The organism is Stenotrophomonas maltophilia group sp. P373 (assembly GCF_053295075.1).
In genome coordinates, this window is the sequence record NZ_CM129994.1 from 1273788 (window position 1) to 1504473 (window position 230686).

At 67.1% G+C, this 230686-nt stretch carries 194 protein-coding genes and 3 tRNA genes (2 of these 197 only partly in view); 85 read left to right on the forward strand and 112 right to left on the reverse strand.

The genetic code is table 11. The features are described 5' to 3' along the window. The 3 genes from ACSYHF_RS05905 to ACSYHF_RS05915 form a co-directional block, all read left to right on the forward strand. Positions 1–726, forward strand: the 3' portion of a protein-coding gene (locus tag ACSYHF_RS05905; protein WP_235649527.1) for an ATP-binding protein. Its footprint begins 1131 nt before the window's first position; 726 of the gene's 1857 nt are visible here — the last part of the coding sequence; the start codon falls outside the window, past its left edge; it ends in the stop codon at positions 724–726. A gap of 49 nt (positions 727–775) precedes the next feature. Continuing rightward, positions 776–3082, forward strand: coding sequence for a tetratricopeptide repeat protein (locus tag ACSYHF_RS05910; RefSeq protein WP_070489281.1), 2307 nt, complete (start codon positions 776–778; stop codon positions 3080–3082). A gap of 92 nt (positions 3083–3174) precedes the next feature. Next, a complete protein-coding gene (locus tag ACSYHF_RS05915; protein ID WP_032954025.1) occupies positions 3175–3633 on the forward strand; it encodes a hypothetical protein in 459 nt (152 codons plus the stop codon). Positions 3634–3674: 41 nt separating this feature from the next. Here the strand turns inward: ACSYHF_RS05915 and ACSYHF_RS05920 are convergent, their stop codons facing one another. After that, a complete protein-coding gene (locus ACSYHF_RS05920) occupies positions 3675–4469 on the reverse strand; it encodes a cytochrome C assembly family protein (protein WP_005415730.1) in 795 nt (264 codons plus the stop codon). Positions 4470–4591: 122 nt separating this feature from the next. Here ACSYHF_RS05920 and ffh point away from each other — a divergent pair, with 122 nt between their 5' ends. From ffh to ACSYHF_RS05970, 10 genes are all read left to right on the forward strand, one after another. Next, on the forward strand, positions 4592–5968 hold the full coding sequence (gene ffh / locus ACSYHF_RS05925) for a signal recognition particle protein (protein WP_014036403.1): 1377 nt from the start codon (positions 4592–4594) through the stop codon (positions 5966–5968). 148 nt (positions 5969–6116) lie between these two features. Next, entirely contained in the window at positions 6117–7193 is a 1077-nt protein-coding gene (locus ACSYHF_RS05930; protein ID WP_072166886.1) for an NAD(P)H-dependent flavin oxidoreductase, read from the forward strand. Then, positions 7190–8002: an aminotransferase class IV family protein gene (locus tag ACSYHF_RS05935; RefSeq protein ID WP_447576167.1), complete on the forward strand. Its 813-nt coding sequence runs from the start codon at positions 7190–7192 to the stop codon at positions 8000–8002. The genes ACSYHF_RS05930 and ACSYHF_RS05935 overlap by 4 nt, the downstream gene beginning before the upstream one ends. Before the next feature lie 99 nt (positions 8003–8101). Beyond that, a complete protein-coding gene (rpsP, locus tag ACSYHF_RS05940; RefSeq protein ID WP_005415733.1) occupies positions 8102–8362 on the forward strand; it encodes a 30S ribosomal protein S16 in 261 nt (86 codons plus the stop codon). A 44-nt stretch (positions 8363–8406) separates the two neighbouring features. Beyond that, positions 8407–8919: a ribosome maturation factor RimM gene (rimM, locus tag ACSYHF_RS05945; protein ID WP_005415734.1), complete on the forward strand. Its 513-nt coding sequence runs from the start codon at positions 8407–8409 to the stop codon at positions 8917–8919. An 8-nt stretch (positions 8920–8927) separates the two neighbouring features. Further along, positions 8928–9686 carry a tRNA (guanosine(37)-N1)-methyltransferase TrmD gene (trmD, locus tag ACSYHF_RS05950; protein ID WP_005415735.1) on the forward strand — a complete coding sequence of 253 codons (759 nt, stop codon included), beginning with the start codon at positions 8928–8930 and terminating at the stop codon, positions 9684–9686. A 154-nt stretch (positions 9687–9840) separates the two neighbouring features. Next, positions 9841–10242, forward strand: coding sequence for a 50S ribosomal protein L19 (rplS, locus tag ACSYHF_RS05955; RefSeq protein ID WP_005415736.1), 402 nt, complete (start codon positions 9841–9843; stop codon positions 10240–10242). Between the two features lie 82 nt (positions 10243–10324). Next, on the forward strand, positions 10325–10705 hold the full coding sequence (locus ACSYHF_RS05960) for a DUF6404 family protein (protein ID WP_072166884.1): 381 nt from the start codon (positions 10325–10327) through the stop codon (positions 10703–10705). A gap of 78 nt (positions 10706–10783) precedes the next feature. Then, a complete protein-coding gene (locus ACSYHF_RS05965) occupies positions 10784–11218 on the forward strand; it encodes a DUF1801 domain-containing protein (RefSeq protein ID WP_065196535.1) in 435 nt (144 codons plus the stop codon). 38 nt (positions 11219–11256) lie between these two features. Then, the gene (locus tag ACSYHF_RS05970; RefSeq protein WP_065178085.1) at positions 11257–11664 is read left to right on the forward strand and encodes a DUF1801 domain-containing protein; all 408 of its coding nucleotides are present in this window, start codon (positions 11257–11259) and stop codon (positions 11662–11664) included. Positions 11665–12153: 489 nt separating this feature from the next. Here ACSYHF_RS05970 and ACSYHF_RS05975 read toward each other — a convergent pair whose 3' ends face one another. Then, positions 12154–13614, reverse strand: coding sequence for an MATE family efflux transporter (locus tag ACSYHF_RS05975; protein ID WP_279945892.1), 1461 nt, complete (start codon positions 13612–13614; stop codon positions 12154–12156). Positions 13615–13676: 62 nt separating this feature from the next. Between ACSYHF_RS05975 and ACSYHF_RS05980 the strand changes: the two genes are divergently transcribed. Both ACSYHF_RS05980 and ACSYHF_RS05985 read left to right on the forward strand, forming a co-directional pair. After that, complete coding sequence (locus ACSYHF_RS05980; protein WP_111127963.1) at positions 13677–13916, forward strand: hypothetical protein; 240 nt, start codon at positions 13677–13679, stop codon at positions 13914–13916. 9 nt (positions 13917–13925) lie between these two features. After that, positions 13926–14333 (forward strand): RNA-binding S4 domain-containing protein, encoded by a 408-nt coding sequence (locus tag ACSYHF_RS05985; RefSeq protein WP_005415742.1) that lies wholly within the window; start codon positions 13926–13928, stop codon positions 14331–14333. Positions 14334–14371: 38 nt separating this feature from the next. On the opposite strand, the gene ACSYHF_RS05990 is transcribed toward ACSYHF_RS05985, so the two are convergent. The 4 genes from ACSYHF_RS05990 to ACSYHF_RS06005 form a co-directional block, all read right to left on the reverse strand. Further along, positions 14372–14974, reverse strand: coding sequence for a DUF937 domain-containing protein (locus ACSYHF_RS05990; protein WP_065178082.1), 603 nt, complete (start codon positions 14972–14974; stop codon positions 14372–14374). 107 nt (positions 14975–15081) lie between these two features. Next, positions 15082–16725, reverse strand: a complete 1644-nt coding sequence (locus tag ACSYHF_RS05995; RefSeq protein WP_005415744.1) for a catalase — start codon at positions 16723–16725, stop codon at positions 15082–15084. Positions 16726–16914: 189 nt separating this feature from the next. Then, positions 16915–19506: a DNA mismatch repair protein MutS gene (gene mutS / locus ACSYHF_RS06000; protein WP_005415745.1), complete on the reverse strand. Its 2592-nt coding sequence runs from the start codon at positions 19504–19506 to the stop codon at positions 16915–16917. Positions 19507–19639: 133 nt separating this feature from the next. Next, positions 19640–20032, reverse strand: coding sequence for a barstar family protein (locus ACSYHF_RS06005; protein ID WP_053498144.1), 393 nt, complete (start codon positions 20030–20032; stop codon positions 19640–19642). 422 nt (positions 20033–20454) lie between these two features. Here ACSYHF_RS06005 and ACSYHF_RS06010 point away from each other — a divergent pair, with 422 nt between their 5' ends. The 7 genes from ACSYHF_RS06010 to ACSYHF_RS06040 all read left to right on the forward strand — a co-directional run bounded on the left by ACSYHF_RS06010 (position 20455) and on the right by ACSYHF_RS06040 (position 40382). After that, the gene (locus ACSYHF_RS06010; protein WP_425604999.1) at positions 20455–22143 is read left to right on the forward strand and encodes a ShlB/FhaC/HecB family hemolysin secretion/activation protein; all 1689 of its coding nucleotides are present in this window, start codon (positions 20455–20457) and stop codon (positions 22141–22143) included. Positions 22144–22164: 21 nt separating this feature from the next. After that, positions 22165–34443: a hemagglutinin repeat-containing protein gene (locus ACSYHF_RS06015; protein WP_447576168.1), complete on the forward strand. Its 12279-nt coding sequence runs from the start codon at positions 22165–22167 to the stop codon at positions 34441–34443. Between the two features lie 634 nt (positions 34444–35077). Next, positions 35078–35371 carry a hypothetical protein gene (locus ACSYHF_RS06020; protein WP_447576169.1) on the forward strand — a complete coding sequence of 98 codons (294 nt, stop codon included), beginning with the start codon at positions 35078–35080 and terminating at the stop codon, positions 35369–35371. Between the two features lie 89 nt (positions 35372–35460). Next, positions 35461–36012 (forward strand): hypothetical protein, encoded by a 552-nt coding sequence (locus ACSYHF_RS06025; protein WP_447576170.1) that lies wholly within the window; start codon positions 35461–35463, stop codon positions 36010–36012. Between the two features lie 130 nt (positions 36013–36142). Beyond that, a complete protein-coding gene (locus tag ACSYHF_RS06030; RefSeq protein WP_447576171.1) occupies positions 36143–37030 on the forward strand; it encodes a DUF2628 domain-containing protein in 888 nt (295 codons plus the stop codon). Between the two features lie 595 nt (positions 37031–37625). After that, positions 37626–39848 (forward strand): methyl-accepting chemotaxis protein, encoded by a 2223-nt coding sequence (locus ACSYHF_RS06035; protein ID WP_095377816.1) that lies wholly within the window; start codon positions 37626–37628, stop codon positions 39846–39848. Between the two features lie 165 nt (positions 39849–40013). Then, positions 40014–40382 (forward strand): glycine zipper 2TM domain-containing protein, encoded by a 369-nt coding sequence (locus tag ACSYHF_RS06040; RefSeq protein ID WP_005415760.1) that lies wholly within the window; start codon positions 40014–40016, stop codon positions 40380–40382. A 128-nt stretch (positions 40383–40510) separates the two neighbouring features. Here the strand turns inward: ACSYHF_RS06040 and ACSYHF_RS06045 are convergent, their stop codons facing one another. From ACSYHF_RS06045 to ACSYHF_RS06065, 5 genes are all read right to left on the reverse strand, one after another. Next, on the reverse strand, positions 40511–41638 hold the full coding sequence (locus tag ACSYHF_RS06045; protein ID WP_111127958.1) for an ABC transporter permease: 1128 nt from the start codon (positions 41636–41638) through the stop codon (positions 40511–40513). Beyond that, the gene (locus ACSYHF_RS06050; RefSeq protein WP_053498154.1) at positions 41635–42822 is read right to left on the reverse strand and encodes an ABC transporter permease; all 1188 of its coding nucleotides are present in this window, start codon (positions 42820–42822) and stop codon (positions 41635–41637) included. The genes ACSYHF_RS06045 and ACSYHF_RS06050 overlap by 4 nt, the downstream gene beginning before the upstream one ends. Beyond that, a complete protein-coding gene (locus ACSYHF_RS06055) occupies positions 42807–43820 on the reverse strand; it encodes an HlyD family secretion protein (RefSeq protein WP_447576172.1) in 1014 nt (337 codons plus the stop codon). Before ACSYHF_RS06055 ends, ACSYHF_RS06050 begins: the two co-directional genes overlap by 16 nt. Next, entirely contained in the window at positions 43813–45219 is a 1407-nt protein-coding gene (locus tag ACSYHF_RS06060; RefSeq protein WP_447576173.1) for a TolC family protein, read from the reverse strand. Before ACSYHF_RS06060 ends, ACSYHF_RS06055 begins: the two co-directional genes overlap by 8 nt. A gap of 78 nt (positions 45220–45297) precedes the next feature. Beyond that, positions 45298–46203, reverse strand: a complete 906-nt coding sequence (locus tag ACSYHF_RS06065) for a LysR family transcriptional regulator ArgP (protein ID WP_447576174.1) — start codon at positions 46201–46203, stop codon at positions 45298–45300. Between ACSYHF_RS06065 and ACSYHF_RS06070 the strand changes: the two genes are divergently transcribed. Then, positions 46103–46672, forward strand: coding sequence for a LysE/ArgO family amino acid transporter (locus tag ACSYHF_RS06070; RefSeq protein ID WP_447576424.1), 570 nt, complete (start codon positions 46103–46105; stop codon positions 46670–46672). The genes ACSYHF_RS06065 and ACSYHF_RS06070 overlap by 101 nt on opposite strands. On the opposite strand, the gene map (ACSYHF_RS06075) is transcribed toward ACSYHF_RS06070, so the two are convergent. The 15 genes from map (ACSYHF_RS06075) to ACSYHF_RS06145 all read right to left on the reverse strand — a co-directional run bounded on the left by map (ACSYHF_RS06075) (position 46669) and on the right by ACSYHF_RS06145 (position 59308). Continuing rightward, on the reverse strand, positions 46669–47451 hold the full coding sequence (map, locus tag ACSYHF_RS06075; protein ID WP_188238892.1) for a type I methionyl aminopeptidase: 783 nt from the start codon (positions 47449–47451) through the stop codon (positions 46669–46671). The genes ACSYHF_RS06070 and map (ACSYHF_RS06075) overlap by 4 nt on opposite strands. 10 nt (positions 47452–47461) lie before the next feature. Continuing rightward, positions 47462–47674: a ParD-like family protein gene (locus tag ACSYHF_RS06080; RefSeq protein WP_005415768.1), complete on the reverse strand. Its 213-nt coding sequence runs from the start codon at positions 47672–47674 to the stop codon at positions 47462–47464. Between the two features lie 68 nt (positions 47675–47742). Continuing rightward, positions 47743–48102 carry a bleomycin resistance protein gene (locus ACSYHF_RS06085; RefSeq protein WP_053498166.1) on the reverse strand — a complete coding sequence of 120 codons (360 nt, stop codon included), beginning with the start codon at positions 48100–48102 and terminating at the stop codon, positions 47743–47745. A gap of 140 nt (positions 48103–48242) precedes the next feature. Further along, a complete protein-coding gene (locus tag ACSYHF_RS06090) occupies positions 48243–49127 on the reverse strand; it encodes a hypothetical protein (RefSeq protein WP_111127953.1) in 885 nt (294 codons plus the stop codon). Between the two features lie 3 nt (positions 49128–49130). Then, positions 49131–50195, reverse strand: a complete 1065-nt coding sequence (locus tag ACSYHF_RS06095) for a GNAT family N-acetyltransferase (protein ID WP_111127952.1) — start codon at positions 50193–50195, stop codon at positions 49131–49133. Positions 50196–50223: 28 nt separating this feature from the next. After that, on the reverse strand, positions 50224–51624 hold the full coding sequence (locus tag ACSYHF_RS06100; protein ID WP_111127950.1) for an aspartate aminotransferase family protein: 1401 nt from the start codon (positions 51622–51624) through the stop codon (positions 50224–50226). Between the two features lie 64 nt (positions 51625–51688). Next, complete coding sequence (locus tag ACSYHF_RS06105) at positions 51689–52405, reverse strand: MtnX-like HAD-IB family phosphatase (RefSeq protein WP_111127949.1); 717 nt, start codon at positions 52403–52405, stop codon at positions 51689–51691. Positions 52406–52579: 174 nt separating this feature from the next. Continuing rightward, positions 52580–53782: a DegT/DnrJ/EryC1/StrS family aminotransferase gene (locus ACSYHF_RS06110; RefSeq protein WP_262221239.1), complete on the reverse strand. Its 1203-nt coding sequence runs from the start codon at positions 53780–53782 to the stop codon at positions 52580–52582. A gap of 10 nt (positions 53783–53792) precedes the next feature. Continuing rightward, positions 53793–54191, reverse strand: a complete 399-nt coding sequence (locus ACSYHF_RS06115) for a DMT family transporter (protein WP_032954032.1) — start codon at positions 54189–54191, stop codon at positions 53793–53795. Beyond that, the gene (locus tag ACSYHF_RS06120) at positions 54188–54547 is read right to left on the reverse strand and encodes an EamA family transporter (protein WP_021202495.1); all 360 of its coding nucleotides are present in this window, start codon (positions 54545–54547) and stop codon (positions 54188–54190) included. The genes ACSYHF_RS06115 and ACSYHF_RS06120 overlap by 4 nt, the downstream gene beginning before the upstream one ends. A 1-nt stretch (position 54548) precedes the next feature. Further along, positions 54549–55385 (reverse strand): alpha/beta hydrolase, encoded by an 837-nt coding sequence (locus tag ACSYHF_RS06125; protein WP_262221238.1) that lies wholly within the window; start codon positions 55383–55385, stop codon positions 54549–54551. A gap of 80 nt (positions 55386–55465) precedes the next feature. Then, positions 55466–56845 (reverse strand): sensor histidine kinase, encoded by a 1380-nt coding sequence (locus ACSYHF_RS06130; RefSeq protein WP_095377801.1) that lies wholly within the window; start codon positions 56843–56845, stop codon positions 55466–55468. Further along, positions 56842–57525, reverse strand: a complete 684-nt coding sequence (locus tag ACSYHF_RS06135; protein WP_008265770.1) for a response regulator — start codon at positions 57523–57525, stop codon at positions 56842–56844. The genes ACSYHF_RS06130 and ACSYHF_RS06135 overlap by 4 nt, the downstream gene beginning before the upstream one ends. A 132-nt stretch (positions 57526–57657) precedes the next feature. Further along, positions 57658–58785 (reverse strand): metallophosphoesterase, encoded by a 1128-nt coding sequence (locus ACSYHF_RS06140; RefSeq protein WP_262221237.1) that lies wholly within the window; start codon positions 58783–58785, stop codon positions 57658–57660. Between the two features lie 73 nt (positions 58786–58858). Then, the gene (locus ACSYHF_RS06145) at positions 58859–59308 is read right to left on the reverse strand and encodes a winged helix-turn-helix transcriptional regulator (RefSeq protein WP_262221235.1); all 450 of its coding nucleotides are present in this window, start codon (positions 59306–59308) and stop codon (positions 58859–58861) included. A gap of 75 nt (positions 59309–59383) precedes the next feature. Here ACSYHF_RS06145 and ACSYHF_RS06150 point away from each other — a divergent pair, with 75 nt between their 5' ends. Beyond that, positions 59384–60604, forward strand: coding sequence for an MFS transporter (locus ACSYHF_RS06150; RefSeq protein WP_429001010.1), 1221 nt, complete (start codon positions 59384–59386; stop codon positions 60602–60604). Positions 60605–60699: 95 nt separating this feature from the next. Here ACSYHF_RS06150 and ACSYHF_RS06155 read toward each other — a convergent pair whose 3' ends face one another. Next, on the reverse strand, positions 60700–62115 hold the full coding sequence (locus ACSYHF_RS06155; RefSeq protein ID WP_065179787.1) for a GGDEF domain-containing protein: 1416 nt from the start codon (positions 62113–62115) through the stop codon (positions 60700–60702). 286 nt (positions 62116–62401) lie between these two features. Here ACSYHF_RS06155 and ACSYHF_RS06160 point away from each other — a divergent pair, with 286 nt between their 5' ends. Both ACSYHF_RS06160 and ACSYHF_RS06165 read left to right on the forward strand, forming a co-directional pair. After that, the gene (locus ACSYHF_RS06160; protein ID WP_338167908.1) at positions 62402–64651 is read left to right on the forward strand and encodes a TonB-dependent siderophore receptor; all 2250 of its coding nucleotides are present in this window, start codon (positions 62402–62404) and stop codon (positions 64649–64651) included. Positions 64652–64794: 143 nt separating this feature from the next. After that, complete coding sequence (locus ACSYHF_RS06165) at positions 64795–65775, forward strand: cation diffusion facilitator family transporter (protein WP_111127942.1); 981 nt, start codon at positions 64795–64797, stop codon at positions 65773–65775. 38 nt (positions 65776–65813) lie between these two features. Here the strand turns inward: ACSYHF_RS06165 and nfi are convergent, their stop codons facing one another. Then, positions 65814–66488, reverse strand: a complete 675-nt coding sequence (gene nfi, locus ACSYHF_RS06170) for a deoxyribonuclease V (RefSeq protein WP_111127941.1) — start codon at positions 66486–66488, stop codon at positions 65814–65816. Positions 66489–66581: 93 nt separating this feature from the next. On the opposite strand from nfi, the gene gpmA reads away from it, so the two are divergent. Further along, the gene (gpmA, locus tag ACSYHF_RS06175; protein ID WP_005415787.1) at positions 66582–67331 is read left to right on the forward strand and encodes a 2,3-diphosphoglycerate-dependent phosphoglycerate mutase; all 750 of its coding nucleotides are present in this window, start codon (positions 66582–66584) and stop codon (positions 67329–67331) included. A gap of 110 nt (positions 67332–67441) precedes the next feature. On the opposite strand, the gene ACSYHF_RS06180 is transcribed toward gpmA, so the two are convergent. Next, on the reverse strand, positions 67442–67903 hold the full coding sequence (locus ACSYHF_RS06180; RefSeq protein ID WP_229766039.1) for a hypothetical protein: 462 nt from the start codon (positions 67901–67903) through the stop codon (positions 67442–67444). A gap of 138 nt (positions 67904–68041) precedes the next feature. On the opposite strand from ACSYHF_RS06180, the gene ACSYHF_RS06185 reads away from it, so the two are divergent. Then, complete coding sequence (locus ACSYHF_RS06185) at positions 68042–70135, forward strand: M13 family metallopeptidase (protein ID WP_338167909.1); 2094 nt, start codon at positions 68042–68044, stop codon at positions 70133–70135. A 96-nt stretch (positions 70136–70231) separates the two neighbouring features. Here the strand turns inward: ACSYHF_RS06185 and ACSYHF_RS06190 are convergent, their stop codons facing one another. From ACSYHF_RS06190 to ACSYHF_RS06210, 5 genes are all read right to left on the reverse strand, one after another. Continuing rightward, on the reverse strand, positions 70232–71176 hold the full coding sequence (locus tag ACSYHF_RS06190; protein ID WP_053497396.1) for an IS481-like element ISStma12 family transposase: 945 nt from the start codon (positions 71174–71176) through the stop codon (positions 70232–70234). Positions 71177–71363: 187 nt separating this feature from the next. After that, a complete protein-coding gene (locus ACSYHF_RS06195) occupies positions 71364–71981 on the reverse strand; it encodes an HD-GYP domain-containing protein (RefSeq protein WP_005415790.1) in 618 nt (205 codons plus the stop codon). Between the two features lie 45 nt (positions 71982–72026). Then, complete coding sequence (mfd, locus tag ACSYHF_RS06200; protein WP_447576175.1) at positions 72027–75491, reverse strand: transcription-repair coupling factor; 3465 nt, start codon at positions 75489–75491, stop codon at positions 72027–72029. 149 nt (positions 75492–75640) lie between these two features. Further along, entirely contained in the window at positions 75641–76186 is a 546-nt protein-coding gene (locus ACSYHF_RS06205) for a GNAT family N-acetyltransferase (RefSeq protein ID WP_004150340.1), read from the reverse strand. A gap of 95 nt (positions 76187–76281) precedes the next feature. Continuing rightward, the gene (locus tag ACSYHF_RS06210) at positions 76282–77139 is read right to left on the reverse strand and encodes a 23S rRNA (adenine(2030)-N(6))-methyltransferase RlmJ (RefSeq protein ID WP_053499314.1); all 858 of its coding nucleotides are present in this window, start codon (positions 77137–77139) and stop codon (positions 76282–76284) included. 35 nt (positions 77140–77174) lie between these two features. Between ACSYHF_RS06210 and creB the strand changes: the two genes are divergently transcribed. The 7 genes from creB to ACSYHF_RS06245 all read left to right on the forward strand — a co-directional run bounded on the left by creB (position 77175) and on the right by ACSYHF_RS06245 (position 85043). Further along, positions 77175–77900: a two-component system response regulator CreB gene (gene creB, locus ACSYHF_RS06215; RefSeq protein ID WP_072166850.1), complete on the forward strand. Its 726-nt coding sequence runs from the start codon at positions 77175–77177 to the stop codon at positions 77898–77900. A gap of 3 nt (positions 77901–77903) precedes the next feature. After that, entirely contained in the window at positions 77904–79364 is a 1461-nt protein-coding gene (creC, locus tag ACSYHF_RS06220) for a two-component system sensor histidine kinase CreC (RefSeq protein ID WP_197598494.1), read from the forward strand. 81 nt (positions 79365–79445) lie between these two features. Next, positions 79446–80765: a cell envelope integrity protein CreD gene (gene creD, locus ACSYHF_RS06225; RefSeq protein WP_072166849.1), complete on the forward strand. Its 1320-nt coding sequence runs from the start codon at positions 79446–79448 to the stop codon at positions 80763–80765. A gap of 10 nt (positions 80766–80775) precedes the next feature. Further along, positions 80776–81186: a hypothetical protein gene (locus ACSYHF_RS06230; RefSeq protein WP_005415796.1), complete on the forward strand. Its 411-nt coding sequence runs from the start codon at positions 80776–80778 to the stop codon at positions 81184–81186. A gap of 180 nt (positions 81187–81366) precedes the next feature. Continuing rightward, positions 81367–82959: a M20/M25/M40 family metallo-hydrolase gene (locus ACSYHF_RS06235; protein ID WP_447576176.1), complete on the forward strand. Its 1593-nt coding sequence runs from the start codon at positions 81367–81369 to the stop codon at positions 82957–82959. Between the two features lie 154 nt (positions 82960–83113). After that, on the forward strand, positions 83114–84517 hold the full coding sequence (gene gltX / locus ACSYHF_RS06240; protein ID WP_005415798.1) for a glutamate--tRNA ligase: 1404 nt from the start codon (positions 83114–83116) through the stop codon (positions 84515–84517). Positions 84518–84551: 34 nt separating this feature from the next. After that, entirely contained in the window at positions 84552–85043 is a 492-nt protein-coding gene (locus ACSYHF_RS06245; RefSeq protein WP_005415799.1) for a Fur family transcriptional regulator, read from the forward strand. 70 nt (positions 85044–85113) lie between these two features. Here the strand turns inward: ACSYHF_RS06245 and ACSYHF_RS06250 are convergent, their stop codons facing one another. The 4 genes from ACSYHF_RS06250 to ACSYHF_RS06265 form a co-directional block, all read right to left on the reverse strand. Continuing rightward, on the reverse strand, positions 85114–86268 hold the full coding sequence (locus ACSYHF_RS06250) for an HlyD family secretion protein (protein ID WP_262221977.1): 1155 nt from the start codon (positions 86266–86268) through the stop codon (positions 85114–85116). A 10-nt stretch (positions 86269–86278) separates the two neighbouring features. After that, entirely contained in the window at positions 86279–87952 is a 1674-nt protein-coding gene (locus ACSYHF_RS06255; protein WP_262221976.1) for an MFS transporter, read from the reverse strand. Further along, positions 87952–88518 carry a TetR/AcrR family transcriptional regulator gene (locus ACSYHF_RS06260; protein ID WP_005415802.1) on the reverse strand — a complete coding sequence of 189 codons (567 nt, stop codon included), beginning with the start codon at positions 88516–88518 and terminating at the stop codon, positions 87952–87954. Before ACSYHF_RS06260 ends, ACSYHF_RS06255 begins: the two co-directional genes overlap by 1 nt. Before the next feature lie 257 nt (positions 88519–88775). After that, on the reverse strand, positions 88776–90983 hold the full coding sequence (locus ACSYHF_RS06265; RefSeq protein ID WP_005415803.1) for a TonB-dependent receptor: 2208 nt from the start codon (positions 90981–90983) through the stop codon (positions 88776–88778). Positions 90984–91118: 135 nt separating this feature from the next. Between ACSYHF_RS06265 and ACSYHF_RS06270 the strand changes: the two genes are divergently transcribed. Further along, positions 91119–91532 (forward strand): MerC domain-containing protein, encoded by a 414-nt coding sequence (locus ACSYHF_RS06270; RefSeq protein WP_005415804.1) that lies wholly within the window; start codon positions 91119–91121, stop codon positions 91530–91532. 110 nt (positions 91533–91642) lie between these two features. Next, positions 91643–91822: a 30S ribosomal protein THX gene (locus ACSYHF_RS06275; RefSeq protein ID WP_004150462.1), complete on the forward strand. Its 180-nt coding sequence runs from the start codon at positions 91643–91645 to the stop codon at positions 91820–91822. 132 nt (positions 91823–91954) lie between these two features. Here the strand turns inward: ACSYHF_RS06275 and ACSYHF_RS06280 are convergent, their stop codons facing one another. The 3 genes from ACSYHF_RS06280 to ACSYHF_RS06290 all read right to left on the reverse strand — a co-directional run bounded on the left by ACSYHF_RS06280 (position 91955) and on the right by ACSYHF_RS06290 (position 95582). Next, the gene (locus ACSYHF_RS06280; protein ID WP_065197076.1) at positions 91955–93205 is read right to left on the reverse strand and encodes an alkaline phosphatase family protein; all 1251 of its coding nucleotides are present in this window, start codon (positions 93203–93205) and stop codon (positions 91955–91957) included. Positions 93206–93615: 410 nt separating this feature from the next. After that, positions 93616–94107 (reverse strand): methylated-DNA--[protein]-cysteine S-methyltransferase, encoded by a 492-nt coding sequence (locus ACSYHF_RS06285; RefSeq protein WP_447576177.1) that lies wholly within the window; start codon positions 94105–94107, stop codon positions 93616–93618. Beyond that, the gene (locus tag ACSYHF_RS06290) at positions 94104–95582 is read right to left on the reverse strand and encodes a DNA-3-methyladenine glycosylase 2 family protein (protein ID WP_447576178.1); all 1479 of its coding nucleotides are present in this window, start codon (positions 95580–95582) and stop codon (positions 94104–94106) included. Before ACSYHF_RS06290 ends, ACSYHF_RS06285 begins: the two co-directional genes overlap by 4 nt. 419 nt (positions 95583–96001) lie before the next feature. On the opposite strand from ACSYHF_RS06290, the gene ACSYHF_RS06295 reads away from it, so the two are divergent. The 4 genes from ACSYHF_RS06295 (at position 96002) to ubiM (ending at position 99428) form a co-directional block, all read left to right on the forward strand. Next, entirely contained in the window at positions 96002–97165 is a 1164-nt protein-coding gene (locus ACSYHF_RS06295; protein ID WP_447576179.1) for a hypothetical protein, read from the forward strand. A gap of 58 nt (positions 97166–97223) precedes the next feature. Continuing rightward, positions 97224–97769, forward strand: coding sequence for a DUF4019 domain-containing protein (locus ACSYHF_RS06300; RefSeq protein WP_111127929.1), 546 nt, complete (start codon positions 97224–97226; stop codon positions 97767–97769). An 11-nt stretch (positions 97770–97780) separates the two neighbouring features. Beyond that, positions 97781–98170, forward strand: coding sequence for an MAPEG family protein (locus tag ACSYHF_RS06305; RefSeq protein WP_095379034.1), 390 nt, complete (start codon positions 97781–97783; stop codon positions 98168–98170). A gap of 79 nt (positions 98171–98249) precedes the next feature. After that, entirely contained in the window at positions 98250–99428 is a 1179-nt protein-coding gene (gene ubiM / locus ACSYHF_RS06310; protein WP_447576180.1) for a 5-demethoxyubiquinol-8 5-hydroxylase UbiM, read from the forward strand. A gap of 11 nt (positions 99429–99439) precedes the next feature. Here ubiM and ACSYHF_RS06315 read toward each other — a convergent pair whose 3' ends face one another. Further along, positions 99440–99661, reverse strand: coding sequence for an RNA-binding S4 domain-containing protein (locus ACSYHF_RS06315; protein ID WP_005415814.1), 222 nt, complete (start codon positions 99659–99661; stop codon positions 99440–99442). A gap of 268 nt (positions 99662–99929) precedes the next feature. On the opposite strand from ACSYHF_RS06315, the gene ACSYHF_RS06320 reads away from it, so the two are divergent. The 6 genes from ACSYHF_RS06320 to ACSYHF_RS06345 all read left to right on the forward strand — a co-directional run bounded on the left by ACSYHF_RS06320 (position 99930) and on the right by ACSYHF_RS06345 (position 109515). After that, complete coding sequence (locus tag ACSYHF_RS06320; RefSeq protein ID WP_005415815.1) at positions 99930–101876, forward strand: DEAD/DEAH box helicase; 1947 nt, start codon at positions 99930–99932, stop codon at positions 101874–101876. A 218-nt stretch (positions 101877–102094) separates the two neighbouring features. Further along, complete coding sequence (locus ACSYHF_RS06325) at positions 102095–104518, forward strand: putative bifunctional diguanylate cyclase/phosphodiesterase (protein WP_134956251.1); 2424 nt, start codon at positions 102095–102097, stop codon at positions 104516–104518. Between the two features lie 108 nt (positions 104519–104626). Beyond that, positions 104627–106291 carry a sensor domain-containing diguanylate cyclase gene (locus ACSYHF_RS06330; protein WP_338167426.1) on the forward strand — a complete coding sequence of 555 codons (1665 nt, stop codon included), beginning with the start codon at positions 104627–104629 and terminating at the stop codon, positions 106289–106291. A 34-nt stretch (positions 106292–106325) separates the two neighbouring features. After that, positions 106326–107048: a pseudouridine synthase gene (locus ACSYHF_RS06335; protein ID WP_005408708.1), complete on the forward strand. Its 723-nt coding sequence runs from the start codon at positions 106326–106328 to the stop codon at positions 107046–107048. Between the two features lie 117 nt (positions 107049–107165). Next, positions 107166–108236, forward strand: a complete 1071-nt coding sequence (locus ACSYHF_RS06340) for a sensor domain-containing diguanylate cyclase (RefSeq protein WP_447576181.1) — start codon at positions 107166–107168, stop codon at positions 108234–108236. A gap of 118 nt (positions 108237–108354) precedes the next feature. Continuing rightward, positions 108355–109515 carry an AAA family ATPase gene (locus ACSYHF_RS06345; RefSeq protein WP_111174795.1) on the forward strand — a complete coding sequence of 387 codons (1161 nt, stop codon included), beginning with the start codon at positions 108355–108357 and terminating at the stop codon, positions 109513–109515. A gap of 30 nt (positions 109516–109545) precedes the next feature. Here the strand turns inward: ACSYHF_RS06345 and ACSYHF_RS06350 are convergent, their stop codons facing one another. After that, positions 109546–110493 carry a DMT family transporter gene (locus ACSYHF_RS06350; RefSeq protein ID WP_005415820.1) on the reverse strand — a complete coding sequence of 316 codons (948 nt, stop codon included), beginning with the start codon at positions 110491–110493 and terminating at the stop codon, positions 109546–109548. A gap of 79 nt (positions 110494–110572) precedes the next feature. Here ACSYHF_RS06350 and ACSYHF_RS06355 point away from each other — a divergent pair, with 79 nt between their 5' ends. Further along, on the forward strand, positions 110573–111160 hold the full coding sequence (locus ACSYHF_RS06355; protein ID WP_447576182.1) for a Pr6Pr family membrane protein: 588 nt from the start codon (positions 110573–110575) through the stop codon (positions 111158–111160). Here ACSYHF_RS06355 and ACSYHF_RS06360 read toward each other — a convergent pair. After that, positions 111108–111962 carry a DUF72 domain-containing protein gene (locus ACSYHF_RS06360; protein WP_447576425.1) on the reverse strand — a complete coding sequence of 285 codons (855 nt, stop codon included), beginning with the start codon at positions 111960–111962 and terminating at the stop codon, positions 111108–111110. The two genes, ACSYHF_RS06355 and ACSYHF_RS06360, sit on opposite strands and share 53 nt — an antisense overlap. Before the next feature lie 20 nt (positions 111963–111982). Beyond that, positions 111983–112426, reverse strand: coding sequence for a VOC family protein (locus tag ACSYHF_RS06365; protein ID WP_447576183.1), 444 nt, complete (start codon positions 112424–112426; stop codon positions 111983–111985). 110 nt (positions 112427–112536) lie between these two features. On the opposite strand from ACSYHF_RS06365, the gene ACSYHF_RS06370 reads away from it, so the two are divergent. From ACSYHF_RS06370 to agp, 3 genes are all read left to right on the forward strand, one after another. Continuing rightward, a complete protein-coding gene (locus tag ACSYHF_RS06370) occupies positions 112537–114099 on the forward strand; it encodes a serine hydrolase (protein ID WP_134955430.1) in 1563 nt (520 codons plus the stop codon). Between the two features lie 155 nt (positions 114100–114254). Then, positions 114255–116087, forward strand: a complete 1833-nt coding sequence (gene smrA, locus ACSYHF_RS06375) for a multidrug efflux ABC transporter SmrA (RefSeq protein ID WP_111176269.1) — start codon at positions 114255–114257, stop codon at positions 116085–116087. A 68-nt stretch (positions 116088–116155) separates the two neighbouring features. Then, the gene (gene agp / locus ACSYHF_RS06380) at positions 116156–117379 is read left to right on the forward strand and encodes a bifunctional glucose-1-phosphatase/inositol phosphatase (RefSeq protein WP_338167428.1); all 1224 of its coding nucleotides are present in this window, start codon (positions 116156–116158) and stop codon (positions 117377–117379) included. 6 nt (positions 117380–117385) lie between these two features. Here agp and ACSYHF_RS06385 read toward each other — a convergent pair whose 3' ends face one another. Continuing rightward, positions 117386–118387, reverse strand: coding sequence for a polysaccharide lyase (locus ACSYHF_RS06385; RefSeq protein WP_447576184.1), 1002 nt, complete (start codon positions 118385–118387; stop codon positions 117386–117388). A 144-nt stretch (positions 118388–118531) separates the two neighbouring features. Then, positions 118532–120340 carry a DUF885 domain-containing protein gene (locus ACSYHF_RS06390; protein WP_329846429.1) on the reverse strand — a complete coding sequence of 603 codons (1809 nt, stop codon included), beginning with the start codon at positions 120338–120340 and terminating at the stop codon, positions 118532–118534. Positions 120341–120452: 112 nt separating this feature from the next. Between ACSYHF_RS06390 and ACSYHF_RS06395 the strand changes: the two genes are divergently transcribed. Next, the gene (locus ACSYHF_RS06395) at positions 120453–120809 is read left to right on the forward strand and encodes a GFA family protein (RefSeq protein WP_053497067.1); all 357 of its coding nucleotides are present in this window, start codon (positions 120453–120455) and stop codon (positions 120807–120809) included. Then, a complete protein-coding gene (locus ACSYHF_RS06400; protein ID WP_005415830.1) occupies positions 120806–121621 on the forward strand; it encodes a DUF4349 domain-containing protein in 816 nt (271 codons plus the stop codon). The genes ACSYHF_RS06395 and ACSYHF_RS06400 overlap by 4 nt, the downstream gene beginning before the upstream one ends. A gap of 31 nt (positions 121622–121652) precedes the next feature. On the opposite strand, the gene ACSYHF_RS06405 is transcribed toward ACSYHF_RS06400, so the two are convergent. Continuing rightward, the gene (locus tag ACSYHF_RS06405) at positions 121653–121946 is read right to left on the reverse strand and encodes a hypothetical protein (protein ID WP_005415831.1); all 294 of its coding nucleotides are present in this window, start codon (positions 121944–121946) and stop codon (positions 121653–121655) included. A 68-nt stretch (positions 121947–122014) separates the two neighbouring features. Next, a complete protein-coding gene (locus ACSYHF_RS06410) occupies positions 122015–122959 on the reverse strand; it encodes a LysR substrate-binding domain-containing protein (protein WP_069138003.1) in 945 nt (314 codons plus the stop codon). A gap of 115 nt (positions 122960–123074) precedes the next feature. Here ACSYHF_RS06410 and ACSYHF_RS06415 point away from each other — a divergent pair, with 115 nt between their 5' ends. Next, the gene (locus ACSYHF_RS06415; RefSeq protein WP_338167430.1) at positions 123075–123947 is read left to right on the forward strand and encodes a DMT family transporter; all 873 of its coding nucleotides are present in this window, start codon (positions 123075–123077) and stop codon (positions 123945–123947) included. A 576-nt stretch (positions 123948–124523) separates the two neighbouring features. Here ACSYHF_RS06415 and ACSYHF_RS06420 read toward each other — a convergent pair. Further along, positions 124524–125426 carry a peptidylprolyl isomerase gene (locus ACSYHF_RS06420; RefSeq protein WP_447576185.1) on the reverse strand — a complete coding sequence of 301 codons (903 nt, stop codon included), beginning with the start codon at positions 125424–125426 and terminating at the stop codon, positions 124524–124526. 136 nt (positions 125427–125562) lie between these two features. Here ACSYHF_RS06420 and ACSYHF_RS06425 point away from each other — a divergent pair, with 136 nt between their 5' ends. Together ACSYHF_RS06425 and ACSYHF_RS06430 are read left to right on the forward strand one after the other, a co-directional pair. Next, positions 125563–125928 carry a PadR family transcriptional regulator gene (locus tag ACSYHF_RS06425; protein ID WP_004150914.1) on the forward strand — a complete coding sequence of 122 codons (366 nt, stop codon included), beginning with the start codon at positions 125563–125565 and terminating at the stop codon, positions 125926–125928. Next, positions 125925–126914: a sensor domain-containing protein gene (locus ACSYHF_RS06430; RefSeq protein WP_069137999.1), complete on the forward strand. Its 990-nt coding sequence runs from the start codon at positions 125925–125927 to the stop codon at positions 126912–126914. The genes ACSYHF_RS06425 and ACSYHF_RS06430 overlap by 4 nt, the downstream gene beginning before the upstream one ends. A gap of 109 nt (positions 126915–127023) precedes the next feature. On the opposite strand, the gene ACSYHF_RS06435 is transcribed toward ACSYHF_RS06430, so the two are convergent. After that, positions 127024–128331: a polyhydroxyalkanoate depolymerase gene (locus ACSYHF_RS06435; RefSeq protein WP_139726927.1), complete on the reverse strand. Its 1308-nt coding sequence runs from the start codon at positions 128329–128331 to the stop codon at positions 127024–127026. Between the two features lie 93 nt (positions 128332–128424). Next, positions 128425–129015 carry a class I SAM-dependent DNA methyltransferase gene (locus tag ACSYHF_RS06440; RefSeq protein ID WP_005415837.1) on the reverse strand — a complete coding sequence of 197 codons (591 nt, stop codon included), beginning with the start codon at positions 129013–129015 and terminating at the stop codon, positions 128425–128427. A gap of 187 nt (positions 129016–129202) precedes the next feature. Between ACSYHF_RS06440 and ACSYHF_RS06445 the strand changes: the two genes are divergently transcribed. Then, the gene (locus ACSYHF_RS06445) at positions 129203–129658 is read left to right on the forward strand and encodes a CopD family protein (protein WP_005415838.1); all 456 of its coding nucleotides are present in this window, start codon (positions 129203–129205) and stop codon (positions 129656–129658) included. Between the two features lie 275 nt (positions 129659–129933). On the opposite strand, the gene ACSYHF_RS06450 is transcribed toward ACSYHF_RS06445, so the two are convergent. The 24 genes from ACSYHF_RS06450 to ACSYHF_RS06565 form a co-directional block, all read right to left on the reverse strand. Next, on the reverse strand, positions 129934–130893 hold the full coding sequence (locus ACSYHF_RS06450; protein WP_005415839.1) for an acetyl-CoA carboxylase carboxyltransferase subunit alpha: 960 nt from the start codon (positions 130891–130893) through the stop codon (positions 129934–129936). Positions 130894–131006: 113 nt separating this feature from the next. Beyond that, a complete protein-coding gene (locus tag ACSYHF_RS06455; RefSeq protein ID WP_447576186.1) occupies positions 131007–131876 on the reverse strand; it encodes a hypothetical protein in 870 nt (289 codons plus the stop codon). 55 nt (positions 131877–131931) lie between these two features. Then, a complete protein-coding gene (gene dnaE / locus ACSYHF_RS06460; RefSeq protein ID WP_111201421.1) occupies positions 131932–135522 on the reverse strand; it encodes a DNA polymerase III subunit alpha in 3591 nt (1196 codons plus the stop codon). A 183-nt stretch (positions 135523–135705) separates the two neighbouring features. Further along, positions 135706–136365, reverse strand: a complete 660-nt coding sequence (locus tag ACSYHF_RS06465) for a ribonuclease HII (RefSeq protein WP_005415842.1) — start codon at positions 136363–136365, stop codon at positions 135706–135708. Beyond that, on the reverse strand, positions 136362–137564 hold the full coding sequence (gene lpxB / locus ACSYHF_RS06470; RefSeq protein ID WP_447576426.1) for a lipid-A-disaccharide synthase: 1203 nt from the start codon (positions 137562–137564) through the stop codon (positions 136362–136364). The genes ACSYHF_RS06465 and lpxB overlap by 4 nt, the downstream gene beginning before the upstream one ends. Before the next feature lie 53 nt (positions 137565–137617). After that, the gene (gene lpxA / locus ACSYHF_RS06475; RefSeq protein WP_005415844.1) at positions 137618–138409 is read right to left on the reverse strand and encodes an acyl-ACP--UDP-N-acetylglucosamine O-acyltransferase; all 792 of its coding nucleotides are present in this window, start codon (positions 138407–138409) and stop codon (positions 137618–137620) included. A gap of 16 nt (positions 138410–138425) precedes the next feature. Beyond that, the gene (gene fabZ / locus ACSYHF_RS06480; RefSeq protein WP_005415845.1) at positions 138426–138884 is read right to left on the reverse strand and encodes a 3-hydroxyacyl-ACP dehydratase FabZ; all 459 of its coding nucleotides are present in this window, start codon (positions 138882–138884) and stop codon (positions 138426–138428) included. Then, on the reverse strand, positions 138881–139903 hold the full coding sequence (gene lpxD, locus ACSYHF_RS06485) for a UDP-3-O-(3-hydroxymyristoyl)glucosamine N-acyltransferase (protein WP_095378988.1): 1023 nt from the start codon (positions 139901–139903) through the stop codon (positions 138881–138883). Before lpxD ends, fabZ begins: the two co-directional genes overlap by 4 nt. A 496-nt stretch (positions 139904–140399) precedes the next feature. Further along, positions 140400–142763 (reverse strand): outer membrane protein assembly factor BamA, encoded by a 2364-nt coding sequence (gene bamA, locus ACSYHF_RS06490; RefSeq protein ID WP_053497093.1) that lies wholly within the window; start codon positions 142761–142763, stop codon positions 140400–140402. Between the two features lie 74 nt (positions 142764–142837). Then, positions 142838–144196, reverse strand: coding sequence for an RIP metalloprotease RseP (rseP, locus tag ACSYHF_RS06495; RefSeq protein WP_061480177.1), 1359 nt, complete (start codon positions 144194–144196; stop codon positions 142838–142840). A 55-nt stretch (positions 144197–144251) separates the two neighbouring features. Beyond that, positions 144252–145442 carry a 1-deoxy-D-xylulose-5-phosphate reductoisomerase gene (locus tag ACSYHF_RS06500; protein ID WP_138952850.1) on the reverse strand — a complete coding sequence of 397 codons (1191 nt, stop codon included), beginning with the start codon at positions 145440–145442 and terminating at the stop codon, positions 144252–144254. Between the two features lie 2 nt (positions 145443–145444). Next, positions 145445–146281 (reverse strand): phosphatidate cytidylyltransferase, encoded by an 837-nt coding sequence (locus tag ACSYHF_RS06505; RefSeq protein WP_061480179.1) that lies wholly within the window; start codon positions 146279–146281, stop codon positions 145445–145447. After that, a complete protein-coding gene (gene uppS / locus ACSYHF_RS06510; RefSeq protein WP_447576187.1) occupies positions 146278–147045 on the reverse strand; it encodes a polyprenyl diphosphate synthase in 768 nt (255 codons plus the stop codon). The genes ACSYHF_RS06505 and uppS overlap by 4 nt, the downstream gene beginning before the upstream one ends. Before the next feature lie 5 nt (positions 147046–147050). Next, positions 147051–147605, reverse strand: coding sequence for a ribosome recycling factor (frr, locus tag ACSYHF_RS06515; protein ID WP_005415853.1), 555 nt, complete (start codon positions 147603–147605; stop codon positions 147051–147053). Positions 147606–147701: 96 nt separating this feature from the next. Next, positions 147702–148430 (reverse strand): UMP kinase, encoded by a 729-nt coding sequence (gene pyrH / locus ACSYHF_RS06520; RefSeq protein ID WP_005415854.1) that lies wholly within the window; start codon positions 148428–148430, stop codon positions 147702–147704. A gap of 120 nt (positions 148431–148550) precedes the next feature. Then, a complete protein-coding gene (locus ACSYHF_RS06525) occupies positions 148551–150086 on the reverse strand; it encodes a sensor domain-containing diguanylate cyclase (RefSeq protein ID WP_447576188.1) in 1536 nt (511 codons plus the stop codon). A gap of 259 nt (positions 150087–150345) precedes the next feature. Continuing rightward, the gene (tsf, locus tag ACSYHF_RS06530) at positions 150346–151221 is read right to left on the reverse strand and encodes a translation elongation factor Ts (RefSeq protein ID WP_005415856.1); all 876 of its coding nucleotides are present in this window, start codon (positions 151219–151221) and stop codon (positions 150346–150348) included. A 125-nt stretch (positions 151222–151346) separates the two neighbouring features. Continuing rightward, entirely contained in the window at positions 151347–152153 is an 807-nt protein-coding gene (rpsB, locus tag ACSYHF_RS06535) for a 30S ribosomal protein S2 (protein WP_111177147.1), read from the reverse strand. A 219-nt stretch (positions 152154–152372) separates the two neighbouring features. Then, positions 152373–153071 carry a fimbrial biogenesis chaperone gene (locus ACSYHF_RS06540; protein ID WP_005415857.1) on the reverse strand — a complete coding sequence of 233 codons (699 nt, stop codon included), beginning with the start codon at positions 153069–153071 and terminating at the stop codon, positions 152373–152375. Further along, entirely contained in the window at positions 153071–153316 is a 246-nt protein-coding gene (locus ACSYHF_RS06545; RefSeq protein ID WP_238562382.1) for a hypothetical protein, read from the reverse strand. The genes ACSYHF_RS06540 and ACSYHF_RS06545 overlap by 1 nt, the downstream gene beginning before the upstream one ends. Positions 153317–153441: 125 nt before the next feature. Continuing rightward, complete coding sequence (locus ACSYHF_RS06550) at positions 153442–154479, reverse strand: Csu type fimbrial protein (RefSeq protein WP_005415859.1); 1038 nt, start codon at positions 154477–154479, stop codon at positions 153442–153444. After that, positions 154476–156848: a fimbria/pilus outer membrane usher protein gene (locus ACSYHF_RS06555; RefSeq protein ID WP_447576189.1), complete on the reverse strand. Its 2373-nt coding sequence runs from the start codon at positions 156846–156848 to the stop codon at positions 154476–154478. The genes ACSYHF_RS06550 and ACSYHF_RS06555 overlap by 4 nt, the downstream gene beginning before the upstream one ends. Positions 156849–156855: 7 nt before the next feature. After that, on the reverse strand, positions 156856–157605 hold the full coding sequence (locus tag ACSYHF_RS06560; RefSeq protein WP_053497108.1) for a fimbrial biogenesis chaperone: 750 nt from the start codon (positions 157603–157605) through the stop codon (positions 156856–156858). Further along, positions 157605–158135, reverse strand: coding sequence for a Csu type fimbrial protein (locus tag ACSYHF_RS06565; RefSeq protein WP_032954051.1), 531 nt, complete (start codon positions 158133–158135; stop codon positions 157605–157607). Before ACSYHF_RS06565 ends, ACSYHF_RS06560 begins: the two co-directional genes overlap by 1 nt. Before the next feature lie 230 nt (positions 158136–158365). Here ACSYHF_RS06565 and map (ACSYHF_RS06570) point away from each other — a divergent pair, with 230 nt between their 5' ends. From map (ACSYHF_RS06570) to ACSYHF_RS06605, 8 genes are all read left to right on the forward strand, one after another. Beyond that, a complete protein-coding gene (map, locus tag ACSYHF_RS06570) occupies positions 158366–159151 on the forward strand; it encodes a type I methionyl aminopeptidase (protein WP_032955117.1) in 786 nt (261 codons plus the stop codon). A gap of 20 nt (positions 159152–159171) precedes the next feature. Further along, positions 159172–161781 (forward strand): [protein-PII] uridylyltransferase, encoded by a 2610-nt coding sequence (locus tag ACSYHF_RS06575; protein WP_447576427.1) that lies wholly within the window; start codon positions 159172–159174, stop codon positions 161779–161781. Positions 161782–161918: 137 nt separating this feature from the next. Continuing rightward, positions 161919–162860 carry a 2,3,4,5-tetrahydropyridine-2,6-dicarboxylate N-succinyltransferase gene (gene dapD, locus ACSYHF_RS06580; RefSeq protein ID WP_375366190.1) on the forward strand — a complete coding sequence of 314 codons (942 nt, stop codon included), beginning with the start codon at positions 161919–161921 and terminating at the stop codon, positions 162858–162860. 2 nt (positions 162861–162862) lie between these two features. Then, positions 162863–163729 (forward strand): hypothetical protein, encoded by an 867-nt coding sequence (locus ACSYHF_RS06585; protein ID WP_134956018.1) that lies wholly within the window; start codon positions 162863–162865, stop codon positions 163727–163729. Between the two features lie 31 nt (positions 163730–163760). Further along, on the forward strand, positions 163761–164132 hold the full coding sequence (locus ACSYHF_RS06590; protein ID WP_170944942.1) for an arsenate reductase: 372 nt from the start codon (positions 163761–163763) through the stop codon (positions 164130–164132). Continuing rightward, complete coding sequence (gene dapE / locus ACSYHF_RS06595) at positions 164129–165256, forward strand: succinyl-diaminopimelate desuccinylase (RefSeq protein ID WP_134956019.1); 1128 nt, start codon at positions 164129–164131, stop codon at positions 165254–165256. Before ACSYHF_RS06590 ends, dapE begins: the two co-directional genes overlap by 4 nt. Before the next feature lie 379 nt (positions 165257–165635). Then, positions 165636–167327 carry an asparagine synthase B gene (asnB, locus tag ACSYHF_RS06600; RefSeq protein ID WP_262221959.1) on the forward strand — a complete coding sequence of 564 codons (1692 nt, stop codon included), beginning with the start codon at positions 165636–165638 and terminating at the stop codon, positions 167325–167327. A 101-nt stretch (positions 167328–167428) separates the two neighbouring features. Further along, positions 167429–168817, forward strand: a complete 1389-nt coding sequence (locus ACSYHF_RS06605) for a cation:proton antiporter domain-containing protein (RefSeq protein WP_069137982.1) — start codon at positions 167429–167431, stop codon at positions 168815–168817. Between the two features lie 82 nt (positions 168818–168899). Here the strand turns inward: ACSYHF_RS06605 and ACSYHF_RS06610 are convergent, their stop codons facing one another. Beyond that, positions 168900–171227, reverse strand: coding sequence for a penicillin acylase family protein (locus ACSYHF_RS06610; RefSeq protein ID WP_447576190.1), 2328 nt, complete (start codon positions 171225–171227; stop codon positions 168900–168902). Positions 171228–171350: 123 nt separating this feature from the next. On the opposite strand from ACSYHF_RS06610, the gene bfr reads away from it, so the two are divergent. Then, positions 171351–171839 carry a bacterioferritin gene (gene bfr, locus ACSYHF_RS06615; RefSeq protein ID WP_072166798.1) on the forward strand — a complete coding sequence of 163 codons (489 nt, stop codon included), beginning with the start codon at positions 171351–171353 and terminating at the stop codon, positions 171837–171839. A 148-nt stretch (positions 171840–171987) separates the two neighbouring features. Next, positions 171988–172932: an IS481-like element ISStma12 family transposase gene (locus ACSYHF_RS06620; RefSeq protein WP_053497396.1), complete on the forward strand. Its 945-nt coding sequence runs from the start codon at positions 171988–171990 to the stop codon at positions 172930–172932. Positions 172933–173164: 232 nt separating this feature from the next. Here ACSYHF_RS06620 and ACSYHF_RS06625 read toward each other — a convergent pair whose 3' ends face one another. The 3 genes from ACSYHF_RS06625 to ACSYHF_RS06635 form a co-directional block, all read right to left on the reverse strand. Further along, on the reverse strand, positions 173165–173614 hold the full coding sequence (locus ACSYHF_RS06625; RefSeq protein ID WP_049412190.1) for a hypothetical protein: 450 nt from the start codon (positions 173612–173614) through the stop codon (positions 173165–173167). Between the two features lie 215 nt (positions 173615–173829). Then, positions 173830–176073 (reverse strand): DNA topoisomerase IV subunit A, encoded by a 2244-nt coding sequence (gene parC, locus ACSYHF_RS06630; protein ID WP_005415873.1) that lies wholly within the window; start codon positions 176071–176073, stop codon positions 173830–173832. Positions 176074–176132: 59 nt separating this feature from the next. Beyond that, positions 176133–177014, reverse strand: a complete 882-nt coding sequence (locus tag ACSYHF_RS06635; RefSeq protein WP_447576191.1) for a helix-turn-helix domain-containing protein — start codon at positions 177012–177014, stop codon at positions 176133–176135. A 172-nt stretch (positions 177015–177186) separates the two neighbouring features. On the opposite strand from ACSYHF_RS06635, the gene emrR reads away from it, so the two are divergent. From emrR to emrB, 4 genes are read left to right on the forward strand one after another with little or no spacing between them, the layout of a single operon-like run. Then, on the forward strand, positions 177187–177630 hold the full coding sequence (emrR, locus tag ACSYHF_RS06640) for a multidrug efflux system transcriptional regulator EmrR (RefSeq protein ID WP_005415875.1): 444 nt from the start codon (positions 177187–177189) through the stop codon (positions 177628–177630). After that, on the forward strand, positions 177627–179120 hold the full coding sequence (gene emrC / locus ACSYHF_RS06645) for a multidrug efflux transporter outer membrane subunit EmrC (RefSeq protein ID WP_329916144.1): 1494 nt from the start codon (positions 177627–177629) through the stop codon (positions 179118–179120). The genes emrR and emrC overlap by 4 nt, the downstream gene beginning before the upstream one ends. Before the next feature lie 11 nt (positions 179121–179131). Next, complete coding sequence (gene emrA, locus ACSYHF_RS06650; RefSeq protein ID WP_005415877.1) at positions 179132–180313, forward strand: multidrug efflux MFS transporter periplasmic adaptor subunit EmrA; 1182 nt, start codon at positions 179132–179134, stop codon at positions 180311–180313. 7 nt (positions 180314–180320) lie between these two features. Beyond that, entirely contained in the window at positions 180321–181910 is a 1590-nt protein-coding gene (gene emrB / locus ACSYHF_RS06655) for a multidrug efflux MFS transporter permease subunit EmrB (protein ID WP_065186080.1), read from the forward strand. Between the two features lie 135 nt (positions 181911–182045). Here emrB and ACSYHF_RS06660 read toward each other — a convergent pair. Together ACSYHF_RS06660 and ACSYHF_RS06665 are read right to left on the reverse strand one after the other, a co-directional pair. Then, positions 182046–182130 (reverse strand) — tRNA-Leu (locus ACSYHF_RS06660). A gap of 50 nt (positions 182131–182180) precedes the next feature. Then, the gene (locus ACSYHF_RS06665) at positions 182181–183080 is read right to left on the reverse strand and encodes a LysR family transcriptional regulator (protein ID WP_447576192.1); all 900 of its coding nucleotides are present in this window, start codon (positions 183078–183080) and stop codon (positions 182181–182183) included. A gap of 100 nt (positions 183081–183180) precedes the next feature. Between ACSYHF_RS06665 and ACSYHF_RS06670 the strand changes: the two genes are divergently transcribed. Continuing rightward, positions 183181–183927 (forward strand): sulfite exporter TauE/SafE family protein, encoded by a 747-nt coding sequence (locus ACSYHF_RS06670; protein ID WP_005415880.1) that lies wholly within the window; start codon positions 183181–183183, stop codon positions 183925–183927. A 56-nt stretch (positions 183928–183983) separates the two neighbouring features. Here ACSYHF_RS06670 and ACSYHF_RS06675 read toward each other — a convergent pair. Together ACSYHF_RS06675 and ACSYHF_RS06680 are read right to left on the reverse strand one after the other, a co-directional pair. Further along, positions 183984–184068, reverse strand: a tRNA-Leu gene (locus ACSYHF_RS06675). 161 nt (positions 184069–184229) lie between these two features. Then, positions 184230–184314: transfer RNA gene (locus tag ACSYHF_RS06680), tRNA-Leu, on the reverse strand. A gap of 128 nt (positions 184315–184442) precedes the next feature. On the opposite strand from ACSYHF_RS06680, the gene rnr reads away from it, so the two are divergent. The 3 genes from rnr to rlmB all read left to right on the forward strand — a co-directional run bounded on the left by rnr (position 184443) and on the right by rlmB (position 188406). After that, the gene (gene rnr / locus ACSYHF_RS06685; protein ID WP_329845664.1) at positions 184443–186908 is read left to right on the forward strand and encodes a ribonuclease R; all 2466 of its coding nucleotides are present in this window, start codon (positions 184443–184445) and stop codon (positions 186906–186908) included. A 123-nt stretch (positions 186909–187031) separates the two neighbouring features. Further along, the gene (locus tag ACSYHF_RS06690; protein WP_005415882.1) at positions 187032–187514 is read left to right on the forward strand and encodes a GFA family protein; all 483 of its coding nucleotides are present in this window, start codon (positions 187032–187034) and stop codon (positions 187512–187514) included. Between the two features lie 148 nt (positions 187515–187662). Further along, a complete protein-coding gene (gene rlmB / locus ACSYHF_RS06695) occupies positions 187663–188406 on the forward strand; it encodes a 23S rRNA (guanosine(2251)-2'-O)-methyltransferase RlmB (protein ID WP_447576193.1) in 744 nt (247 codons plus the stop codon). A gap of 132 nt (positions 188407–188538) precedes the next feature. On the opposite strand, the gene ACSYHF_RS06700 is transcribed toward rlmB, so the two are convergent. Genes ACSYHF_RS06700 through ACSYHF_RS06710 form a run of 3 tightly spaced genes read right to left on the reverse strand, consistent with a single transcriptional unit; the run spans position 188539 to position 193171 of the window. Beyond that, positions 188539–189978 carry an efflux transporter outer membrane subunit gene (locus tag ACSYHF_RS06700; RefSeq protein WP_111127053.1) on the reverse strand — a complete coding sequence of 480 codons (1440 nt, stop codon included), beginning with the start codon at positions 189976–189978 and terminating at the stop codon, positions 188539–188541. Next, positions 189975–191933, reverse strand: coding sequence for a MacB family efflux pump subunit (locus tag ACSYHF_RS06705; RefSeq protein WP_447576194.1), 1959 nt, complete (start codon positions 191931–191933; stop codon positions 189975–189977). The genes ACSYHF_RS06700 and ACSYHF_RS06705 overlap by 4 nt, the downstream gene beginning before the upstream one ends. After that, a complete protein-coding gene (locus tag ACSYHF_RS06710; protein ID WP_032954055.1) occupies positions 191930–193171 on the reverse strand; it encodes an efflux RND transporter periplasmic adaptor subunit in 1242 nt (413 codons plus the stop codon). The genes ACSYHF_RS06705 and ACSYHF_RS06710 overlap by 4 nt, the downstream gene beginning before the upstream one ends. A gap of 204 nt (positions 193172–193375) precedes the next feature. Here ACSYHF_RS06710 and ACSYHF_RS06715 point away from each other — a divergent pair, with 204 nt between their 5' ends. The 3 genes from ACSYHF_RS06715 to ACSYHF_RS06725 all read left to right on the forward strand — a co-directional run bounded on the left by ACSYHF_RS06715 (position 193376) and on the right by ACSYHF_RS06725 (position 198723). Further along, on the forward strand, positions 193376–194104 hold the full coding sequence (locus ACSYHF_RS06715; protein WP_005415886.1) for a response regulator: 729 nt from the start codon (positions 193376–193378) through the stop codon (positions 194102–194104). 6 nt (positions 194105–194110) lie between these two features. Further along, a complete protein-coding gene (locus ACSYHF_RS06720) occupies positions 194111–195520 on the forward strand; it encodes an ATP-binding protein (RefSeq protein ID WP_329916149.1) in 1410 nt (469 codons plus the stop codon). A 176-nt stretch (positions 195521–195696) separates the two neighbouring features. After that, entirely contained in the window at positions 195697–198723 is a 3027-nt protein-coding gene (locus tag ACSYHF_RS06725; protein WP_447576195.1) for a two-component regulator propeller domain-containing protein, read from the forward strand. Between the two features lie 411 nt (positions 198724–199134). On the opposite strand, the gene rnt is transcribed toward ACSYHF_RS06725, so the two are convergent. From rnt to ACSYHF_RS06800, 15 genes are all read right to left on the reverse strand, one after another. After that, complete coding sequence (gene rnt / locus ACSYHF_RS06730) at positions 199135–199719, reverse strand: ribonuclease T (protein WP_005408782.1); 585 nt, start codon at positions 199717–199719, stop codon at positions 199135–199137. A gap of 234 nt (positions 199720–199953) precedes the next feature. Beyond that, positions 199954–200475, reverse strand: coding sequence for an HvfX family Cu-binding RiPP maturation protein (locus tag ACSYHF_RS06735; RefSeq protein WP_197598930.1), 522 nt, complete (start codon positions 200473–200475; stop codon positions 199954–199956). A 25-nt stretch (positions 200476–200500) separates the two neighbouring features. Next, the gene (locus tag ACSYHF_RS06740) at positions 200501–201256 is read right to left on the reverse strand and encodes an HvfC family RiPP maturation protein (RefSeq protein ID WP_197598929.1); all 756 of its coding nucleotides are present in this window, start codon (positions 201254–201256) and stop codon (positions 200501–200503) included. Then, positions 201249–202124 (reverse strand): HvfB family MNIO-type RiPP peptide maturase, encoded by an 876-nt coding sequence (locus ACSYHF_RS06745; protein WP_012479633.1) that lies wholly within the window; start codon positions 202122–202124, stop codon positions 201249–201251. The genes ACSYHF_RS06740 and ACSYHF_RS06745 overlap by 8 nt, the downstream gene beginning before the upstream one ends. Next, a complete protein-coding gene (locus ACSYHF_RS06750) occupies positions 202111–202464 on the reverse strand; it encodes a hypothetical protein (RefSeq protein ID WP_005415892.1) in 354 nt (117 codons plus the stop codon). The genes ACSYHF_RS06745 and ACSYHF_RS06750 overlap by 14 nt, the downstream gene beginning before the upstream one ends. A 238-nt stretch (positions 202465–202702) precedes the next feature. Beyond that, positions 202703–203410 carry a phosphate signaling complex protein PhoU gene (gene phoU, locus ACSYHF_RS06755; RefSeq protein ID WP_005415893.1) on the reverse strand — a complete coding sequence of 236 codons (708 nt, stop codon included), beginning with the start codon at positions 203408–203410 and terminating at the stop codon, positions 202703–202705. A 76-nt stretch (positions 203411–203486) separates the two neighbouring features. Then, positions 203487–204317 (reverse strand): phosphate ABC transporter ATP-binding protein PstB, encoded by an 831-nt coding sequence (pstB, locus tag ACSYHF_RS06760; RefSeq protein ID WP_005408788.1) that lies wholly within the window; start codon positions 204315–204317, stop codon positions 203487–203489. A 19-nt stretch (positions 204318–204336) separates the two neighbouring features. After that, positions 204337–205200 (reverse strand): phosphate ABC transporter permease PstA, encoded by an 864-nt coding sequence (pstA, locus tag ACSYHF_RS06765; RefSeq protein WP_005415894.1) that lies wholly within the window; start codon positions 205198–205200, stop codon positions 204337–204339. Beyond that, complete coding sequence (pstC, locus tag ACSYHF_RS06770) at positions 205200–206168, reverse strand: phosphate ABC transporter permease subunit PstC (protein WP_005415895.1); 969 nt, start codon at positions 206166–206168, stop codon at positions 205200–205202. The genes pstA and pstC overlap by 1 nt, the downstream gene beginning before the upstream one ends. 82 nt (positions 206169–206250) lie before the next feature. Continuing rightward, complete coding sequence (gene pstS, locus ACSYHF_RS06775; RefSeq protein WP_005415896.1) at positions 206251–207339, reverse strand: phosphate ABC transporter substrate-binding protein PstS; 1089 nt, start codon at positions 207337–207339, stop codon at positions 206251–206253. Positions 207340–207747: 408 nt separating this feature from the next. Then, positions 207748–208764, reverse strand: coding sequence for a phosphate ABC transporter substrate-binding protein PstS (gene pstS / locus ACSYHF_RS06780; protein ID WP_005415897.1), 1017 nt, complete (start codon positions 208762–208764; stop codon positions 207748–207750). Between the two features lie 222 nt (positions 208765–208986). Further along, a complete protein-coding gene (locus ACSYHF_RS06785; protein ID WP_049411264.1) occupies positions 208987–210198 on the reverse strand; it encodes an OprO/OprP family phosphate-selective porin in 1212 nt (403 codons plus the stop codon). A gap of 196 nt (positions 210199–210394) precedes the next feature. Further along, positions 210395–211084: an endonuclease III gene (gene nth, locus ACSYHF_RS06790; protein ID WP_053501078.1), complete on the reverse strand. Its 690-nt coding sequence runs from the start codon at positions 211082–211084 to the stop codon at positions 210395–210397. Then, positions 211084–211437 (reverse strand): hypothetical protein, encoded by a 354-nt coding sequence (locus ACSYHF_RS06795; RefSeq protein WP_329888352.1) that lies wholly within the window; start codon positions 211435–211437, stop codon positions 211084–211086. Before ACSYHF_RS06795 ends, nth begins: the two co-directional genes overlap by 1 nt. A gap of 4 nt (positions 211438–211441) precedes the next feature. Then, entirely contained in the window at positions 211442–212224 is a 783-nt protein-coding gene (locus ACSYHF_RS06800) for an enoyl-CoA hydratase/isomerase family protein (RefSeq protein ID WP_447576196.1), read from the reverse strand. 167 nt (positions 212225–212391) lie between these two features. Here ACSYHF_RS06800 and ACSYHF_RS06805 point away from each other — a divergent pair, with 167 nt between their 5' ends. From ACSYHF_RS06805 to ACSYHF_RS06815, 3 genes are all read left to right on the forward strand, one after another. Then, the gene (locus tag ACSYHF_RS06805) at positions 212392–213093 is read left to right on the forward strand and encodes an FKBP-type peptidyl-prolyl cis-trans isomerase N-terminal domain-containing protein (protein ID WP_005408797.1); all 702 of its coding nucleotides are present in this window, start codon (positions 212392–212394) and stop codon (positions 213091–213093) included. Between the two features lie 217 nt (positions 213094–213310). Continuing rightward, complete coding sequence (locus ACSYHF_RS06810) at positions 213311–214114, forward strand: CoA pyrophosphatase (RefSeq protein WP_447576197.1); 804 nt, start codon at positions 213311–213313, stop codon at positions 214112–214114. Then, a complete protein-coding gene (locus tag ACSYHF_RS06815; protein WP_111174650.1) occupies positions 214111–215013 on the forward strand; it encodes a sulfurtransferase in 903 nt (300 codons plus the stop codon). The genes ACSYHF_RS06810 and ACSYHF_RS06815 overlap by 4 nt, the downstream gene beginning before the upstream one ends. Positions 215014–215573: 560 nt before the next feature. On the opposite strand, the gene ACSYHF_RS06820 is transcribed toward ACSYHF_RS06815, so the two are convergent. Further along, positions 215574–216140 (reverse strand): N-acetylmuramoyl-L-alanine amidase, encoded by a 567-nt coding sequence (locus ACSYHF_RS06820; protein ID WP_111007601.1) that lies wholly within the window; start codon positions 216138–216140, stop codon positions 215574–215576. A gap of 72 nt (positions 216141–216212) precedes the next feature. Between ACSYHF_RS06820 and ACSYHF_RS06825 the strand changes: the two genes are divergently transcribed. Together ACSYHF_RS06825 and rlmKL are read left to right on the forward strand one after the other, a co-directional pair. After that, on the forward strand, positions 216213–216740 hold the full coding sequence (locus tag ACSYHF_RS06825) for a hypothetical protein (protein ID WP_447576198.1): 528 nt from the start codon (positions 216213–216215) through the stop codon (positions 216738–216740). Between the two features lie 145 nt (positions 216741–216885). Continuing rightward, entirely contained in the window at positions 216886–219024 is a 2139-nt protein-coding gene (rlmKL, locus tag ACSYHF_RS06830) for a bifunctional 23S rRNA (guanine(2069)-N(7))-methyltransferase RlmK/23S rRNA (guanine(2445)-N(2))-methyltransferase RlmL (protein WP_061478530.1), read from the forward strand. A 121-nt stretch (positions 219025–219145) separates the two neighbouring features. On the opposite strand, the gene ACSYHF_RS06835 is transcribed toward rlmKL, so the two are convergent. The 7 genes from ACSYHF_RS06835 to ACSYHF_RS06865 form a co-directional block, all read right to left on the reverse strand. Continuing rightward, the gene (locus ACSYHF_RS06835) at positions 219146–219619 is read right to left on the reverse strand and encodes a hypothetical protein (protein ID WP_338167739.1); all 474 of its coding nucleotides are present in this window, start codon (positions 219617–219619) and stop codon (positions 219146–219148) included. 29 nt (positions 219620–219648) lie between these two features. Then, a complete protein-coding gene (locus ACSYHF_RS06840) occupies positions 219649–219978 on the reverse strand; it encodes a DUF3325 domain-containing protein (protein WP_338167740.1) in 330 nt (109 codons plus the stop codon). Further along, complete coding sequence (locus tag ACSYHF_RS06845; protein WP_447576199.1) at positions 219975–221612, reverse strand: PepSY-associated TM helix domain-containing protein; 1638 nt, start codon at positions 221610–221612, stop codon at positions 219975–219977. The genes ACSYHF_RS06840 and ACSYHF_RS06845 overlap by 4 nt, the downstream gene beginning before the upstream one ends. Further along, complete coding sequence (locus tag ACSYHF_RS06850) at positions 221609–221923, reverse strand: DUF3649 domain-containing protein (RefSeq protein ID WP_005415910.1); 315 nt, start codon at positions 221921–221923, stop codon at positions 221609–221611. The genes ACSYHF_RS06845 and ACSYHF_RS06850 overlap by 4 nt, the downstream gene beginning before the upstream one ends. 245 nt (positions 221924–222168) lie before the next feature. Then, positions 222169–223455: a DUF445 domain-containing protein gene (locus tag ACSYHF_RS06855; protein ID WP_375367863.1), complete on the reverse strand. Its 1287-nt coding sequence runs from the start codon at positions 223453–223455 to the stop codon at positions 222169–222171. A 65-nt stretch (positions 223456–223520) separates the two neighbouring features. Further along, entirely contained in the window at positions 223521–224429 is a 909-nt protein-coding gene (locus ACSYHF_RS06860) for a plasmid replication/partition related protein (protein WP_375367253.1), read from the reverse strand. Positions 224430–224492: 63 nt separating this feature from the next. Further along, entirely contained in the window at positions 224493–225845 is a 1353-nt protein-coding gene (locus ACSYHF_RS06865; protein ID WP_111177052.1) for an aspartate aminotransferase family protein, read from the reverse strand. A gap of 104 nt (positions 225846–225949) precedes the next feature. Between ACSYHF_RS06865 and ACSYHF_RS06870 the strand changes: the two genes are divergently transcribed. Both ACSYHF_RS06870 and ACSYHF_RS06875 read left to right on the forward strand, forming a co-directional pair. Continuing rightward, positions 225950–227446 (forward strand): aldehyde dehydrogenase, encoded by a 1497-nt coding sequence (locus ACSYHF_RS06870; RefSeq protein ID WP_065177402.1) that lies wholly within the window; start codon positions 225950–225952, stop codon positions 227444–227446. 239 nt (positions 227447–227685) lie between these two features. Continuing rightward, positions 227686–228987 (forward strand): MFS transporter, encoded by a 1302-nt coding sequence (locus ACSYHF_RS06875; protein WP_111177050.1) that lies wholly within the window; start codon positions 227686–227688, stop codon positions 228985–228987. On the opposite strand, the gene ACSYHF_RS06880 is transcribed toward ACSYHF_RS06875, so the two are convergent. Further along, positions 228968–229429 carry a bacteriohemerythrin gene (locus ACSYHF_RS06880; RefSeq protein WP_005415916.1) on the reverse strand — a complete coding sequence of 154 codons (462 nt, stop codon included), beginning with the start codon at positions 229427–229429 and terminating at the stop codon, positions 228968–228970. The genes ACSYHF_RS06875 and ACSYHF_RS06880 overlap by 20 nt on opposite strands. Positions 229430–229519: 90 nt before the next feature. Continuing rightward, positions 229520–230686, reverse strand: the 3' portion of a protein-coding gene (locus ACSYHF_RS06885; RefSeq protein WP_065177473.1) for a diguanylate cyclase. It continues 171 nt past the right edge of the window; the window shows 1167 of its 1338 coding nt (coding positions 172–1338); its start codon lies off the right edge, out of view — the gene reads right to left on this strand; the stop codon is at positions 229520–229522.

Sequence of the window (230686 nt, forward strand, 5' to 3'; positions counted from 1 at the left end):
CGCCTGTTCGAACTGCTGATGGAGCATGTGCGGGTACCGACCTCGCAGGGCGACCTGCCGGCCAGTGCGCTGCCGGCGCGCGGTGCCGTGCATGTCATCCTCGACAACGGCGGCGGCTTTGAAGAGATGCTGTTCCGCGCTATGGGCGTACCGGTCGCGCATGGCCATCGCTACGCGGTGGTGCCGTTCCTGCGGCGCTGGGCCCAGGCCAAGGGCCTGCGCCTGGTCGAGCTCGGCACCGAGCAGGGCAACCGCGCACTGTTCCGCAGTGATGACAGCCTCGACGAGGCGCAGCTGGCGTGGCTGCGCGAACAGCTGGGCGACGGCGAGCAGCTGCTGCCCGCACGTTTCAGCCCGGAGGCGCTGCCGGTGGTGGTGGTGCCCGACCGCGAGGCCGAGCTGAAGCAGCGGCTGGAAGACGACGAGAACGACAAGCGCGTCTCGATGGCCGCGCTGCGCCTGGCGCGCCAGTTCACCGCGCGCATCGAATCACGCGCACCCTCGCGGCTCTACCTCAACCTCGACAACCCGGCGGTGCAGGCACTGCTGCGCGCCCAGCGCGAGGGCCACCCACAGGCCGAGGCTGCGGCGCGCCTGCTGCGCTCGCTGAAAGTCATCGTCGCCGCGCAGGGCCGCCCGCTGGCACGCGCGACCGCTACGCCGGGCCCGGATCTCAATGGTGCCTTCACCGATATCGCCGGTGCCCTGCAGCAGATGCTGCGCTGAGCACCGCACCCTCTCATCCAGCCTTCGCTAGACAGGAGCAATTATCCCCATGGACATCTGGAACTGGGTCGAAAAGCTGCAGGGTGACCTGCGCCAGGCCGGCCAGGCGCAGAACGCGCACCTGCTGAACCGTCTCGCCGATGAGGTCAGTGAACTGCAGATCGACCGCGTCGATGCCCTGCTGCCCGAAGCACGCGCCTTGGGCAAGGCGCTGGACAACCCTTGGGTTGACGTCTATGTCGGCCACTGGGCGCTGCGCAACCGCGTCGGCAACCGCGTGGAAGGCGAGAGCGCACTCGGCGAAGCCGTAGCGCTGTTCGAGCGCGCGCACCGCGAGGACACCCTGGAATGCCCGCAGTCGATCTGCGTGACCCAGGACCTGGCCGCCTGCTACGGCAACATCGATGGCCCGGGCTGGGTGCCCGAGCGCATTGAGGTCTGCGACGAAACCCTTGGCCGCATCGATCCGAGCTGGGCCTGTTTCCAGTGCCTGAGCTGCGAGAAGGCCGATGCGCTGCTCGATGATGGCCGTGGCCAGGAGGCGCTGGATTACCTGCAGGTGCAAGCCGATGCCGTGGAAGCCTGTGGCAAGGAAGTGTTCGACAGCTTCCCCGAGATGCAGATCAAGATCCTGCTCGCTGTAGGCCGCGCCGACGAGGCACTGGCGCTGATCGAGAAGCGCGAGGCCGAAGTGGCAGCCTCCGGGGAGTACGAACCGGCCAACTGCACGGTGCCGCGTCGCTTGTCCAAGGCCTGGGCGCTGGCCCAGCTGGGCCGCGACGAAGAGGCGCTGCAGCAGCTGGTGCCGTGGAGCGAGCTGACCCCGAACTACTGGCGGCTGTGGGCAAACACCGCCGCAGCACTGTGCCAGCGTGATCCCGCGCGCAATACGTGGGATCTGGGCACGCGCTTCAACACCATCATCGAGCACTTCGCACGGGTCGGTTCGCACCGCCTGCTGATCGAAGTCGCGGCGCTGAGCCTGGAGCTGGCGCTGCAGCGTGGCGCGCGCTGGGTCGCACTGCGGCAGCTGGAACTGGCCCGCACCCATCTGGCGCAGCTGCGCCAGGATCGGGGTGCTGCGGCGCTGGTGGCCGGCCTGGCCGCGCGCATCGAGGCATTGCCGGACGTCGCGCCGCTGCCGGTGCCGGCGGGCGAGCTGCTGGCATGGCTGGACGCGCAGGGCGAACAGAACCAGTCGCGCGATCCCGAGCGCGAAGCGCAGTGGTTGCTGCAGGCGCATGCCGAGCTGCCCGATGACGAGGCGCTTGCCGAGATGGCTGCCTCCGCGCTGAATGCCTGCGGCGCGCAGGCCGAGGCGCGGTCGCTGCTGTGGCGGTTCGTACGCGGCCATACCCAGCACGATGGCCCCGCGGCCTACACGCTGATGCGCTGGCTGGCCGAACAGGGCGACGACGACGGACTGCGCCAGCTGGCCGATCTCTATCGCGGCAGCGTGCCGGTGTTCGCGCACTGGTGCGAGGTGCAGCGTGCACGCCGCGTGTCCGACTGGCCGGCGCTGGAGCAGGCGGCCCGATCGCTTCTGGAGCTGTCTCCGGGCTCGCACGGCGCGCGCGGCACGCTGGCGCGCATGTACATGGAAACCGGCCGTTTCAGCGAGGCCCAGGCCTGTTATGCACAGCTGGTGGAGCTGCTGGAGGAGCCCAATGCCGCGCATTGGGACCACATGAGTGCAGCCAGCGCGGCGCGCGACTGGGACGCGGTGCGCCGCTCGGCGGCGGCGATCGGCATGGAATTGTCCAGCCAGGATGGCGTGGTCGAGGAGCCGTGGGGCTGGGTGATCATCCGCAGCGAGGAGAACGGCGAACCGATGGAGTACTACGCCCGTCGCAGCGGTCCGGTGACCGCGCGCATCGTCGAGAACGCGCCGTCCAACCGCGCCCAGCAGGTGGGTGACTGGGTGGTGTTCGATGCCGCGCTGGTGCATCCGGCCCCGGAGGAGGAGGAAGCACGCGAGCATTTCATCCCGACCTATGCGCAGGTGCATGTACTGGAGCGCGGCGGTTTCGCCCGCAGCTGGATGATCGATGGCGCGCACCCGGGCGAAGAGGCCTGGAATGCCTTCGTCGAGGCGGCCGAGGCACAGGGCTGGAAGGTGTGGTCACACAGCCGGCCGGACTACACCGTCACCGACCCCGATGTGGAAGAGGGTACGCTGCCCGGCCTGCTGTTCACCGTGGCCCAGCCGCAGGACCACGCACCGCTGGCACTGCACCGCTTCCTGCAGCAGCACACCGCGACGTGGCCGCATCCGCATTGCTGGCTGCGCCTGGCTGAAGCCTGTGACCAGGATCGCCAGCCGCATCTGGACGTGATCGAGCGTTACGGGTTGTAGGCCGGATATCGGGTAGTGCCGGCCGCTGGCCGGCAGCACCGGGAGATCCTGTAGTGCCGGCCAGCGGCCGGCACTACCTCAGGGAAAAATACATGCGAAAGACATGGATGTTGATGATCGCCGGGCTGCTGCTGGCCCCCACCGTGCAGGCGTCACCCGCCTGCCAGGAACCAGAGGCGGTGGCCCGCGCCTTCTACCAGGCAACGACGGGCAACGGTGATCTGCTGGAGCCACCCCCGGCGCTGGTCAGCCCTGCCTTCGGCAAGGCACTGCGTGGAGAGCGCGCCTGCCAGCAGCGCGAAGAGGGCATCTGCACAATCGATTCGGATCCGTGGCTGGATGCGCAGGACGGTGACATCGAAACCCCGGTGCGCTACAGCTGGAAGGAGGCTTCGGCCTCCGCCGGCCAGGTCGAGATGCGCTATTCGGTGTGGAAGAAGGCCTACCTGACCCGCTTGCCGATGGTGCGCCACGGGCAGGGATGCTGGCAGGTTGATGACATCGTCACCAACAGTGGTCGTTCGGTGCGGAAGATCCTGGCCCAGCCTTGACGGTAGCGCCGGTGGGTGCCGACCGTTGGTCGGCACACCGCCTATCGCGAATGCCCGAACACCAGTTCGATCACGAACTGGCTGCCGAAGAAGGCCAGCAGCAGCAACAGCATCGCCGCCAGCGTCCAGTGCACCGCCTTCATGCCGCGCCAGCCGTAGCGCCGGCGGCCGATCAGCAGCACGCCGAACACGATCCACGACAGCACGCTCAGCACGGTCTTGTGCACCAGCTTCTGCGCCAGCAGGTCGTCGACGAACAGCACCCCGGTGACCAGGGTGAGGGTCAGCAGCGCGAAGCCGACGGTGATCACCCGGAACAGCAGTGATTCCAGGTCGGCCAGCGGCGGCAGCGCGCGCAGCCAAGGCCGGAACTCGCGGCGGCGCAGGGCGCGTTCCTGCAGCCACAGCATGATCGCCAGCAGCGCGGCGATGCTCAGCGTGGCGTAGGCCAGCAGGGCCAGCCAGGCGTGGCTGGCCAGGCGCCAGCCCAGCACCTTGCTCGGTTCGTGGCCGTAACCGTGGTAGGCCAGCAGCAGCACGGCGGCCAGCGGGAACACCACCACGCCCAACGCCGACATCCGCCCGCGCGCGCCGACCAGCGAAGTCAGCCAGGCCATGCCCAGGCCGACCAGCGACAGTGCGGCGAAGAAGTGCATGTCCGGCCCGCCGTTGGTGCGCATCGCCACCATCACGTGGTAGCCGCCGTGCAGCAGCATGGCGGGCAGGGCCGGCCACAGCCAGATGGGGGAGCCGGTCGTCTCATCGCGGCCAAGCGCGCGCACCAGCAGGGCACTGGCAGCCAGGTAGAGCAGGACGGCGATGAGAACGATTGTCATCGTTGCAGTTTCGCATACCCCCGTGATGCTGGCGACGGCCCCGTGGCCGCAGTCCGGGGAGACAGCCAGACCCGTTATACTGTCTGCCTTATTGTCCCCCGCTTTCAGACAGGTTGCGCCGCATGTTCGAGTCCCTGACCCAGCGCCTTTCCGGCACCATCGAGCGCCTGCGTGGCCGCGGCCGCCTGACCGAGGAGAACATCCGCGAGGCGACCCGCGAAGTGCGCATCGCGCTGCTCGAGGCCGACGTTGCGCTGCCGGTGGTGCAGGCCCTGATCGAGCGCATCAAGGTGCGCGCGGTCGGCCAGGAAGTGCTGAAGTCGCTGACCCCGGGCCAGGCGCTGATCAAGGTCGTGCGCGACGAGCTGACAGCGGTGATGGGCGCCGAAGCCAGCGACCTGAACCTCAATGTGCCCGCTCCGGCCATCATCCTGATGGCGGGCCTGCAGGGCGCCGGCAAGACCACCACCGTGGGCAAGCTGGCCAAGCATCTTAAGGAAAAGCGCAAGAAGAAGGTGATGGTGGTCTCGGCCGACGTCTACCGTCCGGCCGCGATCGAACAGCTGAAGACCCTGGCCGAGCAGGTCGGCGTGCTGTTCTTCCCGTCCAGTGCCGACCAGAAGCCGGAAGCCATTGTCCGCGCCGCCATCGACGATGCACGCAAGTCGTTCGTCGACGTGCTGCTGGTCGATACCGCCGGCCGCCTGGCCATCGACGAAGCGATGATGGCCGAGATCAAGGCCCTGCACGCTGCGGTGAATCCGGCCGAAACGCTGTTCGTGGTCGACGCCATGACCGGCCAGGACGCGGCCAATACCGCCAAGGCCTTCGGCGATGCCCTGCCGCTGACCGGCGTGGTGCTGACCAAGACCGACGGTGACGCCCGCGGCGGCGCCGCGCTGAGCGTGCGCTACATCACCGGCAAGCCGATCAAGTTCGTCGGTGTCAGTGAAAAGCCGGAAGGCCTGGACGTGTTCCACCCGGACCGTATCGCCAGCCGCATCCTCGACATGGGCGACGTGCTGTCGCTGGTCGAGCAGGTCGAGCAGCAGGTCGACAAGGACAAGGCCGCCAAGCTGGCCGAGAAGGTCGCCAAGGGCAAGAAATTCGACCTGAACGACATGCGTGACCAGCTGGAGCAGATGCAGAACATGGGCGGCATCGGCGGCCTGATGGACAAGCTGCCGGGCCTGGGCAACATCCCCGACCATCTGAAGCAGCAGGTCAGCCAGGGCAAGGAAGTGCCGCGCATGATCGCCATCATCGGCTCGATGACCAAGAAGGAACGGCGCAATCCGAACCTGCTCAACGGCTCGCGCCGCGCGCGCATCGCCAAGGGCTCGGGCGTGACGCCGGCCGACGTCAACAAGCTGATGAAGCAGTACATGCAGATGGAAAAGATGATGAGCAAGATGGCCGGCGGTGGCATGAAGGGCATGTTGCGCAGCATGAAGGGCATGATGGGCGCCATGGGCGGCCGCGGCATGCCGTTCCGTTGATGACGGCCCCGTCCGCAATCTGATGTAGCGCCCGGGCCCACGCTCGGGCGGCGGCGCACAAGCGCCGCAGCAGGCCGTCGGGCAGCAGGCTCGACTCTTCCCCTGTCCTGCGCGCACCATGGGGGCCTGTCCGAAACGATGGGCCGTCATGCAGAGTTCCGCTGTAGCTTCCCGCGCCGAGGCGTTCTGCCGGCGCTTTGGCGTTTCCGTTCCGATCCTGCTGGCACCGATGGCCGGTGCCTGCCCGGTACCGTTGTCGGCTGCGCTGGCCAACGCCGGCAGCATGGGCGCAATGGGCGCGGTGTTGTCCTCTTCGGCCGATATCGGTCGCTGGATGGATGACTTCCGCGCAGCCTCCAGCGGTCCGGCGCAGGTGAACCTGTGGATGCCGGACCCTGTACCTGCCCGTGACGTTGCCGCCGAGGCCGCCAGCCGCGCCTTCCTCGCGCAATGGGGCCCGGAGGTGCCGGCCAGCGCCGCCGACGCCACGCCGGCCGACTTCGAAGAACAGTTCGCCGCACTGCTGGCGGCGCGTCCTGCGGTGGCCTCGACCATCATGGGCGTGCTGCTGCCGCGCCACGTGCAGCAGTTGAAGGACGCCGGCATCGCCTGGATCGCCTGTGCCACCACCTTGTCCGAAGCGCGCGCGGCACAGGACGCCGGCGCCGACGCGGTGGTGGCGCAGGGCGCGGAGGCCGGCGGCCATCGTGGTTCCTTTGATCCGGCGATGGCCGAGCGCCAGCTGGTGGGACTGTTTGCGCTGCTGCCGCGCCTGGCCGATCAGCTGCAGATTCCGGTGATTGCCGCCGGCGGCATCGCCGATGGGCGTGGCATCGCTGCCGCACTCACCTTGGGTGCCAGTGCGGTGCAGATCGGCACCGCCTTCCTGCGCACGCCGGAAGCGGCGATCGCTTCGGCGTGGGCCGATGGGCTGGCCGCCAGCGAACCGGAAGATACCTGGCCGACCCGCGCCTTCAGTGGTCGCCTGGGCCGTGGCCTGGCGACGCCCTATGTGCGCGCCGCTGCCGCAGAAGGCGCCCCCGCGCCGCGTCCATACCCGGTGCAGCGCGGCCTGACCGCCCCGATGCGCAGGCAGGCGGCGCAGGACAATCGTCTCGCAGCGATGCAGGCCTGGGCCGGGCAGTCGGCGTGGATGGCACCGGCGCAGCCGGCCGCCGACGTGCTGCGCGGCATGTGGGAACAGGCGCAGGCACTGCTGCCATGATGGTGAGCTGCAACGGCCGGGCGGCGCAGGTGAAGGATCTCCTGCCGGCGCTGGTGAATTACGGCCACTTCACCTCGCTGCAGGTGCGTGGTGGTGCAGTGCAGGGGCTGGACCTGCATCTGGCGCGGCTGTCACAGGCTACGCGCGAACTGTTCGGCAGCGAACTGGACACGGTGCAGGTACAGGCATGGATGGCGCAGGCATTGCAGCAGTCAGGGCAGGTCGATGCCTCGCTGCGGGTGACGGTGTACTCGCGCCGCTTCGATTTCCGCAATCCGCTGGCGGCGGTGCCGGTGGACGTGCTGGTGGCGGTGTCAGCGCCGGTGACGCTGACCGTCGCCAAGCGCGTGCGCAGCGTGGCCTGGCAGCGTGAACTGCCGCAGATCAAGCACGTCGGCACGTTTGGTTTGTTCGCCGAACGCCGCGCGGCGCTGGCGGCCGGATTCGACGATGCGCTGTTTGTCACCGCCGATGGCGACGTGAGTGAAGGCAGCACCTGGAACCTGGCCGTGCACGATGGTGAGCGGCTGCTCTGGCCACAGGCGCCGGCCCTGCGCGGGACTGCCGAGGCACTGCTGAAGCAGCATTGGCCGGGGCCTCAGGCCACTCAGCCGCTGCGGCTGGCCGATCTGGCCGGCGTGAAGGCGGCTTTTGCCTGCAACGCCAGCAGCCTGTGGGCGCTGGAGGCCATTGACGGGCATGTCCTGCCCGGCTCCCAGGCGCTGGCTGAACAGGGCAGGGCGGTGCTGGCGGCGGTGGCTTGGGACAAATTGGGGTCAGATCCCTTTTGCGCCGCAAAAGGGATCTGACCCCGTGAGTTCATCCCCGGGGTTGGCCCGGCCGCGATCTGCCGCTATAATCGCCCGCTTACCTCGCCATCCTGGCGACTGGGCAATAGGAAAAACACCATGGTCAAGATTCGACTGACCCGCGGCGGCGCCAAGAAGCGTCCGTTCTACCACATCATCGTCACCGACGTGCGCAGCGCGCGCGACGGCCGCAACATCGAGCGCGTTGGCTTCTACAACCCGGTCGCCCAGGGCGCCGAGAAGCGCATCGAGCTGGACCTGGCCCGCGTTGACCATTGGGTCAAGAACGGCGCCCAGCCGACCGACAAGGTCCGCAACCTGATCAAGGAAGCGACCAAGTCCCAGGCCGCTGCGGCCTGATCCTGACGGGCCACGCTTCGGCGTGGCCCTCTTGGTTGAAGCAGATGAAAGATATCGAGCGCCGCATCCTGCTGGGCAGGGTTGTCGGCGCTTTTGGTGTGCGCGGCGAAATCAAGCTCGAGTCCTGGACCGAGCCTCGTTCCGCCATTTTCCGTTACCAGCCGTGGATCGTGCGCAGCCCGTCCGGCGTGGAAACCACGGTTGAGGGTGTACGCGGCCGCGACAGCGGCAAGCACCTGGTGGCCCGTTTTCCCGGGGTCGAGGATCGCGATGTGGTCGAAGCGATGCGCGGCACCGAGATCTACGTGGCCCGCAGTGCCCTGCCGCCGCCGAAGCCCGATGAGTATTACTGGGTGGACCTGGAAGGCCTGGATGTGAAGACCACCGAGGGCGTCGCCCTGGGCCAGGTCTCGCACCTGTTCAGCACCGGCGCCAATGACGTGGTGGTGGTCCGGGGTGACCGCGAGCGGATGATTCCGTTTGTGCAGCCGGACTTCGTCAAATCGGTCGATTTCGAGGCCAACCTGATCGTGGTCGACTGGGACCCCGAGTTCTGAGTGCGAGCATGCGTTTCGACGTCATCACCCTGTTTCCCGAGTTCCTCGCCCAGTCCGCTGGACTGGGCGTGGTCGGGCGCGCGCAGGAGAAGGGACTATTCAGCCTGCATGGCTGGAACCCCCGTGATTACGCCGAAGGCAACTACCGCCGGGTGGACGACCGTCCGTTCGGTGGTGGCCCGGGCATGGTGATGCTGATCGAGCCGCTGCAGGCCTGCCTGCAGGCGATCCGAGAGGCCGATCCCACCCCGGCGCGGGTGATCTACCTCAGTCCGCAGGGCGCGCCGTTGACCCAGGCCAAGGTGCGGGAACTGGCGGCGCTGCCGCGCATGGTCCTGCTCTGTGGCCGCTACGAGGGCATCGACGAGCGTTTCCTGGAGGCCAATGTCGACGAGGAAATCTCCCTCGGCGACTACGTGCTGTCCGGGGGCGAGCTGGGCGCGGCGGTGATCATCGACGCCGTGGCCCGCCTGCAGGACGGTGCCCTGAACGATGCGGAGTCGGCGGCGCAGGACAGCTTCGAGGGCGACCTCGGCCTGCTCGACTGCCCGCATTACAGCCAGCCGGCCCAGCACCCGCTGGGGGACGTGCCGGAGGTGCTGCGCTCGGGCAACCACGCGGCCATCGCCGCCTGGCGCCGCCAGCAGTCGCTGCTCCGGACCGCCCAGCGGCGCCCGGACCTGCTGGATGAACAGGCACTGGGCAAGGCCGACCGCAAACTGCTGGAGCAGGGCCGCCAAGCCCGGAACCAGAAGGCCAGCCCCTAGCGCAGGGCTGGCTTTATCGGCTATCATGGCCAATTCCCGCCAGCCCCGGTTGGCGCGCGCAGTACCCAAAACAAACGTGCAGCACAGTCCGGTGACTGCATGAGCCCACGTTGTCGATACGACACGCCCACCCGAACAAGAATCGGTGTAACCCATGAGCAAGCTGAACAAGTCCATCGTCGCGGAATTCGAATCCGCCCAGATCACCCGCGAACTGCCGAAGTTCAGCCAGGGCGACACCGTTGTCGTCAACGTGAAGGTGAAGGAAGGCAGCCGCGAGCGCGTGCAGGCCTACGAAGGCGTCGTCATCGCCACCAAGAACGCCGGCCTGAACTCCTCGTTCACCGTGCGCAAGATCTCGCACGGCTACGGCGTCGAGCGCGTTTTCCAGACCCACAGCGCCATCATCGACTCGGTCGAAGTGAAGCGTCGTGGTAAGGTCCGCGCCGGCAAGCTGTACTACCTGCGTGGCCTGGAAGGCAAGGCTGCCCGCATCAAGGAAGACCTGGCTGCCGCTGCTGCCGCCAAGGCTGCCCGTCTGGCCGACAAGGCCTGATAAACAACTTCGGTTGTTGCCGCGACGGCCACCTTCGGGTGGCCGTTTGCGTTTCCGGCATCGCATCGGCCACGATCAGGTGATGAGCGACATCAACCCGCGCTATCCTGCCGTGATCCAGTCGGCGCTGCGCTTCCTGGACGGCCAGGGGCTGGCGCGCGTGCAGTCGGCACCGCTGCTGCATCGCCTGCTGTGGCGCCTGGGCATTGCACTGCCGCCGCCGATCCTGGCCGGATTTGCTACCAACGCGTTGGTGCAGGGCCTGCTGTTCGGGCTGTTCTGGACCGCGCTGATGTGGCTGATGCTGTGGCAGGGCAGCGAGCGCCCGCTGGCGCTGTTGCTGGTGGCCGGCCTGTCGGCTGGCGTGCTGTTCGGCATGGTGATGGCGGCGCTGATGCGCTCGCTGCGCCGCCACCGCAAGCTGCCGGACTGGCGACGGTTCCGCGCACGGCAGGCAGACTGAGCCGATGGCGCACTGCGCCGTGACCACACGGCGGGCCCGCGCTAGGCTGCAGCTTCATCCCGATGCCCGTGCCGTGCGATGCCTGCCAAGCGAACCGCACCTTCCACTGCGCCCACGCTGCTGTCCGGTGGCAACCCGCAGATCGCCAAGGGCGAGGGCGATGCGCCGGTGCAGGCATACATCGCCGCCATGCCGGACTGGAAACGTGCGATCGGCGCGCGACTGGATGCATTGATCGAGCAGGCCGTACCTGGCGTGCACAAGGCGGTGAAGTGGAACTCGCCGATGTATGCGGTTGCGCCGGGCGAAGGGTGGTTTCTCAGCTTCCATTGCTTCACCCGCTACATCAAGGTGGCGTTCTTCCGCGGCGCGGCACTGGCGCCAGTGCCGCCCGAGCCGTCCAGGAGCGCCGATACGCGTTACCTGCACATCCCGCAGGACGGCCTGCTGGATGAGGCACAGTTCCTCGACTGGGTGCGCCAGGCCGCCGCGTTGCCCGGCGAGCGCATGTAACCCCGACCTTCTCATTCCTTTCCCGACGAGAGCTCCTGATGGCCACGCATGCCCCCAACCCGGCCGATGCCGGAACACCGGCCACCGAGTTGATCGATGCACGCATCGCCGAGTTGGCAGACTGGCGCGGTGAAACACTGGCACGCGTGCGTGCGTTGATCCATGAAGCGCTGCCCGACGTGCAGGAAACCTGGAAATGGCGGGGTACACCGGTGTGGGAGCACAACGGCATCCTGTGCACCGGCGAGACCTACAAGCAGGCAGTGAAGCTGACCTTCGCCAACGGTGCGGCGCTGGCCGATCCAAAGGGGCTGTTCAACGCAAGCCTGGACGGCAACACGCGGCGTGCGATCGACATCCATGAAGGCGCGATGCCGGATGCCGCTGCGTTCAAGGCGCTGCTGCGCGCGGCGGCGACGCTCAACGCGGCGAAGAAGAAGCGGTAGAGCCGGCCGCTGGCCGGCTGCTTTGCGATGCTTGCGGAGGGGTTTGAAGTTGCCGGCCAGCGGCCGGCACTACCGTGGTAATCCCCGGCGGCGAAGAAGCGGTAGAACCGGCCGCTGGCTGGCTGTTCTGCGATGCTTGCGGAGGGGTTTGAAGTTGCCGGCCAGCGGCCGGCACTACCGTGGTAATCCCCGGTGGCGGAGAAGCGGTAGAGCCGGCCGCTGGCCGGCTGCTTTGCGATGCTTGCGGAGGGGTTTGAAGTTGCCGGCCAGCGGCCGGCACTACCGTGGTAATCCCCGGCGGCGAAGAAGCGGTAGAACCGGCCGCTGGCTGGCTGTTCTGCGATGCTTGCGGAGGGGTTTGAAGTTGCCGGCCAGCGGCCGGCACTACCGTGGTAATCCCCGGCGGCGAAGAAGCGGTAGAGCCGGCCGCTGGCCGGCTGTTTTGCGATGCTTGCGGAGGGGGGGGAAGTTGCCGGCCAGCGGCCGGCACTACCGCAGCGGTGCGGCATCCGGGTCGGCCACCGGCGAGGGTGGGCAGGCGGGAATCTCAGAGGGCGTGGCCAGTTCTTCGGCATGCGAGGGCTTGCCCATCATCTTCGCCTTGCGCCAGCCGCCCCAGCGGTAATACGCCAGCGACAGCAGCATCGACACCAGCGAGCTGACCGGGAAGCTCAACCAGATCGCATCGGCGCCCCAGTACGGCTGCAGCAGTTCGGCGAACGGCACGCGCACGCCCCACAGCGAGCCAGCCAGGATCAGCAGCGGCGGAATCACCGCGCCGGTGGAGCGCACTACGCCGGAGATCACGAAGCTGACGCCGAAGAACAGGAACGAGCCGATCACTACGTGGTTGAGGTGGCGCGCGACCTCCAGCGCTTGGCTGGCCGGTGGCAGGAACAGCGCCAGCAGCTGGCGATCGAACAGCACCAGCGGCAGGATCAACGCGCCGGTCAGCAGGAAGTTGAACAGCACGCCCTGGCGCGCGGTGCCGCGCACGCGATCCCAGCGCTGCGCCCCCACGTTCTGTGCGGCCATCGAAGAGCACGCTGCACCGATCGCCATCGCTGGCATCTGCAGGTAGTTCCACAGTTGCAGGGCAGCGCCGTAGCCCGCGCCGGTGTCGGTCCCGTACTGGTTGACCATGGTCATCAGCAGGATCACCGACAGCGAGATCAGCACCATCTGCAGGCCCATCGGCACGCCCTTGACCACCAGCGCCTTGAGGATGGTCATGTCGAGCTTGAACAGGCGCATGTCGGCGCGGCCCAGCCACAGGGTGTGGCGCTTGTGCCGCATGTACAGCAGCAGGCCGGCCAGCGACAGCGTCTGCGCGACCAGCGTGGCCCACGCCGAGCCGGCGATACCCAGCGCGGGAAACGGCCCCATGCCGAAGATCAGTACCGGGTTCAGCACGATGTCCAGCGCCACCGACACCATCAGGAAGCGGAACGGCGTGCGCGAATCACCGGCACCGCGCAGCGCCGCGGTGAGGAAGGCGAACGCGTACAGCGTCGGCATCGCCAGGAAGATGATCTGCAGGTAGGCCTCGGCCAATGGCAGCGAAGCGGCCGGCGTGCCCATCGCCGCCAGCAGCGGATGGGCCATGAACCAGCCGGCGAGGGCGATGATCACCGACAGGCCGATGAAGAAGGTGGCGCTGGTGCCGACCACGCGCCGCGCCTGCACGATGTCGCGCGCGCCGATCGCTTGGCCGATCAGGATGGTGGAGGCCATGCCGAAACCGAACACCGAGCCGATCAGGAAGAACATGATGTTGTTGGCGTTCGCGGTGGCGGTCAGCGCCGCCTCGCCGAGGAAGCGCCCGACCCAGACCGCGTTCACCGAGCCGTTCAGCGACTGCGCGATGTTGCCCGCCAGGATCGGCAGGGAGAACAACAGGAGATTGCGCCCGATCGGGCCGGAGGTCAGGTCAAGCGGTGCCTTGGCCATGGAGTGGTGATCGAATCCCGGGAGGCGCACACTAGCACCAAGCCGGTTTGCGGGATGTGGCAATGCATCAACGACTGCAGGTGGAGCGGAGGCTGGCGCTGGCCTTGATCAGCGTCGTATTGGCCGCATGTTCGATGGACGACCGGCTGGGTGATACCCAGATCCGGCCAACCGACCGTCCCGAGTGTCTGGTCGGCAGCCAGCGCCAGGACCTGGCCTCCGGGGGGCGGCCATTGATCGGCGGCACCGGCTGCCGGGCCGACCCGGACAATCCGCGTCCCCTCAACAAGCCACTGGAGTAGCCTGCCCCCATGCCCGAGCTTTCCCCGCTGTCACCCAGTGTCCGCCTGGACATCTGGTTGTGGGCGGCCCGTTTCTTCAAGACCCGCAGCCTGGCCAAGCAGGCGATCGAGACCGGCAAGGTCAGCGTTGCCGGGCAGCGTCCGAAATCCTCACGCGCGGTGCGCGTGGGCGAGCAGCTTCAGGTCGACCGTGGTGAAGAGCATTTCGAGGTCCAGGTGCTCGGCCTGAGCGATCAGCGCGGGCCCGCAGCGACGGCGCAGCAGCTGTATGCCGAGAGCGAGGCCTCCAAGGCGCGTCGTGCCGAACAGCGTGCGCTGCGCATCGCCGCGCGCGATGGGTTCCAGCCGCCGGAGCACAAGCCGGACAAGCGCGCGCGCCGGTTGATCCGCGCGCTGGGCGATATTGACGCGCTGTAAATGATGCGGCGCCGGGCCGGGTCCGGCGCCCGCAGGCGTCAGCGCTTGCCGCCGAGCAGGCTGCCGCCGATCTTCAGCAGATCGCCCACGCCGAGCTGGCCGTCACCGTCCTGGTCCAGCAGGCTGCCGAGCAGGCCACCGGCAAGACCACCCTGTTGCTGCACGTGCTGCTTTTCCTGGCCAAGCGCCTGGCTGAGCGAGCCGGCATCGGCCTGGCCGCCACCGAGACGCTGGGCGAGGAAGGCCATCACGATCGGTGCGAGGATCTGCAGCAACTGGCTGGTGCGGCCGCTGTCCAGCTGGGTAGCCTGCGCCAGCCCGCTTTCGACCTTCTGCTGGCTGCCGCCGAAGATGTGGCCGAGGATGCCGGCGCCATCGCTGGCGGCACCACCGCCACCGCCGCCCAGTACCGAGCCGAGCACGCTGCCCAGGTCCAGGCCGCTGTGGTTGTTCTGCAGTGCGCCGAGCAGCGCCTGTGCGCCCTGTGGCTGCGAGGCGTTGTTGCCCAGCGCGCCCATCAGCACCGGCAGTGCGGCGCTGATCGCACCGGAGGCCTGGGTATCGCTGATACCGAGCTGCTGGGAGACCTGCTGCAGCGGCGCGCCCTGCAGTTTGGCGAGAAGTTCATCGGTCAGGCTCATCTGCGGATTCCTTGATTGGGGTGGGGCGTGCAGAAGGTACGACGCGGACCGTTAAAACGGCGACGCCGCCTCACAGGGGGGCGGCGTGCCGTACACGGGGAGGGCGATCAGAGCTCGATGTCTTCCGCGCCCGGGGTCGCAGTAGGGAAGTCCGCTTCCGGTTGCGCCGGCTTGAACGGATCCGATGGCTGGCTGGCCAGCGCCTTGAGGGCTGCGGCGACGCCGGCACCGTAGGCCGGGTCGGCCTTGCTGCAGTTGTCGATGTGGCGCTGCTTGATGAAGTCCGGTGCATCGCCCAGGGCGCGAGCGGTGTTGGCGAACAGGCGGTCCTTCTGTGCCTGGTTGTAGCTGCGGAACAGCGCACCGGGCTGGCTGAAGTAGTCGGCGTCGTCCTCACGGAAGTTCCAGAAGTCGGCGTCGCCGCGGATCTTCATCGGCGGTTCGCGGTACTGCGGCTGTTCCTGCCACTGGCCGTAGCTGTTCGGTTCGTAATGCGGCAGGCCGCCGTAGTTGCCATCCACGCGCATCGCACCATCGCGGTGATTGCTGTGCACCGGGCAGCGTGCGGCGTTCACCGGAATCTGGTGGTGGTTCACGCCCAGCCGGTAGCGCTGCGCATCGGAATAGGCGAACAGGCGTGCCTGCAGCATCTTGTCCGGCGACGGGCCGATGCCCGGCACCAGGTTGCTCGGTGCGAACGCCGACTGCTCCACGTCCTGGTACCAGTTGACCGGGTTGCGGTTCAGTTCGAACTGGCCCACTTCGATCAGCGGGTAGTCGCTCTTCGGCCATACCTTGGTCAGGTCGAACGGATGGATGCGGTAGGTTTCCGCCTCCAGCTCCGGCATGACCTGGATGAACAGCTTCCACTTCGGGAAGTCGCCCTTCTCGATCGCGTCGAACAGGTCGCGGCCGTGGCTTTCGCGGTCATGGCCGACCAGGATCTGCGCCTGCGCGTCGGTCAGCGATTCGATGCCCTGCTGGCTGACAAAGTGGAACTTGACCCAGAAGCGCTCGCTGTCGGCGTTGGTGAAGCTGTAGGTGTGCGAGCCGAAACCATGCATGTGGCGGAAGCTGCGCGGAATGCCGCGGTCGCTCATCACCACGGTCACTTGCAGCAGGGCTTCGGGCAGCAGCGTCCAGAAGTCCCAGTTGTTGCGCGCGCTTCGCAGGTTGGTGTGCGGGTCGCGCTTGACCGCTTTGTTGAGGTCGGCGAACTTGCGCGGGTCGCGCAGGAAGAACACCGGCGTGTTGTTGCCGACCAGGTCCCAGTTGCCTTCTTCGGTGTAGAACTTCAGTGCGAAGCCGCGGATGTCACGCTCGGCGTCGGCGGCACCACGCTCGCCGGCCACCGTGGTGAAGCGCGCGAACATCTCGGTCTGCTTGCCCACCTTCTCGAACAGTTTGGCGCGGGTGTACTTGCTGATGTCGTGGGTGACGGTGAAGGTACCGAACGCACCCGATCCCTTGGCATGCATGCGGCGCTCGGGAATGATCTCGCGGTTGAGGTTGGCCAGCTTTTCCAGCAGCCACACGTCTTCCATCAGCAGCGGGCCGCGCGGGCCAGCGGTCTTGCTGTTCTGGTTGTCCACCACCGGTGCGCCGAAGGCCGTGGTCATCGGCGTGACCGGATCGTCGCCGTGCTTCTGCTTCGGCGTCGTGCTCAGCTCACGCTGCTGCTGGGCGCCTTCTGCCGGCGACGGAGCGGTGTGATACGGGCACTTGGGACTGTTGTTATCGGACTGGCTCATGGCTGGCTCCTGCGGGTGAAGACGGGGTGGAACATCTTCACTCGACTTTAGCTAGGGCCAGATGAAATGAATAATCGAATGATCCGTTCAGATTGATAGATTCTGTCAATTGAAACGCAAAATCGGATTTGCAGAGACTTTCAAGAGACCTCCTGCATGGCAGCCGGAGGCCGTCTCTATGCGTTGCAGTTACAGCAGCGCTTTCAACCGGTACAGGGCTTCCAGCGCCTGCTTGGGTGTCAGTTCGTCCGGGTCGATCGCCGCCAGCGCTTCCTGCGCCTTGCTGGCCGGGGCGCTGAACAGGCCGAACTGCTGCGGCGCATCCAATGCCTGCGGCGCCAGCTCGGCGGCATGGCTTTCACCGCCGCGCTGCTCCAGCTCGGCCAGGCGCCGCCGTGCCTGCGCCACGGTAGTGCGCGGCAGGCCGGCCAGCGCGGCCACCTGCAGGCCGAAGCTGCGGTTGGCCGGACCGTCCTTCACCGCGTGCATGAACACCAGCGCTTCACCGTGCTCGACGGCATCCAGGTGCACGTTGGCAATGCCGCTGCGGCCGCCCTCGTGTTGTTCGTCGGCCAGCGCGGTCAGCTCGAAGTAGTGGGTCGCGAACAGCGTATAGCAGCGGTTCTGGTAGGCCAGGTGACGTGCGACCGCATCGGCCAGCGCCAGGCCGTCGTAGGTGGAGGTGCCGCGGCCGATCTCGTCCATCAGCACCAGCGAATGGGCGGTGGCGTGATGCAGGATGTAGCTGGTCTCGGCCATCTCGACCATGAAGGTCGACTGCCCGCGGGCGAGGTCGTCACCGGCGCCGATGCGGGTCAGGATGCGGTCGATCGGACCGATAACCGCACGGCTGGCCGGCACGAAGCTGCCGATGTGGGCCAGCAGCACGATCAGCGCGTTCTGCCGCATGTAGGTCGATTTACCGCCCATGTTCGGGCCGGTGATGACCAGCATGCGACGGTCGGGATGCAGGTCCAGGTCGTTCGGTTCGAACGGCTGCTCACGCACCGCTTCGACCACCGGATGGCGGCCACGCTCGATCTTCAGGCACGGTGCCGTTTCCAGTTCCGGCCGCGACCAGTCCAGCGCCTGCGCGCGCTCGGCGAAGGCGGCCAGCACGTCCAGTTCGCTCAGCGCAGCGGCGCACTGCTTCAACGGTTCCAGCTGTTCGCCGAGGGTGTCCAGCAGCTGCTCGTACAGGTATTTCTCGCGCGACAACGAACGGTCGCGCGCGGACAGCACCTTGTCTTCGAACGCCTTCAGTTCTTCGGTGATGTAGCGCTCGGCATTGGTCAGCGTCTGGCGACGGGTGTAGTGCACCGGCGCACGGTCGGACTGGCCCTTGCTGATCTCGATGTAGTAGCCGTGCACGCGGTTGTAGCCCACCTTCAGGGTGGGAATGCCGCTGCTTTCGCGTTCGCGCTGTTCCAGATCGACCAGGAACTGGTCAGCATGGGTGGACAGGCGGCGCAGCTCGTCCAGCTCTTCATCGAAGCCGTCGGCCAGCACGCCGCCGTCGCTCAGCTTCAGTGGCGGCATTTCGGCAATGGCGCTGGCCAGCAGCTGCGCGCACGCGTCATGCTCGCCCAGCGCGGCGTGCAGGGCCTGCAGGCGCGGCGAGTCCAGTGGCGCCAGCACCTCGCGCACGGCGGGCAGCAGCCCCAGGCCATCACGCAGGGTGGAAAAATCGCGCGGGCGCGCCGAGCGCAGTGCGACGCGGGTGAGGATGCGTTCCAGGTCGCCCAGGCGGCGGAACTGTTCGCGGATGTCGGCGTCGCTGCCGCGATCGATCAGGGTTTCCACCGCATGGTGGCGCTGCACCAGCACCTCGCGCAGGCGCAGCGGGCGGTGCAGCCAGCGCCGCAGCAGGCGGCCGCCCATCGGCGTCACCGTGCTGTCGAGCACGCCCAGCAGGGTATTGCGGGTATCGCCGTCGACGCGCGTATCCAGTTCCAGGTGGCGACGGGTGGCGGCATTCATCGCGATCGCCTCGCCAGCGGTTTCCATCGCGATCGAAGTCAGGTGCGGCAGGCGCTGCTTCTGGGTTTCCTCGACATAGCCGAGCAGGGCACCTGCGGCAGCGGTCGCGCGCGGCTTGTCATCGATGCCGAAGCCGCTCAGGTCATGCAGCTTGAAGAAGTTCAGCAGCTGGCGGCGGCCGCTGTCGGCATCGAACAGCCACGGCGCACGGCGGCGCACGCCGGTGCGCTGGCGCAGGAATTCCGGCCAGTTTTCTTCGTCGGGCACCAGTAGCTCGGCCGGCTCCAGTCGGGCCAGTTCGGCTTCCAGCGCATCGTCGGTTTCCACTTCGTTGACCAGGAAGCGGCCACCGGCCAGGTCGGCCCAGGCCAGGCCGTAGCCCTGCTTCGTGCGCGACAGCGCCATCAGCAGGGTGTCACGGCGCTCGTCCAGCAGCGCTTCGTCGGTGACGGTTCCGGGGGTGACGATGCGCACCACCTTGCGTTCGACCAGGCCCTTGGCCAGCGCCGGGTCACCGATCTGCTCGCAGATCGCCACTGACTCGCCCAGCGCCACCAGCCGTGCCAGGTAGCCCTCGTAGGCATGCACCGGCACGCCGGCCATCGGAATCGGTGCGCCGCCGGAGCTGCCACGCTGGGTCAGGGTGATGTCGAGCAGGCGCGCGGCCTTGCGCGCATCGTCGTAGAACAGCTCGTAGAAGTCGCCCATGCGGAAGAACAGCAGCAGGTCCGGGTACTCGGACTTGGCTGCGAAGAACTGCTTCATCAGCGGGGTATGTTCGGCGGACTTGTCTTTGGACATGGGACTCGTGGATCTGGGCATCCGGCCGCGCCGGATGGCGGCCGCAGCGGAGCGGGTACAGGGCCGTCCATGGTAACTGCTGGGGCGCAGGGCTGCCGCCACCGGTGGCAGGCCGGTACGGCACGTAAAGGAGTCAGGCCGGGACCAGCGTGATCTGCCGGTGGCTGGTGAAAATCTCCATGACGATCTCGAAGTAGGTCGGGCCTTCGCCCCGTTGCAGGGCCTGCAGCTGGTGGGCAATGGCCTGCGTATTGAAACTGCCCGGTGTGTCCAGCTTTGCCTGCAGCCATTGGCGGGTGGTCTCCATGCCCAGGGCCGTGCGGCTGTGGGCAATATCGCGCCAGATCAGCGTGGCCTGCGCCTGGCCGGCCAACGCGCCATAACTGCCATGCAGCAGGTCGTCCAGCGCATCCAGGCTTGGCCCGAGCTGCCACGCCTCGCCAGCCATGAACACGCGGTTGATCTCCGCGTACAGGCTGGCGATGTCATCGATGGCGGCGCCTTCAATCTGTAGGACGATGGTCATGCGCCGACTGTAGCGTGGCCCGCGCGCAGGGCGTGTGCGACTGAACGGAATCGCTTTGCGGGCGTGGGCCGTGCACTGCATACTTCGCAGCTGCACTTCGCTGCACGGCTGTCGTGCAGCCGCATGCGCCGCTTTGCAGGCACGAGGCGAACGCTCGTTCCGCAACCTGCCAACGCTTTGCCGCGAGCCCTTGCACCGGGCTGACGCGCGCCCTGCGGAAATTCATCCTTCAGAAACTCCCGCGCCGGCCGATCTGTACTGCGGCATTGCGCCTGTCGCGCGATGCCGTGGCTGTCCATGGTGGCGCAGCCTCGGTTCACGTTCCTGCAGCACTGCGGCTGGCAGGACGATTTCGAATGGAACGTAGCGTGGAAACAGGGAAGAAGCACCCGGGGCCGAGGCTCCATCGTGGTTGGTCGTTGATGCTCGCCGTTGCCGCATGGCCGGCGACCGCCCAGCAGGCCGGTGATCCCGCCGCGCAGGAACTGCTGCGGCAGCAGGAGCGCGAACGCGTGCTGCGCGAGCAGCAGGAACAACGTCCCGACGTCCGCCTGGAGCGGGACGCGCAGAAGGAGAGCGACCGCCTGCCGGCGCAGGAGCACCCGTGCGTACGCATCGATCGCATCGTGCTGGAAGGCGAAGACAGCCAGCGCTTCGGTTGGGCACTGGCGGCGGCCGACCCGACGGACGATCCGGCCACTGGCCGTTGCCTGGGAACCGAAGGCATCAACGTGGTGATGAAGCGTGTGCAGAACGCGATCATCGCCCGTGGCTATGTCACCACGCGCGTGCTGTCGGCACCGCAGGACCTCAACCAGGGCACGCTGGCGTTGTCGGTGGTGCCGGGCCGGTTCCGCGAGGCCGTGTTCTCCGACGCGCAGGGACGGCATCCGGTCCTCGCCAATGCACTGCCGATCCGCAGCGGCGGCCTGCTCAACCTGCGTGACATCGAGCAGGGGCTGGAGAACCTGCAGCGCGTGCCCACCGTCAGCGCCGACATCAAGATCGCGCCGGCCGACGGCGAGGGCGCGGCGCCAGGCCAGAGCGACCTGCAGATCGACTGGACGCAGCGCTCACCGGTGCGCGCCAGCGTCACCCTGGACGATGCCGGCAGCCGCGGCACCGGCAAGCTGCAGGCCAATGCCACGCTGTCATTGGACAATCCGCTGGGCCTGAACGAGCTGTTCTACATCAGCGCCGGCCGTGGCGTGTTCAACGGCCGCGGCAAGGACACCGACAGCTGGACCGCGCACTACGACGTGCCCTACGGCTATTGGCTGTTCGGTGCTACTGCCAGCGCCTACGACTACAGCCAGAACGTGGTCGGTGCCTTTGAACGCTACGAGTACAGTGGCCGCAGCCGCAACGCCGAAGCGCGGGTGGACCGGCTGCTGCTGCGCAATGCCAAGGTCAAGTTCAGCGCCTACGCGCGCGGCTGGCAGCGCGAGTCGAAGAACTACATCGACGATACCGAGATCGAAGTGCAGCGCCGCCGCACCGCTGGCTGGGAACTGGGCCTGACCCACAAGCAGTTCATCGGCACTGCCACGCTCGATGCCAGCGTGGCCTACCGGCGTGGCACGGGCGCCTTCCACGCACTGCGTTCGCCGGAAGAGATGGCGCAGTTGTGGGACCCGACGTTGCCGCTGGAAGGCACCTCGCGGATGAAGCTGATCACCGCCGACGCGCAGTTCAGCGTGCCGTTCCAGCTGGGCAAGCAGCGCCTGCGCTACACCGCCGCATGGCGGGCGCAGTGGAACCGCACACCGCTCTCGCCACAGGATCGCTTCGCCATCGGTGGCCGCTATACCGTGCGCGGTTTCGACGGTGAAAGTTCGCTCAGTGGCGAGCGTGGATGGTCGCTGCGCAACGATCTTTCGCTCGGTATCGGGGGCGGCCAGGAGTTCTACGTGGCTGCCGACTACGGCCGCATCGGCGGCCCATCCGCGCAGTGGCAGTCCGGCCATGACCTGGCCGGCATGGCACTGGGCCTGCGCGGCGGCTGGCAGCAGCTTTCCTGGGATGGCTTCGTGGGTTCGGCGCTGCACAAACCCGCCCATTTCCCCACCGACTACACCACATTCGGCTTCAGCCTGGCCTGGCGCTACTGATCCGCCACAAGGACACGTGACATGAACACTATCTATCGTCTGGTTTTCAACCGCGCGCTGCGCGTCTGGCAGGTGGCTTCGGAGCTGGTGAAGGGCGGCGGTGGCCTGGTCGGCCATGTGCCGGGCCGGCAGAGTGCTGCGCTGTCGCCGCTGGGCTTCGCGCTGATGTGCTCACTGGGCTGGGTCAGCATGGGAACGCCTGCGCTGGCGCAGTCCGATGCGCGCATCATTTCCGATCCGAATGCGCCGGGCCGTGAACGGCCGACGATGGTGACCGCACCCAATGGCGTGCCGATGGTGAACATCACCACGCCGTCGGCGGCGGGTGTGTCGCGCAACCGCTATTCGCAGTTCGATGTCGGACGCGAGGGCGTCATCCTCAACAACGCCCGCGGCCAGGTGCAGACGCAGCTGGGTGGCTGGGTGCAGGGCAATCCGTGGCTTGCCACCGGCAGTGCGCGGGTCATCCTCAATGAGGTGAACGGTCCGGCCAGCCGGCTCAACGGCTACGTGGAAGTGGCCGGGCAGCGCGCCGAAGTGATCATTGCCAACCCGGCCGGGATCCAGGTCAATGGCGGCGGTTTCCTCAATGCCAGCCGGGTGACCCTGACCACCGGCACGCCGATGTTCACGGGTGCAGGCGCACTTGAGGGCTATCGGGTCACCGGTGGCGCGATCCAGATCGATGGCGATGGCCTGGACACCAGCCGTGCCGATTACACCGACCTGATCACCCGTTCGTTGCAGGTCAACGCCGGCATCTGGGCCAACCAGCTGCAGGCGACGCTGGGCAACAACGTAGTCAGTGCCGACCACAGCCAGGCCAGCGCGACCGCGGCCAGCGGCGAGGCACCGGCCTTCGCGCTGGACGTTGGCGCGCTGGGCGGCATGTTCGCCAACAAGATCTGGCTGGTCGGCAACGAGCACGGCGTGGGCGTGCGCAATGCCGGCAGCATTGGCGCACAGGCCGGCGAGCTGGTGGTGACGGTGGATGGCCGGCTGGAAAACACCGGTGCCCTGCAGTCGCGGCAGAACGTGCGCGTGCAGGCCGGTGGCGATCTTGCCAATGGCGGCACCATCGCCGCCACGCGCGAAGTTGCGATCACCACCGGCGGCACGCTGGACAACAGCGGCGGCACGCTCAATGCACAGCGCTTGCAGGTGGAGGCGCAGAGCCTGCGCAACCGTGGCGGCGCCATTGAACAGACCGGTGTGCAAGCGCTGGCACTCAAGGCCGACGCAGCCAGCAACCGTAGCAATGGCCTGTTGGGTGCACTGGATGCCGTCGCATCCGGTGGCAACGGCAGTGGCCCGGGGGGCGGTACGTTGCCGGGCAGTGGCGGCGGAACGCCGGGAACCGGTAGCCCGGGTACGGGGACGCCGGGTACAGGCGGTGGCTCGACCGGCACGCCGACCTCGCCGGTGGTACCGATGGCCGAGGGCCTGATCGCCATCGTCGGCATGCTGGACAACGACGGCGGCAGCATCGCCAACGGTGGTGCGGTATCGCTCGCCACACGTGCCGGCCTCGACAACAGTGGAGGCCGCCTGGGTGTGGCCGCGCTGCGGGCGGGTGGCGATCTGCGCAATGATGGCGGCACGCTGCAGGTGCATGGCGATGCCGCGTTGCAGGTGGGCCTGTTGTCGAACCAGAAGGGTGCGCTGAGCGTGGCCGGCGACCTGTCGCTTGATGCGCAGGCGCTCGACAACCGCGGTGGTGAACTGCGCCACGCCGGCAAGGCGGCATCGTCGTGGACGGTGCAGGGCCTGTTCAACAACGACGGTGGCCTGCTGGCCACCAATGCCACGCAGCTGGCCTTGCGCGCGGGCCAGGTCGGCAATGCCGGTGGCCGCATCGAACACGCCGGTGGCGGTGGTCTCGCGTTGGATACGGGCGACTGGGCCGGCAGCGGTGGGCGACTGAGTACCCTGGGCCGCCTGCAATGGTCGACCGGCAATGCCGATCTGCGCAACGGTTCGCTCAGTGCGGCGGCGTTCGACATCCTCGCCGCGACGCTGGACAACCGCGGCGGCAGCCTGCTGTCGCTCGGTACCGGGGCCAGTTCGGTGAAGGCCACGACGCTGGACAACAGTGCCCGCGGCATGTTGGCCGGCAACGGCGATCTGGCACTGGTCGCGACCACGCTGGACAACAGCAACGGCCTGGTTCAGCAGGCTGGCACCGGCACCCTGAGCGTGCAGGCCGATACGTTGCGTGGCAGCGGAGGGCGCCTGCTCAGCAACGGCGCGCTGGTGTTGTCCGGCGGCGAGCTGGACGTGAGTGGTGGTACGACATCGGCGCAGAGTGTGCAGATCCACGCCGGGGCACTGCGCAACCGCCAGGGCCAGATCGTTTCGCAGGGTATCTCGGAGCTGGCACTGGACGTGCGCGATGCGCTCGACAATCAGGGCGGCCAGATCGTCGGCAACGGCGGCCTGCGCATCGACGCCGGTCGCATCGACAACCAGAAGGGCACGCTGCAGTCGGCTGGTACGCAGGGAGTGTCCCTGGCGGTGCGCGGCACCCTGGACAACAGCGGCGGCGGCATCTCCGGCAATGGCCAGGTGCAGCTGCAGGTTGGCAGCCTGGTCAACCAGGGCGGCAAGGTGCTGGCCGCAGGCAGTGGTGCGCTGCAGGCGCAGGCCCGCGAACTCCTGGACAACAGCAACGGTGGTCGCCTGGCCGGTACTGGCGATCTGCGATTGCAGGCGGTACGGCTGGACAACCGCAGTGGGGCGATCGAACACGCCGGCGGCGGCATCTTGCAGATCCACGCCGATGGCCTGCAGGGCGCGGGCGGCCGCATCCTCAGCCAGTCGTCGCTGATGCTTGAGGGCGGCCAATTGCAGCTGGGGGCCGGCAGCATTACCCAGGCCGAGCGCATCGCCATCGATGCGCAGCACCTGGACAATGCCGGCGGCAACCTCAGCGCGACCGGCAGCGACATGCTACGGCTGCACGTGGCGCAGCGCGTGGACAACAGTGGCGGTACGATCGCCGGCAACGGCGCGCTGGATGTACAGGCCGGTGAACTGATCAACCGCAAGGGCACGCTCAGCGGTGCCGGAACGGCTGACGGCACGCTGCAGATCGCCGGAGCGCTGGACAATCACGAAGGCACGATCGCCAGCAATGCCAAACGCCTGACGGTCACTTCCGCACGGCTGGACAACAGAGGCGGCAGCATCCGCCAGGCCGGCAACCTGGGCCTGGATATCACCACCGGCCGCCTGGACGGCAGCAAGGGCACGCTGGTCTCCTCGGCCACGCTGACCCTGCGTGCTGGCGACGTGGATCATCGTGACGCGACGCTGGGCGCCGATCGCCTCGACCTTGAGGCCACTACGCTCGACAACGCCGGTGGCCGCATCATCGCCAGCGGCGAAGGTGCCAGTCGCATCAAGGCCACGACGCTGGGCAATGCCGGTGGCACGCTGGCCAGCAATGGCGACCTGGCCCTGCTGGCACAGGCGCTGGACAACCGTGCAGGCAGGATCCAGCACGCGGGGAGCGGCCAGCTGCAGGTCTCGGCGAAGACCCTGCTGGGCAACGGCGGCAGCGTGCTCAGCAATGGCAGCTTCGCGCTGGATGGCGCCAACCTCGATCTGACCGCGGCAACCACCTCGGCGCGCCGCGTCGACATCACCGCCGATACCCTGACCACCTCCGGTGGCACGCTCACCGCAACCGGTGAAGACGCGCTGCGCCTGCGCGTACAGGGTGTGCTGGACAATCGCGGTGGATCGCTGGCCAGCAATGGCGCGCTGGATGTCAGCGCGCAGCAGCTGATCAATGCACAGGGCACGCTGCAGGGTGCAGGCAGCGGTCACTCCACGCTGGCGATCGGCCAGGCGCTGGACAACCAGAAGGGCCGCATCCTGCTGGGCGGTGCCGGCACCCTCACCGCAGCCAGCCTGAGCAACCTGGGCGGTACCGTGCATGCGGGCGGCAGCGCGCTGGTGCTGGGCGTTGACGGTCGCCTCGACAATGGCGAGCAGGGCCTGCTGTCCAGCACCGGCATGATGACCCTGGATGCCGACAGTCTCGACAACCGCCACGGCACCCTGGTCGCCGGCAAGGACCTGATGGTGACTACGGCGGCCGGCGTGGGCAACAGCGACGGCGCGATGCAGGCCGGCGAACGGCTGCAGTTGCAGGGCAACGGCCTGCTCAACCAGCGCGGCACGCTGCTGGGCGGCCAGCTGGACATCGATACCCGCGGCCAGCGGCTGGACAACCGCGCCGGCACGCTGGGCACGCAGAAGGGCGACCTGATCGTTCGCAGTGGCGCGATGGACAACCAGGGCGGTCGCGTGCAGTCGGCGGCCGACCTGGCCATCAACACGGCCGGGCAGGACATCGACAACCGCGCCACCGCCGGCAGCGGTGGATTGCTGGCGGCCGGAAAGCTGCAGCTGGATGGTGGCGTGCTGGACAACCGTGGCGGCGCAGTCAATGCACAAGGCGATGCACGCTTGCTGCTGGCCCGCGTCGACAACAGTTCCGGTGGAACACTTGCCAGCGCCGCGAATCTGTCGCTGCAGGCGGCGAGCCTGGCCAATGCCAGTGGGCGCGTGCAGGCCGGGCGCAACCTCGACCTGACCCTGGACGGGCACCTGGACAACGCCGACGGCGCGATCGCGGCCGGCCAGCTGCTGACCCTCACGGCCGCCAGCGTGGACAACCGCAACACCCGTGGCGGCGACGGCACGCGTGGTCTGCAGGCGGGCCAGCTGCAGTTCGGCGCCCAGTGGCTGGACAACAGCCAGGGCCAGGTCGTCACCGATGGCGGTGCGCGGCTGCAGATCAACGGCCAGCTGCAGAACACCGGCGGCGTGATCAGCACCGGCGGCAACCTGGACAGCCAGGCGGACAACGTCGCCAACAGCGGCGGCCTGCTGCGCGCCGATGGCAGCCAGACCCTGGTCGCACGTGCGCTCAGCGAAGACGGCCAGGTGCATGCGCAGCGTGACCTCGGCCTCACCCTGCAGCAGGGCATGCGCCAACGTGGCGAATGGATCGCCAACGGCACGCTGTCGCTGAACCTGCACGGCGACCTCGACAACCAGGGTGTGGTGCGTGGTGGCAATCTCGACCTCAACGCCCAGAACATCACCAATGCGGCCTCGGGTGAGATCTCCAGCCAGGGCACGACCCACCTCAATGCCCGTGGCCAGCTGACCAACCGCGGCCTGATCGATGGCGCGCTGACCCACCTGGAGGCCAGCGAAATCGACAATCTTGGCACCGGGCGAATCTATGGTGATCGCGTGGCGATCTCCACCGGCGTGCTGAAGAATCGCGCCGAAGAGGCCGGTGGTGCCACCCGCGTCGGCACCGTGGCTGCACGCGAGCGCCTGGACCTGGGCGTGCGCGAGCTGCAGAACACCGGCAAGGGCCTGATCTACAGCGGCGGTGATGCTGCCATCGGCGGCACGCTCGGCGCCGATCGCATCGCCAGTGGTATTGCAGGGCGGATCGACAACATCAGCTCGGTCATCGATGTGAGCGGCAACCTGTCCATCGATGCGCAGGTGGTCAACAACATCCGCGAGAACGTGGTCATCACACAGACCACCACCGTGAACGCTCCGGTGCGCATGGATCGACCCGCCTGGTGGCGCAACGGCAAGAATGGCACCGAGGACATTCGCAGCACCAGTCACTATTCGGCGCACGAGGTGTACTACCTCAACCCGACCGATATCCTGGAAGACACGCCGCACATCACGCCGGATGGCTTTACCGTGCACCGTGCGGTGGTACGACTGACCGCGCAGACCAGTGCCTACTTCTTCGGGCGCGGTGGGCTGTATGCCGCGCTGGGTGAGCGTGCGCGGCTGAACGTGCAGGACGGCACGGTGGTGATGTACTACGTCGGCCGCCAGGACAACCAGGTCAATCCGGACCAGGTTGCCGCTGGTGCCGACGATCCGTTTGCCGAGCTGGCCACCCTGCATCCCGATTCGCCGGCATTCCGCTACGTCGATGACAAACTCACCTACTCGTCAGCGTATGGCACCTGTACGACCAACTGCGTGCAGTTGTGGACCTACAAGGACTACGATCCCGACCGCATTCTGACCAGCCCACAGTTTGCGGGCGGCAACTCCACCAGTGCCAACGAGCAGTATCGCCTGGCCACGCGCACCGTGACCGAAGATGTGTTGCAGCCGAGCGCCGGTGCCGATGCGGTCATCCGGTCAGGCGGTGCGATGCGCATCCGCAGCGATGACCTGCGCAACCACTACGGCAGCATTGCCGCCGGCGGCGATCTGGACATCATCGGCCTGACCGGCGCGGCAAAGGTGGAGAACCTGGCGGCCACGCTGTATCGCACGCACCAGTTCTCCAACGTCAGCCACACGTTCGGCGGGGATGTGATGACCTGGAGTGCTCCGGCCATTTCCGAGGTGACCGGTAAGATTGGCGGCAGCATTGTCAGCGGCGGCTCGTTGAGCATCGACGTCGGTGACCTGAGCAACCTCAACCAGGGGCGAAACGCGCCGAACGTGCAGAACGGTTCGGCCATGGCCAACCTCAACGTGCAGGGGCCCAAGGCGCTGCCGGATGGGCCGGGCCATGGCGGTGCGCAGGGGCCGGGCCAGTCCGCCGGCACCGGTGCCGAACGCGCGCTGGCACAGGCGGCCGATGGTGCCAGTACCCAGCAAGGGAGCAGCGTCGGCGGCGTGAGCGGCAACACCGGTACGTCCGGGCCGCGCGTGGTCGCAGCCAGTGGAGGATCGCCGGATCGCATCGCGATGGGTGCACCGGACACGCGCGCGCCGAGCGCCAGCCTGTTCAACGTCAATCCCAACGGCGGCCACTATCTGGTCGAGACCGATCCGCGCTTCACCGACCACAAGACCTGGCTGAGTTCGGACCACCTGCTGGGCCAGATGGGCTACTCGCCCGATACCGTGCAGAAGCGGCTGGGTGATGGCTACTACGAGCAGAAGCTGGTGCGCGAGCAGATCGGCCAGCTGACCGGTCGCCGCTTCCTGGACGGCTACGCCAGTGACGAGGCGCAGTACCGCGCGCTGCTGGAGGCCGGTGCCACGGTGGCCAGCGAATGGGGCCTTCGCCCCGGCGTGGCGCTGACCGAAGCGCAGATGGCACAGCTGACCAGCGACATCGTCTGGCTGGTCGAGCAGACCGTCACCCTGGCCGATGGCAGCACCACCACCGCGCTGGTGCCGCAGGTCTACCTGCGCCTGCGCCCGGGAGACCTCGACGGCAACGGTGCACTGCTGGCCGGTGCCAATGTCGATATCAAACTGGGCAATGGCCTGGTCAACACCGGCAACATGGCCGGCCGCAAGCTGGTGACCATCGATGCCGGCAACATCGAGCATCTGGGCGGCAGCATTTCCGGCCAGTACGTCGGGCTGTCGTCGGACAAGGACATCCGTGTTGTCGGTGCCGCCGTGACGGCCACCGATGCGCTGTCGGTCAAGGCCGCGGGCAATGTCACGGTGGCCTCCACGGTGGAGACACAGCAGGGCGGTGGCACCTACCAGTACGAGACCAACCGCATTGATCGGGTTGCTGGTCTGTATGTGACCAACCCCAGTGGCGACGGCATGCTGTCGGTGGTGGCTGGCGGTGACATCAACCTGCAGGCCGCACAGATCCGCAACGCCGGCGCCGACGGCCTGACCCAGCTGGCCGCAGGCGGCACTCTGGATGTTGGCGCGATTGCGCTGGAGGAGCGCCGCGACGCCACCTTCGATGAACGCAACCACCAGCGCAGCAGCAGGACGACACACGCTGCCTCGTCGGTGCAGGGCGCTGGCGACGTGGTGCTCGCCGCTGGCAAGGACATCAACCTTGCTGCAGCGCAGATCAATGCTGGTGGTGGCCTGGCATTGCAGGCCGGCGGTGACATCAACAGCCAGGCGCTGGTGGACAGTGAGAGCCGGGATTTTGCCAATGCAGGCAAGCGCAGCTCGCTGCAGGTCAGCCAGCGTGATGAAACGGTGCGCGGCAGTACGTTGCAGGCCGGAGACAATCTGCTGCTGAACGCGGGCCGGGACGTGAGCCTTACAGCCGCGTTGGTCGACAGCAATGACGGCGCGGTAAGCGTGGCCGCAGGCCGCGACGTCAACCTGCTCTCGGCCAACGAGACGCACGACTACAGTCTGGACAGCTACGACAAGAAAAAGAAGACGCTCTCCAGCACCACCACCACGCGCAGCGTCGACGCCAGCGACAGCTATGCCATCGGCACGGCGATCCAGGGCGAGCGCATCAACATCACGGCTGGCCGCGATCTGACTGCGGTAGGTGCGGTGGTCGATGCCACCGGCAACGTGATTCTGGGGGCTGGCAACAATGTGCTGATCACTGCCGCCGAGGACCATCACAGCAGTGAGTCCAACGAAAGCAAAAAGAAGTCCGGCGTTACCGGGGGCTTCGGCAACGGCGTGGCATCGGTGGGCTATAGCAGCGCGAAGAACAGCAGCACCCACGCCGAGCAGTCCACCATCCAGGTGGGATCGGCGATCGCCTCGCGCGACGGCAATGTGCTGATCAATGCTGGCAACACGCTGACGATCGAGGCCTCGGACGTCGCCGCAGGCGAGAGCCTGACATTGGTGGGCAAGGACATTGCGTTGCTGGCGCGACAGGACACCACGGACAGCCAATCCAGTCAGGCCAGCAAGTCCAGCGGCTTCTCCGTGGGCGTGACTTACGACCCGACCAAGGCCTACCGTAGCGCCCGCGATTCGACCACCGACGGCATGGCCGACAGTGGTTCGGCGATGGGGCGGATCACCCGCACCGCTGAAGGCGCAGCCTCCGGCCTGCGTGCGGCCACCACGTCGACCGTGGTGACCGCCGGCAGCCAGCGCGCCAGCAGCGAGCAGAGCCATTCGACCAGTGATGCCCGCGTCAGCCAGTTGGCTGCAGGCGGCGATCTCACGTTGATTGCCAACGGCGGCTCGATCCTCAGTCAGGGCACACAGATGTCGGCCGAGGGCAACGCTGTGCTGCTGGCCACCCAGGACATCGTGTTCGACGTGGCCCACAACACCGAGCGCAGCGACAGCAGCAGCCGCGGCAAGGGCTGGGGCTTTGCCAACAACACCAGCGGCCTGCCGTTCGGTACCAACAACTCGCAGAGCCAGGGCAGCGGCAGCAGTGACACCATCACCGGCACGCAGTTGTCGGTCGGCGGCGGCGTGCGCATGGCCACCACCGAGGGCAACATCAGCCTGACCGCAGCCAACATCGCGGCCGAGAAGGACGTCAGCATCCGTGCCGCCGGTGATCTGCTGGTGCGCAGTGGGCAGGATACGGTCAGCAACGCCAATACGTCCGACAGCAAGGCGATCGGCACGGTACAGATATCGGATACCGAGAAGTTCTCCGGCTGGCACCGCGAGCAGCACCAGGACGACAGCGCGCAGGTGTCACAGGTGGCCAGCAGCATCGGCAGTCTGGGCGGCAGCGTGAACCTGACCGCCAGAGGCAAGTACACGCAGACGGCCAGCAACGTGGTGGCCGCCAAGGACGTGAACATCACCGCCGCCGAGATCGAGCTGTTGACCGCCGACGAAATCGGCCACTACTCGCAGAGCGACAAGGACCTGAAGATCGGCGCGTTCGCGCGGGTGAAGTCGCCGTTGATCGATCTGATCAACAACGTGGACGCGGCCCGTCAGTCGGATGATCGCCTGCAGAAGATGCAGGGCATGGCGGCGGGCGCCAACGCGTACCAGGCAGCCAGTGCGATCTCGGCACTGTCCGGCCGTGGCGGCAGTGGCGAACTGTTCCGTGCTGAAGCAGGCATCGGTTTCAAGACCGCCAACAGCAGTGCCGATGGCAGCAGCAGGGTGTCGCGTGGCTCCACCATCCAGGGCGGTGGCAACGTCAACCTGACCAGCACCACGGGCGACATCCACGTGATGCAGGGCAATCTGAGTGCAGGCAACGCCCTCAGCCTGGATTCGGCCGGCGACATCCTGCTGGAAGCAGGCAAGGCGCATGTGGCCGACCGCAGCAAGAGCAGCAATGCCGGCGCCGAAGTCGGCGTGGGGGTCTCTGTAGGCGCGCAGACCGGCGTGTACGTGTACGCCGAAGCCAGTGTTGGCAGCAGCAAGGCCAATGCCGAGAGCAGCACCTGGCAGAACACCACGCTGACCGGCAAGAACATTTCGATGAAGGCCGAGGGCGATACCACGCTGCGTGGCGCCACGGCGACCGCTGATCGCATCGACGTCAAGACCGGCGGCACGCTGACGATCGAGTCGCTGCAGGACATCGCCGAGAGCATGTCCAGGAACAGCCAGGTGGGTGGCCGCGTACAGGTGTCGTTCGGTACCGCGTGGAATGCCGACGGGTATGCCAGTGCAGGCAAGGCCAGCGGCAGCTATCAGGGTGTTGGCCAGCAGAGCGGCCTGTTTGCAGGCAATGGTGGGTACCACGTCGACGCCGGCCACGTGAATCTGGTGGGCGGCGCGATTGCCAGCACCCATGCGGGCAACAGCGAACTGACTGCGGGCTCGCTGACGTTCACTGACCTGCAGAACCACATGGACTACACGGCCAGCTCCGGCAGCATCAGTGGTGGTGCGGGCGGGAAGATGGATGGCTGGGCGCCCAAGCCGGGAACGGCCGCACCGCGAGGTGGTCCGGGCCTGCCGATGATGGAAAAGGGCAGCGACAGCAGCTCCACCCTTGCCACCTTGACCGAGGGCAACATCACCATCGGTGGCAAGCAGACGTCGGCGGCGGAGCTGGGCATCAACACCGACGCCAGTGGAGCGCATCGTGCGCTGGAGGCATTGCCGGATGCGAGCAAGCTGCTGGCAGACCAGCAGGCGATGGCGGCTGCCGCTGGGACGGTGATGGCCACCAGCCAGCAGATTGCATGGGACGTTCAAGCCTATCAGAGCAAGAAGGCAACCCAGGCGTACTACGATGGCCTGTCGTCCGATGATAAGAAGGCGTTCAACGCGCTCAGCGCGGAACAGCGCGATGCGGTGCTGACGGCAAACAGCCAAGCTTATAACGATGCGAAGAAGTGGGGTGATGGCGGTGAGTACAGCCGTGCCCTGAGCGCAGTGACGACGGCTGTGGTAGGGGGCGTAGCCGGCCAGGGCGCCGGTCAGGTCGCGTCCAATGCGCTGGCGCCCTATGCCGCTTACTTCATCGGCAGCAAGCTGGACCCAAACCACGGCAGCGATCCCAATGCGACCCTGCAATTGCTGTCGCATGCGGTGTTGGGTGCGCTGCTGGCAGAAGCCAATGGTGGCAGCGCGGGAACCGGAGCGGTGTCCGCGGCCGGCGGTGAGTTGGCCGCGAAGGTGCTGACCAATACGTTGACCGGAGGAGACCCGTCCAGGCTGAGCCCGGAGCAGAAGGAGATGGTGCTGGCGTTGTCGCAGGCGGTGGGAGCACTGGCGAGTGGGTTGTCAGGGCAGGATCTGGCTGGGATCGCGTTGAATGCGGGGATCGCCAAGAATTCGGTTGAGAATAACTTCCTTGCAGAGGACCAGGCTCGTGTATTGAAGCAGCAGCTCGACGAGTGCGGGGGTGACACTTCATGCCAGAAGACGGTACGCGACGTTGCCAAGCAATTGTCGGAGAGAATGGATTACGAGCTGCTCTCGGTGTGCACTGCGAACTCAGCGAGCCCCGCGTGTCAGGCGTTTGTCAATGCGGCCGTTTCGTACAAGTATGGCTTGTGGCCCGGAGAGCTTGGGCTGTTCGATGATCTTGGCCGCAGTAGCGAGGCGCTTTCTTCGTTTGCCCACTCCATCAATGGACGTGCCTATCGTGAGCTGATATTTGAGAACGGTGGGATCCAGCCGGTCTATATCCTGCCTCAGGAGCACACTGTAGCTGCACTGGCGGAGTGGACCGGAAATCTTGACAGGACGATCGATCAGTACGGCCTCTTCTCGAAGGAATCGTCAGCTGAGCTAGGGCTTGGGCTTGCGAAGGTACTGCTTCGAAAATATGGCGCTGTTACCATAATCGAAGGGAGCGGAGGCTTCGGGAAGGGGGCGAAAGCGGGCAGCTCCGAAGCACTGCAGCGAGCGACGTCTGGGCCAGTCTATGCAACGAATAAGGAGGCGACTGCTGCTGCCACGGCTTTGGGCTTTAGGCGTGTAAAGGAGACTGCTCACGATGGTGAGCTTGTCTTTACTAATGGAAAGATATTTATTTCAAGGGATGTGGATGGCCATAATGGTGGTGCTTGGAAGGCAGCGAAATCGGTGAAGGCGCTAGGTAGCCGAGATACCCGGCTTGGTACGTTTGATTCTAGTTTGAAAAGGATAGGGGGGTGAACTTTGAGTGGGTCTTCTTGGGTGGTTCGTGGTAAGACGATCAAGGATTTAATTGAGGAGCTTATGACTTTTGAGGATCAAGGCATGTATGTAGAGATTTCAGTTGATGGTGGTGATACCGTTCGGCCGATAAGCTTGGTTGGGAAAGATGGAGGGAAGTGCGTGCTGTTCTATTTCGGTGATGACGCTTAGTGCTAGGTATTTCCTTAGTCTTTCTTTCTGGGCTGATTCTTAGGAGTCATTGCCTCTGACTGGTCTGCCGCCTCGGCGCTTCTCAGAAAATGGTCTGTTGATCTGTGCTTCCGCCGCGCGTCGACGCATCGGGCGGACCGGAGGCGTCGTGTTAAAAGCGGTGTCGAATGGTGGCAATGGTCCATGGTGGCAATCTGCCCATGAACAGCACTCGCCTTCTGGTTTCCGAACCGCTGGCGCTCGGCCCGATTGCTTTGCTATCGGGCGGGGGGCGGGGACGATCCGTATGTACAGGTGTCGTCCGGCACCGCGTGGAAAGCCGACGGTCACACCAGTGCAAGCAAGGCCGACGGCAGCTATATGTTTATAGCAGGAAGTGATGATGAGGCGTTGGGGTTATAGTGATTACGTGAGGTCGGTAAGCTCTGATGTGGAAGAGGGCATGGGTAAGTTGGGCTATGACTTCGGCCAAGCTATTCTATTTGCATATTCTTCTCTCGAGTTGAAGTTGGAGAATTTTCCCGAGGAGGAGATTTTTGCGCTAACTGCGCTTCTTGCTTGCATATTGGATAGGGGGGCTTTGTCGCTTTGTGAGGTTGAGGATGAGATTCCATTTAAGTTTGCAGGAAGTTGCGCGGACGACAGCGTCGGTAATGCCTCTCAGGCGTTGAATGGAGCCGAGCTCGTAGATTTCTTGGGCGACTTGGAGCGAGTAAAGGTGGCGCTGAGTGCATGAGTAGTACGGTGTTGTTTCGCACACTTAGAGTTTAGCTTTCATTGAGATTTATTCGTTATCTTTTGAGCGAAATGTGGGTGTGGGAATAAATGGTGTGGTCTGGGGTTTTGTGTGCAATTGATTGGGATGCGCCGATTGTTCCTGGCGTATCCATGGCAGCCATACCTCTGCATGCGTCATACGGTGATCTGGACGCGGCTATTGCTGCATTTCTGATCGACGCGGATGCTCAGTTGTACAGGTTTAAGGACGGGCCTGATCTTCGTCTGGAAAGGTATGGTCCTGACGAGCATGGAAACGGCGGGCTCCCGTTCTCCCTGCTTGGCGGTGATCGCACTGGTGATATGGCTGCGCTCTCTATTACGATCGGCGACTGGGGTGTGCGGGCGATCAAGGTTTACGCATTGGGGATGCCGTGGGATGTCGTTGCACGTAAGTCCTATCGTGGACTTGCAGCAGGTTCAGTTGGCATTGGAAGTCTGGTTTCAGATTTTCTTGGCTTCACCGAGTTGCATTTCGATGAAGCAGAGGAGTGGTTCTGTAGCGGAGGTCAGTACGCTGCCCTCGAAATTTCCGGTTGGGGTGTGCCGCTTGAGGATGAGCCGGAGCAGGTCGTGACTGCAATCTGCGTCGTGGCTTGAGAGTGTTTATGGTCGTTGCATTGAGTTCGAGTAAGGCCGCGCTGAGTACAGGCGGGGTGGGACTCAATAGCCGAGATGCTACGTGGTAAGCGGTCTTGAGTGATTTCGTGTCGAGTTTGGATGAAAAATAATGAGAGCAAGGATTGAACCCACCTTCGGCAGCGCCGTCGGTGAAGCGGTACAGAGCACAGATGCAACCTCTGATGGGCCGAGCGAGAAGGACGCACTGGCGATCGTGGTAGGAGACCGGTTCTCCACCTACCTCCACTACTGGAGGCTGTACGACGCAAGCGGCAGGGCGCCAAGGCGCTGGAACTGGCCGGCATTCCTGTTCTCGTCACTCTGGTTCTTCTTCCGGCGCATGCATGCGTGGGGCGCGATCTGGTTCATCCTTTCGCCGTTGCTGATGACCACCTTCGTGCTGCTGGGGCTGCCATGGTTGTCCTTGCTCTCCTTCGTGGTGTTTCGCGTACTTGCAGGAATCCTGGCGAATCCGCTGTACCTGGCGCATTGCCGAAGGATTGTCCGCAAGGTTGATGCCGAGCATCGCGGGGCACATCGGAGGCACCTTGAGCTGCAGAAGGCTGGTGGTGTCAGCTACACCGCTCTGGTGATCGCCTTGGCGGTAACGGCCTCACAGAACACCCTGATCAAACTGATCGTTGGTTCGATATCAGAGCCAACGCCCACGCAGTCTGCTCTGCACGTGGCGGCGAACCCGCCGGATCTGCCGGACCCGCAGATGGAGGAAGCGGAGCAGGTCGAGTACCAGGAGCAAATGCGTGCGATTGCAATGACGGCGTGGCCAGCAGGTGTTCCCATCGAGGGCAATGCCTGCATTGTCGAGCTGCGACTGGCGCCCCCGGGGCGAGTACTGGAGGCCAATGTTCTGGAGCCCTGCACGTTGAGCGAGGAGCAGCGCGAGATGATGCTGGGCGAGATCAGGCGCACGGACTTCACGATCGAGGGGAAGATGCGGTTCTTCAACAGGCATACCCTCATCGGCTTGCGCAGGTAATGAGCATTTCGCTGTTTCTCGAAGTCGAAGCCGGTGCAGATCTGGCTGCCGTGCTGCACGCTCTGGATTCGATCCAGGCCGAGTACTCCGACGGTACTGACGGTCTGCGCGGATATCTTCCAGCATCCAACACCGGCTTCGGGATCGTCGACCCGCCGGAAGCTGTCGTAGCGGAAGGGATTAGGCCTCGTGGCAGGTGGGCCTGCTGGGTTCGTTCCATTTCCGCGCGTGCAGGTTTGAAAGCGCCTGGGAGGAAATCTGCCACTTCATCAAGCGTTACGCCGCGGCGTGCGGGTTCCGGTTTGTGCTCTCTTTCCAGTTCGAGAGCATCTATGCGGCAAGGCTCGGGAAGGATCTGATCTTCCCGGGGCCAGCTGCCCCGTAATGCCGCGCAACGGGCTGGCAGGTCCCTGTCTGATCCCATTCTCGCTACCCGTGGCGATATACCTTATGGATACAGCGCCTTCGTGGGTTGTCTGATTTCACACCTGTCTGCACAGTTCCAGAGTTTTAGATCGATATAATAATATCGACCCATAAAGTTTCCCCTGCCTGCGCCGCCATCGATCGTACGGCCATGATCAAGGGAATTGAGATGCTCGCCTTACGCAACCTCCGTGTGGGATCCCGGCTGGGGGCCGGGTTCGGTTTGCTGCTGCTGTTCATCGTGGCCATCGTCGGCCTGGCGCTGTACGGAAACCATCTGAAGTCTGCCCAGTTCTCGAAAGTGGTGGACGTAAATATGGTGAAGATGCGGCTGTTGAACGAGATGCTGGATACCAACAACGCGGTGCTGATGCATCGCCGGCTGATGGTGATCAAGCGCGGTGAGGATTTCGACAAGGATTATCAGAAGGCGCAGGAGCTGTCGCAGACCTACGACGGTATCTGGGCCAAGTACATCAAGATTCCACGCGATGCCACCGGTGATGCCCTGGTGGCGAAGATCGACGCGGCACGCAAGGCCACCGACGCCTCCACCCAGCATCTGCACGAGCGCATGAAGGCCGGTGATTTCGACGGTGCGGCCAAGGAACTGCTCGCCGAGCACGGCCTGGCTGCCGCATGGAATGAGACGATCTCGACCCTGCTGCGGCATCAGGAGACACTGACCGCGCGCAGCCGCGAGGAATACCGTTCAACCGAATCCTGGACCGGCACGCTGTCGATCGTGTTCGGCGTGCTGAGCCTGATACTGGGCTCGCTGGCCGCGTGGGCCATCACCCGCAGCCTGACCCGCCCGCTGGAAGGTGCGGTGAAGCTGGCCGACGGCATCGCCAACGGGCGGCTGGACAACAGCATCGACGCGTCCGGCAACGATGAGGTGACGCAGCTGCTCAGGTCGATGCAGCGCATGCAGGCGCAGTTGCAGTCGGTGATGGCGGCGCAGGGCGAGCTGGCCCGCCAGCACGATGCCGGCAGCCTCAGCTATCGCATGGACGAGGCTGCCTTCCCCGGCGACTACGGGCGCATGGTGCACGAGACGAATGCGCTGGTCGGCTCGCATGTGCAGGTGCAGAACCGGCTGATCGAAGTGATGAAGCATTACGCCCGTGGCGACCTGTCGGTGGACATGGATCCGCTGCCGGGCGAGAAGGCGGCGATCACCCAGGCAATGGACGAGACCAAGACCAGCCTGTCGGCGATCAACTGCGAGATCCGCCGGCTGGCGACGGCCGCGGCGGCGGGCGACTTCAGCCTGCGCGGCGATGAAGATCGCTTCGCCTATGATTTCCGCGACATGGTGGCAGGGCTCAATCGCCTGATGCAGACCACCGACGAGAACCTGGTGCAGGTGTCGACGCTGCTGCAGGCGATCTCGCGCGGTGACCTCACCGTACGCATGCAGGGTGACTTCCACGGCGTGTTCGCCCGCATGCGCGATGACTGCAATGCCACCGTCGATCAGCTCAAGCAGATTGTCGGCCGCATCCAGTCCAGTGCGTCCAGCATCAACCTCGCAGCAGGCGAGATTGCCTCGGGCAACACCGATCTGTCGCGGCGTACCGAACAGCAGGCGGCAAACCTGGAAGAGACCGCAGCATCGATGGAGGAACTGACCTCCACCGTGAAGCAGAACGCCGAGCATGCACGCCAGGCCAATCAGCTCGCCATCGGCGCGCACGGTGTCGCCTCGCAGGGCGGCGAGGTGGTCGGCCAGGTGGTCACCACGATGTCGGCCATCGAAGCCTCGTCGAAGAAGATCGCCGAGATCATCAGTGTCATCGACGGCATCGCCTTCCAGACCAACATCCTGGCCTTGAACGCGGCGGTGGAAGCCGCGCGTGCAGGCGAGCAGGGCAGGGGCTTTGCGGTGGTGGCCAGTGAGGTGCGCACGCTGGCACAGCGCTCGGCCGGAGCGGCCAAGGAGATCAAGGGCCTGATCGAGGATTCGGTCGGCAAGGTCGCCGATGGATCGGCGCTGGTCCGCCAGGCAGGCACCACGATGGGAGAGATCGTGGCGTCGGTGCAGCGCGTGACCGACATCATGGCTGATATCTCCGCCGCATCGCAGGAGCAGAGCTCGGGCATCGAGCAGGTGAACCAGGCTGTGGTGCAGATGGATGAGACCACGCAGCAGAATGCGGCGCTGGTGGAAGAGGCCAGTGCAGCGGCACGCTCGATGGAAGAGCAGGCCAACCTGCTGGCTGAGGCGGTTTCGGTGTTCCGCACGGGTGCGGCGACGGCAGCGGCGGTGGTACGCCCCGCATTGGCAGCGGTAGCTGCGACGGTCACCCCGGTACGCCGGCCCGCTGCGCTTTCACCCCGCATCGAACCGACACTGGCGGCCAATGCCGGTGGTTGGGAAGAGTTCTAGAACGTGGCACGCCGGTAGGGAGACGGCGCCCATCACGATGGCTGATCGTGATGGGCGCGGATTTTCTTCCTGAACGCGCGATGGCCGATGAGGTGGCGGACACGCGCATTTCACCTTGGGTTGCCAACCGCGGGAGGACACTTGTGCCATACCGGAACTCAGGAGATGGCCATGAAGACCTCGACCCGATTGCTTGTGCTGGGCACCCTGCTGGCGGCTTCGTCGGTGGCCGGCGCGCAGACGTATGGGCCGCGCGATGAGGGACGCAAGTTCAACGACGGCAGCCGCGTGGTCTGCAAGAACGTGGAAGTGCAGCGCAACTCGCGCGATCCGAACCGCATCGCCGGTACGGCCACCGGCGCGGTGATCGGCGGCCTGCTGGGCAACCAGGTGGGCGGCGGCAATGGCAAGAAGCTCGCTACCGTGGCCGGTGCTGTTGCCGGTGGCGCGGCCGGTCGCCAGATCCAGGGCAACAGCCAGCAGAAGAATGGCGACCGCGTGGTCGAGCGCCGCTGCGAACGCGTCTATCGCTGATCGATCGCCGACAGCCCCAGTTTTCCCCTTCCACATCGCAGTACTTGAACGCCGGCCCCGCGCCGGCGTTCTTCGTTGCAGGAAAAGGGGACGGAGGGGATTAAGTCGCAATCTCCCAAACCGGCCGGTTACGACTTAATTCCCTCCGTCCCCTTTTTTGCGAGGAGGCGCCAGGTGGCGAGGCTGCCGTAGAGCAGCAGCAGGACGGTGAGGGTGATCAGTTCGTGGCTGATGTCGGCCAGGCGGGCGTCCATCTGGTTCAGGCGCACCATCAGGTTGATGCCCGAGGTGGTCGGCAGCAGCTGTGCCAGCCAGACCAGCGGTTGCGGCGTCATCACCGCCGGCCACGACAGGTTGGCGAGGAAAAACAGCGGGATCGAGGTGGCGATGATGTACTGGAAGGCGCGTTCGCGGGTACGGAAGAAGCTGCCGATGAACAGGCCGAACGCCACCGTCGCGGCGATGAACAAGGTGCCGCCCAGCAGCTGGCCCAGCGGGTTGCCTCCTCGTGGATAGTCCTGCACCCAGGCGGTGAACCCGGCATACCAGAACAAACCGAACAGGCCGATCAGGCCGAAGCCCATCGCCATGCCGGCCAGGGTCGGGAGGTCGAAGCGCAGGCGCCGGCCGAGCGCGAGGCGGCGGCCGCCGAGGAGAACGCCGATGCCCATCAACAGCGTCTGGTGCACGATCAGCTCGGCCACGCCGGGCACGATGGCGCTGCCATAGCCTTCCTGGGTGTTGTACAGCGGGCGCTGTACCAGGGTGACCGGCGGTGCCTGTGGCGCGCCCATGAAGGCGGCCTGGCCGACCACGGCGTCGCGCCCGAATGCGCCCAGTGCATCGGCCACGCTGCCCAGCACCCAGCTGGCACGGCCCAGGTAGGCACCGTTGCCAAGCAATACCAGCTTGGCCGGATGGCCGCTCAGGATGTCGCGTTCCAGGTTGGCCGGGATCACGACGATGCCTTCGGCGTGGCCGGCTTCGAGCTGCTGGCGTGCGCTGTCGACGTCCGCCGGTTGCCCGACCACGCGCGCAACGCGCAGCGCGTCGAGCTTGCGCAGCAGCTCGCGGCTGGTCGCGCTGTGGTCTTCGTCCACCACCAGCACCGGCAGGTTGCCGGCCACCTGGTGCCGGTAGGCGGCTGGATAGAAGAACGAATACAGGATCACCGCACCGACCATCACCACGATCGCGTAGCGGTCGCACAGCACCGCCATCAGGGTCTGCCGCAGGCTGCGCCAGAGCATGCTCATGCGTCGGCCCCTGCGGATTGTGCGGCGGCAGGCGTGCGTGCAAAGGCGATCAGGCGCAGGCCGCCGATGCCACCGGCCACCACCGTCATCAACAGCAGCGTAGCCAGCGGCCATGCCGAAACCTGCAGCGGCGAGCCGATGAACTGCTGCTGGGTCTGCAGCTTGATGTAGGCGCTCAATGGCAGCAGCTGGTGCCAGACGCGGGTAAACAACGGCCCGTCCAGCACCGGGAAGGTGGCACTGGAAAACGCCAGTGCGGTGCCGATGCTCAGACCCACCGCGGACAGCGCGGTACCCATGTCGCGGGTGACGCCGACGAAAAACAACGCGTAGGCGGCCGTGGCCAGGTAGAACAGGGGCTGTGCGAGCAGCAGCAGGAGCACGCTGCCGGCCACACCATCGCCGCGCAGCCAGGCCAGGTAGCCGATGCCGAGCGCGCCATACAGCGAGAACAGCAGGAGGTACGGCGCGACCTTGCCGGCGATCGCCGACCACGGCGTGCGAGCCAGCCAGGCGGGCAGGGTGCCATCGCGGATCTCGCGGCCGAGGCTGCCGGCCACCGCAAGTGCCAGTACCAGTGACAGCACTGCCGGGAAGATCAGTGGCAGCAGGAACAATTCGTAGCTGCGCGCCGGGTTGTAGAGGATGTCCGACTGCACCGCGATCGGCGCCGCGCGCAGCTTGCCCGGGCCGACCTGCAGGCCGATGCGCTCGCGCAGCAGGCGTGCGTTCCATGCGGAAACCGCGTCGCCGATGTCGCGCGACGCGGACTGGCCGGTGGTCATGTAGGTGGCGTTGTAATAGGCGAACACCGTGCCCTGGCGCCCACGCAGCGCCTGCCGGGTGACATCGCGCGGCACCAGCACGATGGCGAACACGTCCAGGCTGCGCAGCTGCGAACGTGCCTCCTCCAGGTCCGCTGGCTGGCTGGCGACGCGTACGCCGGGACTTGCGTCGAGCATGCGCAGCAGAAGGCGGCTGTCACTGCTATGGTCAAGGTCGACCACAGCAATCGGGATATCGCGCATCACCGACGGCGTGAACATCCATGCCATCACTACCAGCATCAGTAGTGGCAGCAAGGTGACCAGCAGCAGGTCGGCACGGTTGCTGCGCAGCGACTGCAGCTCGCGCCGCCACGAAGCGGCGAAGCCGTTGCGGTCCGGGCTCAGTGCTGGGGCCATGCGAACAGCACGCTCATGCCGGGGCGGAAGCCCTCGATGCGGCGTACCGGGCGCACCCGCACCTCGAAGCTGCGGACGTCATAGCCGGACGACTGGCGGGTGGTACGCCAGGTTGCGTAGTCGCCGGCCGGATTGATGAAGTAGACCTCGAACTCACCATCCAGGTCCAGCGCCGGCACGCTGCCCTGCAGTTTGCTGCCGACCTTCAGGCCCTGCATCTGCGATTCGCGCAGGTTCATCGCCACCCACATGCGGTCGATGTCGACCAGGGTGAACACCGGATAGCCGGCTGGCACCAGCTCGCCCGGATCGGCCATGCGCTTGTTGATCTCGCCCGCCACCGGCGCACGTCCTTCCACTTCTGCTCGCGCGGCGTTGACCTCGGCCACCGCGCCCTGCGCCTGCTGTACCTGGCCCTGCGCGGCGCGCTTGTCCTGCTCGCGGGCGCCGGCCAATGCCATGTCGTACTGCGCGCGGGCGGCGCGGGCCAGTTCGCGCGAACTGGTGGCCTGGGCATGCGCTTCATCGCGCTTCTGCCGGGTCATCACCCCTTCGTTGAACAGGTTCTGCACGCGCTGGTAGGTCGCTTCGGCCAGCGTCGCGCCGGCTTCGGCCCGCTTCCAGTTCGCTTCGGCGGCTCGGATGTCTTCGCTGCGCGCGCCTTCATCGGCCTTGTCGGCCACCGCCTGCGCAGCGGCCAATGCGCCGTGCGCCTGCTGTTCCTTGGCGGCCACTTCGGGACTGTCGAGCAGGAACAGCACCTGCCCGGGCTGCACGCGATCGCCCTCGCGCACCTTCAGCTCGGCCACGCGCGCGGTGATCTTGGCGGCCACGTTGATCGTGTCCGCATCGGCCATGCCTTGGATCTGGTCGGCCGGGCTGCGCCAGGCCAGCCACAGGCCGAGCACCACCGCGACCAGCAGGACCACCAGCAGGATCGGTCCCAGCCGTCGCTTGCCGGGGGGCGTCGTCGCATCGTCGTGCAGCACATCACTCATGGTCGATCACCTCGTCCGCACGCCGCCGGAATTCTTCGAAACGGTCCATCTGTCCACTGATCTCCAGCAACTGTGCCAGCGCAATGTCGTATTGGTAGGCGGCCTGTGCGCGCTCGACACGGGCGCCGCCCAGGCCGAGCCGCGCATCGATCACATCCAGCGAGGTGGCCTGGCCTTCGCGGAACGCCAGCTCCTGCAGGCGCAGGTTTTCCTGTGCCTGGGCGATGCTGCTGTCGAGCAGCACGAACTGCTGGCGCGCGGTCTCAAGTTCGTTCCAGGCCTTGCGCACGCCCAGTGCGACCTGGTTCTCGGCCTCGCGCAGGCCCGCTTCGGCCTGGTCCTGCTGCGCACGCGCGGCGCTGATCTGCGCCGGCCGCGAGTTCGGCGACAGGAAGGTGTACTTCAGGCCGATGCCGAACGCCCAGTCCGGGTCGGTCAGCATCTCGTCGCGGCGACGGAAGTCGTACTGGCCGAAGGCGAAGATCTGCGGCTTCAGCTTGGCCTGCTGCACGCGCACGCCCTGTTCGGCCTGCGCCACCATCGCGCGCAAGCGCGCGATCTGCGGCTGGCGCGCCTGCGCCGTGCGCTCGAAGCTGGCCACCGGTTCCATCGGCACGCGCTGCACGAACAGCGGCGACACCGGCTGCACCTCGCCACCACTGCGCAGCAGCGTGGCCAGCGCGGCCTTCAGCGTAGCCAGATCGTTCACCGTCTTCTGGTATTCGCGCTCGGCCTTGTCGCGGGCCACGGTGGCCTGCAGGCGCTGGGCGCGGGTGGCGAAGCCCTCGCGCTCCAGCTTTTCTGCATCGGACAGGTGGCGGTTGAGGCCGTCGCGTACGTCGCGGCGCACGTCCACCGCCTGCTCGGCCAGGCGCTGGCCGAAGTAGGCCTGGGCCAGCTGCACGGTCAATGATTGGCGCTGTGCCTCGCGCTCGGCGTTGGCCTGCTCTTGGGCGGCGCTGGCCGCACGTTGCGCGGCCGGGATCACGCCGCCGGTGTACAGCGGCAGCACCGCGGTCACTACCGGGCGTGTACGCCAGTCGCGCTCGGTGAACGACAGCGGCGAATCGATACCGAAGGCTTCAGCCACGGGCGCCAGCGAGCCCAGTGGCAGGGTCAGGGTCTTCTGGAACTGCAGGCGGCGCACTTCGCCGGTGATCTCCGGCAGGCGCAGCAGGCGCGTGGCGTCCTGCAGGTCCTGCTTGTTGCGTACCGCTGCATCAGCCGCCGCCAGCGCATCGGAGACCTGCTCCAGGCGTTGGCGTGCCTGTTCCCAGTCCAATGCGGGGGCGTCGGTGTTGTTCTGCGCGGACGCAGCGGTTGGCAGGCAGGTCGCCAGCACCAGCGTCAGCGCGGCCTTCGCGCGGTGCATCCTTGTACGTCGGCCGATCACGCCCATGCCGTCCCAGTGGTAAAGAAGTGCGCAAACGGTAGTGCGCGCGGCGTGAAGCCCGAGTCTGCGGTCATCGGATTGTCCTCAACGAAGGGTGCCGCTGGCCGCAGTGCGCAGCGCCTGGGTGATGTGCTGCAGCGTGCTTGAGCGCACGGCGGCATGTTGCCAGTACAGCGGCACATCCAGCCAGCGGCGGGGTTCCAGTACCACCACGCGGCCGGCGCGCACGGCGGGCGCGACCAGGGTTTCCGGGGCCATGCCCCAACCGAGTCCGCACGCGGCAGCTTCGACGAAACCGGTGGAAGAGGGCAGGTAGTGTAGCGGCGGCTGCAGTCGCGCGCGGGTCAGGCGCCGCACGAAGCGCCATTGCAGCTCATCCTTGCGGTTGAACACCAGCATCGGTGCGCGCGCCAGGGCCGCGGCCTGCATGCCATCGTTGAAGTACTGGCGGGCGAAGCCGGGCGAAGCGATCGCGTGGTAACGCATGGCGCCGAGCGGGTGCACGTTGCAGCCCTTCACCGGCTGGCTTTCGGCGGTCACTGCGCCGAGCACGCTGCCATCGCGCAGCAACTGCAGGGTGTGGTCCTGGTCGTCCATGCGCAGGTCGAACAGGTAGCCGTGGCGCTGGTGCAGGTCTGCGATGGCGGGCACGAACCAGGTATCAAGCGAGTCGTCGTTGACTGCCAGGGGGATCGGCGTGCGCGCGGTGTCACTGCCACGCTCGGGCAGCAGCTCGGCCAGCGCCTCGGCTTCCAGCGCCTGCATCGGCCGTACCCGGCGCAGCAGCGCTTCACCCGCGGCGGTGGGGCGGCACGGTGCCTGGCGAACCAGCAACACCTGCCCGAGCCTGTCCTCCAGGGCCTTGATCCGTTGCGACAGTGCCGACGGCCTGATCATCGCCATCGGTGCGCAGAACGCCTTCGTGCTGCGCCAGGGCCTGCAGCAGCGCCATGTGGGGAAGGTGGTGCTGGCCTGCGCCGGCGCGGACATCGTGCTGATCCTGGCGGGCGTGGGCGGCATGGGCGCGCTGGTGCTGCAGTGGCCGCTGCTGCTGCAGGGGCTGCGCTTCGGTGGCGCGGCCTTCCTGCTCTGGTATGGCCTGCAGGCGGGGCTGCGCGCATGGCGCGGTGGCAGTGCGCTGGCCGCCGCCGAGGCGCAGGGCGGCAGCGGACGGCAGGTGCTGCTGACCTGCCTGGCCTTCACCCTGCTCAACCCGCACGTCTATCTGGATACGGTGGTGCTGCTGGGCAGCCTGACCACGCGCTACCCCGGTGACCTGCGCTGGGCGTTCGCCGCCGGTGCGTGCGCCGCCAGCGTGGCCTGGTTCTGCACGCTGGGCTATGGCGCGCGCCTGTTGCAGCCGGTGTTCCGCAGGCCGGACGCCTGGCGGGTGCTGGATGGGGGCGTCGCGATCTTCATGTTCTGCCTGGCAACGCTGCTTCTGTTGCGTCCGCTCTAGCCCGCATCCACCGCGCACAATGGCGTTTCGCCGGGGCGCAGGGTCAATACGCGCACGCCGCTGCGGGTAACCGCCACGGTGTGCTCGAACTGGGCAGACAGCTTGCCGTCGCGGGTGTAGACCGGCCATTGGTCCGGCTGCTGGCGGATGGCCGGCCTGCCCTGGTTGAGCATCGGCTCGATGGTGAACACCATGCCTTCTTCCAGCACCAGGCCGGTGTTGGGATGGCCGTAGTGCAGGATCTGCGGTTCCTCGTGCATTTCCTGGCCGATGCCATGGCCGCAGTATTCCTTCACCACGGTGTAGCCGTGGCTGCGCGCGTAGCGGGCGATGGCGTGGCCGATGTCGCCCAGGCGCGCGCCGGGGCGCACCGCGGCGATGCCTTCCCACATCGCTTGGCAGGTGGTCTGCACCAGCCTGCGCGCGGCGTAGTCGACCTCGCCCACCAGGTAGGTGGTGCTGGAGTCGGCGATGTAGCCGTTCTTCTCCAGGGTGATGTCGAGGTTGACGATCTGGCCGTTACGCAGCACGTCGGTGGTGCTGGGCACGCCGTGGCAGATCACGTTGTCGATCGAGGCGTTGAGCACGTACGGGAAGCCGTACTGGCCCTTGCTGGCCGGCCGCGCCTGCAGCTCGTCAACGATCATGCGTTCGACGAAATCGTTGATCTCCATCGTGCTGCGGCCCTGCAGCGGCAGCCGGTCGAGCGCGGCGAACACCTGCGCAAGCAGGCGCCCGGATTCGGCCATCAGCGCGATCTCGTCGGGGCGCTTGATGATCGCCATCTGCTCAGACCTGTCCCGGTGCCAGCAGCGGCGGCTGCACGCCGGCAGCCCGCAGTTCGCTGGCGACGATGTCCTGGAAGCTCAGCGTGGGATTCATTTCGCACAGCATGCCGACCCGGATCCAGAAGTTGGCCTGGGCGTTGATCGAACGGCTGGAGACAGTGCAGGCACGGCGCAGCTGGTCGTGCAGGGTGTCATCGATGTTGACGATGCCCATGGGCGGTCCTGGCGGAGTGGATATACGAAGCATATATGTTTCGTATATATGCCTCAAGTCCGCATTGTTCAGTCCAGGTGGGTGGCAAAACGCAGGCGGTTGCCGTCGGGGTCGCGCAGCAGCATCTCGCGGCTGCCCCAGTCGGTGTCATGCGGTGGCTGCTCGATCGGCACGTTGGCGGCGCTGAAGGCGCGGTACAGGCTGTCGACGTCGTCGACGATGAAGTACACCGCGCCGCCGACCTCGCAGTCACCGCTGTGCTCGGTGAGGAAGATCGTCTGGCCATCGCGGGTGAGCTGGGCGAACAACGGCAAACCGGCTTCGAAGCGGTGTTCCCAGTCGACCACGAAACCCAGCCCCTGCACGTAGAACGGCAGGGTGGTATCGGCATGGCGCATGCGCAGTTGCGGGATGACGGTCTGGGGCATGGCGAGGGCTCCGGGGCGGGAACCCAGTGTAGTGCCGGCCGCTGGCCGGCATTCCCGTGAGCCCGGGAACAATGAGGTTGCCGGCCAGCGGCCGGCACTACCGAAGCCACGCCGGCCAACGCCCGGCATTGCCGACGCGGTCAGCAGGCCGTCGGAGCGGCGGCGATTGCCGCCAGCAGTTCGCGGTTCACCTGCTGGTGCCGGGCCTGCCAGGCAGGAAGATCATCGGCGCTGACGTCCGGCTGGCCATCCAGCGACGACAGCCAGCGCTTGAAGCGGCTCTGGTAGTTGGCCAGCGAAACTTCGCCGGTGATGTCACTGCCGACCAGGCCACCGGCGCGCAGTGCTTCGATCACCACCAGTGCGTGTTCCAGCTGGAAGCGGCCCTGGTCCCAGTTGCTGCGCGCAACGTCCTCGGCGAATACATCCTTGTCGATCGACAGGTAGGTCGGCTGTGGGGATGCGGCCTGCTCGGCGGCGAACGCGGCGACCAGTGCTTCCGGGTGCTCGAAGCGTCGGAACGCACGGCCCATGCCGAGGCGGTGGCCCCAGCCCACATCCACGTCCATGCACCAGTACGTCAGGCGTCCACCCATCAGCGGTCGCCAGTGGTTCTCCCAGGCATGACCGAGGCCGATATCGCTGGAAGTGATGCCGAGCACATGGACGTGCGAGATCTGCGGCAGCTTGCTGGCGGCGTTCACCCACGAGCCGCAGTGCATGCCGAGCGGGAACCGCATGTTGTCCGGATGGTTGTCCAGCACCACCAGTTGGAACGGGGCCTGCCCGCGCATGCGGCGCAACAGTGGCAGGCTGAGGTGGTGGAAGTCGCCACTGCCGAGCATGACGGTTCCGAGCTGGGCCGGCAGTGGTGCCAGCACGTCAGCGGCGAAACGGTCCAGGGTGGCATTGCTGCAGGCAAAGCGCAGCGGGTCATGCCACTGCGGCAGGGCCAGGGTCTGTGCCTGGGGCAGCGGCAGCACGCCACCGTCCAGGTCCAGGATCAGCGGGGAACGCAACGGCATCGTTCAACCGCCTCCATCAGGTTCGCTCTGCAGGTGCGGGGTCAGCTTGCGCAGGGCGGCGCGCAGCAGCGGGGAGCGTGCGTGGATCGCGTGCCGGGTGGAGGTGAAGCGCGCACCCAGTTCGGCCTTGATGCGCGAGTCGGTCCAGCCGGCCACGTAGTGGCTCAGGCCGTGCTGCAGCGCGTACTCGAGGTTGTGCATCCAGCTGACGGCGTACAGGTTGTGCTCGCGCGACTGCGGATAGGCCAGGCCGATGTACTTGTCCACCAGCTTGCCGGCATGCACGTAGCACAGGTTCCAGCCGATCAACCGGCCCTGGTGGCGGTACAGGAACATCCGTCCCTGGCCCTGGCTGTCGGCCAGCAGGTACTGGAAATAGGGCAGGTCGAGCTGGTCGAAATGCACCGCGCTCTGCGCGTATACGCCCAGGTACAGCGCGTACAGTTCGGCCTGCAGTTGCGGGTCGGCCAAGGCCGGGTTGCCGGTGGCGATGCAGTCGATCTGCAGGTCATCGCGCGAACGCAACTTGCGACGGATGTTCTTGCGGCGCGAGGATGACAGGCGGCCGAGATAGTCGTCGAGCGAATCGAAATCGATCGCCACCCAGGCCAGCGGCATGCCTTCCAGTTCGACGAAGCCGCGTGCCAGCAGCGCCTGCAGGAAGGCGCCGCTGTGTGCGTTGGCCGCGTCGTCCAGCAGCGGTGAATCGACTGCCAGGTCCTTCACCACCAGCAGCCGGGTATCGCCGATCGCGTGACGCGTCACGTCCTCGGCCAGCGCCTCCGGGGCAACGTGTGCCGGCAGCGGGGTGTACTCGGTGCTGGTGGCACCGACGAAGCGCGTCTTCCAGGTGATCCACGGCCGCCACAGGCGCGACAGCGGCAGGCCGAGCAGCCTGCCGCGCAGTTCGTCATCCATCGTGGTGGTCAGGTCCAGCGGCGCACGGAAGGTCGGCAGGCCGCTGGGAAGGCGGCCTGCCTCAAATCCGAGCGGCGGGTGGGCCAGGAAGCCCTCCAGCAGCGCGGTCGGTTCCAGCGCGGTACTGGATGCGCGTGACGTCATCTCCATCGGCACGGGAACCGGCAGCGCATCGACCTCAGCCCTTGGCCTTGGTCAGCGCCTGGTCGAGCAGGGTGACCGCCAGGTCGATTTCTTCGTAGCTGATGTCCAGCGACGGCGCGAAGGTGATCACGTTCTTGTACCAGCCACCCACGTCGAGCACGAGGCCCATGCGCTTGCCGTCGTGCAGCAGGTCACCGGCCAGGCCGATGTCGACCATGCGGTCCAGCAGCTCCTTGTTCGGGGTGTAGCTGTCGGCCTGGCAGATTTCCGCACGCAGCGCCAGGCCCAGGCCGTCGACGTCGCCGATTTCCGGGTGGCGCTTCTGCAGGCCGCGCAGGCCGTCGAGGAAGTAGGCGCCCTTTTCCGGCACGGTGCGCTCGTAATCCATTTCCTTGCCCAGCTTCAGCACTTCCAGGCCCAGGCGGGTGCCCAGTGGGTTGGAATTGAAGGTGGAGTGGGTGGAGCCCGGCGGGAACACGGTCGGGTTGATCAGCTCTTCGCGCGCCCACAGGCCCGACAGCGGGTTCAGGCCGTTGGTCAGCGCCTTGCCGAACACCAGCACGTCCGGGGTCACGCCGAAGTGCTCGATCGACCACAGCTTGCCGGTGCGCCAGAAGCCCATCTGGATTTCATCGACGACCATCAGGATGCCGTACTTGTCCAGCACGCGCTTGAGGCCGGTGAAGAAGTTGCGCGGCGGGATGACGTAGCCACCGGTGCCCTGGATCGGCTCGACGTAGAACGCGGCGTACTCGGCCTGGCCGACCTTGGGATCCCACACGCCGTTGTACTCGCTTTCGAACAGGCGCTCGAACTGCCACACGCAGTGGTCGGAGTACTCGTCCGGGGTCATGCCCTTCGGGCGACGGAAGGGGTACGGAAACGGGATGAACATCGCGCGCTCGCCGAAGTGGCCGTAGCGGCGGCGGTAGCGGTAGCTGGAGGTGATCGACGACGCACCCAGGGTGCGGCCGTGGTAGCCGCCCTCGAAGGCGAACATCAGGCTCTTGCCGCCGCGCGCGTTGCGCACGATCTTCAGCGAGTCTTCAATGGCCTGAGCACCGCCAACGTTGAAGTGCACGCGACCGTCGAGGCCGAACTTCTCGTGCATGTCCACGGCAATGGTCTTGGCCAGCTGCACGCGGGTCGGGTGCAGGTACTGGCTGGCGACCTGCGGCAGGGTGTCGATCTGGTCCTTCAGTGCATCGTTCAGGCGCTTGTTGCTGTAGCCGAAGTTGCACGCCGAGTACCACATCTGCAGGTCGAGGTAGGGCACGCCCGCGCCGTCGAACATGTAGCTGCCTTCGCCGCGCTGGAAGATCTTAGGCGGATCGACGTAGTGGACGGTATCGCCGAAGGAGCTGTAGCGGGCTTCGTCGGCCAGCAGCTGCGCATCGGAGGCAGCGGCGGCGGCGTTCTTGTCAAAAATGTTCATGCAGTTCGGTTCCGTGAAGGACGTTCGAAAGGGGTAACAGGGGAGCGCGCCTGCAAGGGAGTGCTCAGGCGGTGGCAAGCAGCAGGGGCAGTGCGGCGGGCTGCGGGCTGGCGTCGAGGCGACGTGGCTGCAGCAGGCTGCCATCGAGCAAGCGCGGCAGCAGTGCGATTGCATCGTGGAAGGTGTCGATGGCGGCATGCTCGATGCCGGCATTCGTGCAATGGGTAATCAGGCGGCGCTTGGCGAACACGAAGTCGGCGTCTTCGGACACGCAGAAATCCGAGCTGCCGTCGCCGATCATCAGCACGCGCGGTGCTTCGTTGGCGCGCGCCTGCGCGGCGCAGGCGCATTTGCAGGTGCCACTGCGGCAGCCTTCGGCCTGGTAGGGCGATTCCAGTTCCCAGTGGTCATCGCACCAGCGCAGGTGGTTGGCCACCACCGGCAGCTGCGCCAGGCCGTGGTTGGCGAGGATGCGATGGATCGCATAGTCCAGGCCGTCGCTGACGATGCGCAGTGGCAGGCCCAGCTGCTCGGTGCGAGCGACGAAGGCGACGAAACCTGGATCGATCTGCACCTGGTCCAGATGGGCATCAAGCGTGGCCGGATCCAGTTCCAGCCGCCGCACCTGGCCCTGCATGCATTCACGCGAGCCGATCTTTCCCGCCTTCCACTGGTCTTCCAGTTCCTGCCAGCCCGGCTGGCCGTACTTTTCCAGCAGCGAGTCGATGACATCTTCGAGGCTGATGGTGCCGTCGAAGTCACACAGGATGCTCCAGTGCATGGGCAGGTCCGTCGATGAGAAAGGCGTCCGGCACATTGCCGGGGCAGGCTCAATGTAGGCAGGCCGCCTTTCTCGTTCCTTTCCTGTTGAAAGGCGCTTTTGACGGGCTGGGAAAGCGTTCAGGAAAGTACATGGATGAATGCGCGGAGCGCAGGCCACGCGCGCACGTGCGGGTCAGGCGCGGGCCAGGACCTGCAGTATTTCGCCCGTCTCCTCACGGGTCTGCCAGGCGCTGTTGCCAAGGGTGAGCATGCGTGCGGCGAAGTCACGTGCATTGGGCACGTCCTCCTGCGGCACGATGCCACGCAGGTAGGCGTAGTCGGGCAGGGCATGGATGAACATGCGGCTGGCACCGAGGCCGCGCGGCCACAGGTCGTCCAGCGCGGCATCGCGCGCGCGCTGGCTGGGCAGCAGCAGCATCAGCATCGGCCAGGTGCCGCCGCTACCGGCCAGGCCATCGACCACCTCCACCGCCGGCAGTTGTGCCAGCTGCACGCGCAGCTGCAGTGCGCGCAGGCGCCCGGCCTGCAGGAACGTCGGCAATCGCCGCGCGGCATGGGCACCGATGTTCTGTCGCCATCGACTGACCCGGTGCTGCGGTATGTCCAGCGGGAAAATGTCACCGACCGCGTCTTCCAGATCGCCACGCTGCAGTGCGCTGCGCAGCGGATTGCCGTACACCAGCGACAGCAGCGAGGGGCGATAGCAGGCGGCAAGGCCAAGCAGCTGCACACTGCGAAGCAGCTCCCAGCGCAGGTTGAAGCGCACCTGTTCGGCGGCATGCTCGGCCAGTTCGGCGCGCAGTTCGTCATCGCGGCTGACCAGCAGGCCGCCTTCGTGCAGGCTCAGCCCTTTGCCGGCGGCCAGGCTGAAGAATCCGATGTCGCCACGCAGGCCGACACTGCTGTTGCCCACCCGTGCGCCCAGCGCCTGTGCGGCATCTTCGATGACCCAGGCGCCGGCGCTGCGGGCGATGTCGCAGGCCCGTTCGACATCGGCGATGCGACCGCCGAGGTGGGTTGGCAGGATGGCCAACGTACGCGCATCGGCCAACCGTTCGAGCTGGCCGGGATCGAAGTCGAAGTGGCCGCGCCGGGTATCGCACAGCTGCACGCGCAGGCCGAGGCTGTGCACCGCGATCGGCACCAGCGGGCAGGTGTAGGCCGGCATGATCACTGTGTCGCGCCTGGGTGCGCGCTTGCGCAAGGTGCGCAGGGCGATCAGCAGCGCGTGCGTGCCGGAACAGGTCAGCTGCAGCGGCGGCGTGCCCAGCTGGTTGGCCAGGATCCCGCGCAGGTCACCACCACCGGGAAGGAAGTCGCTGGCCTGCATCGGCAGGCCGGCGGTCGGTGGCAGTTCGCGCGCGAACAGGCTCATCGCAGCCCGCTCACGAGGTGCTTTCGGCGGGGCTGTGCGGGTCGTCCGCTTCCGCGCGGCCGAGGCAGACGATGCCGGCCACGATCAGTACCGCACCGACCAGGTGGTGCAGGGTGAGCGGCTCTTTCAGCAGCCAGGCCGACAGCAGCAGCACACTGATCACTTCCAGGTGCGAGGCCGCGAATGCCGGGCCGATCGGCGCATGCCGCAGCAGGCTCATCCAGGTGAAGAACGCACCGACGTAGCCGAGGATGGCGCCGTACACCCATGGTTGCGACAGCACGCGCAGCAGCCAGGTGGTGTTGGCCTCGACCGGCAGCGCAGCATCGCCGGCGTACTTGAAGCACAGCTGGGCCAGGGTGTCGAAGGCCATCAGCAGGGGGAAGCCGATCACATACAGGCGCCTCATGAGCCGGCCCCCACCACCGCCACGCCTGCTGTGACCAGCAGCATCCCGGTCACCCGCAATGGCGTGAGCTTCTCGCGGAACAGGATGCGGCCGGCGATCATCAGCGCCACGATGTTGATCGAGCCCAGCAGCACGCCCTTGGACAGCGGAACCAGTGACAGGAAGGCGATCCAGGCGACGAACTCAAGCACGTAACAGGCGATGCCGATCCACAGCCAGGGGCGGCTGAGCATGTGCTTCCAGCGCTGCAGTCCCTCGCCCTCCTGCGGGTCGCTGGCGGCGGCCTTGAAGGCGAGCTGGCCACCGGTATCGAGCACGACATTGGCCAGCCACAGCAGCGTGGCAAGTGCCCCCATCTCAGGCCACCGCCTTGAGGACGCCGCTGCGTTCACCGATCCCGGTGAAGAAGCGCGCGCTGCAGCGGATCACCTCGCGGCGTTCGCGGTCGATCGTGATCATGTGGTAGCTGTCCTCCAGCACCACCAGTTCCTTCGGGCCACTGACCCGCGACATCACCAGTTCGGCATTGCCCATGCTGGCCACGTCGTCTTCGCGGGCGTGCATCACCAGGCACGGGGCGGTGACCTGGTGCAGGTGGCGGCGGGTCCAGTTGCTCAGCGCACGCATCTCGGCCAGCGCGTGCCAGGGATTGCCCGGAAGGCCTGCCGCCGCGCTGTCGCCGGACAGCATGGCGGCGCTGACCTGCGCACGCAGGCGCTCGTCGCGCAGGCCGTACGGCGGTTCTTCCATGAACATGCGGTCGCGGCCGATGTTGAAGCGCTTGAACCACGGCAGCAGGAACGAGAGGCGGGCGACAGCGGGTATGTTCCAGCCGTCGTAGCGGAACGTGGCGCCATACACGCCGACGCCGGACACCCAGTCCGGTCGTCGAGCAGCAAGTGCCAGCGACAGCACCGCGCCCATCGACAGGCCACCGACGAACAGCTGGTCGACCTTGCCGCGCAGGCTTGCCGCCGCATCTTCCACGCCCTGGTACCACTGTTCCCAGGTGGTCGCCAGCAGGTCATCCACGGTGCCACAATGGCCGGGCAGCTGCACGCCGTGTACGGTGAAGCCGGCGTTGTTCAGCCCTTTGCCCAGCATGCGCATTTCCGCCGGGGTACCGGTCAGGCCGTGGACCAGCAGCACGCCCTGCGGGCCACCGGGGAAGAAGAAGTCGTGCGAGTCGGTCACCTGGCGGCTCCGGGACGGCAGTGGGGAGGGTCAGGATCGCAACCGCGATTTTCGCCAGCCTTTCAGCGCCCCGGTCCGGGTCAGGGGGCCTTCAGCAGCGGCAGTGTGATGGCGACCTTGAGTCCGCCGCCGGGGCGGTTGAGGAAGGTCAGGCGCCCGCCGAAGTGCTCCACCGCCTCGTGGGCGATGGCCAGGCCCAGGCCGGTGCCGCTGGCGGTGGTGCCGGGGGCGCGGAAGAAGCGCTCACCCAGCCGCGGCATCACGTCCTCGGGTACGCCGGGCCCGTTGTCCTCCACGTACAGTTCGACGTCATTGTCATCCAGCGCGTGCACGCCGACGGTGACGGTCGCATCGCGGCCGGCATAGCGCAGCGCATTGTCGATCAGGTTGTCCAGTGCTTCCTGCAGCTGGGCACCGTTGCCGAGCACGCGCAGCGGCTGGGGGCTGCCGCGGTAACCCAGATCGATGCCATCGCGGATCGCTTCAGGCACGCGTGTACCGACCCACTGCGGCACCCGTTCGCACAGGTCCAGTACCTCCACCGTCTCCGGCACGGTCTGGGCCCGGCTCAGCGCCAGCAGCTGGGTGCTGACCCGCGCGGTGCGCTGGTTGAGCCGGCGGATGTGCTGCAGTGCCTCGCGCACCGTGTCCGGGTCGCCATGCGCCAGTGCCTGGTCCACGTGCAGGGCCATGCCGGCCAACGGCGAGCGAAGCTGGTGCGCAGCGTCGGCGATGAACCGGTTCTGCAGGGTGATCATTTCCGCCTGGCGGGCAAACAGATCGTCGATGGTGCTGATCAGTGGCTGGATTTCCTCCGGCACGTCGGCGTCGGAGATCGGCGCCAGTTCGCCGCGGCGCTGCGCCAGGCGGGTCCTCAGCGGGGTCAGGATGCGCAGGCCATGGGTCACCCCGAACCAGACCAGCGCGGCAGTGCCCAGCGCCAGCATGGTCATCAGCGGGATGATGATCATCAGGATCTCTCGCGCGCGCTGGCGTCGTTCGGCCATGCTTTCGGCCACGGTCACCGCCAGTTGGTCCTGCGGATCGTTCATCGCACGCGTGCAGACGGTGGCCATGCGCACCGGCTGGCCGTTGAGAATGCCATCGTACAGGGTGGGGTCCACGCCGGTGCATTCCTGCGAAGGCGCGTAGGCACTGAAATCCGCATTGCCGCTGAGTGTCCCCTGGCGGCTGCTGTCCACGTTGAAATAGCGATGGCCGTCGGGCTCGTACTCGATCAGGAAGCGCGCCTGCGGAGACAGGTCGCTGGTCACCGGCATGGTGCTCAGCATCTGTGCGAACGAGTGCGTGTCGTCGATCAGGTTGCGGTCGTGGATGCGGTTGGAATAGTCCAGCGCAACGTAATAGGCCAGGATCGTATTGAAGGTGAGCAGGCCAAGCATCGGCAACGCCAGGAAGGCGAGCAGGCGCCGTCGCAGGCTGGGGGGGCCGCTGATCACGGGGCGCTGTCGTCCTGTGCGTCTTCCAGCATGTAGCCCAGCCCACGCACGGTGCGGATGCCCATGCCGCCCGGCTGCAGCTTGCGGCGCAGGCGGTGCAGGGCGATGTCCAGGCCGTTGTCGGTCAGGTCCTGGCCCCAGTCGCACAGCGCTTCCACCAGCTGCGCGCGTGACACGATGCGCTCTGCACGCACCGCCAGCGCCGACAGCAGGCCGAACTCGCGTGCGGTCAGTTCAAGTGATTGGTCGTCGATCCATACGCGGTGCCCGGCCAGGTCCAGGCGCAAGCGGCCGATGCGCAGGTCCGGATTGCCATTGCTGGTGACCCGCCGCAGCTGTGCACGCACGCGGGCTTCGAATTCGTCCAGTGCGAACGGCTTGACCAGATAGTCGTCGGCACCGAGGTCGAGCACGCGCACCCGCTCGGCCAGGCCGTCACGCGCGGTCACCACCAGCACCGCCAGGCCATCGCCACGCTGGCGCAGTCGTTGCAGCACGTCGCGGCCATCCAGTTGCGGCAGCCCCAGGTCCAGCACCAGCAGTGCGTACTGGGTCGAGCCCAGTGCTGCATCGGCGTGCGCACCGTTGTCGACGTGGTCGACCACGTGCCCCTGCCGGCGCAGCGAGGCGCACAGGCCGGAGGCGATGTCCGGGTCGTCTTCAGCAATCAGAACGCGCATGCGCGGGGCTCCTGTAACGGTCAGGCCCACCGGCTGGACGGGGCGGGCCTCTCGGCTGCCGAAGGGTAGCCGCAAACCGGGTGAAGGTGGAGCGCGCCGGCACCTCCCGGCGCCGTCACGCTGTCCCTCCATTCAGTCCTGCAGCCCCGGCTCACCCCGCGCCAGCGGCAACCGGGAGCCATCCAGCAGGCCACGGCTGAGCTTGCCCTCCTCGATGAACAGCAGTTCGCCGTTCTCGCCGTTCTTGATGCTGCTGTCGATGGCGATCACGCGGTCGCCGTGGAAGCTGCTGACGTGTGGCATCGAGGTATGGCCGACCACGATGCGCTTGAGCTGCAGGCGGTCGAGCACGGCCTGCACACCCGCGGTGTCGAGGCGGCCATCGAAATAGCCGCGGTACCAGATCGGGCTGGTCTTGCCGTCATACAGCGGTGCGGTGGCCGGGTCGGCCTTCACTTCGGCCCTGGGCAGGCCCAGCGAGGCCTGATAGGCCGCGTTGGTGCGTGCCGGGTCCAGCGCCAGCCGCACCGCCTCGGGCGAGATGCCGCCGTGCAGGAACAGGGTATCGCCGATCTTCAGCAGCACCGGTCGGGTGCGCAGCCACTGCCCGATCACCGAGTCGGCGCCATACAGCTGCGGGTAGCTGCGGCCCAGCAGCTGGGCGCTGCGCAGGTACTTCGGGTTGACGTAGCGCAGGTCGTCATACAGCACCATGGTTTCGTGGTTGCCGAGCACGAAGTGCACGGCGCCACCGGCGGCGGCCGCCTGCTGCTGCAGGCCGTAGAGCAGCCAGAACGCCTCGGTCACCTGCGGGCCGCGGTCGAACACGTCGCCGGCGATGACCAGCGTGTCCTTGCCCAGCGCCCAGCGATCCTGCGCGTCGATCACGTGATGGGCACGCAGCAGGCGCACCAGCAGCCCATACTGGCCGTGGATGTCGGACAGCGCGACGATGCGCGGTGTGGCCGGCAGCACCGAGACCGAGGCTGCATTCGGCGCAGCCACATGCACGGTGTGTTCGTAGCCGCAGCGCGGTGCGATATCGGTCCCTGTTGCCCCGGAGGCAAGCGTGCGCGATTCGACCTTGTCGGCGCAGATCCACTTGGCCTGCACCCGGTCGCCCTGGCGGAACACATAGGGGCCATCGGCCTGCACGTGGTCGGCGGGCGCGGCAACCTCGCGGGCCTGCGTGGTTCCGGCGCTGCAGGCCAGCAACGGCAGCAGCAGGGCGGTCATCAGGGAAGGGCGATAGCGCGACATCGTCGTTGTCCGGCGGCGGAAACATCCGATGCTAACCGGCGCGACCGGGTCGCGGTGTGCGCGAATGGGCGGGTCAGGCGCTGTGCCCGTCGTCCCTGAACTTGCGCACACGGGTGGCGGCGGCCTGCAGGGGCCGACCGTCGCGCCCGCGCGGCTGCATGTACGGCAGCGGTCGCCGCGTGCTGGATTCGATCAGCTGCGAATGAGCTTCGTCTGCACCGAAGCGATGGCGTTCACCCCATTGGCGCAGCGCGACCAGCACCGGGAACAGCGCCTGGCCCGCGGCGGTGAGCACGTATTCCTGGTAGGCCGAGCCGTCGGAGGCCGGTTGCAGTTGCAGGATGCCGGCCTCGACCAGCCTGCGCAGGCGATCGCTGAGGATGTTGCGGGCGGCGCCCAGGCTGCGCTGGAAGTCGCCGAAGCGGCGGACGCCGTCGAAGGCATCGCGGATCACCAGCAGTGCCCAGCGATCACCGAGCAGGTCGGCGCTGCGGGCAACGGGGCAGGGGCTGTCTGCGTGCATGGCGGTCTCCGTCCTATGTGGTTGCAGTTTAAAACCAAAGTAGCTAGCCTGCATCTGGTTTCAATATGAAACCAGATGACGAATGCCATGCCGATTCCACGCCCCCTGCTGGTGCTGCTTGCGGTTGCCGCCGGCGCCAGCGTTGCCAACGTCTATTACGCGCAGCCGCTGCTGGATCAGCTTGCACACGCCTTCGCGCTGGAGCGGGCGGTTGCCGGCGCGGTGTTGGCCGCGACCCAGGCCGGCAGCGTGCTGGCATTGCTCGGGTTGCTGCCGCTGGCTGATCGCGGTGACCGACGGCACCTGCTGCGGCTGCAGATGGCGGCACTGGTGGCAGCCCTGCTGTGGCTGGCAGCGGCACGCACGGCCGGTTGGCTGTTGTCGGGCCTGCTGCTGGCCGGGCTGTTGGGCACCGCGCTGACCCAAGGCTTGATCGCCTACACGGCAGCGATGGCTCCGGCCGCGCAGCGCGGGCGCGTGGTGGGGGTGGTGCAGGGCGGGGTGTTCATCGGGTTGCTGCTGGCGCGCGTGCTGTCCGGCACGGTGGCGGCCATTGCCGGCTGGCAAGCAGTCTATCTGCTGTCGGCAGCGCTGATGGCGACCCTGGCCGCACTGCTGTGGCGGCGCCTGCCGGCTGTGCCGATACCCGTGGTGCCGCCGCGTTGGCGCGACCTGCTGGGCTCGATGCTGGGCATGCTGCGCCGGGATCGAACGCTGCGCGAGCGCGGTCCACTGGCGTTGCTGCTGTTTGCCGGACTCAACGTGTTCTGGGCGGCGGCCCCCTTGCCGCTGTCGGCCCCACCGCTGCAGTGGTCCACTGCGGCCATCGGTGCGCTCGGCTTGGCTGGGGTGGCAGGTGCATTGATGGCGTCGCGGGTCGGGCACTGGATGGACCGCGGTTTTGCCGATCGGGTCAGTCTTGGCGCGCTGCTGTTGATGCTGGTCGCGTGGTGGCCGCTGCTGGGCCTGCCGCAGTCGCTGTCGTTGCTGCTGCTGGGCGTGATCGTGCTCGATCTGGGTGGGCAGGCGCTGCATGTCTCGAACCAGGCGCTGCTGCTGCGCGCGCCGGGCGAGCAGCATGGACGCCTGGTGGCGCTTTACATGCTCTTCTATGCGGTGGGTAGTGGTGCCGGTGCGGCTGCCGGGCCCTGGGTGCAGGCCCGGCACGGCTGGCCTGCCGTGTGCCTGCTGGGCGCCGGCATCGCGCTGCTGGCGCTGCTGTGGTGGGCGGCGTGGGGAGTGGTGGCGTTCAATGCATCGGCTGGCGCGCGGACCGGTAAAGTCGACTGTCGGTAGAGTCGACTGTCAGTCGACTGCTCTTCGCCCCGCGTGCGAAAAATTCCGCGCTGCGCGCGATAGTCGACCAGCGGTCGACTCTACCTGTCCTGTCGTCATCGCTGCAACGCACGCCGGCCCGGGGCTTCCTGCAGGTCCCCGCTGGCCACCACCACGCGGTTGCGGCCGCTGCGCTTGGCCTCGTACATCGCCGCGTCGGCACGTGCCATCAACCGTTCGTAGTCCGGGTGGCCATCATGGCCGGCCACGCCGATGCTGGCAGTCAGCGACAGAACTTGGCCGTTGGCCAGTGCCACTGGCGACTGCGCGATCTGCCGGCGCAGGCTCTCGGCGATCACCGAGGCCTGTGACTCACTGGCGGCAACCAGCACCACCACGAACTCCTCGCCGCCGTAGCGGAACAGGTAGTCGCTGCCGCGGGTCAGCTGGCCGAGCAGGCCGGCGACGTGCTGCAACGCGCGGTCGCCGGCATCGTGGCCGTGGCCGTCGTTGATCGCCTTGAAGTGATCCAGGTCGAGCAGCAGCAGCGAGAACGGCGTGCGATTGCGCGTGGCCAGCTCGATCTCCCTGCGCAGCACGGTAGGCAGGAAGCGGCGGTTGAGCAGGTTGGTCAGGGCATCGCTGCCGGCATCCAGTTCACCGATGCGTTCGAACAACAGCGTCATCAGGGTACGGATGGCGGCCAGGTCCTCGCGAATGGCCGGCAGCACCGCCAGTCGTTGCGCCGGGGTGTCATTGCTTGCCCGCTGCAGGTTGCCGTCGATGCGGGCCATCAGCTGGCCGACCTGCTGGGTTTCGCTGCTCTCGCCGAAGCTGGGGATGCCCTTGTGGGTGAACCACAGGCCGAATTCCGAGGTCGCCAGGCTGGCGCTTTCGCCGGCCTGCACGTGGCCGGCGAGTGCGTAGAGCAGGGCGTTCTCCCAGTCCAGCAGCAGTGCACGCTGGCGCTCGCGTTCGGTACCGACATTCTGCACCAGCGAGAACAGCCGGTAGGCAGCATCGGCACGGGTGGAGCGCTCACGTGCATGGGTGTAGGCCAAGGTCATGCCTTCCATGGCGATGTCCATGATCGCGCTGAGGCAGTCGATGGCGGCGAACGCGGTGGCGCTGTCGGGCGCGTCGTCGCGCAGGCGCACGAACAGCTCGTGCTTGAGTACGCGCGCGCCGCGGGTGACCAGGTCGACCGGAATGCCGACCCGGGCATGCACATCGCCGATCACGCGTTGCGAGGCAACGGTGGCGGCAATGCCGTCGGCATCAGTGGTCAGCAGCTGCACCAGCCAGCGCTGCATGGCCGGTTGCAGGCGTTGCTTGACCTGATCGTGGGACAGGAAGCGGCGTGCACGCCCGTCCTGCAACAGCACTTCGTAGAAGCGTTGGGCCAGCGCCGGCGGGGCATCGGTTGCGGCGGCGTGCAGCAGCGCGGTGGCGGCCGGGCCGGCCTGTTGCAGGCAGTGCTGCCAGGCCTCGGCCAGCGGCTGGCTGGCATCGTCCAGTTGAGGTGGTTCCACGTCGATCTCTGACTGCGTACGGCAAACCACCGGTATCGGCCGCGGCGGCGTGCGGTTGATGGTGGGCAAGCCAGCCAGTTTAAGCCCGATGCAGGGTCGTTCGGCACGCAGGGCACATCACGCCTGCGGTAGCAATGAGTGAACGCATTTGAGAATCACTCGCATTGATGGGAGAATGCACGCACGGATCGGGCCGCAGGCGACTGCAGCGACGCTCCGCCTCCCCCTCGTCGTTGCCTCAAGCCCTTTGCCAGAGGCCCCGTTGCCCTGCCAGAAGGTCCAGATCATGTCTCCTGCCGTTGTCCTCTCGCCGCGCCCGCTGGCGCTCGCCGTTGCCGCCCTGCTGGCGGGCAGCGCGCTGACCGCCCAGGCTGAAACCGACGCCACCGATATCGACACGGTGCACGTCACCGCCTCGCAGATTGCCCGCCAGGCGTTGGGTACCTCGACCATCACCGCCGAGGACATCGCCAGGCGCCCACCGGCCAACGACATCGCCGAACTGTTGCGCACCATGCCGGGCGTCAACCTCACCGGCAACAGCGCCTCGGGCCAGTACGGCAACAACCGCCAGATCGACCTGCGCGGCATGGGCCCGGAAAACACCCTGATCCTGGTCGACGGCAAGCGCATCGGTGCGCGCGATGCCGTGCGCATGGGCCGCAGTGGCGAGCGCAACACGCGCGGCGACACCAACTGGGTGCCGGCGGAGATGATCGAGCGCATCGAAGTGCTGCGCGGACCGGCGGCGGCACGCTATGGCTCCGGTGCTTCCGGTGGCGTGGTCAACATCATCACCAAGCGCCCGACCGGCGACCTGACCGGTGCGGTCGACCTGTACGGGCTGGTGCCCGAACACAGCGCCGAAGGTGGCAGCGAGCGCGTCGGCCTGCAGCTGAGTGGGCCGATGACCGACACGCTGTCGTTCCGCCTGTACGGCAACCTCAACAAGACCGACGCCGATTCACTCGATCTCAACCGCCAGTACGCCACCCAGCCGAACGCAGTGCCACCGGCTGGCCGCGAGGGCGTCAAGAACCGCGACATCAACGCGCTGCTGCGCTGGGACGTGACCGCCGACCAGGTGGTCGAGTTCGAGGCCGGCACCAGCCGCCAGGGCAACATCTATGCTGGTGACCGCGCGGTCAGCACCACCGGCACTTCGACCGGCATCGATCTGGCCGCCCTGGCCGACGGCAAGGCGGAAACCAACCGCATGTACCGCAACACCGGCGCGATCAGCCATCGTGGTCGCTGGGGCGATGTCACCTCGCGGGTGACCGCTGCAGTTGAAGCGGTGAACAACTCGCGCATCAACGAAGGCCTGGCCGGTGGCCCGGAAGGCAGCTTCAACGGCACCGACTGGTCGACCTCGCGCCTGCGCAACTACCAGCTGGATGGCGAAGTGAGCTTCCCGACCACGCTGGGCGGCGCCGAGAACATCTGGACGTTGGGCTTTGAATACCTGGACAGCCGGCTGACCGACCCTTATTCGATGAGCCAGTCCAGCAGCAGCGGCGGTGGCATCCCGGGGCTGTCGGCCGATCGTGCGCGCGGCAAGGCCGATGCGCAGACCACGGCGGTGTTCGTGGAAGACAACATCTACCTGGGTGAGCGCTGGATCGTTACCCCGGGCCTGCGCTTTGACCACCACAGCCAGTTCGGCAACAACACCAGCCCCAGCCTCAATGCGCAGTTCCGCATCAACAGCGACTGGGTGGTGAAGGGCGGCATCGCCCGCGCGTTCAAGGCGCCGAACCTGTACCAGTCGAATCCGAACTATCTCTACTACACCCGTGGCAACGGCTGCCCCAATGCGCTGCCGAGCCTGGGCGCTGGTTGCTACATGCGTGGCAACGCAGACCTGAAGGCGGAAACCAGCCTGAACAAGGAACTGGGCATCGAGTGGGCACCGCAGAGCGGCTGGCAGGCCTCGTTGACCTACTTCCACAACGACTACAAGGACAAGATCCAGGCGGGCTACACCCAGATTGGCCTGACCGCCGACACCAAGGGCCGCATCTTCCGCTGGGAGAACGCGCCGAAGGCGATCGTGCAGGGGCTTGAAGGCAACCTGGTGATTCCGCTGCTGGGCGAGCAGGGCAACCGCCTGAAGTGGAGCAACAACTTCACCTACATGGTGGAAAACGAGAACAAGAGCACCGGCCAGCCGTTGTCGGTGATTCCGAAGTACACGATCAACACCATGCTGGACTGGCAGGTCACCGACAGGCTGTCGCTGCTGCTGACCGGCACCTTCTACGGCAAGCAGGAACCGGCCACGACCAACATCAACAACGACCCCCGCTGCACCGGCAGCTGCGATGCATCGATCGCGCTGCAGGATCGTGGCGCGTACAACATCTGGGGCGCGAGCGCGCGCTACAAGGTGACCGAGACGGTCAGCTTCGGCTTCGGCGTGAACAACCTGGCCGACAAGCGCCTGTTCCGCGAGGCCAACAGCAGTGATGCCGGGGCGGCGACCTACAACGAGCCGGGCCGCGCCTACTGGGCCAGCCTGCGCTTCGGGTTCTGAGCATACGCAAGTGCAGATCCGCCGTGGCCGCCGGGTCCTGCCCGGCGGCACCGGTGCTGCACGCCTGCAATGTTATAAACATCGTAATAGTCTCCTCCGCCGGCACCGCGTAGCCTGCACCGCATCGCAAAGGAGCTGTTGCCATGGGCCACGACCACGATCACCTGCCGTCCCAGATCCGCCACGAGAAGCCCTTGTGGTGGGCACTCGGCCTGACCACCACCTTCCTCGTCGTCGAAGTGGTGGGCGCGTTCTGGACCAACAGCCTGGCGCTGTTGTCCGACGCCGCGCACATGGCCACCGACGCGCTGGCGCTGATGATCGCGCTGGTTGCGGTACGGCTGAGCCGGCGCCCGCCGGATGCGCGCCGCACCTACGGCTATGCACGGCTGGAAGCGTTGGGCGCGATGATCAACGGTGCCATGCTGTTCGTGGTCGCCGCCTACATCCTGTGGGAGGCGATCGGCCGCTTCCGCCAGCCGCAGGAGATCGCCTCCTCCGGCATGCTGGTGATCGCGGCTGCGGGCCTGGTCATCAACCTGATCTCGATGCGCCTGCTGCAGGCGGGCAGTGGCGAGAGTCTCAACGTGAAGGGCGCCTACCTGGAAGTATGGGCCGACATGCTCGGCTCGGTGGCAGTGATTGCGGGCGCATTGTTGATCAAGTGGACCGGATGGAAACCGATCGACCCGATCCTGGCCGTGCTGATCGGCCTGTGGGTGCTGCCGCGTACCTACGTGCTGATGCGTGAGGCGATCAACGTACTGCTGGAAGGCGTGCCCAAGGGCATGGACGTGGCCAGGGTGCGCGACAGCCTGTCCGGCCACGTCGCAGTCCTGGACGTGCATGACCTGCACGTGTGGGCGCTGGCTTCCAGCACGCCGGCGCTGACCGCGCACATTGTGATGCGCGACGGCACCGACGCCGATGCGTTGCGCCGCGAGCTGGGCGGTCGCCTGCATGATGACTTCGGTATCGAGCACGTGACGCTGCAGATCGAAGCGGACCACTGTGGTGAAGCCTGCGCTGGACCGGCGTCGGCCAACGGCGGCGCGCAGCAGGGCCATGAAGGCCACGACCACGGTGAGGATGCGCAGGGCCATCGCGGCCACGTGCATCGTTGAATGAAAATGAAGGCCGCACCGGAGAATGCCCGGTGCGGTCATTCGTCGCGTCGCGAGGCCAGCCGATCCGCCAGCCGGGTTGGCTCCGGCAACCGGTAGCCGCGCAGGGTGCGCTGCACCCAGCCCAGCGCGGTATCGGCACTGACCCGATGGCCACCGGCCACGAACAGCGGCTTGCAGCGCACCTTGCTGCGCAGCACCCAGCCCAGTTGCTCGTCGCCATCCAGCAGCGGTGTATGCGCACCAGCTTCGGCGCCCGGTTCGACGAACCTTCCCACCAGTTTCGATTTCGCCACGCCGATGCTCGGCAGGTCGGTGACCACGCCCAGATGCGCGGCGACGCCCAGCCGGCGCGGATGGCTGATGCCGTGGCCATCGACGAACACCAGGTCCGGCGTGCGCGGCAGCAGCGCCAGCGCGGCCAGCAGCGCCGGCAGCTCGCGGAAGCTGAGCAGGCCGGGGATGTAGGGCATCACCGTGGGGATGCGCGCGATCTCCTGTGCCACGGGCTTCAGCGTCTCCGCGTCCAGCAGTACCGCCGCGGCGCGGGTGATGGCGCCGTTGTCCTCGAAGCCGACATCCATCCCGGCCAGCCAGCGCACGTTGCGTGGCAGGCGGTCCTGGCGCTCCACGCGGCCTGCCAGTTGCAGCTGCTGCGCACGGGCGGCAGCGACGCTGCCTTCCCAGCGTCCGGGGTCGATCACCGTATTCATGGGTCACAGCATCGCACGGGCGGCGCCACGGCCCGGTGAGCGGCGGCCGGGCTACAATGGCGGCCTGCCTTTCCTCGCGTTGGAGACCCTGCAGTGACCCGTAGACTCGTACTGTTGCGCCATGGCCAGAGCCAGTGGAACCTGGACAACCGCTTCACCGGCTGGGTCGATGTCGACCTGACCGAGCAGGGGCGTCGCGAAGCGGCCGCCGCCGGCCGCCTGATGCGCGAGGAAGGCCTGCAGTTCGACGTTGCGCACACCTCCGTGCTCAAGCGCGCCATCCACACCCTGCAGGGTGCGCTGGCCGAGCTGGAGCAGGACTGGCTGCCGGTGAACAAGTCCTGGCGCCTCAACGAGCGGCACTACGGCGGCCTGCAGGGGCTGGACAAGGCCGAGACCGCGGCCAAGCACGGCGAAGAGCAGGTCAAGGTGTGGCGTCGTTCGTACGACATCCCGCCGCCGCCGATGGACCTGGAAGATCCGGGCCACCCGATCCATGACCGCCGCTACGCCGGCCTGGACCGCAACGCGCTGCCGGGCACCGAGTCGCTGGCCACCACCCTGGATCGCGTGCTGCCGTACTGGCACGACGCCATCGCACCGCAGCTGAAGGACGGCAAGACCGTACTGGTCACCGCCCACGGCAACTCGCTGCGTGCGTTGTACAAGTACCTCAACAACGTCTCGCGCGAGGAAATCCTCGAGCTGAACATCCCGACCGGCATCCCGCTGCTGTTCGAACTGAACGATGACCTGACCGTGCAGTCGTTCCGCTACCTGGGCGACCCGGAAGCGGCGCGCAAGGCCGCCGAAGCCGTAGCCAACCAGGGCAAGGCGAAGTAAGAAGCAGAAGGCCGGCGCAAGCCGGCCTTTCTTTTTGTAGAGCCGAGCCCACGCTCGGCTGACGCTGTCGCAACCCGGTAGAGCCACTTCATTGGGGCTGCATGTGCCAGCTACGAAGGACCCGGCAGGCGCACCTTCGGCGACTGCAACGCAGCAATGTCGATGACGTGGTCCTGGCATATCACCTGGTAATGCGTGAATGGGCCCGGGTAACGGGTATCAGCGAAGGTGGCACGGCCCAGATATTCAAGGAATTTCGAACGGCTGTAGCGGCGGAACAGGTTGCCGCTCCAGGCTTCGGCGTCGTCCCAGCTCTGGTAGGACTCGTTGTGCACGGCGTAGCTGATGTAGTGGTCCCAGATCAGTTCAAACCGCTGCGAGTGGGGCACCACCTCTATCGCACGCACATCATCGATTGAACGTCCATGACCGAGCTCCACGCGGGAGGGCTTTCCGACCACCCGGCCCTCCTCGACGACCAGGCGCAGACGATTCGCTTCCGGCTCGCCAATCTCAGTAAGAAACAGAAACTCACAGGTGTCGAGGGCCAGCAGCAGCGCAGTTTCGTCCATGGTCATGAGGTCCAGTGATCGCAGACGCCAGAGCATACCGGCGCGCGGCGGGAGCTGCGCCGTGGACTCTGTGACCTTTGGCCGGTCCCCAACCTCGCGCCCCCGGCTACCCTGTGAAATTACCCGCAGGAGAGCCTCATGAACGTCCGCAACCTGGTCCCGCTGGGCCTGACCATCGCCATCGCTGCCTCGCTGGCCGCCTGTGGCAAGAACGAAACCGCGCCGGCGGCCAGTGCCGACGCCAAGCCGGCCTTCGACCTGTCGCAGATCAAGACGCCGCTGATCTCGCTCAACAGCGCCGACCTGGATCCGGCCATTTCGGCCTGTACCGACCTCAATGGCTTCGTCAACAGCAAGTGGCTGAAGGCCAACCCGGTGCCGGGAGACCAGACCACCTGGGGCAGCTTCGAGATCCTGCGCGAGCGCTCGCTGGAAGTGCAGCACGCGCTGGTGCAGCAGGCCGCCGCCAGCCAGGCCAAGGCCGGTTCGGTGGAAGCCAAGATCGGTGACATCTGGAAGACCGGCAACGACGAGGCCAAGATCGAAGCCGCCGGCCTGGCGCCGCTGCAGCCACAGCTGGACAAGATCACCGCGCTGAACGACACCGCCGCCATCACCCAGTACCTGCGCGACAGCCAGGCCGAGGGCAAGGGCGTGCTGTTCTCGCTGTTCGCCAATGCCGACTACAAGGATTCGGCCAACGTCATCGCCTACGTTGGCCAGGGCGGCCTCGGCCTGCCGGAGAAGGGCTACTACTTCGATGATGCGCAGGCCAAGATCCGTGACGCCTACGTGGCCTACATCGCGCAGGTGCTGACCCTGTCCGGCGTGGACGCGGCGCAGGCCGCCGAGCAGGCCAAGGCCGTGATGGCCTTCGAAACCCGCCTGGCCAAGGCCTCGATGTCACGCATCGAAATGCGTGACCCGGCCAAGCGCTACAACCCGCTCAGTGCCGCCGACGCGGACAAACTGACCCCGAACTTCAGCTGGACCGCGCTGTTCGACACCCTGAAGGTACCGGCCGCGCAGAAGTTCTCGCTGGCGCAGCCGGGCTTCTTCGGTGAAATGGACAAGATGCTGGCCGATGTGCCCGCCAGCACCTGGCAGGCCTACCTGCGCTTCCACACCATCGACGATGCCGCGCCATACCTGAGCAGCCAGTTCGAGAAGGCCAACTTCGATTTCTACGGCACGACCCTGCGTGGCCAGAAGGAAATGCAGCCGCGCTGGAAGCGCGTGCTGGAGTCGGTCAACGGCGGCATGGGTGAAGCCCTGGGCCAGCTGTACGTCGACGCCGTGTTCCCGGCCGAGTCGAAGGTCGCCATGCAGCACCTGGTGGCAAACCTGTCGCAGGCGCTGAAGGCGCGCCTGGAGCAGCTGCCGTGGATGGGCGAGGAAACCAGGAAGAAGGCGCTGGAAAAGTGGGCCAGCTTCACCCCGAAGATCGGTTACCCGGACAAGTGGCGTGACTGGACGGGCCTGCAGACCAACGGCGACAGCTACCTGGGCAACATGCAGGCGGCGCGCGCGTTCAACTACCGCTACATGCTGGACAAGATCGGCAAGCCGGTGGACAAGACCGAGTGGGGCATGACCCCGCAGACCGTCAATGCGTACTACAACGCCACCAAGAACGAGATCGTATTCCCGGCGGCGATCCTGCAGGCGCCGTTCTTCGACGCCAAGGCCGATCCGGCGCTGAACTACGGCGGCATCGGTGCAGTCATCGGCCATGAGATGATGCACGGCTACGACGACTCGGGCAGCCAGTTCGCCGCCAACGGCAACTTCGACAACTGGTGGACGGACGCCGACCGCAAGGCCTTCACCGAGCGTACCGACCAGCTGGTCGCCCAGTTCGACGGCTACGAGTCGGTGCCGGGCGTGTTCGTGAAGGGCAAGCTGACCCTGGGCGAGAACATCGGCGACCTGGGCGGCCTGACCGTGGCCTATGACGCGCTGCAGATGGCGCTGAAGGAAGACCCGAAGGCGAACGTCGAGGTTGACGGCCACAGCCAGGACCAGCGCTTCTTCATGAACTGGGCCACCGTGTGGCGCCGCAACTTCACCGATGGCGAGCTGCGCGTGCGCCTGAACACCGATCCGCACGCGCCGGCCAATTTCCGTGCCAACGGTGCGCCGTCGAACATGCCCTCGTTCGCTGCTGCATTCCAGTGCAAGGCGGGTGATGCGATGGTGCGCGCCGACGACAAGCGCGTGGTGATCTGGTAATCGATCACCCGTGATGCGTGGAGCGAAAGGCCCGGCGAACGCCGGGCCTTTTGTCTTCCAGGCCGGCAGCGCGGCGCCGACTGGTAGAGTCGACTGTTAGTTGTGTAAACCCACCACGTTGTTCAGCGGGATTCTGGAAATAGGCGGCTGGCTGCCGATCCCCATGTGGGGTCGGTGCCAGTTGTAGTGATGCAGCCATTCAGGTAGCACGGCATCGCGTTGCTCTGACGAAGCGTACTCGCAGGCGTAGGCCCATTCGCGCAAGCTGGTCTGGATGAAGCGCTCGGCCTTACCGTTGGTTCGCGGGGTGTAGGGCTTGGTCCGATAGTGCTTCATGCCCAACGAGGCGACGAGTCGAGCGAAGACGCCGGAGCGATAGCAGGCGCCGTTGTCAGTCAGGACACGCTGGAAGGTGACCCCCAGCGTCTTGTAGTACGCCAAAGCGGCCAGCAGCGCTTGGCAGGCCGTTGGGCCCTTTTCATCGGTGTGAACGCTGCTGAAGGCGACTCGGGAGTGGTCATCAATGGCCACATGGACATAGCCCCAGCCACCGCCGCCAGCATTGCCACGCCGATTCGGATCGACCCGGTGTCCGGGTCGGTGGAAGTTGCCGAGTTTCTTGATATCCAAGTGCAGCAAGCCGCCCGGGCTGTCGTACTCATACCGGACCGCCTTCTTCGGTGGGTCCAGAAGGCACAGGCGATTGAGTCCTCGTCGGCGCATCAGTCGTGAAATGGTGCTGTGAGCCACACCCAGTGCCTTGGAAATGGTCAGGTAGGTTTGCCGTTGACGTCGACGCTGGACGATCTGCTCTACCAGTGCCTCGGGGGTGCCATGGGGGCTGCGGCTGGGCCGAGAGCTGCGGTTCTGCAGCCCAATCAGGCCCTCGGCTCGATATCGGGCCAGCCACTTGTAAGCCGTGCGTACACTCACCCCGCAAGCCTGGGCGGCCTCTTCTGGCCGAAGGCCTTGCTCAGTGATGCGGCGGACAAGAAGTTCTCGACTAAACGGCGTCAAACGGGCATTTTTATGATGGTTCATCCGGGCTCTTTGGGGACTGGATAGGTGTGGTAACCACCATTTTCCAAAGATGCCCCGGATGAACAACCTACCGAGAGATCACAGTTAGTCGACTATCGCGCGCAGCGCGGGATTTTCGCGATCTGGACGAAGAGCAGTCGACTAACAGTCGACTCTACCGGCGGGTCGTTTCACCGTCGGGAAGATCTCAGGCCAGCGCCGGTTCCCGCTCCAGCATGCGATGGAAGCGTTGCAGCACGTACGGATCCACCAGCCCGCCGGCCTGCTCGTCGATGATCCGCAATGCGGCCTCATGCTCCATCGCATTGCGATACGGGCGCACGCTGGTCATCGCATCGTAGGCATCGGCGATGGTGACGATGCGCGCACCCAGCGGGATGGATTCGCCGCGCAGCCCATCGGGGTAGCCGCTGCCATCGAAGGCCTCGTGATGGGCGCGGATCAGCCGCGCCACCGGCAAGGCGTCGCTGCGGCCGGTGGCCAGGAAGATGTGTTCGCCGCGTACCGGATGCTCGCGCATGATCGCGCGCTCCTCATCGGTATGCCGGCGGGGTGCCAGCAGCACATCATCGGGTATGCCGATCTTGCCGATGTCATGGAAGCGCGCGGCCAGGCCGATCTGCGCACGGGCCTCGTCATCAAGATCGCAGTGCGTGGCCAGACACTGCGCGAGCAGGCCAACGCGGTCGCAGTGGTGGCGGGTGTAGGCGTCGCGCATCTGCAGCGACATCGCGAGGGCATCGATCAGGCAGGCCTGCGCGTGCAGCAGGTCGGGGGCGGGTACGGCGTCAGGGAACATGGTCATCCGCCCGCACCGGGTGGGGGCCGGTGCGGGGTGTTCGGGGGGTGATCAACCCGGGGCGAGGGTGGTCAGAAGGGCGCGGGCCGCATTGAAGCGGTCTTCCGGCAACGGCAGCGGGTGCTTGATGCGCAGCTTGTCGGGCCCTTCCATGGCATAGAGGTTCGGTTGTTTCTGGATCAGCTGGATCACCGCCATCGGATCGATGTTCGGCTTGGACTCGAACACGATGCGGCCGCCGTTCTCGCCCAGGTCGAGCTTGCGGATGCCCAGCGTATTGGCTTTCAGCTTCAGCTCGGCGATGGCGAACAGGTGCTTGGCTGCATCCGGCAGCAGGCCGAAGCGGTCGATCATCTCCACCTGCAGTTCGCGGAGTGCATCGCTGTCGCGCGCGCTTGAAATGCGCTTGTACAGGGTCAGGCGGGTGTGCACGTCCGGCAGATAGTCTTCCGGGATCAGTGCCGGCACATGCAGCTCGACCTCGGCGCCGCGCACTTCTTCACCGGCATCCAGGTCGGGCAGCTTGCCCTGCTTGATGCTGCGTACCGCGCGTTCCAGCAGCTCGGTATACAGGCTGAAGCCGACCTCGGCCATCTGCCCGCTCTGGTCCTCGCCCAGCAGTTCACCGGCGCCGCGGATTTCCAGATCGTGGGTGGCCAGGGTGAAGCCGGCGCCCAGCTCGTCCATCGAGGCGATCGCTTCCAGGCGCTTCTCGGCGTCGGGGGTGATCGCGCGACGGTCGGGGGTGATCAGGTAGGCGTAGGCACGGTGGTGCGAACGGCCCACGCGGCCACGCAGCTGGTGCAGCTGGGCCAGGCCGAAACGGTCGGCACGGTTGATGATGATGGTGTTGGCGTTGGGGATGTCGATGCCCGATTCGATGATCGTGGTCGACAGCAGCACGTTGAAACGCTGCTTCTGGAAATCCAGCATCACCTTTTCCAGTTCGCGCTCGGGCATCTGCCCGTGGGCGATGCCGATGCGTGCCTCCGGCACCAGCTCGGACAGCTCGCGCTGCATGCGGCCGATGCTCTCCACATCGTTGTGCAGGAAGTACAGCTGGCCACCGCGCGCGAGCTCGCGCTGGAAGGCTTCGCGCAGCAGCGCGTTGTCCCACTGGGTGATGAAGGTCTGCACCGCCAGCCGGTTCGGCGGCGGCGTGGCGATGATCGACAGGTCGCGCAGGCCGGCCATGGCCATGTTGAGCGTGCGCGGGATCGGCGTGGCGGTCAGCGTCAGCAGGTGTACGTTGGCGCGCAGCGCCTTCAGCGCCTCCTTCTGGCGCACGCCGAATCGCTGCTCCTCGTCGACGATGACCATGCCCAGGTCCTTGAACTTCACGTCAGGCTGCAGCAGGCGATGGGTGCCGACGATGACGTCGATGGTGCCAGCGGCCACCTTCTCCAGTTCGGCCTTGATTTCCTTGCTGGTCTTGAAGCGCGACAGCACTTCGACCTTCAGCGGGTAATCGGCGAAACGGTCGCGGAAGTTGCGGTAATGCTGCTCGGCCAGCAGCGTGGTCGGCACCAGCACCGCCACCTGCTTGCCGGCACTGGCCGCAGCAAATGCAGCGCGCACCGCCACCTCGGTCTTGCCGAAGCCGACGTCGCCGCAGACCACGCGGTCCATCGGCTGGCTGCTGGCCAGGTCGCGCAGGGTGGCATCGATCGCAGCCAGCTGGTCGGGGGTTTCCTCGAACGGGAAACCGGCGGCGAACGGCTCGTACATCGCGCGGTCGACCTGCAGTGCCAGGCCGGCACGCGCCTGGCGGCGGGCCTGGATTTCCAGCAGTTCGGCGGCGACATCGCGCACCTTCTCGGCGGCCTTGCGCTTGGCCTTGCTCCACTGCTCGCCACCGAGCGAATGCAGCGGTGCGGTTTCCGCCGAAGCACCGGAGTAGCGGCTGATCAGGTGCAGCTGGGCGACCGGTACATACAGGCGGTCGCCCTTGGCATATTCGATCTCGAGGAACTCGCCCGGCATGCCGCCGACGTCCATCGCGATCAGGCCACGGTAGCGGCCGACGCCATGGTCCTCGTGCACGATCGGCGCACCCTCGGTCAGCTCGCCGAGGTCGCGGATGATCGCCTCCGGCTCGCGGCCGGCACGGCGCGTGCGGCGGGTGCTGCCGGCGCGCTCGGGGAACAGCTGGCGCTCGGTCAGCACCGCGATGCGCGGATCGTCCAGCGCGAAGCCATCTTCCAGCGGCGCTACCGCGATCGCGAAGCGCGCATCGCTAGCGAGGAAACCGGGCAGGTCGGCCACCACCGGCGGCTTCAGCTCGGCGGCCTGCAGCACTTCCAGCAGTGCCTCGCGGCGGCCGGGCGAATCGGCGGCGATCAGTACACGGCCCGGATAATGGCCGAGGAAGGATTTCAGCGCATCGCCGGCGGGGGCTTCGCGTGCGGCCACCGGCAGCGGGGGCAGCGGCTGGTCGCCCAGCGCGTGCGCGTCGGCGATGCGTGCGTGGTCGGCGGCCCATACCTCGATGCGCGGGGCATCGTTCAGGCGCTCGCGCAGCAGCTCCGGCGACAGGTACAGCGCCGACGGCGGCAGCAGCGGCCGTTCCACATCGTGGCGGCGCTGCTCATAACGCTCGCCGGTCTGCGCCCAGAACGCCTCGGCGGCTTCGCCGGCACCGGCACAGACCACCGGCAGGCTGCCGCTGGGCAGGTAGTCGAACAGGGTTGCGGTGCGCTCGAAGAACAGCGGCAGGTAGTACTCGACGCCGGCCGGGGCCAGCCCGGATTTCAGGTCCTGGTACAGCGCGCTGCGCCGGGTATCGACATCGAAGCGCTCGCGCAACGTGGACAGCACGCGGGCGATGCTGGCCTCGTCCATGGGCACTTCGCGGCCCGGCAGCATGTGCACGGCCTCGACCTTGTCCAGCGAACGCTGGCTTTCCGGATCGAAGGCACGGATCGAATCGATGTCCTCGTCCAGCAGTTCCACCCGCAGCGGCTCGTCGGCGCCCATCGGGAACACGTCGAGCAGGCCGCCGCGCACGGCGAAGTCACCCGGGTCCATCACCTGCGGCACGTTGCGGTAGCCGGCGCTTTCCAGGCGGCGCTTCTCGGCTTCCAGATCCAGGCGCTGGCCGACCTTCAGGTCGAAGCTGCCACCAATGACGTAGCTGCGCGGGGCCAGCTGCTGCAGCAGGGTCTGCACCGGCACGATCACCAGGCCACGCTTCAGCGTGGGCAGGCGGTGCAGGGCAGCCAGACGCTGCGAGATGATGTCCGGATGCGGGCTGAAGCGGTCGTAGGGCAGGGTTTCCCAGTCCGGGAAGGCGACCACCGGCAGGGCCGGGTCACCACCGAGCAGGGTCTGCAGATCGGCTTCAAGCTGGTTTGCGCCGTGGTTGTCACGGGCGATCACCAGCAGCGGAGCGTCGTGCACGCGCGATGCCTGGGCCAGGTACCAGGCCAGTGCGGTGGGCGAGGCGGGGGCGCGCCACCAGGCGCGGAGCTGGCCGGCGCGCGGCAGCGGCGGGGCGGGGTATGAGGTACGCGACATGGACCCCGGATTTTAGCAGAAGCCCGATCCGGTCCCGGTGCATCGTGCCGGCCCGTTGCCGGCAGCCTCATCTGCCGTTGGGGCAGCGGAATGCCGGCCAGCGGCCGGCACTACCGGGAGACGTGGCCGGGCAGGGCCCGGCGCATCCGTCAGTTGTCCAGCTCCAGCACCATCCGGACCAGGCCTTCGGCTCCGGTCGGGTGCGGCACCGGCTTGAAGCCCAGCGACGCGGCCAGCTGCTTCATCGGTTCGTTCTCGGCGGCAACGTCGCCGTACAGGCGGTCCAGGTACTTGCCACGGCCCCACTTCACCAGCTTGCGCATCAGCTGCCGTCCCAGGCCTTGGCCGATCAGGAAGCGGCTGATCAGGATCGCGTACTCGGCTTCACGGGTGCCGGGGATGATCGAGGCCCGGGCGACCGCGCCGACCACCGCTTCGCCCGCGGGCAGGGACTCGGCTGCGACCAGGGTGATCTCGGTCTTGGGGTTGGGGTGGGTCAGACGCTGGGTGGTTTCCGGCGACAGCTCGGTCACCGCCTGCAGGAAACGATCACGGATTTCTTCCGGCCCGAACAGGCTGAATGCCGCTTGCAGCGGTGCGCCATCTTCCGGGCGGATGGGGCGGATCAGCAGCTCGTGGCCGCTGGGAGCCTTGAAGATCTCATGCCAGGGCGGCATGCGGTTGCGAGTGGCCATACCGGGTGATTCCTTGGTGGTCCATCGATTGTGGCATCACCGGGGCTGCGTTCCGTGAACGAAAGGCTCACGGCGGTACAGCCTCGTGAAGGCCGTTATTCGGGGGCTTTGAGCCAGTCCAGGCGGGTGCTGGCCCCGGGTTCGCCCAGGTGCTGGCGCAGCGCCGGCAGGGCCGGACCGACCACGCGGTCGAACTGCCACGGCGGGTTGAGCAGCAGCATGCCGCTGCCGTTGAGGCGCAGCGGCGAGTCGTCCGGGCGCACCAGGAACTCGATCGTCATCGCCGATTTCACCGGCAGGGCGGTGGCCTTGCGCAGGAAGTGCAGGATGGTGCGGCGCTGCTTGATCGGGAACCAGACCGCACAGGTGGCCTGCGGCCAGCGTGCCAGGGTTTCGGCCAGGGCGGCCAGCACCGCCTGGTACTCGGCATCCTGGGCTTCGTAGGGCGGGTCGATCAGCACCAGGCCGCGGCCGATCTTGCTGCCGTTGAACTTCGGCGGCAGCAGCGAACGCAGCAGGGCATAGCCATCGCCCGCCCGAACGTCGACGCGGCTGTCATGGGCGAACAGGGCCTTCAGCGTGGCCGTTTCGGCTTCCTGCAGCTCACAGACCGCCATGCGGTCCTGGGGGCGCATGGCCTGCGCGCTCAGCAGCGGCGAGCCCGGATAATTGGTCAGTGCGCCCACCGGATTGTCGGCCTGCACCGCCTTCAGGTAGCGCTCGACTACCTCCGGCAGCCTGGGCTGGGCCATCAGCCGCATGATTCCGGATTCGGCCTCCAGGGTCTTGCGGCTCTCTTCGCTGGCCAGCAGGTAGCGGCCAGCACCGCCGTGGGTGTCGAGCACGAAGAACGGGCTGTCCTTGCGCTTGAAGCTGTCGATCAGGGCCAGCTGCACGATGTGTTTGAGCACGTCGGCGTGGTTGCCGGCATGGAAGGCGTGGCGATAGTTCATGGGCCGCAGTGTACGGGGCGGCGGCCGCAGCGGCTATGCTGCGCGCCATGACAGCTCCTGTTGCCCATGTCCTGGTGGTCGAGGACGAAGCCGCCATCGCCGAAACCGTGCTTTATGCGCTTCGCAGCGAGGGCTATGCCGCCAGCCACTGCCTGCTCGGTGGCGAGGCCCTGAAGCGCCTGCAGGCCGGGGATATCGACGTGGTGGTGCTGGACGTGGGCCTGCCCGACCTGGGCGGTTTCGAGGTGTGCCGGCGGCTGCGCGCGCAGCCCGGGCCGGCGGCCCAGCTGCCGGTGATCTTCCTGACCGCCCGCAACGATGAAGTGGACCGCGTGCTGGGCCTGGAACTGGGCGCCGACGATTATATGACCAAGCCGTTCTCGCCGCGTGAGCTGGTGGCGCGGGTGCGTGCGCGCCTGCGTCGCGCCGCACCGGTCGCGGCAGCCCCCGGCGCCGATGCGGGCTGGCAGGAACATGGTGCCTTCGCCATCGACCGCGAAGGCCGGCGCATCCGCTTCCGCGGCCACGCGCTGGACCTGACCCGCTACGAGTACGCGTTGCTGGAAGCGCTGCTGCAGCGGCCGGGCGCCATTCTTAGTCGCGCCCAGTTGATGGATCGCGGCTGGGACAGCAGCGCCGACAGTGCCGACCGCACCGTCGACACCCATGTAAAGACGTTGCGCGCCAAGCTGCGCGCAGCCGGTGCCAGCGACGACCCGATCCGCACCCACCGTGGCCTCGGCTACGCGCTGGAGGTCTAGCCGATGCGCTTGGTCCTGAAGCTGTTCCTCGGCTTCTTCCTGATCACCGGCATCGCCGCGTTCTTCGTGATGCGCGTGTTCGTCAACGAAGTGAAGCCGGGTGTGCGCCAGGCGATGGAATCGACCCTGGTCGATGCCGCCAACGTGCTGGCCGAGATGGCGGCGGCCGATGTCAAGGACGGCACCATCCGCAGCGGCAGCTTCACCCGCAACCTGGCCAAGGCGCGGCAGCGTGACCTGAAGGCGATGGTCTGGCGCTTTCCCAAGCGCTCACTGGACTACCGGGTGACCATCACCGATGCCAAGGGCATCGTCATTTACGACTCGCTGGGCCGCGACCTGGGGCGTGACAATTCGCGCTGGAACGATGTCTACCGCACCCTGCGTGGCGAGTACGGTGCCCGCTCCAGCCCGGAAGTGCCAGGCGAAGAAGGCGATACGGTGATGCATGTGGCGGCGCCGGTATACGACCCGGCCGATGGCCGCACCCTGATCGGCGTGCTCAGCCTGGCCCAGCCCAACCGCAGCATCGATCCGTTCATTGCGGCCAGCCAGCGCGCCATCATCGAGCGCGGCGCCTGGCTGATCGGATTGTCGGCGCTGGTCGGCGTGCTGGTGACGATGTGGCTCACCACGGGCCTTGGCCAGCTCAGCCGCTATGCACGGGCGGTCAGCGCCGGCGAACCGGTGCCACCGCCGCGGCGTCGCCGCGACGAGATCGGCGACCTGGGCCAGGCACTGGAAACGATGCGCCGCAAGCTCGAGGGCAAGGCCTACGTCGAGCAGTACGTCCAGTCGCTGACGCATGAAATGAAGAGTCCGTTGGCGGCGATCCGCGGTGCCGCCGAGCTGCTGCAGGAGCCGCTGCCGGAAGCCGACCGCGTGCATTTCGCACGCAGCATCGTCGATCAGCAGGAGCGGCTGACCGAGACGATCGACAAGCTGCTGGCGCTGGCCGAAGTGGAACAGCACGGCTGGCTGCAGACCCGCGATCCGATCGCGCTGCCAACCTTGCTGGCCGACGCAGCGGCGGCCGCGCAGGTGCGCGCGCAGGCGGCCGGCGTGCAGGTGCGCATCGGCAGCGTGCCCGACATGCGCGTGCAGGGTGATGCCTATCTGCTGCGGCAGGCGTTGCACAACCTGATCGACAACGCCATTGCCTTCTCACCGCCCGGCGCGGACATCGCGCTGCAGGCCGAGGTGGACGGGCCGAGCGTGCGCCTGCAGGTAGCGGATCGCGGTGCCGGCATTCCCGACTACGCGCGCGAACGGGTGTTCGAACGCTTCTATTCGCTGGCCCGCCCCGGCAGCGGCCGGCGCAGTTCCGGCCTGGGCCTGCCGTTCGTGCAGGAAGTGGCTCGCCTGCATGACGGACGCGCCAGCCTCGACGCCCGCGATGGCGGTGGCACGGTGGCCAGCCTGTGGCTGCCGTTGGGTGCAGCGGGCCAGCGCCCGCGCCGCTGACTTCACACTCGCTTCAAATTCGCCACAAACCCTGCTCACCGCAGCGGTCCATCCTGCAGCCCTCTCCAACGAGGATGGACCATGAAATCCCTGAAGATGCTGCTGCGGTTCGCCATTGTCGGCGGGCTGATCCTGTTGTTGCTGGTGCCGCTGATGATGATCCGCGGGGTGATCACCGAGCGCAGCCAGTACCGCGACGAGGCCTTTGCGCGGGTGGCCGACAGCCGTGCCGGCACGCAGCAGCTGGTGGGCCCGGTGCGGGTGGTGCCGTGGGTGGAACGCAAGCAGGTTGAACTGGTTGACCCGCTGGGCGTCAAGAAGACCGAGGTGCAGGTCACCGAGGGGCACTGGCTGCAGATGCCGGCGTCGCTGGACGTGGGCGGTGAGATGCTGCCGAGCCAGCGCGAAGTCGGCCTGTTCAAGGTGCCGGTGTACAGCTGGAACGGCCAGATGAAGGCGAGCTTCGCCGCTGACGATTATCCGGTGAAGGCAGGGCGCACGTATGGCCAGCCGTATGTGGCGGTGGGAATTTCCGATGTGCGCGGCCTGGTCGGTACACCGAACCTGCGCGTGGATGGCAAGCAGCTGCGCCTGCTGCCGGGCGTCGGCGTGGCCAGCGAAGTCGGCCGTGGCCTGCATGCGCCGGTGGCCGGTTTCGCTGCGGATCAGGGCGGCACGCTGGCGGCCAGCACCGTTGAACTGGAGCTGCGCCTGGATGGCAGCCGCATGCTGTCGGTGGTGCCGGTAGGCGATGACACCCACATCGCGCTGCGTTCGAGCTGGCCGCATCCGTCGTTCAGCGGTGCGTTCCTGCCCAACGAGCGGCGCGTTGATGCACAGGGATTCGACGCGCGCTGGGCGGTGTCCTCGCTGGCCTCCGACGCACAGCGGCAGCTGCGCAATGAAGGTTCGGTCGACTCGCAGGCGGTGACGGTGTCGCTGGTCGATCCGGTCGATACCTACACCCAGGCCGACCGTGCGTCCAAGTACGGGGTGCTGTTCGTGCTGCTGACCTTCGTCGGCTTCATCCTGTTCGAGCTGATCAAGTCGCTACGCATCCACCCGCTGCAGTACCTCATGGTCGGCCTGGCGCTGGCGATCTTCTTCCTGCTGCTGATCAGCCTGTCCGAACACATCGCGTTCTGGAAGGCCTACCTGGTCTCGGCGGTGGCCTGCATCGGCCTGCAGGCGGTGTACCTGGCCAACGTGCTGGGCCATTGGAAGCGCGGCCTCGGCTTCGCGGCCCTGCTGACCGTGCTGTACGGCGCGCTGTATGGCCTGCTGGTGTCGGAGAACAACGCACTGCTGATGGGGTCGCTGCTGCTGTTCGTGATCCTGGCGCTTGCGATGTGGGTGACCCGCCGGGTCGACTGGTACGCGCTCGGCGCGGACCTGAAGTAAGGAGCACGCCATGGGCTGGCGCCAGGGATTGCGGCAACGGGCACGGCAGGGCATTCCGGCCCTGCTGGAAGTGGATGCGCTGCTGCAGGCACATGGCGTGCTGGCGGCCCTGCCGGGGGCGCGGATCGCCCCCGGTCTGGTCCGCTTCCAGCTGGCGGCGGTGACCTGCGAAGGATTGCAGGGGCAGGGATTGCGTTGGCTGCAGGGGGCGCGGCAGGGACGCGGCGCGGTGGCCGGGCGGGTGCCGCGCTATCGGCCATGGAAGGCCGGCGCGGAGGCATTGGCCGAGATCGGCATCGGCGGCCTTCCGGATGACTGGCCGGCACACGCGGCGGTGTACGGCTGCAGCAGCGTCGACCGGCGGCACTGGTTGCTGTTGCTGCCGGAGCGGGCGCAGTTGTGGTTGGGATGGAGCGGGTGATTCGGCTTTTGCGGGTACGAACCAAGACTCTGCTGTGGGTGCGAACCAACCACTCTCCTGTGGGTGCGAACCTCGGTTCGCACGCTTCCGCGCCGCCCATGACCGATGGGACGGTATCGCCGCGCCCCGGCTGGCTAGACTCGATGGGTTGATGATCGAGCCGAAGGGCAGGGGTGCGATGTGTTGAAGTGGGGCGTGCTGGCCGTAGCGCTGGCGATGGGTGGCAATGCAGCGGCACAGCAGCGCGAGACGGTGGACCTGGACATGGTCAGCCGCATCCGTCAGGAGGCGTTCCACCGTTCGCAGGTGATGGACACCTTCAGCTATCTCACCGAGCGCATCGGCCCGCGCCTGAGCAATTCGCCGGCGATGGGCCGCGCCAATGCGTGGACCCGCGGCAAGTTCAACGAATGGAAGCTGGACAACGTCCACGACGAGGCCTTCGATGATTTCGGCCGTGGCTGGGAATTCACCTCGGCGAGCGTGGAAATGCTGGGTGACCGCGTGCAGCCGCTGCATGCGCTCCCCAAGGCCTGGACCCCCGGTACGAAGGGCCCGGTCGAAGGCGAGCTGGTGCAGGTCGACATCAAGAAGCCCGAAGACATCGAGAAGTACCGCGGCAAGCTGCGTGGCAAGATCCTCCTGCTGGGCGAGGCACGCGAATACAAGCGGGGCACCGAGCCCGATTCGCACCGCCACGACGCGACCTCGCTCGAGGGCCTGCAGGAGTTCACCCTGCCCAAGGACAAGGATGCTACCGCCGAGCGCACCAAGCGGGTCAAGGAGTACCAGGAGCGCCAGCAGCTGGCGGCCAAGGTCAATGCGTTCTTCGTCGAAGAGGGCGCGCTGGCCTCGATCAGCATCAGCAGCTGGGACAACGGCATCATCCGCGTTGCCGGCGGCGGTTCGCGCAAGGTCGGTGAGCCGGTGGGCATCCCGGAACTGGCGATGATCAGCGAACACTTCAATCCGCTGGTGCGGGCGCTTCAGGCCAAGCAGACGGTGCGCCTGCGCGTGGCTGTAGCGGCGCGCTTCACCGACGAGGCCGACCAGCCCGGCTACAACACGCTGGCCGAGATCCGCGGCAGCAGCAAGCCCGATGAAGTGGTGATGATCGGTGCGCACCTGGATTCGTGGCACAGCGGCACCGGTGCGGCCGACAACGCGGCCGGCGTGGCGGTGATGATGGAGGCGATGCGCATCCTCAAGGCCACCGGCGCCAAGCCCAAGCGCACCATCCGCGTGGCGCTGTGGAGCGGCGAGGAGCAGGGCCTGATCGGCTCGCAGGCCTACGTCGCCAAGCATTTCGGTCGCTTCCCCGAACCCACTGACGCGGCGCAGAAGGCGCTGCCGGCGTCGCTGCGCGAGCCGACCGGTGCACTGCAGAAGACCCGCGATTACAGCAAGTTCCAGGTTTACTTCAACATGGACAACGGCTCGGGCCGCTTCCGTGGCATCTACGCGCAGGAAAACCTGGCGGCGATGCCGATCTTCGAAGCCTGGCTGGCGCCGTTCCATGACGTGGGCGCCACCACCGTGGCCACCCGCAACACCGGCAGTACCGACCACATCAGCTTCGATCGCATCGGCCTGCCGGGCTTCCAGTTCATCCAGGACCGGCTGGACTACTTCACCAACGTCCACCACAGCCACCTGGACACCTGGGACCACGCCGAACCGGAAGACCTGAAGCAGGCCGCGGCCATCGTCGCTTCGTTCGCCTACAACGCCGCAATGCGCGAGCCGTCCTTCCCGCGAAAGGCAGAACCGTAAAAGGGGACGGAGGGGATTAAGTCGCATCTCCCCTCCGCTTCCCGGTTGCAGCACCCCAGGGCTGGGCAATCGCGACTTAATCCCCTCCGTCCCCTTTTTCCGTCGGGGGCGGTGGGCTGGTAAAATCGGGGGATTCCCGTTCCTCGAGCCGTCCATGACCTGCCGCACCCGCTTCGCCCCCAGTCCCACTGGCTACCTGCACATCGGTGGTGCCCGCACCGCGCTGTACTGCTGGCTGGAGGCCCGTCACCGCGGCGGTGAGTTCGTGCTGCGCATCGAGGACACCGACCGCGAACGCAGCACCCAGGGCGCAATCGACGCCATCCTGGAGGCGATGGAGTGGCTGGGCCTGGACTACGACGAAGGCCCGATCTACCAGACCGACCGCGTCGCCCGTTACCAGGAAGTGGCCGAGCAGCTGATCGCCGAGGGCAAGGCTTACTACGCCTACGAGACCCGCGAGGAGCTGGATGCCATGCGCGAGGCGGCCATGGCCAGGCAGGAAAAGCCGCGCTACAACGGCGCTGCGCGCGATCTGGGCCTGCCCTACCGGGACGACCCGAACCGCGTCATCCGCTTCAAGAACCCGCTGGAAGGCACGGTGGTGTTCGATGACCTGATCAAGGGCCGCATCGAGATCGCCAACAGCGAGCTGGATGACATGGTCATCTTCCGCCCGGACGGCTACCCCACCTACAACTTCGCGGTGGTGGTGGACGACTGGGACATGGGCATCACCGAGGTCATCCGCGGCGACGACCACATCAACAACACCCCGCGCCAGATCAACCTGTATGAAGGCATCGGCGCGCCGGTGCCCAGGTTCGGCCACATGCCGATGATCCTGGACGAGCAGGGCGCCAAGCTGTCCAAGCGCACCGGTGCGGCTGACGTGATGCAGTACAAGGACGCCGGCTACCTGCCCGATGCGCTGCTGAGCTACCTGGCCCGCCTGGGCTGGTCGCATGGTGACCAGGAGCTGTTCAGCCGCCAGGAACTGATCGACCTGTTCGACGTGAAGGATTGCAATTCCAAGGCCTCGCGCCTGGACATGGCCAAGCTGGGCTGGGTCAACCAGCACTTCCTGAAGACCGAGGACGTGGCCGCGATCGTGCCGCACCTGGTCTACCAGCTGCAGAAGCTGGGGCTGGACGTGGCCGCCGGCCCGGCTCCGGAGGATGTGGTGATCGCCCTGCGTGAACGCGTGCAGACCCTGAAGGAAATGGCCGAGAAGGCCGTGGTCTGGTACCAGCCGCTGACCGAGTACGATGAAGCGGCGGTGGCCAAACACTTCAAGGCCGGTGCCGAGGTGGCGCTGGGCAAGGCCCGCGAGCTGCTGGCCGCGCTGCCGGAATGGACCGCCGAGTCGGTGGGGGTGGCCCTGCATGACGCGGCCGCAGCGCTGGAGATCGGCATGGGCAAGGTCGCCCAGCCGCTGCGCGTGGCCATCACCGGCACCCAGGTCAGCCCTGACATTTCCCATACCGTGTACCTGGCCGGCCGCGAACAGGCCTTGAAACGCATTGATGTGGCCATCACCAAGGTAGCAACGGCCTGAGGCATCCTTGCCAGGCCCGAACCGGAGAACACGCATGCCCGCCAAGACCGCCACTGCCTGTACCGCCCCGCACCACCACGTCCACGACGCATCGGATTTCGTGGCGGTGGTCGAGCGTGTCTCGCGCGAACGCGGGCTGCGCCTGACCCCGATCCGCGCCAACGTGCTGAAGCTGATCGCCGAGGCCGGCAAGCCGGTCAAGGCCTACGAGCTGCTGGAATGGGTGCGCAACGGTAAGGGCGTGGGCGCTGATGCCCCGCCCACCGTGTACCGCGCGCTGGACTTCCTGATGGCCAATGGCTTTGTGCACAAGCTGGAGTCGGTGAATGCCTTCGTGGCCTGCCACCATCCCAGCAGCGCCGCCCATTCGGTGCCGTTCCTGATCTGCAACAGCTGCCACAGCGCAGTGGAGCTGGAAGACCGCGAGATCGTCAGCCAGCTGGAGAAGCGGGCCAAGGAACTGGGCTTCCAGCCGCAGGCACAGACGCTGGAAGTGCACGGTCTCTGCGCGCGCTGCGCGGGCTGAGCAATGGGTCTTGGGGTCAGATCCCTTTTGCCTTGGCAAAAGGGATCTGACCCCCGTTTCATGACAAACGCTAGTCCATCGGCTTGCCTGCGGTATCCACCCGCACGATCACCGACATGCCAGGCCGCAGCTGCGCGGCCAGCTTCTGGCCTTCATCGATCGATATCCTCACCGGCAGCCGCTGCACTACCTTGGTGAAGTTGCCGCTGGCATTGTCCGGGCGCAACACGCTGAACTCCGATCCGGTGGCGGGCGCGATCTCCTGCACGCGGCCGCGCAGCACCTGGCCCTGGAACGCGTCGACCGAGAACGTGGCCGGCTGGCCGATCGCCATTCCCCAGGTCTGGCCTTCCTTGTAGTTGGCCACCACCCACAGTGTGTCAGGTACCAGGAACAGCAGCTGCGAACCGGCGGCGACATACTGGCCCACGCGCACGCTGGCTTCACTGATCTGGCCGTCGCGCGGTGCGTGGATCACCGTGTTGGCCAGGTCGATGCGGGCCAGTTCCAGCTGCGCCTGTGCGCTTTCCACCTGGGCCTCCAGGCTCTTGCGCGCGACCTGGGTCGACACCAGTGTTTCCTCGGCGATTCGGATCTGCGCCTGCGACTGCTGCACGCTGGCCTGCGCCGAGGCTTGGCTGGTGCGGAACTTGTCGCGGTCATTGATCGACACCAGCTGCTGCGCGGCCAGTTCCTCGTAGCGCTTCAGCTCGTTGCGCGAGCGCTGCAGTTCGGCCTGGCCGGCCGAGAGCGTGGCGCGCGCCGAGGCGATCTGCGCACGGTTCTGCGCCTGCGACTGGTCGGAGTTGGCCAGCGCCGCACGCGCACTGTCCAGCGTCGCCTGCGCCTGGGCGACGCGTTGGGCATAGATGCGGTCATCGATGCGCAGCAGCGGCTCGCCCTGCCTCACATGCTGGAAATCCTTCACCAGCACTTCGGTCACATAGCCGTTGACCTGTGGCGCCATCACGGTGATCTGGCCGCGCACATAGGCGTTGTCGGTCACCATCACGCTGCTGGTGAACGGCCACAGATGCCAGGCGCGCAGGATCAGCGCAATGCCCAGCAGGGCCACCACCACCATCACCACCACGCTGCGCGCGCTGGGCTTGAGATACTTCGGCGCGACTGCCGGTTCAACGGGCGTGGGCGCAGGTGCCGCGTCGGTCGGCGGCGGTGGCGTCACATTGTCGGCGTCGTCGGATCGGGGCGGAACGGGGGGCATGGCGGAGGACTCAGCGGTGCGCGGCCGGGGTGGCCGCAACGGGTGAAGTGGGGTGGCGCTTGCGCCATTGCTTGAGCACGGCGGTGCGCAGCGACAGCAGCAGCAACCAGCACAGGAAACCGATCGCCAGCCAACCGCTCAGGGTGAACACATCATTGAAGCCGCGCACATTGGCTTCGCGGCGCGTGGTCTGCGCCAGCTGCGCGCTGCCCTGCGCGCTGCGCAGCACCGGGTCGGTGATCTGGGCGGCATACAGCTGCTGTTGGATGCGCAGGCGCTGCGCCACCACCGGATCGGCGGGATCGAGCTGGCTGGTCAACGCGCTGGAGTACAACTGCTCGCGATGCAGCTGGAAGGTCCCCAGCACCGCCGAACCTGCCAGGCCGCCCAGCGTCTGCGTGATCGACAGCGTCACCAGGAAGGTGATCATGTGGTCCACACCCTGTTTCAACGCAGCGGAAATGCCGAGCATGATCAGCGGGCCCATGAACATGCCGGCACCGACCGAGGCCAGGAACTGGCTGGCGTAGAAGTCGTGCGGCCGATCCAGGCTGGTGCGGTGCTGGTCGAAGAAGGCGGCAGCGCCAAGCAGCAGGATCGCCATCAGCAGCTGCGGGATCAGCCGTTTGGGCCCGAAAGTCAGTGCAGTGCCGGCGATACCGGTGATCACGCCGGCAAGAATCACCACGAACAGCGGCCGCAACTGATCAGGGCCCATGCCGAGCGTGCGCATCAGGTTGACCACGCCGTAGGACTGCTCGGTGGTCAGGAAGCGGATCAGGAACGCGCCGACGATGAAATGCAGTACGGGCAGGCTGGCCAGCCAGCGTGTCTGCAGCAGCGGATTGCGCCGGTAGTGTTCGATGATGAAGGCGGTGGTGGACAGCACGATCGAGGCGATCAGCGCCCAGCCCAGCCACGGTGTGTTGAGCCACCAACGGGTGTAGCCCTGCGCCAGTACGATCACCAGCAGCGCAACCGCCGGCGCCAGCAACGCGAAGGTAAGAAAATCCAGCGGCTCGAAGGCCTTCACCTGGATGCCAGGCGGCAGCTTCAACACCACCACGGCGGCGAATGCGCACAACGCAAGGCCGGCCTCGAACGAATACAGCTGGTGCCACTGGCCGGTATCCACCAAGCCTGGTGAAACGATCCAGGCGATCGGCACCGCCAGCTGCGAAAGGCCGACGCCGACCACCAGCAGGTTGCCGGTAAAGCGGCGGGGCAGGGCCTGCAGCATGTACAGCGTGCCCAAGGTCGAACAGGCCGCGCCGGCGAAGCCGCTGGCGGCACGGGTCAGCATCGTGGTCTCGAAGCTGCCGACGAACAGGTGCAGCACCGCCAGCGCCGCGTACAGGCCCAGCCCGATTTCGGCGAACAGGCGGATGCCGTACTGCTGGCGGAATTTGAAGGCCAGCAGGTTGGCGGTGACATTGACCATTGCATAGGCCGCCACCAGCCAGCTGCCCTGGGTCGGGGTCAACGCCAGCTGGCCCTGCAGGAAGGGCAGGTTCGCGGTGACCAGCGCGTTGCCGAGGCCGCCAGTGATCGCCACCAGCAGTGACACCAGGGCATACGCCAATCGACGGTGCGGTGGGTGCCACGGCATCGATGCCGATCCGGGCATGGTCGGCTTCTCGTGCTCCTCCCAATCCGGAACCGGCTTCAGATACGGCTGGACCATCAGCGCGCCTCGCTGGTTGCTCCCTGAAGACCCCCGCGCAGCAGCTGCAGGGCGCGCCCGGCGAGGTGGGCGCGCTCGTCGCGGGTCTTGCCGCGCAGGGCTGCGCCCAGCATGCCCGAGATCAGTGAAATATCCGTCTTCTCCAGATCGGCACGGCACAGCCCGGCGGCCTTGGCGCGGGCGATCGGCTCCTCCAGCAGGTCGCGCACGGTCTCGCGCGCCGCGCGCATGGCCGGCACGTCCGAATCGACCGCACGCCAGTAATCGGCCAGCGCCGGCGAATCGATGATGCGCTGGGCCATGCCCTCGAACACCTCGAACAGGGCGTCGTCGCGGTCGCCGAGCTGTTCGACCTGGCGCCGGATGCGGTCGACCGTACGCTGCAGCAGCGCCTGGATCAGCGCGGTGCGGTCGGGGAAGTTGCGGTACAGGGTGGCGCGGCCCACCTGGGCGCGTTCGACCACCAGATCCAGCGGGGCGGTGACGCCATGTTGGCCGAAGACATGATCGGCGGCGTCGAGGATGAGGGCACGGCGGGCAGCAGCATCGGCACGTTGGGCGGTCATGGAGTTATTTTCGGACAAAAGTGTCCGTTTGGCGAGACATTGAGTGGCGGGATTGTCCGCTTGTTGTCGTACGCACATCTTTGTGACGGGTGTGTGAGCGAGGGCGCCGCGATCTCGCTCACGCACAAAGGAACGGGGAGCCAGACGGCCCCCCGGGAGAGAGAATGGTACTCGTGGTGCGGTCCCGCCATGCGTTGAAGGGCGAGTGGGGGCAGAGCCCTTTCCTGCGGAAAGGGATCCGCCCCTCCTACATCCGATCAGAAGAACGCGCGGATGCCGAACGCGACACCACGGCCCGGCAGCGGCGAGTAGTCGCGCAGCAGCGAAGTATGCGGGCGCACTTCGCGGTTGGTCAGGTTGCTGCCATCCAGGAACACCTCATAGCTGTTACTGGCGTTGCGATCCCAGCGGTAGGCCAGGTGCGCGTCGACCAGGGTGTAGCCGTTGCTCGGCTCCTCGTTCTGCGCGACGTCCTTCTGGCGGCTGTAACGCACCGCACCGACCGAGGCGCGCCAGCCGTCCTTCGACCAGCGCAGGTCGGCACCGACGCGGGCCGGGGCGATGCGCGGCAGGTAGCCGGTGTTGGCAAGTTCCACGCTGTAGTTGTGGTTGTGGTCGCCATGCGGAACGGCAATGTCGAGGTTGCGGCTGCCGCTGCCATCCAGCTTGGCTTTCACGTAGTCACCGAACAGGCGCAGGTCCCAGTCACCGGCGCCACCCTCGAACAGGTGCACCAGCGCTTCGGCCTCGGCGCCGCGGAACACCGCGTCCTGCTGGGTCCACGCACGAACTGGCAGGCCCTCGGTAACGCCGGTGTCGGCCAGGTAGATGAAGTCCTTGAACTTGGTCTGGTAGACCGAGGCGGAGAAGTCCAGGCGCTCGCTGTGGGTGTGGATGCCCAGCTCCACGCGCTGGCCGCGCTCGGTCTTCAGGTTGCCGTCGCCGATCTCCAGCGAACGGGTAGCAATGTGCGCGCCGGCGGCGTACAGCTCTTCGTTGGTCGGTGCACGCTCGGAGCTGTCCACGCCGATGCGCAGGTCGACCGCGTCGTTGAGCTTCCAGATGCCGGCAGCCGAGAGGTTGGTGGCGCCGAAGGTGCGGCGCCGGTAGTCACCGGTCGGGTCCAGCTTGACCTGGTCGTGGCGGCCGCCCAGTTCCAGCTTGAACGGGCCGAACTGCTTTTCCTGCAGTACAAACAGGCCGATGTTCTTCGTACCGGTATCCGGTACGAACGCTTCTTCACCCTTGGCGCCGAAATCACTGTTGCCGAACTGCAGGCCGAAGGCGCCGTCCCAACCACCGATCTGCTGCTGCACCGCTTCCAGGCGCGCTTCGATGCCACGGTTGGTGAAGCGGGTGGAGGGCGTGCCGGCCTCCAGCTCCACGTGCTCGTAGTCGGTGTAGGCCACGCGTGCGTTGATGTTCTTCAGGAACGAGACCGGGTTGTAGATGCCGGCCTTGGTCTCGAAGCGGTTCTGCACCATGTCGATGCGCACGTCGTGCTCGTCGCCGCCTTCTTCTTCATCGCCATGGTCGTGACCGTGGTCATGGCCATGATCATCACCATCGGCGTGCACGTGCGCGCCATTGGGAATGCCGTAGTTGGTGCGGTAGGTGCTGGCCGACACGCCGAAGTAGCCGCCTTCGCCCAGCCAGGTGGCGCCGACGCCGCCGGCGCGGGTACGGATGGAGCTGTTGTCGAGGCGGCCGCGACGCGGCTCTTCGCCTTCCTCGCCCGCGTGATCATGGTCGTGGTCGTCGTGGTGGTCTTCCAGGCTGTCGATCACCGCATAGCCGGGAATGCGGTAGTCGTCGCCATTGCGCACCAGGCCGTCCACATGAAGCACGACATTGCCGCTGACGCCATCGAGGCGGAACATGCCGCTGCGCTCGTTGTTCACCGAATTGCCACGCAGCTCGGCGCGGCCGCTGAGCGGGCGCTCGGGCAGCTCGCGCGCGATGCGGCCATCGACCACGTTGACCGCGCCACCGATGGCACCGCTGCCGAACAACAGCGTGGCCGGCCCCTTCAGCACTTCGATCTGGTCAGCCAGGAACGGCTCGATGCTGGTGGCATGGTCCGCACTGACGGTGGAGGCATCCATGTTGCCCATGCCGTTGGACAGCACGGCCACGCGCGGGCCTTCCTGGCCGCGGATGATCGGGCGGCCGACGCCGGGCCCGAAGAAGGTGCTCTGCACGCCGGGCAGCTTGGCCACGGTATCGCCGAGGGTGCCGGCCTTCTGTTCGTCCAGGCGCTCACCGGCCAGCACCTCCACCGGGCGCGCAAGGGATTCGGCATCGCCCTGCAGCGGCGACGCGGTGACCTGCACCGAGGACAGCTCGGTCAGGTGGCGGTCACGATGGGCGGTGTCCTGACCGGCTGCAAAGGCGACGGACGGCAGCAGGGCGGCGAGGGCCAGGGCCAGGGAATGCGGCTTGAGCCGTGCGGTGTGGGCGGGCATGGATGGGTCCTTTGTTACACTGTATCAATCGCGGGGCGCACGAATCCCGTCGATGGGACAGGGGGAGGGAAAGCGTGCGGGTCGGGAAGGGATGTTATATTATTCCATAACGATTCGCCGACCCTGCTGGAAGTCATGTCCTTGTCCTCACGCCTGCGCCACCTGCTCGACCGTTTCGGTGCCACCGGTTCGATGCTGTGCGCGGTGCATTGCGCAGTCATCCCGGTGCTGCTGGCGGCAGCGCCCTCGCTGGGCCTGTCGTTCTGGCTGAGCGACGGCGTTGAACAGGCCCTGGTGCTGTTCGTGACCCTGCTTGGGCTGTTCAGTCTGGTCTGGGGTTACCGCCGCCATGGCGCGCTGCGTGCGCTGGGCTTCCTGATCCCCGGCCTGGTCGCGCTGTGGGCCGGCGTGCTGTACGAGCCGCTGCATCACAACGCCGTGCCGCATGCGGTGGTGATGACCATCGGTGGCCTGCTGGTGGGCGTTGCCCATCTGGTCAATCTGCGCCTGAACCACGGCCACGTACACGACGCCAGCTGCGCGCACTAGGCGCTCCATGATAGGATTTTCGATCGTGCGCGGGGGCGCCCAGCAAGGCGGCCCCGCCGAACCCGTGTCAGTACGGGGTAACCAGATTTCACACTTGAGGAGTTGAAGACATGGGTAAGGGTGACCGCAAGACCGCCAAGGGCAAGCGCTACAACGCCAGCTACGGCAACGCCCGTTCGCATACCGCGAGCAAGGTCGCCGTAGGCGCCGCCGCCCCGGTTGCCAAGAAGACCGTGGCCAAGGCTCCGGCGAAGAAGGCCGTGGCGAAGAAGGCCGTCGCCAAGGCCTGATCCGGCCGCGCGACTGGTCCAAGGAAAAACGCGGCGCCTGGCGCCGCGTTTTTTTATGCATGATTTTGCAGAGCCGAGCCCATGCCCGGCTGGCGCAATGCAGCCGAGCGTGGGCTCGGCTCTACAACCGGATCAGCGCAGGGTCTTCTTCAGCGTTTCCGGGTTGCCGTCGTTCGGCGCGGCTGGTACCTGCAGAAGGTGTGCCAGCAGTGGATAGACATCGACATTGTCGAAGCCATCGATCACCAGGCCCTGGCGGAACGACGGGCCACTGGCCACGAACACCGCGCGCATGGACGGCAGCGCGTTGTCGTAGCCGTGCGAGCCGCGGTCCTGCTGTTCGCGCTTGGCGATCTTTTCCTGATGCAGGGCATCCCAGCCTTCATCCATCATGCAGACAATGGCGGGAATGCGCGGATGGGTGCCGTAGTGCAGGCGCGCCGGCAGTTTTTCTTTCTTCCAGCATTCGTAGTGCGCGTGGCGGCCGAGCAGAGCGCGTTCGGCGGCGGCTTCATGGCCGACCACCGGTGCGAAGCCGACCGACTGGCCCTGGCTGACATTGCGCGCAATCGCCGGGTCGACCATCGATTCGGTGGCGATCACCTGGCCAGCGGGGACACTGGCCATGCCATGGTCGGAGACCACGATCACATTGGTTGTTGCGGCCAGCCCACGTTGCTGGAGTCCGTCGAGCACCTGGCCGACGATCTGGTCGGCGCGCACGATGGCGTCGGCGTACTGCTTCGACTCGGGGCCGTAGTTGTGACCTGCCTTGTCCACGTGTTCCATGTACAGCGTGGTCAGGCGGGGGGCATCGGCGTCGGTCTGTGACAGCCAATCGAGCACGATGCCGGCGCGCTGTTCCAGCGGCTCCTTGCCGTCGTAGATGCGCCACTGGCTGGGGCGTACGCCACGGATCTCCGATTCACTGCCCGGCCATGACGTGGTGGCCGAACGCACGCCAGCATTCTCGGCGCCGACCCAGATCGGTTCGCCGCCCCACCAGCCACTGGTGGTAACCGCTTCGCGATTGCTCAGCTCGAACCGGCCCAGTGCTTCATCGTCCATGCTGTTGTTGACGATGCCGTGGTGGTCCGGGCGCAGGCCGGTAACGAGGGTGTAGTGATTCGGGAAGGTCAGCGACGGATAGGACGGGGTCATCCAGCGTGCGCGCACGCCGCCATCGATCAGGCGTTGCAGGTTCGGGGTCAGGCTGCGGTCCAGCGCATCGGCGCGCAGGCCGTCGATGGAGATCAGCAGCAGCTTCGGCGGTGCCGCCGCAGCGATGGAAGTGGGAACGGAGGCGGAGGGGGGGGGCGCGGTGGTGCAGGCAGCCAGGGGCAGCAGCAGCGCCAGCGCACAGGTCAGGCGTACGGAAGTCATCCGCGCATGATAGTGCGAGGTAATGACGCGCCCAAGACACGGCGCACTATCGCGCGCCGTCTCCGCGCATTTTTTCCTTATCCCCGCGCCTGTCGACGCGCCCCCTTCAACAAGAAGGGGGCTTTTCTCCAGACAGTTTACAGACGCTTCCATACACGCATGGCGTGGATCTACCGCGTCGACCAAGGTCGACACCTATCCACCGCCGCGGGAATCTGTCGAAGGTGGGGCGGTGTGGGTGGGCAGGACCGTTGGCGCCATGGATGGCGCCATCGAGCCCCCATGGATGGGTTTACGGCGTGTCCTGCCCACCCATACTGCCCCACCCAACGCGTAGAAAATCGGAGCTGTATTGGCTCTTGACCTTGCCGTTGCCTCTGCGGGTGCCGGGCGCAGCCCGGCCGGCCCTCTCAGGCGAACAGCGGGGCCTGGCGCTGTTCCAGCCGCAGCAGCGCGGCCTTCGTTTCCAGGCCGCCACCGAAGCCGGTCAGTGCACCGTTGCTGCCGATCACGCGGTGGCAGGGCAGGATGATCGGCAATGGATTGCGGCCATTGGCCGCGCCCACCGCGCGGGTCGCGCTGGGTTGTCCCAGGTGCTGCGCCAACTGCAGATAGCTCCAGGTCTGGCCGAACGGAATCAACGCCAGCGCCTGCCACACGCGCAGCTGGAACGGCGTGCCGCGTGGTGCCAGCTGCAGGTCGAACCGGCTGCGTTCACCGTGCAGGAACTGCAGCAGCTGTTCGCGTGCCTCCGGCAGTGCATCCGGTGCGTAATGCCAGCCGTCGCGCCCGCGTGCGGGGTGACGGTTCTCCGGAAACAGCACGTGCGCAAGACCACGCTCGTCACCGGCGATGCTCAATACGCCGATCGGGCTGTCGAAACGATCGAACAACAGGGTCATGTCGGTTCTCCAACGAACGTGCCGGACAGGTGCCACAGGTGCATCACCGCGTAGGCGCGCCACGGGCGCCAGGGTTGCGAGCGCGCTTCGGTCGCGCGTTCGCTCAGGCGCTGGCCCTGCGCGTGGCCGAGCACCTGCTGCAGTACAAGATCGCCGGCCGGGAAGGCATCGGGCTGGCCGAGGCCACGCAGGGCGATGTACTGCGCGGTCCAGGGGCCGATGCCGGGCAGTGCAACGCAGCGCGCAACGAATTCCTCCAAGGCCTGGCCGGGCCCGAAGTCGAGCCGGCCGCTGGCGCAGGCGGCGGCCAGGGCGCGCACGGTGGCGGCGCGGCTGCGCGGCAGGCCGATCGATTCCAGCGGTGCCTCGGCCAGCACGTCCGGTGCCGGGAACTGGCGATCGAAGTCCGAGGGCATGCCCGGCAGGTGCGCGCCATAGGCATCGACCAGGCGCCGCGCGAAGGTGGTCGCTGCGGCCACGCTGACCTGCTGCCCGAGCACGGCGCGCACACCTACCTCGAAGCCATCCCAGCCACCGGGCACGCGCAACCCGGGACGCTCGGCGATGCCACGCGCCAGCAGGGGTTCCTCGCCGAGCGCGGCGTGGACCTGCTGCAGGTCGGCGTCCAGATCGAACACGCGACGCACGCGGCGCACGATGTCCGGTATCAGGCGCGGATCGACCGCGCCCAACTGCAGGCGCAGCTCCGGGCGTTTTGGATCGGCGGTGACGCGCAGCAGGGTGGGGCGCTCCGGCGCGCCCAATACGCGCTGGTAGCTGTCTTCACCGATCAGTTCGATGCCGGGCAGGCTGCGTTTGCGCAGGAAGGCCAGCATGCGTGGGAAGTCCAGTGGTGGACGGTAGCCCAGGCGCAGCACCAGGCCGCCATCATCTGCAGCCAACGGTTGATGCTGGCGACGCAGGGCGGTCGGCGCCATCCCACAGCCCTGCAGGAACGCGGTATTGAAGCGGCGCAGGCTGTTGTAGCCGGCAGCCAGCGCGACGTCGGTCACCGCCAGCGTGGTTTCGGTCAGCAACTGTTTGGCCAGCAACAGGCGATGGGTTGCGTGGATCTGCCCGGGCGTTGCGCCGAGATGTTCGACGAACAGGCGCTGCAGTTGGCGCGCGCTGAGGCCGAGCTTCGTTGCAAGATCGGCCACCGGCTGCTCCTGCAGGAAGCCGCCGTGGATCAGCGCCAGTGCCCGCTGCACGGTCTGTCCGGCCAGGGCCTGCTGGGCCTGCGGTGCCAATTCCGGGCGGCAGCGCAGGCAGGGGCGGTACCCGGCGGCCGCAGCGGCCGCGGCGGTCGGAAAGTAGGTGATGTTGCGCGGCTTCGGCGGCGGTGCCGGGCACACCGGGCGGCAATAGATGCCGGTGCTGCGCACGGCGGTGAAGAACACGCCGTCGAAGCGTGCGTCGCGGGCCAGGCGGGCGCGGTCGCAGGCGGCGGTGTCGAGGGCGAGGGCGGTGTCCATGGCGCCAGTCTAGGCCCGTGCGGGCGGCGATACTCGCCACATTCGGACATGGATGCTGAAGGGGGTCAGGCCGGGCTGCGCCCGGCACCCGCGGTAGTGCCGGCCGCTGGCCGGCAACGGCAACGGCAGAAGCTGGTTTTCTGTGGGGAGGCGGGGTGGGCCCGGTTGCGGGAGACGCCGTAAACCCGTCCTTGGGGGCTTGGCCGCGGCATCCATGCCGCGGACACTCCCGCAACCGGACCCACCCCGCCTTCGACAGGTTCCTGCGATCTGTCGGAAGGGCATCCCGCTCTGGTAGGTGTCGACCTTGGTCGACACGCTTTTTCCCCAAGGGTCAGAAGGGGTTCATCACCACGCACTGAATGCGCGGCCTGGACGGGTAGACTGTGGCTCTTGCTCACGTGAAGACCGGTTGCCCGATGTCCGCCAAACTCCGCTGGTTGCCCCTGTTGTGCCTGGCCCTGGCGGGCTGCAGCCAGCTGGAGAATCCGGGCAATGTGACTGCCGCCGACAAGGCCGCGCGGGCGCCGTCCAGCGATGGCGAGAACATGGTGTCGATCAATGCGGCTGACGCACCGCCGCCGTCGGCACCGCCGCGCAGCCGGGAGGACCTGCCGTGGCCGCAGGCGCAGCTGGAGAATGGACGCGCCTGGATCAGTTGCAGCACCGAGTACGCCGGCGAGGCTGGCGACGGTGTCGAGCTGGAAGGCCTGCAGCGCGAGCAGATCACCCAGGCGCTGGCGCCGTGCGCCGAGCGCGGCCTGATGCGCGTGCGTTACGCCGGCAAGATCAATCCGGGCTTCGCCGAGATGATGTGGCGTCTGGCGGTGGTGGCCGACCAGCAGAAGATCCACAAGCGCATCCTTGACCTGGATTCCAGTGGCGGGCAGGTGGAGTCGGCGATCGTCGCCGGTGACAGCATCGGTGAATCGGGCTGGACCATCTGGGTGCGCGAAGGCTCGATCTGCCACAGCGCCTGCGTGTTCGTGCTGGCCGCCGGCGACAACCGCCTGCTGTCGGGCAAGGTCGGCATCCACCGCATGATGCGCATCAGCTCCAAGGCCACCTCGCGCGCCGAGCTCAACCGCGAGCTGCACGAGGTCTACGACAACGTGAAGGACTACCTGCAGCGCAACGGCGTGGCGGTCGGTGTGGCCGATCTGATGATGACCGTGCCCAACCGCAGCCTGCGCCTGCTGACCCCGGACGAACTGCGCCAGTACGGCCTGGATGGCACCAATGCGGTGCAGGACGATCTGGAACGGATCAAGCAGATGCGTGCCTGCGGCGACGATTTCGTGCAGCGCAAGGACGCCTTCCTGGTCGCCTTCGACCAGCAGTGCAAGCGCGAAGGCGCCGACATGGAGTCGATCAACAGTTGTGGCCAGGCGTTGAAGCAGCGCTTCGGCTTCCCGGACGCGGTCTGTCCCGACGAAAGCCCGCTGTCGGAGATCGATGTGGCGACGCTGCCACCAGCGCCGCCGGAGCCCCCGCCGGTGGCCGAACAGGCGCCAGGGAACGCCGCCGCGCCCGCCGCGCAGGCTGATGCGGCAGCGGTGGAGGGCGACGCCCCGGCACGCTGACAGCATAGTCACCGCGCTGGCGTAGACTGCGGTTCTCTCCAGAAAACCGGCGGTGTCCATGAAGCGCGTGCTCCTGCTGCTGTCCCTGCTGCCCCTGACTGCGTTGGCGCAGGCACCTGCGCCGGCCACGCCTGCACCAGCTCCGGCACGCCCGGCCCCCGCATCGCCGGCGGCTGCGAAGCCCGCCACTGCCGGTGCCCCGGCGTTGACCGCTGCGCAGCAGGCCCAGGTGCAGAAGCAGGACGCGGAGATGGGCGCGGCTGCGTTGAAGGCGGCGCAGCTGGTCGATGCCAACCGCGCCGGCGAACTGTGGGATGGCGCTTCGGCCGTCGCCCGTCGTGCGGTGCCGAAGGCCGCCTTCGTCAGCCAGCTGACCACCGAGCGTGCGCGCCTGGGTGCGTTGGCCGGGCGTGGCCAGCCCACCATCACCCGGGTCAAGTACAGCGCCGGTGCTGCGGTGCCGGAAGGGCTGTACATCAACGTCAGCTTCCCGACCCGTTTCGCCAACAGCGCGCAGCCGGTGCGCGAGCTGGTCTCGTTCCGCTTCGACGAAGACCAGGTCTGGCGCCTGGCCGGTTACAGCCTGCGCGCGTCGGCACCCTGAGGAGATGAACGATGGCAACTGAGCTGACAATGCTGGCCTGGTCGGTGCTGCTGGGCTTTGTCTACATCTTCGCCACCTCCACCGTGGTCACCCGCGAGCGCGGGATGAAGTGGAATGCCTCGGCACGCGATGGCGATGCAAAGCCGCTCAGCGCGCTGGCCGGTCGCCTGCAGCGTGCGCAGGCCAACTTCCTGGAAACGTTCCCGTTCTTCGCCGCTGCCGCCATCGCGGTGGTCGTGGCCGGGCGCAGCAACGACACCACGGCGCTGGCTGCGCAGGCCTACGTCTGGGCGCGTGTGGTCTACCTGCCGCTGTATGCCGCAGGCGTGCCCTACGTGCGCAGCCTGGTCTGGCTCGTATCGCTGCTGTCGATCCTGGCGCTGGTGTTCGCACTGCTGTAGCCGGGCCTGATCCAGATCAAGGCCAGTCATGCGCGCGGCGCTATGCTGGCCCGGACTGAATCAACGGCAGGAGGCGCGCATGCGCAGGATGGACGTGGTGGTGGTCGGCGCTGGACCGGCGGGCCTGTGCTTCGCGCGTGCGCTGGCCGGCAGTGGCCTGCAGGTCGGGCTGGTCGAAGTGCAGCCGCGCCAGGCCCTGGCCGAAGCCGCCTTTGATGGCCGCGAGATCGCGTTGACCCATGCCTCGCGGCAGAGCATGGAGCAACTGGGGCTGTGGCAGCGCCTGCCGCAGGCCGAAGTCGCCGAGCTGCGCGATGCCAGGGTGATGAACGGCGGCTCGCCGTTCGCGTTGACCTTCGCCAGCAGTCAGGCTGATGGCCAGCCGCTGGGCTGGCTGGTGCCCAACCACCTGATCCGCCGTGCTGCATGGGATGCCGTGCAGGGCCAGGATGGGCTGGAGCTGTTCGACGGGCGCAAGGTGCTGGGCGTGCAGGCCGATGCGCAGGGCCACGTGGTCAGACTCGATGACGGCAGTCAACTGCACGCGCGCCTGCTGGTCGCGGCTGACAGCCGCTTCTCCGCCACCCGCCGCATGCTTGGCATCGGTGCGCAGATGCGCGACTTCGGCAAGTCGATGCTGGTATGCCGCATGCAGGTCGAGCGCGACCATCACCATACGGCCTGGGAGTGGTTCGGCTACTGCCGCACCATGGCGCTGCTGCCGCTCAACGAGGGCCAGGCATCGGCGGTGATCACGCTGCCGCCGCGGCAGATCGAAGAACTGCTGGCGATGGACGAGGTGGCTTTCGGCGACGCCATCAGTGCCTGCTTCGAGCATCGCCTGGGCCGCATGCAGCCGGTGGCCACAGCGCAGGCGTATCCGCTGGTGGGGGTGTACGCGCACCGTTTCGTCGGCGAGCGTTCCGCGCTGATCGGCGATGCCGCGGTGGGCATGCACCCGGTCACCGCGCACGGCTTCAATCTGGGACTGGCCAGCGCACAGCGGCTGGCACAGGGCATCGCCGCGCAGCAGCGGCGCGGTGCCGACATTGCCGCCGCCGGCATGCTGGCCAGCTACCAGCGCGGTCATCGACTGGCGTCGCGGCCGCTGTACGAGGCCACCAATGCGATCGCCAGCCTGTACACCGACGATCGCCGCCCGGCACGCCTGCTGCGGGCCGCGGGCCTGCGCGTGGCGCAGGGCGTGGCACCGTTCAGGCAGCTGATTGCCTCGCACCTGACCCAGCGCGTGGCCTGAACATTCTCGGATCAGCCACCGGCCAGCACGCGGATCTGGCTGTCGGCGAACTCGACCACCTGGCCTGCGCGGATCTTGCAGGCCTTGCGCAGTTCGACCTCACCATCGACCCGCACCTGGCCCTCGCTGATGACCATCTTGGCCTCGCCGCCGCTGGTGACCAGGTCGGCCAGCTTCAACAGCTGCTTGAGTTCGACGTAGTCGCCGTCGAGGTCGAATTCGAGAATCTGCATGGAGCGAGGGGTCCTGGAAAGAGGGCGCAGGCCAGCGGCCGGGCCGGGGAGAGGGCGCGTATTGTGCGCCAGCACGGGGCACGACGGCACGCGCATGGAAAGCTGTACGCCTCGTTCAGGATCAATGCGGTATCATTCCGCTCTGAGCGAGTGAAATCTCCTCCGACCGAGCAGCGCCAGGGCACGCGATAAGAAGGGCGCCCAAAGCGCGGACCATCACCCTTTTTATCGCACTGCCAGGAAGACGGCAGTGCCTTCGGAGTTCCCCATGTCCCAAGATTCCCAAGCGCCGCTGCAGTTCGCGCAGCTCGGCCTGTCCGAGCCCGTGATGCAGGCGGTCACCGCCATCGGCTACGAAACCCCGTCGCCGATCCAGGCCGCCACCATCCCGGCGATGCTGGAAGGCCGCGACGTGCTGGGCCAGGCCCAAACTGGTACCGGCAAGACCGCTGCGTTCGCACTGCCGGTACTGTCCAACATCGACCTGCAGCAGATCAAGCCCCAGGCCCTGATCCTGGCGCCGACCCGCGAGCTGGCCATCCAGGTTGCCGAGGCATTCCAGTCCTATTCGTCGAAGATCCCGGGCTTCCGCGTGCTGCCGGTGTACGGCGGCCAGCCGTACGGCCAGCAGCTGTCGGCCCTGCGCCGTGGCGTGCACATCGTGGTCGGTACTCCCGGCCGCGTGATCGATCACCTGGACCGCAGCACCCTGGACCTGTCCGAGCTGAAGACCCTGGTGCTCGACGAAGCCGATGAAATGCTGCGCATGGGCTTCATCGACGATGTGGAAGCCGTGCTGAAGAAGCTGCCGGAGCAGCGCCAGGTGGCCCTGTTCTCGGCCACCATGCCGCCGCAGATCCGCCGCATCGCGCAGACCTACCTGCAGGACCCGGTGGAAGTGACCATCGCGGCCAAGACCACCACCTCGGCCAACATCCGCCAGCGCTACTGGTGGGTGAGCGGCATGCACAAGCTGGACGCGCTGACCCGCATCCTGGAAGTCGAGCCGTTCGACGCGATGATCATCTTCGCGCGCACCAAGGCCGGCACCGAAGAACTGGCCAGCAAGCTGCAGGCGCGTGGCCTGGCCGCTGCCGCCATCAACGGTGACATGCAGCAGGCCCAGCGCGAGCGCACCATTGCCATGCTGAAGGAAGGCAAGCTGGACATCCTGGTCGCCACCGACGTGGCCGCCCGCGGCCTGGACGTGGAGCGCATCAGCCACGTGCTGAACTACGACATCCCGTACGACACCGAGAGCTACGTGCACCGCATCGGCCGTACCGGCCGTGCCGGCCGCAGCGGCGAGGCGATCCTGTTCGCCACCCCGCGCGAGAAGGGCATGCTGCGCCAGATCGAGCGCGCCACCCGCCAGCCGATCGAAGAGATGCAGCTGCCGAGCGTGGAAGCGGTCAACGACACCCGCATCAACAAGTTCACCTCGCGCATCACCGAAACGCTCGGCGCCGGCGGCCTGGACTTCTACCGCCAGCTGCTGGAGCGCTTCGAGAACGAGCAGAACGTGCCGGCCATCGAGATCGCCGCCGCGCTGGCCCGGATGCTGCAGGGCGATACCCCGTTCCTGCTGCAGCCGCCGGTGCGTGCCCCGCGTGAAGAGCGCGCGCCGCGCGAGCGCTTCGACCGTGGCGACCGCCCGGAGCGTGGCGATCGCTTCGACCGCAACGAACGGGGGCCGCGCTTCGAGCGTGGCCCGCGTCGCGACGACGCCGAAGGTGGTTTCGAGCCGCGTCCGCGCCGCGAGGTTCCGCCGCGTGGTGCGCCGGAGCAGGGCATGGAGACCTACCGCATTTCGGTGGGCCACCAGCACGGCGTGAAGCCGGCCAACATCGTCGGCGCCATCGCCAACGAAGCCGGCCTGGAAAGCCGCTTCATCGGCCGCATCGACATCCACGACGACTTCTCGCTGCTGGACCTGCCGGCACAGATGCCGCCGGACGTGCTGTCGCACCTGCAGAAGGTGTGGGTGTCCGGCCAGCAGTTGCAGATGCGTCCGCTGGCGGCCGGTGAAGAGATCAATCCGGCCCCGCGCCCGTTCAAGCCGCGCTTCGACAAGCGTGGTCCGGGCGGCCCGGGTGGCCCGCGTCGTGGCGGCCCGGGTGGTCCGGGTGGCCATGGGGGCGACCGCGGCGGTGACCGCGACAGCCGCCCGCCACGTCGTGATGGCTTCAAGCCGCGCGGCCCGCGCAGCTTCTAAGCCGCACCCGCAGCCGTCAAGAACAACGCCAGCCCCCGGGCTGGCGCACAGGAAAAGGGGACGGAGGGGATTAAGTCGTATTTGGCAGGCCATGCGCTTATGCCGAAAACGACTTAATCCCCTCCGTCCCCTTTTTCGCATGGTCAACACATTGCCGGTCATAGGCTGGCCCGGTTCCAAAGGAGGTTGTCACCGCAGCACATTCGGGGGGATCCGGGATGGGTAGGAGTGGCACGGACCAACAGAGCCGGCGGGTGCCGATGACCCGGGGGCTGGGACTGCGTTTTGCGTTGTTGACCGGCATGGCGATCGGACTGGTCGCACTGTCGGCGTTGATCCAGGAACTGCAGGCGGCCTCCACCGCCTGGATCGCCGGCCAGGGATACTGGTCGCGCGGTCAGCAGGATGCGACCGCCGCGCTCAGTCGCTACCTGGCGCGCGGTGATGTCCAGGACCTGGACGATGCACGCCAGGCCCTGCAGGTGCCGTTGGGCGATCTGCAGGCGCGGTTGGCGCTGGAACAGGCGGAGCCTGACGAAGAGAAGGCCCGGCAGGGCTTCCTGCAGGGGGGCAACGCGCACGCCGACATTCCGCGCCTGGTGTTTTCGTTCCGCTACGCGCGGGATATCGGTGCCTTCCGCGAAGCGACCGCGTTATGGCGGCAGACCGACGGGGACCTGATGGCGCTGCAGCGCCTGGTCGATGAGTTGCAGCGGCGGCACGAGGGTGGCCCCGTACTGGCAGCCACGCGTGACCACTACCTGCAGCAGCTGCGCGACCTGGACCAGCGGATGAAGGTGCAGAGCCAGGCGTTCTCGCAGGCGCTGCTGCGGATGGCGACGCTGGTGAGGTTGGCCACGTTGATGGTCGCGGGCCTGTCGGTGCTGGCGATCAGCCTGATGGCGGTGGCCCTGGCGCGCCGCGTCGGCAAGGACCTGACCGAACACGAGAGCCGCTTCCGCGCAGCGTTCTACCAGGCCAACGTCGGCATGCTCAAGCTCGATACCGAAGGCAAGGTGATCGAGGCCAACCAGGCGATGGCCGACATCCTCGACCATCGTCGTGACATGCTGCTGCAGCTGTCGCTGGCTGACCTGCTGATGGACGGCGAGCTGGTCATTGATGGGGTGGGGCGCATCGATTGGGACCGCCAGCTGCGGCCGAGCGAACTGCGCTTCCGCCGTCGTGATGGCAGCCTGGTCTGGGGCCGCTGGAGCGGCACCGGTGTGCGCAGCGCCGGCGGTGGCCTGTCGGTGTTCGCGATCATCGAAGACGTCAGCCAGAACCATGCACTGGCGCGCGAGATCGAGCACCACGCCAGCCATGACCCGCTGACCGGCCTGATCAACCGGCGCGAGATCGAGCGCCTGCTGGAACGCGCGCTGCTGCAGGTGCGCAGCGAAGGTGGTACGCACGCGCTGTGCTACATCAACCTGGACCATTTCAAGCTGGTCAATGACAGCTTCGGCCATGCCGCCGGCGACCAGATGCTGCGCAGCTTCGCCGATTACCTGGTGGCGGCGGTGCGCGATGGTGACTGGGTGGGCCGGCTGGGTGCGGACGAGTTCGCGGTGTTCCTCGCCCATGCCGGGCAGGACGAGGCCAAGCGCGTGCTGCAGCGGGTGATCCGCAATCTGGGGCAGGCGACGTTCCCGGTGAGCGAGGGCAGCCCGCAGTTGAGCTGCAGCATCGGCGTGGTCGAGGTCAGCGCCGATGCACCGGATGTGAACTGGTTGATGAGCGCCGCCGACAGTGCCTGCTATGCGGCCAAGCAGGCCGGGCGCAACCGCGTGCACTGCTTCAACGAGAACCGCATGGCGTTGGAGGAACGGCGCCGGGAAGCCGAGCGGCTGCAGGGCGTCAGCCTGGCCATGGCCGAGAACCGCATGGTGCTGTATGCGCAGCGCATCGCCCGCGTCGGCGATCCCACCTACCTGCACTACGAGGTGCTGGTACGCATGCGCGGCAGCGATGGCAGCCTGCACCTGCCGGGCCAGTTCATGCCGGCGGTGGAGCGCTATGGCATGGCCGTGGCGCTGGACCGGCACGTGCTCGGCTTGCTGTTCCGGCACCTGCAGGTGTGCCCGGCGCATGTGCGGCAGCTGGGACTGTGCAACGTCAACGTGTCGGCGCAGTCGATCGCCGAACCCGGCTTCCTCGCCTTCGTCTGCGACCTGCTGGAGCGCAATCGCGCGCTGGCCTCCAAGCTGTGCTTCGAGATCACCGAGACCGCAGCGATCAGCAACCTCAGCCAGGCGCGCGCGTTCATCGATGCGGTGAAGGCGCGCGGCTGCCGGATGGCGCTGGACGATTTTGGCTCCGGGCTGTCCTCGTTCGGCTACCTGCGCCAGCTGCCGGCCGACATCCTGAAGATCGACGGGGCCTTCGTGCGCGACATGGATACCGATCCGGTCAGCCACGCCACCGTGCGCGCGATCAGTGAACTGGGGCGCGAGCTGCAGATGGAGGTGGTGGCCGAATGGGTAGAGACCGCCGAAGTCGCCGCCGCGCTGACCCGGCTAGGGGTGCAGGGCCTGCAGGGCTATGCGGTCGAGCGACCGCAGCCACTGGAACGGATGACCCTGGCCGACCTGCGGCCGGTGCGCCTGGTGGCGGTGCAGGGCCCGCCTGCCGCAGGTTGAACGCCGTCGGCGACTTTGGTCTACGCATGCGTTGCAGCCGCGGCTGCGATAATGCCTGCCAGGGGCGACGCGCAGTGGGCGCGGGCGTAAGCAGGAACAGGACGTGGCGTGGGCGGCAGGCAGTGGCAGTACGGAACAGGGGCGGTGCTGGTCGTACTGCTGGTGTGGTTGGCGACGCCGTGGCCACTGTGGGCCGCTGCCGTCGAAGCCGGCCGCGATTACCTGCTGGTCGGCGCAGCCACCGATGAACCCACTCCACATCGCGCATGCACGCCGGACATGCTGGCCGGTCACCGGCAGCAGGTGCAGGTGCCTGCGCCGCCAGGCGGCTGGTCGGGGCAACCGCAGGCCCTGGACGTGTTCAATGTGTTCGCTGGCGAAGTCCGCGTGCAGTATGGCGATCGCGAGATCTGCGGCAACATGCACGATGCCCGTACCCGAGACTCACGCTTCCGCGCAGGCATCGGGCTGGTGGCGGTGCCGCCAGCGGGCAGTCACGATCCATTCCTGGTGTCGTGGCAGACGCCGTTGAAGGCGCGTTGGGTACCCACCCTTCGGCTGGGCGCGCCCAGTCCCGTGCAGCAGAACGATACCGCCCGCCTGCTGGTGCGCGCGGCCTGCATCGCCGTGGCGATCGCACTGGCGTTGTCGGCACTGATGGCCTTCCTCACCACCCGCGACCGCAGTTTCCTGGTCTACATCGCCGGTACCACCGTGCTGGTGCTTTGGCAGGCCATCCTCGGTGGCCTCAGCGGCTATCCGGAACCCTGGTTGCCGGTGGGCGAGCGCGGTGCCTGGTGGCTGCTGGTGTTGACTGCGGCCACGCAGGCCTTGGTGCTGCCGGCGCTGTGGCGGCTGAATGGCGGTGATCGCCTGTTGCCGCGTTCGCGTCCGTTCCAGCTGGTGGCGCTTTGGGGATTGCTGGTGTTGGCTGCACTGGTGCCCTGGCTGCCATGGGACAGCCTGGCCTGGGTGGCGCAGGGCCTGCAGGTGTCCTATCTGCTGGGCTGTGGCCTGGCGTTGATGGCTGGGGTGTGGGCACGGCTGCGCGGTGACCGCTGGGCGCAGGCGGGGCTGGCGGCGCTGGCGCCGATGCTGGTGTTGATCCTGGCCGACGCCTGCCGCGCGGCGTGGTTGCTGGAATACCGCGTGGAGGCCCTGCAGCTGGCGGTGACCTGGCTGCTGATGATGGCCGCCTACGCACTGAACCAGCGGCTGGGTCGCCTGCGCCAGCAGCGCGATGAACTGCGCCAGCTGGCCGAGACTGATGGCCTGACTGGCCTGCCCAACCGCCGTGCCGGCCTGCAGCAGTTGGCCCGCCACCTGGAGCGGGTTGACCGCGAGCGTGGCCCGCTGGTGATCGGCTTCCTCGATATCGACCTGTTCAAGGACATCAATGACCGCCATGGCCACGCCGTGGGTGACCTGGTGCTGGTGGCGGTGGCGCGTGCATTGCGTGCCGCGGTACGCAGCCAGGACCAGGTAGTGCGGATGGGCGGCGAAGAGTTCCTGCTGCTGATGCCGGGCATGCCCCGCGAGGCGGCGTCGGCGCGCCTGGATCGCCTGCGCCGGCACATCACGGAGGCGGCCCGGGCGCTGCAGGTGCCCGGCCTGGAGGTCACCGCCAGCATCGGCCTGGCGCAGTGGCGGCCGGGCGAGGACGATCTCGCCGCGCTGCTGCGCCGGGCCGACCATGCCATGTACGTGGCCAAGCGTGCCGGCCGCAACCGGGTGTTCGACGGCGAAGAACTCGATCCACCCGGCCTGGCATGAAGCGCGGCGGGCGGCGATGCCGGATAATAGGGCGATGACCACCCGACTCAACAAACACATCGCCGACACCGGCTTCTGCTCCCGCCGCGAGGCCGATCGCCTGATCGCCGCCCGCCGGGTCACCGTCAACGGCCATCCGGCCGGCACCGGCGCGGTGGTGGGCGAGGAAGACCAGGTGCTGGTGGACGGCCAGCCGCTGCGCGCGCGCGTGGCCCGCAAGCCCGGCGCCCGCCGCCACGTCTACATCGCGCTGAACAAGCCGGTCGGCGTCACCTGCACGACCGAGACGTCGGTCAAGGGCAACATCGTCGACTTCGTCGGGCATGAACAGCGCATCTTCCCGATCGGCCGCCTCGACAAGGAGTCCGAAGGCCTGATCCTGATGACCAGCAACGGCGACATCGTCAATCAGATCCTGCGGGCCGAGAACGGCCACCAGAAGGAATACCTGGTGGCGGTGAACAAGCCGGTCACCGATGAGTTCCTGCGCGGCATGGCGCGTGGTGTTCGCATCCACGACCAGATGACGCTGCCATGCAAGACTTCGCGCATCGCCAAGTTCGGTTTCCGCATCACCCTGCAGCAGGGCTTGAACCGGCAGATCCGCCTGATGGCCGCCGAGTTCGGCTATCGCGTGACCCAGCTGCGCCGCGTGCGCATCGACAACATCAAGATTGGTGCGCTGAAGCCGGGCCAGTGGCGCAACCTGACCGAGCAGGAGCTGCAGGGCCTGCTGCCGAAGCAGCTGGACTGGTAAACGGCTTCTGTAGAGCCGAGCCCATGCTCGGCTGCTCTTTTGTCCGGGTGCAGCCGAGCATGGGCTCGGCTCTACATCGGCTAGACTCCGCAGTGACCTGCCGGAACGTGACGCTGCATGATCAAGCCCGACAAGCCTGCCAACGAAGCCCTTCGGCTCGAGGCGCTATACCGCTACCGGATCCTTGATTCGCAGCGCGAGAAGTCATTCGACGATCTGGTGGCGATTGCCAAGGCGGTCTGCGGTACCTCGATGGCGGCGGTGACCCTGATCGACGTCGAACGGCAGTGGTTCAAGTCGATCCAGGGCATCGACGCGGCGGAGAATCTGCGCAGCGAATCGATGTGTGGCCACGCCATCCTGCAGCCGCACGAAATCATGGTGGTCGAGGATGCGTTGCAGGACATCCGCTTCCACGACAACCCGGTGGTGACCGGCGATCCGCACATCCGCTTCTATGCCGGTGCGCCGCTGATCAGTTCCGATGGCCTGCCGCTGGGTACGCTGTGCGTGTTCGATGCACAGCCGCAGCACCTGCCAAGCGACAAGGCCGAGGCGCTGGCCGCGCTGTCGCGGCAGGTGATGCTGGTGATGGAGTTGCGCCGTTTCGCGCTCGACATCCAGAACCACATGCTGGAACGCGATGATTATGAGCGCCTGCTGTCGGAGTACCACGACGTGCTGCTGGCGCAGAACGCCGACCTGGCCGAGCAGAGCCGCACCGATGCGCTGACCGGCCTGCCGAACCGCCGCGCGATGGCAGCGGCGCTGGACGAGGCCGTGGCGATGACCGGGGAGCAGCCCGCTGAGGCCTGCGTCGCGCTGCTGGACATCGATCATTTCAAGCACATCAACGACTTCCAGGGCCACGCCACCGGCGACCGCGTGCTGGCCGAACTGGGCGCGCTGCTGCGGTCGCACTTTGCCGGCCGTGGCATGGCGGCGCGCTATGGCGGCGAGGAGTTCGTGGCAGTGATGCCCGCAACCGACCTGCGCACCGCCGAACTTCAGTGCGAGTTCCTGCGCCTGGCCGTGGCCGACCTGCCACTGGGCTTCCCGGTCACGATCAGTATCGGCATCGCCCAGCACCAGCCCGGTGAAAGCGTGGACGACACGCTGGCACGTGCCGACAAGGCGCTGTACCGGGCCAAGGGCAATGGCCGCAACCGGGTGGAAGTAGCGGGCTGAAGCGCCCCGCCCGGTAGATCCACGCCATGCGTGGATGCTCTTCCCGATTCACATCGCGTCGCAGCGCCTGCGATCAAGAGCGGGCAGCATGACGCTCTGTCTTCCCCGGACGCCGACCATGCTGCAGACCCTGGCCATCGCCCACTATCGCTCGTTGCACGGGTTGGTATTGCCGCTGCAGCAGTTGAATGTGGTAACCGGCGACAATGGCAGTGGCAAGTCCAGCCTGTACCGCGCGCTGCGCCTGCTGGCCGAGACCGCGCAGGGCGGCGTCGCGGCAGTGCTGGCCCGCGAAGGTGGGCTGGGCTCGGCGCTGTGGGCGGGCCCGGAAAAAATAGACCGTCGGGTTGCTGCCGGCGAAATCCCCTTGCAGGGCGGCCCACGCCAAGAATCGGTGGGGCTGAAGCTGGGCTTCACCACCGACGAATTCGGCTATGCCATCGACCTGGGCTATCCGCCGCCCAGCCGTTCGCCGTTTGCGCTGGATCCGCAGATCAAGGCCGAGGCGATCTGGGCCGGGCCGTTCCTGCGCAGCGCCAACCTGCTGGTCGATCGTCGCGGGGCGATGGTGCGGCAGCGCCATGCGCGCGGTTGGGATCTGGTGGATGACCGGTTGTCGCTGTTCGACAGCCTGTTCACCCAGGTCGGCGATCCGCAGCGCATGCCCGAAACGATTACCCTGCGTGAGTACATCCGTTGCTGGCGCTTCTATGACCATTTCCGCAGCGATGGCGATGCCCCGGCGCGGCAACCGGCGATGGCCACGCGCACGCCGGTGCTGCATCACGATGGCCGGGACCTGGCGGCGGCCTGGGTGACCATCGTCGAGATCGGCGACCCGGTTGCGTTGGCACGCAGCGTCGACGACGCGTTCCCGGGCGCTACGGTCGATTTCGAGGCGCTGGATGGACGCCTGGCGCTGCGCTTCCACCAACCTGGGTTGCTGCGGCCATTGTCGATGGCCGAGCTCTCCGACGGCACGCTGCGCTTCCTGCTGCTGGCGGCGGCGCTGCACACACCACGCCCACCGCCGCTGATGGTGCTCAACGAACCGGAGACCAGCCTGCACCCGGACCTGCTGCCGGCGCTGGCGCGGCTCATCATCGCAGCCAGTGCGCGCAGCCAGGTATGGGTGGTGTCGCACGCCAGCCGGCTGATCGCGGCGTTGGAACAGGCGCCAGGGTGCCATTCGCTGCATCTGTACAAGGAACAGGGCCGCACGCTGTTGAGCGGGCAGGGCCTGCTGGATGCGCCGGCCTGGCATTGGCCGCAGCGCTGATGCGGCCATTCACGCCATGCGTGGATGCACTCAATCGGCGATGTTGCGCGCTTCGGCCGTGCCGAGGATTTCCGGATGCTGCACCGGCTTGCGGCGGTTCAGCAGCGGATGCAGGAACACCGCGCCGACGATGATTGCCACGCCCAGGTAGAACCACGGGGTGACTTCGTGCTGCTCGCGCAGCAGCACCACCGCCAGTACCACCGCATAGACCGGCTCCAGGTTGGTCACCAGCTGCACCGTGTAGGCGCTCAGGTGGCGCAGCGCGACCAGGGCCAGGGCGAACGGCAGCAGCGTGCAGAACCCGGCCAGCACCAACAGCAGGATCCCGTCGTGCAGATTCGGGACCACCCACAGCGGGCTGGCCAGTGCCGGCAGCAGATAGGGCATCAGCGGCGCCAGCAGGGTCAGGGTGAGGGTGCCGGCACCCAGCTCCAGCGCGGTGACCGTGAGCGGATCGGCATGGCTGACCATGCGCTTGTTGAGCGAACCGAACACCGCCACCAGCAGCGCCGAGATCGCGCCGATCAACACACCCAGGCGCATGCCATCGGGCACGCCACCGACCACCAGCGCAACACCCGGCAGCACCGCCAGGCCGAACGCCAGCTCACGCAGCTGGAACGGCCGCTTGGCCACCCACGGCTCGATGATCGAGGTGAACACCGGTGCCAGTGCGATGCAGGTGGCAGCCACCGAGGCATTGGCCAGCTTCACCGCGCCGTAGAACGTCAGCCAGTGCAGGGCGACCAGCGCGCCGATACCGGCGTAGCCGGCGACCAGCCGCGGGGGCAGGGTGCGCAACCCGCGCCAGACCCGCGGCAGCAGGGCCAGCATCGCCGTCACCAGCAGCATGCGCCACCACACCAGCGGCAGTGCGGGCAGGGTGATCAGCTTGCCGAGGATGGCCGTGATGCCCCACAGCAGGACACAGAAATGGATCTGCCACAGCGCTTTGCGGGTGTCGGGTGTGCTCATCGGCCTATTGTGAGGCAATCGTACGGTCGCCGGCGACGCCTGTGGCATGCTCGCGGAAACTCCTCAGGGGAACCCTGCAATGGCTGCCAACCGCTCCGCCCTGCGTGCATGGGCAGCACTGACTGCACTGGTGGCCGCCACCGCGTTGCTGCTGCAATACCTGTTGCTGGTACGCGGCCCCGGGGCGGCTGCCGGGGTCGGCATGGCGACACTGCGCTTCGTTGGTTACTTCACGATTCTCAGCAACCTGGCGGTGTGCCTGGGATGCGTCAGGCTGATCCGTGCGGGTGTGCTGGACACGACTGTCGCCGCGGCGATCGCGTTGTGCATCGGGGTGACCGCGTGCATCTACATGCTGGCGTTGCAGGGGCTGTGGCAGCCCACCGGGCTGCAATGGTGGGTCGATGCCGGTTTGCACTACGCTGTGCCGGCGCTGTACCTGCTCGGGTGGTGGTGGCTGCTGCCGCATGGGGCGCTGCGCTGGCGCGCGCTGGGCGGCGTGCTGCTGGTACCGCTGGTCTACCTTGGCTGGGCGATGCTGGTCGCTGCAATGACCGGACAGGCGCCGTATCCATTCCTCGAACTGCAACGCCTGGGGCTGGCGGCCTTCCTGCTCAACGTGCTGCGCGTTGCGGGCGTGTTCGTGGTGGGCTGGACCCTGCTGTAGGGGCTGGACCGCTGGCGCCGTCGATGAGGCGCTGCAGGGCCATCGCTGCGGCCGGGTTGCGGGCCTTGCCGGCACCGATGCACAGCAGGTAGACCTCGCGCGGGGTTTCCGGGGCGGACCCGGCCAGGCAGGGCAGGTCGTCCACCGGCTCGCCGCGTGACCAGCGTCGCGCGCGTTCAGCCCAGCGCTGCTGCACGGGTGCAGGCAGGCCCTCGTTCAAGCGGGCCTGGCTGCGCTTGATCCGCGCGTAGACGAAGCCCGCACTGACATCGCCATGCAATGGCGCCTCGTCGCTGTCCTCGATCACCAGCGCCACGCCGTGGCGGCGCGCGGCGGCGACCAGTGCCGGTCCATGTGCTTCGGCGTTGCGCACTTCCAGAGCGTGCTGCAACGGCACGCCCTCGAGCTGCTTCGGCAGCTGCGCCATCAGCGCTTCCAATGCATCGGCGTCGGCCGGATGGTGCGGATCGAACTGCCACAGCAGCGGGCCGAGCCGGTCACCGAGCGCAAGTGCCGCCTGCAGGAATGGCGTGGCCGCTTCCACGGTGCTGGCCAGGTCGCGGCGCTGCACCAGGTAGCGTGGCGCCTTCATCGAGAAACGGAAGCCTTCCGGCGTCTGCGCGGCCCACTGCGCGCACTGGGCCGCAGTCGGCGTGCGGTAGAAGGTGCCGTTGATCTCGATGCAGCGCAGGGCGCGGCTGGCATGGGCCAGTTCCTCGCGCTGCGGCAGTCCCACCGGATAGAACATGCCGCCGCGCCACTCGGGAAACACCCAGCCGCCAATACCGCAGCGGATCGCCATCTGGCTGGCGGCGGCAGCGTTCACTGGCTGTGGTCCTCGCGCCAGGGGTCGTAGCTGCCGAACCACCACAGGTAGCCTTCAGGATCGGCACAGGCATAGCCGCGGCCGCCGTAGTCCTGGTCGGCAATGTCGATGACGATGCGTGCCCCAGCCGCCTTGGCCCGCGCATAGTGCGCATCGACATCGGTGACGATCACGCAGGCGCTCTGGGTCTGGTGGCCGCCGACTTCTCCGGGCAGGACCGCGTGTTCACTCCACGCGCTCTGGTTGTTGGCCGAGCCGAGCATGATCATGCCGTTGCCGAAGGTCAGCTGCGCATGGAAGACCGTATCGCCATCGGCATACACGGCCTGGGCATGGAAGCCGAAGGCCCGCTGCAGCCAGTCGATGGCGGCCAGCGCGTCGCGGTAGCGCAGGCACGGAATGATGGTGGAGCCGTTGCTTGATTGGCCGTTCCCGCCCATGACACCCCTCCTATGGCACGGGGCAGGGTGCATCGGCGACCGTTACCATCCTGCGAAACCCCGGTGACGGCCTGCACATGGCCGCGACCCCTGTTCGGAGATGGTGCTGGATGAAAACCTGGATCGGAGGAGCCGTGCTGCTGGCGTGCACGACCATGGCCAATGCGGCGACCCCGCAGCAGCTGCAGGACCTGGATGCGACCGTCGAGCGCGTGCGCACGCAGTTCGACGTGCCCGGCATCGCCGTGGCCGTAGTCAAGGATGGCCAGGTGGTGCTGGAACGTGGCTGGGGCGTGCGCGAGCAGGGCAAGCCGGAACCGGTGCAGGCCGACACCCTGTTTGCCATCGCTTCCAATACCAAGGCGTTCACCGCCACCTCGCTGAACCTGCTGGCCGAGGACGGCAAGCTGAAGATGGATGACAAGGTGATCGATCACCTGCCGTCGTTCCGCATGTCCGATCCGTTCGTGACCGGGCAGATGACGATCCGCGACCTGCTGTCGCATCGCAGCGGGCTGAGCCTGGGCGCCGGTGACCTGCTGTTCTGGCCGGCCACCTCCTACAGCAACGCCGAAGTGGTGGAGCGACTGGGCAGGGTGCCGCTGAAGGGCGGCTTCCGCGAGAGCTATGCCTACGACAACATCCTGTACGCGGTCGCCCAACAGGTGATCGAGCGCGTGTCCGGCATGAGCTACCAGCAGTTCCTGCAGACGCGCATCTTCGACAAGGTGGGGATGGCTGGCACGCGCTACAACGCCGACCACCTGAAGCCAGGTGACAAGGCGGCGGTCGGCCACGCCAAGTACGATTTCAAGGACCTGCGCACCGTCGCACCACTGACCTGGTCGAACAATGCCGGCGCCGGCGGCATCTATTCCAGCGCGCACGACATGGCGCGCTGGATGCAGGTGCAGCTGGCCGGAGGCAAGCTCGCCGATGGCACGGTGCTGTTCAGTGAAAAGAGCCAGCAGCAGATGTGGCGGATGATCACCCCGCAGTCGATCCCGGCGCCCAGCGTGCCGGAGCTGGCACCGGCGCGGGCCAACTTCGCCGGCTATGGCGAAGGCTGGAGCCTGAGCGACTACCGCGGGCAGAAGCTGGTCTGGCACACCGGTGGCTGGCCGGGCATGGTCTCGCGGTTGACCCTGGTGCCCGGCGAGAAGCTGGGCGTTGTGGTGCTGACCAACCAGGAAGTGGGCGCGGCGTTCAATGCGATCACCCTGAGCGTGCTTGACGCTTACCTGGGCGGAGAAAAGCACGATTGGGTGGGCGCCTATGCCAAGGCCGTGGCCAAGGGCCAGGACAAGGCCGACGAGGCCTGGGCCAAGCACCAGAGCGCACGCGACAAGGGCAGCAGGCCATCGCTGGCGCTGGCCGGCTACACCGGCAGCTTCCGTGACCGCTGGTATGGCGACATGCAGATCAGCGCCGAAGGCAAGGGCCTGCGCCTGCGCTTTGCGAAGACCGCGCAGCTGAGCGGGCGGCTGGAGCACTGGCAGCACGACACCTTCATCGTGCGTTGGGACGACCGTTCGCTCAACGCCGATGCGTTCGTGAACTTCAGCCTGGACCCGGATGGCAAGGTGCGCGAGGTGCGCATGCAGCCGATTTCCGACCTGACCGATTTCAGTTTCGATTTCCAGGACCTGCTGTTCACCCCGGTCAAAGAATGAGGGTCGTGCCGGCCGCTGGCCGGCAACCTCATGATCCCTGGAAACGTCGCGAGGTTGCCGGCCAGCGGCCGGCACTACCGGCGCCGCGGCATCGTCGGCCGGCGTACACATCCGGCGTGGGATACTCCGCCGGCTATTGATGGCGAGGGAATGCGATGTTCCGTTGGTTTGAATCCCTGATCCCGGTTTTCCCGCCCGTGGATGGGCGCATGCCACCGCGCAAGGTGCTGCCGTTCTACCTGCACTACCTGCGCCCGGTCTGGCCGGTGCTGCTGGCGACCCTGATTGCCGGCCTGCTGCTGGCGCTGGTGGAAGTGGCCATGTTCGACTACCTGGGCCGCATCGTCGACATGGTCGCCGAGCAGCCCGGTGCCGATTTCTTCAAGCGCCATGCCAATGAACTGGGCTGGATGCTGTTCATCACGGTCATCGCGCGGCCGATCCTGGTGGGCCTGCACAACCTGCTGGTCAACCAGGCGATCGTGCCCGGCCTGAGCAACCGCTCGCGCTGGCTGATGCACAACTACGTGGTACGGCAGAGCCTGAGCTTCTTCCAGAACGACTTCGCCGGCAGCGTCGCCAACCGGGTGATGCAGACCGGTACCTCGCTGCGCGAGTCGGCGGTACAGATGGTCGACTCGCTCTGGTACATCGTGGTCTATACCGGCACGGCGCTGTACCTGTTCGCGCAGGCGGACTGGCGGTTGATGGTGCCGCTGGTCCTGTGGCTGCTGGCCTATGCGGTGATCATGGTCTACTTCGTGCCGCGCGCGAAGGAACGGGCCTGGATTGCGTCCGAAGCGCGCTCCAAGGCGATGGGCCGGATCGTCGATGGCTACACCAACATTCCCACGCTGAAACTGTTCGCCCATGGCGGGCGCGAACAGGCCTACGTGGCCGAGTCGATCCAGGAACTGGCGGTCAAGCACCGCGCGCAGACCCGGGTAACCACCGGCATGGACCTGACCATCGCCATCGTCAACGGTTTCCTGATTGCCGGCACCTGTGGGCTCGCGCTGTGGCTGTGGAATGGCGGTCATATCACCGTGGGCGCGATCACGCTGGCGACCGGTCTGGTGATCCGCATCCACAACATGTCCGGCTGGATCATGTGGACCATCAACGGCATCTTCGAGGACATCGGCACGGTGCAGGATGGCATCACCACCATCGCCCAGCCGCTGACCGTGCAGGACCGCGGGGACGCGGTGCCGCTGCAGGTGACCCGCGGTGGCGTGCACTTCCAGGACATCCACTTCCATTACGGCAAGAAGGGCGGCGTGATCGCCGGCCTCGACCTGGTGGTGAAGCCGGGCGAGAAGATCGGCCTGGTCGGTCCTTCCGGTGCCGGCAAGTCGACCCTGGTGAACGTGCTGCTGCGCCTGTACGACCTGGAGAGTGGCCGCATCCTGATCGACGGCCAGGACATCGCCTACGTCACCCAGGAAAGCCTGCGCCAGCAGATCGGCGTGGTCACCCAGGACACTTCGCTGCTGCATCGCTCGATCCGCGACAACCTGCTGTACGGCCGTCCCGATGCGACCGAGGAGCAGCTGCGTGCTGCCGTAGCCAAGGCGCGTGCCGAAGCCTTCATCGATACGCTGGTGGACGGGCAGGGGCGTCGTGGCTACGACGCGCATGTCGGCGAGCGCGGGGTGAAGCTGTCCGGTGGCCAGCGCCAGCGCATCGCCATTGCCCGCGTGCTGCTGAAGGACGCGCCGATCCTGGTGCTGGACGAAGCGACCTCGGCGCTGGACTCGGAAGTGGAAGCGGCGATCCAGGACAGCCTGGATGAGCTGATGGGCGGCAAGACGGTGATCGCGATCGCGCACCGGTTGTCGACCATCGCGCGCATGGACCGGCTGGTGGTGATGGACCAGGGCCGCATCGTCGAGACTGGCAGTCATGCTGAACTGATCGCGGCCGGTGGCCTGTACGCGCGCTTGTGGGCGCGACAGACCGGTGGTTTCGTGGCGGCCGATCAATGAGTACTTCCGGGGTCGGAGCCCTTTCCTTCGGAAAAGGCTCCGACCCCGGCGTGCTTCTGGAGACCTGCATGATCCGCGCCCTATGCTCCCTGTTTCTGCTGATCGCGCTGGCCGTGAGCACTGCGACCGCGATGGCCGCACCCGTCGCCGACGAGCAACTGCAGCAGGTCATCCTGCTCAGCCGCCACAACCTGCGCGCACCGATGGTGGCGTTCGGCGCACTCGCCAAAGCGACCCCTGAAACCTGGCAACGCTGGGACGTGGCACCGGGCGAGCTGACCACCAAGGGCGGCGTACTGGAGGTCTACATGGGGCGCTACATCGGCCAGTGGCTGCGCCAGGCGCAATTGTTGCCGGCGTCGGGTTGCCCGCAGCCGGTTGACTTCCACGCCCATGCCAACAGCCTGCAGCGCACCCAGGCCACCGCGCAGTTCTTCGTTGCTGGCGCCTTCCCGGGCTGCCCTGCTGCGGTCGAACAGCGCACGCCGCTGGGGACGATGGATCCACTGTTCGATCCGGTGATCCATAACGATGACCCTGCCTTCCGCGCCCGCGCGCTGGCGGCAATGCAGAACGCGCTGGCGGCAGCGGATCTGGCCCCGGCACTTTCCGTGGTGGAGGAAATCACCCGTTACCCGCAGTCGGCGGCCTGTGCGGGGCGCAGCGACTGTCATCTGGTGCCGGCCGATACCTCCTTCAGTGCGGAGCCGGGCAAGGAGCCTCGCGCCTCCGGTTCACTGGCACTGGCCAGCGGGCTGGTTGATGCGCTGTTGATGGAGCATTACCAGGGCAGTGGCATGCGCCACGACGGTTGGGGGAGATTGAACACCCGGGCCCAATGGCAGGCGCTGGCGCAGATCCGCAACCTTTACCAGGACATCCTGTTCAGCACCGCCGAGGTGGCGCAGGATGTCGCCGGACCGCTACTGACCCACGTCAATGCGTTGTTCGCTGATCCGGCGTCACCGAAGGTGACCCTGCTGGTCGGCCATGACTCCAACATCGGTTCCGTGCTGGCGGCGCTGGGCATCACCGACTACACGTTGCCGGGCCAGTACGAGAAGACGCCGATCGGTGGCCTGCTGCAGTTCGAGCGCTGGCGTGACCGCCAGACGGGTGGCGAGCGGTTTCGCCTGGCCTACGTCTACCCGACCACCGCACAGCTGCGTGGCGCACAGCCGCTGACCGAGGCGCAGCCGCCGGGCCATGTCGCGTTGCGGGTGCCGGGCTGCGCGGCGCAGGGCTGCACCATCGCGGAATTCCAGCGTCTGCTGCAACCGGCAGCCCGCTGAGGCGCGTCACCAGCGCAGGGGCGTGCGCACGATGCCGTGCGTGGCCATCAGGGTAAGGTCACCGCCCAAGCGCGGCGAATGGAACGGTCCGCGTGCATGCGCGGCATCGAACAGGCCGCCATTGGGTGAGCGCAACCGGTAGAACTCGACCCATCCGCTGGCCTGCAGGGGCAGTTGTGCAACACCGGTCTGCTGGTTGAACCACGCTGGGTCCTTGCTGCCTTCGATGACGCGACGCGCCAGGCGGTCGATGGCGTGATCGCGTCTGGCGTACCAGTTCTGACCGCGCAGCCGCGCCAGCTCCGCCATCATCACCAGCGGCGTCAGCGCGTAGTCGTGGTAGTGCAGGGCACGTTGCCCGCGCGCCATTTCCAGCGGCAGGCTGCCATCGTCCTGGATGTCATCGATGCCCTTCTGGAAGGCTGCATGACCAGCCTGCCACAGGGTCTGGTCATCGGTGACCAGGCCGGTGGCCAGCACGCCCAGGCCGCCCCAGTAGTAGTGATTGTTACGGCGCCGTTTCGGGTTGTCCCAGTAGGACAGGTTGGCCCTTGCCAGCTGCTGCAGCCACGGATCGATGCGCGCGCGCTGCTGCGGGTCGGCCTGGTCATGCACTTTCAGGTAGGCCATGGCCACCGCATCGAGCATCCACTGCCGCATGTAGAACGACTGATCGTTGTTGACCCGGATCATCTGCCCGAGCATGGCGCCCTCGTCGGCCCACGCACCCAGCCAGTTCAACGTGCACTGCGCCGCTGCCGGGTCACCGCTGCGCAGATAGTCGTCGCTCATGTGCGCCACGTCGGCGGCATAGCGGTCCAGCGGCGCGGTGGCATCCTTGTTCTGCTGGTGCAGTGCCGGGTCGATCACCGAGCCGGCCTTGTCGGTGTAGTAGCCCAGGGCACGGATGTCGGGCTGGCCAGCGGGTGGCGCAGGGCACGCAGCAAAGGCACAGGCGCTGGCCAGCAGTGCGGGCAGCAGTGCAAGGCGGAGCAGAGGGAGAGACATGGATGCCGGTGGAAGGGGGAACCCGGCGAACGATGCGCCTGGCTCCGTTGCCGGCATGTGATGCGGCGATGGCGTGGCGATCCTGTGCAAACGGAACGGCCCGGGTTTGCCCGGGCCGCTCTCGTTCAACTCACACCTGCGCGATCACTCGATCGGCTGGTCCAGCATCAGCTGGCGGGCGAAACGCACCGGCGGTGCGCCGTAGGACAGCACCTGGTCGTGGTACGCCTTCAGGTTGAACTTGTCGCCCAGCTTCTCCTGCACTGCCTTGCGGGTGTCGAAGTGTTCCTGCGCACCGACGAAGTAGGTCGGCAGCTGTGCCGACGTCAGCTGCGCGCGCACCCACTTGCCGGCCGCTTCGCTTTCCTGCTGGAACGCGTCGTGGGTCATCAGGTGCATCGCCTTTTCGCGATCCCAGTTGTCCACGTGCACGCCCTGGTCGAGGATCGCGTTGGAGATGGTGCGCAGGTAGAACTTCAGCTGCACCAGGTGGAACAGCGGATCGTTGTTGAGGTAACCCTGCTCCTGCATCATGCGCTCGGTGTAGACCGCCCAGCCTTCGGCGAACAGGCCTGAACGCAACACCGCACGCAGGGTCGAGGGGAACTTGGCCGAGTGCCAGCCTTCCAGGTAATGGCCCGGAGTACCTTCATGGATGCTGAGCAGGTGGATCATGCGCGAGTTGTACTCACGCAGGAACGAGTCGACCTGTTTCTCGTTCCAGTCGTCCGGAATCGGCGACACGGCGTAGAAGGTCTTCAGGTTCTTGTCCAGCGGGCCCGGCGAATCACAGTAGGCCACGGCCACGCCACGCTGGAATTCCGGCATCAGGATGATGTCCACCGGCGCATCGGGCAGCGTCATCAGATCGTGCTCGCGTACGAACGCGGTGGACTGCTCCAGCGCGGCCTTGGCATCGTCGACCACCTTGTCGCGTGCCGGCTTGTCGGCGTAGGCCAGTTCCAGCGCGGCCTCGATCGCCTTCTGCTGCTGCTCGTCGGTCGGCTGGGCCGGCATCTCAGGTGCATCCGGCTTGTCCTTCAGCACGGTCTGCGCGATGCCGTACATGTCCTCGCGCACGCGCTTGAGTTCGGCGCGCGCACGCTCACCGATCTCCTGGCGCGACAGCGAGGAGCTCAGCGCGAATTTCAGCTTCTGGTCGTATTTCTCCGCACCGATGCGGAAGTCGCCCTTGGCGTTCGGTACCAGGGTCTTGTCCAGCCAGGTCTGCTGCTCGTCCACGGCCTTCTTCAGGCCGTCGATGGCCGCTTGCAGGCGCTGCTGGTCGGCCTGCGGCAGTTCGCCGATGTGCGGGGTGATGAAGGTATCGACGATGCTGAGGATGCCCTTGTTCTGCTTGGCAACGGTCTCGGCGTGGATCTTCGGCACGCGGGCCGGGTCCAGGTTCTCGCGGGCCTGGGCGAAGATCGCCGGCAGCTTCTCCATGCGCGCGGTGGCCGCCTTCAGGCGCTCCGGCAGCGGTGCGAACTCGCGCGCCATCAGGCCGTAGATCGCGCTGCCGGCGACGCCGTTGTACAGCTGCGGGTCCCACTTGCCGGACTGCAGCACTTCGGCGTTCCAGATTTCCGACTGCAGCTGGTTGCGCAGGATCGCTGCGTCCACCTGGTTCTCACGGCCCAGCTTGGCCACCGCGATCTTGTCCAGCTCGCCCAGCAGCGCCTTGTAGGCGGCCACGGTCTTCTGCTGGCCGGCGGCACTCAGGTCGTCCAGCTCGCTGTCGTAGCGGTGGTCACCGATCTGGGTGGCGCTGACTGGCGACAGCTGCATCCAGGTGTCCAGCGCGCGCTTGGACAGATCGGCGAAGGCGGCGTCGACCGCCGCGTCACCGGCCTGCTGGCTGGCGGCCGGGGTGGAAGCATTGGTCGGGGCGTCGGCCGGCTGGCAACCGGCCAGCGCGGCGACCAGGGCGAGGGCAAGAAGATGCGGGCGCATCGGCATTCCTGTACGGGGTCAAACCCTGAGCATAGGGCCCCGTCGCTGCTTTGTCCCCGTGCCATAGGATTACCATGGGCGGATTCAAGGACCCTCCAAAGGAGCGCAGGACATGGAATACCAAGGAAGCTGTCATTGCGGCAGGATCGCATTCACCGTACAGGCCGAGGCGCCGATCAGCGACGTCATCGACTGCAACTGTTCGATGTGCCGGCGTCGCGGCAGCCTGCTGTGGTTCGCCCCGCGTGCGGCGTTCCAGCTGGCCACCGATCCGGCTGACGTGGCCACCTACCACTTCAACAAGGCCCACATCGACCACCACCACTGCCGCCAGTGTGGTATCGCTCCCTACAGCGAAGCGGTCGACCCTCGCACCGGCACACCGATGGTGGCGGTGAACGTGCGCTGCGTGCCGCAGGTGGATCTGGCTGGCCTTTCGGTGACCTCCTACGACGGAGCGGCACTGTGAGGCCGGTGCGAGCGTGGACGCGCAGGGCGGCGCTGCCGGTACTGCTGCTGGCGCTGGGCGCCTGCGCCAAGCAGGGCGACATGGTGGGGGATGCGGGCGCCACGGCCGCGGAGGCGGCCATCGCTTCGCCGGAAGGCGCCTTCCTGGCCTACGAACACGACGTGCAGGTGCAGCTGGAAGCGGCGCAGATCGCACCGCGCATCCAGCAGATCGCTCAGGCCTGCCAGAGCGCGAAGTTCGGTGACTGTGCAGTGTTGCAGGTCGAGCAGCACGGCGGCGAGCAGCCCAGCGGTGAAGTGAAGGTGCGCATCGCCCCGAAGGGCACCGAGCCGCTGATCGCGATGGCTGGTGAAGGCGGCAAGCTGCAGTCCCGCAATACGCGCGCCGAGGATCTCGCGCAGGCGGTGGCCGACACGGCATTGACCAAGGCGCGGCTTGAAAAGGAGCACGCCCGCCTGCTGTCCTACCAGGACCGCAAGGACCTGAAGGTCGAAGACCTGATGGCGATCACCACGCGCCTGTCGGAGATCGAGGCGGGTGTCGAGCAGGCCAACAAGGACGCCGCGCAGCAGCGTCGGCGCATCGATACCCAGCTGGTGGCGATCCACTTCGACACCACCTCTGGCCAGCGCAGCCGCAGTGAGATCGGCGAGGCGCTGAGCGAGTCGGGCAGCATCCTCAGCACCAGCATTGCGTTCCTGATCCGCGCTGCTGCCGCGCTGCTGCCGGTGGCGGTGCTGGCCTTGATCGCGGCCTGGGGTGTGCGGGCATGGTGGCGTCGCCGCCGTCGTAAGCTACCGCCCAACCCCTGAGATGAAGGCCGATGCCGGCCGTCAGCCGGCATCAGCCCTCGTCGGTCTCGTACTCGACGAACACATCGAGCTCCAGCGCCAGTTCCTGCACCGCATCGCGCACCTTCTGCGCGGTGCTTTCATTGCCGACTTCCACTTCTAGCTCGTGGATGCCCGGGCCGATGTCATCGGACAGCCCGGCCGAACTGGAATCGTCGTCGTCCATGTGCGGCATCAGGTCGTCGGTTTCTTCGACATGTTCGATGCCGTCCAGGCCGAGCAGCAGGTCGCTGATGGCGCGGGCGTCGTCTTCGGTTCCGGTGATGCGCAGTCGCAGCATGGCCATGGCATAGGTACGTTGTGGGTTCGCCAGCAGCCTAGCCAGCGTGAGGCAAAGAACGGGTGAGGGCGCAGTCAGGCGTGCGTTGCCGGCCGCCCGAGCAGGCTGTCCGGCAATGCCGGGATCGGCGTGCGCTCGTCCTGCGCCTGTTCCAGCAACCAGTCGATGAACAGGCGCGCAGCCGGGCTCGGCGGTTGCCCTTCTGCGTGCACCACGTGATAGGCATAGCGCGCCTTCAATGCCGGGCCGGGCAGGCGCACCACCTCGTAGCGCTGCAGGTAGGGCTGGGCGATGTGGGTGCGCGCCAGCACCGCGCCCATGCCATACACCGCTGCACGCATCGCGTCGGTGCTGTCGGCGAAGGTGTGCATCGGCGGCATCGGCGACGGCGGGCGCGCGCCGGCGTGGCGGAACCAGTCGCGCCAGCCCTGCGGCGACAGGTCGGTCAGCAGCGGCAGCTCGGCGATGCGCGCCGGATCGACCAGCATTTCGACCCCGGCCAGTGCCGGTGAGGCCACCGGGAACAGGTAGTCATCCATCAGGTGCTGCGCACGCAGGCCCGGCCATTGGCCCAGCCCGTAGCGGATGCCGACTTCCGGTCCGTTGTCGTCGTAGCGATCCAGCCCGCTGCCGGTGTGCAGCTCGATGCGGATGTGTGGATAGGCCTGGGTGAAGCGTGGCAGTCGCGGCAGCAGCCAGCAGTACGAGAGCGAGCGCAGCGTGGTGATCCGCAGCGGCACGCTGTCGGCATCCGGTTGCAGGTGATGGGCCACCGCCGCGACATCGGTGAAGGCGGCGCTGGCGGCGTCGGCCAGCTGCCGACCCTCGGCGGTCAGGCGCACGCCGCGGGCGTGGCGCAGGAACAGGCGAACTTCAAGTACTTCTTCCAGGCGGCGCACGTGGTGACTGACCGCGCTGGCGGTCAGGTGCAGCTCCTGCGCGGCCTGGGCGAAATTCTGGTGGCGTGCGGCGACCGCGAACACGGCCAGTGCGGGGAGCAGGGAAGGACGGAGCAGCATGTCGAGCCTCAAACCATATTTGTGGCTGACAGCGATACTACGCGCTTGTGCGGCGGGCGTCTGCGCCTGATCCTGTCTGCCTTGGCGAGGAACAGACGATGGACGGAGGCAGGACATGAATGCGATCCCACAGGCGGCCGAGCGCGACTGGCGCACGCCGCTGGAATTGACCCTGCTGGGCGCCATCTGGGGCTGCTCGTTCCTGTTCATGCGGGTGGCGGTGCCGTCGTTCGGCCCATTCGCGCTGGTCGAGGTACGGCTGGTGCTGGGCGCGCTGGTGCTGCTGCCGTTCCTGTGGCGCGCCCGCGCGCAGTTCCCGCCGCGGCGCTGGCTGTGGTTGGCACCGATCGGCCTGATCAACTCAGCGCTGCCGTTCGTGCTGTTTGCCTATGCCGCCGAGCAGGCGCCGGCCGCGATCGGTGCGATCTGCAATGCGATGACGGTGCTGTTCGCCGCGCTGATCGCGTTCCTGTTCTTCGGCGAGAAGATCGGCATGCGTCGTGCCGGGGCGCTGCTGGTCGGCTTCGCCGGCGTGGTGGTGCTGGCCACGGCCAAGGTCTCCGGCCTGAGCATCGGCACCGCAGTGCTGGCCGGTGCGGCGGCATCGCTGCTGTACGGCCTGGGCGTGAACCTGGTGAAGCGGCACATGACCGGGTTGCCGTCGGCCGCCGCCGCGGCGGCAACGCTGTCGTGCGCCTCGCTGTGGATGCTGCCGATGGCGGTGACGCACTGGCCACAGGCCGCCATTCCGCTGAAGGCCTGGGGTGCAGCGATCGCCTTGGGCGTGGCCTGCACCGGCCTGGCGTTCCTGATGTTCTATCGCCTGATCGGTCGTATCGGCCCGTCGCGGGCGTCGACGGTGACCTACCTGATTCCGTTGTTCGGTGCGGCGTTTGCGTGGTTGTTCCTGGGCGAGGCGGTGACGGTACAGATGTTGGTGGCGGGGGCGTTGATTCTGGGGAGCGTGGCGGTGAGTCAGAAGGGCTGAGGCGTTGGCGTTTTGCGCGTGGCGCGTGCTGAAGGTGCTTCATTGTTCATGGGCGTCACTTTTCTTTTCGCGCGAAAAGAAAAGTAACCAAAAGAAACGCGCCGCCAGGTCGCGAGCCGCCGCGCTTCGCACGTCGGTCCCCTGCGCTTCTCGGTGAATCAGGGGACGGTGCCGAACTCGCTGCGCTCAGACATCGGCACCTCTTCGCCCCTGATTCCCCTGCGATGCTCGGCTCGCTCAAGGCGGACCCAAGGTCAAGAGCCACAGCTGCACGACGATGCTTGGTAGTGCCGGGTCCGGCGAGCGAAGCGACCGCTTCTGCCTTTGATCTTGGATCCGCCTTGAGCGAGCCGAGCACCGCAGGTCCGGCGAGGGCGAAGAGGCGCGGGTGTCTGAGCGCAGCGAGTTCCCGCGCCGTCCCTCGACGGGCCGAGGAGCGCAGGGTACCGGCGCGCAGCGCCGGCTCGCGACCGGCGGAACGTTTCTTTTGGTTACTTTTCTTTGCGTACAAAGAAAAGTAACGCCCATGAACAGTGACGTACCTTCAGCACGCGCAACGCGCAGCAAGCCAGGCTCCTACCGCACCGGCACCGGAATATTGCAGAGATCGATATGCCCCGCCGGGCGCTTGTAGAAATCATCCACGCGGTTGCGCCGCGCCTCCACCGTATCGGCGAAGGTCTTCGAGTCGGTACGCAGTACCTGGATCGGTGTGCGCTCGGCCGCCGGCACGTCGCTGGCACGGCGGATCGACACGATCGGCGTGCGCAGCTTCGGGTCGGTGTAGAAGCCCATCGGCGCCGGTCCGCGCGGGGTCGCGCTGAGCAGTTCCATGCCCTTCAGCACGCGGCCGACCAGGGTGATGTTGCGGTCGAGCTGACGCGGTGACTGGCCGGTCACCACGTAGAGTTCGGCACCGATGCTGCTGTCCTCTTCGTTGCTGCGGCCGGCGCCCAGCATGCCGTAGCAATGTGCCAGCCAGGCCTTGCCGGCCTGCGGGTCCTGGCCGACCGGGAAGCCGTCGACGAAACCGGTCTGCGCGGCCCAGCCATCGCGATCCGGCAGCACGCTGACCTTCAGGCCAGCGCTGGCGCGCTCGAATTCAGCCGGCAGCTTGCGCGCGGCGCTGCCGAACGGCTTGGCCTTGGCCGCGTCATCGGCGTCGGCATCGCCGAACTGCACCACGAAGTTGTCCTGAGAGCGGTAGATGCTGGTGCCGTCCCAGAAGTGCTCGTGGGCGAAGGTCTGGATGTTGGCGACATGGCGCGGGGCGAACTGCGGCGCCAGCTCGATGATCACGCGCCCGGCCGGCAGGTCCATGTACAGCAGGTTGGCCGGGGCCGGCGTGCGCCAGTCGCTGGCCGGCGAGGCGTCCAAGATCTGCTGCGGGCTGCGGTAAGGCGAGGCCGCGCTGGCCATGGCGGGCAGCAGGCAGGCGAGGGCGAGGGCGGTCAGGGCAAGGCGACGGCGGTGCGGCATGGGAACCCCGGAACATGAACGAGGCTTCGATTCTGCGCGAGCAATCCGGTCACGCCAACCGGCAGAGTGACTAACGACACATTCGCTATACCGAACTTCGCACTACTGTGGACTTCAACGTAGTGGAGGACCGGCCATGTCCGAGGACGATGTCCACCTGAAGAAGTTCCAGAAGGAGCTCAGCGCCGGAACCGTGTCGCTGGCCCTGCTGGCGGTGCTGGCCCGGGCCGGGGAGCCGCTGTACGGCTATCTCATTGCCAAGGAGCTGGAGCGGGTGGGCGAGGGCGTGCTGAGCGGCAAGCAGAGCGCGCTGTACCCGGTGCTGCGCAACCTGGAGGGCGCCGGGCTGCTGGAAAGCCATGTGGAGCCATCCAGCAGTGGTCCGCCCCGGCGCTACTACCGCATCAATGAACGTGGCCGCGAGGTGCTGGCGCAGTGGCGCCAGGCGTGGCAGGCCACCCGTGATTCCGTCGATTCCGTGTTGGAGGGGGTACCGCAATGAACGACCCGAGCCTGGCAGGCCGCGCCCTGCCGACCACCATTCCGCAGTACCTGGCGCAGCTGCGCGCTGCGCTGGAAGGTGCCGATCCGGCGATGGTGCAGGACGCGTTGTACGACGCCGAGGAATACCTGCGCTCGGAGCTGGCCGCGCAGCCCGGCCGCAGCGAGGCCGAGGTGATCGCCGACGTTGCCGGCAGCTATGGCGCGCCGGACGAAGTGGCCGACATCTACCGCGAGACCGAAGTGACAGTGAACCGCGCGCTGCGCACGCCGCGTGCGGATACCGCGCCGGTGCTGCGTGCGGCGGCGGAAGCCAGTGGCGTCGAGCCGGCCTCACCGCCGCCGGCGCCGGTGCAACGCTCGCTGCTGGCGCGCTTCTTCGGCGTGGTGGCCGATCCGCATACCTATGGCGCGCTGTTCTACATGCTGCTGTCGCTGGCCACCGGCATTTTCTTCTTCACCTGGGTGGTGACCGGCCTGTCGCTCTCGCTCGGCCTGTTGATCCTGATCGTCGGCATTCCGCTGACCGTGCTGTTCTTCGGCTCGGTGCGCGGGCTGGCGCTGCTGGAAGGGCGGCTGGTGGAAGCATTGCTGGGCGAGCGCATGCCGCGCCGTCCGCGCTACACCGACCGCAGCCGCACGTGGCTGCAGCGCATCGGCGACATGTTCACCGATGGCCGTACCTGGCTGACCCTGCTGTACTTCGTGCTGATGCTGCCGCTGGGCGTGATCTACTTCACCATCGCGGTGACGCTGCTGTCGCTGTCGCTGAGCCTGATCTGGGCGCCGGTTGCGGCGATCTTCAGTGGCGACATCCCGGGTGTGTACATCAACGACGTGAATGTACTGCCGATGGCGGCCTCGCCGCTGGTGGCGATCGCGGTTGCCGCGGCGGGCGCGCTGCTGCTGCTGCTGACGATGCACCTGGCACGCGGCATCGGCAAGCTGCACGGGCTGATCGCCAAGAACCTGCTGGTGCGGTTGTAATGGTCAGGGGTCGGATCCCTGTTCGGAGAACAGGGCTCTGACCCCGGATCCCATCATGCTGGGTCAGAGCCCTTTCCGTTGGAAAGGGATCCGACCCCACGGCGGGGAGTTACCCCGCCTTTCGCCGCAACGGAGTGACGTTGCTCTTCTTCTTCGTGGCCTTCGCCGCAGGTGCTTCGGCATGCGCGGCGAAGAAGTCGCGCACCTTCGGATACACCACCTCGCGCCAGCGACGGCCGCTGAAGATGCCGTAGTGGCCGGCGCCTTCGACGATGAAATGCTCGCGGCGGTCAGTAGCAATGCCGGTGCACAGCGCCTGCGCTGCTTCGGTCTGGCCAAGGCCGGCGATATCGTCCAGTTCGCCCTCGATGCTCAGCAGCGCGGTATCGCGGATCGCCGACGGGTCGACCTTCTCGCCGTTGACCACCCACTCGCCACGCGGCAGCAGGAAGTCCTGGAACACCACGCGGATGGTATCCAGGTAGTACTTGGCCGGCATGTCCAGCACCGCGTTGTACTCGTCGTAGAAGCGACGGTGCGCGTCGGCGTCTTCCAGGTCGCCCTTGACCAGGTCGGTGTAGAAATCCCAGTGCGAACTGAAGTGGCGGCTGGGGTTCATCGACAGGAAGCCGGCGTGCTGCAGGAAGCCCGGATACACGCGGCGGCCGGCGCCGGGATAGCTGGCCGGCACGGTGTGGATGACGTTGTTCTCGAACCACGACAGCGGGTTCTGCGTGGCCAGGTTGTTCACCGCGGTCGGGCTGCAGCGCGCATCGATCGGGCCGCCCATCATCACCAGGGTGCGCGGAGTCGGCTCGCCACGGCTGGCCATCAGTGAAACCGCGGCCAGCACCGGTACCGTCGGCTGGCACACGCTGACCACGTGCAGGCGTTCGACGCCCAGATGGCGGATGAACTCCTGGATGTAGGCGATGTAGTCGTCCAGGCCGAACTCGCCTTCGTTGGCCGGCACCATGCGCGCGTCCACCCAGTCGGTGACGTACACACGGTGGTCGCGCAGCAGCGTGCGCACCGTATCGCGCAGCAGCGTGGCGTGGTGCCCGGACAGCGGTGCCACCACCAGCACGAACGGCTGGTTGAGCATGGTGTGCAGCTGGTCGGCTTCATTGCTGTGGCGCTTGAAGCGCAGCAGCTTGCAGAACGGCTTGCTCACTTCCTCGTGCACGACGATCGGCACGCGCTCGCCGTCGACCTCGATTTCGTTGATGCCCCACTCGGGCTTCTCGTAATCCTTGCCGATGCGGTGGAACAGCTCATTGACCGCCGCCAGGCGATCAGCGCCGGGCATCTGCGACCACCAGTGGCCCGGGTTGGCGAAGAATCTGGCGTTGGCCTGGGCCTGGTGCACCCAGGGGGCGAGCAGGTTGCGGGTCAGTTCGTGCAGTTGATAGAGCATGACGACCGAATATGTATGGTCATATGTTGCCGCGCAGCATATCCCATCCGGGTGTCCCGCAGGTTAAGTTGGCTGAAAATAATGAATCCGGATTCACATCCGTTCCAGCGCGGCGGCATCGCCTGCCAGGGCGGGGCCCAGCCAGCAGTGCGACCCTACCGGCTGCAGGCCGTGCCGGGCCAGCGTCCGCCGATACCAGCGTGCTGGGCGGGCCTGGAAGCCGTCGTGGTCGCCTTCGAACGCGTCCTCGGCGGCGAAGGTCTCCAGGAAGGCCACACCGCCGGTCAGCTCGGCCACGCCGGCCAGGCCGGCGCGCAGCTCGCGGTCGGGCACGTAGTGCATCACGTCCGAACACACCAGCAGGTCGACCGGGGCGCAGGGCCGCAGCCAGGCGAAGTCGCCGAAGCTGGCCAGGTGCAGGTTGCGGGTGCGGCCGTAGCGGCGCACAGCGTACTCGCTGCTGTCGAAGCCCAGGTATTCGACCTTCGGACGCAGCTTCAGCAGCGGTGCGCGCCAGGCGCCTTCGCCGCAGCCGATGTCCAGCACACTGCGGATCGGTCGTTCCAGGTAGTACTCGGCACTGGCCACGGCCAACGCGACCTTGCGCGCCAGGCGGGCGCTGCCGCCGATGTCGGCGCGGCGGTACCAGCGTTGGAAGTAGGCGGCGTCGTAGGTCTTGTCCATGGGGCGGTGCGCGGTCGGGGGAAACGGCGCCTATCGTACGGCGTTGCGCCCCCGGGTGTGGCGGACCCGCAGTAGAGCCACGCCACGCATGGCTGTCCTGATGCGGCGATTGGACGCGGCAGCCACCCATGAGGTGGCTCTACTGCGACAATAGGCGCCCATCTACGCCAGCCGCCGGAGCGAGCGCATGCAGAGCTACTACTGGGTCAAGACCTTCCACATCGTGTTCGTGGTGGCGTGGATGGCCACGGTGTTCTACCTGCCGCGCATCCTGGTCAACCTGGCCGAGACCGCAGGCCAGCCGGCGGTGACCGAGCGCCTGCAGCTGATGGGCCTGCGCCTGTACCGTTTCGGCCACTCGATGTTCGGCCTGGCCTTTGTGCTGGGCCTGGTGCTGTGGCTGGGCTACAAGGTCATCCCGGATTTCCCGACCATGGTCGCGCCGGGCGGCGCTGGCTGGCTGCACGCCAAGCTGGGCCTGGTGGTGGTGCTGCTGGTGTATTTCAGCTGGATCGGCCGTCTGTTGAAGGGCGTGTCCAAGGGCAGGGCGCTGCCGTCGTCGCGCGCGCTGCGCTGGATCAACGAGATCCCGCTGCTGGCGTTCATTCCGATCGTGTGGCTGGTGCTGGCCAAGCCGTTCTGAACGGGGCGCGCAGCGCATCGCACAGATGCATCCACGCATGGCGTGGATCTACTGGGTGCAGCTGTGGCTTTTGATGTTCAGGTCCGCCATGAGCGAGCCGAGCATCGCAGGTGATACAGGGGCGAAGAGGCGCCGATGTCTGAGCGCAGCGAGTTCGGCGCCGTCCCCTGATTCACCGAGAAGCGCAGGGAACCGGTGCGTGGCACCGGCTCGCGTTCGGCGGCGTGTTCTTTGGTTACTTTCTTGCACGAGCAAGAAAGTAACAAGCCGATGAATCAGGCTGCTTCGTACGTGCCGTAACTGCGCAGGCGCGTGTAGCGCTGCTCCAGCAGTTGCTCGGTGGAGAGCTTTTCCAGCGCGTCCAGCTCGTTCAGCAGCACGGCCTTCAGGCGCTTGGCCATCTGGGTCGGGTTGCGGTGGGCGCCACCGGTCGGCTCGCGCACGACCTTGTCGACCAGGCCCAGGCTCTTCAGGCGCGGGGCGGTCAGGCCCAGTTGCTCGGCCGCTTCCTTGGCCTTGCCCGCGTCCTTCCACAGGATCGAGGCGCAGCCTTCCGGGGTGATGGTCGAGTACACCGCGTATTCCAGCATCACGGTGCGGTCGCCCACGCCCAGTGCCAACGCACCGCCGGAGCCGCCTTCACCGATCACGGTGCAGATGATCGGCACCTTCAGCTCGGCCATCTCGATCAGGTTGCGCGCGATCGCTTCGGACTGGCCGCGCGACTCGGCGTCGATGCCCGGCCAGGCGCCGGCGGTGTCGATCAGGGTCAGCACCGGCAGGCCGAAGCGCTCTGCCATCTTCATCAGGCGCAGCGCCTTGCGGTAACCCTCCGGCTTGGGCATGCCGAAGTTGCGCTTGATCTTTTCCTTGGTGTCGCGGCCCTTCTGGTGGCCGATCACCATTACCGCGCGGCCATTGATGCGGGCCAGGCCGCCCATGATCGCCTTGTCGTCGGCGAAGGCGCGGTCACCGGCCAGCTCCTGGAACTCATCGAACATGACGCGGATGTAGTCGGCGGTGTACGGACGCGACGGGTGCCGGGCCAGCTGCAGCACCTGCCACGAGGTCAGGTTGCGGAAGATCTGCGCGGTGCGCATGCGCAGCTTGTCCTGCAGCGCGTGCACTTCCGCCTCGACATTGACCGCCGGCCCGGCACTGGCGTTGCGCAGTTCCTGGATCTTGGCTTCCAGGTCGGCGATGGGTTGCTCGAAGTCGAGGTAGTTCGGATTCATCGGAAGCCGTCGTGTAAAGAAGGGGGCAATTCTAGCCGAATGCGTGCAAACCACCCGTACGCCTTCGTCTGGAAGGCGACGGTAGCGCAGCCGGGCAGGCGGCGCCAGTCAGCTCAGGGCACCACCAGGGCGCTGCGGCCCATCAACTGGCTGCGCCGGGAAACGAAGTCGTTGTAGGCCTCGTTAGCCTCCCGGCCCAGGCCGCTGCCCAGGGTGGCGGTGGCCGAGGTGAAGGCCATCTGCGCAGCGAAGTCCTGCTTGCGCAGGGCCTTCTGTTCATCGGCGGTGGTGGCCTTCAGCCATCGCGCGTAGACCTCGCGAAGCGGCGCGGCATGCGCCTCGAAGGCCGGTGCCAGCGCCGGCAGGCTGGCCGGTGCCGGTTCAAGGCTGTATGCCGGGGCCACGTAGCCGGCCGGCTGTTCGCGCTTGAACGCGCCCGGCTCGCCCATGCCTTCCTCGACGTAGGCGATGAAATCCGGTGCCGTGAACACCTTGGCGACGATCTGGCCACCACTGGAATCGACGTGGGCGACCACCTTTTCCTTCGGGAAGGGTTCGCGCACGCCGTAGGTCCAGGTCTTGTCGATGAACAGTTCGTGGGTCTTCTCGAACGGGCCCTCGAAGTCGACGCCGCCCAGCTCGATGCCGGCCTTGCCGGTGCCGAAGTTCTTCAGCTTGCTCTCGTCGGTGACATAAACCTCGCGTGCGATCACGTACTCGCTCAGGGTCGGGTTGATCAGGCCGCCGCGGCCATCGACGTAGACGATGAAGCGCACATCGCCGAGCGTGTCGGTGTGCAGGCGATGCTCGCCCACGGCCAGCGAAACTGGGCGCGAGCCGTGCGCGGCGACCGGCAGGTCCTTGCCATCGATGCTCAGCGCCAGCGGCGTGTCGGTCGGATTGTCGATCTGGAACTCGATCTTCGACGGCGAGCAGGCGGCCAGCGCCAGTGCGGCAACGAACGGGAACAGCAGGGTCTTCATCGGCAATCGTCCTTGATGACTGGAACGGGAAAACAGGAACACGAAGCAGCCAGCCTCAGCTGGCCCACGGCGGGCTGTAGCGCACCTTCAGCGTGCGTACGGCCGGGTCGGCGCGCAGCGCCTCCATCAGCTTGGAATCGATGCGCACTGCGCTCTGCCCGGAGACATCCAGCATGCCGGCGACACCGCCGTGCGGGCCCTTCAGCAGCAGGTCCAGGCGCAGCGGCGTGCGCCCCGGGCGATGGCGGTCGAGCAGGGCATTGATGCGCTCCCAGACCGGGCGCTGCTGGCGCAGGTCCAGGCGCAGCGACAGCCGCGTGGCGTAGTTGGCGCACACTTCGTCGAAGTCCCAGCACTGGCGGATGCGCAACGCGAAGCCGCCGTTGAATTCGTCCTCACGCAGGCCGCCCTTGACCACCAGGATGCGGTCCTTGGTCATCAGGTGGCCGAACTCGGCCATCGCATCGGAGAACGCGCTGCACTCCACCCGGCCGCGACCGTCCTCCAGCTGGATGAAGATCTGGCTTTCGCCCTTGCGGCGCACGCCGACCACCTGGCCGGCCAGCACGGTCTGCACTTCCGGGCGCCAGCGCTTCTCGCCGCCACCGCCGCCGCCGCTGTTGGCGCTCCAGATTTTCTCCACCGAACCCAGGTCGTTGCCTACCAGATCGCGCACATCGTCGCGCCAGGGATCGAACGGGTGGCCGCTGAGGTAGAAGCCCAGCGTGTCGCGCTCGCCGTTGAGGCGCTGAAGCAGCGGCCATTCTTCGGCTTCCGGCAGGTCCAGCTGGATCGAAACGGTGCTCGGATCGGGCCCGCCAAACAGCGAATTCTGCCCGGACGCACGCTCGCGTGCCATCTGGTCGGTGGCCTTGATCACTTCCGGCAGCTGCAGCATCAGCGAGGCACGGTTGCGGCCGAGTTCATCGAGCGCGCCACAGTTGATCATCGCTTCCAGCGTGCGCCGGTTGAGCTTGGCCGAGCCGACACGGGTGCAGAAGTCCAGCAGATCCTTGAACGGTCCGCCCTTCAGTCGTTCCTCGACCACCGCTTCGCAGGCGCCCTGGCCGACGCCCTTGATCGCGCCCAGACCGTACTGGATCGTGTCCGGTGTGACCGCTTCGAACATGAAGGCCGACTGGTTCACCTTCGGCGGCAGCACGGTCAGGCCGAGGTTGCGCACCTCGTCGAGGAAGCCGACCACCTTGTCGGTGTTGTCCAGGTCCGAAGACAGCGTGGCCGCCATGAACTCGGCCGGGTAATGGCGCTTCAGCCAGGCGGTCTGGTAGCTGACCAGTGCGTATGCAGCGGCGTGCGACTTGTTGAAGCCATAGCCGGCGAACTTCTCCATCAGGTCGAAGATTTCGTCGGCCTTGGGGCCATCGACGCCGCCCTTGGCTGCACCTTCGCGGAAGATCTCGCGGTGCTTGGCCATTTCCGCCGGCACCTTCTTGCCCATCGCGCGTCGCAGCAGGTCAGCGCCGCCCAGCGAGTAGCCGCCGACGATCTGCGCCATCTGCATCACCTGCTCCTGGTACACCATGATGCCGTAGGTGTCCTTCAGAATCGCTTCGGTGCGCGGATCGGGATAGATGATCTCTTCCTGGCCGTGCTTGCGCGCGTTGAAGGAGGGAATCAGGTCCATCGGGCCGGGGCGATACAGCGACACCAGCGCGATCAGGTCTTCGAAGCGGTCGGGGCGCGCGTCCTTCAGCAGGCGGCGCATGCCCGAGGATTCGAACTGGAACACCGCGCCGGTGTTGCCGTTGGCGAAGATGTCCTTGTAGGTGGGCGCATCGTCGAGCGGGATCGCGGCAATGTCGACCGGCGGAATGCCCGCGCGTTCGTGGCGCTTGTTGATCGCCTTCACTGCCCAGTCGATGATGGTCAGCGTGCGCAGGCCGAGGAAGTCGAACTTCACCAGGCCCACTTCTTCCACGTCGTTCTTGTCGAACTGGGTGACCGGATTCTTGCCGAGCCCATTTTCGTCGTGTTCGGCGTACAGCGGGCAGAACTCGCTCAGCGGCTCGGGCCCGATCACCACGCCACCGGCGTGCTTGCCGGCGTTGCGGGTCAGGTCTTCCAGCTGCAGCGCCAGATCGATCAGGTCGCGGACATCGTCCTCGGTTTCATAGCGCTGGATCAGTTCGGCCGAGGCCATTTCCGAGCTCGGGCCTTCCTTGCCCTTGCCCAGCGCATCCTTCAGGTGGATGCCCAGGATGTTCGGGATCAGCTTGGAAACACCGTCGACCAGGCCATACGGGAAGCCGAGCACGCGGCCGGAGTCGCGCACCACCGCCTTGGCGGCCATGGTGCCGTAGGTGATGATCTGGCTGACGCGCTCGCGCCCGTACTTGCGCGCGACGTAGTCGATCACCTCGTCGCGGCGGTCCATGCAGAAGTCGATGTCGAAGTCGGGCATCGACACGCGTTCCGGGTTCAGGAATCGCTCGAACAGCAGGTTGTACGGCAGCGGGTCCAGATCGGTGATCTTCAGCGCCCAGGCCACCAGCGAGCCGGCACCCGAGCCGCGGCCGGGACCGATCGGGATGCCCTGGTTCTTGCCCCACTGGATGAAGTCGGCCACGATCAGGAAGTAGCCGGGGAAGCCCATCTTGATGATGGTGTTGAGCTCGAACTCCAGGCGCTCGAAGTACTCCTCACGGGTCTTGCCCGGCGCCAGCGGATTCTTCTCCAGGCGCTCTTCCAGGCCGTCGCGCGACATCTTCTGGATCCAGGTGTCCAGGGTCTCGTCGTCGGGCACCGGGTAGTTGGGCAGGAAGTAGGTGCCCAGCCGCATCTCGATGTTGCAGCGCTCGGCCAGCGCCAGCGTGTTGTCGATCGCATCGGGGATGTCGGCGAACAGCGCGCACATCTCCTCGGCCGACTTCAGGTACTGCTGGTCGCTGTACTCGCGCGGACGCTTGGGATCGTCCAGCACGCGGCCGGTGGAAATGCACACGCGCGCTTCGTGCGCGCTGAAATCCGACGGCGACAGGAAGCGCACGTCATTGCTGGCGACCACCGGCAGGCCGCGCTGGCCGGCAGCCATCAGCGCGAACTGGTTGAAGCTTTCCTCGCCCTCGCGGCCGGTACGGGTCAGCTCCAGGTGCAGGCCATCGCCGAACACGCGCTGCCAGTCGGCCAGCTGCTGCTCGGCCAGTTCATGCTTGCCGTCCAGTGCCAGGCGCCCGGCCAGGCTCTGCCGGCCGGCCAGCGCGAACAGGTTGGCATTGCCGGCCTTCAGCCAGTCCGGGTGGATGGCCACGCCGCCTTCCGGGCGATGGCCCTCCATCCAGGCGCGGGTCAGCAGCCGTGACAGGCTCAGGTAGCCCTCGCGGTCGCGGCACAGCAGGGTCATCCGCCACGGGTCCTGGCCTTCCTCGGCGATCAGCACGTCGGCACCGGCGATCGGCTTGATGCCCACGCCTTCGGCGGCCTTGTAGAACTTGACCAGGGCGAACAGGTTGTTGAGATCGGTCACCGCCAGCGCAGGCAGGCCGAGCTCGACCGAGCGCGACAGCAGGTTGGCCTGCTTGGCCTTCTTCGGGTCCGCCTGGTCCGGCTTGGCCGGCACGCGGATGGTCGAGTCCGCCAGCGAGAACTCGGTGTGGACGTGGAGATGTACGAAGCGGGAGTTGGACATGCCGGACCAGGTTGGAGCGCGCGGGCCCCGGGTGCTGACGGAGGTTCGTCGCCGGGGTCGGGAAGCGCTGGAATGCCCGGTCAGGGTAGCGAGGGCAGGGGGTTGCCACAAGGCTTGACAGGGGCACGGCGTGGCGCCGGATTCAGGCGTGCGGGAGGCCGCCTCCTGTAGCGCCGAGCAGGCTCAGGCGATGGCCGCGACAGCCGGCGCTTCCAGGCACTCGCGCACCGGGGCGAAGCTGCGCCGGTGCTCCACGCAGGGGCCGTGCTCGCGCAGGGCGGCCAGGTGGGCCGGAGTGCCATAGCCCTTGTGCTGCTCGAACCCATACTGGGGGTGGCGGGCGTGCACGTCCTGCATGTAGCGATCGCGCGAGACCTTGGCCAGGATCGAGGCGGCCATGATCGCGCGGTCGATGCCATCGCCGCCGACCAGCGCCTGCGCCGGCAGTACCAGGCCCTTGGGTACCACGTTGCCGTCGATGCGGGCGAAGCCGGCCACGTGGGCGACCGCTGCAACGACGTCACGCATGCCCTGCAGGGTGGCCTGGTAGATGTTCAGGCGGTCGATGGTGTCCACGTCCACCAGCACCACATGCCAGGCCAGGGCGCGCTCGACGATGCGGTCATGCAGCTGCTCGCGGCGGGCAGCGGTCAACTGCTTGGAATCATCCAGGCCGTTGATCCGTGGCCGTGACGGATCGAATACCACCGCCGCCACCGCCACCGGCCCGGCCAGCGGGCCACGCCCGGCCTCGTCGACACCGGCGACCAGGCGCTCCGGCTCGACCACTGCCGTACCGTCGAACAGGGCCAGGCTTGCTGCTGCGGCGTGGCGGCGGCTCATGCCTGCGCCTGGTCGCGCATCAGCAGCTCGCCGACGGCATCGGCGGCACGCGCCGAGGCGTTGCGTCGCAGTCGCTCGTGCAGGCGCACATAAGTGTCCTGCAGGTCGATCACCCGCTGCGGGTGGTCGAACCACTGCTGGATGGCCGCGGCCAGCCTGTCCGGCGTGCAGTCGTGCTGCATCAGCTCCGGTGCCAGGTCCTGGCCGGCCAGGATGTTGGGCAGGGCGAAGCGGTCGACCTTGATCAGGCCAAGCGCCTTGACCAGTCGATAGGTCAGTTCGTTGACGCGGTAACCGACCACCATCGGCCGCTTCACCAGCATGGCTTCCAGGGTCGCGGTGCCGGAGGCCAGCACCACCACGTCGGCGGCGATCATCGCGTTGCGCGCCTGGCCGTCAAGCACGTGCGAGTAGGCCACCGGCAGCGCCGAGCGCGACAGCTGTTCTTCGATCAGCTGCCTGCAGGCCGGGTTGGCGGCAGGCACCACCACATGCAGGCCCGGAATGCGTTCGGAGACCTGCCAGGCGGCTTCGAAGAACGGTTCGCCCAGGCGCGAGATCTCGCCGAGGCGGCTGCCCGGCAACACCGCCAGCACCTTGGCCGAGGCCGGCAGGCCGAGCGCGGCGCGTGCTTCCTCGCGGTTGCCTTGCAGCGGAATGTCATCGGCCATCGGGTGGCCGACGAAGCGCGCGTCGATGCCGAGCCGGGCATAGATCGGCGGCTCCATCGGGAACAGGCACAGCACCAGGTCGGCGCTGCTGCCGATTTTCTCGGCGCGCTTTTCGCGCCAGGCCCAGACCGACGGGCTGACGTAATGCACGGTGCGCACGCCACGCTGCTTCAGCCAGCGCTCGATGCCCAGGTTGAAGTCGGGGGCGTCGATGCCGATGAACACGTCCGGCTGCCAGTCCAGCGCACGCTGGCGGAACGCCGAGCGCAGCTTGAGCAGGCGCGGCAGGTGGCGCAGCACTTCGGTCAGGCCCATCACCGCCAGCTCGCTGGCATCGTGCCAGGTCTGGCAGCCGGCGCTGCGCATGGCGTCGCCACCGATACCGGCGAACTCGGCATTCGGGAAGCGCGCCTTCAGTTCACGCACCAGGCCCGCACCGAGCAGGTCGCCGGAGGCTTCACCGGCAACCAGCGCGATCCGCAACGGGCGCTCGCTGAGCACCCGCTGCGCGGGAACGCTGCCGGCCATCGAGGCAAGCGGGATCACCGCGGCGCCGGCCGGCGCCTGGCCGGTCGAGCTGCTCATCGCAGCAGGGGCCTCTCGGCGTGCTCGATGAAGTCCAGCATCGCCTTCACGTCGTCGCTGTCACGCGCCTGTTCGGTCAGCTGCACCTTGGCCTCTGCCAGCGGCAGGCCCGCGACGTACAGCGTGCGGTACGCACGCTTGATGGCCGAAATGCGGTCAGCGTCAAAGCCGCGCCGCTTCAGGCCTTCGCTGTTGATGCCACGCGGGCGTCCCAGCGAATCGGTGCCGACCATGGTGAACGGCGGTACGTCACCATTGGTCAGCGCGCCCATGCCGAGGAAGGCATGCGCGCCGATGCGGCAGAACTGGTGGGCACCGGCGAAGCCGCTGATGATCACGTAGTCGCCCACGGTCACATGGCCGGCCAGGGTGGTGTTGTTGGAGAACACGCAGAAGTTGCCGACATGGCAGTCGTGTGCCACGTGCGTGTAGGCCAGCATCCAGTTGTCGTTGCCGATGGTGGTGATGCCGCCGCCGCCGCCGGTGCCACGGTTGAGCGTGACGAACTCGCGGAACACGTTGCGATCGCCGATCACCAGTTCGGTGCGCTCGCCGCCGAACTTCTTGTCCTGCGGCTCGCCACCGATCGCGGCATGGCCGACGAAGCGGTTGTCGCGGCCGATCCGGGTCGGGCCGTGGATGCTGCAATGGGGGCCCACCACCGTGCCGGCACCGATTTCAACGTCGGGGCCGATCAGGGTGAAGGCGCCCACCTGGACATCGTCAGCCAGGCGTGCGGCCGGGTCGATGACGGCGGTAGGGTGGATCCGCGGTGCGTTGTCAGTCATTGCTGCCTCCAGTGGATCAGCCCTTGGCGCCGGCACACATGACCTCGGCCGACGCGACGACTTCGCCGTTGACCTTGGCTTCGCCGTAGTACCAGCCCATGTTGCGGATCAGGCGCTTCATCTGCACGTCCAGCATCAGCACGTCACCGGGCACGACCTGCTTGTTGAAGCGGGCGTTTTCCACCTTGACCATGTAGAACAGCTTGGACTGCGCATCGCGGCCGAGCGTGAGCTGGGTCATGACGCCGCCAGCCTGCGCCAGCGCTTCGATGATCAGCACCCCGGGCATGATCGGGCGGCCCGGGAAGTGGCCCTGGAAGAACGGCTCGTTGATGCTGACGTTCTTCTGCGCCAGGATCCGCTTGGCCTCGACGTCGAGTTCAAGCACCCGGTCCACCAGCAGGAACGGGTAGCGGTGCGGAAGCAGTTCCTGGATCTGGCAGACGTCGATCGGAAGCTGCAGCGAATCGTTCATTCTTTCTCCTTGCCAGCAGCCAGAACGCGGCGAGCCAATGCGTCCAGCTGCTTGAAGCGCGCGGCGTTCTTGCGCCACGTGCGGTTGTCGGTCAATGGGGTGCCGGACGAATACTCGCCCGGCTCATGGATGGAGTTGCGGACCACCGACTTGCCGGTGATCACGACCTTGTCGCAGATCTCGAGGTGGCCGACCACGCCAACGTGGCCGCCGAGGAGGCAGTAGCGGCCGATCTTGGCGCTGCCGGCGATGCCGGTGCAGCCGGCAATGGCCGAGTGCGCGCCGATCTGCACGTTGTGCGCGATCTGCACCAGGTTGTCCAGGCGCACGTCTTCGTCCAGCACGGTGTCTTCCAGCGCACCACGGTCGACGCAGGTGTTGGCGCCGATCTCGCAGTCATCGCCGATGCGGACGCCGCCGAGCTGCGGCACCTTGATCCACTTGCCGGCGTCCATCGCCAGGCCGAAGCCATCGGCGCCGAGTACGGCACCGGGATGCACGCGCACGCGCTTGCCCAGCGTGACCCGGGTGACCAGGGTCACGCGGGCGATCAGCTCACAGCCGGTATCCAGGCTGCAGTCCTCGCCGATCACGCTGCCGGTGCCGATGATGCAGTTCTCACCGACGACGCTGCGCGCACCGACCGAGACGAACGGGCCGATATGGGCGCTGGCGGCGACCTGGGCGCTGGGATCGATCACTGCGCTGGGATGGATGCCCGGCGGGCGGGTCGGCGCGATGTCGAACAGCGCGGCAATCTTGGCGAATGCGGTGTACGGGTCCTTGGCGACGAGCGCGGCGCCGGGGGCGGCGTCGACGTCATCGGCACGCAGGACCACCAGCGAAGCCCGGCTGTCGGCCAGCTGGACGCGATAGCGGGGGTTGGCAAGGAAGGTCAGCTGGCCAGGACCGGCATGTGCGAGGGTAGCCACGCCATGGATGGCGGTAGCGGGATCGCCATGGACCTGCAGGCCGAACTGCTCGGCGAGTTGCTGGGCGGTGTAGGTGGGAGTATTCACGGCGGGAGTTTAACGTGTGGCGCCATTTCGGTCATGCGGTGGGGCATATGCAGCCAACGGCAGGGCCCCTCACGGCCGGCAGAGCCAGTGTCATGGGCTGGGTCGGACGGGGCGGGGCTGCGGGGGGCGGCGCAAGTACGTCCATGTAGCCTTGGTCGCCGCATCCATGCGGCTCACACCCCCGCAGCCCCACCCCGTCCGACCTCCGACGGCCTGGCGCGAGTGCCAGCCACGGAAAAACAGAAAAGATCAAAAGCAGAGCGGGCGCTTCCGGCATCTAGGCCAAACGAAAACGCCGGGCAGAGCCCGGCGCTTCGCACCCCGTCTGGTGGAGAGCCCCCCTTTGTTAAGGGGGGCGCGCCCCTGGGAATCGCAGGAGCGATTCCCAACGTTGCTATGCAACGGCCCGAAGGGCGCATGCCATGGATGGCATGCGTAGCGGCGCGGGGGATAGGTGGAATGCGGGGGCAGTTCTGGCGAACCGCCTCGCGGTTCGTCAGAACTGCCCACCGAACGTGAATTGCAGGCGTTCGATCTTGTCATCGTCTTCCTTCTTCAGCGGGAAGGCGTAGCTGATCGAGATCGGGCCGACCGGGGCGCGCCACAGCAGGGCCACACCGGTGGATACGCGCAGCTCGTTGGCCTTGAAGTTGTCCACGCCGGTATACACGTTGCCGAAGTCGACGAAGGCCGACACGCGCGCCGACGGGCTGTCGAACAGGCGCGGGAAGTAGGCTTCCACCGAACCGACGGTCTTCAGCGAGCCACCCAGCGGCTGGCCTTCCGGATAACCAGTAGTGACTTCGCGCGGGCCGAGGGTGTTGTCCTCGAAGCCGCGTACCGAGTTGGTACCACCGGCGTAGAAGTTCTCGAAGAACGGCAGGCCGCTTGCGGTGACGGTGCGGGTGGTGCCATCCGGATTGGTCAGCGTACGGGTGTAGTCCTTGCCGTAGGCATCGCCGTAGCCGATTTCGGCGCGGGTGTTGATCACCAGCGACGGCATGATCGGCCAGTACTTGCTGATCTGGTAGTTCAGCTTGTAGTACTCGATGGTCGAACCCGGCAGCGTGGTTTCCAGGCCCACGCGCTGGTAGGTGCCGCGGGTCGGCATGAAGTAGTCGTTGCGCGAGTCGCGCGCCCAGCCCAGCTCGGTGCGCCAGGCATGGAAGGTGCGCTTACCGACGGCGTTGATGTAGTCGATGATCGACTGCGGGGTGGAGCCCTGGTAGGTGGTGATCTGGTTGCTGTCGATGCCGAACATCAGCGAGACGGTGTCGGTCTCGGTCAGCGGCACGCCGAACACCACCTGCGCGGCACCGTTGGTGCTGTTGTACTGCGCGGTGTTGAAGTCCGAGTAATCCAGTTCGCGCCAGGACAGGTTGTAGCCCAGCGACACGCCGTCATCGGTGAAGTACGGGTTGGTGTAGCTGAAACCGTAGCGCTGCAGGTAGCTGCTGCGCGAGGCTTCGACCGACACGCGGTTGCCGCCACCGAGGAAGTTGTTCTGCGACAGCTGCACCGAGGTGGTCATGCCGTAGGACTGCGAGTAACCCAGGCCGAACACGAAGCTGCCCGAGGTGGTTTCCTTGACGTTGTAGACGACGTCGACCTGGTCGTTGCTGCCGCTGACGGCCGGGGTCTCCACTTCCACCGATTCGAAGTAGCCCAGGCGCTGCAGGCGGATCTTGGAGCGGTCGATCGCGGCCTGCGAGTACCAGCTGTTCTCGAACTGGCGCATTTCGCGACGCATCACTTCATCGGACGTGCGGGTGTTGCCGCGGAACAGGATGCGGCGCACCGACACGCGCGGGCCGGGCACGACCTGCATGTTGATGGCCACGGTCTGCTCGGCGCGGTTGGTGGTCGGGATCGGGTTCACCTTGGCGAACGCGTAGCCGATGTTGGACAGCGAATTGGTGATGGTGTCCGAGCTGAATTCCAGCAGGGCACGCGAGAACGTGTCGCCGGACTTCTGGATCACCATGCGCTCGACGTCCTCCTGCGGGAGGATGGTGTCGCCGCTGACCTTGATCTCGGAGATCTTGTACTGCGCACCCTCGGTCACGCCCGCGGTCAGGAACATGTCGCGCTTGTCGGGGCTGATCGAGACCTGGGTGGAATCGATGCTGAAATCGACGTAGCCGCGATCCAGGTACCAGGAGTTGAGCTTTTCCAGGTCGCCGGACAGCTTTTCCTTGGAGTACTGGTCGTCACGGCGGTACCACGACGCCCAGTTGTGCTCCTTGGACTCCCAGGTCTCCAGGATGTCCTTGCTCTCGAACTTCTCGGTGCCCACCAGGTTGACGTGGCGGATCTTGGCGGCCTTGCCTTCCTTGATGGCGATGGCGATGTCCACGCGGTTGCGGTCCAGCGGGCTCACCGTCGGGGTGATGTCGACGTTGTACTTGCCACGGTCGTTGTACTGGCGGCGCAGTTCCTGGGTGACGCGGTCCAGGCTCAGGCGATCGAAGGTGCCGCCCTCGGTCAGGCCGATGTCGGACAGGCCCTTGAGCAGCTGGTCGGACTTGATGTCCTTGTTGCCAGTCACGGTCAGCTTGTTGATCGCCGGGCGTTCCTTGACGGTCACCACCAGGATCGTGCCCTGGCGGTCCAGCTGCACGTCTTCGAAGAAGCCGGTCTTGTACAGGGCGCGGATCGTCTCGCCGACCTTGTTGTCGGTGATCGTCTCGCCGCGTTCCACCGGCAGGTAGGTGAACACCGTGCCCGAGCTGATGCGCTGCAGGCCATCGACGCGGATGTCGCTGACAGTGAAGGGCTCGGCTGCCTGGGCCAGGGCGGGAGCGCCGGTGACGGCGGCGAGGGCGAGGGCCAGCAGGCGGCGATTGGGGAGTCGCGTCATGTCACGTCCGGTAGGAAGGTCGATTTCATTAGTGCGGGATGCCGACGCTGTAGACGGCAACAACGTGGAAAAGTTCATCGCGGGACCAAGCCGAGGATGTCGTTGTAGAACGCCAACCCCATCAGCCCGGCCAGCAACGCCAGGCCGATGTATTGGCCGGCGGCGATGGCACGCTCGCTCAGCGGGCTGCCCTTGACCAACTCGATAAGGTAATACAGCAGGTGGCCGCCGTCCAAGATCGGGATCGGCAGCAGGTTGATGATGCACAGGCTGAGCGACAGCAGGGCAAGGAACTGCAGGAACCAGTCGAGGCCGCGCTTGGCCGAGACATTGGCCACGCGGGCGATGGTGACCGGCCCGGAAACGTTCTGCAGCGAGGCCTTGCCGGTCACGATGCGACCCATCATGCCCAGCGAGTCGGCGGCCAGGCGGCCGGTCTCGCGCACCGCCACGGTCACCGCATCCAGCGGGCCATAGCGCAGCAGGGTGTCATAGGCGGGGCTGTAGCTGGTGGGGAAGCCGACGCCGATCTGCCAGACCGGATTGCCCTTGCCGTCCTTGCCCTGGCGCGGGGTGACTTCCAGCGCCAGGCGCTCGCCGCCACGCAGGACCTCGATCATTCCCGGCCCGCCGGCACGGCCCAGGGCCTGGATCTCGCCGATCACCTGGTCGACGCTGTCGATGCGCTGGCCATCGATGGCCACGATCAGGTCGCCTGGCTGCAGTTGCCCTGCCACCACGGAGTCCGCAGTCAGCGATTCCACTTGCGCCGGCTGCAGCCACGACTGCCAGTGCAGGCCAGCCAGGATCGGCACCCGCCGCTCATCGAAACCCGCCGGCAGCTGCGACAGCGGCAGGGTGCGCGTGCGTACCTGGTCGGCCGTATCCAGCACTTCCAGCTTCACGTCGCGGCGGTCCATCGCGGCTGCGGTCAGCGCCATGCTGGCCTCGCCGAGGGTGACCACCTGGCGGTCGTCCACGCGCAGCACGCGGTCGCCGCTGGCCAGGCCGGCACTGGCGGCGATGCCGCTGACACGGCCGATGGTGGGCGAGTAATCCTGCTTGCCAATCACGAACATCGCCCACAGCAGCAGGATGCACAGCAGCAGATTGGCGATCGGGCCGGCGGCAACGATCGCGATGCGCTGCCAGACGGTTTTGTGGTTGAAGGCCTGGCCGCGCTCGTGCGGGTGGACTTCGACCTCGCGTTCGTCGAGGAACTTCACGTAACCGCCCAGCGGGATGGCGGCGATGGCGAACTCGGTGCCGTGCCTGTCGCGGCGCGACCACAGCGGCCGGCCGAAGCCGACCGAGAAACGCAGGATCTTGACCCCGCACAGGCGCCCGACCCAGTAATGCCCGAACTCGTGGAAGGTGACCAGCAGCCCGAGGCTGACGATCATCCACCAGACCGATCCGATGAAGTCAGTCATGCAGGCTCACAGTGGTGGGCAGGGGCGGCGGCGTCATGCTGGGCGAGGCGGTCGTTCAGGCGGCGTCGATGGCGTTCAGGGTGAGCTGGCGTGCCCGCTGGTCGGCGGACAACAGGATCTCCAGTGTATCGGCTGGCTGGGTCGGCAGTGTTGAAAGAGCGTTAGCAACCAGCTCCGGGATCGTCAGGAAACCGATCCGGCCCTGAAGAAACGCTGAAACCGCCTCTTCATTGGCGGCGTTCAGCACCGCCGGTGCGGTGCCGCCGGCCTGCATCGCCTGCCAGGCCAGCGCCAGGCAGGGGAAGGCGTCAGTATCCGGGGCCTCGAAATCCAGGCGGCCTTGGGCCAGCAGGTCCAGCCCGGCCACGCCCGATTCGATGCGCTGCGGCCAGCCCAGGCCGACGGCGAGAGTGGTGCGCATGTCCGGCAGGCCCATCTGGGCCAGGGTCGAGCCATCGACGAACTCGACCAGCGAATGGACCAGGCTCTGCGGGTGCACCAGCACCTCGATGCGCTCGCCGGGCACGCCGAACAGGTGGTGGGCCTCGATGACTTCCAGGCCCTTGTTCATCAATGTCGCCGAATCGACCGAGATCTTTGGCCCCATCGACCACTTGGGGTGGGCAACGGCCTGGGCCGGGGTGACCTGGGCCAGTTCGGCGCGGCTGCGGCCACGGAACGGGCCGCCGGAGGCGGTCAGCAGGATCCGGCGCACGCCGGCGCCGTCGACACTGGCATCGCGCGAGCGCAGGCACTGGAAGATCGCGCTGTGCTCGCTGTCGATCGGGATGATTTCGGCACCGGCACGTTCGGCCGTCCGGGTCAGCAGTTCGCCGGCCAGCACCAGCGATTCCTTGTTGGCCAGCAGGATGCGCTTGCCGGCGGCCGCGGCAGCCAGGGTCGAGGACAGGCCGGCCGCGCCGACGATGGCCGCGACCACGGTATCGCAGGCATCGCTGGCGGCCAGCTGGTCCAGCGCGGCCTGGCCGGCATGGGCCTCGGTGGCAAGGCCGGCCTCGCGCAGGCCGTCACGCAGTTCGGCGAACAGCGATGCGTCGGCGATCACCGCGTGCGCGGGTCTGTGCTGGCGGCACAGCGCCAGCAGCGCCTGCACCTGGCGGCCGGCAGCGAGCACCGTGGCCTGGTAGCGGTGCGGGTGGCGGGCGATCACGTCCAGCGTGGAGGCGCCGATCGAGCCGGTAGCGCCGAACACGGCGACCCGGCGCAGGTCTGCAGCAGCATTCATGGTCAGAACCCGAAGATTTCCTTGCCCAGCGCGAACACCGGCACGGCGGCGAGGACGCCGTCGACCCGGTCGAGCACGCCACCGTGGCCCGGGATCAGGTGGCCCGAGTCCTTGGCGCCGGCATGGCGCTTGATCAGGCTCTCGAACAGGTCGCCCAGGACCGAGGCGAACACCGCCACCACCGCGGTGATCAACAGGCCGGGCAGGTGTGCGGCATCGATGCCAGCCAGCCAGCCCAGGCCGAGGGCCACGGCGACACCGGCCAGCAGGCCGCCGAACAGGCCTTCCCAGGTCTTGTTGGGGCTGATCCGCGGCGCCAGCTTGTGCTTGCCGAAATGGCGGCCAGCGAAATAGGCGCCCGAGTCGGCCGCCCACACCAGCGCCAGCGCAGCCAGCAGCCACAGGTGGCCCTGCTGGCCCGGCGGATCGCCGCCGGCATGGATCAGCACCAGCGCGGCCCAGGCCGGGACGATAGCCAGGGTACCGGCCAGCATCTTCAGGATCCGCGAGGGTGCCGACGGCTGTGCACCGAAGTTGAAGAAGCGCAACCAGACCAGCGCGGCCAGCCACCAGGCGACGCCGGCCAGCGTGGTTATCTGGAACAGGACCAGGGTGCTGCCATCGGCCCAGACCAGCAGCACCATCAGCAGCAGGTTCAGCACCAGCAGCACGGTGCGCGCCAGGGTGTCTTCGATACCGGCCAGCTTCAGCCATTCCCACAGGCCGATCAGCAGCACGGCGGCGGCGGCGGCGGCCAGCCATTGCGTGGGCAGCAGCAGGATCGCCGCAATGGCTAGCGGCGCCATGATCAGCGCGGCAAGGACTCGGGTCTTGGTCATGGGCTGGAAGTCTCGGTGGCCAGTGCGGCAATCTGGGCGCTGGTCAGGCCGAAACGACGCTCGCGACCGGCATAGGCGTCGAGCGCCTGCTGCAGCTGCCCGGCGTCGAAGTCCGGCCACAGGGCCTCGGTGAACCACAGTTCGGTATAGGCGAGCTGCCACAGCAGGAAGTTGCTGATGCGGGTGTCGCCGCCGGTGCGGATGAACAGGTCCGGCGGCGGCAGGTCGGCCAGGGCCACCTGGCTGCCCAGCAGCGCTTCGTCGATCTGCTCGGGCAGCAGGCGACCGGCCGCCACTTCGACAGCCAGGGCGCGCGCGGCGCGGGCGATGTCTTGGCGGCCACCGTAGCTGGCAGCGATCGACAGGGTCAGGGTGGTGTTGTCGGCGGTGCGCTGCTCGGCCAGCTGCATGCGGCTGACCAGCCCGGCGCCGAAGCGCTCGCGTTCGCCGATGAAGCGCACGCGCACGCCACGCCGGTGCAGCTCGTCCACTTCGCGGTCGAGTGCACCGAGGAACAGCTTCATCAGCGCGTCCACTTCCTCCTGCGGCCGGCCCCAGTTCTCGCTGGAGAAGGCGAACAGGGTCAGCGCCGGAATGCCCAGTTCAAGGCAGCGCTCGATGGCGCGGTTGACCGCGCGCGCGCCGGCACGGTGGCCGATCACGCGGGGGCGACGGCGCTGCTGTGCCCAACGCCCGTTGCCATCCATGATGATGGCAATGTGGCGGGGCAGGGAGGCAGGCAACGGAGGCGGGACTGAAGGCATCGACTTCAGACCGACAGCAGTTCTTTTTCCTTGTCGGCAACGACCTTGTCGACGTCCTTGATGTTGGCGTCGGTCAGCTTCTGGATGTCGTCTTCGCCGCGCTTCTTCTCGTCTTCGCTGATCGCTTTGTCCTTGACCAGCTTGGCGATTTCCTTGTTCGCGTCCTGACGGATGTTGCGGATCGCGATCTTGGCGCCTTCCCCTTCCTTCTGCACCTGCTTGACCAGCTCCTTGCGGCGCTCTTCGGTCGGCGGCGGCATGTTGATGCGGATCGCGGTGCCCAGCGTGTTCGGAGTGAACTCGGCGTTGTAGAGACCCTTTTCGATCTCCTTGATCATGCCTTTGTCGAACGGGGTGACCAGCAGCGAGTGGGCGTCGGCGTTGGAGATCGACGCGACCTGGTTCAGCGGGGTGCTGGCGTTGCCATAGGCGCTGACCGTCACGCGGTCCAGCAGGGCCGGGGTGGCACGGCCGGTCCGGATGGAGGTGAGGGTGTGCTTCAGAGCGTCAATGCTCTTGGCCATGCGCGTCTGCGCGTTGTTCTTGATGTCGTTGAGCATCGCCCGGTCCTGGATGTATCTGGAATCGGGCGATTATAGGCGAATACGGGACGCTGCCGGGCCTGAATCGGCCCGGTCGTCGCTTTGCGCTCAGGCTCAGGCCGGGTCGCGGCCCTGGACCAGGGTGCCGATGTTCGCGCCGTTGAGGATCTTCAGCAGTTCGCCCGGCTGGCCCATGTCGAACACGCGCATCGGCAGGTCGCTGTCGCGGGCCAGAGCGAAGGCCGCCGTGTCCATCACTTCCAGGCCGCGGCGGATCACTTCGTCGTAGCTCAGGCTGTCGAAGCGGACCGCATCGCTGTGCTTGTTCGGGTCCTTGTCGTACACGCCATCGACCTTGGTGGCCTTCAGCAGCAGGTCAGCGCCGATCTCGATCGCGCGCAGCGCGGCGCCGGAGTCGGTGGTGAAGAACGGGCTGCCGACGCCGGCAGCGAAGATCACCAGGCGGCCCTTTTCCAGGTGGCGGATGGCGCGGCGGCGGATGTAGTCCTCGCACACGTCGTTGATCTTGATCGCGCTCATCACCCGGGCCTTGGCACCCAGCTTCTCGAGGGCGTCCTGCATGGCCAGGGCGTTGATGACGGTGGCCAGCATGCCCATCTGGTCGCCGGTTACGCGGTCCATGCCGCCGGCGGCCAGACCGGCGCCGCGGAAGATGTTGCCACCTCCGATCACCAGCGCCACTTCGGCACCGGCCTGCTGGGCTTCGATGACCTCACGGGCGAGGCGATTGATGATCTTGGGGTCGATGCCGTAGTCCTCGTCTCCCATCAGCGCCTCCCCGGACAGTTTCAGAAGGATGCGGCGATAGGCGAGCTTGGACATGGGGACCTCGGGTGCGTGGAAATCGCGGGCGATTCTACGCGCATGCGGCGTTGTGCCAAAGTGTTTTGTGCACTGCGGCGCAGAATCCGGTGGTTCGCCCGGTCAGCCGGGGCGTCCCGTTCAGCCCAGTTCGGCGCTGGCCGTGGCCGACAGCTCGTCATGGCCCAGCGCCCCCGGCGAGCGGGCGATCACCCGGTTGCGGCCCAAGTTCTTGGAGCGGTACAGCACGTCGTCGGCCGCGCGCAGCAGGTCCTGGACGTCGGCGAAGCGCTCGTAGCCGCCCTGGGTGGCCACGCCGGCGGAGAAGGTGACGAACAGCGGCCCGCCCTCCAGCTCGGCCATCGGCGTGGCGACGATGTTGGCCAGCACCCGGCGGATCACGTCCAGGGCCACGCTTTCGCTGGTGTTGGGCAGCAGCGCGACGAACTCCTCGCCGCCGAAGCGGGCCACGGTGTCGCTGTTGCGCAGCTGGCCCTGCAGCTTGCCGGCGAACGCGCGCAGCACCTCGTCACCGGTCAGGTGGCCGTGGGCGTCGTTGATCTTCTTGAAGTCGTCCAGGTCGATGAAGGCCACCGACAGTGGCCAGCCCTGGCGGCCGGCACGCAGGAATTCCTGCTCCAGCACCGCTTCCAGCTGGCGGCGGTTGAGCACGCCGGTCAACGCATCACGATGGGCCTGGTCGGCCAGGCGCTTGGCGCGCGCCTCGAATTCGTCGGCACGGCGGCGTGCCTGGTCGGCATCCTGCAGTTCGCGCAGGTTGCGCAGCGTGGCCAGTTCCTGCGCATGATCGATCAGCTCGCGCACCCGCGCCGGAGAATTGAGGCCGGCATCGAACAGGCTGGCGATGTCGGGCAGGGCCTCGCTGATGCGGGCCAGCACCTGGTCGAAGCGCGCGCTATCCAGCTCCAGGCGGTCGTGCACCTGCTGCAGGGCGCGCTCGCGCGCGGCATCTGCGTCGCTATCCAGCCAGATGTCGGCCACTGCGCCGGACAGTTGCACGCAGGCCTGGAATGGCGATTCGGCGGCGTCCTCGTCCTCGCTGTGGCTGATGCTCTCCACCAGGTAGCGGGGCAGGCCCCATTGCTCGGCCACCCAGGCGCCGACGTCGGCGTGGCTGCAGCCCAGCGCCTCGCGCTCGAGGGAAACCAGGTCGATGTTGTCGCGTGCTTCGCGCAGCAGCGGCAGGTAGCGCTCCGACTCGGCCTGGGCCAGGCACAGCACGCCCAGGTCCTGCAGCAGTCCGGCCAGCATCAGCTCCTCCAGCCGGCGCAGGCCGCGCGCCTGGCCCAGCTGGCTGGCCGCCAGGGCACTGAGGATGCTGCGCTTCCACGCGTGCTGGCGCAGGTCATGATCGGCGCCACCGCCGGTCAGGCCCTGGGTGACGGTGAAGCCGAGGGCGAGGCTGATCGTGGCGTTCAGGCCCAGCATGGTCAGCGCCTGGCCGAGGTTCTCGATGCGGCGGCGGCTGGCATACAGCGGCGAATTGGCGATGCGCAGCATGCGAGCGCTCAGCGCCATGTCGATGGCGATGATGTCGGCGGCGGTGGCGATGTCCGCTTCCGGGTCCTGAGCCAGTTCGATGATGCGCAGGGCAATACCGGGTGGCGAAGGCAGGTTGCGGCAGAGCGCCAGGGCAGCTGTCAGCTCGGGAGGCATGTCGGGTCGTTCAATTCCATTGGGGCAAGAATACCTAGGAATGCATCACAGTCCGCGATTTTCGTTCCTGCTAAGTGACTGAGGATTCCCTGCGACTGAGTATCGGCTTGATTCGAGCGCAACGCAAAGGTGCCGGTTGTGCGCACCAACGGTGCGCACCCACCGGTGGGCCATGGGTTAATCCCTGGGCCCATGCATAAAAAAAGAGCCGCGGTTTCCCGCGGCTCCTTCTGGTCGTTTCACAGCCGAAGGGCTGGAATCAGACCTGCATCGCCTTGGCAACTTCGGCGGCGTAGTCTTCCACCACCTTTTCGATGCCTTCGCCGACGATCAGCAGCTTGAAGCCTGCCACGTCCGCGCCAGCGGCCTTGACCACCTGCTCGACGGTGGTGTCGCCCAGCACGTAGGTCTGGCCGTACAGGGTCACGTCGCTGACGATCTTGTTGATCTTGCCGCTGATGATCTTTTCCAGGATGTCGGCCGGCTTGGCCTTGTCCTTCTCGGTCATCTTGGCCAGCTCGATTTCCTTTTCCTTTTCGACGAACTCGGCCGGAACGTCCGCAGCCTTGTTGTGCGGCGGCTTCAGCGCGGCCACGTGCATCGCCAGGCCACGGGCCAGCTCGACGTCGCCGCCGATCAGGTCGACCAGCACGCCAACCTTGCCGTTGGTGTGGACGTAGGCACCGATGTTGCCGGTGGTGTCGACCTTGACCATGCGGCGGATCTGGATGTTCTCACCCAGGGTCTGCACGGCGGTGGCGCGGGCTTCTTCAACGGTGCGGCCGTCGGCCAGCGTGGCGGCCTTCACGGCTTCGACGTCGGTGGCGCCCGATGCCAGGGCAGCGGCAGCGACGGCGTTGACGAAGGACTTGAAGTTGTCATCGTTGGCGACGAAGTCGGTTTCCGAGTTGACTTCGACCAGCACGGCCTTGCCGCCGTCCTGGGCCAGGCCCAGACGGCCTTCGGCGGCCACGCGGTCAGCCTTCTTGTCGGCCTTGGCAGCGCCGGACTTGCGCATGGCTTCAGCAGCGGCGTTGATGTCGCCGTTGGCTTCGGTAAGCGCCTTCTTGCATTCCATCATGCCGGCGCCGGTGCGCTCGCGCAGTTCCTTGACCAGGGAAGCAGTGATTTCCACGGGATTACCTCACGAAAGAAAGGGGTTGGGCCGGCATGGTGGCCGGCCCGTGTGACACGGTCCTGTCACGCGCCAGGGGCTGCGTGCAGGGAGGGTGGACGCCGGGCGTCCACCCGGGGCCTGGATCAGGCCTGGGCGTCGTCGCCCTTCTTGGCAGCCTTCTTGGCCGGAGCGCGGCGGGCCGGCTTCTCTTCGCCTTCAGCAGCGGCTTCAGCGAACTCTTCCTCGCGCACCGAAGCGGCGTGCGGGGCAGCGGCCTTGCCTTCCAGCACGGCGTCGGCAGCGGCGCGGGCGTACAGCTGCACAGCGCGGATGGCGTCGTCGTTGCCCGGGATGGCGTAGTCCACCAGTTCCGGGTTGTAGTTGGTGTCGACCACGGCGATGACCGGAATGCCCAGCTTCTTGGCTTCCTTGATCGCGATGTCTTCGTGGCCGATGTCGATCACGAAGATGGCGTCCGGCAGACGGTTCATGTCCTTGATGCCGCCCAGCGAGGCTTCCAGCTTGTCGCGCTCGCGACGCAGGCCCAGCACTTCGTGCTTGACCAGCTTATCGAAGGTGCCGTCGGTTTCACCGGCTTCCAGTTCCTTCAGGCGGGCAACCGACTGCTTGACGGTACGGAAGTTGGTCAGGGTGCCGCCCAGCCAACGCTGGTTCATGAACGGCATGCCGCAACGCTCGGCTTCTTCCTTGATGGTTTCGCGGGCGCTGCGCTTGGTGCCCAGGAACAGGACGGTGCCGCGCTTCTGGGCAACCGACGAGATGAAGTTCATCGCATCGTTGAACAGCGGGACGGTCTTTTCCAGGTTGATGATGTGGATCTTGCCGCGGGCGCCGAAGATGTACGGAGCCATCTTCGGGTTCCAGTAGCGGGTCTGGTGGCCGAAGTGGACGCCGGCTTCCAGCATCTGACGCATGGTGACCTGGGGCATTGCAATACTCCTGATATGGAACCAGCGATTCCGCCCGCGGGATAGGTATGCGGGACGCGTGGAAGCGCGATCGGTTCCGGGGTTGGGCTTCCCTGTTGCCTCCGTGGCCGAACTCCTCGCGGAGCACCCCGGCACGGATGGGGGCAGCAGGTGTGGATTCACCGGTGACGTCCGGTGTGGACGGGCTCCCGCGCACGCAGGCGGCAGGAATCCGGTCGATTATAGCCCGCTGGGGGCGTCCGCTGCAATTGCAGGGTCAGATGCGGCCAGATCGACCTCGCGGCCGTCCTGCAGACGGGCCCGGAAGTGGCCGCCCACATAGCCATCGGGGCGGGCAGGCAGGGGCCAGCGGCGTTCATGGCCTGCGAGGATATAGCCGGCCAGCCCGGCCACCAGCAGCGACGATTGGCCGTCGGCCGCTATGAATCGCAGATCGTGCAGGCGGCCATGCAGCGTACTGGAATTGCTGAGTCGCAGCATGGCCTGAGGCCCAAGTGCCTCGACGCGGGCCTGCAGCCGGGCATGCAGCGCTGGCGCCGCTGGGCTGCGGAACAACGGCAGCGAGTAGCGGGGCAATCCCGGCAAGGCCGGCGCCAGTACGATCCGATAGGCCTGTTCACCCACCGATGCTGGCGGACCGGCTGGCAGCAGCCAGACGCGCTGGGTGCTGCCAGGGGCCAGGTCCAGCCGCGCAGGGCTGACCCGGATCCGGTCGCTGGGCTGCAGTCGTTCGGCGTCCAGTTGCTGCTCCCAGGCCAGCACCTGCACCTGCCCCTGCCAGCGGCCGGGCCCCGGATTGCGCAGCCACAGTTCCGCGCGGCCGCCTTCGGCGGGTAGCTGCAGGGTGGTCGGCAACAGCTCCAGCGCCGCCGAGGGCTGCGCCAGCAGCAGTCCAAGCAGGATCAGCAGCGCGCGCATCAGTAGATGAGGGTCACGGAAGGCATTGCGCTGTCGTCTGTCGCCGGTGGTGCGAGGTCGTGGACCTGGGGCGGCACCTTGGGGGCGTCACTGCGCTGGTGTGGCGCCGCGCAACGGGGAGCGCCGGCATCGTCGCTGCAGGATTCGACCACGGTCAGCCGGATCTGCAGCGTGCTGCTGCGCGGTTCGGCGCGGGCCGGCGTGCCGGCGACCAGCATCGCCCCGATCAGAAATGCGCGAACCACCTGCCACCCACCGTGCTGAAAGACTCGCTGCGCGGTATCGGCCGGATGCGCCGCAACTGTAGCGCCGAGCCCGCGCTCGGCACGGCCTTCGTCCGGTGGGTGCCGACCGTTGGTCGGCACGCAGGTCAGTAGGTGATCGTCACCGTCACCAGGTCGTTGTAGGTGCCGGCCGGGGGCTGGCCGGTGACCGGCGGTACCCGGCCGTAGATGGTCAGCTGCTGTGCGCTTCCGGTGCCGGTGCTGCTGGCCGTGTCGACCGTCAGGGTGTTGCCCCAGCGCTGGCTTCGTGCCGGATCCCGGTAAAGCTCGTAGGGCAGGTAGTAGGTGCTGTTGCCGATGGTGGTGGCCATGCGCCGGGTGGTGGTGGCGGCGGGATTGTTCCGGCCGTTGTTCAGGCCGACCTGGAAGGCGGTGTTCTTCAGGCAGGTCAGGGTGAGGGTGGCGGTCTGGTCGATGTTGGCCGGGATGCCGCCGGTGACGTTGCCGAAATTCATGTTGGTGGTGACGTAGCTGCCGCATTGCGGCAGCACGTTGGCGGTAGCGGTGAAACTGAAGGCCGCGCTCGCGCTGTTGGTACCGGTTGCGCCGCCGTTGCATGTGGCGGGGACGGTGGCGCTACCGGCCAGCACCTCGTTCCAGGCCCAGGTCAGCACCACGCTGGCACCGCTGAAAGTGCTGCTGTACGCGCCGGAGGCCAGGACCTGGTTGGCCGGAATCTGACCGAACAGCTGCACAGTCTGCGCACCACTACCGCCGGTCAGCAGCGGTACGTTGTAGCTCATGGTCAGCTCCTGCGCTGGCGGCGTGCCGCGCGGGACCAGGCCAGTGACCTGGCCGAAGCTGGCGTTGTTGTACAGCTGGAAATTCATCGTGTCGCTGGTAGAGGTGGCCATCGTGCGGAACGTGGAACTGCTGCCGCCGCCACTGCCTGCGCCGATGCCCACGCAGACGCGCACGCCGGTGGTGGCCAGCAGGCTCAGCGCGGCGGTGGTGCAGGTCACCGTGATGTTGAGGTTGGCCGTGCTCGGGCCGGGTGCATTGCTGTTGATGTTGCCGAAGGGCAGGGTCGGATCGGCGACCGCCGTGCAGACCGCGGTGGCGCCGGCCGGCGCCGCTGCCAGCAGGCCGGCCCACAGCAGCAGGAAGAGCAGCAGCACCCTCATGGCGCCACCTCCGGAATGCACTGCTGCGGTGCCGGCTCCGGGCGGGCACCGGACGCCACCACCTTGGGCAGGTCCGGTACCTTCACCCGGCACGGGCCATGGCTGGTGGTGACGTACAGCACGCTGCCGGCGGCGACATCTTCCAGGTAGAGCAGGCCGTCGTAGCCGACCGTGGCCTGGCGACCGTCAGGCAGCTGCACCTCGCTGCCCACCTCCAGAGGCTGGCCGTCCATCGCCAGCAGGGTCAGGCTCAGTGACGACCGCGAACGCAGCTGGAAGGTCACGCGGGTGCCGGCGCGCTGGCGCGGCGTGACCCAGTCCTCGATGCGGTCGGCACGCATGTCTTCGGGCAGGTCCAGGGTGTCGATCGAGACCCGGTTGCGCTGCCAGGACAGCAACGGACTGACCAGCAGCAGGCCGCGATCATCGGTGACACCGATCAGGCGGTTCTCCAGCCGCACCGGGACGCCGCCGACGCCATTGGTGCTGATCACCGCGAACGCATCGGATACCTCGCGCGTGGCGAAGGCGTGCCCGCCCATCCATACCAGGCTGCCGCTGGCACTGGCGTAGGCATAGTTGAGCCCGCCCTGGCGCGAGGCGCCGAATGAATAGCGGCCGACATCATTGAGGATGCCAACTTCGGCCAGGCCGCCGTTGCCGTCCTCGCCGTGGCGCAGCTGTGCGCGCCAGCCGACGCCGCCGGCACTGCCATCGCCGGGCACCGGCTGGGTCACGTCCGCCACCCAGCTCTGGCTGTCGCCGTTGCGCTGGCTGGAGAGGCTGGCCTGGCGATTGTTGCCCAGGCTGGCAGTCATCGACAGGTAGATGCTGCGGTCATCGCTGCGGTCCAGGTTCTGGTTCACCGACAGGTAGGCCGACCAGCGTTGGCTCCAGGTGCGCGACCAGAACAGGCTGGCATAGCGGTTGTCGTCGCCGTCGGGGTAGCGCAGGCGCAGATAGCTGGCGCTGAGCGTGCCCAGCCGCAGCAGGTCCAGGCCGACCGTGGCCTGCTCGCTGATGCGTGGTGGCAGGTTGCCCTGCAGCGCGCCCAGGTCGCGGTAGTCGCCTTGGCTGCGCACGCTGCGCAGATTGACGTTGAAGCGACGGTTGTTCCAGCTGTAGCCCAGCGCCCATTGCCCACCCTGCAGGCCGTGGTAGTCACTGTGCGCATAGGCGGCATTGAACACGCCGGCGGCGCCGAGCAGCCACCAGCCGCCAATGCCGCCCTGGGCCAGGCCGCCGCCGCCTTCGGCATGCGCCTCGCCGGTGAACGCGTCGGTGACACCGCCGCGCCAGCTGGCGCTGGCCACCGTGCGATCGTCATAGGCGAAGGAGCGCTCGCCGAAATCCCGGCGCAAGTGGCCGACGCCGACCGACCAGTCCGACAGGCCCTTGGCCAGCAGCTGCTGGGTGCCGTAGAAGCTGAAGTCCAGCGTCTGCATGCGTCCGAATGCGTCGGTCACCACCACCTGCGCGTTGCCGGTGCCGCTGATGCCGGGCTGTGCTGCGAGCTGGAAGGGACCGACCGGCACCTGCCCGCTGTACTGGCGCAGGCCATCGACATACAGCTCGACCGTGGAGGGCACCACGGCCTGGCCGAGGAAGCTCGGCGTGGGCGTCAGCACGCGGTAGGGCTGCAGGCCATAGTTGCGGCCGATCTGCAGGCCACCCAGGCGCACGGGGCGGGTCCAGTCGACGAACCCACTGTAGAAATCGCCGACCTCCAGGGTCGTTGCGCTATCGGGGAAATCCAGGCTCCAGCGTGTGTCCAGGCGCACGCTGGAGCCGCGCCAATGGCGATCGCCGGGTTGCTGGTAGCGGCGGCTGATGGCGGTGTTCTCGAAAGTGCCATTGCCGATACCGAACACGCGCAGCTCCGAGCTCAGGCTGAGGGTGCCGAGCGTGTCCACCCGGCTGCCGTAGACGTCGTAGTTGAGCAGCACGCCGGGCGAGGCGCTGCCGGTGGGGGCGCGCGTCTGCGGGCGGCTGAGCACGGTGGTGGGCAGTGTCAGCTGGTCCAGTGGCACGTCCAGCGCCAAGGTCTGCATGTGGGGGTCGTAGCGCACCACCGCACCGCTGATCTGGTCCAGGTAGACCGGTGTATCGCCGCTGGCGTTGAAGCCGAGCTGGCGCAGCAGTTCGGGGCTGGCCTGCAGCCGGCCACGGTTCTCGGTGAACGGCAGCAGGCCGCGCGGCGTGCTGTTGAGCGACACATCCAGGTACAGCGTCTGGCTGGCGGTCAGTGGGGTGGGGGCGGGCAGGATCGCATCGGCCGACACGCCGGATACATCAGCAGCCGTGGCCACGCCGGACACATCGGCGGCCTCGGTCGCCGCGGGAGCCAGGGCAGCCAACAGCGCGCCCATCAACGCCTCAGCGAGCCGGTGGGGGCGACAGTGGCGTCTGTTCCGACTCGCCATTGAGCTTGGCCGTGATCTGGTCGTTGTCGCGGTCGATCGCCGTGCGTTCGATCGGCCAGCGCATCACCTGGCCGGGCAGTACGTAGCCCAGCAGCCCGGGATGGACGATGCGCGGGCGCGTGGCGCTGCCCAGCGCGAGATCGGCGATCTGAGCGTAACTGTTGCCCGAATTGGCTACTTCGACGCCGTTGCGGCCGTCCGCCAGCTTTACCAGCCGGGCCTGCAGCTGCGGCGCCAGCGTGCCGGCCGAGGGCTGCACGAACACCGGGATCGAATAGCGCAGGACGAACTGCATGCCACCCGCGCGGGTGGCCAGGTCGGGCACCTCGTCAACGATCAGGCGGTAATGTTGCTGTGCCGCTGGCGGTTCCTTGTCCGCACGCATGACCCGCACCAGCTGCTGCTGTCCGGCGGCCAGTTCCTGCATCGGCGGAGTGGCCATCAACGCATCGGTGGGCAGCAGCTGTTCCTGGCCGTCCTGCTGCACCCAGCGGAACACGCGTACCTGCAGCTTCACCGGTGAGGTGCCGCTGTTGGTCAGCCACAATTCGCCGGCACGCTGGCGGGCTTCCAGCTGCAGGCTGGTCGGGGCCACCTGCAGGCTGGTAGCGCCGGCGGCCGCGATGGCGAGCAGGTACAGGGCGAGCAGCGCCACGCCGGTGGCGCGCCACGGGCGGGATCCGGCCATGCGGGCGTGCTCCATCAATAGGTGATCGTGGCGGTAACCGTATCCAGGTAGCTACCGGCGGCCGGGTTGTTGGTGCTCAGGTTCAGGATCTGGCCGTAGACGATGTAAGGCACGGCCAGGCCGGTGCCGATGCCGGCCTGAGTGTTGGTGCCGGTTGTGGCGCCCCAGACCAGGGTATGTGCGGCATCCTGGTAGAGCTGGTAGCCGACGTAGTTGTTGGCGGTCACCGCCGCATTGGTGTTCTTCATCCGCCGGGTGGTGACGTCATTGGCGGTGCTGGCATTGGCGCCCGCATTCAGCGAGATCGTGTACGGGGTCAGTGCCGAGCACTGGGCGGTTACCGTTCCCTGGCCCAGGGTGGGCGTGGTGGTGGTTGATGCCGCGGTGCCGAAGTCCACGTTGGTCGCGGCCGCCGCCGTGATGGTGCAGGCCTTGGTGACCACCAGGGTGACATTGAAGGTGGTGGTGTCGGCGGCCATTGCCGGGCTGGACAGCAGGAACCCGGCCACGGCCCATGCCAGCGGGGATCGAACTGGGGATCGCATGAACAACCTCCCTGACCCGAAGGTCCGTTGAACAAGGCGAAGACGGCACGTTCGGTGCCGCTTGGACGACGGTGGGTGCAGCTTAGGAGGCGTAAGTGTCTGTAATCCGTGATAATTAGGCAGACGAAAGAGCGGAGGCCATCACGCTTTCACTTTCCTTGCCGGAACCGTGCATGACCCGGATCGGCAGTTGGGTGGCGTTCGTTCAGATTGCGGCCGGATCGGCGATAATGGGTGCCATGAGCGTGAATCTGAAAACCCCGCAGGAAATCGAGATGATGCGCATCGCCGGCCGCCTGGCCAGCGAAGTGCTCGACATCGTCACCCCCCACGTCAAGCCCGGTGTCACCACCGAGGAACTGGACCGCATCTGCCACGACCACATCGTGAACGTGCAGGGCGCGATTCCGGCCAACGTCGGCTACCGCGGCTTCCCGAAGACCGTGTGCACCTCGGTCAACAATGTCATCTGCCACGGCATTCCCAGCGAAGGGAAGGTGCTCAAGGATGGCGACATCATCAATATCGACGTCACCGTCATCAAGGACGGCTGGCACGGCGACACCAGCCGCATGTACTTCGTCGGCACCCCGTCGGTGATGGCCCGCCGCCTGGTGGAAACCACGTACGAAGCCATGTGGCGCGGCATCCGCGCGGTGCGCCCGGGCGCCACCCTGGGCGACATCGGCCATGCCATCCAGAGCTATGCCGAAGGCGAGCGTTTCAGCGTAGTGCGCGAGTACTGCGGCCACGGTATCGGCAAGGTCTACCACGACGAGCCGCAGGTGGTGCATTACGGCCGCCCGGGCCAGGGCCTGGTGCTGCAGCCGGGCATGACCTTCACCATCGAACCGATGATCAACGAGGGCACCCGCTACAACAAGGTGCTGCCGGATGGCTGGACCGTGGTGACCAAGGACCGCAAGCTGTCGGCGCAGTGGGAGCACATGGTCGCGGTCACTGAGACCGGCGTCGACGTGCTGACGCTGTCGCCGGGCGAGTCGCAGGTCTCCTGACGATGCTGCCGGCGAGTTCGCTGCTGGACACGCCGGCCGCGTCGCTCAACGACCCGGACTGGGCTGCTGCCGCGCGCCAGGCGCTGCAGCAGGCCGACGCGCGCCTGTATCGCCGCTTCGACCAGGGCGACAACATCGAGCGCCTGCTGGCGCTGCGGGCGCGCGCGGCCGACCATCTGATCCGCCTGGCCTGGCAGCGTTGCCTGCCGGCCGACAGCGGCCTGTCGCTGTTCGCGGTCGGTGGCTATGGCCGGGGGGAACTGTTTCCGCGTTCGGACATCGACCTGCTGGTGTTCGGCGACCCGCCCGCACAACTGGCGCATGAAGCGGCATTGGCACGCCTGTTCGCGCTGCTGTGGGACTGCGGATTGGCGGTCAGCCATGCGGTGCGTTCTGCATTGCAGTGCCGCGAGGCGGCGGCTGACCAGACCGTGCTGACCGCGCTGATCGAGGCGCGTCCGATCCTGGCTGATGATGCAGCGCGCCGTGCGCTGCGCGAGGCCATCGACGACCGCGAGCTGTGGCCGGCGCGTGCCTTCTTCCTGGCCAAGCTGGAAGAGCTGCGCAACCGCCACCAGCGCTTCGGCGACACTGCCGACAACCTGGAGCCGGATCTCAAGGATGGTCCCGGCGGCCTGCGCGATCTCAACACGCTGGGCTGGATGGCGCTGCGCGCCTTCGGTGTACGCGACCTGGAAGCGCTGGTCGGCCTGGGCCACCTGGGTGCCGACGAAGCGGCTGCGCTGAAGCGCGAGCGTGCGGTGCTGGCGCGGCTGCGCTTCGGCCTGCACCTGGTCGCGCGCCGCCCGGAAGAGCGCCTGCGTTTCGATTACCAGAAGACCCTGGCCGCGCGCCTGGGCTTCGAAGACGATGCCGAGAATCTCGGTGTCGAGAAAATGATGCAGGGCTTCTACCGCGCCGCGCTGGTGGTGCGCCGGATCAGCGACCGCCTGCTGCAGCGCTTCGAGGAACAGTTCGATGGCGAGGCCCAGCCGGAACCGCTGACCGTGGGCTTCTCCCTGCGCCGCGGCTACCTGGCCGCCAACGAGGCCGACTGGCCGCGCGGCGACATCGGCCAGGTGTTCGCCCTGTTTTCCAGCTGGGCCAACAATCCACAGGTGCGAGGCCTGCATTCGCTGACCGCGCGCGCGCTGGCCGAAGCGCTGCCGTTGTTGCCGGCCTACGACCAGGCCGATGCCGATGCACGCGAGCAGTTCCTGTCCCTGCTGCGCGGCCAGCGCCCGGTCGACACGCTTTCGCGCATGGCGCGGCTGGGCGTGCTTGGCCAGTGGATCCCCGCGTTTGCCCAGGTCAGCGGGCGCATGCAGTTCGACCTGTTCCATGTCTATACGGTCGACCAGCACACGCTGATGGTCCTGCGCAACATCGGCCAGTTCGCCAGCAGCCGTGCCGACGAGCGCTTCTCGATCGCGCACGAAGTGTGGCCACGCCTGCGCAAGCCGGAACTGCTGCTGCTGGCTGGCCTGTTCCATGACATCGCCAAGGGCCGCGGCGGCGACCACTCGGAACTGGGTGCGGTGGACGCGCGTGCGTTCTGCCAGGCGCACGCGCTCAGTGGCACCGATACCGAGCTGGTGGCATGGCTGGTCGAACAGCATCTGCGCATGTCGGTGACCGCGCAGAAGCAGGACATCGCCGATCCGGTGGTGATCCATCGCTTCGCCACCCTGGTCGGCAGCCGCGACCGCCTGGACTACCTGTACCTGCTGACCTGTGCCGACATCGCCGGCACCAGCCCGAAGCTGTGGAATGCCTGGAAGGACCGCCTGCTGGCCGACCTGTACTTCGCCACCCGGCGCGCGCTGCGCGAGGGGCTGGAGCATCCGGTACCGGCCGCCGAACGCGTGGCCGAGGCACGTGACAGCGTGCGCGCACTGGTGCGCGAGCAGGGTTACGACGATGCCACCATCGATCGCCAGTTCGCGGTGATGCCGGATGAGGGCTTCATTCGTCTGCGCCCCGAGCAGCTGGCCTGGCAAGCAGCTGCGCTGGTACCGGTGAAGCAGGGCCAGGCGCTGGTGAAGGTGCGCCGGATCAGTGTGGATGACCCGGCGCTGGAAGTATTCGTGCACTCGCCCGACCGCGACGGCCTGTTCGCCGCGATCGTGATGACCCTGGACCGTAAGGGCTATGGCATTCACCGCGCACGCGTGCTGGACGGTCCGGCCGATACCATCTTCGATACCTTCGAAGTGAACCCGGCCGACACGTTTGCCGATGGCAGCAGTGCCAACCTGGAGGCGGCGCTGCGCGAGGCACTCAGTGGTGACCTGGCGCGCCTGCGGCCGTCGCGCCGTGTGGTACCGCGGCAACTGCGGCACTTCCGCTTCGCTCCGCGCATCGAGTTCCGCGATGAACCGGGCGCAACCCGTTTTGCCCTGGTCGCTCCCGACCGTCCCGGCCTGCTGGCCGATGTGGCGTTCGTGCTGCGCAACCAGGGCCTGCGCGTGCATGATGCGCGCATTGCCACGTTCGGCGAGCGCGCCGAAGACACCTTCGTGATCAGTGACGAACACGACCTCCCCCTGACTGAACCTGCCCGGCAGCAGCTGCATGACGCAATGCTGGCCTGCCTGGACCCTGATCGAAACGCCGGAGACCCCGCCTGATGGCCACCAAGCCCGCCAAGAAGACCGCCGCGACCCCCAAGAGCGCAGCGGCCCGGAAACCTGCTGCAGCCGCACCGGCCGCAAAGAAGGCCACTGCGCCGAAGAAGGCCGCTGCGGTGAAGGCCCCGGTGAAGAAAATGGCTGCGGTCAAGCGTGCTGTGAAGAAGCCGGCCCCGGCCAAGAGCGCGGAAGCCGTCCGCGCCGAAACCATCGCCCGCAAGTCGCTGCGCAAGCCGTCGGCACCCGGCGTGGAAGAACTCAAGTTCGGCATCGAAAGCGCCTTCGAGCGCCGCGCCACGTTGACCCTGCATGAGCTGGAAGGCTCGACCAGGCCGCTGGTCAACCGCGTGATCGACGGTCTCGAGAGCGGTGAATTCCGCGTCGCCGAGCCGGACGGCCAGGGCGGCTGGAAGGTCAACGAGTGGCTGAAGAAGGCCGTGCTGCTGTATTTCCGCGTCAACGACATGGCGGTGGTCGATGCACGACCGGCACCGTTCTGGGACAAGGTCGAGTCGCGCTTCGCCGGCTATGACGAAGCGAAGTTCCGCCGTGGCGGCGTGCGCGTTGTGCCCGGTGCGATCGCCCGCCGCGGCACGTACTTCGGCAAGGACGTAGTGCTGATGCCGAGCTTCACCAACATCGGCGCCTACGTCGGCGAAGGCACCATGGTCGATACCTGGGCCACCGTCGGTTCCTGCGCGCAGATCGGCCAGCACTGCCACCTGTCCGGCGGCGCCGGCATCGGCGGCGTGCTGGAGCCGCTGCAGGCCAGCCCGACCATCATCGAGGACCACTGCTTCATCGGTGCGCGTTCGGAAGTGGTGGAGGGCGTGGTGGTGGGCCACCACAGTGTGATCGGCATGGGCGTGTTCCTCAGCCAGAGCACCCGCATCTACAACCGCGCCACCGGCGAGATCAGCTACGGCTACATCCCGCCGTACAGCGTGGTGGTGTCCGGCTCGCTGCCGAGCAAGGACGGCACCCACTCGCTGTACTGCGCGGTGATCGTCAAGCAGGTTGATGCCAAGACCCGCAGCAAGACCAGCGTCAACGACCTGCTGCGCGGCCTGGCCGACTGAAGGTGAGTGCGCCGGAGGACCTGGCGCAGTCCGCGATCTACCGGCATCCGTCCGACAACGCGTTCGGACGGATGCTGCCGCGCCTGCTGCACGCTCCGCGCTGGACCCGGTTGCGCCGGGCACTGTCGAGGCGCTGGCCGATGCCGGTGCTGGTCAGCGACGTGCGCGACGTGGTCTACGCGAGCTGGTGGGTCGATGTGCGCCATGCCCCGCCAGCGCCACCTGGCCATCACTACGTGGTCCATGCAGGACGCACGCCTTACACCGTTCTCAGCTATCGCCATGGCCACTTCGGGCCGGCGCTGGCGGGACCGCTGCGCTGCCTGATGCCGTCGCCAGGGCAGAGCAACTGGCGCTGGTACCTGCGCCGTGACGATGATCCGGGCGGGACCCCGGTCGTGCTGTTCGATCGCAACGTGATGGACCAGCTGGCCTTCGTCGCCGGCGCGCGCGCTTTCAGCGATGCCATGCAGCCCCACCTGTCCACGCGCTTCGAGCATGTGGTGCGCGTCGATGGCGATGGGCACACCCTGATCGAAGGCGGGCAGGGGAGTGCGCCTGCGCTGCACCTGCAGTGGCGGGCCGCTGCGGGCTGGGAGGACGGGGCGTGGCGGGGGGCCTTCGGGGGCCATCAGGCCCTGCTGCGCTTCCTGACCTGCCAAGATGAGGCCATTGCGCGCACCTGTGACCGGCGCTGGGCCAGCACCCGCATCGCACTGCAGGTGGATGTCGACAGCCTGCAGCCGCTGCAGCTGGAAGGCAAAATGCAGTGCCCGCGCCTGCAGGCGATGGACGTGGCGCTGCACGAGGGGCTGGCCTTCCGGCTGCCAAGGGTACCGTTCCGGGTCGTGTCCGAGCGCCTGTTGTGAGATTCTGGGCCTCTGTTTTCCAGCATCACAGATGGCCATGAGTACCACTGTCTACGGTTTGAAGAACTGCGATACCTGCAAGAAGGCGAGCAAGTGGCTGGACCGCTTCGGCGTGCCGTACACCTTCGTCGACTACCGCGACAACAAGCCGAGCCCGGAAACACTGCTGGCGTGGGCTGAGCAGCTGGGTGGCCTGGCCGCGATGGTCAACAGGTCCTCAACCACCTGGCGGCAGCTGCCGGACAACCGCAAGGCCGCAGATTCCGAGGCGGAATGGAAGCTGCTGCTGCGCGAGTACCCGCAGCTGATCAAGCGCCCGCTGGTGGTCACCGCCGACGGCACGGTCAGCCAGGGTTTCAGTGACAATGGCTTCAAGGCCCGCTTCGGCGTGGGTGACGCATGAGCGCGGTCCTCGACCTGACCTGCGAACTGATCGCACGGCCCTCGGTGACGCCGGACGATGCCGGCTGCCAGGCACTGCTGGCGGCACGCCTGAAGCAGGCCGGGTTCCAGTGCGATCACCTGCGGCTGGGCGAGGTCGACAACCTGTGGGCGACCCATGGCCAGGGCGCGCCGGTGCTGGTGCTGCTGGGCCACACCGACGTGGTGCCGGCGGGCCCGCGCGAGGCCTGGGCCAGCGACCCGTTCACGCCGCAGATCCGCGATGGCGTGCTGTACGGCCGTGGCACCGCCGACATGAAGGGCAGCGTGGCGGCGTTCGTGGTGGCGGCCGAGCAGTTCGTGGCCGCGCATCCCGATCATCCCGGCACGCTGGCGGTGCTGCTGACCAGCGACGAGGAGGGCGATGCCATCGATGGCGTGCGCCACGTCGCACGGCTGTTCGCCGAGCGCGGCCAACGCATCGACTGGTGCATCACCGGCGAGCCGTCGTCGACCGCGACGCTCGGTGATCTGCTGCGCGTGGGCCGTCGTGGCAGCCTGTCGGCCAGGCTGCGGGTGCAGGGCGTACAGGGCCATGTGGCGTACCCGGAGAAGGCACGCAACCCGATCCACCAGGCGGCGCCCGCCCTGGCCGAGCTGAGCGCACGGCGCTGGGATGACGGCTACGAGAGTTTCCCGCCGACCAGCCTGCAGGTCTCCAACATCCATGCCGGTACGGGCGCCAACAATGTGATTCCCGGCGAGCTCGAGGTGGATTTCAACATCCGCTACAACCCGCACTGGGATGCGCCGAAACTGGAAGCGGAGATCACCGCGCTGCTGGATCGGCATGCCCTGCAGTACACGCTGAAGTGGCATCGCAGCGGCGAACCGTTCTACACCCCGGAAGGCACGCTGCGCGCCACTGCGCGTGCGGTGCTGGCCGAGCACATCGGCCGTGCACCGGAGGAAAGCACTGGCGGCGGCACCTCCGATGCCCGCTTCATCGCGCCATTGGGCGCGCAGTGCATCGAAGTGGGGCCGGTCAACGCCAGCATCCACCAGGTTGACGAGAACGTGCGCGTGGACGAACTGGAAGCACTGCCCGGGCTGTACCAGCGGCTGGTGGAGCGGCTGCTGGTGTGAGGCATGGCACCGGGCACGGCCCGGCGCTACCCCTGTGGGTGCCGACTGCTGGGTGCCGACCGTTGGTCGGCACACCTTCACCTGGTTGCCAACGCAACGGTTGCGCCGTGCCGGAAACCGGGGTAGGGTCGATGCCATGTCGATCCGCCTGGCCACCGCCGTCAATAACAACAACCGCAATAATCTGCGCGCGAATAATCGTGCGCGGCCGATGCGGGACTGCGCCCTGGGTAGATAGATAGCAACACACGCCCGGACACCAGAAAACCCGCATCGGTCGATGCGGGTTTTTTTTGTGCCCGGGCGCAGCCCCACCCGGGCCTGGATGGCCGGTCGAACACCCTCCCACCCGTGAAATTCCCCCAACAGGAGCTCCCCCATGTGTTCGATCTTCGGAATCTTCGGCCTGCAGGCCGGTGACGATCTTCCGGCCCTGCGCCGCCATGCGCTGGAACTGTCGCAGCGCCAGCGCCACCGCGGCCCGGACTGGAGCGGCGTGTATCTTGACGAAGGTGCGCTGCTGGTCCACGAGCGGTTGGCCATCGTCGACCCGGCCGGCGGCTCGCAACCACTGCTGTCGGCCGACGGCCAGCTGGCGCTGGCGGTCAACGGCGAGATCTACAACCACCAGCAACTGAAGGCCGCACTGACCACCGCCTATGACTTCCAGACTGGTTCGGACTGTGAAGTGATCAATGCGCTGTACCGCCAGGGCGCTTCGCCGGCGCAGTGGCTGGAGCAGCTCAATGGCATCTTCGCATTCGCGCTGTGGGACCGTGGTGCCGGTCGTGTGCTGGTGGCGCGCGACCCGGTCGGCGTGGTGCCGCTGTACTGGGGCCACGATGCCCAGGGACGCCTGCGCGTCGCCTCGGAAATGAAGGCACTGGTCGATACCTGTGCCGACGTCGCGCAGTTCCCGCCGGGCCACTATTTCGACAGTGCCAGTGGTGAGCTGGTGCGCTACTACCAGCAGCCGTGGCGCGACTACGCTGACGTGCACGGTCGCCAGGCCGATCTGGCCGAGCTGCGCCAGGCCTTCGAGCATGCGGTGGAACGCCAGCTGATGAGCGATGTGCCGTACGGCGTGCTGCTGTCTGGTGGCCTGGACTCGTCGCTGGTGGCGGCGGTGGCCGCGCGCTATGCACGTCGTCGCATCGAGGATGGGGGGCAGACCGAAGCCTGGTGGCCGCGCCTGCACTCATTCGCGATCGGCTTGAAGGGCTCTCCCGATCTGACCGCTGCCGCCATCGCCGCCGAAGCGCTGGGCACCGTGCATCACGGCTTCGAGTACACCTTCGAGGAGGGCCTTGATGCACTGCCGGAAGTGATCCGCCATATCGAAACCTACGACGTCACCACCATCCGCGCATCGACGCCGATGTTCCTGCTGGCACGGCGGATCAAGGCCATGGGGGTGAAGATGGTGCTTTCCGGCGAGGGCAGCGACGAGATCTTCGGTGGTTACCTGTACTTCCACAAGGCGCCGGATGCGCGTGAGTTCCACGACGAGCTGGTGCGCAAGCTCGACGCGCTGCACAACTACGACTGCCTGCGCGCCAATAAGTCGATGATGGCCTGGGGCGTGGAGCCGCGTGTGCCGTTCCTGGATCGCGAATTCCTCGATGTGGCGATGCGCTTCGACGCCGAGCACAAGATGGTCGGTGCGGGCTTTGGTGGCCGCCGCATCGAGAAGGCGGTGCTGCGCGAGGCGTTCGAAGGCTACCTGCCGGACAGCATCCTGTGGCGGCAGAAGGAGCAGTTCAGCGATGGCGTTGGCTATGGCTGGATCGACGGGCTGAAGGCGCATGCCGAAGCTCAGGTGAGCGACCGTGTGCTGGCAGCGGCCGACAAGCGCTTCCCGCACAACCCGCCGCAGACCAAGGAGGCCTACTACTACCGTCACCTGTTCGAGCAGTTCTTCCCGAGCCGGGCGGCCGCCGAGACCGTGCCGGGTGGCAAGTCCATCGCCTGCTCGTCGCCAGCGGCGATCGCGTGGGATGCCAGCTTCGCCGCTGCTGCAGATCCGTCGGGGCGTGCGATCGCTGGCGTGCACGAGCAGGCACTGGCGTAAGCCCCGAAAAGGGGCCGGAGGGGGGCCGGGGCGCTTGTGCCACCAACGACTTAATCCCCTCCGTCCCCTTTTTGTATGATCGCCCCCCTGCACATTGGGGAATGTTCATGGACGTACACAGCGGGGGCCAGGTGCCACCGACGAAGTGGGGATGGCGCTACCTGGCCTGGGCCGGGGTCCCGCTGCTGGTCGGCGTGCTGCTGGCCCGTTATGCCGGGCCGGCGGCGCCCGAAGCTGTTGCCCGTGCCACGGCCACGGCTGAAGCCACCTGGGTGCAGCATCTGGCGTCGCCGCTGGGCCTGTTCCTGCTGCAGCTGCTGGTGCTGCTGCTGGTGGCCAAGGGCGCAGGCGCGCTGCTCAAGCACTTTGGACAACCGGCGGTGATCGGCGAGATGGCCGCCGGCCTGATGATGGGCCCATTGATGCTCGGCAGCCTGTTGCCGCCGCTGCATGGAGCCTTGTTCCCGCCCAGCTCGCTGGGCCCGCTGGGCATGCTCAGCCAGTTGGGTGTGCTGATGTTCCTGCTGGTGGCCGGTGCCGAGCTGGACCTGGCGGCGCTGCGTGGACGCCGGCGTTTCGCCTTTACGGTCAGCCATGCCGGCATCGCGGTGCCGTTCGTGCTTGGCGTCGCCCTGGCGATCTGGCTGTACCCGCAGCACGGCCCACAGGGGGTGGGCTTCACGGCATTCGCACTGTTCGTCGGCATTTCGATGAGCATCACCGCCTTCCCCGTGTTGCTGCGCATCCTTGCCGATCGCGGCATCACGCAGACCCCGCTGGGTCAGACCGCCATCGCCTGCGCTGCATTGGGTGATGCCACCGCGTGGTGCCTGCTGGCGCTGATCGTGGCCGCCGCCCAGGCCAGCGGATGGCTGCCGGCCAGCCTCAACCTGCTGTGCGTGGTCGCGTTCGTGGCGCTGATGCTGGGGCTGGTGAGGCCGTGGTTCGCCCGCCAGCAGATCGCGCCGGGCCGTGAGGGGCGGTGGCTGTTGGGCATCCTGCTGCTGTCGCTGGCCAGTGCCCTGGTCACCGAGATGCTCGGCATCCATGCGCTGTTCGGTGCGTTCGCAGCGGGCGTGGCGGTGTCGTCCAATGTCCAGTTGCGCGAGCTGCTGATGGCGCGCGTCGAACCGTTCGCGGTGACGCTGCTGCTGCCGCTGTTCTTCGCCATGACCGGCCTGCGCATGCGCGCCGATACACTGCAGGCCAGCGATGGCCTGTTGTGCGTGGTGGTGATCGCGGTAGCCACGACGGGCAAGTTGCTGGGCACCTTCAGTGCCGCACGCAGTGCCGGCATGCCTGCCCGTGAGGCGTGGCGGCTGGGTGCACTGATGAACACCCGTGGCCTGATGGAGCTGATCGTGCTCAACCTGGGTTACGAACTTGGCCTGCTCGGTGACCGGCTGTTCGCGGTGCTGGTGATCATGGCGCTGGTGACAACGGCGATGACCGGGCCACTGTTGAACCTGATCGAGCGGCGCAGGGGCTGAGCGTTGAACGGTAGTGCCGGCCGCTGGCCGGCAACCTCATGATGCTGGATGCACCTGCATGGATGCCGGCCAGCGGCCGGCACTACCGCGCCGGCACCAGCGTCATGGTGTGCTGCGCCTTGCCGGGCAGGAACGGCGTCGGCCGGCCATGCACCCAGTCTTCGTGGCCGGCACCCCAGTAGGGCGACAGTGGATGCCCACTCTGGCCGCCGGGCATGTGCACGATGCCGTCGGCCTCGTGGCCCGGTGAAACCACCATGCGCTCGGAAGCGCCGAAGCTCGGCGTCTGCACGCGCGGCATGTCGCGGTCGCCGGGCAGGCGGTCGGCCGGCATGCACAGCCAGCGTTTGGCGATGTCCGGCAGCGCCCGTGCGATGGGATGGCAGATCGCCGCGGTGTTGCGTTCGCCCCAGCTGCGTTTGGCCAGCGGTCCCTGCTTGGCCAGCTCGCTCTCGGTGCGGCGTGCGGCGTCGATCAGCAGTGCATCCCAGCTGTCGAAGGCCGGTGGCAGCAGATTGGCCGGCCGCTGCTGCAGCATCGGCCAGGCCACGCCTTCCAGCTGCGCCAGGCGCGGCTCCAGATAGTCATCGCCCAGCTGCGCATTGGCCGGTGCCAGCAGTGCATCGGACAGTGTCTTCATCACCTGCGTACGGAACTCACGCACCACCCGGTAGCTGACCGAGCTGGCCGAGGCACGGCCGCCCCATTGATGGCTGGCCTCCTTCAAGCGCTTCAGTGCAGGGTCGTCACTGCGTTCGATGACGTCGTGCAGCAGCGCCCACCAGCGCTGCAGGAACACCGCGCGATCGTCGAGCTGGATCGCCAGCAGGTCGTGTTCATCGAAGCGCTCCTGGATCGCCAGCAGGTCGCGGATCTGCCGCGCACGGGCACCCAGGTCATAACCGCCATTGCCGACGGTAGCCAGCGCCTCGCCGTCGAGGACGCGGCCGTTGGCGGTCCACAGGCGATGGTTGGGGGGATCGATCAATGCCGGCGAGGCATCGCTGCGGATCGGCCAGGGGGCGCAGTCCTGGTTGTGGGCGGCGTTGAAGCCGGCCGGTGCGCAGCCCGGACCGCGATCCGGGCGGGCGCCGATCAGGCGCCAGGCGATGCGTCCGGTGCGGTCGCCGATCACCAGGTTCTGTGCGGGAATGCCGGCGTGGTCGGCGAACTGCAGGGCTGCGTCCAGATCACCGGCGCGGGCCAGGTCACCGAAGTCCAGGCGCACCGCACCGGGCAGCTGGGCGACCCAGCGCAGCGCGTCGCCGCTGCCATCGGCATGCGTGTGCAGGATCGGTCCCCAGGCGGTTTCGCGTACCGGGAACCGCACATCGGCCTGGCCGGCCACCGCAATCCGTTCTTCATGCACCGTCACTGCGGCATTGGCCGGTTCGGTGCGGTAGTCCGCCGTGTCAATGTAGCTGTTGGTGAAACCCCAGGCGACGTGCCCGTTGCTGCCGACGATCACGGCCGGAAGGCCCGGCAGCGAGAAGCCGGTGACGTCGACCTGGCCGCCAGCGGCCTGCGGGTCGGGGTAGCGCAGGCGCACGCGGAACCACAGGCTGGGTGCGCGCAGGCCCAGGTGCATGTCGTCGGCAACAATGGCGCGGCCGTCGGCGGTGAGCGCACCGGCCACCGCGAAGTTGTTGCTGCCGACGGCGTCGGCTTCTTCCTGCCCGGTGCCCGGTTTTCCCTTCAGCGTGCGCAGGTCCAGCTGGCTGGCATCGGGCAGCGTGGCGTTGCCGGTCGGTTCGCCGAACAGCGGTGCATCCCATTCAGTGCCGTCGTGGGCGATCAGTGCGTACAGCGCCGACGGCACCACCGCGCGGATGCGGCTGAGCGCAAGCTCGGTCTGGTTGCCGGGATCCTGCAGGTCGGCGTACATGGCCAGCCCGGTCAGCACGCTGTCGCTGGCCTGCCAAGGCTGCGGTGACTGCCGCAGCAGCAGGTACGCCCACGGCCGCACGGAGAGGTCGGCAAGGCCTTCGTTGACGCCGTCCACGTAGGCGCGCACGGCGTCGCCGTTGTCGCCCAATGCAGCGTCCATGTGTGCCTCGGTGCGTGCGCGCAAACGGTGCACGCGCATGCGCTTGTCGGCGTCGATGGCCTTCGGTCCGAACAGTGCGGACAGTTCGCCGGCGGCGCTGCGGCGCATCAGGTCCATCTCGAAGTAGCGTTCCTGCGCGTGTACGCGGCCGAGTGCGCGCATCGCGTCGGCCTGGCTGCCGGCCGTGATGGTGACCACGCCCAGCGCATCGCGTTCGAGGGTGACCGGCCTGGCCAGTCCCGGCAACGCATGCTCGCCGTCCAGATCGGCCAGGCTGCCGCGCAGCAGCAGCCACAGCACCAGGGCGGTGACCAGGACGATGGCGATCAATACGCCCAGCACCCAACGCCATGTACGTCGCATCGCACGTCCTTTCCGAACTCGTGGGCCGATTGTAGCCGCAGGCGCAACTGCGACTGATTCCGATTAGATCACCGTATTCTGAAATGCGGCACCCTATGCCATATCGATTCACAGGAGCCCCCCATGAAAGGCAACCCGGACGTCATCGCCTGCCTGAAGGAACTGCTGCGTGGCGAGCTCGCTGCCCGCGACCAGTACTTCATCCATTCCCGCCGCTACGAGGATCAGGGCCTGTTCGCACTTTACGAACGCCTGAACCACGAGATGGAAGAGGAAACCCAGCACGCCGATGCGCTGCTGCGCCGGATCCTGTTCCTGGGCGGCGACCCGGACATGCGCCCGCATGCCACCGAGCCGGGCAAAACCGTCGAAGAGATGCTGCAGAAGGATCTCGACACTGAATACGCCGTTCGGAACAATCTCGCCGCCGGCATGAAGCTGTGCGAGGAGAAGGGCGACTACGTGAGCCGCGACATCCTGCTGGCGCAGCTGAAGGACACCGAAGAAGACCACGCCTGGTGGCTGGAACAGCAGCTGGGCCTGATCAAGCGCATCGGCCTGGAGCTGTACCAGCTGAGCAAGATCGACGGCACCGGCGCCCCGGCGCACTGAGCGGGCACCCCGATCCGGTAGGGCCGACTGTTAGTCGGCCGCTCTCCAAAGGGCAGCCGACTAACTGTGATCTCTCGGTAGGTTGTTCATCCGGGGCATCTTTGGAAAATGGTGGTTACCACACCTATCCAGTCCCCAAAGAGCCCGGATGAACCATCATAAAAATGCCCGTTTGACGCCGTTTAGTCGAGAACTTCTTGTCCGCCGCATCACTGAGCAAGGCCTTCGGCCAGAAGAGGCCGCCCAGGCTTGCGGGGTGAGTGTACGCACGGCTTACAAGTGGCTGGCCCGATATCGAGCCGAGGGCCTGATTGGGCTGCAGAACCGCAGCTCTCGGCCCAGCCGCAGCCCCCATGGCACCCCCGAGGCACTGGTAGAGCAGATCGTCCAGCGTCGACGTCAACGGCAAACCTACCTGACCATTTCCAAGGCACTGGGTGTGGCTCACAGCACCATTTCACGACTGATGCGCCGACGAGGACTCAATCGCCTGTGCCTTCTGGACCCACCGAAGAAGGCGGTCCGGTATGAGTACGACAGCCCGGGCGGCTTGCTGCACTTGGATATCAAGAAACTCGGCAACTTCCACCGGCCCGGACACCGGGTCGATCCGAATCGGCGTGGCAATGCTGGCGGCGGTGGCTGGGGCTATGTCCATGTGGCCATTGATGACCACTCCCGAGTCGCCTTCAGCAGCGTTCACACCGATGAGAAGGGCCCAACGGCCTGCCAAGCGCTGCTGGCCGCTTTGGCGTACTACAAGACGCTGGGGGTCACCTTCCAGCGTGTCCTGACTGACAACGGCGCCTGCTATCGCTCCGGCGTCTTCGCTCGACTCGTCGCCTCGTTGGGCATGAAGCACTATCGGACCAAGCCCTACACCCCGCGAACCAACGGCAAGGCCGAGCGCTTCATCCAGACCAGCTTGCGCGAATGGGCCTACGCCTGCGAGTACGCTTCGTCAGAGCAACGCGATGCCGTGCTACCTGAATGGCTGCATCACTACAACTGGCACCGACCCCACATGGGGATCGGCAGCCAGCCGCCTATTTCCAGAATCCCGCTGAACAACGTGGTGGGTTTACACAACTAACAGTCAGCTCTACCAGACGAAGCACAGCGTTCTGTCGCCCGCCAGCACCGGAGCACCGCCAGCCAGCCTTCGCCCGCCAGCTGCTCCACCGCCCGCCAGCCGACAACGAAAAAGCCGGGGAATCCCCGGCTTTTTCGTGTCCGGGGTCAGATCCGTTTTCGACGAAAACGGCTCTGACCCCTCGCTCGGGATGCATGGCACGACGACGGAGATTCAAGTCAGAGACGGGGTTTCATATCTCCTCTGCATCGGAGAGATCCTGGTATCCCACGGGAGTCAGTCCAATGAAGTCGACCAGAACTCCGTAGGGGTAGCAGATGGGTAGCCGTCCCTCTGCAAAGAGCATCGACCACCTTTCCAGCTCCCAGAACGTAATCTCTGGCTCAGAGGCCAGAGGGCCTTCCCCTGATGAAGCTTCGACTGGGAAGTGTGCGGCGAGATGATCCAATGCGTACTGTTGCAGCACTGGGAGTTTAGAGAGCTGTTCCATCACGAAGCCGACTCCAGCCATCAGCTGACCGTCTTCTGACATCTGGATCGAGAAGAAAGTGCCGTCCCCGGCAGGCAGGTGTCCTTGGGCGAACCAGCCGGTATCGCGATCCCCAACGATGTGCAGTTCGCCAAGGCCCTGAACGTGAATGGTTGAAGGAATCATCTGGTGGTTTGTGTTGGCATCAATCATTTGATTGTGATCCAAAAAACGCAAATAGCCGGGATTTCCCCGGCTATTTGCGTGCAACTGGTCAGCAATTGTCGCTTATGCCTTGTTCGTCGACTGACGCCAATCCAAGTTGGCGTCTACCCGCAAGGGCGTGTCAACCAAGGTTGACACCTACCAGGGGCGGTGTCCGGGGTCAGAGCCCTTTCCGGTGGAAAGGGATCCGACCCCGGTGCTCCTCACTCCACCGACAACCCTTCCACCTTCTGCCAGCCGCGCGGCAGCAGGTGGCCGCGTGTGGCGCGGGCGCCGAGGTAGGCGTCGAGCTCGTTGAACTTCAGCCCCATCGTGCGCTGGCCGGCGCGGACCTGCAGGGTCTGCCCCGGGCTGATCGCCACGATGGCGACCACGCGTTCGGTGGCGAGCTTGGCCTTCGGGATCTCGATGATCTTGTTGCCCTTGCCCTTGTCCAGTTCCGGCAGGTCGTTGGCGGCGATCGCCAGCAGGTTGCCGGAGCTGGTCACTGCCACGATGCGGTCGGTGGCGACGTTGGCCACTGCCGACGGGGTCAGCACCGACGAACCTGCAGACAGGTTCAGCATCGCCTTGCCGGCCTTGTTGCGGCCGATCAGGTTCTCGAAGCGGGTGACGAAGCCATAACCGTGGCTGGAGGCGAGCACGAAGCGGGTGTCCGGCTCGGCGCTGGCCAGGGTCACGAAGCTGGTGCCCGGTGCCGGCGAGAAGCGGCCGGTCAGCGGTTCACCATTGCCGCGCGCGGAGGGCAGGGTGTGCACCGGCGTCGAGTAGGCGCGGCCCTCGCTGTCGAGGAACGCGACCTGCTGGGTGCTGCGTGCGCGCACCGCGCCCTGCAGTCCGTCGCCTTCACGGTAGGACAGGGCAGATGCATCGACGTCGTGGCCCTTGGCGGCACGGATCCAGCCCTTCTCCGACAGCACCACGGTCATCGGTTCGCTCGGCACCAGCTCGGTCTCGTCGATGGCCTGCGCCGCCTGGCGCTGCACCAGCGGCGAACGGCGTGCGTCGCCGAACTTCCTGGCGTCGGCGGTCAGTTCATCGCGGATCAGCTTCTTCAGCTTGGCTTTGCTGTCGAGGATGCCGAGGATCTTCTCGCGCTCCTTGGCCAGCTCTTCCTGCTCGCCGCGGATCTTCATCTCTTCCAGGCGGGCCAGCTGCTTCAGCTTGGTTTCCAGGATGTACTCGGCCTGTTCCTCGGACAGTCCGAAGCGCGCGATCAGCGCCGCCTTCGGTTCGTCCTCGGTACGGATGATGTGGATCACCTCGTCCAGGTTGAGGAAGGCGACCAGCAGGCCTTCCAGCAGGTGCAGGCGGCGCTCGACCTTCTGCAGGCGGTGCTGCAGGCGGCGGGTGACGGTGTTGCTGCGGAAGGTCAGCCATTCGCTGAGCAGCGTCTTCAGGTTCTTCACCTGCGGACGGCCGTCCAGCCCGATCACGTTGAGGTTGACGCGGTAGCTGCGCTCCAGGTCCGTAGTGGCGAACAGGTGGCCCATCAGCTGGTCGGCGTCGACCCTGTTCGAACGCGGCACCAGCACCACGCGCACCGGGTTGGCGTGGTCGGATTCATCGCGGATGTCTTCCAGCCACGGCAGCTTCTTGGCGCGCATCTGTGCGGCGATCTGCTCGATCACCTTCGACGGCGACACCTGGAACGGCAGCGCCGTGATCACGATGTTGCTGGCTTCCTTGGTGAAAGTCGCGCGTGCACGCACGCTGCCGTTGCCGGTCTCGTAGATGTTGCGCAGGTCATTGGCCGCGGTGATGATCTCGGCGCTGGACGGGTAGTCCGGGCCCTGCACGTGTTCGCACAGGTCGCGCACGGTGGCGTCGGGGTTGTCCAGCAGGTGCAGCAGCGCGCTGACGATCTCGTTGAGATTGTGCGGCGGCACGTCGGTGGCCATGCCCACGGCGATGCCGGTGGTGCCGTTGAGCAGCAGGTGCGGCAGCCGCGCCGGCATCCAGGTCGGCTCCTGCAGGGTGCCGTCGAAGTTCGGTGCCCAGTCGGTGGTGCCCTGGCCCAGTTCGCCCAGCAGCACTTCGGCGATCGGGGTCAGCTTGGATTCGGTGTATCGCATCGCCGCGAACGACTTCGGGTCGTCGCTGGAGCCGAAGTTGCCCTGGCCCTCGATCAGCGGGTAGCGGTACGAGAACGGCTGCGCCATCAGCACCAGCGCCTCGTAGCACGCGCTGTCGCCGTGCGGGTGGTATTTACCGATGACGTCGCCGACGGTGCGCGCGGACTTCTTCGGCTTGGACGCGGCATTCAGGCCCAGCTCGCTCATCGAATAGATGATGCGGCGCTGCACCGGCTTCAGGCCGTCGCCGATGAACGGCAGGGCACGGTCCAGGACCACGTACATCGAGTAGTCGAGGTAGGCGCGTTCGGCGTACTCGCGCAGCGGCAGTTGTTCGAATCCGTGGAACACGGGGCGGGCAAGTTCGGTCATGCGGCGTTGTTACCTATGTCGGGAGGCGGCGACGGCGGTCGCCGCTCGCAATCCTGTGATTATCCGGATGCGGCGGGGGATGCCAAGCCGCGCGCAGGGTCCAGCCCGGTTTCCAGGCCGTGGCCGGCCCGCGCCAGGTAGCGCCCCGGTGGCAGCCCGAAGTGGCGGCGGAACACGGTGACGAAGGCGCTGGCGCTGCTGAAGCCCATTGCGTGGGCGATGTCGGCGACGCTGCGGCCATCGGTCAACTGGCGCAGGGCTTCGAAGAGCCGGGCCTGCTGCCGCCACTGGGCGAAGCTGAGCGTGGTCTCGTCGCGGAAGTGGCGGGTCAGGCTGCGCGGTGACAGGCCGGCCCAGTGCGCCCATTCGGCCAGGCTGCGTTCGTCGGACGGGTCGGCCAGCAGCTGCGAGGCGATCTTCAGCAGGCGCCGGTCATGCGGCATCGGCAGGTGCATGCGCTGGCGTGGCGCTGTGCGGATCTCGTCCACCAGCACCTCGATGATGTGCTGGCGTTCGGAGGTGGTGTCGTAGCCCGGTGGCCAGTCACAGATGCGCTCGGCGAGCGCCTGCGCCAGCTTGGACAGGCCCAGCACGCAGGGATCGGAGGGCAGGGTGGCGCAGACCGGAGCCGCCAGCGCCATGCCCCAGCCACGCAGGGGGCCGTCGAGGGTGACCGTGTGCGGCTCCAGCGGTGGCATCCAGCCGGCCGAGCCCGGCGCCAGCGACCAGGTGCCGTGCGAGGTACGGGTGGTCAGCAGGCCGCGCTCGACGCAGATCAGCTGCGCGCGCTGGTGATGATGCCAATCCACTTCACGGACCAGCCCTTGCGGGCTGTCGAAACGGAAACCGACCACCGGGGGACCGTCGTTGCGCTCGAACCAGTCCAGTGCCTCGTCCCTGAGCAGGCGTTTGGGAGCGGGGATTTCTGCCTTGTTCATCATGTCTGCTGGCTGAAATGTGTCATCCATTGGCTAGATTGTACTACCGGGCCACCTGGCCAGGTCATTAAGGTAGGCGCCTTCACTGATCCAGCCCACTGCTGCAACACAGCATTCGATGCCAGATCAACTATTTCCATTGAGAAATATTTTTTTTGGAAGAGAATGCTCCCCCATGATCTGTCCTGCAACCACTCCCCCCAGCTTCGGCCTGCTGCTGCGCCAGGTGCGCGACGGCCTGGTCCGCCAACTCGACGCGTCCATGGCTGAAGAAGATCTGGGCATCGGCTTCACCCACTACATCGGGTTGAAGGTGCTTTCGAACATGGCGCCGTGCACCGCCAACGAACTGGCCCAAGCCATCGATCAGGTGCCCAGCGCGGTGACCCGGCTGCTGGACAAGCTCGAAGCGCTGGGCTGTGTCCGCCGCGAACCGCATGCGCAGGACCGGCGGGCATTGCAGATCGTGCTGACCGACGAAGGCCGCGCGCTGTGGGCACGCTTGAAGCTGCGTGGCGACGCGGTGATGGATTACGCCCTGCGTGACCTTTCCGCCGACGAGCGCACGCTGCTGCTGTCCCTCCTTACCCGAATCCGCGATTCACTGACGACCCCATGAACCCGATCCCGCATTCCACTTTCCGCCGGTCCGGGCGCGCGCTGCTGGTGTCAGCGCTGGCCCTGGCCCTGGCCGCCTGCGCCAGCAGTCGTGGCCTCAACCCGCAGGACCACGTGCTTGACCTGGACAGCCTGCACAGCGAACGCACCCTGGCCGACACCGACCTGAGCGCCACCGGCTTCCCGGCGCAGGACTGGTGGAAGGCACTGGGTGATGCGCAGTTGGACGCGCTGGTCGCCGAGGGCCTGGCCGGCCACCCGAGCCTTGACGCCGCCGATGCCCGCCTGCGCCAGGCCCAGGCCCAGGTCGGCACCGCACGTGCCGACGAACTGCCGAGCCTGTCGGTGTCCGGTGGCTACACCGGCCTGCGCCTGCCCGAATCGATGGTCGGCAGCGAGATGGGTGGCCGTTACGGCGGCAGCAGCCAGGTCGCCTTCGACTTCAGTTATGGCGTGGACCTGTGGGGCGGCAAGCGCGCCGCCTGGGAAGCCGCCGTGGACGGTGCGCACGCCGCCACCGTTGAAGCGCAGGCTGCACGCCTGAACCTGTCCACTGGCATCACCCAGGCCTATGCCGACCTGGCCTACGCGTGGCAGCTCAACGACGTGGCCGAGGAAGAGCTGACCCGTTCGCAGAAGTCACTTGAACTGACCCGCCAGCGCCGCAGCGCCGGCATCGACAGTGATCTGCAGGTGCGCCAGGCCGAGGCCCGTGTGCCGGCCGCGCAGCAGCAGGTGCAGGCCGCCCAGCAGCGTATCGACGCCGCCCGCACCGCGCTGGCCGCGCTGGTCGGCAAGGGCCCGGACCGTGGCCTGTCGATCCAGCGCCCGCGGCCGCTGAATCCGGTGGCACTGCAGCTGCCGGGCGTGCTGCCCAGCGAGCTGCTTGGCCGCCGCCCCGACATCGTCGCCGCACGCTGGCGCGTTGAAGCGGCCGACAAGCAGATCAAGGTTGCCAAGACCAAGTTCTACCCGAGCTTCAACCTGACCGCGCTGGCCGGCGTGGTCGCCCCGAATGTGGGCGACCTGCTGAAGAGCAGCTCCACCTTTGCCTATATCGGCCCGGCGCTGAGCCTGCCGATCTTCGAGGGCGGCAAGCTGCGCGCCAACCTGGCCAATACCGATGCGCAGTACGACCTGGCGGTGGCCAACTACAACCAGACCGTGCTCGATGCGCTGCGTGATGTGGCCGACCAGGTCAACGCGGTGCGCTCGCTGGCACAGCAGGCGCAGTCGCAGCAGCAGGCGGTGGACACCGCACGCGCTGCCTTCGACCTGGCCCAGCAGCGCTACCGTGCCGGCATCGGCAGCTACCTGGACGTGCTGACCGCGCAGTCCACCCTGCTGCAGTCGCAGCAGCAGCTGGCCGGCCTGCAGTCGCAGCAGGTGCAGTCCTCGGTGCGCCTGAGCAAGGCGCTGGGCGGTGGTTTCCAACCCACTGACGCCGACCGCGCACCGATCGCCTCCCATTCCGATTCCTCGCATTCCTGAAGATCTCCGACATGAGCCAGACCCAAGACACCGCGGCCCCGGCCGCCCCCAACCGCCGCGGCAACCTGCTGCGCGGCCTGTTCGTGATCGTCGTGCTGCTGCTTGCCGCTTTGGCGCTGTGGTACTTCATGTTCGGCCGTTGGTTCGAAGAGACCGACGATGCCTACGTGCAGGGCAACCAGGTGCAGATCACCCCGCTGGTGGCCGGCACCGTGGTCGCCATCAATGCCGATGACGGCATGCGCGTGGAGCGCGGCCAGCTGCTGGTGCAGCTGGACCCGTCCGACACCGCAGTGGCGCTGCAGCAGGCCGAAGCCAACCTGGCCAAGACCGTGCGCCAGACCCGCGGTCTGTACCGCAGCGTGGAAGGCGCGCAGGCGGACCTGAACGCCCGCCAGGTGACCCTGAAGCGCGTGCGCGAAGACTACGCCCGCCGCAAGGACCTGGCCGCCACCGGCGCCATCTCCAACGAAGAACTGGCCCATGCCCGCGACGAGCTGGCCGCGGCCGAAGCCGCCGTGGCCGGTTCACGCGAGACCGTCGAGCGCAACCGCGCGCTGGTCGACGACACCGTGATCGCCACCCAGCCGGATGTGCAGGCCGCCGCTGCGCAGCTGCGCCAGGCCTTCCTCAACAATGCCCGCGCCGGCATCGTTGCGCCGGTCTCCGGCTACGTCGCCCGTCGTTCGGTGCAGGTCGGCCAGCGCGTGCAGCCGGGCAATGCCCTGATGGCCGTGGTGCCGACCGAGCAGATGTGGGTCGAGGCCAACTTCAAGGAAACCCAGCTGCGCCACATGCGCCTGGGCCAGGAAGTGGAGCTGAAGTCGGACCTGTACGCCGGCGACGTGAAGTACAAGGGTCGCATCCAGAGCCTGGGCCTGGGCACCGGCTCGGCGTTCTCGCTGCTGCCGGCGCAGAACGCCAGCGGCAACTGGATCAAGATCGTGCAGCGCGTACCGGTGCGCATCGCCATCGATGCCAAGCAGCTGGCCGAGCACCCGCTGCGCATCGGCCTGTCGATGAAGGCCGAAGTGAGCCTGCGCGACCAGAAGGGCGAAGTGCTGCCGAGCATCCCGGCCAAGGGCACGGTGTTCGACACCGACGTGTATGCCAAGCAGCTGCATGATGCCGACGAGGTGATCCACACGATCATCCAGGGCAACCTGCCGCAGCAACAGGCGAAGGTGGGCTGAGGTCGCCATGTCCGCACAAGCTCCAGCCGCGCCCGGCGCTCCGGGCGCACCGGCGGCGCCGGCTGCAGCCTCCGGGTTCCTGCCCCCCAGCGTCGCCCTGTGCACCGTCGGCCTGGCGATGGCGTCGTTCATGCAGGTGCTCGACACCACCATCGCCAACGTCTCGCTGCCGACCATCGCCGGCAACCTCGGTGCCAGTTCGCAGCAGGCGACCTGGGTCATCACCTCGTTCGCGGTCAGCACGGCCATCGCGCTGCCGCTGACCGGCTGGCTCAGCCGCCGTTTCGGCGAACGCAAACTGTTCGTCTGGGCCACGCTGGCCTTCGTCATCACCTCGCTGTTGTGCGGCCTTGCGCAGAGCATGGGCATGCTGGTGGTGTCGCGTGCGCTGCAGGGTTTCGTGGCCGGTCCGATGTACCCGATCACACAGTCGCTGCTGGTCTCGATCTACCCGCGCGAGAAACGCGGACAGGCATTGGCGCTGCTGGCGATGATCACGGTGGTGGCGCCGATCTGCGGCCCGATCCTCGGTGGCTGGATCACCGACAACTACAGCTGGGAATGGATCTTCCTGATCAACGTGCCACTGGGCATCTTCGCCGCGCTGGTGGTGGGCAACCAGCTGAAGGGACGCCCGGAGCAGATCGAGAAGCCGAAGATGGACTACGTCGGCCTGATCACGCTGGTGATCGGTGTCGGCGCGCTGCAGCTGGTGCTCGACCTGGGCAACGACGAGGACTGGTTCTCGTCGATGAAGATCGTGGTGCTGGCCTGCGTGGCGGTGGTGACGCTGACGGTGTTCCTGATCTGGGAACTGACCGACAAGGATCCGATCGTCGACCTGAAGCTGTTCCGGCACCGCAACTTCCGTGCCGGCACGCTGGCGATGGTGGTGGCCTATGCGGCGTTCTTCAGCGTGGCGTTGCTGATTCCGCAGTGGCTGCAGCGTGACATGGGCTATACCGCGATCTGGGCAGGCCTGGCGACCGCACCGATCGGCATCCTGCCGGTGATCATGACGCCGTTCGTGGGCAAGTATGCGTCGCGCTTCGATATGCGCATGCTGGCCACCGTGGCGTTCATCGTGCTGTCGATGACCAGCTTCCTGCGCTCGAACTTCAACCTGCAGGTGGACTACATGCACGTGGCCGGCGTGCAGCTGATCATGGGCATTGGCGTGGCGCTGTTCTTCATGCCGGTGCTGCAGATCCTGCTGTCGGACCTGGATGGGCGCGAGATCGCGGCGGGCTCCGGCCTGGCGACGTTCCTGCGCACGCTGGGCGGCAGCTTCGCGGCCTCGCTGACGACGTGGCTGTGGGCGCGGCGTACCCAGGTGCACCATGCCGATCTGACCGAGCACATCTCGGCCTATCAGCCGGGCATGCAGGAGCAGGTCACTGCAATGGGGCAGGGCGACCTGCAACATGGCGCGGCGGTACTGAACAACATGATCAACCACCAGGCATCGCAGATGGGTTTCAACGACATCTTCTTCCTGCTGGGCTGGATCTTCCTGGCGATCATCACCTTCCTTTGGCTGGCCAAGCCGCCGTTCGGCGCAGGCGCAGGTGCGGCGTCCGCGGGCGGTGGGCATTGATCGACCATTGGCGTTGAAACGCACAAAACCCCGCCGCAAGGCGGGGTTTCTGTCTGGTGGATCCACGTCATCGCGTGCCACCCAGCCTCCGGAAACGAAAAAACCCGCTTTCGCGGGTTTGATCATCTTGAGTCGTGGTGCCCAGGAGAGGACTCGAACCTCCACGGTTTTACCCGCTAGTACCTGAAACTAGTGCGTCTACCAATTCCGCCACCTGGGCGACTCAGGAGATGAATTGTGCGGCACGGCAGAGAGTGTGTCAACAACATTTCACACTATTTTCTGCGCTTGCACGCCCAGGTGGTGCAGCAGGCTGCGCATCGCCGGTGACAGCTGCGCCCACTCGGCGAAACAGGCGCACAGGCGGCGTTGCGCCCACGCATCTGCAAGCGGCACCGCCACGGTATGCGTGCTGCGCCGATGCTGGCGCGCAATGGTACGCGGCACGATACCGACACCGATGCCGTGGCCGACCATGATGCAGACGCCCTCGAAGGTCTTCATGCGGATGCGCACGTCCAGTCGGCGACCGATGTCGCGCGCCTGGTCTTCGATGTAGGTCTGCAGTGCATTGCCATCGGCCAGGGCAACGAAGGTCTCGCCGGCAACATCGGTGAAGGCCAAGCTGCGCCGCGATGCGAAGCGGTGATCGGCAGGCAGCAGCATCACCAGTGGATCTTCGGCCACCACATGCTGCTGCAGGCCGGTGGCGTCGACTGCATCACTGATGATGCCGGCCTCGGCCTGGCCAGCGCTGATTGCACGCACGACTTCGGGGCTGGTGCGTTCCAGCAGTTCGACGTGCAGGCGGGGTCGTTCGGCCAACCACGGTGCGAGCCGCGAGGGCAGGTAGTTGGTCAGTGCTGCGGTGTTGGCATACAGATGCAGGGTGCCGCGCGCCCCCTGCGCGAATGCCTGCAGTTCGCCGCGCAGCTGCGCCTGCTGTTGCAGGATCAGGCGTGCATGGTGGGCGAGGGCGGCGCCGGCTTCAGTCAGGCTGACGCCACGTGGATGCCGGTTCAACAGCAGGGTGCCGGCATCGGCTTCGATCGTGCGCAGGCGCTCGCTGGCCGAACCCAGGGCCAGGTTCGCCTGCGTTGCGCCGGCAGTGATGCTCCCGGCCTCGGCGATTGCCAGGAACAGGCGCAGGTCGGCGATGTCCATCCGCATGTGGGTGCCCTCATCGCAGGGCCACCGCCTTCGGATCAGCCGAAGGCAGGGCCGGAAAGACCGCATTGTGCGCCGTTGCTCCGCCCGATCCAATGAAGGCATGGATGAATCGATGTACTTCTACGTGCTGCTGGTGCTGGTGTTCGTATTGGCCGGCGTGGTCAAGGGGGTGACCGGCATGGGGTTGCCGACGGTGGCGATGGGGGTGCTGGGCAGTACGCTGTCGCCGGTGGCAGCAGCGTCGATGCTGTTCATTCCGACCTTCGTCACCAATGTGTGGCAGCTGTTGTCCGGGCCAGCGCTGGGCCCCATCGTGCGGCGCCTGTGGCCGATGATGCTGGCCGTGGTGGTGGTGACGCTGGGTTCGGCAGCGCTGCTGGTACGGGTCGATCGCAGCGGGTCGCGCGTTGCGTTGGGCGTGGCCCTGATGGTCTATGCCGCCTATGCGTTGCTTGCGCCGGTGTTCCGCGTGCCGCAGCGGCGCGAGCGCTGGCTGGGGCCGCTGGTGGGCGCGCTGTCCGGTGTGGTGACCGGCGCCACCGGCGTGTTCGTGATGCCGGCGGTGCCGTACCTGCAATCACTGGGGTTGCAGCGCCAAGAACTGGTGCAGGCGCTCGGGCTGGCGTTCACCGTATCGACGATTGCACTGACCACGGGCCTGGTGCTGCACGGTGCGTTCGGCATCCAGCAGCTGGGCTTGAGTGCACTGGCGGTGGTGCCGGCACTGCTGGGCATGTGGCTGGGGCAGGTGATCCGGCAGCGCATCAGCGCACGGGTGTTTCGGGCGTGCTTCCTTGGCTTCCTGCTGCTGCTCGGCCTGGAACTGGTGCTGCGGCCATTGTTCTGATGCCAAATTCCGGGCATGAAAAAACCCGCTTTCGCGGGTCTTTCTCATTCTCGACGTGGTGCCCAGGAGAGGACTCGAACCTCCACGGTTTTACCCGCTAGTACCTGAAACTAGTGCGTCTACCAATTCCGCCACCTGGGCGTCGAGGAGCGAGATTATGGGGTGTCGTTATGGGGGTGTCAACACCTTTTGCAGCGCCGGGGTCGGATCCCGTTTCGCTTGCGAAAGGGGCTCTGACCCCAGAGCCAGAGCGCCGGATCGCAGGCAAAAAAAATCCCCGCCGAAGCGAGGAGTTTTTTCGTTGGTGCCCAGGAGAGGACTCGAACCTCCACGGTTTTACCCGCTAGTACCTGAAACTAGTGCGTCTACCAATTCCGCCACCTGGGCGTTCCAGAGGCGCAATTGTGAAGATGAATCCGGGAGCTGTCAACGACTTCCTGAAATTATTTCATCCAACGCCTCCAAGGCGGGCGCTGACCCGTTCTGCACGCCGTCAACGGCTACCATGTAGGGCGATGACTACCAAAAAACCAAGCAAGGGCGGGAGCAAGTCCCGCAGCCAAGCCCCGAAGAAGGGCCCGAAGGCGGGCGCAGCCCGCACCACCAAGCCGGGCAAGCCGTTGCCGGGCTGGTTCCCAGAATTGAATGAAGGCGGTGCGCCGCCACGCGGCCGCAAGGTCCGCACCGCTGATGCGGCAGCGCCCGGCCCGGCCCCGGGCCGCAAGCTGCCGCCGACCGGCAAGGTGATCGACGATCCCTACGCCGCCCGCGAAGCCGAGAAATACGAACAGCCCATCGCCAGCCGCGAGGCCATCCTGGCCCTGCTGGAGCGTTGCGAAGGGCCGCAGACCGCCGAGGAACTTGGTGCACGCCTGGGCCTGACCGCACCGGATCGGGCCGAGGCGCTGTCGCGCCGGCTCGGTGCCATGGTCCGTGATGGCCAGCTGGTGCAGAACCGCCGCGGCGGTTTCGCCCCGATCCAGACGTTGAACCTGGTCACCGGCGTGGTGATCGCCAACCCGGAAGGGTTCGGTTTCCTGCGTCCGGTCGAGGGCGGCGACGACCTGTTCCTGCCGCCGTATGAAATGCGCAAGGTGATGCACGGCGACAAGGTGCTCGCCCGCGTGACCGGCATCGATCACCGGGGCCGTCGCGAGGGCAGCATTGCGCGCGTGCTCGAACGCGGCATGACCCGCCTGATCGGCCGCTTCAGCATCGAGATGGGCATCAACTACGTGGTGCCCGATGACAAGCGCGTGCAGCGCAACGTGCAGGTGCCGCCGGACCAGACCGGTGGCGCGCGCGACGGCCAGCTGGTGGTCTGCGAACTGACCCAGGCCCCGGACAGCCGCCGCCCGCCGATCGGCCGCATCATCGCCGTGCTGGGCGACAAGCTGACCGCGTCGCTGGTGGTGGAGACCGCCATCCACGGCCACGAGCTGCCGTTCGAGTTCCCGCAGGAGGTGCTGGACGAAGCCGCATCGGTGCCGCTGGTGGTTGAGCCGGCGATGATCGGCGACCGTGTCGACCTGCGCAGCACGCCGCTGGTCACCATCGACGGTGAGGATGCCAAGGACTTCGACGACGCGGTGTACTGCGAGCCGAATGCCGATGGCTTCCGCCTGGTGGTGGCCATTGCCGATGTCTCCAACTACGTGCGCCCCGGTACGCCGCTGGACGAGGAAGCGCAGAAGCGTGCGACTTCGGTGTACTTCCCGGGCTTCGTGGTGCCGATGCTGCCGGAGACGCTGTCCAACGGCATCTGCTCGCTGATGCCGAAAGTCGACCGCATGTGCTTCGTCTGCGACATGCAGATCGACCGCGATGGCCTGGTCACGCATTCGCGCTTCTACGAGGCGGTGATGAATTCGCACGCGCGCCTGACCTACACCCAGGTGTGGAAGGCGGTCGGCGAGGACGATGCCGATACCAAGGCCTGGATGGGCGACCTGCTGCCGCAGGTGCAGCGCCTGCACCAGCTGTACAAGGTGCTGTCCAAGGCACGCGCCAAGCGCGGTGCCATCGAATTCGAAAGCAGCGAAGTGCGCTTCGTGCTGGACAATCGCGGTGAAGTCACCCAGGCTGGCATGCTGGTGCGCAACGACGCGCACAAGCTGATCGAGGAATGCATGATCGCGGCCAACGTGGAGGCGGCGAAATACCTGCTGTCGCGCCACGTGCCGGCGCCGTACCGCATCCACGAGAAGCCGCCGGAAACCAAGTACGCCGACCTGCTGGAATTCCTCAAGGAGTTCAAGCTGAGCCTGCCGCCGTGGTCGAAGGTGCGCCCGGGTGACTACACCAAGCTGCTGAAGAAGATCCGCGACCGCCCCGATGCGACGCTGCTGGAGTCGGTGTTGCTGCGCAGCCAGAGTCTGGCGATCTACAGCCCGGAGAACCACGGCCACTTCGGCTTGGCGCTGGAGGCCTACGCGCACTTCACCTCGCCGATCCGTCGCTATCCCGACCTGCTGGTGCACCGCGCGATCAAGCATGCGCTGTCCGGCAAGCCGCTGGACAAGTTCACCTACAACGCCCGCGAGATGGCCGCGCTGGCGCTGCAGTGTTCCGAGCGTGAGCGCCGTGCCGACGAGGCCGAGCGCGAGGTCGACGAGCGTTACCGCGCGGCGTGGATGGAAAAGCACGTGGGCGGCCAGTTCGACGGCGTGATCAGCGGCGTGACCAGCTTCGGCCTGTTCGTGGAACTGGACGAGTCGAAGGTGCAGGGCCTGGTCCACGTGACCCAGCTGCCGCAGGACTATTACAAGTTCGACGCGACCCGCAAGACGCTGACCGGCGAGCGCCGCGGCGGCAGCTACCGGCTGGGCGACCGCGTGCGCATCCTGGTGCTGAAGGCCAGCATGGAAGAGCGGAAGATCGACTTCCGGCTGGTCGAACACAAGGGCGAGGACGAGGGTGACGGCCTGCCGCCGCTGCCTGAGCGGGGCAAGCCGGCCAAGCGCACCAAGAAGCAATATTGAAAGGCGTGCCGACCAACGGTCGGCACCCACCTCACCCGGTAGGTGCCAACCGTTGGTTGGCACGCACCGCTCGTCAGGTAGGTGTCGACCTTGGTCGACACGATCTTCCGGAGGAAAGCAGCAATGCAAGGCCAACCCGAATACAGCGGCGGCTGCCAGTGCGGCGCGATCCGCTTCCACGTGCGTGGTGCGCTGACCGACAGCTCGATCTGCCATTGCCGGATGTGCCAGAAGGCCTTTGGTGCCTTCTACGCGCCCTTGGTGTCGGTGCGCGGCGTGCAGTTCAGCTGGACCCGCGGCCAGCCGCGCTATTTCCAGTCGTCCAACGTGGTGCGGCGTGGCTTCTGCGCCGACTGCGGCACGCCATTGACCTACGAAGCGCCCGATGGCGTGGCGGTGGCTGCCGGCGCGTTCGACGAAGCCGAACGCCTGCCTCCGACGATCCAGTACGGGGTCGAGCGCAAGCTGCCCTTCGTCGACGGCCTGGCCAGCCTGCCCGTACGGCGTACCGAGGAGGACATCGCGGCCCTGGACTTCCTGGCCACGATCGTGTCCCACCAGCACCCCGACCACGACACGCCGCACTGGCCACCGCGCAGCCGGTGACGCACCTGTAGCGCCATCTCCACGCTGTCGCCGCAGGCTGAACCCAGGACAGCCGAGCGCAGGCTCGGCTGTACAGGGAGGCGGGGCGCGGCAGCGCCCGGACCGCCGATGCTCTACCATAGCCACCCCCTTTCCGGTCCCCGCCCGCATGAGCAAGAACAGCCAGTGGATCGTCGGCGTCAACGCCGTCGCCTCCTCCATCGAGAACGACGCCGAGAACGTCCGCGAAGTGCTGGTCGAGGCCGGAGCGAAGAACCCGCGCCTGACCGAGATCGAGGAAAACGCCCGCCGCAAGGGCATCGAAGTGCGCAAGGTGAACAGCCAGGCGCTGGACGGTGTGGGCGGCTCGGTGCGCCACCAGGGCGTGGCCGCGCGCTATGCCGCCGCCCGCACCTACAGCGAGAACGAGCTGGAAGGCCTGGTCACTGCGGCCGAGGGCAAGGCGCTGCTGCTGGTGCTGGACGAGGTGCAGGACCCGCACAACCTGGGCGCCTGCCTGCGCTCGGCCGCTGCGGCCGGTGCGACTGCAGTGATCATCCCCAAGGACAAGTCGGCCACGGTCAACGCCACCGTGCGCAAGACCTCGGCCGGCGCCGCCGACCTCATCCCGGTGGTGGCGGTAACCAACCTGTCGCGTTGCCTGAAGGACCTGCAGAAGCAGGGCGTGTGGATCTACGGTCTGGCCGGTGAGGCCACCGCGTCGCTGTACCAGCTGGACCTGAAGGGCAACATCGCGCTGGTGCTGGGCGGTGAGGCCGATGGCCTGCGCCGCCTGACCCGCGAGAACTGCGATGGCCTGGTCAAGATCCCGATGCCGGGCGAGATCGAGAGCCTGAATGTCTCCGTCGCTGCCGGCGTCAGCCTGTTCGAAGCCGTGCGCCAGCGCGGTTGATCCGCCGGCGCGACGTGATCGGGGTCAGATCCCTCTCCGCAGGCGAGGGATCCGCCCCCTTTTCCATGTGCCGTGTCGACCAAGGTCGGCACCTACCGGTAGTCGCCAACCTTGGTTGGCGCTCTTGCCGCCTCAGCCCGCGCTGCCACCCAGTGCCTTGAACAGGGTCACGTCGTTGTTCAGCTGGCCCTGGCGCACGCGCGCCAGCGACAGCTCTGCATCGCGCCGGGTCTGCTGCGCTTCCAGCCAGGTGCGCAGATCGGTAGCACCCACGCGATAACGCACTTCCTGCGCGCGCTCCACTTCCACCGCTTCCTCGTACGAAGCCTGCGAGGCAGCGACCTGGCGCGCCAGCTGCTCGCGCGCGGACAGGGCGTTGTCCACTTCCGAGAGCGCGGTGTACAGCGTCTTGCGGAAATTGGTCGCGGCGATCTGATAGCTGGTGCCGGCGATATCGGTATCCAGCTGCGCGCGCTGCAGGTTGAGGAATGGCAGCGAAAGGCCGGCACCCAGCGTGGCCACCGGATTGCGCAGTACATCGCCCAGCGAGGCCGCACTGGAACCGAGGCTGCCGGTCAGGCTCAGCGCCGGGTAGTACTGGGTGGCGGTGACCTTGATGGTCTTCAGGCTGTTGCGCAGGCGGAGTTCTGCCGCACGCAGGTCGGGGCGGCGGCCGAGCAGGTCGGCCGGCAGCCCCTCGACAATGCGCGGGCTGCGTGCGCCCAGCAGGTCCTGAGGTTCGTCCTGCTGGGGCCAGGGCGTGCCGTCCAGCAGCACGGTCAGTGCGTTGCGCACCTCCACCCGCTGCTGTTCCAGCGCGCTCTGCGAGGCGCGCTGCGATTGCAGGTTCTGCAGCGCCTGGCGTACTTCCAGGCGCGATACCGCACCGGCGTCGAAGCGGGCCTGCACCAGTTCGCGGGTGCGCTCCAGCCGCTCCAGGTTGGCCTGGCCGGTGGCGATCGACTGGTTCAGGTAGGCCAGGTTCCAGTACTGGGTGATGGTGTCGCTGATCACCAGCAGGGCGGTATTCTGCCGGTCTTCCTCGCTGGCTTCGGCTTCCCAGCGGGCGATGTCGCGCTGGGTCCGCAGGCGTCCCCACAGATCGACCTCCCAGCCGAGCGAAATGCCGGTGGAGTAGCTGCGGCGCCATTCGTCGGCCTGGTCGGTGGCGCGGCTGGCATTGCCGCTGACGCCCGATGATGAAGGCTGCGGCCACAGCGCGTTGCTGGCCAGGCCGGCCTGCAGGCGCGAACGCTGCACGGCCAGGCCGGCGGCGGCCAGGTCGCTGTTGGCGGCCAGCGCCTGCGCCACCAGGCGGTCCAGGCGTTCATCGCCGAAGCCGGTCCACCAGGTGTCCTGGCGGATGTCGTGGCCCGGTGTGTCCAGGCTGCTGCGCGGGTCGTCGGCCGGTGCGTTGAGGGTGGCATCGCCACGCCCATACTGGGCCGCCACATCGGGATCGGCCACCGGATAGCGGCCGACAGAGGCGCAGCCAGACAGGGCGAGCAGAACGGCACCCGCCAGCAGCCGGCGCGAAGGGGCAGGGAAGGGCAGTCGGGTCATCATCTTCATTCGCGTGACAGGGCCTCCACCGGGTCAAGCTGCGCGGCATTGCGCGCGGGCAGGAAGCCGAACGCCACGCCGATCAGGGTCGAGCAGGCGAAGGCGGTAATGATCGAGGCGGTGGAGAACAGCACCTGGAAGTCGCTGGCGAAGCGGCCGATCATCGAGCCCAGCAGCAGGGCCAGGCCGATGCCGAGCACGCCACCGAGCAGGCAAACCAGCACCGCTTCGATCAGGAACTGCTGGCGGATATCACTTTGTCGTGCACCGACGGCCATGCGCACCCCGATCTCTCGGGTGCGCTCGGTCACCGACACCAGCATGATGTTCATCACGCCGATGCCGCCGACCAGCAGCGCGATGGCGGCGATGGCACCGATCAGCAGGGTCATCGTGCGCGTGGTCTGCTCGATGGTGTCGCGGATCTCCGCGCTGTTGCTGAGGAAGAAATCCTCGGTGCCGTGGCGCATCGTCAGCAGGCGGGTGATCGCTTCCTGAGCGGCATCCATCGGTGTGTTGTCGTCCACGCGCACGGTGATGCTGGAGACATGGCTCTGGCCGAGCATGCGCGACATCACCGTGGTGTAGGGCACCCAGACGCTGAGGCTGGTGCTGCCACCGAAACCGAAACTCTGGCGCTTGGCCACGCCGACCACGCGTGCCGGCACGTTGCCGAGCAGGATCACCTGGCCGACCGGGTCGACATCGGGGAAGAACTGGGTCTGGGTGTTTTCGTCGATCACCGCTACCTGGCCGAGGCCCCTCACGGCATCGGCATCAAAGAAGCTGCCGCTGAGCAGGGTTACCCCCTTGACCCGGAAGAACTGCTCGCCGACGCCGCTGACCTGGGCGGTCGACGACTGGTTGCGATAACGCGCGGTGACCGAGGTCGATACGCTGGGGGTGGCGCTGTCCACATAGCTCTGCTTTGCCAGTGCATCGGCATCGCTGGCCTTGAGCGTCTGCACCCGGGCCGAGCGCATGTCGCCGAAACCACGGCCGGGATAAACGTCGATGGTGTTGGTGCCGAGCGCGCTGATGTTCTGCAGGATCTGCTGCTGCGAGCCATTGCCCAGCGCCACCACCGAGACCACCGAGGCGATGCCGATGATGATGCCGAGCATGGTCAGGAAGGTGCGCAGGCGATGGGCGTTCATCGCCAGCAGCGCCATCCGGAACGCTTCGGTGAAGCGGTCGCGGGCCGCCCGCCAGCTGTTGCCGTGGGCGACGCCGGTACTGGCTTCGCGCTGGGCGCGGTAACTCGGCGCATCCGGATTGGCGCGGTCGGCAATGATCTCGCCATCGCGGATCTCGATGATGCGCTGTGCGTGCTGGGCCACGCTCATGTCGTGGGTGACGATGATGATGGTGTGGCCTTCGGCATGCAGTTCGCCGAGGATCGCCATCACTTCCTCACCGGATTTCGTATCGAGCGCGCCGGTGGGTTCGTCGGCCAGGATCACCTCGCCGCCGTTCATCAGGGCGCGTGCGATCGACACGCGCTGCTGCTGGCCGCCGGAAAGCTGGCCTGGCTTGTGATGCATGCGGTCGCCCAGGCCCAGCCGCTGCAGCAGTTGCTCGGCACGCGCGTTGCGCACCGGGCCGGGACTGCCGGCATACACCGCCGGCACTTCCACGTTGCCGCGCGCGTCGAGGTCGCCGAGCAGGTGGTAGCGCTGGAAGATGAAACCAAAATGCTCGCGGCGCAGTTCGGCCAGTTCGTCCGGCTCCATCTTTCCGGTTTCGCGGCCGGCCACCTGGTAGCTGCCGCGGGTGGGACGGTCGAGGCAGCCGAGGATGTTCATCAGCGTCGACTTGCCCGAGCCGGACTGGCCGACGATGGCGACCATCTCGCCGGCGTGGATGTCGAGATGGACGTCGCGCAGCACGGCGATCACATCGTCGCCGGCCGGGAATTCACGTCGCAGGTCGCGCAGCCGCAGCAGCGGCGCCGTCGTGCTCATCGGCGCCCCATGCCCGGGCCGCCGACCCGCATCTGCATGCCGCCGCGGTTGCCGCCGCCGGCGCTGGCACCGGCCGCACCGGCTTCGCCGACCACCACGCGCTCGCCTTCCTTCAAGCCGGACAGGATCTCGGCCGAGGCGCCGTTGTTGATGCCGACGGTGACCTTGCGCGGCTGCGGCTGGCCCTTCTCGTCCAGCACCCGCACCATCCGCTCATCGCCACGGCGCTTCGGTCCCAGTGCCACCGCCGGCACCATCAGCACGCCCTTGGCCTGCTTGAGCAGTACCGAGACCTGCGCGGTCATGTCGATACGCAGCGTGCCGTCCGGGTTTTCCACATCAAACAGCGCGTTGTAGTAGACCGCGCTACTGGAGCTGGAGCTGGAGGAGCTGCTGGAGCTGGACGAATTCTCGTTGGCGATCGAGGCCGGCGCCGGATTGATCTGGCGCAGCGTGGCGTGATACTTGCGGTCCGGGTCGCCCAGGGTGGTGAAGTACACCGGCATGCCGGGCTTGATCTTGACCACGTCGGCCTCGGAGATCTCGGCATTGACGGTGACCACGTCCAGCCGCGCCAGCATGACGATGGTCGGTGCGGTCTGGTTGGCGTTCACGGTACGGCCTTCCTCGGCCACCACCGCGACCACGGTGCCGTCCATCGGCGCGGTGATGCGGGTGTAGGCCAGGTTGGCGCGGGCGGTGCCCAGCTCGGTTTCGCGGCCCTTGATCTGCGCCTCGTAGGACTGCAGCTGGGCGCGGGCGGTCTTCAGCTGTGCTTCTGCGGCATCGTATTCCTGGCGCGAGGTGGCTTCGGCGGCCAGCATCTGCTGCTGGCGCGCGAACTCCAGTTCGGCCTGGCGCAGGGTGGCTTGCTGCACCGCGCGCTGGGCGGTGACCTGGTCCAGCGAGGCCTGCGCGTTGAGCACCTGGTTCTGCTGGGTGGTGGCATCGATCTCGGCGATCAGGTCGCCTTCCTTCACGGTGTCGCCCAGCTGTACCTTCAGCGATTTGATCTGGCCCGAGGCCTGCGCGCCGACGCTGACCAGCTTGTAGGCGTCGATCACGCCGGTGGCATCCACCGTTTGTTCGATGTCACCGCGGCTGACCGGCGACGTTGCCACCGCCGGGGCGGCGGGCTTGCGCAGCAGCCACCAGGCGGTCGCGGCGACGATCAGGGCGAGCAGGGCGATCAGCATCAGGCGACTCCGGCGGGTCGCTGGCAGCAGGCGGAACGTCACGTCGTGGCTTCACTCTCGAGGCCGCGAGGGCGGCGTTGGTGGGCATTGTGAAGACCGGGCGATGGACGGCTCAATCCTCGGGGTATGTCTGTATGTAACACTGTCGGTGAACAGGCGTAACCACAGGTATCCCGCCCGCGGGTGGATACACTGGTACGCATTGCCCCGGATGCGGTTCAGCTGCCGACACGGGATGATCGCGACATGGAGACTGAAAACCCGATGCATCGACTGCTGATCGTCGACGACGACAACGACATCCGCACGCTGCTGGCCGAGCAGCTCGGCCGCGCCGGCTACCAGGTGAGCACTGCGGCCGATGGCACCGCCATGCGCCAACTGCTGGACCGCGAGCACGTGGACCTGATCGTGCTGGACCTCAACCTGCCGCGCGAGGATGGTCTGACCCTGTGCCGTGACCTGCGTGCACGTTCGAACACGCCGGTGATCATGCTGACCGCGCGCGCCGAGCCGATCGACCGCGTGCTGGGCCTGGAAATGGGCGCCGACGACTACCTGGCCAAGCCGTTCGAGCCGCGCGAGCTGCTGGCGCGCATCCGCAACGTGCTGCGCCGGACCGAGGCGCTGCCGGCCAACCTGGAACCACTGGCGGTACGCCGCGCGCGTTTCTCGCGCTGGGTATTCGACCTCGAGCATCGCCACCTGGTCGATCCGGATGGCCGCGTGGTGGTGCTGTCCGGCGCCGAGTTCCGCCTGCTGCGGGTGTTCATCGCCCACGCCAACAAGGTGCTGTCGCGCGAGCAGCTGGTCGCGCTCAGCAGTGGCCGCAACTACGAGGCTCAGGACCGAGCGATCGACCTGCAGGTCAGCCGCCTGCGCAACAAGCTGGGCGACGATGGTGGCCCGGATGGACTGATCAAGACCGTGCGCAACGAAGGCTACGTGCTGGCCTCGTCGGTCAACCTGGAATAAACCGCGATGACGCGCCTGCGCCATTTCCTGTCCTCGATGGTCGGGCGGTTGTTCGTGATCCTGCTGCTGGGCATGGCGGTGGCTGCGATCGGCGCGACCATGCTGGCCACCTCCAAGCGCCAGCAGGAGTTCGAGCGGCAGAACCTGAACCGCATCGCCGACCGCCTGCAGGGCTACGTCAACCTGCTGGACGGCAATCCGGAGCTGCGCGAGCGCCTGCTGGCGATCGGCGGGCCGAGCGTGCGCGCGCTGCAGCCGGGCGCACGCCTGGGGCGTGCCGACACGGCGCTGATGGAAGTGCTGGAAGACCGCCCCGGGCCGGTGTCGCGCGCGCACGTGCACTTCGCTTCGTTCCGCTCCTGCATTCCCAAACTGCAGGAGCTGCTGCCGCCGCCGCCGCCGGGCCACCGGCGGCCGCCGCGCGAACGCGACCCCGCGTTCATCCCGCCCAAATGCCGCGCGGTGGACGTGACCCTCAACGACGGCACGCTGCTGAAGCTGGCGCTGGACTCGCCGGCGGTGGCGCACAACGGCATCCTCGCCGTGGACCCATGGTTCCTGACCCTGCTGGTGCTGGCGATTGCCGTGCTGGCCTATATCGTCGCGCGCATGGCCAGCGCGCCGCTGCAGGAACTGGCCGCAGCCGCAGAAGACCTTGGCGATGACCTGCAGCGCGACCCGTTGCCACTGCGCGGGCCGCGCGAAGTGCAGCGTGCCGCCGAAGCCTTCAACGCCATGCAGCACCGCCTGCAGCGGCACCTGGCCGAACGCACGCAGATGCTGGCGGCGATCACCCACGACCTGCAGACGCCGCTGACACGGCTGCGCCTGCGCCTGGAGAATGTCAGCGACGAGGCCCTGCGTGAGCGCCTGATCGGCGACCTGGCGGCGATGCAGGCGCTGGTGCGCGAGGGCCTGGAACTGGCGCGCAGCGCCGAGAGTGCCGAGCAGCGCGCCGCACTGGACCTGGATTCGCTGCTGGAGAGCATTGTCGAGGACGCCGCCGAAGGCGGCGGTGATGTGGTCTTCGAAGGGGGCAGTGGTTCGGTGCTGATGTTGCGTCCGTTGGCCATGCACCGGCTGTTCTCCAACCTGGTGGACAACGCGGTGATGTACGCGCAGCGGGCACGGGTGCGGGTTGAGCGCAGCGGCGGTGCGATTACCGTGGTGGTGGCCGATGACGGCCCGGGCCTGGCCGAAGAGCAGCTGGAGGCGGTGTTCGATCCGTTCGTGCGGGTGGAGACCTCGCGTTCGCGCGAAACCGGCGGGGCCGGCCTGGGCCTGACCATCGCGCGCGCCCTGGCCGAGAAGGACGGCGCCCGGTTGTGGCTGCGCAACCGGGCCGAAGGTGGCCTGGAGGCGGTGGTGCAGTGGCCTGACAGTGCCCAGGTGGTGGCGCCCGGCCGCGCCGGCTGAGTCGGCGCGCTGCGGACGGTGACGCTGGGGCCGGGGTTTGGCCTATCATCTGCGCATCTCCCCAGTCTCCCCCCGATGAGCCAGCCCGTTCCTGCCGGCATGCCATTGCACGCTGCCCGGCTGTTCCCGCACGCTGCCGCGTCCTGCAGCCGCACCTGGCCGCCGCCGCTGCGGTGATGGGCGGGCAGGGGGACAAGAGGCGCTGGGTGGAGCGCCGCGCATCAGGATTCAGGCGGGCACTGCGGCAGGGCCTGTTGTGGCTGCTGCTGGCCCTTGCGCTGCCGTTGGCTGCGCAGGAAGGCGCGCCCCCGCTGCGCGACTACGCCATCGATGTATGGACCTCGCGCAACGGCCTGCCGCACAACTCGCTGCGCGACATCGCGCAGACGCCGGAAGGCCATCTCTGGTTCGCCACCTGGGAAGGGCTGGTGCGCTACAACGGCCTGGATTTCACCGTGTTCGACCGCAGCACGCGCCCGGGCCTGCGCGACAACGGCATCGGCGCCCTGTTCGTCGACCGCCAGGGCGGACTGTGGATCAGTGATTCGCGCGGCAACGTCAGCCACCGTGGCAGTGATGGCCAATGGCGGGTGTGGGAGCACCAGGCCGATACGCCGCAGGTGCTGATCCAGTCCATGCAGATGGACAGCCAGGGGCGGCTGTGGCTGCTGTACGAAGGCAAGGGCATCGGCTACCTGACGCCGGACAGCGGCATTGTCTACCAAGCGCCGGCGGCGGACCTGCCGATGGCGATGAGCTTCACCAGGCTGGTGGTCGATGCGCAGGACCGGGTCTGGGTCGGTACGCTGGACGGGCTGGTGCTGCGCGACAACGATGGCGTGCTCAAGCGCGCCCCCGCCGCATGGGGGCTGGGTGCCGGCAGTGGCCTGTCGTGGCCCTACCGTGCGCCGGATGGCGCGTTGTGGATCGTCGCCGGTGAGCGCCTGTACCGGGTGGAGGACGACCAGCTGGTGCTGGTGCACCGCCTGCCGGGCCAGCTGCACATGACCTCGATGCTGCAGGACCGGCACGGTGACCTGTGGCTGGGCACCGAGAACCAGGGCCTGCTGCGCATCTCCGCACATGGCCTGGAGCGACTGCCGGCCGGTCTGAACCTGCCGGGCGGACGCGTGGTCAGCCTGCGCGAGGATGCCGAAGGCAGCATCTGGGTGGGCGCCAACGGCGGGCTCTATCGCCTGCGCGAAACACTGTTCAGCAGCTACACCGAGCGCGATGGGCTCAGTGGCGATTACGTGCGCACGGTATTCGAGGATCGCGATCGCCAGCTGTGGGTCGGCAGCGCCAGCGGGCTTGACATGCGGACCGCGGACGGCCGTTTCCGGGCGATGCCGCTGCACAACCGCGGCGGCAAGGCACCTTCGGTGCTGAGCCTGGCACAGGGGCCGGACGGTGACCTGTGGGTCGGAACCTTCGGCGATGGGGTCTACCGGCTCGGCCGTGACGGCCACCTGCGCCACAACTACGCGGCAGCCGACGGCATGCCGGGTGGCAACATCCGTGCGATCAGCGTTGATTCCCAGGGCGTGGTCTGGGCCGGCACGCAGAAGGGCGTGGTGCGCATCGACGGCGACCATGTGCAGGTCTCGAACGTGCCGGGCATGCCCGGCGGCCTGATCACCGCGCTTGAGCATGACCATCAGGGCAACCTGTGGATCGGCACCATCGAAGGCATCCGCGTGCTGCGCGGCGACCACGTGCAGTCGATCGACCTGGCGCCGCTGGGCGGTGGCCGCAGCGTGTTCGGCTTCCACCAGCTGGGCGACGCGATGTGGATCAGCAGTGATCGTGGCCTGTACCGTTGGCGCAACGGTGCGCTGGCGCGGGTCGGCCTGGAGCAGGGCATGCCGGTGGATGCGGTGTTCCAGCTGGTGCCGGATCGCCTTGGCAATGTGTGGATCAGCAGCAATCGCGGCGTGTTGCGCACCGATATGGCCACCCTCAACGCCGTGGCCGATGGCCGCACGCCGCGGGTGGGGGGGGAGCGTTACAACGAGATCGACGGCATGGCCAATGCACAGGCCAACGGCAGCTCCAGCCCATCGGCGATCCTGCGCCAGGACGGCACGTTCTGGGTGGTCACCGCAGGCGGCCTGAGCACGGTCGACCCGCAGCGCCTGCAGCGTTTCCGCGAGCGGCCATCGCCGCCGGCCGCGATCGAGAGCGTGCAGGTGGATGGCGCGCCGGTGCATTGGGAAGGGCGAGATCGCAACCATATTCCCGGGGGGCGCCGGTTGGCGGTGAGCTATGTCGGCCTGAGCTATCTGATGTCCGACCGGATCCGCTACCGCACGCGGCTGGACGGGCTGGATGCCGGCTGGGTCGAGCGCGGCCCGCAGCGCAGCGTCGAGTTCGTCGGCCTGCCGCCGGGCGACTACACCCTGCATGTGGCGGCCGCCCATCCCGGCGGCAGCTGGGGCCAACAGGAGGCGGTGTGGAGCTTCACCGTGGAACCGTTCTGGTGGCAGCGCCGCAGCGTGCAGGTGCTGGCGGGAATGCTGCTGCTGGCTGGACTTGTGGCGCTGTACCGGCTGCTGCTGCAGCAGCTGAAGGCCAGCAACCTGCGCCTGGCACGGCGGGTGGACGAAGCGACCTTCGACCTGCAGGCCAAGACGGTGCACCTGCAGGCGCTGAACCAGGAAAAGACCGAACTGGCCGAGCGCCTGGCGCGCCAGGCCGAAGCCTTCGAGCGCCAGGCCCGCGAGGATGTGCTGACCGGCCTGGCCAATCGCCGCGCCTTCGACGAAACGTTGGCGCGTGACTTCGCCCGGTCCCAGCGCAGTGGTCATCCGCTGTGCCTGGTGGTGCTCGACATCGATCACTTCAAGGAGGTCAACGACCGCCACAGCCACAGCATCGGCGATGCCGTGCTGGTGCAGGTGGCGTCATTGATCGCAGCGGCCTGCCGCGACTCCGACCTGCCGGCGCGCACCGGCGGCGAAGAGTTCGCGCTGCTGCTCAACGACACCCGCCTGGAGGAAGCCGCACAGCTGTGCGCGCGCCTGCGTGGCCTGTTCCATGACCATCCCGATTGGGCCGGCGTGGCGGGCCTGCGTGTGACCTTCAGTGCGGGCCTGGTAGAGCTGGATGCCGACGACCGCACCCCGGCGCTGCTGTACCAGCGCGCCGACCGCGCGCTGTACCGTGCCAAGAGCGACGGCCGCGATCGCACGAGTATTGGTTGATCGCATCCACGCATGGCGTGGATCTACTGGTGTTGTCGTACCACCCGGGGGTGCCGACCAACGGTCGGCACCCACCAGAGAAGTGACCCAGTAAGCGGCAGCCCCCAACGAGCGCAGCGACCCGCTGTTGCTCCCGCTTTTTCTGATCTTTCCGTGGTGCTCGCTGGAAACTGTCCGTGGCCGGGCGGGTGGGCTGCGCAGGGGCGTGAGCCGCATGGGCCTGAGGCATGCCTCGGGCGGGTTGGGCCGGATGCCCAACCCCGGTCTTGCCGTGTGCGCAGGACAGCGCACACGAGCAAGCGGCGACCGAGCTACAGGGACGTACTTGCAGCGTCCCCTGCGCAGTCCACCCGCCCGGCCCTACCAGGAATCGCTGTCAGCCCGCCACGAGGGGCTCCGCCGTTGGCTGCGTTAGCGCGGCCAGGCGTTGGCGATGGTGCAGAACAGCCGCGCGGTCTGCTCGGTGTCATACACCGCGCTGTGTGCCTCGTTGGCATCCCAACCCAGCCCGGCGGCGGTGGCCGCACGCGCCAGCACGGTCTGGCCGTAGGCGATACCGGCCAGGGTGACCGTGTCGAACACGCTGAACGGGTGGAACGGGTTGCGCTTGTGGCCGGTGCGGGCCACGGCCGCGTTGACGAAGCCGAGGTCGAAATGGGCGTTGTGGCCCACCAGGATCGCGCGCTGGCAGCCGTACTTCTTCATCGCCGCACGCACCGGAGTGAAGATGTGGTCCAACGCCGCTTTTTCTTCCTTGGCCAGCCGGAACGGGTGGTCGAGGATGATGCCGGTCACTTCCAGCGACTTCGGGTCGATCTCCAGGCCCTCGGCCGGGACCACGTGGGCACTGGCGGTCTGGCCGGGGTAGAGCAGGCCGTTCTCGTCCATCTCGATCGGCACCGCAGCGATTTCCAGCAGCGCATTGCGCTGGCTGTCGAAGCCGCCGGTTTCCACATCCACCACCACCGGCAGGAAGCCGCGGAAGCGTTGTGACATCGCGCGCTGCGCCTGGGGTACTGCGGAATCGGGAGCGGCGGCAGGTGCGGAGGGGGAGTCAGTCATGCGTGAATTCTAGCAGAGCGACCCTGAGCGCCCGGCCAGCTTTCTGTGCATGGGCTCCCTGCGTGGGCGTGTGTCGACCAAGGTCGACACCTACCGGGCACCGCACGCTCTGGATTCCGGTAGGTGCCAACCTTGGTTGGCACACGGCGCGCCAACCACGGTCGGCATCTAGCGCAACGCAGGCCGTGCCGTCGTGACCGATGGCTGCCACCGGGCCAACCAGGCGTCCACGCTCAGCTTGCCGGCGCCAGTGAAGATCAACGGCAGCAGCATGGCCATGAACAGCACCGGCAGCTTGAAGTTGCCGTAGCCCTGGTCGCTGATGGCATACCCCATCGCGAGGTCACCCAGCGAATTCCATTGCATCGGCCAATGCACCGCATAGGTCGCCACCACGGTCAGCACCAGCAGGCTGGCGGCGGCGAAACGGGTAACGAAACCAAACAGCAGGCAGGCCGCGCCGACCAGTTCGAACCAGGTGGCCAGCTGCCAGTTCAGGGCAGCAGGCAGTTGGTTGAACGGGAACGGGAAGGCGCCCTGCAGGTCGGCGAACCAGTTCTGGCCGTGCAGCTTCTCACGGCCGGATTCGAAGTATTCCCAGGCCAGCAGCACGCGCAGGCCCAGCGGCGCCAACCAGGGGGCGAGACGGTCCAGCCGGCCGCGCGCGGCGGCCAGGAGCGGCAGGTTCATCGTTGGATCTCCAGTGGAAGAGTCGTCAGGGCGGGGGGGCGAGCGGGCCGATCACGCCGGCCTGCAGGAACTGCAGCAGCAGTGCGGCACCGGGCTCGGCCAGTACGTCCTCGGCCAGCCCGTGCGAGGTGGCCAGCTGCTGCAGGTACGTCTGTCCTTCCAGGCCGGGCCGTTCGCCGATGCTCGCCAGCAGGTGTACCGCCAGCGGGCTGAGCGCGGCGAATCGCACTTCACCGTCGGCTTCGCGGCGGACCAGAAGGCCGGTGGGTTCTGGAAGGGGCTGGGTCGGCGCATCCTCTGCACCGAGACGGTGCACCGGCCATTGGTACAGCAGCGGCCACGCCAGCGGCGAACGCCGCAGCGGCACCCGAAGTGGATCAGTATCGTCAGGCGCAGGAAGCGGTTCGGCCTGCAGCTGGTACAGCGCGGTTTCCACCCACTCGTAGTGGGCCAGTTCGGCCAGCGCCGGGTGCGGCAGCTGCGGCTGCGCCTGCAGCCACTGCACGAACTCGGCGGCCAGTTCGGTGAACAGCGGTGTCTGGCAGCGATGGGTGGCGAAGTAGTGGCGCACCAGGGCGCTCCAGGCCGGTTCGCCAAGCAGGCGCACGCAGACCGGGAAACCGTTGCTCAACAGGCCGAGCAGGTTGTTGAACAGCAGGTGCCGATATACCGCGACCCGGCGTGGCTCCAGTCCGGCCGGTGCGGGTACCGCCTGCGGGTTGCGCAGGTGCGCGGTGAAGGCGTGCTGCTGCGCGCGCAGGGTGTCGGCGGAATCAGCCATGTGCCGCCCCGGCATGTGTGGCCTGCAGGCGGCGGATGGTCTGCAGTTCGCCCTGCAGTTCTGCATAGGGCGGGAAATTGAAATCGCGTTCGAGCAGGGTGGGGCGCGGGCCGATGCGTGCATAGGTACGCGCCAGCAGCGCCCAGACCGGATCGATCACCGCGCTGCCGTGGGTATCGATCTTCAGGTCGGGTGCCTCGTCCAGGTGCCCGGCCACGTGCAGGCAGACGATGCGCCGTGCAGGCAGGCCGGCGATGAAGGCATCGGCATCGTAGCCGTGGTTGCAGGCGTTGACGTAGACATTGTTGACGTCCAGCAGCAGGTCGCAGTCGGCTTCGGCAAGCACGGCATTGGTGAAGGCCAGTTCGTCCATCGCCGGCGCGGGTGCCAGGTAGTAGGACACGTTCTCCACTGCGATGCGACGGCCCAGCAGGTCCTGCACGCGGCTGATGCGCTGCGCGGTATGGCGCACGGCTTCGTCGGTAAAGGGAATCGGCAGCAGGTCGTACAGGTGGCCGTCGTCGCTGCAGTAGCTGAGGTGCTCGCTGTACAGCGGCACGCGGTGCTTTTCGAGGAACCGGCCGACCTGTTCCAGCAGCTGGGTATCCAGCGGTGCACTGCCGCCCAGCGACAGCGACAGGCCGTGGCAGCTCAGCGGATGGCGCTGCGCCAGTTCGGCCAGGGCATCACCGGCGGGGCCGCCGACATGGATCCAGTTCTCCGGTGCGCATTCGAGGAAGTCGAAGTCGCCTTCCGGCGCGTCACGCAGGTCCTGCAGCAGCGCCCGGCGCAGGCCCAACCCGGCGGCCGCCGCACGAAGCGGCGACCGCGGGTGGACGAGGCTGGCGCGGGCGTCAGTGCTTGCCACCGCACTTGCCTTCGCCGCACTTGCCTTCAGCCGACTTCGTGTCGCCGGCCTTGGCCTTGGCGCCCGCTGCGCCGGCAGCCTTGCCCTTGTCGGCACCGCACTTGCCTTCGCCGCTCTTGCCGTCGGCGCCGCACTTGCCTTCGGCGTGCTTGGTCGCGTCAGCGGCCATCTTGTTATCGGCGGCTTTGGCATCGGTGCTGGCCTTGGCCGCCTGGCCGGCCACCAGGTAGCCCTGGGCGAGGTCGCTCATGCTCAGGGCCGAGGCACTGGCGGTCATGCCCAGGCCGGCGGCCAGGGCGGTAGCGGTCAGCAGGGACAGGGTCTTGTTGGAACTGCTCATCGGTCTTACTCCTGGGTGGTGGGCAGGTGCCCGGGGTGAATCGATGGTGCAGCGATCCTACTCAACGAATCCTCGCCAAGAACTCAAATTTTCGTGAGATTTGTTACAGAAGCATCCGGAAGGTCTGCGCCGGGCAAGCACGGCGCCCACAACGCGGGTGGAACACCGCAAAAAAAGAAAGGCCGCTGTCACAGGACAGCGGCCACCTTGGAGTCGACTCCGGTGTTGCAGTGCAGCGTCAGGGCTGGCCGGTGCTGGAGGTCTCGTCGCGCTTTTCACGCGGTGGCAGCGGCTGCTCGCCGTGCACCAGGAACCACACGTTCTCGGCGATGTTGGTGGCGTGATCGCCCACGCGCTCCAGGTTCTTGGCCATGAACAGCAGGTGGGTGCACGGGGTGATGTTGCGCGGGTCTTCCATCATGTAGGTGAGCAGCTCGCGGAACAGCGCGGTGTACTGGGCGTCCAGGCGGGCGTCGTCCTCGCGCAGTGCCAGCGCGGCCTCGGCATCGTTGTCGCGGTAGGCGGCGATGGCACGGCGCACCTGCTGCGCGGCCAGGCGGCCCAGCGCGCGCAGGCCCTGGATCTGCGGCAGCGGCGGCACCTTGCCCAGCGCGATCGAGCGCTTGGCCACGTTCGCTGCATAGTCGCCGATGCGCTCGATGTCGGCCGGGATGCGCAGGCCAGCCAGGATCTCGCGCAGGTCGCGCGCCATCGGCCCACGCAGCGCCAGGCGCATCACGTCGTGGCTGATCTGCTGCTCAAGCGCGTCGATCGCTTCGTCGTTGGCGATGATGCGATGGGCGGCGTTCTCGTCGCGCTTCTCGATCACGTCCATCGCCGCTTCGAGCTGGGCGACGGCCATCTCGCCCATGCGCACGATTTCGGCCACCAGGCGCTGCTGCTCCTCGTCGTAGCTCTTGACGATGTGGTCGTTGGGAAGGTTCATGGTGTGCAATCCAGGTAGAGCCAGGCCATGCCTGGCTGCCGTTGTCTGTTGAGTCGAGCCACGCTCGACTGACGTTTCAGCCGAAGCGACCGGTGATGTAGTCCTCGGTCTGCCGCTGCGACGGCTGCGAGAAGATCACTTCGGTGCGGTCGTGCTCGATCAGGTCGCCCAGGTACATGAAGGCGGTGTAGTCGGACACGCGCGCAGCCTGCTGCATGTTGTGGGTGACGATCACGATCGTGTACTCGTGCTTGAGTTCTTCCACCAGCTGCTCGATGCGGCTGGTCGAGATCGGGTCCAGCGCCGAGGTCGGCTCGTCCAGCAGCAGCACCGACGGGCGCAGGGCGACGGCACGGGCGATGCACAGGCGCTGCTGCTGGCCACCGGACAGGCCCAGTGCGCTCTGCCCCAGCTTGTCCTTCACTTCGTCCCACAGCGCGCCCTGGCGCAGCGCCTGCTCGACGCGGTCGGCCATATCGGCCTTGCTCAGCTTCTCGTGGTGGCGGATGCCGTAGGCCACGTTCTCGAAGATGGTCATCGGGAACGGCACCGGCTTCTGGAACACCATGCCGACCTTGCTGCGCAGGCGGTTCATCGGGTACTTCGGCGACAGGATGTTCTCGCCGTCCAGCAGCACTTCACCGCGCGCCTCCAGCTTCGGGTACAGCGCATAGATGCGGTTGAAGATGCGCAGCAGCGTGGACTTGCCGCAACCGGAGGGACCGATCAGCGCGGTCACGCGCTTTTCCGGGATTTCCAGGTTGATGCCCTTCAGGGCGTGGAACTTGTCGTAGTAGAAGTCCAGTCCACGCGCAGCCAGCTTCACCGGCGACGGCGTGTGCAGGCTCTCGTGCGAGGACGGCACGGCGATGCGCTGCATCGGCACGGCGTTGGAAAGGTCGTTCATGGCGTTATCCACGGAAAGGTCAGTCATGGGAGATACGGTTGCGCAGCAGGATGCCGCGGGCGGCAAGGCTGACCAGCAGCACGAAGACAGTCAGCACCAGGGCACCGGCCCAGGCCAGTACCTGCCAGGATTCATACGGGCTGCCGGCGAACTGGTTCATCACCACCGGCACCGAAGCCATCGGCTGGAAGATGTTGTTGTTCCAGTACTGGTTGCCGAAGGCGGTGAACAGCAGCGGTGCGGTCTCGCCGGAAATGCGGGCCAGCGCCAGCAGGATGCCGGTGATGATGCCGGCGGAGGCACTGCGGTACAGCACCTGCACGATCACCTTCCACTGCGGGATGCCCAGCGACAGGGCCGCTTCGCGCATCTGCGAGGGCACCAGGCGCAGCATTTCGTCGGTGGTGCGTACCACCACCGGCAGCACGATGAAGGCCAGCGACAGGGCGCCGGCGAATGCCGAGAAGTTGCCCCCGGTCTGCATCACGTACAGCGTGTAGACGAACAGGCCCAGCACGATGGACGGCGCCGACAGCAGGATGTCGTTGACGAAGCGGACCACGGTGCCGGCCTTGCGGGCGTTGCCATACTCGGCCAGCCAGGTACCGGCCAGCACGCCCAGCGGGGTGCCGATGCCGATGGCCAGTGCACACATCACGGCACTGCCGAAGAAGGCGTTGGCGAGGCCGCCGTCCTGCATCGGCGGCGGGGTCATCTTGGTGAACAGATCCCAGTTGATGCCGGCCAGGCCCTTGGCCGCCAGGGTGAACAGGATCCAGCCCAGGAAGAACAGGCCGAACAGGGCGGTGGCGCAGGACGCAGTGATCGCAACGACGTTGCCGATGCGGCGGCGCAGGTACAGCGAATCAGCGGTGGTGGACATCAGTTGCCCTCCTTGCGGGACAGGCGCATCAGCATCAGGCGGGCGATGGCCAGCACCACGAAGGTGACGATGAAGAGGACGAAGCCGAGCAGCAGCAGGGCCGAACGGTAGGTTTCAGTGGCTTCGCCGAAATCATTGGCGATCAGCGCGGCGATGGTGGTGCCCGGTTCCAGCAGCGACGGCGACAGGCGCACGCTGTTGCCGATCACGAAGGCCACCGCCATCGTTTCGCCCAGCGCGCGGCCCAGGCCGAGGAAGATGCCGCCGATGACCGCCGAACGGGTGTAGGGCAGGACGATGTCCCAGCTCACTTCCCACTTGGTGGAGCCCAACGCGTAGGCCGATTCCTTCAGGCGGGTGGGCACGGTCAGGAACACCTCGCGCATCACCGAGGAAATGAACGGAATGACCATGATGGCCAGCACGAAACCGGCGGTGAGCATGCCGATGCCCAGCGGCGGGCCCTGGAACATCGGGCCGATGACCGGCCACTCGCCCAAGGTCTCGTTGAGGAACGGGGTGACGTACTCGGTCATCACTGGCACCAGCACGAACAGGCCCCACATGCCGTAGATGATCGAGGGGATGCCGGCCAGCAGTTCGATGGCGGTACCGACCGGGCCACGCAGCCAGCGCGGCGCGACTTCGGTGAGGAAGAAGGCGATGCCGAAGCTGACCGGCACGGCGATGATCATCGCGATGACGGCGGTGACCAGGGTGCCGTAGATCGGAGCCAGGGCGCCGAACTTGTTTTCGACCGGATTCCAGTCGGCGGAGAAGAAGAAGCTCAGCCCCTGCATCTGCAGGGCATGGCGACCGCCCCACAGCATCGACAGCGCGGCGCAGGCCAGGGCAATCAGGACGAAGATGACGGTGCCGACCAGCACCCATCGGAACAGTTTGTCGTTGCGGGCATCACGCGTATCACGCGTGGACGGGGCGGCTACAGGCTGGGCGATGGCATTCATGGGGACGGCTGGGCCAGGAAGGGGCGGGGCGGCACGGCGTGGAACAAGCGGTGCCCGCGCGGGGCGGGCACCGTCGGGTCCATCACTTCAGGTCGGTCGCCCAGTAGGCCTCGATCTGCTTGACCAGTTCAGCCGGCAGCGGCACGTAGTGCAGCTCGTTGGCCTGGGCCTGGCCGTTCTCGAAGGCCCACTTGAAGAAGGCCAGGGTGTCCTGGTTGCGCTTGGCGTCCTTCGGCTGCTTCTGCATCAGCATGAAGTTGGTTGCGGTGATCGGCCACGCCTGCTCGCCCGGGGCGTTGGTGATGACCAGGTTGAAGTCCTTGGCGCTGGCCCAGTCGGCGCTGGCGGCCGCAGCGGCGAAGGTTTCCGCGCTCGGCTCGACCCAGTTGCCGGCGGCGTTCTGCATGGCGGTATACGGCATGCCGTTCTGCAGGGCATAAGCCAGTTCGACGTAGCCGATCGAGCCCTTGATCTGCTTCACGTAGGACGCAACGCCTTCATTGCCCTTGCCACCGACGCCGTCCGGCCACTGCACCGAGGTGCCTTCACCGACCTTGCTCTTCCACTCCGGGCTGACCTTGGACAGGTAGTTGGAGAAGTTGAAGGTGGTGCCCGAACCATCCGAACGGTGGACCAGGGTGATCTTGCCGTCCGGCAGCTTCACGCCCGGGTTGGCGGCGACGATCGCCGGGTCGTTCCAGGTCTTGACCTTGCCCAGGAAGATGTCGGCCAGCAGGGCGCCGCTCAGGCGCAGCTTGCCGGCTTCCAGGCCTTCGATGTTGACCACCGGCACCACGCCGCCGATGGCCGACGGGAACTGCGCCAGGCCGGCCTGGGCCAGCTCCTCGCTGCTCAGCGGCTTGTCGGACGAACCGAAATCGACGGTGCCGGCCTTGATCTGGGCGATGCCGCCGCCGGAGCCGATCGACTGGTAGTTGATCTTGGCGCCGGTGCTGGCGTTGTAGTCAGCCGACCACTTGGAGACCAGCGGGAAGATGAAGGACGCGCCCGCGCCGGACACTTCGGCGGTCACCTTGGCACCGGCAGCGGCGGGGGCAGCGGCAGCGCCGGCAGCCGGCTGCTGCGCGGCCTGCTTGTCGCCACCGCAGGCCGACAGGCCCAGGGCGATGGCCAGGGAAAGGGCGGCAAGGCCGGCCGAGTGCAGTTTCATGGTCACTCCATAGCGGGGAAGAGCCGACGTGGTCGGCGGATGCGGCTATGAAATGATGTTTTTGTTACAGCCGTATTACGACCATGACAGAGGTGTCGAGGATCACGTTCTGACAAGGCTTTCACAGGGCTGGCGCCGATCCGGCCGGGGCCCGGAAACCCCGGATCTGCGCACCGATATGACGGCGGCTTGGTCCTTGCAGCGTCAATGCGCGACAGCTCCTTGCCCACGGTAGGTGCGGACCGTCGGTCCGCACGCTCCAGAGCGCAGCCGAGCGTCGGCTCGGCTCTACAGGGGCAGGTGCATCCCCGAAAACAAGAAGAGCGCGAGATCTCGAGGATCTCGCGCCCGGGTGGGAGCGGCGGGGGAGAGAGGACCCGCCGCCCCCGTTCCTGCGGGGGAACGCGCTTACTTCAGGTTCTGCGACCAGTAGGTCTCGATCTGGCGGACCAGGCTGTCCGGCAGCGGCACGTAGTCCAGCTGGCGGGCCTGGGCGTCGCCGTTCTTGTAGACCCAGCGGAAGAACTCCTGGGTCGCCTTGCCATTGGCAGCATTCTTCGGCGTCTTCTGCACCAGGATGAAGTTGGTGGCGGTGATCGGCCAGGACTCGGCGCCCGGCGCATTGGTCATCACCAGGTAGAAGTCGCGGGCGTTGGCCCAGTCGGCGCTGGCAGCGGCGGCAGCGAACGAGGTGTCGCTCGGCTGCACGAACTTGCCGGCGGCATTCTTCATCGCGGTGTAGGAGAGCTTGTTCTGCAGCGCGTAGGACAGTTCGACATAGCCGATGCCGCCCTTGATCTGCTTCACGTAGGCGGCAACACCTTCGTTGCCCTTGCCGCCGATGCCGGCCGGCCACTGCACCGAGGTGCCTTCACCGACCGAGCTCTTCCACTCCGGGCTGACCTTGGACAGGTAGTTGACGAAGTTGAAGGTGGTACCCGAGCCGTCCGAACGATGCACGACGGTGACCTTGGCGTTCGGCAGGGTCACGCCCGGGTTCAGTGCGGCGATGGCCGGGTCGTTCCAGGTCTTGATCTTGCCCAGGAAGATGTTGGCCAGCACGGCGCCGTCCAGCTTCAGGGCGCCCGGGGCGATGCCGGCCACGTTGACCACCGGCACCACGCCACCGATCACCGACGGGAACTGCGCCAGGCCTGCAGCAGCCAGGTCTTCCGGCTTCAGCGGCGCATCGGAAGAGCCGAAATCAACGGTCTTGGCCTTGATCTGGGCAATGCCGCCGCCGGAACCGATGGACTGGTAGTTGACCTTGTTGCCGGTTGCGGCGCTGTAGTCGGCCGACCACTTGGACATGACCGGGTAGATGAACGATGCGCCCGCGCCGGTGATGTCGGCGGCGTTGGCGGCGAACACGGACGATGCAGCCAGGATGGCGACAGCGGCGCGCGATTTGAAGGCGTGGATCACGGGGAGACTCCTGGGGTGGTGGTCGAAGGGCGGTTGCCCGACGTTTCGGTGCACATTCCATAACGATTGCGTGACACGTCCGCGTCTGTCATATGACGCGGGCGTGACACGCGTCATGAGGGATGTCGCGTCCGCTGTGCCGGCAGCACGGCACGGGTATCGCTGCAACGACGAAGGCACGGCCGGGGCCGTGCCTTCGCGGTTCAACGCAGGTGGCTGGGCTTACCAGAAGAACTGCGCGCGGGCTTCCAGGATGTTGGGATCGTCGTTGACGAAACCGCGCGCCGTGGAGCTGTACTTCTTGCTGTCGACCATCACGTAGTTGAGCATCAGCTTGAAGTTGGAACGCAGGTACCAGTTGGCGCCCACGGTCCAGATGTCCATCTTGCCGCCCAGCACGCCATCGACGATCGGCGGGCGACCGGCGACCGGATTGGCGGCGAGGTTGCCGTCATTGAGGTCCATGTGGTCGTAGCGCACGCCCAGCTGCCACTGGCCGCCGGCCGGGTTGTTCGGCAGGCCGGTGCCCGGAGTGCCGCCCTTGTAGCTCCAGGTCTCGCCGGTGACGTTCCACACGCCGCTGATGTAGTAGCCGTCGCTGGTGTAGTTGTCGTGGTCGTAGCGCTTGGCCTTGCTGGTGTAGTACTCGGCCTGGGCCTTGAAGGGACCCTGGAAGTACATCGCTTCGGCACCGATGGTGCTGACGCGATCGGTGTCGGTCAGGTTGCCGCTGTCAACCAGGCGGGCAGTGGCGAGGTCGGCATTCGGACGCGCACGCACGCGCAGGGTGTCGGCGTCGGCGTCGTAGTTGACGTAGCTCAGACCGAAGTGCAGGACCTGGCCCTTTTCATTGATCGGGGCCCAGGTGCCACGCGCGCCGTAGCCGCTGCCGTGGGCCAGGTTGCGGGTCAGCTCGCGGCCGAAGGCGCTGGCGGTCACCGACCAGTTGTCCTGGCCGTAGCTGTACGCGCCGCCCAGGCGGCGGGCGATGGCATAGGTATTGGTGACCGCTGCCTTGGAAATGAAATCGTTGTTCTTGGTGCTGGACAGCTCTTCCAGGCTGTTGGGCTGCTTGAACTGGCCCAGCTGCAGGAAGTGGTTGGCGTTGCCCAGCAGCTTGTACTTCACGTTGGTGTCGAGGAACTTGTCGGCCTTGGCGTCATAGCCGACCACCCACTCCACGTTGCCCGGGCCCTTGCCCTTCAGCACCAGCTCGGCGCGACGCAGTTCGAATTCGCTGTTCTTGCCGTTGCCGGCGTCGCCACCGTTGAGGTCGACCACATCGTTGTGGAACCAGTTGCCGTCGGCCTGGACCAGGCCTTCGAAGGTGATTTCCGAACCGCCGATCACGTCGATGGCGACTTCGGCGTGTGCAGCCGGCACGTACAGCGCAGCAGCCACGGCCACCGTCAGGAGTTGGTGATGCAGTTTCATGGAGAGGAGCCTTGCAGGCAGGTGGGAAGATGCGCGCAGGCTAGAAGGTAAAGATTGCGTAAATGTGACAGTTCACGCGCGGCAGACATCCGCCGCAGGCCCCGTCACGGCAGGGCCTGCCATTGAAACCGCTTGCGTATGACGCCCGGATTGCGACCCGGTTGCAGTAGAGCCACGCCCTGCGTGGATGCTGCCGTCACTCGGCCGTGGTCTTTTCCTTGAACCGGCACAGGTCGGCGATCACGCAGCCCGGGCAATCCGGCTTGCGCGCCTTGCACACATAACGTCCGTGCAGGATCAGCCAGTGATGCGCGTCGAGCAGGAACTCGGCCGGGATCACCTTCACCAGCTTGTCTTCCACTTCGCGCACGTTCCTGCCCGGCGCCAGTCCTGTGCGGTTGGCGACGCGGAAGATATGCGTGTCCACCGCCATCACCGGCTCGCCGAATGCGGTGTTGAGCACCACGTTGGCGGTCTTGCGCCCGACACCCGGCAGCGCTTCCAGCGCTTCGCGATCGCGCGGCACTTCACCGCCATGCTTCTCCAGCAGGATCGCGCAGGTGGCGATCACGTTCTTTGCCTTGGCGTTGAACAGCCCGATGGTGGCGATGTACTGCTTCAAGCCATCCTCGCCGAGCGCAAGGATCTTCGCCGGCGTGTTGGCGACCGGGAACAGGCGGCGCGTGGCCTTGTTGACGCCGACGTCGGTGGCCTGCGCCGACAACGCCACCGCCACCAGCAGCTCGAACGGCGAGCTGTACTCCAGTTCGGTCTTCGGGTGCGGGTTGAGTTCGCGCAGGCGGGTGAACATCTCCACCACGTCGGCGCGTGGCATCGTGCCGCCACGCCGCGCCGGGGCGCGTGCGGTCTTTTTCGTGGTGGCCATTACTGTTCCTTGCCACTGGCGCGGGCCTTGGCCCGGGCCAGAATCGCGGCTGCCGCAGCGGGCAGGGCGGGCTTCACGTCCGGGGCTGGTGCCGGGGTGCGACGTGCATCGCGCTCGGCCTCGCGGCGGGCCAGGCGCACCGCACGGGCACGGTAGCGTTCGCGTGCAGCCCAGGCCGCGCGCAGTTGCTGCTGGGCCTGGCACAGGCGTTGCGGAAGGTCGGGGTGGTCAGGCAGCAACCGGTCGTCGCCGGCACGGACGATGTAGTCCATCAGCCCGGCCTGCAGGGCACCATCGAGATCGTCTGCCTGGACCCGGGAGAACAACTGCGCGGGGTTGGGTCGGGATGCCATGGCGTCAGCGGTTCTGGAAGGCCGGCGCGCGGCGTTGCAGGAAGGCGCTGGTGCCTTCGCGCATGTCCTCGGTGGCGAACAGCAGGCCGAACTGCGCACTTTCGTATTCCAGCCCGGCCTCCAGGCTGCATTCGCCGCCCACGTGCACCGCGTCGAGCAGGCCACGCAGGGCCAGCGGGGCCGAGCGTGCCAGCTGGCGGGCGACGTCCTGCACCCGGTTGTCCAGCGCGTCGGCCGGCACGACTTCGTTGACGATGCCAAGTTCCAGCGCACGCGCGGCGTTGATCGGCGCCCCCAGCAGGCACAGCTCCAGGGTGGCGGCGCGGCCGCACAGGCGCAGCAGGCGCTGGCTGCCGCCGAAGCCGGGAATCAGGCCGAGGTTGATTTCCGGTTGGCCGACCTTGGCGGTATCTGCGGCGATGCGCAGGTGGCAGGCCATCGCCAGTTCCAGGCCACCGCCCAGTGCGAAACCATTCACGCGTGCGATGACCGGTTTGGGCATGCGTTCGATCTGGCGCATCAGCGCCTGGCCCAGCAGCGAGAAATCACGTCCCTGAACGGCGCTGAGAGTGTTCATTTCCGCGATGTCGGCACCGGCCACGAACGCCTTGGGGCCCGCCCCGGTCAATATCACGACGCGCACCTCCGGATCGGCGACGGCGTCGCTGAAGGCATCGGCCAGGGCCTGCAGGGTCGCGGCGTTGAGGGCATTGAGCTTGTCCGGGCGCTGGACGGTCACGGTGCGGATGGCGCCGTCGTCAGCGACAGCGATCAGGGCATCGGCCACGGGGAAACTCCTGGAACGTTAAAAAAAAGTGATATTGAACTCTGGAAACGCAGATGGGTCATAGCCTGCATCGTGAGTAGCGGTTACACGTTGCGCCCGTTATCCTAACCCGTCGCCTCAGGGCGGCGCAGAACGTCCCTGAGTTACCACCCCTGGAGAACTGTTTGATGAAGTTGCGTTCTATCGCGGTCGCCGTCGCGGCCCTGGCCCTGACGGGCAATGCCTTCGCCCAGGACGTCTCGTCCGAAAAGGGCAAGCTGAGCTACTACTTCGGTTACGACTACGGCAACAACCTGGCGGAGCTGACCGGTCGTGGTGAGCAGCTGGACATCAACTCGGTGGTGAAGGGCCTGCAGGATGCCTACGCCAAGAAGCAGCCGGCGATCACCGCCGAGCAGCTGAAGCCGGCCGTTGAAGCGTTCCAGAAGCGCGAGCAGGGCCGTGCCCAGGCCGCCAAGGCCGAGTACGAAAAGGCGGCTGCCGAAAACAAGACCAAGAGCGACCAGTTCATCGCGGCGAACAAGGCCAAGGCCGGTGTGCAGTCCCTGCCGAGCGGCGTCCAGTACCGCGTGATCGAGGCCGGCAAGGGTGCCAAGCCGACCCAGGCCAGCACTGTGCAGCTGGAAGTGGCCGGTCCGTTCCCGTACGGCCAGCGCCCGACCGAAGCCCGCCCGGCCCAGCAGATCCCGTCGATCAAGGTCAGCGAAGTCGAAATGAAGGCCATGCGCGAGACCCTGCTGCAGATGCCGGCAGGCTCGAAGTGGGAAGTCACCCTGCCGCCGGACCAGGCCTACGGTGCCGATCCGCGCACCCCGTTCCCGCCGAACGTGGCTGTGCAGTTCGAGATCAAGCTGGTCAGCGTCAAGTAAATCGAAGCAGCAAACGAAACGCGCCGGTGATTCCACCGGCGCGTTTTTGTTTGCGCAGTCCCTGACGGTAGAGTCGACTGTCAGTCGACTGTTTTTGGGTCACATCGGGGAAACGCCCGCGATGCGCGCGCGAGTCGACTGACAGTCGACTCTACCGTCCGGCTGGGCCACCCGCGCAAATTCAGCCCGATCGCGCTACTGTTGGCGGGTGCAAACAATGGAAGAATCGGCGCGTGTTGTCGCAAGTCCCTGCATCGGAGTGTGCACGCTGGATCCGCACCGGCAATGCACCGGCTGCGGGCGGCATATCGATGAGATCGCGCGGTGGTCGTCGATGAGCAACGAGGAACGCAGCCGCATCCTGCATCGCGTGCAGCCCCTGCGGCAACAACTGCAGCAGTCCCTGCGCGGTTCGCTGGCCGACCACGAACGACTGATGCGCGCGCTGCACCCCTTGGCCCAACCACCTGCGGGCGACGGCTGGAACCGCAGTGAGCTGGTTGACCTGCTGCCGCCCGGGCCTCCAGTGGAGGCTGCGGTGCTGGCCGGCATCGTGCCGCGCGCCAACGGCGCACAGGTGATCCTCACCCGTCGCACCGAAACACTGCGCACCCATGGTGGCCAGGTCGGATTCCCCGGTGGCCGCACCGAACCCGATGACCGCGACGCGCTGGCGGCCGCGCTGCGCGAGAGCCAGGAAGAAATCGCACTGGCGCCCGGCCAGGTGCAGGCGCTGGGGTATCTCGATCCCTTCGTCACCATCACCGGCTACCGCGTCACGCCGGTGGTGGCGGTGGTCGATCCGGAGTTCGTGCCAGTGCCGCAGCCGAGTGAAGTGGCCGAGGTATTCGAGGTGCCACTGGATTACCTGATGGCGCCTGACAGCCTGCGCCAGGTCGAAATCAACCATCGCGGCCGGGTACGCCACGTGCTTGAGTATGGCTGGCCGGGCCAGCGCATCTGGGGGGCGACCGCCGCCATTCTCTACAACCTGCGTCGCCGCCTGGAGCAAGTGCAATGAAGCTGATCGATCCGCCGTGGACCACCCTGGTCGATGTCGCCACCCTGGCTGCCGCGTTGGGCGAAGGCATCCGCGTGGTCGACGCACGCGCCACTGCCAGCACTGCGGTGCGGGTGGTCGATGCGCGCTCCTCGCTGGCCGACCCGCAGGCGGGAAGCAGCCAGTATCTGGCAGGTCATATCCCGGGTGCGGTGTATGCCGATCTGAATCGTGACCTGTCTGATCTGTCGCGCGTCGGCCATGGTCGCCATCCACTGCCGGACAGCGATGCCTTGGCTGCAAAGCTGGGGCAGTGGGGCATCGGCCCCGACACCCAGGTGGTGGTCTACGATGGCAGCGACGGCAGCATGGCCGCCTCGCGCCTGTGGTGGCTGCTGCGCCTGATCGGTCACAGCAGGGTGGCCGTACTCGACGGCGGCATCGCCGCCTGGCAGGCCGCCGGTCACACGTTGGAAAGCGGCCAGGCTGAAGTGACAGCGCTGCCTGCCTACCCGGGCCGCTTCGACACCACCCAGATCGCCAACGCCGATGAAATCACCGCGCGGCTGAAGCATGCGCCGGGCTGGCTGGTCGACGCGCGGGCGGGTGAGCGTTTCCGTGGTGAAGTGGAGCCGCTGGACCCGGTGGCCGGGCATGTGCCGGGCGCGGTCAACCGCCCGTTCGCATTGAACGTACTCGACGGCCGCCTTCGCGACGCACAGGAGCTGCGCGCCGAACTGCAGGGCGTGATCGGCAACCGCGATCCGCAGCAGGTGGTGCTGATGTGCGGTTCCGGCGTGACCGCCTGCCATCTGCTGCTGGCGATGGAAAGCGCGGGGCTGAGCGGCGCGCGCATCTACGCCGATTCCTGGAGCGGCTGGGTGAGCGACAGCAGCCGCCCGGTGGCGACCGGCGCCTGAGAAGCGCGCGGTCGGATCCGTTTTCCAACGGAAAACGGCTCTGACCCATCGAGCGTAAATCGGGGGTCAGAGCCCGTTGCGTGGCAACGGGATCCGACCCCGTGCCGACCAAGGTCGACACCCACCAATTCGTGGAGCGGTTGGGTGAGCGACAGCAGCCGCCCGGTGTCGACCGGCGCCTGAGCCGCGCGGGGTCGGATCCGTTTTCCAACGGAAAACGGCTCTGACCCCATCAACCGAAAATCGGGGTCAGAGCCCGTTGCGTAGCAACGGGAGCCGACCCCGTGCCGATTCGAAGGATCGCGGAGAACTGTCGAAGGCGGGGTGGGGCCGGTTGCGGGGGTGTCCGCGGCATGGATGCCGCGGCCAAGCCGCCATGGGTGAGGGCGCTTTGCTTGCGAAGCACTGCTTCGCAAGCGCCCGAACGCACAGCCGCCAGCGGCTGGGCCGGCCTGGGGCTTTACGGCGTCCCCCGCAATCGGATCCACCCCGCCATCCCTCGGAATGCCAGCTCTTGACGTTGACGTTGCCTCTGCAGGTGCAGGGCGCAGCCCTGCTGCTTACTCCAACCCCTGCAGCGGCACCTTCGCCAGCACCCGTGCCCACGGGAACAAGGGCCCCGGATCGCGCTTGCGTGCCACCCTCAGCGTCGGATCATCGCTGGCCGGCACCTGCTCCAGATCCAGCTGGTCGTGCCCGGCAATCCGCCGCAGCGACGGATAGCGCGCCACCAGCGCCAGCAGCAGCCGCTCCAGCGCTTCCAGCTGTGGCTCGGTGTAGGCCTCGTCCATCGCCTGGTGGCGGCTGTCGAACCAGTCCGGATAGCGCCCGCGGTTGACCAGCTCGATGCCCAGCGTATGCGCGTTCATGCCGCGCACGTGATGGGCCACGCGTTCCGGCGCCACGTACTGCACCACGCTGCCATCGCGGTCGATGTAGAAGTGCCCGCTGTTGCCGGCGCCGCTGTCGTACAGCACGCGCTCGCCGTACTCGCGGGCCATCGCCAGATCGGGCAGCTCGGTGCAGTGGATCACCACCATTTCCAGCGAGGCGGGATCCCGCAGCGGCAGTCGGTCGTGATAGGGCAGGGGCTGCAGCTGCAGGCCGGGCAGGAGCGGGTTGGGCATCCGGCGATGCTAGCATTGCGGCATGAACCTGCCTTCCCTTTCCTCGTCGGCCCGCGCCCACGGAGCACGCGCATGAGCCGCGGCCACTGCATCCTCTCCCATGGCTTCGAGAGCGGCCCGGAGGCGACCAAGGTCACCGCGCTGGCCGAGGTGGCGCAACGCCTGGGCTGGACCCACGAGCGCCCCGACTACACCGACCTGGACGCGATGAGCGAGGTCAGCCGGGTGGGCGACGTGCCGACCCGCCTGCGCCGTCTGGTTGAACGCGCCGCCATCGCCGCCCGTCAGGGGCCGGTGGTGCTGGCCGGCTCCAGCCTGGGCGCCTACATCTCCGCCATCGCCTCGCTGCAGGTGCCGGTAGCCGGCCTGTTCCTGATGGTGCCGCCGACCACCATGGGCCCGATGCCGGCGCTGGACGCCGCTGCGGTGCCAACCACGGTGGTGCAGGCCTGGCATGACGATGTGGTACCGGCTGCCGGCGTGATTGCCTGGGCGCAGGCGCGTTCGGCGCAGTTGCTGCTGGTTGACGATGGCCACCGCCTGGAGCGCCACGTGGAAGCCTCCGCGCAGGCCTTCGAGCGCCTGCTGCAGCAACTGTGAAGCCAGGGCGCACGGCGCGCCCGCCCGCATTGACTACAATGGCAGCCCCGCCGCCCCCGGCGCGGGCCTGCCGGCCGTGCCTACGGCCCTCCTTTCCGACCGGCCCGGCCCCTGTGCCGCGCCCGACCACCTGCGAACCGATCCCGTGAAATTCTTCGTCTCCTGCGCCAAGGGCCTGGAATACCTGCTTGCCGATGAACTGTCGGCCCTGGGCCTTGGCAAGGCCACCGCCACCATTGCCGGCGTCAACGCCGACGGCGAACTGGCGCAGGCGCTGCGGATCGTGATGTGGTCGCGCCTGGCCAGCCGGGTGCTGTGGCCGATCGACGAGTTCGACTGCCCGGACGAGCAGGCCCTGTATGACGGCGTGCGTGCACTGCCGTGGCACGAGCACATCTCGCCGGAGATGACCCTGGCGGTGGATGCGCACGTGTCCGGCGACAAAATCACCCATGCACGCTTTGCCGCGCAGCGGATCAAGGATGCGATCGTCGACCGCATGCGCGACGAAGGCCTGGAGCGGCCTTCGGTCAATACCGATCTGCCCGACGTGCGCGTCAACCTCTCGCTGCGCAAGGGCCGCGCCTCGCTGTCGATCGACCTCGGCGGTGGCCCGCTGCATCGCCGTGGCTGGCGCGGTGCCGCCCACGAGGCGCCGCTGAAGGAAAACCTGGCCGCCGCGCTGCTGCTGCGCGCGCAATGGCCGCGCCTGCATGCCGCCGGCGGTGGCCTGCTGGACCCGATGTGTGGCAGCGGCACGCTGCTGATCGAAGGCGCGCTGATGGCCGCCGACGTTGCCCCAGGCCTGATGCGGCATGGCAGCCTGCCGCCGAGCCGTTGGCTGGGCTTCGACAAGGCGGCCTGGAAGTCCATCCAGAGCGAAGCACGTGAGCGCGAAGCGGCCGGTCTGGCCGCGCTGAAGCCGGTCATCCACGGCAGCGACATCGACCCGGCTGCGATCCAGGCGGCCCGCGAGAATGCCGAGGTCGCCGGCGTCGCCCACGCGATCCGTTTCACCCGCGCCGATGTCGCCGACCTGGCCGCGCCGGAACAGGAGATCGGTGCGGTGGTCTGCAACCCGCCGTACGACGAGCGCCTGGCCGCCGATCCGGCGTTGTACCGTGCACTGGGCAATGCCTTGCAGAAGGCGGTGCCGCAGTGGCGCGCCAGCCTGCTTTGTGGCAATGACGAACTGGCCTTTGCCACCGGCCTGCGTGCCAGCAAGAAGTACCAGATGTTCAACGGTGCGCTGGAATGCGCGCTGATCGTCTGCGATCCGATCGCTGTGCCGGGCCGTGATCCGGCACAGCCCCGCGAGCTGAGCGAAGGCGCGCAGATGGTGGCCAACCGCCTGCGCAAGAACCTGAAGAAGTTCAAGAGCTGGCGTGCCCGCGAGGACATCACCTGCTTCCGCGCCTACGACGCCGACCTGCCGGAGTACGCGGCGGCCATCGACGTCTACGAGGAAGAGGGGGGCAGGCGGCGTACCTTCCTGCATGTGCAGGAATATGCGGCACCGGCGGCGATTCCCGAGAACGACGTGCGCCGCCGCCGCAATGAGCTGCTGGCCGCCGCGCGCGAAGTGTTCGGCGTGCCACCGGAACAGGTGTCGATGAAATCGCGCGAGCGCGGCAAGGGCGGCAGCAAGTACGGCCGCTTCGAGCAGCGCGACGAGTTCATCGTGGTGCGAGAGAACAACGCGCTGCTGCAGGTGAACCTGTTCGATTACCTGGATACCGGCCTGTTCCTCGACCATCGCCCGCTGCGCCGGATGATGGCCGAGCAGGTGCGTGGCAAGCGTTTCCTCAACCTGTTCTGCTACACCGGCGTGGCCAGCGTGCAGGCCGCCGTGGCCGGTGCCGCCAGCACCACCAGCGTCGACCTGTCGGCCACCTATCTGCAGTGGTGCTACGACAACCTGGCGCTGAACGGGCAGGGGGGCAACCAGCATCTGCTGGTCCAGGCCGATGCAATGGCCTGGCTGGAAGGCGACCGCGGCCAGTACGACGTGATCTTCTGTGACCCGCCGACCTTCTCCAATTCCGCCCGCGCCGATGACTTCGACGTGCAGCGCGAACAGCTGAAGCTGCTGCGGGCGGCGGTGGCGCGGCTGGCACCGGGTGGCGTGCTGTACTTCTCCAACAACTTCCGCCGCTTCAAGCTGGAAGAGAACGCCATCGCCGAATTCGCCCAGTGCCGCGAGATCACCGCACGCACGATTGGTCCGGATTTCGAGCGCAACGCGCGCATCCACCGCGCGTGGGAACTGAAGCGGTTGGGGTAAGCCCGGTAGTGCCGGCCGCTGGCCGGCAACTGCGTCAGAACCGTGGAAGGTCCGCGGGATGCCGGCCAGCGGCCGGCACTACCCCATCTGGCCCGTAGATCCACGCCATGCGTGGATCGGCCTAAAGCACCAACAATCGCCCCGGCGCATGGGCCAGGGGCCAATGACCCTGTTCGTACAGCGCAAGCACAGGCTCCCAGTGTGCCGGCAGGCCGAGATGCATCTCCAGCAGGCGTTGCCGGAAGGCGAACATCGCCCCATCGCGCGCCACCAGCTGCAGGTCATGTGCGCCACAGCGCAGTGCCGGCAGATCCAGGGCCGAAAGCGCGCGCATCAACGTGCGGTTGAGTTCGCGTCGGGCGTCGGCCAGTTCGGCGGGATGGGGCAGGGCGCCGTGAAACGGATCCGAATCGCCCAGTGTTGTGGGCATCCATTCGAAACCATCGGTATCGACGGTCCGCAGTGCTTCGGCCAGCGATCGAACGGCGACGACGCCGGCCGTTGTGGGCAGTTTTTCACCCAACCGGGAAAAAAAGCCGATTCCAGACATCCGCTGCAGCACGCTATCCATACCGGCATTGTAGTTCGACGCCATGCGTGGACGCCGCCGTCCACGTACTGCGGCTACAGCAATTCCAGCACCAACCCCAGCACCGGCAGCGCGATCGCCAGAGGCGCAATCCACGTTGGACGATACGGATACAACCCGAACGACAGCGCCACGCCGGCCAGGGTCATCGCGCCCAGCCACAGCACCGGGCCCATCGCCCAGCCGTGGTCGGCCACGCACAGTGCGAACGCCGCCGCCAGCAGCGCCCAGCCCAGCACCCGCCACTGCATCCGCCGTGCGGGTGCGGCCGCGGCCTTGCCATGCAGGTCGTGCTGGTGCTTTTCCATCGACAGCGACAGCGCGGTGAACGCAGAGAACGACAGCGCCAGTGCCAGCAGCATCATGCGCTGGCCTCCGCTTCGGCCGCTTCTGCAGTGTTCACCGATGCCTTCGGCGCAGCCGCAGCGGCCGCACGTTTCTTCTTCTCGGCCGCACTCAGCGGTGGCGTCCAGCGCTGCATGCGCCAGCCGCACAGCGCCAGCATCGCGCCGAACGCGATCATCGAAAGATCGACGCCGGCCAGTACCCAGTCGCCGCTGCGCAGTGTGACCCCGAGGTGGGCATGGGTGGTCACTACATTGACCACCGGCACCAGCGCGAACGCGGCCGCACCCAGGTACAGCTGCCACGCCCACATCATCCGCTTCGGCCAGATGAAGGCGGCCAGCAGCGCGGCGCCCCAGGCGCAGAAGAACACGTTGGCCTCGGCACTGGAGCGCTCGGCGATCTGCAGCGGCAGCAGGCGGTTGCCCCAGAAGTACGCCGCGAAGGCGATCGGCAGGCCGGCCACGGTGCCGATGTTCAGCGCATCGACCAGGCGCAGGCCGAATCCGGTACGCCCGTTCTTGGCATGCCTGGGACGCTCCTTCACCGCCCACAGCACCACGCCGCTGGCGACCATCAGGCAGCCGACCAGGCCGGACAGGAAGAACAGTGCGCGCAGGCCCCAGTCGGCGAAGCGCGCCAGGTGCAGGCCATACAGCACGCCACGGGTGGCGGTGGCACCGCCGGACGGTGGCGTCTCTTCCAGCAGCGCACCGCTGACCATGTCGTAGCGCAGCGCCGGGGTGTCGGTGGACAAACGCCTGCCGTCACGTTGGCGGATGTCAATCACCGCATTGGCAGCGCCCGGGTTGGACACGGTGAAGCCGGCCACTTCCACGCCGTGCCAGTGCGCACGCGCGCTGTCCAGCAACTGTGCGATCGGCAGCGGCGTGGCGCGGCCCTGCGCCGGCGCGGTCACCTCTGGCATGCCGCCGAAGGCTTCGCTGAAGAACTTGTCCTCGTCCTGCGGGTAGGCGACTTTCACCCCCCACGGCAGGTACATGATCATCAGAGTGACGATGCCGGTGTAGGTGATCATCGCGTGGTACGGCAGGGCCATCACCGCGCTGACGTTATGGAAATCCAGCCAGGACCGCAGGCCCTTGTCCTTGCGGAAGGTGAAGAAGTCCTTGAAGATTTTCTTGTGGGTGATGACGCCGGTGATGATCGCCACCAGCATGAACATCGCGCAGAAACCGACCAGGTAGCGCGCCCAGTACACCGGGATGTAGTGCAGGTCGAAGTGCAGGCGGTAGAAGAAGTCGCCGCCACGGGTCTCGCGCGCCTTCAGTGCCTGGCCGGTGTTCGGGTCGAGCGTGGCGTCGCCGAAGCCACCGCGACGGCCACGACTGGGGTCGGCCAGTTCCGGTGGCAGCCGCCAGAACAGCTGCATGGCCGGGTTGCGCGGCTGCGGCAGGGTGACGAACCAGTTCTCGGCGTGGCTCGCATTGGCCTGCAGGTAGTCCACCGCGCGCTGCGCGGCCACGTCGATGCTGACGTTGCTGGACGGCAGCTCCGGGCGCATCCAGCGACTGATTTCCTCGCGGTAGTAGCTGGCCGTGCCGGCCATGAAGATCAGCAGCAGCAACCAGCCGACCAGCAGGCCCGTCCAGGTATGCAGCCAGGCCATCGACTGGCGGAATCCGTTCTTCATGCCCAGGCGCCCAACAGGCGTGCGACCGCCGCCATCAGCAGGGCGGGGGCGAGGATGCCGACCCAGGCCCGCAGTGCGCTGCGGGTGGCAAAGGCCCACAGCGCCGCGCAGGCAGCCACCACAATGGCCAGCAGCATGCCGGTCAGCACGGTCTGGCCGCGCGCGCCGGGCAACGCCACCGCGCAGAACACGCTGGTCATCGAGGCCAGCGCATAGCCGCCGAAAATCGCGGCCAAAGCGCGTGACAGCACGCCCCAGCGCGGGCTGGAGAACAAGGTGCGGGGGCTGGCGGGTGTGGGCGAGCGGTCCACGGCGTTCCTGAAGGTAGGAGAAGGGATGGAACGCGTCCGCGGCCCCCTTGCGCCCTGCGCATGTCGCCCAGCGTGTCCCATCGACGAAGCACTGCCCGCGCAGACGGGCAGCCCAGAAGTCGGGGCAGTACACGGGCGATGGGCACGTTTTTGGTGCCCGTTTGGCTAAGCGTACAACCGATCAGCAAATGATATGTATTCGCATTTCATGAATCAAGCGTGCTGATCGTGGGCGTTGGCCGGGGCTAGAAACTGAACACCACGGTTGCCGCATGCAGCAGCAGGCCGATCAACCCGCCCACCAGGGTGCCGTTGAAGCGGATGAACTGCAGGTCGCGACCCACGCTCAGTTCCAGTTGCTCGACCAGGTGCCGCTCATCCCAGCCCTTCACGGTCTGCGCGATATGCGTGGTCACGCCCTCGCGCAGGCGGCCGGTCAGGCGCTGCGCACCTTCCAGCAGGTGCTGGTTGAGGGCCTCGCGCAGGGCCGGGTCGGCCTGCAGGCTGCTGCCCAGCGACGCCAGGCTGCGCCGCAGGTGTCCGACCAGCGCAGAGTCTTCGCGTTGCAGGTCGGCGCGCAGGCTGGCATGGATACGCGCCCACAGCCCCTGCACGTAGTCCTGCAGGGCGGGGTGGTCGATCATGTCCTGCTTGAGCTGTTCGATGCGCTCAGCCAGCGCCGGGTCTTCGCGCAGGCGCTGCACGTAGTTCTGCAGCCAGGTCTCGTAATCCTGGCGCAGCGGATGCTGCGGCTCGGCCAGCACCTGTTGCAGTTCTTCCAGTACCGCCCGCGCCAGGCGTTCGGCCAGGCTGTCGCCGATCTCGTCGATTGGCTTGACCCAGTTCACCGTGCTCGACAGCGTCGGCCATTCGCGCTGGATGTAGCGCACGATCAGCTGCGAGGCGCGCTCCTTCACCTCCGGCTGCTCCAGCCAGCGTCCCAGGCGCTGCAGGCCCTCGTCCAGCACGCGCTGGTGGCGGCCATCGGCGGTCAGCAGGGCCAGCAGTTCACCGGCGGTGGCAGCAGCGTTCCACTGCCGCAGCTGCTGCACCACGAAGGCATGCAGTTGCCGCCGCACCGCGGTTTCGTCGAAGAAATCCAGTGCCTGCAGCGCCCAGCCGCGGGCCATGTCGGCCAGCATCCGCGAGCGTGCCGGGTCGGCCAGCCAGCTACCGAGACGACTGGCCGGATCGAACACCTTCAGCTTGGCCAGCAGCACACCCGGTTCCAGGAACTGGTCGCGCACGAACAGCGCCAGGCTGTCGCCGATGCGTTCCTTGCTGCGCGGGATGATCGCGGTGTGCGGAATCGGCAGGCCCATTGGCCGCCGGAACAGCGCAACGACTGCGAACCAGTCGGCCAGCGCGCCGACCGCAGCAGCCTCGCAGAAGGCCGAAACCCAGGCCCAGATGCCGCGTTCGCCGTGCCAATGGCTGACCGCGAATCCGGCCAGCATCAACAGCAGCAGGCCCAGTGCGAGGGCTTTCAGGCGCCGCAGCTGGGCGCGGCGCGGATCGTGGGCAGGCGTCATGCCGGAAGTCTAACCGGCACGGCATGAGCATCTGGTAGTGCCGGCCGCTGGCCGGCATCTTCAGTTCACCCGATACCTTCATGGAGTTGCCGGCCAGCGGCCGGCACTACCTGCTTGCGCAGCGCGGCCAGCTGCGCGCGCAGGGTGTCGTTCTCGCGGGTCAACGCGACCACGCGGCGGCGCAGGGCCGGGGCATCCTCGCCCAGCTGTTCCAGTGCCAACAGTACCTCGGCGTCGCGGCTGGCGATCTCGTCCTCGCTGGGCTCCTCGAAGTCCATCTCGGCCGCGTCCGGCTTCGGCGCGCGCGGCTTGCGCTTGGATTCGCGCACGCGCTTGGCCGCCTGCTTCAGCTCATCCTTGCCGCCGGCGGCGGCGGCGCGTTGCTCCTCTTCGGGCAGATCGGCCACGGCTGCGGCGGCGCTGATCGAGATCACGCCGGCCTTCACTGCCTCCACCACTTCGGGTGCAGCCTGGGCATGGATGCGCTCGATCATGCCGACCTGGCTGGTACTCAGCTTGGCTTCGCGGGCCAGTTCGGCGCGGCTGAGCTTCGGTGCCGGCTCCCACGGCGGGCTGTCCTCGCCCGCCTCATCGGCAATCTCGGCGGTACCGTCGCTCTCGCGCTGCAGCTGCGCCTGCTCGACCTGCTTGCGGGCGGCCAGGATGTCGCGCTTGCGCAGCGCCAGCACGCCGCGCTGGAAATCGGACACGCTGCGACGGCCCAGATGCTGCTCGATCATCCACAGGTGAACGTCTTCCATGCTCTGGAAGCGCGTGTTCTGCACGGTGTTGAAGGGCAGGCCATGCTTCTGGCAGATGCCGAAACGGTTGTGACCATCGACCAGCACATTACCCCACAGCACCAGCGCATCGCGGCAGCCTTCGGCGAGGATGCTGCGCTCCAGCGCGTCATGTTCGTCCGCGGTCAGCGGGTCGATGTAGGCCTTGAGTTCTTCTTTGACGACGATATCCATGGGCACGGCAACGAGCAGGAGCGGAACCGCCCATTGTACCCGCTCGCCGCCGCCGGCCCGGGCTCAGGCGGTGACCCGGATCATCTCGCCCAGGGTGCCGGTGATCTGGTCGATCTGCGCCTTGTCCACGATCAGCGGCGGCGACAGCGCGATGATGTCACCGGTGCAGCGCACCAGCAGCCGGCCATCGTGGAAGCAGCGCCGGAACACCTCGTAGCCGCGGCTGCCAGGGGCATCGCGGCGCGGTGCCAGCTCGACCGCGCCGACCAGCCCGAAGTTGCGGATGTCGATCACGTTGGGCAGGCCCTGCAGCGCGTGCAGCCGTTCCTGCCAGTACTCGCCCAGTTCGATGGCGCGCTCGAACAGGCGCTCCTCGGCGTAGACGTCCAGTGTTGCCAGCGCTGCGGCGCAGGCCAGCGGGTGACCCGAGTAGGTATAGCCGTGGAACAGCTCGATGGCCTGCGGCGGGGCCTGCATCAGCGTGGCATGCACGGCGTCGCTGGCCAGCACGCCGCCCAGCGGCACCGCGCCGTTGCTGACCGCCTTGGCGAAGGTCAGCAGGTCCGGTGTGACCCCGAAGCGCTGCGCGGCGAAGGGCATGCCGACCCGGCCGAAACCGGTGATGACCTCATCGAACACCAGCAGGATGCCGTGGTGGTCGCACAATTCGCGCAGGCGCTGCAGGTATCCGGGCGCGGGCAGGATCACCCCGGCGGAGCCGGCGATGGGCTCGACGAAGACGGCGGCAATCGTCGAGGCGTCATGCAGCGCGATCAGCCGTTCCAGGTCGTCGGCCAGCTCCGCGCCCTGGCGCGGCAGGCCCTTGCTGAACGCGTTGCGCTGCAGGTCCAGGGTGTGGCGCAGATAGTCCACGCCCCCCAGTTGCAGGCCGAACGCCCTGCGGTTGTTGGGCAGACCGCCCAGCGCCATGCCACCGAAACCGACGCCGTGATAGGCCTTCTCGCGGCTGATGAAGCGCGTGCGCTGGCCCTCGCCACGCTGGCGGTGGTAAGCCAGCACGATCTTCATCGCGGTATCCACCGCCTCCGAGCCGGAGCTGGTGAAGAACACATGGTTGAGCGGGGCCGGAGCCAGTGCGGCCAGCCGCTGTGCCAGCGCGAAGGCCGGCGGCGAGCCCATCTGGAAAGCGGGCGAGTAGTCGAGCGTGCGTGCCTGCCCGGCGATGGCCTCGACGATGCGCGGTCGCGCGTGGCCGGCGTTGCAGCACCACAGGCCGGCGGTGCCGTCGAGGATCTGTCGGCCATCGATGTCTTCGTAGTGCATGCCTTCGGCGCGGACCAGCATGCGTGGTGCCGCCTTGTACTGGCGGTTGGCGGTGAATGGCATCCAGTAAGCGTCCAGTGACTCGGGGCGCTGTGTGGTCAGGTCGTGCAGGTCGCTTCCGGGACGCTTCATGCCAGCTCCGTCGGGTCCGATGCGACGAATGTAGCGCAGCCACGTCACGGCGGAGTCGCGGTGACCCCGGTATAACCAAGGCTCGTAGAATGCTGGAGCTTCCCATGGCCGATTTTCCCGACCGCAGCCATTGGCAGGCACTGGCCCTCCAGCTGTCGATGCCAGGCCAGGCCTTCATCGATGGCCGCTATGTCGATGCAGCCAGCGGCGCCCGTTTCGACTGCGTCAGCCCGATCGACGGTCGCGTACTGGGGGCGGTCGCCGACTGCGACGCACAGGACGTGGAGCGCGCGGTACTGGCCGCGCGGCGCAGCTTCGAGGCCGGCCACTGGTCGCAGGCCAGCCCGGCCCAGCGAAAGCGCGTGCTGTTGGCGCTGGCGGCATTGGTCGAAACGCATGCCGACGAGCTGGCCCTGCTGGAAACCCTGGACATGGGCAAGCCGGTGCGTGATGCGCGCCGCATCGACCTGCCAGGTGCGGTGCGCTGCCTGCGCTGGACCGCCGAGGCCGTGGACAAGCTGTACGGCGAGATCGCGCCGACCGGCCCGCACGAACTGGGACTGGTCACGCGCGAGGCCGCCGGGGTCGTGGCCGCGATCGTTCCGTGGAACTTTCCGCTGCTGATGGCCTGCTGGAAGATCGCGCCTGCATTGGCCATGGGCAACTCGGTGGTGCTCAAGCCGTCCGAGCGCTCGCCCTTGAGTGCGTTGCGGCTGGCGGCGCTGGCCGCCGAAGCGGGCCTGCCAGAGGGCGTGCTGAACGTGCTGCCGGGGCACGGTGCGCGCGTCGGTGAGCCGTTGGCCCTGCACATGGATGTGGACGTGCTCGCCTTCACCGGCTCCACGGCCACGGGCGCGAAGCTGCTGCAGTGTTCAGGGCGATCCAACCTCAAGCGGGTCTGGCTGGAATGTGGCGGCAAGAGCCCGCATGTGGTGTTCGCCGACGCCCCTGATCTGGACGCCGCCGCGAAGGCGGTGGCACAGGGTATCTTCTTCAACCAGGGCGAGGTCTGTACCGCAGGTTCGCGGCTCCTGGTACAGCGTTCGATCCGCGAGGATTTCGTGCATCAGGTGGTTGCCTATGGCCAGCACATGCACCCCCGCCATCCATTGGACCCCGATGCGCCGATGGGCGCGCTGGTGGATGCCGCGCACCTGGACAAGGTGATGGACGATATCGCGCGCGCCGAAGGCGAGGGTGCCCGGTTGCTGCTGGGTGGGCGGCGCGCCGAAGTGGAAGCCGGCGGCAGCTACGTCCAGCCCACCGTGTTCGACCAGGTGCGCCCGGAGCAGGCACTGGCGCGCGAGGAAGTGTTCGGGCCGGTGCTGGCTGTGCTTGGTTTCGAAGACGAGGCCGAAGCGGTGCGCGTGGCCAATGACAGCCGCTACGGCCTGGCCGCGGGCCTGTGGACACGGGACCTGGGGCGAGCCCACCGCGTCGCGCGCCAGCTGCGTGCCGGCAGCATCTGGGTGAACGGCTGGGATGGCGGCGACATGACCGCTCCGTTCGGGGGCTACAAGCAGTCCGGCAACGGGCGCGACAAATCGCTGCATGCGTTCGACAAGTACAGCGAGATCAAGGCCACCTGGATGCAGCTGTAACGACGCGATTGCTGGACGGCTGTTCGCTCTCTGTAGAGTCGAGCGATGCTCGACTGCCGTTCGTTCTTCTGTAGAGCCGAGCCATGCTCGGCTGCATCTCGCGAAGAACCGTCGAGCATGTCTCGACGTTACAGGAGGCGCCTGCCCCCTCGTCGGCATCGGTGTCGGCTGAAACCATCGTGCCGTACCGCCGCCAGCCCGTGGCAGAATCGGTCGATCTGCCATTTCCCGTGTTGCCGATGTCCTCGATCACCGCTGCCGCGCCGCCCGTGAATTCCCCCCGTCGTGTTCTGCTGGCCAGCCTGATCGGTACCACGATCGAGTTCTTCGACTTCTACATCTACGCCACGGCCGCGGTGCTGGTGTTCCCGCACCTGTTCTTCCCGGACAGCAGCGAACAGGCAGCCCTGCTGCAGTCGCTGGCAACCTTCGCGGTGGCCTTCATCGCACGCCCGGTTGGCTCGGCAGTGTTCGGCCATTTCGGCGATCGCATCGGCCGCAAGGCCACCCTGGTGGCTGCGCTGCTGACCATGGGGCTGTCCACGGTGCTGATCGGCCTGCTGCCGACGCACGCACAGATCGGTCTGTGGGCGCCGGCGCTTCTGGCGCTGTGCCGTTTCGGCCAGGGCCTGGGTCTGGGCGGCGAGTGGGGCGGGGCAGTGCTGCTGGCCACCGAGAACGCACCGCCGGGCAAGCGCGCCTGGTACGGCATGTTCCCGCAGCTGGGTGCACCGCTGGGCTTCCTGCTGTCGGCCGGTATCTTCCTGGTGCTCGGCCGCTGCCTGAGCCAGGACGATTTCCTGCAGTGGGGCTGGCGCATTCCGTTCGTGGCCAGCGCGCTGCTGGTCGGCCTCGGCCTGTGGGTGCGGCTGAACATCCACGAGACCCCCGACTTCAAGCAGGCGCTGGAGCGCAAGGCGCCGGTGCGGCTGCCGATGTGGACGGTGCTGCGTGACCACCCGGTGCCGATGCTGCTGGGTACCCTGGGCGCGTTCGCCACCTTCGTGCTGTTCTACCTGATGACCGTGTTCAGCCTCGGCCATGGCACGGCGGTGCTGGGTTACAGCCGCGAGCAGTTCCTGCTGATGCAGATGGCCGGCATGCTGTTCTTCGCGCTGGGCATCCCGCTGTCGGCGCGCTATGGCGACCGCTGGGGGACGCGCCGCACGATGATCGTGGCCAGCGTGCTGATCATCGGTTTCGGCGTGCTGTTCGCGCCGCTGTTCCAGCCGCACAGCCCGTGGATGGTCACCGCCTTCCTGTGCCTGGGCCTGTTCCTGATGGGCCTGACCTATGGTCCCTGCGGTACCTTCCTGGCCGAGATCTACCCGGTGGAGGTGCGCTACACCGGCGCATCGCTGTCATTCAACCTGGCCGGCATTCTGGGTGCGGCACCGGCGCCGTACCTGGCCACCTGGCTGGCCGAACGCTTCGGTCTGGTCGCGGTCGGCTACTACCTGTGCCTGACTGCGGCAGCGACGCTGTGCGCGCTGGTGGCACTGCACCGGCGCGCGCTGCGGTTCAGCCAAAGAAGCGCTTGAGCGTGCGTCCCAGCCAGCCACCGCCCTGGTGCTCGCGGGTGAACTGGTTCAGGTGTGCCTTGACCTGTTCGGCATAGGCCTGATCATCGCCGCGGATGTGGTTGAACAACCAGCGCGAGAGCATCGTGCGCAGTTCATCGCTGATGTCCTCGCCGGCCTGGAAGCGCAGCCGGTACTCGGCCACACGCTTGATGAAGATCTCATGCACGCGCTTGTGCGCGGCACAGAACGGGTAGCCCGCTTCCTCCATCAGCTCTTCCTCGAACGCGAAGTGCGACATGGTGTAGTCGACCACCTCGTCGATCACTTCACCCACTGCCGCGCGCTGCAGGCTGGACTGGGCCACGTGCAGGTGGTTGAGCATCTCGATGATGCGGCGGTGTTGTTGGTCGATCACATCGATGCCGATGTTCAGATCGTCCTGCCAGACCAGTAGTGCCATCCCCGGCTCCCCTTCATGCGTATGTCGGGGCCGACTGTAGAGCTGCCGTGCGGGAACGGCGTTGATCTGGATCAAAGCGAGCCGGTCAGGTCAGCGCGGCTCGCGTGGACGCAGCGGGCTGGCCACCGTGGTGCAGCTGACCCGATTGCGGCCACCGGCCTTGGCCAGGTACAGCTGGCGGTCGGCCTCGGAGATCAGCCGGTGCAGCGCATCGCGCTGCGGGCGCAGGCAGCACAGGCCGATGCTGACCGTCATGCGCAGGGTAGCGGTGCCGATGTCCACCTCCAGTGCGGCGATGCGCTGGCGCAGCTCCTCGAAGTACAGCAGCGCCTCGTCCTGTTCCATGTCTGGCACCAGCAGGCAGAACTCCTCGCCGCCGAAGCGCGCGATCAGGTCGTGGCTGCGTGCATGCGCGGTCACCGCGCCGGCCACCGCGCGCAGCGCGTCGTCGCCCGCTTCGTGGCCATGGGTGTCGTTGATGTGCTTGAAGTGGTCGATGTCGATCATCGCCACCGCCACGCATTGGCCGTGCAGCTGCAGCTGCGGCAGCTGACGCTGGCTCTGCTCCAGGAAGAAGCGTCGGTTGGGCAGGCCGGTGAGGAAATCACGGGTGGCCAGGTCCTGCAGGGTGCCGATCAGCTCCAGCTGGTCCACGTTCTGCGAGACGCGGCAGAAGAACTCCTCGCGCGAGAACGGCTTGCGCAGGAAATCGTTGGCGCCGTTCTTCAGGAAGCGCGGGATCAATGAGGCGTCGGTATTGCCGGAGATGCCGATCACCGCCACCTTGTCGCGCGAGCGCAGGGTGCGGAGGCGACGGGTGAATTCCACGCCCTGCATGCCGGGCATTTCCTGGTCGACCACCGCCAGGCGGATCGCCGGATGCGCCTCGATAGCAGCCAGGCCCTCGTTGCCGTCGGCGGCTTCGTGCACCTCATGCCCATACATGCGCAGCAGGGCGGCGGCATAGCCACGGGCGGACGGCGAATCGTCCACCACCAGCGCGGCGATGCGTCGGTTGCGTTCCAGCCGCTGCACCAGCCACACCAGGTAGTCGATGCTGCCCGGGGTGTTCTTCAGCACGTAGTCGATGATCTGCTGCTGTAGTACGCGCTTGCGCAGGTCCTCGTCGTAAACGCCGCTGACCACCACCGTCGGCAGGTCGCGCTTGAGGAAGAACTCGACCACCGCATCGCGGTCGCCGTCGGCCAGCACCAGTCCGGTCAGCACCAGGAACCAGCCCCCGCCTTCGCTGAGCAG

Bases quoted from the DNA above. Each gene is read 5' to 3' on its own strand.
- agp (WP_338167428.1), top strand. From the start codon at position 116,156: ATGATCCGCGCCCTATGCTCCCTGTTTCTGCTGATCGCGCTGGCCGTG.
- ACSYHF_RS06845 (WP_447576199.1), bottom strand. From the start codon at position 221,612: ATGAAGAACGGATTCCGCCAGTCGATGGCCTGGCTGCATACCTGGACG.
- ACSYHF_RS06095 (WP_111127952.1), bottom strand. From the start codon at position 50,195: ATGGAGATGACGTCACGCGCATCCAGTACCGCGCTGGAACCGACCGCG.
- ACSYHF_RS06665 (WP_447576192.1), bottom strand. From the start codon at position 183,080: ATGCGGATGGACATCGCCGACCTGCGCCTGTTCCTGGCAATCGCCGAG.
- ACSYHF_RS06440 (WP_005415837.1), bottom strand. From the start codon at position 129,015: ATGGACAAGACCTACGACGCCGCCTACTTCCAACGCTGGTACCGCCGC.
- nfi (WP_111127941.1), bottom strand. From the start codon at position 66,488: ATGAATACGGTGATCGACCCCGGACGCTGGGAAGGCAGCGTCGCTGCC.
- ACSYHF_RS06820 (WP_111007601.1), bottom strand. From the start codon at position 216,140: ATGCCCAACCCGCTCCTGCCCGGCCTGCAGCTGCAGCCCCTGCCCTAT.
- ACSYHF_RS06465 (WP_005415842.1), bottom strand. From the start codon at position 136,365: ATGAGCCGCCGCCACGCCGCAGCAGCAAGCCTGGCCCTGTTCGACGGT.
- rpsP (WP_005415733.1), top strand. From the start codon at position 8,102: ATGGTCAAGATTCGACTGACCCGCGGCGGCGCCAAGAAGCGTCCGTTC.
- ACSYHF_RS06525 (WP_447576188.1), bottom strand. From the start codon at position 150,086: ATGCCTCCCGAGCTGACAGCTGCCCTGGCGCTCTGCCGCAACCTGCCT.
- ACSYHF_RS06725 (WP_447576195.1), top strand. From the start codon at position 195,697: ATGGGCGGGCAGGGGGACAAGAGGCGCTGGGTGGAGCGCCGCGCATCA.
- ACSYHF_RS06205 (WP_004150340.1), bottom strand. From the start codon at position 76,186: ATGGCCACTCGCAACCGCATGCCGCCCTGGCATGAGATCTTCAAGGCT.
- ACSYHF_RS06500 (WP_138952850.1), bottom strand. From the start codon at position 145,442: ATGAATGCTGCTGCAGACCTGCGCCGGGTCGCCGTGTTCGGCGCTACC.
- smrA (WP_111176269.1), top strand. From the start codon at position 114,255: ATGTTCCGTTGGTTTGAATCCCTGATCCCGGTTTTCCCGCCCGTGGAT.
- ACSYHF_RS06750 (WP_005415892.1), bottom strand. From the start codon at position 202,464: ATGAGCAGTTCCAACAAGACCCTGTCCCTGCTGACCGCTACCGCCCTG.
- ACSYHF_RS06810 (WP_447576197.1), top strand. From the start codon at position 213,311: ATGGAAGAATCGGCGCGTGTTGTCGCAAGTCCCTGCATCGGAGTGTGC.
- bamA (WP_053497093.1), bottom strand. From the start codon at position 142,763: ATGACGCGACTCCCCAATCGCCGCCTGCTGGCCCTCGCCCTCGCCGCC.
- ACSYHF_RS06395 (WP_053497067.1), top strand. From the start codon at position 120,453: ATGGAATACCAAGGAAGCTGTCATTGCGGCAGGATCGCATTCACCGTA.
- ACSYHF_RS05990 (WP_065178082.1), bottom strand. From the start codon at position 14,974: ATGAGCCTGACCGATGAACTTCTCGCCAAACTGCAGGGCGCGCCGCTG.
- ACSYHF_RS06140 (WP_262221237.1), bottom strand. From the start codon at position 58,785: ATGTCGCGCTATCGCCCTTCCCTGATGACCGCCCTGCTGCTGCCGTTG.
- ffh (WP_014036403.1), top strand. From the start codon at position 4,592: ATGTTCGAGTCCCTGACCCAGCGCCTTTCCGGCACCATCGAGCGCCTG.
- mutS (WP_005415745.1), bottom strand. From the start codon at position 19,506: ATGTCCAAAGACAAGTCCGCCGAACATACCCCGCTGATGAAGCAGTTC.
- ACSYHF_RS06245 (WP_005415799.1), top strand. From the start codon at position 84,552: ATGCCCGCCAAGACCGCCACTGCCTGTACCGCCCCGCACCACCACGTC.
- ACSYHF_RS06230 (WP_005415796.1), top strand. From the start codon at position 80,776: ATGGGCTGGCGCCAGGGATTGCGGCAACGGGCACGGCAGGGCATTCCG.
- lpxA (WP_005415844.1), bottom strand. From the start codon at position 138,409: ATGACTGACAACGCACCGCGGATCCACCCTACCGCCGTCATCGACCCG.
- ACSYHF_RS06720 (WP_329916149.1), top strand. From the start codon at position 194,111: ATGACGCGCCTGCGCCATTTCCTGTCCTCGATGGTCGGGCGGTTGTTC.
- ACSYHF_RS06620 (WP_053497396.1), top strand. From the start codon at position 171,988: ATGAACCATCATAAAAATGCCCGTTTGACGCCGTTTAGTCGAGAACTT.
- rimM (WP_005415734.1), top strand. From the start codon at position 8,407: ATGAAAGATATCGAGCGCCGCATCCTGCTGGGCAGGGTTGTCGGCGCT.
- trmD (WP_005415735.1), top strand. From the start codon at position 8,928: ATGCGTTTCGACGTCATCACCCTGTTTCCCGAGTTCCTCGCCCAGTCC.
- ACSYHF_RS06875 (WP_111177050.1), top strand. From the start codon at position 227,686: ATGTCCTCGATCACCGCTGCCGCGCCGCCCGTGAATTCCCCCCGTCGT.
- ubiM (WP_447576180.1), top strand. From the start codon at position 98,250: ATGCGCAGGATGGACGTGGTGGTGGTCGGCGCTGGACCGGCGGGCCTG.
- ACSYHF_RS06835 (WP_338167739.1), bottom strand. From the start codon at position 219,619: ATGGCGTCGAACTACAATGCCGGTATGGATAGCGTGCTGCAGCGGATG.
- ACSYHF_RS06420 (WP_447576185.1), bottom strand. From the start codon at position 125,426: ATGCCGCACCGCCGTCGCCTTGCCCTGACCGCCCTCGCCCTCGCCTGC.
- ACSYHF_RS06625 (WP_049412190.1), bottom strand. From the start codon at position 173,614: ATGATTGATGCCAACACAAACCACCAGATGATTCCTTCAACCATTCAC.
- ACSYHF_RS06270 (WP_005415804.1), top strand. From the start codon at position 91,119: ATGTCCTTGTCCTCACGCCTGCGCCACCTGCTCGACCGTTTCGGTGCC.
- ACSYHF_RS06450 (WP_005415839.1), bottom strand. From the start codon at position 130,893: ATGAATCCGAACTACCTCGACTTCGAGCAACCCATCGCCGACCTGGAA.
- frr (WP_005415853.1), bottom strand. From the start codon at position 147,605: ATGCTCAACGACATCAAGAACAACGCGCAGACGCGCATGGCCAAGAGC.
- parC (WP_005415873.1), bottom strand. From the start codon at position 176,073: ATGACCGAACTTGCCCGCCCCGTGTTCCACGGATTCGAACAACTGCCG.
- ACSYHF_RS06190 (WP_053497396.1), bottom strand. From the start codon at position 71,176: ATGAACCATCATAAAAATGCCCGTTTGACGCCGTTTAGTCGAGAACTT.
- ACSYHF_RS06100 (WP_111127950.1), bottom strand. From the start codon at position 51,624: ATGAACATTTTTGACAAGAACGCCGCCGCCGCTGCCTCCGATGCGCAG.
- emrR (WP_005415875.1), top strand. From the start codon at position 177,187: ATGATCTGTCCTGCAACCACTCCCCCCAGCTTCGGCCTGCTGCTGCGC.
- ACSYHF_RS06715 (WP_005415886.1), top strand. From the start codon at position 193,376: ATGGAGACTGAAAACCCGATGCATCGACTGCTGATCGTCGACGACGAC.
- ACSYHF_RS05975 (WP_279945892.1), bottom strand. From the start codon at position 13,614: ATGGCCAAGGCACCGCTTGACCTGACCTCCGGCCCGATCGGGCGCAAT.
- ACSYHF_RS06320 (WP_005415815.1), top strand. From the start codon at position 99,930: ATGTCCCAAGATTCCCAAGCGCCGCTGCAGTTCGCGCAGCTCGGCCTG.
- ACSYHF_RS06445 (WP_005415838.1), top strand. From the start codon at position 129,203: ATGCAGAGCTACTACTGGGTCAAGACCTTCCACATCGTGTTCGTGGTG.
- rnt (WP_005408782.1), bottom strand. From the start codon at position 199,719: ATGTCACAACGCTTCCGCGGCTTCCTGCCGGTGGTGGTGGATGTGGAA.
- ACSYHF_RS06635 (WP_447576191.1), bottom strand. From the start codon at position 177,014: ATGATGAACAAGGCAGAAATCCCCGCTCCCAAACGCCTGCTCAGGGAC.
- ACSYHF_RS06135 (WP_008265770.1), bottom strand. From the start codon at position 57,525: ATGCGCGTTCTGATTGCTGAAGACGACCCGGACATCGCCTCCGGCCTG.
- ACSYHF_RS06340 (WP_447576181.1), top strand. From the start codon at position 107,166: ATGATCAAGCCCGACAAGCCTGCCAACGAAGCCCTTCGGCTCGAGGCG.
- ACSYHF_RS06740 (WP_197598929.1), bottom strand. From the start codon at position 201,256: ATGGCTGATTCCGCCGACACCCTGCGCGCGCAGCAGCACGCCTTCACC.
- ACSYHF_RS06005 (WP_053498144.1), bottom strand. From the start codon at position 20,032: ATGACCATCGTCCTACAGATTGAAGGCGCCGCCATCGATGACATCGCC.
- ACSYHF_RS06825 (WP_447576198.1), top strand. From the start codon at position 216,213: ATGAGCCGCGGCCACTGCATCCTCTCCCATGGCTTCGAGAGCGGCCCG.
- ACSYHF_RS06315 (WP_005415814.1), bottom strand. From the start codon at position 99,661: ATGCAGATTCTCGAATTCGACCTCGACGGCGACTACGTCGAACTCAAG.
- creD (WP_072166849.1), top strand. From the start codon at position 79,446: ATGAAATCCCTGAAGATGCTGCTGCGGTTCGCCATTGTCGGCGGGCTG.
- ACSYHF_RS06505 (WP_061480179.1), bottom strand. From the start codon at position 146,281: ATGACCAAGACCCGAGTCCTTGCCGCGCTGATCATGGCGCCGCTAGCC.
- pstC (WP_005415895.1), bottom strand. From the start codon at position 206,168: ATGAATGCCATCGCCCAGCCTGTAGCCGCCCCGTCCACGCGTGATACG.
- ACSYHF_RS06040 (WP_005415760.1), top strand. From the start codon at position 40,014: ATGGCCATGAAGACCTCGACCCGATTGCTTGTGCTGGGCACCCTGCTG.
- rlmB (WP_447576193.1), top strand. From the start codon at position 187,663: ATGAGCAAGAACAGCCAGTGGATCGTCGGCGTCAACGCCGTCGCCTCC.
- ACSYHF_RS05920 (WP_005415730.1), bottom strand. From the start codon at position 4,469: ATGACAATCGTTCTCATCGCCGTCCTGCTCTACCTGGCTGCCAGTGCC.
- ACSYHF_RS06325 (WP_134956251.1), top strand. From the start codon at position 102,095: ATGGGTAGGAGTGGCACGGACCAACAGAGCCGGCGGGTGCCGATGACC.
- lpxB (WP_447576426.1), bottom strand. From the start codon at position 137,564: ATGGCCGGCAGCGTTCCCGCGCAGCGGGTGCTCAGCGAGCGCCCGTTG.
- ACSYHF_RS06160 (WP_338167908.1), top strand. From the start codon at position 62,402: ATGTCTCCTGCCGTTGTCCTCTCGCCGCGCCCGCTGGCGCTCGCCGTT.
- ACSYHF_RS06735 (WP_197598930.1), bottom strand. From the start codon at position 200,475: ATGAACCTGCCGCTCCTGGCCGCCGCGCGCGGCCGGCTGGACCGTCTC.
- rplS (WP_005415736.1), top strand. From the start codon at position 9,841: ATGAGCAAGCTGAACAAGTCCATCGTCGCGGAATTCGAATCCGCCCAG.
- ACSYHF_RS06280 (WP_065197076.1), bottom strand. From the start codon at position 93,205: ATGACTTCCGTACGCCTGACCTGTGCGCTGGCGCTGCTGCTGCCCCTG.
- ACSYHF_RS06550 (WP_005415859.1), bottom strand. From the start codon at position 154,479: ATGAGGGTGCTGCTGCTCTTCCTGCTGCTGTGGGCCGGCCTGCTGGCA.
- ACSYHF_RS06670 (WP_005415880.1), top strand. From the start codon at position 183,181: ATGGATGAATCGATGTACTTCTACGTGCTGCTGGTGCTGGTGTTCGTA.
- ACSYHF_RS06860 (WP_375367253.1), bottom strand. From the start codon at position 224,429: ATGGATATCGTCGTCAAAGAAGAACTCAAGGCCTACATCGACCCGCTG.
- ACSYHF_RS06415 (WP_338167430.1), top strand. From the start codon at position 123,075: ATGAATGCGATCCCACAGGCGGCCGAGCGCGACTGGCGCACGCCGCTG.
- ACSYHF_RS06430 (WP_069137999.1), top strand. From the start codon at position 125,925: ATGAACGACCCGAGCCTGGCAGGCCGCGCCCTGCCGACCACCATTCCG.
- ACSYHF_RS06555 (WP_447576189.1), bottom strand. From the start codon at position 156,848: ATGGGCGCGCTGTTGGCTGCCCTGGCTCCCGCGGCGACCGAGGCCGCC.
- ACSYHF_RS05960 (WP_072166884.1), top strand. From the start codon at position 10,325: ATGAGCGACATCAACCCGCGCTATCCTGCCGTGATCCAGTCGGCGCTG.
- ACSYHF_RS06345 (WP_111174795.1), top strand. From the start codon at position 108,355: ATGCTGCAGACCCTGGCCATCGCCCACTATCGCTCGTTGCACGGGTTG.
- ACSYHF_RS06840 (WP_338167740.1), bottom strand. From the start codon at position 219,978: ATGATGCTGCTGGCACTGGCGCTGTCGTTCTCTGCGTTCACCGCGCTG.
- fabZ (WP_005415845.1), bottom strand. From the start codon at position 138,884: ATGAACGATTCGCTGCAGCTTCCGATCGACGTCTGCCAGATCCAGGAA.
- gltX (WP_005415798.1), top strand. From the start codon at position 83,114: ATGACCTGCCGCACCCGCTTCGCCCCCAGTCCCACTGGCTACCTGCAC.
- ACSYHF_RS06035 (WP_095377816.1), top strand. From the start codon at position 37,626: ATGCTCGCCTTACGCAACCTCCGTGTGGGATCCCGGCTGGGGGCCGGG.
- pstS (WP_005415896.1), bottom strand. From the start codon at position 207,339: ATGAAACTGCACTCGGCCGGCCTTGCCGCCCTTTCCCTGGCCATCGCC.
- ACSYHF_RS06285 (WP_447576177.1), bottom strand. From the start codon at position 94,107: ATGACCCTGTTGTTCGATCGTTTCGACAGCCCGATCGGCGTATTGAGC.
- ACSYHF_RS06105 (WP_111127949.1), bottom strand. From the start codon at position 52,405: ATGCACTGGAGCATCCTGTGTGACTTCGACGGCACCATCAGCCTCGAA.
- rpsB (WP_111177147.1), bottom strand. From the start codon at position 152,153: ATGCCCCAGGTCACCATGCGTCAGATGCTGGAAGCCGGCGTCCACTTC.
- ACSYHF_RS06010 (WP_425604999.1), top strand. From the start codon at position 20,455: ATGCTCGCCGTTGCCGCATGGCCGGCGACCGCCCAGCAGGCCGGTGAT.
- ACSYHF_RS06050 (WP_053498154.1), bottom strand. From the start codon at position 42,822: ATGGCCCCAGCACTGAGCCCGGACCGCAACGGCTTCGCCGCTTCGTGG.
- ACSYHF_RS06195 (WP_005415790.1), bottom strand. From the start codon at position 71,981: ATGACCATGTTCCCTGACGCCGTACCCGCCCCCGACCTGCTGCACGCG.
- ACSYHF_RS06185 (WP_338167909.1), top strand. From the start codon at position 68,042: ATGAACGTCCGCAACCTGGTCCCGCTGGGCCTGACCATCGCCATCGCT.
- ACSYHF_RS06700 (WP_111127053.1), bottom strand. From the start codon at position 189,978: ATGAAGATGATGACCCGACTGCCCTTCCCTGCCCCTTCGCGCCGGCTG.
- ACSYHF_RS06150 (WP_429001010.1), top strand. From the start codon at position 59,384: ATGACGAATGCCATGCCGATTCCACGCCCCCTGCTGGTGCTGCTTGCG.
- phoU (WP_005415893.1), bottom strand. From the start codon at position 203,410: ATGAACCTTCCCAACGACCACATCGTCAAGAGCTACGACGAGGAGCAG.
- mfd (WP_447576175.1), bottom strand. From the start codon at position 75,491: ATGTCGCGTACCTCATACCCCGCCCCGCCGCTGCCGCGCGCCGGCCAG.
- ACSYHF_RS06370 (WP_134955430.1), top strand. From the start codon at position 112,537: ATGAAAACCTGGATCGGAGGAGCCGTGCTGCTGGCGTGCACGACCATG.
- ACSYHF_RS06425 (WP_004150914.1), top strand. From the start codon at position 125,563: ATGTCCGAGGACGATGTCCACCTGAAGAAGTTCCAGAAGGAGCTCAGC.
- ACSYHF_RS05980 (WP_111127963.1), top strand. From the start codon at position 13,677: ATGCATCAACGACTGCAGGTGGAGCGGAGGCTGGCGCTGGCCTTGATC.
- bfr (WP_072166798.1), top strand. From the start codon at position 171,351: ATGAAAGGCAACCCGGACGTCATCGCCTGCCTGAAGGAACTGCTGCGT.
- ACSYHF_RS06210 (WP_053499314.1), bottom strand. From the start codon at position 77,139: ATGAACTATCGCCACGCCTTCCATGCCGGCAACCACGCCGACGTGCTC.
- ACSYHF_RS06305 (WP_095379034.1), top strand. From the start codon at position 97,781: ATGGCAACTGAGCTGACAATGCTGGCCTGGTCGGTGCTGCTGGGCTTT.
- ACSYHF_RS05910 (WP_070489281.1), top strand. From the start codon at position 776: ATGGACATCTGGAACTGGGTCGAAAAGCTGCAGGGTGACCTGCGCCAG.
- ACSYHF_RS06015 (WP_447576168.1), top strand. From the start codon at position 22,165: ATGAACACTATCTATCGTCTGGTTTTCAACCGCGCGCTGCGCGTCTGG.
- creB (WP_072166850.1), top strand. From the start codon at position 77,175: ATGCTGCGCGCCATGACAGCTCCTGTTGCCCATGTCCTGGTGGTCGAG.
- dnaE (WP_111201421.1), bottom strand. From the start codon at position 135,522: ATGTCCAACTCCCGCTTCGTACATCTCCACGTCCACACCGAGTTCTCG.
- ACSYHF_RS06120 (WP_021202495.1), bottom strand. From the start codon at position 54,547: ATGGGGGCACTTGCCACGCTGCTGTGGCTGGCCAATGTCGTGCTCGAT.
- ACSYHF_RS06405 (WP_005415831.1), bottom strand. From the start codon at position 121,946: ATGGCCATGCTGCGACTGCGCATCACCGGAACCGAAGACGACGCCCGC.
- ACSYHF_RS06080 (WP_005415768.1), bottom strand. From the start codon at position 47,674: ATGGGCATCGTCAACATCGATGACACCCTGCACGACCAGCTGCGCCGT.
- ACSYHF_RS06865 (WP_111177052.1), bottom strand. From the start codon at position 225,845: ATGAAGCGTCCCGGAAGCGACCTGCACGACCTGACCACACAGCGCCCC.
- ACSYHF_RS06335 (WP_005408708.1), top strand. From the start codon at position 106,326: ATGACCACCCGACTCAACAAACACATCGCCGACACCGGCTTCTGCTCC.
- emrC (WP_329916144.1), top strand. From the start codon at position 177,627: ATGAACCCGATCCCGCATTCCACTTTCCGCCGGTCCGGGCGCGCGCTG.
- ACSYHF_RS06165 (WP_111127942.1), top strand. From the start codon at position 64,795: ATGGGCCACGACCACGATCACCTGCCGTCCCAGATCCGCCACGAGAAG.
- ACSYHF_RS06260 (WP_005415802.1), bottom strand. From the start codon at position 88,518: ATGACCGCCCAACGTGCCGATGCTGCTGCCCGCCGTGCCCTCATCCTC.
- ACSYHF_RS05985 (WP_005415742.1), top strand. From the start codon at position 13,926: ATGCCCGAGCTTTCCCCGCTGTCACCCAGTGTCCGCCTGGACATCTGG.
- ACSYHF_RS06565 (WP_032954051.1), bottom strand. From the start codon at position 158,135: ATGCGATCCCCAGTTCGATCCCCGCTGGCATGGGCCGTGGCCGGGTTC.
- ACSYHF_RS06855 (WP_375367863.1), bottom strand. From the start codon at position 223,455: ATGACGCCTGCCCACGATCCGCGCCGCGCCCAGCTGCGGCGCCTGAAA.
- ACSYHF_RS06045 (WP_111127958.1), bottom strand. From the start codon at position 41,638: ATGAGCATGCTCTGGCGCAGCCTGCGGCAGACCCTGATGGCGGTGCTG.
- ACSYHF_RS06870 (WP_065177402.1), top strand. From the start codon at position 225,950: ATGGCCGATTTTCCCGACCGCAGCCATTGGCAGGCACTGGCCCTCCAG.
- ACSYHF_RS06300 (WP_111127929.1), top strand. From the start codon at position 97,224: ATGAAGCGCGTGCTCCTGCTGCTGTCCCTGCTGCCCCTGACTGCGTTG.
- ACSYHF_RS06785 (WP_049411264.1), bottom strand. From the start codon at position 210,198: ATGAAACTGCATCACCAACTCCTGACGGTGGCCGTGGCTGCTGCGCTG.
- ACSYHF_RS06180 (WP_229766039.1), bottom strand. From the start codon at position 67,903: ATGGACGAAACTGCGCTGCTGCTGGCCCTCGACACCTGTGAGTTTCTG.
- ACSYHF_RS06435 (WP_139726927.1), bottom strand. From the start codon at position 128,331: ATGCTCTATCAACTGCACGAACTGACCCGCAACCTGCTCGCCCCCTGG.
- ACSYHF_RS06360 (WP_447576425.1), bottom strand. From the start codon at position 111,962: ATGGCGATCCGCTGCGGTATTGGCGGCTGGGTGTTTCCCGAGTGGCGC.
- pstA (WP_005415894.1), bottom strand. From the start codon at position 205,200: ATGTCCACCACCGCTGATTCGCTGTACCTGCGCCGCCGCATCGGCAAC.
- ACSYHF_RS05995 (WP_005415744.1), bottom strand. From the start codon at position 16,725: ATGAGCCAGTCCGATAACAACAGTCCCAAGTGCCCGTATCACACCGCT.
- pyrH (WP_005415854.1), bottom strand. From the start codon at position 148,430: ATGTCCAAGCTCGCCTATCGCCGCATCCTTCTGAAACTGTCCGGGGAG.
- ACSYHF_RS06560 (WP_053497108.1), bottom strand. From the start codon at position 157,605: ATGGAGCACGCCCGCATGGCCGGATCCCGCCCGTGGCGCGCCACCGGC.
- pstB (WP_005408788.1), bottom strand. From the start codon at position 204,317: ATGAACGACCTTTCCAACGCCGTGCCGATGCAGCGCATCGCCGTGCCG.
- ACSYHF_RS06590 (WP_170944942.1), top strand. From the start codon at position 163,761: ATGGCCATGAGTACCACTGTCTACGGTTTGAAGAACTGCGATACCTGC.
- ACSYHF_RS06365 (WP_447576183.1), bottom strand. From the start codon at position 112,426: ATGGGCGGGAACGGCCAATCAAGCAACGGCTCCACCATCATTCCGTGC.
- ACSYHF_RS06295 (WP_447576179.1), top strand. From the start codon at position 96,002: ATGTCCGCCAAACTCCGCTGGTTGCCCCTGTTGTGCCTGGCCCTGGCG.
- ACSYHF_RS06055 (WP_447576172.1), bottom strand. From the start codon at position 43,820: ATGAGTGATGTGCTGCACGACGATGCGACGACGCCCCCCGGCAAGCGA.
- ACSYHF_RS06880 (WP_005415916.1), bottom strand. From the start codon at position 229,429: ATGGCACTACTGGTCTGGCAGGACGATCTGAACATCGGCATCGATGTG.
- ACSYHF_RS06115 (WP_032954032.1), bottom strand. From the start codon at position 54,191: ATGAGGCGCCTGTATGTGATCGGCTTCCCCCTGCTGATGGCCTTCGAC.
- ACSYHF_RS05970 (WP_065178085.1), top strand. From the start codon at position 11,257: ATGGCCACGCATGCCCCCAACCCGGCCGATGCCGGAACACCGGCCACC.
- ACSYHF_RS06815 (WP_111174650.1), top strand. From the start codon at position 214,111: ATGAAGCTGATCGATCCGCCGTGGACCACCCTGGTCGATGTCGCCACC.
- ACSYHF_RS06390 (WP_329846429.1), bottom strand. From the start codon at position 120,340: ATGCGCCCGCATCTTCTTGCCCTCGCCCTGGTCGCCGCGCTGGCCGGT.
- uppS (WP_447576187.1), bottom strand. From the start codon at position 147,045: ATGCCTTCAGTCCCGCCTCCGTTGCCTGCCTCCCTGCCCCGCCACATT.
- rseP (WP_061480177.1), bottom strand. From the start codon at position 144,196: ATGACTGACTTCATCGGATCGGTCTGGTGGATGATCGTCAGCCTCGGG.
- creC (WP_197598494.1), top strand. From the start codon at position 77,904: ATGCGCTTGGTCCTGAAGCTGTTCCTCGGCTTCTTCCTGATCACCGGC.
- dapE (WP_134956019.1), top strand. From the start codon at position 164,129: ATGAGCGCGGTCCTCGACCTGACCTGCGAACTGATCGCACGGCCCTCG.
- ACSYHF_RS06030 (WP_447576171.1), top strand. From the start codon at position 36,143: ATGAGAGCAAGGATTGAACCCACCTTCGGCAGCGCCGTCGGTGAAGCG.
- ACSYHF_RS06805 (WP_005408797.1), top strand. From the start codon at position 212,392: ATGAAGTTGCGTTCTATCGCGGTCGCCGTCGCGGCCCTGGCCCTGACG.
- ACSYHF_RS06265 (WP_005415803.1), bottom strand. From the start codon at position 90,983: ATGCCCGCCCACACCGCACGGCTCAAGCCGCATTCCCTGGCCCTGGCC.
- ACSYHF_RS06275 (WP_004150462.1), top strand. From the start codon at position 91,643: ATGGGTAAGGGTGACCGCAAGACCGCCAAGGGCAAGCGCTACAACGCC.
- ACSYHF_RS06705 (WP_447576194.1), bottom strand. From the start codon at position 191,933: ATGAGCACGACGGCGCCGCTGCTGCGGCTGCGCGACCTGCGACGTGAA.
- ACSYHF_RS06085 (WP_053498166.1), bottom strand. From the start codon at position 48,102: ATGCCCCAGACCGTCATCCCGCAACTGCGCATGCGCCATGCCGATACC.
- nth (WP_053501078.1), bottom strand. From the start codon at position 211,084: ATGGCCACCACGAAAAAGACCGCACGCGCCCCGGCGCGGCGTGGCGGC.
- ACSYHF_RS06290 (WP_447576178.1), bottom strand. From the start codon at position 95,582: ATGGACACCGCCCTCGCCCTCGACACCGCCGCCTGCGACCGCGCCCGC.
- ACSYHF_RS06690 (WP_005415882.1), top strand. From the start codon at position 187,032: ATGCAAGGCCAACCCGAATACAGCGGCGGCTGCCAGTGCGGCGCGATC.
- ACSYHF_RS06385 (WP_447576184.1), bottom strand. From the start codon at position 118,387: ATGTCTCTCCCTCTGCTCCGCCTTGCACTGCTGCCCGCACTGCTGGCC.
- ACSYHF_RS06090 (WP_111127953.1), bottom strand. From the start codon at position 49,127: ATGCCGTTGCGTTCCCCGCTGATCCTGGACCTGGACGGTGGCGTGCTG.
- emrA (WP_005415877.1), top strand. From the start codon at position 179,132: ATGAGCCAGACCCAAGACACCGCGGCCCCGGCCGCCCCCAACCGCCGC.
- ACSYHF_RS06610 (WP_447576190.1), bottom strand. From the start codon at position 171,227: ATGCGACGTACATGGCGTTGGGTGCTGGGCGTATTGATCGCCATCGTC.
- ACSYHF_RS05930 (WP_072166886.1), top strand. From the start codon at position 6,117: ATGCAGAGTTCCGCTGTAGCTTCCCGCGCCGAGGCGTTCTGCCGGCGC.
- ACSYHF_RS06410 (WP_069138003.1), bottom strand. From the start codon at position 122,959: ATGCTGCTCCGTCCTTCCCTGCTCCCCGCACTGGCCGTGTTCGCGGTC.
- ACSYHF_RS05965 (WP_065196535.1), top strand. From the start codon at position 10,784: ATGCCTGCCAAGCGAACCGCACCTTCCACTGCGCCCACGCTGCTGTCC.
- ACSYHF_RS06250 (WP_262221977.1), bottom strand. From the start codon at position 86,268: ATGCCCCCCGTTCCGCCCCGATCCGACGACGCCGACAATGTGACGCCA.
- ACSYHF_RS06060 (WP_447576173.1), bottom strand. From the start codon at position 45,219: ATGGGCGTGATCGGCCGACGTACAAGGATGCACCGCGCGAAGGCCGCG.
- emrB (WP_065186080.1), top strand. From the start codon at position 180,321: ATGTCCGCACAAGCTCCAGCCGCGCCCGGCGCTCCGGGCGCACCGGCG.
- rnr (WP_329845664.1), top strand. From the start codon at position 184,443: ATGACTACCAAAAAACCAAGCAAGGGCGGGAGCAAGTCCCGCAGCCAA.
- ACSYHF_RS06455 (WP_447576186.1), bottom strand. From the start codon at position 131,876: ATGAAGACCCTGCTGTTCCCGTTCGTTGCCGCACTGGCGCTGGCCGCC.
- ACSYHF_RS06355 (WP_447576182.1), top strand. From the start codon at position 110,573: ATGGCTGCCAACCGCTCCGCCCTGCGTGCATGGGCAGCACTGACTGCA.
- ACSYHF_RS06110 (WP_262221239.1), bottom strand. From the start codon at position 53,782: ATGAGCCTGTTCGCGCGCGAACTGCCACCGACCGCCGGCCTGCCGATG.
- ACSYHF_RS06025 (WP_447576170.1), top strand. From the start codon at position 35,461: ATGGTGTGGTCTGGGGTTTTGTGTGCAATTGATTGGGATGCGCCGATT.
- ACSYHF_RS06020 (WP_447576169.1), top strand. From the start codon at position 35,078: ATGGGTAAGTTGGGCTATGACTTCGGCCAAGCTATTCTATTTGCATAT.
- ACSYHF_RS06350 (WP_005415820.1), bottom strand. From the start codon at position 110,493: ATGAGCACACCCGACACCCGCAAAGCGCTGTGGCAGATCCATTTCTGT.
- ACSYHF_RS06255 (WP_262221976.1), bottom strand. From the start codon at position 87,952: ATGGTCCAGCCGTATCTGAAGCCGGTTCCGGATTGGGAGGAGCACGAG.
- asnB (WP_262221959.1), top strand. From the start codon at position 165,636: ATGTGTTCGATCTTCGGAATCTTCGGCCTGCAGGCCGGTGACGATCTT.
- dapD (WP_375366190.1), top strand. From the start codon at position 161,919: ATGGCTGCGGTCAAGCGTGCTGTGAAGAAGCCGGCCCCGGCCAAGAGC.
- ACSYHF_RS06065 (WP_447576174.1), bottom strand. From the start codon at position 46,203: ATGTCCGCGCCGGCGCAGGCCAGCACCACCTTCCCCACATGGCGCTGC.
- ACSYHF_RS06795 (WP_329888352.1), bottom strand. From the start codon at position 211,437: ATGGCATCCCGACCCAACCCCGCGCAGTTGTTCTCCCGGGTCCAGGCA.
- ACSYHF_RS05915 (WP_032954025.1), top strand. From the start codon at position 3,175: ATGCGAAAGACATGGATGTTGATGATCGCCGGGCTGCTGCTGGCCCCC.
- ACSYHF_RS06605 (WP_069137982.1), top strand. From the start codon at position 167,429: ATGTTCATGGACGTACACAGCGGGGGCCAGGTGCCACCGACGAAGTGG.
- ACSYHF_RS06540 (WP_005415857.1), bottom strand. From the start codon at position 153,071: ATGCGCGCGCTGCTGATCCTGCTTGGACTGCTGCTGGCGCAGCCCTCG.
- ACSYHF_RS05935 (WP_447576167.1), top strand. From the start codon at position 7,190: ATGATGGTGAGCTGCAACGGCCGGGCGGCGCAGGTGAAGGATCTCCTG.
- map (WP_032955117.1), top strand. From the start codon at position 158,366: ATGGGTGCCATGAGCGTGAATCTGAAAACCCCGCAGGAAATCGAGATG.
- ACSYHF_RS06145 (WP_262221235.1), bottom strand. From the start codon at position 59,308: ATGCACGCAGACAGCCCCTGCCCCGTTGCCCGCAGCGCCGACCTGCTC.